Genomic DNA, 230,686 nt, shown 5'->3' with positions numbered 1-230,686 from the left:
GCCCGAGCGCGTGGGCGTGTTCACCGCCTCGACCTTGCAACGCGCCATCTTGAACGGTACGTCGCTAGAGCAGCAAAAAATAGGCGACCTCGCCAACTTCCAAATCGTTGCCGTGCGTCCGTCTGACCAAGTGGGCGATGCCTTGGCTCTGTTGCAACGTCACCGTGTGCACCGCTTGGTCGTGATGGATGACGACCATGTCGTGGGCGTGTTGGAAGCCTTGGATTTGTTCAGCTTCTTGTCCAACCACTCCCACCTCATCACGGTGCAGGTCGAGGCAGCCACAGACATCGACGGCTTGGCGCAAGCGGCTGCGCAAATCACCCGCATGGTCACCACGCTGTACCGCAGTGGCACGCGTGTGAGTTTGATTGCGCGTTTGGTGCAAGACCTGAACGCGCGTTTGTTTGAGCGTGCCTGGCAGCTGATAGCGCCCGCCGATTTGGTGGCGAATAGTTGCTTGTTTGTGATGGGCAGCGAAGGGCGTGGCGAGCAGTTGCTCAAGACCGACCAAGACAACGGCCTGATCTTGCGTGATGGCTACACGCCGCCCGACAACCTCGAGGCGATTTGCCAAGATTTCTCCAAAGCTTTGACGGCTTTTGGTTATCCCGAATGCCCAGGCCACATCATGGTGAATAACCCCATGTGGCGCAAGACTGCCTATGACTTTGGGCAGATGGTGAAGCAGTGGTTGCTCATGCCCGATGCCAACAGCTTGATGAATTTGGCCATCTTCTTGGATGCCCATGCCGTGTGCGGCGATGCGCATTTGTTGCAAGAGGCGCAGCTCGTGTTGCAACGCTTGGCCACAGATAACGATGCCATGTTGGCGCGCTTTGCCGCAGCGATTGACGCCTTTGGCAATAGCCAAGGCTGGTGGAACCGTTTGCTAGGGCTGGATGACCCACAAGGTTTGCATCTCAAGAAAGAGGGCATCTTTCCGTTGGTGCACGGCGTGCGCAGCTTGGCCTTGGCCGAGCATTTGCAAGAGACCAGCACCACGGCGCGCATCGAGACCTTGGTGGCGCGCAACGTCATCACACCGGCGCTGGGTGCTGACCTCACGCAGAGCTTGCATTTCTTGATGGGCTTGAAGCTCAAAGCCGGCGTGACTGAAATGGAAACGCAGCGCGAGGTGTCGGGCTTGGTCAACGTCGGCAAACTCTCGACCTTGGAGCGCGATTTGCTCAAAGACGCGTTGGGTGTGGTGAAGCATTTCAAAGCCTTGTTGCGCAGCCGATTCAAACTTGACACCCTGTGATGATTTCGTTTCTTTCTCCTTTGCAGTGGTGGCGCTCACTCAAGCGCGAGTGGTTGATTTATCACCTCGGTTTGCCTGAGTTTCGTTTCATGTTTGACGCCCCACCGCCCAATGAATGGGTGTCGTTGGACTGCGAAACCACGGGCTTGAACGTCAGCTCGGATGAAATTATTTCGATTGGCGCGGTGCGCATCGTGGGCAACAAAATCATGACCAGCGAACGCTTTGAAGTGTTGGTGCGTCCCGAGCGCGGCGTATCTGCTGACAGCGTGCGCATTCATCGTTTGCGAGGCCAAGATGTGGCCCAAGGTTTGCCCGCAGATGAAGCCATGAAGCAACTCATGCGCTTTATTGGTAGCCGTCCTTTGGTGGGCTACTTTTTAGAGTTTGATGTGGCCATGCTCAACCGCGCGATTTGGCCTCTCTTGGGGCAAGGCTTGCCACAGCCCAAGATCGAAGTCTCGGCGATGTACTACGACCACAAGTTTCGCCAGATGCTGCCTTATGAGCAGCAGACCAATCCCAATATCGATTTGCGTTTTGCCACGTTGATGTCGGATTTGGATTTGCCTGTGCGTGATGCGCACGATGCTTTGAATGACGCGGTGATGGCTGCCATGGCGTTCATTAAGTTGCGTCAACTGCGGGGCGGTTGATTTGTTGGCTTCCCTTCGTTGGCGCGCGAGGTGAGGTCGGCGAACACGGCTTACATCGCTGCGCGACGAATGGCGCCGTATAAGCAAAGAGAATCGACATAAAAAAACCGAGCACGCATGCTCGGTTTTCGTAAGGCCTGAGCCCCGAAGGGCTCAGTTGCAGAAGGTCTTAGTGACCCGATGCACCAGAAGCGCCGTAGCCAGTTTCCGAACGCACTTGTTGTGCGGCGAACGCTGCGCGCTCTTTCTTGGCTTGTTCGCTGTTGTCCAAGATGGAGAACAACCAGATGCCCACGAAGCCAATGGTCATAGAGAACAAGGCAGGTGAGGCATAAGGGAACCATGCTGAACCCTTGGGGTTGCCCAGTGCGGCTTCCCACACAGAAGGCGACACCACGGTCAAAGCCACAGAAGAGATCAGACCTAAGAAGCCACCGATGACGGCGCCTTTGGTCGTGCAGTCTTTCCACAGCACAGACATGAACAACACAGGGAAGTTAGCCGACGCGGCAATCGCGAAAGCCAAGGCCACCATGAAGGCGATGTTTTGCTTTTCAAACGCAATGCCCAACACCACAGCCACGACGCCGAGCGCCAAGGTGGTGATGCGAGACACGCGCAATTCAGACGCGCTGTCAGCGTTGCCCTTCTTGAACACCGTCGCGTACAAGTCGTGTGACACAGCAGATGCGCCAGACAAGGTCAAGCCAGCCACCACAGCCAAGATGGTTGCGAAGGCCACGGCAGAGATGAAGCCGAAGAACACGTCGCCGCCAACAGCCTTCGCCACCAGCACCGCCGCCATGTTGGCGCCACCGGCTTTGAGTTGTGCGTTCAATTCAGGGTTGGTGATCACCAAAGTGATGGCGCCGAAACCGATGATGAAAATCAACACGTAGAAGTAGCCAATCCATGTGGTTGCCCAGAACACAGATTTACGAGCTTCTTTGGCATCAGGCACCGTGAAGAAGCGCATCAAGATGTGTGGCAAACCAGCAGTACCGAACATCAAAGCCATACCGAAAGAAATGGCAGAGATCGGGTCCTTGATGAAGCCGCCTGGGCCCATGATGGACATGCCAACTTTGGCTGCGTCAGTTGCATTGGCTTTGTCCAACGCAGCAGAGGCAGCAGCAGCGGCTTCAGGTGTGGCAGCGGCAGCTGCAGAGGCGGTGGCCGCTGCAATGGCAGCTTCCTTGGCAACGCCAGCCAAAGCTGTTTTCACTTCAACGCCTTTGGCAAACAAAGCTTCAGGGCTGAAACCGAATTGCGCCAAGACCATGAAGGCCATGAAGGTCACACCGGCGAGCAGCATGATGGCTTTGATAATTTGCACCCATGTTGTGGCAGTCATGCCGCCGAACAACACGTACACCATCATCAATGCACCGACCAACACCACGGCGATCCAGTAGTCCAAACCGAACAACAGTTTGATCAATGAGCCCGCGCCCACCATTTGAGCGATCAAATAGAAAGCCACCACCACCAACGTGCCAGAGGCAGCAAAGGCGCGGATCGGGGTTTGAGCGAAGCGGTAGCCTGCCACGTCGGCAAACGTGAATTTGCCCAAGTTGCGCAGACGCTCAGCCATCAAGAAGGTGATCACAGGCCAGCCGACCAGAAAGCCGATGGAGTAGATCAAGCCGTCATAGCCCGATGCCATCACAGCAGCGGAAATGCCGAGGAACGAAGCGGCAGACATGTAGTCGCCCGCAATCGCCAAGCCGTTTTGGAAGCCCGTGATGCCGCCACCCGCTGTGTAGAAGTCAGCAGCAGATTTGGTTTTGGCAGCAGCCCATTTCGTGATGCCCAACGTGGCAATGACGAATGCGCCGAACATGACGATGGCAGTCCAGTTGGTGGCTTGCTTGGTGGTTTCACCCAGGTCAGCACCTGCTGCGAAGGCTGAGCCTGCCGCCAGCGCCAGACAAGCGCCTAAGAGTGTGGAGATTTTTTTCATTTGGTTGCGTCCTCCAAGATTTCCTTGGTCAACGTGTCGTATTCGCTGTTCGCGCGGTTCACATAGATGCCGGTGATCACGATGGTGAAAATGATCACGCCCATGCCCAATGGAATACCTACAGTGGTTACGCCTGCACCGATAGGTTGTGCGAGGAAAGGTTTGTTAAATGCAATCAATGCGATGTAGCCGTAGTACACGACCAACATCAACACGGCGAGGAACCAACCGAAGCCACCACGCTTGGCGCGCAGTTCTTTGTATTTCGGGTGGTTCTGGATCTTGTCGACCACTGGATCACTCATTGTTATCTTCCATTTGGGTTATAAAAAAACGCAAGAAGGATGCTTCCTTCGTTGACTTAGCCATTGTGTAGAAATGGACTGACCAAGCCCTTACGTGTCGTATGGATAAATGGGTGGCGACAGAGGAGAACACCTAAAGATAAATAATTTTTGTCGGTGTAAACCCTTACGCTATTTGGCGAGCAATTTTCGCTTTTAGGGCATGTTTTGGATTCGTATTTCGCATGTAGAAAAAACCGCAGAGGGTTTTTACTTGATTCGGCGATTTCTGCGTTTTTTGATCAGTGTGTGTCAGTGTTGATGCGTCAGAAATTGGTCAGTTTGCCCGCAGATAGTTGCCGCCACAGCCGCGCCTCAGGGGCTGCAATCAAAAGTCTAAGGAGACAAAAAATATGGCAACACTAGATGTAGATCGCCCGATGTCGGCGGAAGAGAAGAAGGTTATTTTTGCCTCTTCTCTGGGTACCGTTTTCGAGTGGTACGACTTTTACCTGTACGGTTCACTCGCTGCAATTATTGCGAAGCAATTCTTCAGCGGCTTGGATGAAGGCTCTGCGTTCATTTTCGCGTTGTTGGCGTTTGCTGCTGGCTTCATCGTGCGTCCTTTTGGCGCGATCTTCTTCGGCCGTTTGGGCGACATGATCGGCCGCAAGTACACCTTCTTGGTGACCATTCTGATCATGGGCTTGTCCACGTTCATCGTGGGTATCTTGCCTAACTACGCCAGCATTGGTGTGGCTGCTCCTGTGATCCTGATCTGCTTGCGTTTGCTGCAAGGTCTGGCTTTGGGCGGCGAGTACGGCGGCGCTGCTACATACGTTGCTGAGCACGCACCTCACGACAAGCGCGGTGCTTACACCTCTTGGATTCAAACCACTGCGACTCTGGGCTTGTTCCTGTCGTTGATGGTGATCTTGGGTACACGTACAGCCATCGGCGAAGAAGCATTTGCTGAGTGGGGCTGGCGTGTGCCGTTCATCGTGTCTATCGCTTTGTTGGCCGTGTCGGTCTACATCCGTTTGTCGATGAACGAGTCACCTGCTTTCGTGAAAATGAAGGCAGAAGGCAAAACTTCTAAGGCACCGTTGACCGAATCTTTCGGCCAATGGAAAAACCTGAAGATCGTGATCTTGGCCCTGATCGGTTTGACTGCAGGTCAAGCGGTGGTGTGGTACTCGGGTCAGTTCTACGCCTTGTTCTTCTTGACACAAGCGTTGAAAGTGGACGGCGCAACGGCCAACATCTTGGTGGCTGTGTCGTTGTTGATCGGTACGCCTTTCTTCATCATCTTCGGCTCGTTGTCTGACAAGATTGGCCGCAAGCCCATCATCATGTTGGGTTGCTTGCTGGCTGTGTTGACTTACTTCCCCGTGTTCGAAGCACTGACCAAGGCTGCTAACCCAGACTTGTACGCTGCACAACAAAAGAACAAAGTGGTTGTGACCGCTGATGCTGCTGAGTGTTCATTCCAGTTCAACCCCACAGGTACTGTGAAGTTCACCAGCTCTTGCGACATCGCGAAGCAAGTGTTGGCTGCTAGCTCTGTGAGCTACGAAAACGCTGCCGGTGCTGCTGGTACACCAGCCACCATCAAGATCGGTGAAGTTGAAATTGCCAGCTACACATCAAAAGGCCTGCCTGCTGATGAGTCAAAGGCTAAAGCTGCTGAGTTCAAGAAAGCCGTGGCCGAAGCTTTGAAAGCTGCTGGTTACCCAGCCAAAGCTGATCCAGCCAAAGTGGACAAAGTCAAGATCACCATCATCCTCACTTACTTGGTGATTTTGGTGACCATGGTTTACGGTCCTATCGCTGCGATGTTGGTGGAAATGTTCCCAACACGTATCCGTTACACCTCTATGTCTCTGCCTTATCACATCGGTAACGGCTGGTTCGGCGGCTTGCTGCCCACCACAGCCTTTGCGATCGTGGCGCAGACCGGCAATATGTACAACGGCTTGTGGTACCCCATCATCATCGCTGGTATGACCTTCGTCATTGGCATGATCTTTGTGAAAGAAACCAAAGACGTCGACATCTACGCTGACGACTAAGCCAATGTAAGCAACCTAGGGAGACCTAGGTGCTACATTCAAGCCCTCCCTGGTGGAGGGCTTTTTACTGATTTCGGAGATTTGATATGTTGAAAATTTTTGTGGGTTTCGTCATCTTCGCGGCACTGGCCATGTTCGTCATTTTCAAAGGTGGCGACAGCTTGGACATGGGCGGAGAGAAGCACGGCGACGAGGCGATCCATGCGCCTGCTGAGGCTGCATCTGTTGCGGCCTCTGGTGCGTCTGCCGACGCTTCTGCTGCCAAGTAATTTTTCGTTACTTTGCTCAGTCAAAACGCCACGGCTGGTCCGTGGCGTTTTGCTTGGTGTTGACCTGTGGGGCACTCAAAGATTGATGGATTGAATGCTTAAGACTGGCAATGCCCCGATGCAGAGCAGGACCCGTGTGAATCCCTAGAATATTGGCCACACTTCAAAAGGTCCCGCCATGACAGGCACCATCCGCATTCGTGGCGCACGCCAACACAACCTCAAAAACTTAGACCTCGACATTCGCACCGGCGAGCTCACGGTGGTTACCGGCCCCAGTGGTTCGGGCAAGTCAAGTTTGGTGTTTGACACCTTGTACGCCGAAGGCCAGCGTCGCTATGTGGAAACCTTCAGCGCCTACGCTCGCCAGTTCTTAGACCGCATGGACCGTCCTGCCGTCGATAAGGTGGAAGGCGTCCCCCCCGCAATTGCGATTGACCAAACCAACCCCGTGCGCAGCTCGCGCTCCACCGTGGGCACGATGACCGAGCTGAACGACCACTTGAAGTTGCTCATCGCACGCGCCGGCAATTTGTTTGACCGTCAAACCGCGCAGCCCGTGCAGCACGACACGCCGCAAACCATTTATGCCGAGCTGCAGCGCCGCTGCGCTGCGCTGCCGCAAGACCCGCGCCTCATCATGACCTTCCCTGTGGAGTTGCCCGCCAACACCACAGCGGCCGAAGTGGAGCAGTGGCTCAGTGCGAGCGGCTTTACCCGTATTCACGCTGAGCGCGAAGTGGCCACTCCCACTGGCCCACGCAAATTGCTAGATGTGGTGGCCGACCGCTTCAAGCTGGGTAACACCGAACAAGCCCGTGTGGTGGAAGCGATTGAGCTGGCCATCAAACGCGGCGGTGGCCGATTGAATGTGTATTGGTCCTTGGACGCAGAAGCCACACCTGAACTTTGGCGCTTCTCCACGGGCTTGCATTGCCCTGACAGCGATCTGCGCTACAGCGACCCCATCCCCTCAATGTTTTCGTTCAACTCTGCCGTGGGTGCCTGCGAAACCTGCCGAGGTTTTGGCCGCGTCATTGGCGTGGACTACGGGCTGGTGATACCCAATGACAAGCTCACCTTGCGCGCAGGCGCGATCAAAACCATCCAAACCCCAGCATGGGTGGAGACGCAAGAAGACCTCATGCGCCACGCCGAAGCCGAAGGCATTCCGCGCGACACACCTTGGTACAAACTGAGCCAAGAGCACAAAGACTGGGTGATCAATGGATCACCTTTGTGGAAAGGCAAGTGGAACCACCAGTGGTATGGCGTCAAACGCTTCTTTGAATATTTGGAGAGCAAGTCGTACAAGATGCACATCCGCGTGCTGCTGTCTAAGTACCGCAGCTACACGCCGTGCGGCACTTGTACTGGCGCACGTCTGAAAACAGACAGCTTGCTGTGGCGCATCGGTACCAAAGCACATGCCGACGCCGTGCTGCCCCCCGCCAAACGCTTCATGCCGCAAGGCGTGCAATGGACCCGAGCCCAACTCGAAGCCATGCCCGGTTTGTGTCTGCATGACTTGATGCTCTTGCCCATCGACAAGTTGCACCAATTTTTTAATGCCACTCAGGTGGATGTGGCAGGCGCAGACGCGCAAGCCTTGCACTTGCTGATGGATGAAATTCGCACGCGCTTGAAATACCTCAGCGATGTGGGCATTGGCTACCTCACCCTTGACCGCCAAAGCCGCACGCTCAGCGGCGGCGAGGTGCAACGCATCAACCTCACCACGGCGCTCGGCACCTCGTTGGTCAACACCTTGTTTGTGTTGGACGAGCCCAGCATCGGCCTGCACCCACGCGACATGAATCGCATCAACGAAGCCATGCTGCGCCTGCGCAACGCGGGCAACACGCTGGTAGTGGTGGAGCACGACCCTGCGGTGATGATGTGTGCCGACCGCATCATCGACATGGGCCCCGGCCCCGGCGTGAAGGGCGGGCAGATTGTGTTTGACGGCACGACCGAAGCTTTGAAGTCGGCCGACACACTCACGGGCGCGTACTTAGGCGCACGCAAAACCATTGGTTTGGGCTTGAAACGTTTGGTGACTGACAACACGCCACGCTTGATTCTCGAAGGTGCGCGCGAACATAACCTGCAAAACCTGAGCATCGAATTTCCCCTGCAGCGCTTGGTGTGTATCACCGGTGTCAGCGGTTCGGGCAAGTCCACGCTTATTCAAGACGTGCTCACGCCTGCCTTGTTGCGTCACTATGGCCGCGCGACAGAAACACCAGGCGCACACGACCGTTTGCTAGGTGCAGACTACTTGAGCGATGTGGTGTTTGTGGACCAGTCGCCCATTGGTAAAACTGCACGTTCTAACCCCGCAAGTTATGTGGGCGCATGGGATGCAGTACGAGAAATATTCGCTGTAGCTCCTTTATCTAAACAGCGAGGCTACACAGCATCGAAATTCAGCTTCAACAGCGGCGATGGCCGTTGCCCCACCTGCGGTGGCTCGGGCTTTGAACACGTAGAAATGCAGTTCCTGAGCGACGTCTACCTTCGCTGCCAAGATTGCAACGGCCAACGTTACCGCCCAGAAATCCTAGAAGTCCGCATCGAACGCCAAATTCGTGGCGTGGCTGCGGGGGCGGCGGCGCAGCGACATTCTGAGCGAAGCGAAGAGGAGCAAGACGTTGCCCCCGCAGTCACGACACGAATCACCCTCAACGTAGCAGACGTGTTGGAACTCACAGTTGGGGAGGCGCTGGAGATTTTTGCGGGAGATCGTGAGGTCGTGCGTACGTTGCAACCGATCGTCGATGTGGGATTGGACTACGTGAAGCTGGGGCAGCCAGTGCCCACACTCAGCGGCGGAGAAGCGCAACGATTGAAGCTAGCAGGCTTCTTGGCCGAGGCCGCCAAAGCCAAAACATCGAGCCGCCAATCGCTCGCCAAAAAAGGCGTGCTGTTCTTGTTCGACGAACCTACTACCGGCCTGCACTTTGACGACATCGCCAAACTCATGCGCGCCATGCGCCGCTTGTTGGAAGACGGTAATTCGCTCATCGTCATTGAGCACAACCTCGACGTCATTCGTGCCAGCGATTGGTTGATTGACCTCGGGCCCGAGGGCGGCGATGCCGGTGGTTTGTTGGTCGCTGAAGGCACACCAGAAGACGTGCGCTTGCACCCCACCTCCCACACAGGCAAAGCCCTGCGCGATTACGCAGCGTCAATGGGTGTGGTGTACGAAATTGATGGCGAAAAAGCTTCTGCTGGTCTGTTGGCTGCTGAAGACACGGCAAGGTTTGCAAAGGCTGCGCGTGGTGTTTCAATTGCCGATGGCGCGATTCAAATCATCAACGCCAAAGAGCACAACCTCAAAAACCTGAGCGTGAATATTCCACGCGGCAAGTTCAACGTCATCACGGGCGTATCGGGTTCAGGTAAGTCCACGCTCGCGTTTGACATTTTGTTCAACGAGGGGCAGCGCCGTTATTTGGAGAGTCTCAACGCCTATGCGCGCAGCATCGTGCAGCCCGCAGGTCGCCCCGAGGTGGATGCGGTGTATGGCATTCCGCCTACGGTGGCGATTGAGCAGCGCCTCAGCCGTGGTGGCCGCAAGTCCACCGTGGGTACGACCACCGAGGTGTGGCACTTCTTGCGCTTGCTGTACGTCAAGCTTGGCACACAGCATTGCACGCACGATGGTGCGGCGGTGCAGCCGCAAACTGCCGAGCGCATTGCAGCGCAGCTGATGCGCGAGTTCAAGGGTCAACACATTGGCCTTATGAGCCCTTTGGTGATGAACCGCAAAGGTGTCTACACCGAGCTGGCCGATTGGGCGCGTCCGCGTGGCTACACGCACTTGCGTGTGGATGGCCACTTTTTGCCGACCAACGGCTTCCCACGTTTGGACCGTTTCAAAGAGCACACCATTGAATTGCCAGTGGCAAGCCTTGAGGTGTCCGCGCAAAGTGAAGCGGCATTGCGTCAAGCACTGACGACTGCGCTAGAACATGGCAAAGGCGTGGTGCATGTGCTGAGTCAGTTGGACGGACTGCGTGAAGCGATGGAGGCCGGCACGGACACCAACAGCATTGGCCGCTTGGATGTGTATTCCACCAAGCGCGCCTGCCCCGTGTGTGACACCTCGTATGCCGAGCTAGATCCGCGCTTGTTCTCGTACAACAGCAAACACGGCTGGTGCCCCGACTGCGTGGGCACGGGCGTGAAGCTCAACAAAGACCAGCGCAAAGTGCTTGATGACTCAGTGCGCGATGACAAAGACAAAGGTCGCGAGCAAACTTTTGCCGAGCCCGATGTAGATGACTTGGTGGACGTGGCTTGCCCAAGTTGCGAAGGCACACGTTTGAATGCCACTGCTCGCGCAGTGAAATTTGCGGGCGTCGGTATCACCGACATCGCCCGCTTGAGCGTGACTGAGATTCGCAAGTGGGTGGAGAAGTTGGCAATGACGGGCCGCGATGCCGACATAGCCCGCGACCTCTTGCCAGAAATCAAGAGCCGTTTGGAGTTCTTAGAGCAAGTGGGCTTGAACTACCTCACCCTTGACCGTGGTGCGCCCACGCTCAGTGGCGGTGAAGCGCAACGCATTCGCTTGGCTGCGCAACTCGGTAGTAATTTGCAAGGCGTTTGTTATGTGTTGGACGAGCCCACGATTGGCCTGCATGCGCGTGACAACCAAATTTTGTTGAACGCGCTGCATTTGCTCAGCGACAAGGGCAACACGCTGGTGGTGGTGGAGCACGACGAAGACACCATTCGCCGAGCGGACCACATCATTGACATTGGGCCTAGCGCAGGTAAGCGCGGCGGGCGATTGATGGGCGAGGGCTCGGTGAAAGACATCACCGATCAAGCGGAGTCGCAAACGGGGCGTTACTTGTTGCATGCGATGCGGCATCCGTTGCAGGCGCGTCGTGCAGTGGCTGGCGCCGAGTTGAATTGGCTGTCGCTTGAAGGGGCATCGCTGCATAACTTGAGCGATGTGAGTGTGTCGATTCCGCTCAAACGTTTGGTAGCAGTGACGGGTGTGTCTGGCTCGGGTAAGTCCACGATTGCACGCGACGTGTTGTTGCACAACGTGGCAGCAGCCGTGGCGCAGCGTTCTACACAGGCGGGGCGCAAGTTGGATGAAGAAGGTACGCATCCTGCTTGGTTGGGATGCACAGGGCTCGACGGCTACCAAACCATCGACCGCGTGTTGGAAGTGGATCAAACGCCGATTGGCAAAACGCCGCGTTCATGCCCAGCGACCTACATTGGTTTTTGGGACACGATTCGCAAACTGTTTGCGGAAACACTCGAGGCCAAAGCACGCGGTTACGGCGCTGGGCGCTTTAGCTTTAACACCGGTGAAGGGCGCTGCCATACCTGCGAAGGCCAAGGCCTGCGCACGATTGAGATGAGCTTTTTGCCCGACGTGAAAGTGCCGTGCGAAACCTGTCGCGGCGCACGCTTCAACCCCGAAACCTTGGCGGTGAGCTGGCGCGGTAAGAGTATTGGCGATGTGTTGCAAATGGAAGTGGACGAAGCGGTGGAGTTCTTTGCCACCATGCCCAATATCGCGCACCCTTTGCAACTGCTCAAAGATGTGGGCTTGGGTTACCTCACGCTAGGTCAGCCGTCACCCACGCTCAGCGGCGGTGAAGCGCAGCGCATCAAGCTGGTGACGGAGCTGAGCAAAGTGCGTGACGACGTGACGCGCCGAGGCAACAAAGCGCCGCACACGCTGTATGTGTTGGATGAGCCAACGGTGGGCCTGCACATGGCCGACGTGGATAAGCTCATTCGTGTGCTGCACCGTTTGGTAGATGGCGGTCACAGTGTGGTGGTGATTGAGCACGACCTCGACGTGATTGCCGAAGCCGACTGGATCATTGACCTTGGGCCTGAGGGCGGTGATGGCGGCGGCTTGATCGTGGCGGCTGATACGCCTGAAGCGGTGGTGGCGTTGGGGACGCACACGGGGGTTGCTTTGAAGCCGGTGTTGGCTCGTACGTAACGATTTTTTGTTGCGCTACGTGTTGGGTTCGCCTTGTTTCGTTGGCGTGGCTGCGTGCTGCGGGATAAGCCTAGGCTCCTCTTCGCTTCGCTCAGAATGTCGCTACGGCTTATCCCGCAGCACTTGTTTGTGTGCGGATCACTTCGCTCCCGAATCTGATGCGTGCAACGCGAAGAGAGGCTCAGTGGTGTTGCCCGTAGCGACATTCTGAGCGCAGCGAAGAGGAGCCTAGGGCAATGCCACTGGGCCTCTCTTCACCCCGCAGTAGAAAGCGCAAGTCCAGCGTGCTCACGCAAAGGATGGAAATGAATCTTAGGAAAGCGTTCCTGCGCCAACCGCACGTCATAAGGTGACGTGCACAAATACGCCAAAGTGTTGGCCGCATCCAAAGCCATGCGCTGTGGATACGCATAGTTGAACTCACGCAGCTCAGCCGGAGTGTCCGCAGTAATCCAACGCGCGCCGGTGTACTGGCAGCTCTCTAGCTTCACATCACAGTCATACTCTGCTTTCAAACGGTGCTGCACCACTTCAAACTGCAACTGACCCACGGCGCCCAGCAGCATCGCGCCGCCTGCTTCGGGCTTGAACACCTGAATCGCGCCTTCTTCACCCAACTGGTCCAAGCCCTGTTGCAGTTGCTTGGTGCGCAATGGGTTTTTCAAAATCACCGTCATGAACAACTCAGGTGCGAAGAAAGGCAAGCCTGTGAATTGCAAAGCGGGTCCGTCCGTGATGGTGTCACCCAGTTGCACACCACCGTGGGTGGTGAAGCCGATGATGTCACCGGCATACGCTTCTTCCACCGCTTCGCGGCGTTGCGACATGAAGGTCACCACGCTGGTGGGGCGCAGTTCTTTGGCGGTGCGCTGCACCTTGAGTTTCATGCCGGGGGTGAACTTGCCTGAGGCCACGCGCACAAAGGCAATGCGGTCGCGGTGGTTGGCGTCCATGTTGGCTTGCACCTTGAACACCACGCCTGCAAAACCTTCGTCTTCAGGTTGGATGGTTTTCTCCACTGCTTGCTTGTTCACAACAAGATGGCTCAAGCGAGGGCGAGGTGATGGTGCTAGGTCGACCAAGGCGTCAAGCACTTCCATCACACCAAAGTTGTTCACGCCCGAGCCAAAGAACACGGGGGTTTGTTTGCCCGCCAAGAAGGCTTCTTTGTCGAACTTGGGCGATGCGCCGGTGGCCAGTTCCATGCTTTCCATGGCGGCGGCCCATTCCAATCCAAAACGCTCAGCCAGCTTGGCTTGCTCGGTGAGTGGGTGTGTTTCAAAGTCTTGCGGCAAGCGCTCAGAGCCTGAATCAAACACGGTCATGGCTTGGGTGCGCAAGTTGATGATGCCGCCGAACAACTTGCCTTGGCCCACAGGCCATGTCATGGGCACGCAGGGCATGCCGAGTTCGCGCTCCACTTCGTCGAGGATGTCGAGTGGGTCGCGCACTTCGCGGTCCATCTTGTTCACAAACGTGATGATGGGCGTGTCACGCTGACGGCACACCTCAATCAAGCGGCGGGTTTGCGCTTCCACACCGTTGGCGGCATCAATCACCATCAGTGCCGAGTCCACGGCAGTCAGCACGCGGTAGGTGTCTTCCGAGAAGTCTTTGTGGCCGGGGGTGTCGAGCAGGTTGATGACGTGGTCGCGATAGAGCATCTGCATCACAGAAGAGGCCACCGAAATACCGCGTTGCTTTTCAATCTCCATCCAGTCCGACGTGGCGTGGCGGCTGGCTTTGCGGCCTTTGACGGCGCCCGCGATTTGAATCGCGCCCGAGAACAGCAACAGCTTTTCGGTCAGCGTGGTTTTACCCGCGTCAGGGTGAGAAATGATGGCAAAGGTGCGGCGGCGGCGCACTTCGTTCAGGAAAGAGCTCATGGGGTCACTATAAAAAGGGAGTGCCTAAAAACGGCAAATCAAGGCGGGAATCATAGCGCTGGGGCCGTGGCGAAGCAGGGGTTTTAGAAGTTCGTTTAAAATCATGACTATCCGAGGAGCGCTGCAGCCTGTCGGCCCGCAAGGGTCAAATTCACAGGTGAGGCTCGGACTGCCAACCGCGCTCACCCACTAGTCGATGTGAGGTGAGCTCCTCGAAGATTCCTTCGGACTCCCAGATGATGCTGACCGCGCGTCGCTAGTGGCTCTGCCAACTTTTGGAGTCTCTCAAATGAACGCTGTTCTTAAAACCAACGCCGCCGCTGATTACATCGTGGCCGATATGTCTTTGGCCGCTTGGGGCCGCAAAGAAATCAAAGTCGCCGAAACCGAAATGCCCGGTTTGATGGCCATTCGCGAAGAGTTCGCCAAAGCGCAGCCTTTGAAAGGCGCTCGCGTGACTGGTTCTTTGCACATGACCATCCAAACGGCTGTGTTGATCGAAACCTTGAAGTCTTTGGGCGCTGACGTGCGTTGGGCCTCTTGCAACATCTTCTCTACCCAAGACCACGCCGCTGCTGCCATCGCAGAAGCTGGCATTCCTGTGTTCGCCACCAAAGGCGAAACATTGGCTGAGTACTGGGATTACACCCACCGCATTTTTGAATTCGGCGCCAAAGGCACAGAAGGCGAAGGCCCCAACATGATCTTGGACGACGGCGGTGATGCCACGTTGTTGATGCACTTGGGCAAGCGCGCTGAAACCGACGCTTCGTTGATTGCCAACCCCACCAGCGAAGAAGAAACTTGTTTGTTCAACGCCATCAAAGCCAAATTGGCAGTAGACCCTACTTGGTACAGCCGCAAAGGTGCGCACATCATCGGCGTGACCGAAGAGACCACGACAGGCGTGTTGCGCCTGAACGAAATGGCCGCCAAGGGCACCCTGATGTTCCGCGCCATCAACGTGAACGATTCTGTGACCAAGAGCAAGTTTGACAACTTGTACGGCTGCCGCGAGTCTTTGGTGGACTCCATCAAGCGCGCCACCGACGTGATGATCGCTGGCAAAGTGGCTTGCGTGGCCGGTTACGGCGACGTGGGTAAAGGTTCTGCACAAGCCTTGCGCGCTTTGAGCGCCCAAGTGTGGGTGACCGAGATCGACCCGATCAACGCCTTGCAAGCTGCCATGGAAGGCTACAAAGTGGTCACCATGGAATATGCCGCTGACAAGTGCGACATCTTCGTGTCTGCCACCGGCAACAAGAACGTGATCCGCTACGAGCACATGGCCGCCATGAAAGACGAAGCCATCGTTTGCAACATCGGTCACTTCGACAACGAAATCGATGTGGCTTCATTGGAAAAGTGCAAGTGGGACGAGATCAAGCCTCAAGTCGACCACGTCATCTTCCCTGATGGCAAGAAGATCACCTTGTTGGCCAAAGGCCGTTTGGTGAACTTGGGTTGCGCCACTGGCCACCCTAGCTTTGTGATGAGCTCTAGCTTTGCAAACCAAACGATCGCTCAGATCGAGCTGTTCACCAAGCAAGACCAATACGAAGCAGGCAAGGTTTATGTGTTGCCTAAGCACCTCGACGAAAAAGTGGCGCGTTTGCACCTCAAGAAAGTCGGCGCCATGCTGACCGAGTTGAGCGACGAGCAAGCGGCTTACATCGGCGTGTCTAAGAACGGCCCTTACAAAGCCAACACTTACCGCTACTAAGCACTCGCATTTCATTGATGCGAGCCGACCAGCTACTCCTCGAACGTGGTTTAGCCGCTTCGCGCTCTCAAGCGCAGCGGCTGATTGCTGCGGGCGTGGAGTGGCGGTTGGGCACCAAGCCGTGGCAACGCGTGACCAAGAATGGGGACGAGTTGCCACTGCCTTGTGAAGTGCGTTTGCTAGATACCGCTGAGGCACGTTATGTGTCTCGCGGCGGTTTGAAGCTAGAAGGTGCGCTGCACAGCAGCGGCCTAACGGCTCAAGGTTTGCGTTGCCTCGATGTGGGGCAGAGCACCGGCGGCTTCACCGATTGCCTGCTGCAGCAAGGCGCTGCGCAAGTGGTGGGTTTGGATGTGGGGCATGGCCAGTTGCATCCACGTTTGCGCGACGATGCGCGTGTGGTGTGTGTCGAGCGCGTTAACGCCCGTGAGTTAGAAGTGAATGATGCGCGTGTACCCGATGTGGCCCTAGGATTTGATTTGGTGGTGGGTGATTTGTCTTTCATTTCGCTCACCCTTGTATTACCCGCGTTGCTGCCTTTGTTGAAAAAGGGTGGGGCGCTGCTGATGTTGGTCAAGCCGCAATTTGAATTGCAGCCCAGCGACATTGGCAAAGGCGGCTTGGTCAAAGACGAAGCCAGCTATGTGCAAGTGGAAGCGCGATTGCGCGAGGCTTGTGCAGCATCGAATTTAGATGTGTTGGGCTATTGGCCCAGCGCCATTGCCGGCGGCGATGGCAACAAAGAATTTTGGATTGGTGCGCGTCGTGCATGACGCGCCAACATGTGAGACAGATATGAACGCGAACAACAGCTTGAGCATTGAATTTTTCCCTCCCAAAACGCCAGAGGGTGCAGAGAAGTTGCGCGCGGTGCGTCAGGCGTTGTACCCACTCAAGCCTCAGTTTTGTTCAGTCACTTATGGCGCGGGCGGCTCGACCCAAGCCGGCACGATCTCAACCTTGAAAGAGATTTTGAGCGAAGGCATGGCCGCAGCTTCGCACTTCTCGTGCATTGGGGCCACGCGCGACAGCGTGCGCCAACAACTGGCCGAGTTCAAAGCCATGGGCGTGAAGCGTTTGGTGGCTTTGCGTGGCGATTTGCCCAGCGGCTACGGCGCGGGTGGTGAGTTTCAATACGCCAGCGATTTGGTGGCCTTCATTCGCGCTGAGACAGGTGATGACTTCAGCATTGAAGTGGCCGCCTACCCTGAGATTCACCCACAAGCCAAATCGGCCGAGGCAGATTTACAAGCTTTTGCCACCAAGGTGAAGGCGGGCGCGGACTCGGCCATCACGCAATACTTTTATAACAGCGATGCGTATTTCCGTTTTGTGGAAGATGCCGACAAGTTGGGCGTGCACATTCCTATCGTGCCGGGCATCATGCCCATCAGCAGCTCGTCTCAACTGCTGCGCTTCTCTGATGCGTGTGGCGCAGAAATCCCACGTTGGATCCGTTTGCGCTTGCAAGGTTACGGCGACGACATTGCGTCTATCAAAGCTTTTGGCTTGGAAGTCGTCACAGATTTGTGTGACCAGTTGCGTGCAGGCGGTGCGCCTGGGCTGCATTTCTACAGCATGAACCAAAGTGCAACGACTTTGGCCATTTGCAAAAATTTGGGTTTGAGCGCTTAACAAGCCCCAAGCCCCAAACGACAAGGCCTCGCATCGCGAGGCCTTTTTCATGTTCGCGAGGTTGGCCGCTTAGCCACCCGACTCCACAGCCCAGCCACGACCTGGGCCGCGTGCCAAGGTTTCTTCGATGACAGGCAATGCTTCGTTCAACAAAGGCTTGAGCGCGAAAGGTGGGTTGACGATGAACATGCCGCTGGCACTCAAGCCCGTGTCGTTGCCGCCGGTTTGGCGGCCAATCGCCAAGGTGGCGTGTAGCCATGGCTTTTTGACTTGGCTGCACAGGCCTTTGAGCTTGCGCGGCAAGTCGTGCGCTTCAGGGCGCGGCACGATGGGGTACCACACGATGTAGGTGCCGGTTGCAAAACGCTTCAAGCTGTCTTGAATGCAATCGAGCACGCGGTAGTAGTCGTTTTTGATTTCGTAGCTAGGGTCAATCAGCACGCAGGTGCGGCGTGAGCCAGCGCTTGAAACAGGCGGTGGCAACAAGGCCTTGAGCGACTCAAAACCATCTGCACGCATGACGCTGACGGTGCGACCTGCTTCTAGCTGCTGCACGTTGCCCACCAGCGATTTGTGGTCGGTGGGGTGCAATTCAAACAGCTTCAGGCGGTCACGCGCTTCGTGGCGCAACAGCTTGTGAATGATGAACGGCGAGCCAGGGTAAATCTTGCTGCTGCCTTTGGCGTTGAAGCCGGCCACCATTTCAAGATAGTCGGTCAAGGCGGCGGGGCCTTTGAGGTTGAGCAGCTTCAGCACGCCTTCGGCGGCTTCGCCGCTTTTCTCGGCATAGTCGCCGTCTAGGCGGTACAGGCCAGCGCCTGCGTGCGTGTCCACAAACTGAATGCCTGCGTCTTTTTGCATCAAATGCTTCAAAGTGGCAATCAAAGTGAGGTGTTTGAGGACGTCGGCGTGGTTTCCGGCGTGAAAAGCGTGGCGATAACTGAACATGGGCCGGATGGTAACCCGCCAAACCGCCTTGTTTTGGCCAGATTTGCGCTAAGCACTTGATTTTGCTTATAATCTTTGGCTCTGCAGCGTTTGAGTGGTCCCGCGGCAGAGGCTTCGAAAGAAGCACTTCCCACCTAAGAGGTTCTCAACAGAAGAACGCCGACCGTGGAAAAGGACCCTACAAACCAACTCTCCTTTTAGGATTTAACTATGTCTACATTCAGCGCAAAACCCGCTGACGTGGTGCATGAGTGGTTTGTGATTGACGCCACCGATAAGGTGCTCGGACGAGTAGCCAGCGAAGTTGCTCTCCGTTTACGCGGCAAACACAAAGCCATTTACACACCCCACGTCGATACAGGTGACTTCATCGTCATCATCAACGCATCCAAACTCAAGGTCACTGGTACCAAGTCTTTGGATAAGGTGTACTACCGTCACTCTGGTTATCCAGGCGGTATCACAGCTACAAACTTCCGTGACATGCAAGCCAAGCACCCTGGCCGCGCATTCGAGAAGGCCGTCAAAGGCATGTTGCCTAAAGGCCCACTCGGCTACGCCATGATCAAAAAGCTCAAGGTGTATGGCGGTGCTGAGCACCCACACACCGCACAACAGCCTAAAGTGCTGGACATCTAAGGAGCTGAAATGATTGGTGAATGGAACAACGGCACCGGCCGTCGCAAATCAAGCGTCGCTCGCGTGTTTCTGAAAAAAGGCTCCGGCAAAATCACGATCAACGGTAAAGACATCGCCGCATATTTCGGCCGTCAAACCTCGATCATGATCTCGAAGCAACCCTTGATGCTGACCAACAACGGCGAAGCGTTTGACATTCAAGTCAACGTGCACGGCGGTGGTGAGTCTGGCCAAGCTGGTGCAGTGCGTCACGGTATTACCCGCGCTTTGATTGACTACGACGCAGCTTTGAAGCCCGTCCTGTCACAAGCCGGTTACGTGACTCGCGATGCTCGTGAAGTCGAACGTAAAAAGGTTGGCTTGCACTCTGCTCGCCGCCGCAAGCAGTTCAGCAAGCGTTAATCCGCTTCCTGTTTTGCCAAAAGCCGCATGGGTTCGCCCTTGCGGCTTTTTTGTTGTCCGCACGAATGCCCACATCGGTAATAGCGTTTCTAAGCCGCGTGCAGTGCTATATCCGAGTAAAGCGATATACTTTTAAGCATTGATTCAGGAGTCCTCACATGAGCGCAGTTGCCGAAAACGTCCAAACAGAAATGCCATCCCCATTCGTCTTCACCGACAGCGCGGCTGCCAAAGTGGCTGACCTGATTGCAGAAGAGGGCAACCCTGAGTTGAAGTTGCGCGTGTTCGTGCAAGGTGGTGGCTGCTCAGGCTTTCAATACGGTTTCACATTCGATGAAATCGTGAACGAAGACGACACCACGATCAACAAAAACGGCGTGTCTTTGCTGGTTGATGCGATGAGCTACCAATACTTGGTGGGCGCAGAGATTGACTACAAAGAAGACTTGCAGGGCGCTCAGTTCGTCATCAAGAACCCGAACGCGACATCCACTTGCGGCTGCGGTTCGTCGTTCTCAGCTTGATCGACCGACGCTTAAAGCTCAGGCTTTAAAAATTCCACCCAGTATGCGGGCGCCTTGAGCGCCCGTTACTTTTGGTAGGTTGCCCGGCAGGCCCAGTACGGTTTGGCGAGCCAGCCAGGCAAAGGCGGCTGCTTCGACTTGCAAAGGCGGCATGCCGCGTTCAGCGGATGACAACACGCGCACCTTGGGTAAGCCCGCCTGCAAGCGTTGCATCAGCAACCCATTCAATGCGCCACCACCACACACGATGAGCTCAGATGCATCTGCTGAATGGCGCAACACATCGTTCACGCAGGCACGTGCAGTGAATTCGGTGAGGGTGGCTTGCACATCTGCTGCATTTGCATCTGCGTAGCCGCTCAGTTGGTCCGCCAACCAGGTTGGATGAAACAAATCGCGCCCCGTGCTTTTGGGAGGTGATTGGTGCAAGAACGGCTCGGCCAGCATGGCTTGCAACAAAGGTTCAATCACTTTGCCGCTGGCACCCCATGCGCCGTTGTTGTCAAAGGCATTGCCGGTGTGCGCTTGGCACCAGTGGTCTAGCAATGCGTTGCCTGGGCCGCAGTCAAAACCCAGCACATCGCCATTCGCGTGCAGCACGCTGAGGTTGGCAATGCCGCCAATGTTGAGCACGCCCACGGTGTGGTCAGGTTGGCCAAAGATGCCTTGATGAAACACGGGCACCAGCGGCGCGCCTTGGCCACCTGCAGCCACATCGCGACTGCGGAAATCGGCTACCACGTCAATGCCGGTGAGCTCGGCCAGCAAAGCTGGGTTGTTGAGTTGCAGCGTATAGCCCGTGCCATCAAACGCGCCCGGTTGGTGGCGCACGGTTTGGCCGTGTGTGCCGATGGCACGTACATCGCTGGCGGCTGTGTGTGTGTTTGCCAACAAGGCTTGCACGGCTTGCGCATACACGCGCACAAGGCCGTTAGCTGCCAGCGCAGCGCGGTGCAGCTCGTTGTCAGACGGTGTGTTGAGCGCGAGCAACTCTTGTTTGAGCGCAGGTGCAAAAGGCATGGCGTGGTGTGCCAACACGCGGGGCTGTGCGCCGCTGAAATCTGCCAACACACCGTCGACGCCGTCGAGGGACGTGCCCGACATCAAGCCAATGAACAGGTGTGACGATGTCGCTGCCCTCGACATTTATTCGGCGCTGCTCACTTGGCTTGTTGCTGCTGCTGCCAAGTCGATTTTGGCAATGGCTGCGTGACGCTTGAACTGCTCGCGTGCCGCGGCAGACACTTCCACCGCCACGCTTTGGCGCGCCATGGTGAGTGGGTCTTTGTGTTGCCCATTCACGCGGAATTCAAAATGCAAATGTGGACCAGTGGCCCAGCCGGTTGAACCGACCAAGCCGAGTGTTTGACCCTGCATGACCGATTGGCCACGTTTGACGTTGATGCGACTCAGGTGTGCGTACACGGTGGTTTGGCCGCTGGCGTGTTTGACCATCACCACATTGCCAAAGCCGCCCTGTGAGCCAGCCACATCCACAATGCCTTGACCCACGCTGCGCACCGGCGTGCCGGTGGGCGCTGCATAGTCGACGCCTAAGTGTGCGCGCCAGGTTTGCAGAATCGGGTGAAAGCGCATTTTGAAACCACTGGTCATGCGCGAGAAAGCGAGTGGCGAAGCCAAATAGGCACGACGCAGGCTGATGCCATCGGCGTTGTAGTAGCCGCCTTCTTTGGCGCCGGCTTCTTTGAACCAAAACGCTTGATGTGTTTTGCCGTTGTTCACAAACTCGGCCGAAATCACGCGGCCCGTGCGCAGCACTTCGCCATCGGCTTCGAGCGACTCATACACCACGGCAAATCGGTCACCCTTGCGCAGGGCGCGGTGAAAGTCGATGTCGCCTGCAAAGATGTCGGCCAATTGGCTGGCCACGTTGTCGGGGATGTTGGCATCATCCGTGGCGGCAAACAAGGAGCTTTGAATCGTGCCGTTGCTCATGCGGGTGCTCACGTTCAAGCGTGCTGTCTCTTCGTGCTCTGTGAAACCGTTGGGGGTGCGCTCCATCACCCAGCGGGTGAAGCTCTCGCCATCGTCGTTGGCCCAGCGAGCGGTCAGGCGTGTGAGTTTGTGTTCGGTGTCACCCGTCACGCTGACAAGACGGCCTGCACGACCGATGAACTTTTGGCGCGGGGTGCGTGCATCACGTAGGTAAGCAGCGGCTTCTGGATCGCTCAGGCCCAAGCGCGAAAGCAGGCTGTCGGCTGAGTCGCTCGAGCGGGTGACGTCCGAGCGGAACAGTTGCAGTAATGGATCAGCCCACAAGCTGGGCAGCGACAAGGTATTGACGCTTTCCACCACTTGGCGCAAGGGAAGTTTGGAGGCGCCGTCATCCAAGTTGGCGACTGCAAATGCACCGCCACCGAGGACGGAGAGTGCGATGGCCACGCCCGCCAAAACGCGGCGGTGTTGTGTGTGAAGGCTGTTTTGTAGGCGCGTGACCCACAAAGAAAACGATGTCTGCAAGGTATTTCTCCAGCAGTAGGTAGAAGGCGGGGACTCCATCCCAAAGCCTCAAGGTTTGGGCCTCTAAAATCAGGCTCAAACACCAAACCGTCGAGTATACCTTGGACGGTAAAAAATCCTTATGAATCAATCACCTGCACAACACTCCTCTGTCGCTCATCCAGTGACTGACCGCGTCCTCGAAGCCTTGGCTGTGACCAAGCGTGGCTGCGAAGAACTGATTCCCGAAGACGCATGGGTGAAAAAGCTCGCGCGCTCAGAGGCGACGGGCCAACCGCTGCGCATCAAATTGGGCTTGGACCCTACAGCGCCCGACATTCACATCGGCCACACCGTGGTGCTCAACAAAATGCGCCAGTTGCAAGACTTGGGGCATCAAGTCATCTTTTTGATTGGCGACTTCACCAGCTTAATTGGTGACCCCTCTGGCCGCAACAGCACGCGTCCTCCGCTCACGCCTGAGCAAATCAAGGTGAACGCCGAGACGTATTACAAGCAAGCCTCGTTGGTGCTCGACCCTGCCAAAACCGAAATTCGCTACAACAGCGAGTGGTGCATTCCGCTGGGTTCGATGGGCATGATTCAGTTGGCATCGAAGTACACCGTGGCGCGCATGATGGAGCGCAACGACTTTCATGACCGCTTCCACGCCAACACACCCATCAGCGTGCACGAGTTTTTGTACCCACTCATGCAGGGCTACGACTCGGTGGCTTTGAAATCTGATTTGGAATTGGGCGGCACCGACCAAAAATTCAACTTGCTCATGGGTCGCCATTTGCAAGCCGAGTACGGCCAAGAAGCGCAGTGCATCTTGACCATGCCTTTGCTCGAAGGTTTGGACGGTGTTGAAAAAATGTCCAAGTCCAAGAACAACTACATCGGCATCAGCGAAGAACCCAACACCATGTTTGCCAAGGTGTTGTCCATCTCTGACGTACTCATGTGGCGTTGGTACACCTTGCTGTCGTTCAAGTCGATGGCGGATATCGAAGCCTTGAAAAAAGAAATCGAAGGCGGTCGCAATCCCAAAGACGCCAAGGTGGCTTTGGCCAAAGAAATCACCGCACGTTTCCATGGCGCAGCCGCTGCCGAGACCGCCGAGCAAGACTTTATCAACCGCAGCAAAGGTGGCGTGCCCGATGAAATTCCAGAGGTGTCGCTCAGCGGCGCGCCCATGGGCGTTGGTGCATTGCTCAAAGCCGCAGGCTTGGCCCCTTCTAGCAGCGAAGCCAACCGTTTGATCGATGGAGGCGGTGTGCGTGTCGACTCTAGCGTGGTGAGTGACAAAGGTTTGAAGTTGGATGCCGGTACGTTTGTGGTGCAAGTGGGCAAGCGCAAATTTGCGCGCGTCACCTTGGCTTAACAGGCAGCAACTAGACTGCGTACATGAACACCCACACCCTTGAAAAATGGCTCTCGCCCAAAGGCTTGCTTTGGGCTTCGGTTGTGGTGGCGTGTATCACCATCGCGCTCAAAACTTTGGCGTGGCACCTCACCGGTTCGGTGGGGTTGCTATCCGATGCGATGGAGTCGTTGGTCAACTTGGCCAGTGCGATATTTGGTTTGATGATGGTGACCGTCGCCGCTATGCCTGCGGACGAAGACCATCCGTATGGCCATCACAAAGCCGAGTATTTTTCGTCTGGCTTTGAGGGCATCCTCATCGTCGTGGCCTCACTCGGCATCATGTGGGCTGCTGGCCATCGTATTTTTGATCCCCAGCCCTTAGAGCAAGTGGGGCTTGGTTTGGCATTGTCAGTGGCCAGCTCCGTGCTGAACGGCTTATTGGCATGGGTCATGTTTCGCGCTGCCAAAACACACCGATCCATTGCGCTAGAGGCCGATGCCCGGCATTTGGTGACGGATGTGTGGACCTCGGCGGGCGTGGTGGTTGGCATTGTGCTGGTCAGTTACAGCGGTTGGCTGTGGCTAGATGCAGTGGTGGCCATTGGTGTGGCACTCAACATCCTTAAAGAAGGCTGGCATTTGATTTGGAGCGCTTCTCAAGGTCTGATGGATGAGGCCGTCGAGCCCGAGGTGCTGGCGCAAATCAACACCGTGTTGCACGACTTGTCGATGGCGCACGAAGAGGCAGGAGCCGACCACACGCACATCGTGCGTTTTGACCACCTCATGACCCGCAAAGCAGGGCAGCGCCGCTATGTGGATTTGCACATGCACATGCCCGCTGAGTGGACGTTGGGTCGTGCCGCAATGTTTCGTGCCAACGTGGAGCAGTCGTTGATGAAAGCAGTGCCAGGTCTGCGTGCCACGATACAAATGTTGCCGAACGATGTTGAGGCGCATTTCGATGATCCGAAAGATGACGCATGAAAGCAGTTTTGCAACGCGTGAGCGAAGCTCGAGTGTTGGTAAATGGCCAAACGGTAGGTGAAATTGCCCATGGTTTGATGGTGTTGTTGTGTGCCGAAAAGGGCGACAACGAAGCGGTGGGCCAAAAAATGCTCGACAAAATTTTGAAATTACGCGTGTTCTACGACGACGCAGGCAAGATGAACCGCAGCGTGGTGGATGTGAACGGCGGCTTGTTGGTGGTCAGCCAATTCACATTGGCGGCTGACACCAGCAGCGGTACGCGCCCCAGCTTCACCAGCGCCGCACCCGCCGACGAAGGTCGCCGCTTGTATGACGCGTTTGTGGCGCAAGCCAAAGCGCAGCATCCACTGGTGCAAACGGGTATTTTTGGCGCAGACATGAAAGTTCATTTGGTGAACGATGGCCCTGTGACCATCCCAATCACGATAATCGGTGCATGACCGATACAAAAAATACCGCTACGACCTTTGCTTCCCTGAGCCTCGCGGCCTCTTCATTAGATAACTTGACGCAGCTGGGCTACACCCAGATGACCCCCATCCAAGCCGCGAGCTTGCCACTCACCTTGGCTGGGCGGGACCTGATTGCCCAAGCCAGCACAGGCAGCGGCAAAACAGCCGCCTTTGGCATTCCTTTGGTCGAGAAGCTCGACCCCGCACAGTTCGATGCACAAGCCATGATCTTGTGCCCTACACGCGAACTGGCAGACCAAGTGACACAAGAGATTCGCCGCTTGGCCCGTGCTGTGGGCAACATCAAGGTGGTCACGCTGTGTGGTGGCGTGGCCTTGCGTGGACAAACTGTGAGCCTAGAACACGGTGCGCATGTGGTGGTGGGTACGCCCGGCCGCATCATGGACCACTTAGAGCGCGGCTCACTCAGCTTGCAAGGCTTAAAAATGTTGGTGCTCGACGAGGCCGACCGCATGTTGGACATGGGCTTTTTTGATGACATCGCCAAGGTGGCGCGTCAGTGCCCCAAAGACCGTCAAACCTTGTTGTTCTCGGCTACTTATCCAGAAGGCATTGCCAAGCTGGCTTCGCAATTCATGCGCGAGCCGCAAACCGTGAAGGTGCAAGCGCAGCATGACGCGCAAAAAATCAAACAGATTTTTTACGAGGTGAGTAACAACGAACGTTTGCACGCCGTATCGCAACTGCTCAATCACTTCCGCCCTGAATCCACGCTGGCGTTTTGCAACACCAAACAGCAATGCCGCGATTTGGTGACTGTGCTGCAAGCTCAGGGCTTCAGTGCTTTGGCTTTGTTTGGAGAGTTGGAGCAACGTGAGCGTGACCAAGTGCTGGTTCAGTTTGCCAACCGCAGTTGCTCGGTGCTGGTGGCCACCGATGTGGCGGCGCGTGGTTTGGACGTGGCGAATTTAGAAGCCGTTATCAACGTGGATGTGACGCCGGATTCGGAAATTCACATCCACCGCATTGGCCGCACAGGCCGCGGTGACGCTGAAGGTTTGGCTTTGTCACTCGTCAGCATGGACGAGATGGGCAACGTGGGCAAGATTGAACAGTTGCAAAACCGCGAGTCCACCTGGGCCCCACTCAGCAGCCTCACGCCAGCCGCAGGTGGCATCTTGCAGCCGCCAATGGCAACGCTTCAAATTGTGGGTGGGCGCAAAGAGAAAATTCGCGCAGGCGACGTGTTGGGTGCACTCACGGGTGACGCAGGCTTCACCAAAGAGCAAGTGGGCAAGATCAACGTGAACGAGTTTTCCACCTACGTGGCGGTGGAGCGCAGCATTGCGCGTGAAGCCGTCAAGCGTTTGAGCGCAGGGCGCGTCAAAGGCAAGACGGTGAAGGTACGTTTGTTGGAAGACGCCTTAGGTCGTTGATCGACCTGCATAGGGTTCGGCGTTAATACGGGCAAGGCAAGCCGAGGCTTGCCATGATGAACATCTCCAGCGTTTCCATCTCGATGGCATCTTTTTCAGAGGTTTCGTGGTCGTAGCCTTGTGCGTGCAGTGCGCCGTGGATTAGCAAATGGGCATAGTGCTCTTGTAGCGACTTGCCTTGCTCTTTGGCTTCAGCCGCCACCACGGGCGCACACAAAACGAGGTCGGCCATCACCATTGGCGCTTGCGCATAGTCAAAAGTCAGCACATTGGTGGCGTAGTTTTTCTTGCGGTAACTGCTGTTTAAAGCCTGGCCTTCTTCCGCGTCGACGATGCGCACCGTCATTTCGGCGTCATGCGCCAAGGCGCTGCGAATGCAACGGTTCACAAAGGCACGGGGCAATGCAGAGCGGTGGCGCGCGGCGTTTGGCACATCGCCAAATTGCAGGGTCAGGTCTAAGGTGGGCAGTGCCATATTTTTAAGATTGTTTGCGTGAAGGGGCGCCGGTGGTGGCTGTGCGTTGTGCGTCATACGCGTCGACGATGCGGGCCACGAGCGGGTGGCGCACCACGTCTGCGCTGGTGAAGCGGGTAACCGAGATGCCTTTGACGCGTTTCAACACGCGCTCGGCATCAATCAGTCCACTCAGCTGGCCTTTGGGCAAGTCAATTTGGCTCACGTCACCCGTGACCACCGCTTTGGCGCCAAAGCCAATGCGGGTGAGGAACATCTTCATTTGTTCGGGTGTGGTGTTTTGCGCTTCGTCCAAGATGACGAAAGCGTTGTTGAGGGTGCGGCCGCGCATGAAGGCGAGTGGTGCAATTTCAATCGCGTTGCGCTCGAAGGCTTTTTGCACGCGGTCATAGCCCATCAGGTCATACAGCGCGTCATAAAGGGGGCGCAGATACGGGTCAACTTTTTGGCCCAAGTCACCGGGCAAGAAGCCGAGCTTTTCGCCAGCCTCTACCGCTGGACGGGTCAGCACAATGCGTTGTACCGCGCTGCGCTCGAGTGCATCCACGGCGCAAGCCACAGCCAAATAGGTTTTGCCAGTGCCAGCGGGGCCAATGCCAAAGCTGATGTCGTGCGCGGCAATGTTGTCGAGGTAAGCGGCTTGTGTGGGGGTGCGCGCGCGCAAGTCGGTGCGGCGGGTTTGCAGCGTGGGGACATCTTCTTCCTCCATCGCACTCTCGCTCGCCAACATGAGCTGTACTTGTTCGGGGGGGATCGCTTTGGCGGCACGTTCGTACAAAGCTTGCAGCACCTCCATGGCGCGGGTGGCTTTGGCTTTGTGGCCGTCCACTTTGAATTGCTCGTGGCGGTGGGCGATCTTCACGTTTAGCGCTAGTTCGATGGTGCGCAAGTGTTCGTCAGTAGGGCCGCACAAATGCGACAGACGGGTGTTGTTATGCGGGGTGAAGGTGTGGCGAAGAATCAAGTCGATAATCTCTCAAAAGGTACCCCAATGATAGGCAAGATGTGATTGGCAAATTAAGCGGCATTCTCAGTGAGAAAAATCCACCCCAAGTTTTGGTGGACTGCAACGGCGTGGGCTACGAAGTCGATGTGCCCATGAGCACGTTTTACAACCTACCCGCCAATGGCGAAAAAGTGTCCTTGCTCACGCACTTTGTGGTGCGTGAAGACGCGCAAATTTTGTTTGGTTTTGGCACTGCATCAGAACGCGCCACGTTTCGCTTGCTCATCAAAATCTCAGGCGTAGGCCCACGTATGGCCCTTGGTATTTTGAGTGGCTTGAGTGCTGACGAGTTGGCCCGTGCAGTGTCTGACCAAGATGCAGGTCGCCTCACCAAAGTGCCGGGCATTGGCAAGAAAACGGCAGAGCGTTTGTTGCTCGAGCTCAAAGGTAAGTTGGGTGCAGACCTCGGCCCCCATTTGTTTTCCACGCCCGACCACCAAAGCGACATCTTGCAAGCCTTGCTGGCACTGGGTTACAACGACAAAGAAGCCGCTGCCGCGCTCAAGGCGTTGCCAGCGGATGTGGGTGTTAGCGACGGCATCAAGCTGGCGCTGAAATCTTTGGCTAAATAAAGCATGAGCATTCAAACAGACGATTTCGCGCCTTCCCCCGTGCCTTCGCGCGTGGTGTCTGCCGCCCCCGTATCTCCCAATGAAGAAGCGATAGAGCGGGCCCTGCGCCCCAAGCTGCTGCAAGAGTACGTGGGCCAGATGAAAGTGCGCGAGCAGCTCGAAATCTTCATTGGTGCAGCGAAGATGCGCAACGAAGCGCTCGACCATGTGCTGCTGTTTGGCCCGCCCGGTTTGGGCAAAACCACGTTGAGCCACATCATTGCCCAAGAGCTGGGCGTGAACCTGCGCTCCACCAGCGGCCCTGTGCTGGAGAAGCCCAAAGACTTGGCTGCGCTGCTGACTGGCCTAGAAAAAAACGACGTGTTGTTCATCGACGAGATTCACCGCTTGTCGCCTGTGGTGGAAGAGATTTTGTATCCCGCGCTAGAGGACTACCAAATCGACATCATGATTGGTGAAGGCCCTGCGGCCCGCAGCATCAAGCTCGATTTGCAGCCCTTCACCTTGGTAGGCGCCACCACCCGTGCAGGGATGTTGACCAACCCACTGCGTGATCGCTTTGGCATTGTGTCGCGCCTAGAGTTTTACACCGCCGAAGAGCTGCAACGCATCGTGGTGCGCAGCGCGGGCTTGCTGGACACGCCGATGGATGCGGAAGGTGGTTTTGAGATTGCGCGTCGCTCACGCGGCACGCCGCGCATTGCCAACCGCTTGCTGCGCCGTGTGCGCGATTACGCGGATGTGAAGGGCAATGGCCGCATCACCCTTGAGATGGCCAACAAGGCGCTGGCCATGCTCGATGTGGATCCGCAAGGCTTTGACTTGATGGATCGTAAGCTGCTTGAAGCGGTGATTCACCGCTTTGACGGCGGCCCCGTCGGTCTCGACAACATCGCTGCCAGCATCGGTGAAGAGCGCGACACGATTGAAGATGTGATTGAGCCGTATTTGATTCAGCAAGGTTTCTTGCAACGCACGCCGCGTGGCCGCATGGCCACTTTGGCGGCGTATCGCCACTTGGGGGTCACGCCGCCCAAGGCGATTGGCGACGTCACCACAGATTAAGTGGTGGTCTCGTCGCGGGGCGCACCCAGCGCCTCATCAAAGTGCGACACATCACCCCAGCCCACCAGGCTCAAGCCCTGAGGCGTCCACAGTAATCGGTTGATGGCCGCATTGCCTAAATGCCACGAACGTGGCGCTTCCACCGATTGGTTGGTGGCTAAGCGATACAGCGCATCCATTACGCCGCCGTGCGCGACCAACACAATTTGTTCGCCAAGGTGTTGACTTGCCAGTTCATTCACGCAGTGGCTAATGCGCTCGCGCAAGACCGTCAGAGACTCGCCGCCCGACGGCGCCCAATGTGGGTCACGTCCACGCCAAAGTTTGCATTCTTCTGCGTGTTGGGTCTCGATTTCGGCCCATGTTTTGCCTTGCAAATGGCCAAAGTGGCGCTCGCGCAATTGCAAATGCGGTGTCACTTGCGCAGGTGTGTGGGTGCGTGCAGCCAGTCGTGCGGGGGCATTTGCAATGGCTTGCGCTGTTTCAAATGCACGGCGCAAGTCGCTGCTGTAGATGGCGTGGATGGGTTCTTCGGCCAAGGCGTGGCCCACGCGTTCGGCTTGCCAGCGACCTGTTTCGTTCAGGTCAATGTTGAGGTGGCCTTGAATGCGGGTGTCAACATTCCACAGGGTTTCCCCGTGGCGGATGGCGAGAATTCGGGTGGCTTGCATAGGGGCTTAGTTTAAGGATTCAAAAATCGTGCAAAATAGCACGATCGTTCTTTTCTAGAGTTTCATTCAAAAGTTCCGCATGAACGCCACACGAAAAACTGCAGCCAGCGAAAGCAAGGCCCTTCAAAAAGGGCAACAAACCAAAGCCGCTATTGTCGACGCTGCTTTGGGCTTGGCCACGCAAATTGGCCTTGAGGGTTTGAGCATTGGCGCGTTAGCTGAGGTGGCGCGCATGAGCAAGTCGGGTGTGTTTGCCCACTTTGGTTCGCGTGAAGAGTTGCAAATTTCGGTGGTGCGTGAATACCACTTGCGTTTTGAAGCCGAGGTGTTTTTGCCCATTTTGCAAGTCGAGCGCGGCTTGCCACGTTTGCGCCAGTTGTTTGCCAACTGGACCAAGCGCACATCTGCCGAAATCGATTCAGGCTGCCTCTACATCAGTGGCGCAGCAGAGTTTGACGACCGTCCTGGCCCTGTACGCGACGCCTTGGCCAGCTCGGTCAAAACGTGGCTCGCTGCGGTGCATCGCACGGTGGTGCAAGCGCGCGAAGAGGGCCATCTAGCCGCTGACATGGACGCCGAGCAAATGGTGTTCGAGTTGCACGGCCTTATCTTGGCCCTGCAATACGAAGCTCGGTTTTTGCGTTCGTCCAAATCGTTGGCGCGCACCCTCAAAGGATTTGAAAACATCTTGCTGCGCTATGGCGCGAGCGATGTTGTCCCCGTGATTAAAACAAGCGCCAAGCGCACCACTTCATCTAAAAAGTAAGGAGACACACCATGCCTAGCTACACCCCACCTCTGCGCGATATGCAATTTGTGCTGCACGAAGTGCTGCACGTCACCGATGATTTGAAGCAAATGCCCAAGCATGCCGACATGGATGCCGACACGATTACGGCGGTGTTGGAAGAGGGGGGTAAGTTTGCGTCTGAGGTGATTTTTCCGCTCAACCAAATCGGTGATGAGCAAGGCTGCACACTCAACCGCGACACGCATGAAGTGAAAACGCCTGATGGTTTCAAGGCCGCTTATGACCAATACGTGCAAGGCGGTTGGCCAGCGTTGAGTGCTGACCCGGAGTACGGCGGTCAAGGTTTGCCCATCGTGGTGAACCAGTGCTTTTACGAAATGCTCAACAGCGCCAACCAAGCGTGGACCATGTACCCCGGCCTCACGCACGGCGCTTACGAGGCCTTGCACGCGCACGGCACGGACGCACAAAAAGCGCTGTATTTGCCCAAGCTCACCAGCGGTGAGTGGACAGGCACCATGTGTTTGACCGAGCCGCATTGCGGTACCGACCTGGGTCTCTTGCGTACCAAGGCCGAGCCACAAGCCGATGGCAGCTATCGCATCACGGGCAACAAGATTTTCATCAGTGCCGGTGAGCACGACATGGTGAGCAACATCGTGCACTTGGTGTTGGCACGTTTGCCTGATGCGCCTGCGGGCAGCAAAGGCATCAGCTTGTTTGTGGTGCCTAAGTTCCACGTCAAAGCCGATGGCAGCCTTGGCGAGCGCAACGGCATCTATTGCGGTGGCTTAGAGCACAAGATGGGTATCCACGGCAACGCCACAGCACAGATGGTGTTGGACGGCGCGGTGGGCACGATGGTGGGCCAGCCCAACAAAGGTTTGGCCGCGATGTTTGTGATGATGAATGCCGCACGCATCGGTGTGGGCATGCAGTCCTTGGGCTTGACCGAGGTGGCCTATCAAAACGCAGTGGCCTATGCCAAAGACCGCATCCAGTCGCGCAGCCTCACGGGCGCCAAAGACCCGAGCAAACCAGCCGACAGCATTCTGGTGCACCCAGATGTGCGCAAGATGCTGCTCACAGCCCGGGCCTACGCCGAAGGTGGCCGTGCGTTGGCGTTGCACTGCGCCTTGCTCATTGACCGTGAGTTGAATCACCCTGACGAAGCGGTGCGTGCAGAGTCGGCCGAGCAAGTGGCTTTGCTCACGCCCATCGTGAAAGCCTTCATCACCGACAACGCGTGGACTGCCACCTCGTCGTGCATGCAAGTGTTTGGTGGCCATGGCTTTATCCGCGAATGGGGCATGGAGCAATACGTGCGTGATGCCCGCATCAACATGATTTATGAAGGCACCAACACCATCCAAAGCTTGGACTTGTTGGGCCGTAAGGTGTTGGGTAATCAAGGTGCTTCGCTCAAGAAGTTTGGCAAGCTCATTGCTGAATTAGTGGCCGAAGCACAGGGCGATGATGACATGGCCGAGTTCGTCAATCCATTGGCCAAGTTGGGCCAGCAGATGACGCAGTTCACGGGCGAGATTGGCTACAAAGCCATGGAAAACGCCGACGAAGTGGGTGCTGCGGCGGTGGACTACCTGCGCGTGGCAGGCCACTTGGTGTTTGGCTACTTCTGGGCGCGCATGGCCAAAGTGGCGCTGCAAAAGATTGCCGAAGGCAATCGCGACCCGTTCTACCAAGCCAAGCTGCAAACCGCACGCTTTTACTTTGCCAAGCTGTTCCCCGAAACCGCGTCGCTCATGCTCACCGCGCGTGCAGGTTCGGCTGTGCTGATGGAGACAGAGGCAGTGTTTGCCTGAGTTACATCGTTGATTAATTCGAGTAAATTCAAACCATGACACACACACACTTTTTCAAAACCCTCGTGGGCTTGGTCCTGTTGGCTGCTGGCAGCAGCTTTGCCCAAATGACGCCCGTGGGCACTTGGCATTCGATCGATGACAAAACGGGTGAGGCCAAAGCTGAAATCCAAATCGTCGACAAAGACGGCGCGCTCAGTGGCCGCGTGGTCAAGTCACTGCGCAACGATCCCAATGCAAAGAAAACTTGCGACGATTGCAAAGATGATCGCAAAGGCCAGACCATCATCGGCATGGAAATCGTGCGCGGCGTGAAGCCTGATGCCTCAGGCGAGAATCTGTGGGCCAGCGGCGGAAAAATTTTGGATCCCGAAAATGGCAAGGAATACACCGTCAAAATGGTGCCGCAAGAAGGTGGCAAAAAGCTGCAAGTGCGCGGCTACATTGGTCCGTTTTATCGCACCCAAGTTTGGCTGCGTGCCCAGTAACTAGGAAAACTATGTCCGAAATTTTGAGCCACATCGATGCAGGTGTGATGACGCTGACGTTCAACCGCGTCGATAAAAAGAACTCACTCACTGCTGCGATGTACACCGCATTGGCTGACGCGGTGGAGCAAGCCGAGCGCAACCCCGAGGTGCGCGTGTTGGTGTTCCAAGGCCATGAGGCTGTCTTTTGCGCAGGCAACGACATTGCTGACTTTTTGCACAACCCGCCGTCTTCGCAAGACGCGCCTGTGTTCCGTTTGTTGAGAAACATCGCGGCATTTCCAAAGCCTGTCTTGGCAGCTGTGGCTGGTCCCGCCGTGGGCATCGGCACCACGCTGTTGTTCCATTGCGATTTGGTTTATGCCGGCGACAACGCCGCGTTTGCCATGCCGTTTGTCAACCTGGGTGTGTGTCCCGAAGCTGCATCAAGTTTGCTGGCACCACAAATGATGGGCTACCACCGCGCAGCTGAAGCGCTGTTGTTAGGTGAGCCGTTCATGGCTGAAGCCGCTTTGGAAATTGGTTTGGTCAACCGCGTGTTGCCCCCCACCGAGGTCAACAGCTATGTGCAAGCGCAAGCCCGTAAGTTGGCAGCTAAGCCTTTGTCGTCATTGCTCGAAACCAAGCGTTTGATGAAAGCAGGTCAAGCCGCATTGGTGCAAAAACAAATGAATGAAGAAGCCGTTTCCTTTGGTCGTATGCTGACAGAGCCTGCTGCCAAAGAAGCGTTTGGTGCCTTCATGGAAAAACGCAAGCCTGATTTCTCGAAGCTTTGATTTTTTGAACGAAAGACCGCCGATGTCGTCAACGATTGCCAACACGGGCGTGGCCAGTGCTGTGATGTTTGAACCCGAATACTTGAACAGCTTTCGCGACATCTACGAAGAGAAGATTGTTTTCAACAAGTTGCTCGGCTTGAAGATCGTCAGCGTGACACCCGATGAAGTGGTCGCCCGCATCGACATGCGCCCCGATCTGGTGGGGCACTATGCCTACAACCGCATCCATGGTGGTGTGATCAGCGCGGTGCTCGATGCCATAGGCAGTGCCGCAGTGATGGCGTGCTTGGCTGCCAAGCACATGAAAGAACCACCTGCAGAGCGTTTAGAGCGTTTTGCCAAGCTTGGCACGATTGATTTGCGGGTTGACTACTTGCGCCCTGGCATTGGTGAGCACTTCACCATCCACGCCCACGCTTTGCGTGTGGGCACGCGTGTGGGTACTTCGCGCATGGAGTTTCGTGGGCCTGATGGCACGCTCATGTCCACAGGCACTGGGGCCTACATCGTTTCCTAAGCTCAGTCTTTGGGAATCACGCGGGGCTTGCCCGTCTCATCGATGGCCACATAGGTGAGGGTGGCTTCGGTTACCTTCATGTATTCACCTTGGGCGCTGAAACGCTCTGCAAACACTTCCACCTTCACATTGATCGAGGTGTTTCCAATGCGCACCACGCGTGAGAAAAAGCTCAAGATATCGCCTACTTTCACTGGGTGCTTAAAGATGAACTCATTCACCGCCACCGTGGCAAAACGGCCTCGCGCATAGCGTGCGGGTAGAACAGCGCCCGCCAAGTCGACTTGAGCCATGACCCAGCCACCAAAAATGTCGCCGTTCTGATTGCAGTCGGCTGGCATAGGGATGACTTTGAGCACCAGTTCTTGGTCGGTGGGCAGGGGGACGGCGTGTGGGTTAACTGAGGTAGACATAGGCACAATCGAAGAATTACTTTTTGGCATTGTGCAACATGCGTCATCACGCCCATTCTTCTGCGCCCACTCCTACTGGGCAGCCACCTAAACAACGGCCCGACAGCGAAACCATCAAACGCCTTTTCCCCTATTTATGGCAATACAAGTGGCGCGTGGTCGCCGCCTTGAGCTTCATGGTGGGTGCCAAGCTGGCCAACGTCAGCGTGCCTTTGTTGCTCAAGGAGTTGATTGACGCCATGTCGTTCAAGCTGAATGACCCGCTGGCCGTCATCGTGGTGCCCGTGTCCTTATTGGTGGTGTACGGTGTGCTGCGTTTGTCGGTGTCTGGGTTCACCGAGTTGCGCGAGTTGGTATTTGCCAAAGCCACGCAAGGTGCGGCACGACAAATTGCGTTGGAAACATTTCAGCATTTACATGGCCTGAGCTTGCGCTTTCACTTAGAGCGCCAAACGGGCGGTATGACGCGCGACATTGAGCGTGGCGTACGTGGCATTGAGTCACTCATTTCGTATTCGCTCTACAGCGTGGTGCCTACGCTGATTGAAGTGGCCTTGGTGCTCAGCATCTTGGCCGTGAAGTTTGATGTGTGGTTTGCAGGCATCACGCTGGCGGCGTTGGCGTTGTACATCGTGTTCACGATCAGCGTGACCGAATGGCGCACCCAGTACCGTCGCCAAGCCAATGAGTTTGACTCAGCTGCGCACGTCAAAGCTGTGGACTCGTTGCTCAACTATGAAACCGTCAAGTACTTCAACAACGAAGCCTTTGAAGCTGCACGCTATGACAAAAGCCTTGAGGCCTTGCGCTTGGCGCGCTTGAAAGCGCAAACGTCTTTGTCGCTGCTCAACACAGGCCAGCAACTCATCATCGCCGTGGCCTTGGTGGGCATGCTGTGGCGTGCCACGCAAGGCGTGGTTGATGGCCGCATGACCTTGGGCGACTTGGTGATGATCAACGCCTTCATGATTCAGCTCTACATCCCATTGAACTTTTTGGGCGTGCTGTACCGCGAGATCAAACAAAGTCTGACCGACTTGGACCGCATGTTTACGCTGCTTGAAAAAGAACGCGAAGTGGCCGATGCGCCTAATGCGCCTGCTTTGCAGCTGAGCGGTTCGCCTACGGTGAAGTTTGAATCCGTGGTGTTTGCTTATGAATACACCCGTCCCATCTTGCATGGCATCAGCTTCGAGATTCCTGCGGGTAAAACTGTGGCGGTGGTTGGGCCTTCGGGCTCTGGCAAGTCCACGCTTGCGCGTTTGCTGTTTCGCTTTTACGACGTGGGCAGTGGCGCGATCACCATCGACGGCCAAGATATTCGCCAAGTCACACAAAGCAGCGTGCGCCGCGCCATGGGGATCGTGCCGCAAGACACCGTGTTGTTCAACGACACCGTGCGCTACAACATCGCTTATGGCCGCACGGATGCGACCGAGGCTGAGGTGGAGCAAGCGGCAAAGGCCGCGCACATTCACGACTTCATTTCCGCCACACCCAAGGGCTACGACACGATGGTGGGTGAACGTGGGTTGAAGTTGTCGGGCGGTGAGAAGCAACGCGTGGCGATTGCACGCACCTTGCTGAAAAATCCACCGATTGTGATTTTTGACGAGGCCACTTCGGCACTCGACAGTGCCAATGAGCGTGCCATTCAAGCCGAGTTGCAAAGTGCTGCGCAGAACAAAACTACGCTGGTGATTGCGCACCGTTTGTCGACCGTGGTGGATGCACATGAGATTTTGGTGTTGGATGCGGGGCGCATTGTGGAACGGGGTGCTCACGCGCAGCTATTGGCTATGAATGGTCGGTATGCGCAGATGTGGGCGTTGCAGCAGTCGTCTGAGAGTTGATTCTGCTTTCGTCGTCGTTTCATTCTTAGTTTTGTGCGTTTTTGGCTTAGGCGAAGCTTGGGTGGCGCACCCCAAACGGCTTACATCGCTGCGCGACGAATGGCGCCTTATTGGGCTACGCCACCCAAGCTTCTCTTGGCGAACGGTCAATGATGCTCGCACTGTTTATCGTTTCCGGTGGGACGTACCTGCAATCAAAGAAGTAGTGCGTACGTTTCTAGCTAAGGCATTACTTATCAGTTGCGGTATCGGTATTGCAAGCACAAATCGCCTGAAGTTTTCCGAACAACCAAATGCGGGTTGGGGTAGGCAGATGCGGCGCCATTCGTCGCGAAGCGATGTAAGCCGCGTCTGCCTACCCCAACTCGCATCCCCGAGGGCCGAAGGCAAAGACTCAAACAAAAAGGGCCTCCCATCAAAAACGAGAAGCCCTTAAACAGAAGCAAAGAAGCGTTTACTTCACGCCAGCAGCCGCCTTCAAAGCAGCAGCCTTGTCAGTCCGTTCCCATGTGAACTCTGGCTCTTCACGGCCAAAGTGGCCGTAAGCCGCTGTCTTGGTGTAGATCGGGCGCAGCAAGTCGAGCATTTGAATGATGCCTTTCGGGCGCAAGTCAAAGTGCTCAGCCACCAGTGCTGACAACTTGTCGTCAGAGATCACGCCAGTGCCGGCCGTGTTCACGGTGATGTTCATGGGGCGTGCCACGCCGATGGCGTAAGCCACTTGCACTTGGCACTGAGTGGCCAAACCAGCGGCCACGATGTTTTTAGCAACATAGCGTGCAGCGTAAGCGGCAGAGCGGTCCACCTTGGATGGGTCTTTGCCTGAGAACGCGCCACCGCCGTGAGGGCATGCGCCGCCGTAGGTGTCCACAATGATCTTGCGGCCAGTCAAACCACAATCGCCTTGTGGGCCGCCAATGACGAAACGGCCTGTGGGGTTGATCAAAAACTTGGTGTCTTGCAACCACTCTTTGGGCAACACTGGCTTGATCAGCTCTTCGATGATGGCTTCATTGAAGCTGGCTTTCATCTTGGTAGCGGACTCGCTTTGGTCAGGGCTGTGTTGGGTCGACAGCACCACGGTGTCAATGCTGTGAGGCTTGCCGTCCACGTAGCGCATGGTCACTTGGCTCTTGGCGTCAGGTCGCAAGAAAGGCAAGCGGCCATCTTTGCGCAACTGGGCTTGGCGCTCAACCAAACGGTGTGCGTAGTAGATGGGGGCTGGCATTAGCTCTGGTGTTTCGCTACAAGCGTAGCCAAACATCAGGCCTTGGTCGCCTGCGCCGATGTTGAGGTGGTCGTCAGACGCGTGGTCCACGCCTTGGGCGATGTCGTTGGATTGCTTGTCGTAGCAAACCATCACGGCGCAACCTTTGTAGTCGATGCCGTAGTCGGTGTTGTCGTAGCCGATGCGTTTGATGGTGTCGCGTGCAACTTGGATGTAATCCACGTGCGCGTTGGTGGTGATCTCGCCAGCCAATACAACCAAGCCGGTGTTGGTCAGGGTTTCGGCAGCTACGCGTGAGAGCGGGTCTTGCTCGAAGATGGCGTCCAAAATCGCGTCAGAGATTTGGTCTGCCACTTTGTCTGGGTGGCCTTCTGAAACGGATTCAGAAGTGAAGAGGTAATTGCTAGACATAAAAAAAGCTCCTTGTTTTCAATGGGTTGTTCGGCGTTGCCGACCCTGAAAACTTGGAGCCTAGCGAACGCTTTAGCAGTGGTTTGGGCCTAGCCCTCACTCTCACACCGTGGTGTGTTGTCGCCCTGCAAGTAGTTCTGTAACTCGGCGACAATCAGAATTCTAATGGATTTATCAAAGTCATCAAAAAGTTCATGTCTGCCGTCACACGTCTGTTTCATTTCCTAGCTCGTATTCCACTGCCATTGATGCAGCGTTTGGGTGCTGCGCTCGGTTGGCTGGTGTGGTGGGTGTCACCTAGCTATCGACGTAATTTCCAAGCAAATGTGAAGGCCGCTGGCGTCGCATGGCGTGATGCGCGTCCAGCCGTGGCCGCGATTGGCTCAATGGTGGCCGAGTTGCCTTGGGTGTGGATGCGCCCACATGCCGCCAAGCTCGACAGCTTGGTGAAGTGGGATGGCGCTGAATACTTTGAAGCTGCCATGAAAGCTGGCAAGGGCGTCATCATCATGTCGCCACATTTGGGTGCGTGGGAAATTGGGGCGCAAGCCATTGCTGAAAAATTCGGCCCCACTCACGGACCCATGATTGCCTTGTTTCGTCCAGCGCGCAAAGCATGGTTAGAGCCCTTGGTGGCCAATGCACGTACACGCCCTTATTTAGATTCAGCACCCACCTCATTGGCCGGTGTGCGCACGCTGATTCGCGCATTGCGCAACGGCGGCTACACGGCCATCTTGCCCGACCAAGTGCCGCCCTTGGGTCAAGGTGTGTGGGCGCCTTTCTTTGGTCGCGATGTGTACACCATGACTTTGTTGGCGAAGCTGGCGCAGCAAACTGGCGCACAGGTCATCATGACGTGGTGCGAACGCTTGCCTGCAGACCAACGTTTTTGCATGCACATGCGTCCGTTTGACGCGCCCGAAATGAAAGACACCAACGTATCGCCCGAGGTGGCTGCAGCGGCGGTCAACCGAGGCGTGGAAAGTATGGTTTTGGATGCACCCGGTCAATACCTCTGGGGTTACGCGCGTGACAAACAACCGCGCGCAGAAGGCTAAACCATGTTCAGCAATTTGGGTTTGTGGGTGTTGCGTGGCTTGGGCTATTTGCCTTTGTCGTGGTTGCGCACCCTAGGTGAGGGCTTGGGCGCTTTGCTGATGGTGGTGATTCCATCGCGCCGCCGTGTGGTGCAAACCAATTTGCGTGTTTGCTTTCCACATTTGAGCGATGCCGAACGTGATGCATTGACCCGCCAAACCTTTGTGTATTTCGCGCAAGCGTGGCTGGACCGCAGTTGGCTGTGGCACCGCAGTGCGGCTTGCATTCAATCACGCGTCCAGTTGTCGGGCGAGGTGGCCACTTTGTCAGAGGCCACGCCCACTGTGATGTTTGCGCCGCATTTCATGGGTTTGGATGTGGGGTGGACGGCGCTCACGCTCAACTTACCCTTGCACTTCACCACCATCTTCACGCCGCAGTCGAATGCGGCGGTGGATGCGTGGGTCGCCAAGGGGCGTCAACGGTTTGGCAACGTGCGTTTGTTTCGTCGCGAGGATGGCGTCAAGCCCATCATCGCGGCCTTACGAAAAAACGAATTGCTGTACTTGCTGCCTGACATGAACTTTGGCCCAAGTGAGTCCATCTTTGTGCCGTTTTATGGCGAGCCAGCCGCGACCGTGCCGTCTTTGTCGCGCTTTGCCAAACTGGGGCGAGCCCGAGTGATGCCCGTCATCACGCGCATGACGGATACAGGCTACGAGGTTGTGGTGCATTCGGCTTGGAATGACTTTCCCACAGACGACGCCGAGGCTGACACGGCCACGATGAATAAGCGCTTAGAGGTGTTTATCAACACCATGCCAGCTCAATATTTTTGGGTGCACAAGCGCTTCAAAACACGCCCACCAGGCGCATCTGAACTTTACTAAGACCTGGTTGAATTAAGGGTGCATCCACTTGTACAAAGTGGCCGCCACTTCATCCACACCTTGTTTCTTCAGTGCCGAGAACAAGCGAACTTCACCACCACCCGCTTGCAGCTTGGTGATTTGCAGAGCCTTCGCACCATCAGTTTTGTTGAGCTTGTCAGCCTTGGTGAGCAGCACCAAAAACTTCATGCCCTCTGCCACGCGCGGGCGAATCACATCTAACAAAATTTCGTCCAGCTCCGTCAGGCCGTGACGTGGGTCACACATCAGCACCACTGCGCGCAGGTTGGGACGGGTGAGCAAATAGTTGGCCATTACTTGTTGCCAACGAATCTTGTCTTGCTTGGGCACGGCCGCGTAGCCGTAGCCGGGCAAGTCAGCCAGCACGGCATCGGTTTTGCCTTGGCGGCCCATGGCGAATAAGTTGATGTGCTGGGTGCGGCCTGGTGTTTTGGAAGCGTAGGCCAAGCGTTTTTGTTGGGTCAGCACGTTGATGCAGGTGGATTTACCCGCATTGGAGCGGCCGACAAAGGCAATTTCAGGCAAGTCGTAGGTGGGCAGGTGGTGCAACTGGGCCGCGGTGGTCAAAAACCGTGCGGTGTGCAGCCAGCCCATGGCGTATTTGGCTTGATCGGCAGGGCTTAAGAGCTCGAATGCAGCTTTGGCAGCAGCGCGTTCGGCTTCGCGTTGGGCTTCAAATTCGGCATTCAGGACCGCGATTTCAGGCACCTCAGGCGTGTCATTTTGGGCGGGGGTGTCGTGTGGGTCTGGCTGGTTCATGAGGCATTGTAGAATCACCGCAGTTTTTCGACGTCTTTGAGACCCATTAACCAAAGAACACCTATGAAGCTGATTGCCTCTTTGTTGATTGCTGCCGCCTTGGTAGCCCCCGCCCTTTCCAATGCCGCCGAGCCTGCAACCCCTGCAGCCAAGGCTGATTTGGCCAAAGGTGAAGCAACCTATACCGCTGTTTGCGCGTCTTGCCACGGTGCAGATGGCAACGCCGGTTCGCCTGCCTACCCTAAGCTGGCACAACAGCACCCAGATTACTTGGTCAAACAATTGCAAGAGTTCAAATCTGGCAAGCGTGCGAACGCCATCATGAGCGGCATGGCTGCTGGCTTGTCTGAAGCCGACATGAAAAACGTTTCAGCTTGGTTGGCCTCGAAAGAAGCCAAGCCTAACTTTGCCAAAGAAAAAGACTTGGTTGTCTTGGGTGAGCGCATTTACCGCGGCGGCGTGGCTGACCGTCAAATTGCCGCTTGTGCTGGTTGCCACAGCCCAACAGGTGCTGGCATCCCATCACAGTACCCACGCTTGAGCGGTCAGCACGCTGACTACACCATGGCGCAATTGAATTCCTTCCGTGAGCACGGCAACAAAGGCGTGGGTCAAAACGTTGGCCGTGGCAACAGCGCTCAAATGAGCGGTGTGGCTGCCAAGTTGAATGACCGTGAAATCAAGGCTGTGGCTGACTACATCGCTGGTTTGCGTTAATTCAGAGCCTTAGCGCTCACATCGAAAAGCTGGCCCTGTGCCAGCTTTTTTGTTTCTGGTCTTAAGGTCTTTCTGTGCGTGGCATGAGGCTCGATGGGCGATGCCTCACAATGCAAAAACTTTTGGATTCAAGGGGGCTTCGTGCGTTTCAATCAATTTTCGAAAAGCAGTGACTCTGGTTTTGTGCACACGCTGAGCAGCGACATCACACCGCAAGCGGTGTATGCGCAGCGACGCGATTGGCTCAAACAAATGGCAGCAGGCGCAGCAGGGCTGTCAATGGCTGCATGGGCTTCGCGTGAGGCGCTGGCCCAAACCCCCAGCGACGTGGTGATACGCCCAGGCAAGCTGGCCCCGTTGACGGGCGCTGTGAGCCGCGTGAGTGGTGCCAACACCATGGAAAAAATCACCACCTACGCCGATGCCAGCAGCTACAACAACTTTTACGAATTCGGCACGGACAAATCTGACCCCGCCAAATACGCTCACACCTTGCAAACCAAACCGTGGACGGTGGAGGTCGAAGGGCTCGTTAAAAAACCGGGCCGTTTCGACCTAGACGCCTTGCTCAAACTCAGTCCCATGGAAGAGCGCATTTACCGCTTGCGCTGCGTGGAAGGTTGGTCCATGGTCATTCCGTGGCTGGGCTACTCGCTGGCCGAACTCATCAAACGTGTGGAGCCTTTGGGCAGCGCCAAGTATGTGGAGTTCATCACCCAAGCCGACCCCAAAACCATGCCTGGCGTGCGCTCGCGGGTGCTCGATTGGCCGTATGTCGAAGGCCTGCGCATGGACGAGGCCATGCACCCGCTCACGCTCTTGAGCTTTGGCATGTACGGCGAAGTGCTGCCCAATCAAAATGGCGCGCCTGTGCGCTTGGTGGTGCCTTGGAAATATGGTTTCAAAAGCGCCAAGAGTTTGGTGAAGATTCGCTTTGTGGAGAAGCAGCCCGTTAATTCATGGGGCCGCTCAGCGCCGCAAGAGTATGGTTTTTATTCCAACGTCAATCCGAACGTGAGCCATCCGCGCTGGAGCCAAGCCACCGAGCGTCGCATAGGCGAAGACGGTTTGTTTGCCAAAAAGCGCAAGACCTTGATGTTCAACGGTTACGAAGCCCAAGTGGGCCAGCTTTATGCGGGCATGGACCTGAGCAAACTGTATTGATGTGAAGACCGCTTTGCGAAAAGCCCTGCAACACCGCAGCGCCAAGCCAGTGCTGTGGTCGCTTTGTCTTTTGCCATTTGCGTGGCTGGTGTGGGGCACTGTCAACGATGCGTTGGGTGCCAACCCTGCCGAGTATTTGATACGCGCCACGGGTGACTGGACGCTGCGCTTGTTGTGCGTGACGTTAGCGGTGACGCCATTGCGTGTGATGTTGGGTTTGCCTGAGTTGGCAAAGCTGCGGCGCATGTTGGGTTTGTTCACCTACTTTTACGCGGTGTTGCATGTGCTTTGTTACAGCTGGCTCGACATGGGGTTTGAGTGGGGTGATATTGCCGCAGACATCGCCAAGCGCCCGTTCATCTTGGTGGGGTTCAGTGCTTTTGTGTTGCTCACGCCGTTGGCATTGACCTCGTTCAATCGCGCGATTCGATGGTTAGGTGCCAAGCGTTGGCAGTGGTTGCACCGTTTGGTGTACGCCGTAGCGGTATTGGCTGTGCTGCACTTTTTTTGGATGCGGGCGGGGAAGAGTAACTTCACTGAGGTGTTTGTTTACGCCTCAGTGATCTTGGTGTTGCTTGCTTGGAGGGTTGCCCACTCTTCTTTGTGGCGCCATTTGTTTGGCTCGGGTGGTTTCGCTCGCTGATGTGGCTACGGGCGTACGGCCCCTTCCTCATGCTGGAGTACCAGAAATCGTCAGGGGCCGCACACCCGTAGCCACATCGGTATGCTGGTTGTGAACTGATTCATGCTGACGATTTTTGTCTTAGCGAAACGCCCCACGCTTTGTGTCCTTGGTGCCATTTACGCAGTACACCGGTTAGTCCAAAGTGTTTGACCTTGCGTACGAATCACCCCGAAGCCACGGCGAGTAGTCAGCGCCTGACTTGGCGACATTCGTCGCGCAGCGATGGGAGCCATGGCAGGTGCTGGCTGATCGTCGGGGCGGAGCGAAAGAGCCGACACGACACCACAAAACAGCAAACGAGAAGAAGCGTGTCAAAGAGACACGCTAAGCAAAAAATTAACGAACCAACGACTCACAGGCCATCTGGTCCGCCACCGTCTCACGACGACGAATCACATGCGCCTTGGTGCCGTCTACCAAAATCTCAGCCGCACGCCCACGTGTGTTGTAGTTGCTAGACATCGCCACGCAATACGCGCCGGTGGACAACACCGCCAGCAAGTCGCCTGATTGCACTGTCAGTTGACGGTCACGGCCTAACCAGTCACCGCTCTCGCACACAGGGCCCACCACGTCATACGTCACCGCATCACCAGTACGGGCAGACACGGGCACGATTTGGTGGAAGGCTTCGTACATCGCAGGTCGAGGGAGGTCGTTCATTGCGGCGTCGACGATGCAAAAGTTTTTTTGCTCGCCTGGCTTCAAGTACAGCACTTCAGTCAAGCACACACCCGCATTGCCCACGAGTGAGCGGCCGGGTTCAATCATCAACTGGCGCTGGCCGTAGCCGCGTGCGTCGAGTTTGGCCAGCAGTTGCGCCCACAGTTCGTCTGCAGCAGGTGGTGTGTCGCCGTTGTAGTTGATGCCTAAGCCGCCGCCAAAGTCGATGTGGTGAATGGCAATGCCTGCGGCTTCGATGGCTTGCACGAGGTCCAGCACGCGATCCATCGCGTCAAGATAAGGCGTGGACTCTGTGATTTGCGAGCCAATGTGGCAGTCAATGCCTGTCACTTGCAATCCGGGCAAACTCGCAGCGCGTTGGTAAGTGGCCAAGGCGCGTTCATGCGCCACGCCAAATTTGTTGCCTTTGAGGCCGGTGGAAATGTAGGGGTGGGTTTTGGCATCTACGTTGGGGTTCACGCGAATGCTGATGGGCGCACGTTTGCCCATGCTTTGTGCAACTTCGCTCAGCACTTCCAACTCGGCTTCGCTCTCGACATTGAAGCACGCAATGCCTGCCTCCAAAGCCTTGCGCATTTCGGCGCGTGTTTTGCCCACGCCGGAGAAGATCACTTTAGACACATCACCGCCTGCAGCAATGACGCGATCGAGCTCGCCGCCCGACACGATGTCAAAGCCGCAGCCTGCTTGCGCAAACACTTGCAATACGGCGAGTGACGAGTTGGCTTTCATGGCGTAACAAATGCGGGCGTTGCGGCCTGCAAAGCCGCGTTGGTAGGCCGCTAGGGCGCTGAGCATGGCGGCTTTGGAGTACACAAACAGCGGTGTGCCGTGTGCGTGTGCGAGGTCGGCGAGCTTCACGCCTTCCAAATACAAATCGTTGTTTTGTGTGGCCACAAAAGGCGCACCGGCAAGCGTGGTGTGTGTCATCAGACGGCTCTTGAAAAATTAGCGGCCAGACGCAGAGGCTGCGTTGGCAGGGGATGGGGCAGCGGGTGCTGTGGTTTTGCGGGGTGCTGTTGTAGGTGCTGATGCTGCGCTAGATGCTGGAGTCGCCGCAGTCGCAGCTGTGTTGCCCGGCAATTGGCGGCGCACAATGTCGGGCAATGTGGCGCGTTGTTTGAACTCTGGGTCGTTGGGCATGTACAAGTTGCCTTTTTGGCCGCAAGCCGTTAGCAAGGCAACTGCACACAAGGCAGAGGCCACACCCGCACCAAGGCTTGCGCCCCTGACTAAAATCTTTTGTTCAATACCCATGGCACAAATTGTAATGACCGATCTCGAATTCTTAGACCGCGCAGAACTTCTGCTCAAAGCCGTTGAATTGGCCTGTGACCGCATCAACGACGACGGTGATGCCGACATCGACAACCAGCGCGTGGGCGGCATGATCACCCTCACGTTCGAGAACAAAAGCCAAATCATCATCAACCTGCAAAAGCCCCTGCACGAGGTGTGGTTAGCTGCGCGCTCAGGTGGGTATCACTTCAAGTTTGATGGCCAGCAATGGGCGGATACCAAAGGCCAAGGCGAGTTCTTTGCACGTCTTACCAAAGACGCCAGTACCCAAACTGGCTTGGCGCTTATCTTTCACGCTTAACGTTACCGCTCGACACAGAAAAAAGGGGCGCTATCAGCGCCCCTTTTTTAGTTCTTGAACAAATCGAGAATCTTTTTCTTCTCGTCGTTGGCTGGCAGCTGTTCGCTGCTGTTGCCTGAACGGCTGTCCATCCCAAGGCTGCCCACGCCAGCGCCTCGGCTGAATTCGGTATAGGCCCAGTCGCCGCCTTCATGGCTCAAGCCTGAAGGGGGCGTAGGTTCAGAAACGGGCACGTTTTGCAAAGCGTGTTGCATGTAGCTGATCCACACGGGCAAGCTCAAACCACCACCGGTTTCGCGGTCACCCAATTTGCGTGGGGTGTCGTAACCAATCCAAGTCACGGCGGTGAGGGTGGGGTGATAGCCCGCAAACCACGCATCCATCGAATCGTTGGTGGTACCGGTTTTGCCGTAAATGTCGTTGCGCTTCAACGTGGCTTGGGCGCGTGCGGCCGTGCCTGAGCGTGTGACTTCTTGCAGCAAGCTGGTCATCACAAAGGCGTTGCGTGCATCAATGGCGCGGGCCGATTCATCCGGCGGTGTTGGGGTGAACTCAGACAACACCTTGCCCATTTGGTCCGTCACCTTGGTGATGAGGAAGGGGTTCACTCGGTAGCCGCCGTTGGCAAACACCGAATAGCCCGCCGCCATTTGCATGGGCGTGACCGAGCCAGCGCCCAGCGCCATGGTCAAGTAGGGAGGGTGCTTTTCTGCGTCAAAGCCAAACTGTGCAATCCAGTCTTGCGCGTTTTGCGCGCCCACGGCTTGCAGCACGCGAATCGAAATCATGTTTTTCGATTTGGCCAAGCCTTTGCGCAAAGTCATGGGGCCTTCAAACGTGCCATCGTAGTTTTTGGGTTCCCACGGTTGGCCACCTGTGACGCTGGCATCGAAGAACAAGGGTGCATCGTTCACCACGGTCATGGGCGTGAAGCCTTTTTCCAGTGCGGCAGAGTAAATGAACGGTTTGAAACTCGAGCCAGGCTGACGCCACGCTTGGGTCACGTGGTTGAACTTGTTCTTGTTGAAGTCAAAGCCACCCACCAGTGCGTGAATGGCGCCATCGCGTGGGTCAATCGACACAAACGCGCCTTCCACTTCCGGCAGTTGGGTAATTTCCCAGCCGCCTTTGGCGGTCTTGGTGATGCGCACCAGCGCGCCTGGGCGCAGCTTGATGTTGGGCGCAGCTTTGTCAGACAAGCCCGATTGCACGGGTTGCAAACCTTCGCCCGTGATTTCCAGCACCTCGCTGTTTTGACGGACCACGCGCACTTTCTTCGGCGTCGCTTCCAGCACCACAGCGGCCAACAAATCGCCCTTGTCGCCTTGTTCGATCAAAGCGTCGTCAATCGCGTCTTCCAGCTCTGCCGCCTTCTCTGGCAGGTTGATGAAACGCTCAGGGCCGCGGTAGTGTTGGCGGCGTTCAAAGTCCATGATGCCGCGACGCAGCGCAAAGTAGGCCGCTTGTTGGTCGCTGGCGCGGATGGTGGTGTACACGTTCAAGCCGCGGGTGTAGATGTCGGGGCCGTATTGCGCAAACATCAGCTGGCGCGCCATTTCGGCCACGTAGTCGGCGTGGGTGTTGAGGCTGCTCATGGCCGTGCGAATCTTCAACTCTTCTTGCTTGGCTGCCACCGCTTGTTCTTTGGTGATGAAGCCGTTTTCTTCCATGCGCTCAATGATGTAGAGCTGGCGCGCGCGTGCACGCTTGGGGTTGACGATGGGGTTGTACGCCGACGGTGCTTTGGGCAAGCCCGCCAACATAGCGGCTTCGGCGATGCTGATGTTTTTCAGCGGCTTGCCAAAGTAGGCTTCAGACGCAGCGGCAAAGCCGTAAGCACGGTTACCCAAATAAATTTGGTTCAAATAGATTTCAAAAATCTGGTCTTTGCTGAGCATGTGCTCGAGCTTGCTGGTCAGCAAGATTTCATAAATCTTGCGGGTGAATGTTTTTTCTGACGACAGGTACACATTGCGTGCCACCTGCATGGTGATCGTTGAAGCGCCTTGGCTCTTGGCGCGACCCAAGTTAGCCAAGGCTGCACGCATCAGACCGATGTAGTCCACACCGTTGTGTTGGTAAAAGCGCGCGTCTTCAATGGCCAGCACCGCGTCTTTCATCACCTTGGGGATGTCTTTGAATGGGGTGAGGTTGCGGCGCTCTTCACCGAACTCGCCAATCTGTGTGCCCTCGACCGAATACACGCGCATCGAGAGCTTGGGGCGGTAATCGGCCAAGTCCGAGATGTCGGGCAATTGGGGGTAAGCCATGGCCAGCGCGACGGCGACCAAAAGGCCCACCACCAGCATGCCAGCAGCGGCAATCCCTATGGCCCACAGCAAAAGCCGGCTCGCCATGGAACGGGGGGCTGCAGGTGCAGCAGCGTGTTCTTTCGAACCTTCGGGGGTGTGGTTTGTCGCCATAAGTGGGGAGGATTATAAAAACACGCTTCCATCACAAAAGTCTCGAGTCAAACACCTCCGCAGCCACTTGTCAACGCGTTGAAATGCCAAGCACCCCGACCCTTTGCAAAAGGAAGTGTTTCATGCGTTGGACCTCATGGCTTTCCCGTTCACGCCCGCGCCGCCTCTGCGTGGTGGGGCTCGATGTGGGCCCTGATGCCTGCAGTTTGGTGGTGCTCAGCGGCTCACCCAGCCAACCCGATACCGTTTGTTGTGCTGAGCGTTTGGCGTTGCCCGAGGGGCTGGTGGCGCATGGCGAGGTGATGCAGTCGGTGGAGCTGGGCCTGTGGTTGCGCGCTTATTTGGAAGCAGGCGATTACCAACCCGAGCTGGCCTATCTTGGTTTGGACAGCGCTTGTGTGTCTAACCACCTTGTGACCTTGGCTGCGAGTTTGTCGCCTGACGATGTGGCATTTCAGTTGCAGGCCGAGGTGCAATCGCTGCTGCCCGATTACGCATCCGAGGTGTGCATGGATTACAGCTTGGACACCGAGTCGGCACCTGCGGGTGAGCTGCTTTATTTGGTACAAGCTGCGCCGCGCTTGCGTGTTGAGGCCTTGCAGCGGGTCGCCCAGCTTGCCGGTTTGAACGCCGCTGTGGTTGAACCCCGTCAAGATGCTGTGCGTCGCACGGCGCTGAGTCACACTTTGGCCGCTTTGCCTCAGGCCAGTGCCGCCTTGGCGTTGCAGTGCGATGAAGCTTTTGGTTTGGCCTTGCGTGGTTGGATCGAGGAAGGTGCGAATTTTCTGCCCCACCGTGAGAACACGCAGCATGTGTTGCGCCGTGCATGGTTGCTGGGCGTCGCTGTGTGCGCCATGGGCGGCGCATTTTTGGCCTTGGGATTTGGCGCGGTGATGGCTTCTGCCGCCGAAAGCAAACAGCCGCACGCCGGCGATGTGGTGGCGTCAGCACGCGCCTTTGACGAGGTGCAAAAAGCGCATGCACACACCAAAGCCCTACATGAGCGCCGCGCAGAACAAAGCCGCTGGCTGAAGGCACGCCAAGATTTGCAGTCGCAAAGCTTGCAATGGAGCCGTGTGCTCAGCCAAGCCGCACAGGGCGTGTGGGTGGCCAGCGTCAAACAGCAAGGCACGCGCTGGACCATGCAAGGCGAGGCGTTGTCATCCAAGCACGCGCAGCAGTTGGTGCAACAACTCAAGGCCCTTGATATTTGGGCGCAAGCGCCAGAGCTGCCGCAATTGCAAGTGATGCCCGCCGTGTCCACCACCGGCTTGCCGGTGTGGCAATTTCGCATCGAAGCCGATTTGAAGGTGGGGGTGTGATGAAAGGTTTGACTTTCGCTCTGCCGCAGTTGGACTTGCGCCGTCCTTGGCTTTGGCCGCGCGCTTATCAATATGCTTTCTTCGTTGGCGCGGGCGTTTGTGGTGCGATGTTGCTCAGCCCGTGGTGGCTACACAGCTGGCAAGCGTGGGATGACGCCAGCGAGGCCAAGGCTAAATGGGTGGCAGAACAAGAATCAACGCAAGCTTTGCGCGCACAGACTGCACAGCTATTGCAAACTTCCAGTCAGCCGCAAGCCACATTTGCAGATGCGGCTGCGCTGACCCGGTTGGCAGAGCAACAGGGGTTGCAGCTGTCTCAACTCAGGATGGACAAACCACAACACAACCCTGCGCTGGGTGCACTGCACATGCAGACCTTGCCTGTGCATGTGAAGGTGCAAGGCTCTTGGGACAGTTGGCTCAATTGGTTGGCGCAGTGGTCCACCGCTGCCCCAGGCGTGACGGTGTCGTCGCTGGAGCTCAAGGCCGATCCACGTGGTGGCGTTTCTGCGCAAGTGTTGGCGTTGGCGCCGCAACCCACGGTGACTGATGCAGCATTCGAGTTGGCCAGTGTCAATTCAGAAGGTGCTGCGCCAGTTGACCCCTTCAGTGCGCAAGCTTGGGGCCGAACGCAACGCGCCCATGCCGAGCAACATCCCAGCTATGCCCGTTTGGTGGCGCCTGAGCTTTTGCGTGCGCGCGATGTGTTGGAAGCCTATCCGCGCGAACGCTTGCAGTACGTGGGGCAAATCGCTTCCGCGGATGAGATGGAGGCCTTGGTCAAAGTGCTGCCGCCAGTCGGAGATAAAAACAATATGCCTATGGTGAGTGTGCATCGCGTGCGTGCGGGCAGATATCTGGGACAAGACTTTGGGCGGGTGTTGGCGGTGGCGCCTGACCATTTGCTGATTCAAGAATTGGCGCTGAGCTCTTCGGGCGAATGGCACATCCGTGATGTGCGTTTGCCCTTGCATGAGGCTGCGCCATGAGCTGCAAGTTTTTTCGCGGTGAGTTGATGCGTCGCCGATGGGCGTACGCCGTGCGTTGTGCGTTCGTGTACAGCGGCATACTTTTTCTCTCAACGTTCGCGTTGCCATTGCAAAGCCAAGAAGCCAAACCCACTTACACCGGTGCCCCCATGTCGATGAATTTTCAAAACATCGAGGTGCGCACCGCTTTGCAAATCGTGGCCGATTTCACAGGGCTCAACATCATCACGTCCGACAGCGTCACAGGCGCATTGACCTTGAAGCTGCATAAAGTGCCTTGGGACCAAGTGCTGGATATCATGGCCCAAGCCAAGGGCTTGAGTGTGCGCCGGCAAGGCAATGTCATTTGGGTGGCGCCACGCACGGAAGTGGCGGCGCGCGAAAAGCTCGAATATGAAAGCAAGCTCGCCGCACAAAACCTAGAGCCCATGCAAACCCGCGGCTTCACGCTCAACTACGCCAAGGCGGTGGATGTGCTGACGCAGATTCAAGGGGGCACGGTGTTGCCTGCGATGTCTACCGTTGGTGGCGGGTATGGCGCAGGCTATGGCGGTTTCGGTAGTGCAGGCCTGGGTTATGCGCCGCCCATTAACTCAGCACCTTTCAGCCTGTCGTCGATGGGCGGCGGCTCACGCATCCTAAGCACACGCGGCAGCGCCATGGCCGAGTCGCGTACCAACCAACTCTTCGTCACCGACATTGCCGAGCGCCTTGACCAAGTGGCGCTAATGATTGCCAAGATCGACATCCCTTTGCGCCAAGTGATGATCGAAGCGCGCATCGTGCAAGCCAGCGACACCTTTGGCCAGACGTTGGGTGTGCGCTTGGGTGGGATGGGGCAGGGTGGTGCACAAAACGTGTGGGGGCCGACCAATACCAACGTCATCGCCAATGCCAACCCCACCGCGCAGCAAGGCACCAGTTTCAACATTGCCGACAAAGCGCTCGACACCACGGGTAGTTTTGTCAACTTACCGGCTGCCAGTCTTAACGGTTTTGCATCAGCTAGTTTTGCAGTGTCTATCTTCAACTCGGCCAAGAACCGTTTTCTCAACCTTGAACTTTCAGCGCTCGAAGCTGACGGCAAAGGCAAGGTTGTGTCTAGCCCGCGCGTGGTCACCGCAGACCAAGCCAAAGCCGTGATTGAGCAAGGCACAGAGTTGCCTTATCAAGTGGCCGCCGCCAGCGGAGCCTCCACCTTGGCGTTTCGCAAAGCCAACCTCAAGTTGGAGGTCACGCCACAAATCACGCCCGAGGGCGGCATCGTGTTAGACCTTGATATTTCCAAGGACAACGTGGGCCAAATCACGCCTGCGGGTTTTGCCATCGACACCAAGCACGTCAAGACGCAAGTGCTGGTGGAAAACGGCGGCACGGTCATGATTGGCGGCATTTACGAGACCAGCGAGCAAGAGGATGAGTACAAAGTCCCGTTCTTCGGCGACATTCCCGTGCTGGGCTATTTGTTCAAAAACCGCCGCACCGCCCAAGCCAAGCAAGAATTGTTGGTCTTCATAACCCCTAAAATGCTCGATCACAGTGCCGTTGCACGTTAAGAAAGCATATGTTGTTGGTTTTGGTGGGTCTGCCGGGTTCCGGCAAAACGACCGTTGGGCGTCAACTCGCTCGGCGACTGCATCTCCCCTTTGTTGATTCGGATCACGCGATTGAGAACCGCTTGGGTTGCTCGGTCCGCGAATATTTCGAACGCGAAGGGGAAGACCGCTTTCGCGACCTCGAATCTGAAGTGCTCGCCGATTTGTGCCAAAACCACCATGGCGTGTTGTCCACCGGCGGCGGCTCGGTGTTGCGCCTGATCAACCGAGAGCGCCTGCATCAACACGGCCACGTGTTTTATTTGCGCTCCAGCCCAGAAGAAGTGTTTCGCCGTTTGCGTAACGACCAAAACCGCCCCTTGTTGCAAGTGGCCGATCCGCAAGCGCGCTTGCGTGAATTGCTCGAAGTGCGTGACCCGCTGTACCGCGAAACCGCACACTACGTCATCGAAACGGGCCGCCCCAATGTGGCGGGCTTGGTCAACATGATCGTGTCGCAGCTCGAACTCGCTGGCCACATCAAACCCGTTTCGCCCCCTGCGCTTGCCGACCGCCCACGCGTGTCGCCCCCACACAGAATTTGATTCATGTCGAACACACCACACCTCGAACGCGTTGCCATTGACTTGGGCGATCGCAGCTATCAAATTTTGATTGGCGAGCAGTTGCTCAACGCTGCCAGCACATGGGCCAACTTACCCAAAGCCTCGGCTGCTCTCATCGTCACCAACGACACCGTGGGCCCCATCTATGCCGAGCGTTTGCAAGCCGCTCTTGCACCGCTCTACAAACACGTGCACACCGTGGCCTTGCCCGATGGCGAGAGCCACAAAGATTGGCAAACGCTGAATCTGATTTTTGACGAGCTGCTGGGCAAAGGCGCCGACCGCAAAACCGTGTTGTTCGCCTTGGGCGGCGGCGTGGTGGGCGACATGACCGGTTTTGCCGCCGCTTGCTACATGCGGGGCGTGCCCTTTGTGCAAGTGCCCACCACCTTGCTGGCACAGGTCGACTCCTCGGTGGGCGGCAAAACGGCGATCAACCATCCCATCGGCAAAAACATGATTGGTGCGTTCTACCAACCGCAACGTGTGGTGTGCGACCTCGACACCTTGCAAACCTTGCCCCAGCGCGAGATGAGCGCGGGCTTGGCCGAAGTCATCAAATATGGCCCCATTGCCGACATGCAGTTTCTCGATTGGATCGATGCGAATCTCGACGCGCTCTTGGCGCGTGACCCGAAGGCTTTGGCACATGCTGTGAAGCGCAGCTGCGAAATCAAAGCCTGGGTGGTTGGCCAAGACGAACGCGAGGGCGGCATCCGCGCCATCCTCAACTTTGGCCACACATTCGGCCACGCTATCGAGGCGGGCTTGGGCTTTGGCGAATGGCTGCACGGCGAAGCTGTGGGCTGCGGCATGGTCATGGCCTCGCACCTGTCGCAACGTTTGGGTTTGGTGGACGAGGCGTTTGTGTCGCGCTTCACCGCCCTCATCGAACGTGCAGGCTTGCCCATCGTCGGCCCCAAACTTGGCGCGGACGTTTACCTGCACCACATGCGTGTGGACAAAAAAGCAGAAGCAGGCGAAATCAAATTCGTGCTCATCGACAAGCCCGGCACAGCCATTGTGCGCGGTGCGCCTGACGCTTTGGTGGCGCAAGTCATTGATGACTCCTGTTCCCAATGACGCAGCTAGCACCCTACGCCTGCCTGCCTGAACAGTCGCGTGGTCGCCGCCACGCAGAACCCTCACTTCCCGCCCACGCCTCCAGCGTGCGCAACCCGCATCAGCGCGACCGCGACCGCATCGTGCACTCCACCGCGTTTCGCCGCTTGGTTTACAAGACGCAAGTCTTCTTGAACCACGAAGGCGATTTGTTTCGCACGCGCATGACGCACTCGTTGGAAGTGGCGCAGCTCGGCCGCTCTATTGCGCGCGCGTTGAGTCTGAACGAAGACTTGGTGGAAGCCATTGCCTTGGCACACGACCTTGGCCACACGCCCTTCGGTCACGCCGGTCAAGACGCGCTGAACGAATGCATGGCCCCTTATGGCGGCTTCGAGCACAACCTGCAAAGCTTGCGCGTGGTGGATGAACTTGAAGAGCGTTACCCCGCGTTCAACGGCCTCAACCTGAGCTTTGAAACGCGCGAAGGCATCTTGAAGCACTGCGCGCGTCGCAACGCCGAACTCATCAACGCGCATGAGCCCAACGGCATCGCCGCCCGTTTTTTGAACGGCACACAGCCCAGCCTTGAAGCGCAACTGTGCAATTTGGCCGATGCCATTGCCTACAACGCGCACGACATTGACGACGGCGTACGTTCTGGCTTGCTCACGCTCGAACAACTGCAAGACGTGTCGTTGTTTGCTCGCTATCACGCGCAAACTTTGGCTGAGTATCCACAGCTTCAAGGCCGCCGCGTGTTGTACGAAACCATTCGCCGCATGTTGAGCGATCAGGTGTACGACGTGATCAACGCCACGCGCACAGCGCTGCAACAGCACGCGCCCACCAGTGCAAACGAAGCGCGCCAGTGCCCAGCCATCGTGCAGTTCAGTGCAGCGATGTACGAAGAGTCAAAAGCGCTCAAGTCGTTTTTGTTCCGCAATTTGTACCGTCACCCGCAGGTCATGCAAACCACAGACGGTGCGCGCGCCATGGTGCAAGAACTGTTCGCCGTCTACTTGGCCAAGCCCCAAGAAATGCCCGCCGCCTACGCCCAGCGCAGCGATGTGCCGCGTGCCGTGGCCGATTACTTGTCGGGTATGACTGATCGTTTCGCCACGCGTGAGCACGCACGCTTGACGGCATAAACCTAGCTGCATCTACGCCACATGAGCAAGCACCGCTTTGGCATCCACCCCTCGTGGGTCATTGTGTTTGCAGGCGTGTGCGCTGCGTTGCATGTGGGCAAGCTGCCGCCTGCGTTGCCGGTGCTGCAAGACGCACTGAATATCACTTTGGTGCAAGCCGGTTTCTTGCTGTCTGCGGTGCAAGTGGCCAGCATGACGCTCGGCCTTGCTGTTGGGCTCAGTGCTGATAGTTTGGGCCTGCGCCGCAGCATGTTGGTCGGCTTGGCACTGTTGTCAGTCGCCAGCATCAGTGGTGGCTTTGTGGCCGATGCCAGTGGCTTGTTGTTCTTACGCGCATTAGAAGGCTTGGGCTTTTTGCTGGTCGTCATGCCTGCGCCCGCGCTCATTCGCCGCACGGTGGATGCATCGCAGCTCAGCGGCCGCATGGGCTGGTGGGGTACGTACATGCCCACGGGCAGTGCGCTGGCGCTGCTGTTGGGTCCTTGGGTTATTGCGGGTTTGAACTGGTCCGCGTGGTGGTGGCTGCTGGGTGCAGTGGCCGCGTTGGCTTGGGTGGCCGTTTGGTTGTGCGTGCCCGATGTGCAGCAGCCAGCACCCACACACAACGCTGCCAATGACGCATGGCCCAAGCGATTGGCGCTCACCCTTCAAAGCCCCGGCCCTTGGTTGGTCGCACTCACGTTTGCGGTGTATTCATCGCAGTGGCTGGCCGTGGTGGGCTTTTTGCCCACGGTCTATGCCGAGTTAGGTTTAACGGCGGGCACTGCAGGTGTGTTGTCGGCTTGTGTGGCGCTGGCCAATGTGAGCGGCAACATCATGTCGGGCCGTTTGCTGCAACGCGGCTGGCCTGCGCAGCGTTTGCTCTGCATTGGTTTTGCTTGCATGACCTTGGGCGCTGTCGGCGCATATGCCGTGTTGAACGGCGAAGGCTTGCCCACCTCGTTGCGCTTTGCGTGCGTGGTGATGTTCTCGGCCGTGGGCGGCTTGATTCCCGGTACTTTGTTTTCATGCGCTTTGCGTTTGGCCCCCAGCGAAGGCACGGTGTCCACCACCGTGGGCTACATGCAGCAGCTCTCGGCGCTGGGCCAGTTTGCAGGCCCGCCCTTGGTGGCATGGGTAGCAGCCAGCGCAGGCGGCTGGCAGTGGACATGGGCCGTCACTGCCACGCTCAGTTTGGCAGGTGTGGTTTTGGCGCACTTCATTGGCCGTGCGTTGCATAAGAAAGAAAAACATGACTGACACATTGACCCCAGACCAAGAACGCACCGCCATCGAAGACACGCAAAAGTGGTTGCTAGAAGCCGTAGTGGGCCTGAACTTGTGCCCATTCGCCAAATCGGTAGTGGTCAAAGACATGGTGCGCTACCGCGTGTGCGCATCTGCCGAACCCGCCGACGTGCTGGCCATGCTGCGCGAAGAATTGCAGCACTTGGCTGAGGCCGACCCAGACAAGCTGGACACAACGCTACTGATTGCGCCCAACGCCTTGCCCGACTTTTTGGACTTCAACGATTTCTTGGCCGACTGCGACGAAGTGCTGATGGACCTAGAGCTAGACGGCGTGCTGCAAGTGGCTGACTTCCATCCGCTCTACCAATTTGGCGGCACGGAGGTGGAGGACATTGAGAACTTCACCAACCGCACGCCATACCCTACGCTGCACTTGTTGCGCGAAGCCAGCATTGACAAAGCTGTGGAGGCCTATCCCGATGCGTCGCTTATCTTTGAGCGCAACATTGAGGTGTTGAATAAGTTGGGGCATGAAGGCTGGAGCAAGCTGGGCATCGCTTCTCGACTGCACAATTAAGCTATGTCCAAACACAAACAAGCCGCAGCACCCAAATCTCTAGACCTCGACCTGCGCCCTGGCCAGTCCATCGAATTGCTCAAAGAGCTGCACATCCTCACCCGCGACGGCAAGCTGAACCAAGATTCACGCCGCAAGCTCAAGCAGGTGTATCACCTGTTTCAGTTCATCGAAAAGCTTTTGAAAGAACTGCCCGCCAGCGAGCAAGGCCACACCTTGGCCGACCACGGCGCGGGCAAGTCGTATTTAGGTTTCATCATTTACGACTTGTTTTTCAAAGCCTTGGGGCAGGGCAGTATTTACGGCATCGAGACGCGCAGCGAGTTGGTGGCATCGTCCCAAGCACTGGCGCAGCGCTTGGGGTTCGAGCGCATGAAGTTTCTCAACCTCAGCGTGGCCGAGTCCGCACACAGCGATGCTTTGCCCGACCAGATGGATGTGGTCACCGCGCTCCACGCCTGCGACACGGCCACCGACGACGCGATTGCGTTTGGCTTGCAAAAGAAAGCTAAATACATGGTGCTCGTGCCGTGCTGCCAAGCTGAGTTGGCCCGCGCGCTCAACAAAAACAAAGCGCTCAACTTGCAGCGCACACCGCTGGCTGAGCTGTGGCGTCACCCGTTGCACACGCGTGAGATGGGCAGCCAGCTCACCAACGTGCTGCGCTGTCTGTACCTAGAAGCGATGGGCTACCAAGTGACCGTGACCGAGCTGGTGGGTTGGGAGCACAGCATGAAAAACGAACTCATCTTGGCCAAATACACGGGGCAGAAAAAGCGCAGTGCGGCTGAGCGACTACAGGCGTTGCTGGAAGAGTTTGGATTGCAAGAGTTGGCTGAGACGCGATTCAAAGTTGGTGCTTAATTAATCGGGGTCAGGTTCGAATTACCATCGGCAGATGGCTCGCCTCCCTCGTCTCACCGTCACCGGTTATCCGCACCACGTCATCCTGCGGGGCAACAACCGACAAGACATTTTTCGCAGCACCGCTGATTACCAGCGCATGCTCGATTTGTTGTTCGAGCACAGTCGCGCGCATAAGGTCGACATTCACGCCTATGTGTTGATGGGCAACCATCTGCATTTGTTGCTCACGCCGCAAGAAGACCAAGGTCTACCCAAAATGATGCAGGCCGTGGGCCGCAGTTATGTGCAGGTGTTCAACAAAGTGCACGCACGCACCGGCACGTTGTGGGAAGGGCGCTACCGCTCCACGCTCATTCAGACCGATCGCTACTTGCTGGCCTGCATGGCCTACATCGACCTCAACCCCGTGCGTGCGCACATGGTGGCGCAGCCTGAGGATTACGTGTGGTCCAGTTATGGGCATTACGCAGGGCATCGCACCGATAGGCTCATCACGCCACACGCCTTGTACTGGACCTTGGGCAACACGCCATTCGCGCGCGAGGCGGCATACGCCGAATTGGTGCATGCAGGCATCAGCGCTGACCAGCAGGGTGCATTGACCGACGCCACGCTCAGTGGTTGGGCGCTGGGCGACGAGCGTTTTGTGGCCGATTTGCAGTCACAAACTGAGCGACGGTTGGTCAAAACCAAGGCAGGACGGCCATTGAGCAAGGTCTTTAAACCTGTCCCCAATTAAATAATTACCAAAGTTGAGATTCAATTAATTAGGTTCTGACCCCAATTAATTTTCTTGGCATAGATGCTGCAATGCAGTATTCTTCTCGTCCCGCTGAATTTTTGAGGAATGCGCATGTCTACGGCTGCCGATCAAGCACAACTGCAATCTCAGGGTTTGTACGACCCATCTAACGAACACGACGCCTGTGGCGTGGGCTTTGTTGCTCACATCAAGGGTCAAAAGAGCCACGCCATCGTGGGTCAAGCGCTCAAAATTTTGGAAAACCTCGACCACCGTGGTGCGGTGGGTGCTGATGCACTCATGGGCGACGGCGCAGGTATCTTGATTCAATTGCCAGATGCGTTGTATCGCGAAGAGATGGCCAAGCAAGGTGTGACCTTGCCCCCGCTCGGCGAGTACGGCGTGGGTATGGTGTTCTTGCCCAAAGAAAGCGCTTCACGCTTGGCTTGCGAGCAAGAGCTCGACCGTGCTGTCAAAGCCGAAGGTCAAGTGCTGTTGGGCTGGCGCGATGTGCCGGTCAACCTCGACATGCCCATGTCTCCACGCGTGCGTGAAAAAGAGCCGGTCATTCGCCAAATCTTCATCGGTCGCGGCAATGACGTGATCGTGCAAGACGCCCTCGAGCGCAAGCTGTACGTCATCCGTAAAACAGCCAGCGCCGCGATTCAGCACTTGAACTTGAAGCACAGCAAAGAGTATTACGTGCCTAGCATGTCTAGCCGCACCATCATTTACAAAGGCTTGTTGCTGGCCGACCAAGTCGGTACTTATTACCGCGACTTGACCGACGAGCGCTGCGTGTCTGCGCTCGGTTTGGTGCATCAACGCTTCTCGACCAACACTTTCCCAGAGTGGCCATTGGCTCACCCTTACCGCTATGTGGCGCACAACGGCGAGATCAACACCGTCAAAGGCAACTACAACTGGATGAAGGCCCGCGAAGGCGTGATGTCTTCCCCCGTGTTGGGCGACGACCTGAAAAAGCTCTACCCCATCAGCTTCGCTGACCAGTCTGACACCGCCACATTCGACAACTGCCTCGAATTGATGACGATGGCTGGCTATCCCATCAGCCAAGCCGTGATGATGATGATTCCAGAGCCATGGGAAAACCACACCACCATGGACGAGCGCCGCAAGGCCTTCTACGAATACCACGCTGCGATGTTGGAGCCATGGGACGGCCCAGCTTCTATCGTGTTCACCGACGGCCGCCAAATCGGCGCGACGCTGGACCGCAACGGTTTGCGCCCTTCACGCTACTGCATCACTGACGACGACATGGTCATCATGGGCTCTGAGTCTGGCGTGTTGCCAGTGCCTGAGAGCAAGATCGTGCGCAAGTGGCGTCTGCAGCCCGGCAAGATGTTCTTGATCGACCTCGAACAAGGTCGCATGATCGACGACGAAGAACTCAAAGCCGGCCTGACCAACACCAAGCCCTATAAGCAATGGATTGAAAACGTCCGCATCAAGCTCGACGACGTCAAAGGCCACGAAGGCGAAGCCGCCCAAGCCAGCGATGTGTCATTGCTCGACCGTCAACAAGCGTTTGGCTACAGCCAAGAAGACATCAAGTTCTTGATGGCGCCTATGGCCATCAACGGCGAAGAGGGCATTGGCTCCATGGGTAACGACAGCCCCTTGGCTGTGTTGTCTAGCAAGAACAAGCCGCTGTACAACTACTTCAAGCAGTTGTTCGCGCAAGTGACCAACCCACCGATCGACCCGATCCGTGAAGCCATCGTCATGTCCTTGGTGTCGTTTGTGGGCCCTAAGCCCAACTTGCTCGACATCAACCAAGTCAACCCGCCCATGCGTTTGGAAGTCAGCCAGCCCGTGCTGGACTTCGCCGACATGGCCAAGTTGCGTGACATCGAACAGTACACACACGGCAAGTTCAAGAGCGCCACGCTCGACATGACTTACCCCTTGGCATGGGGCCACGACGGCGTCGAAGCCAAGTTGGCTTCGTTATGCGCTGAAGCTGTGGACGCGATCAAAGGCGGTCACAACATCTTGATCATCAGCGACCGCGCTGTGAGCGCCACTCAGGTGGCGATTCCCGCTGTGTTGGCCTTGTCTGCGATTCACCAACACTTGGTGCGCGAAGGCTTGCGTACCACGGCTGGTTTGGTGGTGGAAACTGGCAGCGCCCGCGAAGTGCATCACTTCGCCGTGTTGGCAGGCTACGGCGCAGAAGCCGTGCATCCCTACCTCGCGCTCGAAACATTGGCCAATCTGCACAAAGATTTGCCAGCTGATTTGTCGACCGACAAAGCCATTTACAACTACATCAAAGCCATCGGCAAAGGCCTGTCGAAGATCATGTCCAAGATGGGCGTGTCGACCTACATGTCTTACTGCGGCGCTCAGTTGTTTGAAGCCATCGGTATCAACACCGAAACTGTGCAAAAGTATTTCACCGGCACACCTAGCCGCGTGGAAGGTATCGGCATTTTCGAAATGGCCGAAGAAGGCATTCGCATGCACCATGATGCGTTTGGCGAAAAACCTGTGTTGGCCAATATGCTCGACGCTGGTGGCGAATACGCTTGGCGCGCCCGTGGCGAAGAGCACATGTGGACGCCTGATGCGATTGCCAAGTTGCAGCACAGCACACGCTCGAACAACTTCAGCACGTACAAAGAGTACGCACAAATCGTCAACGACCAAAACAAGCGTCACCTGACCTTGCGCGGTTTGTTCGATTTCAAGATTGACCCATCCAAAGCCATCTCGGTGGACGAGGTTGAGCCAGCCACTGAAATCGTCAAGCGTTTCGCCACAGGCGCGATGTCGCTCGGTTCTATCTCTACCGAAGCACACGCAACTTTGGCCGTGGCGATGAACCGCATTGGCGGCAAGTCCAACACGGGTGAGGGCGGTGAAGACCCAGCGCGTTACCGCAACGAACTCAAAGGCATCCCAATCAAACAAGGCGACACACTCAAAACCATCATCGGCAACGATGTGGTCGAAGTGGACATGCCTTTGCTGGCGGGTGATAGCCTGCGTTCACGCATCAAGCAAGTGGCTTCTGGCCGATTTGGTGTGACCGCTGAATACCTGTCTTCATCTGACCAAATTCAGATCAAGATGGCCCAAGGCGCGAAGCCTGGTGAAGGTGGTCAGTTGCCAGGCGCGAAAGTGTCTGAGTACATCGGCAAGCTGCGTTACAGCGTGCCAGGTGTGGGCTTGATTTCTCCTCCGCCACACCACGACATCTATTCGATCGAAGACTTGGCTCAGTTGATCCATGACTTGAAGAACGTCGCTCCTCACGCTGACATCAGCGTGAAGTTGGTGGCTGAAATCGGCGTGGGCACGATTGCCGCAGGCGTTGCCAAGTGCAAGGCCGATCACGTGGTGATCGCCGGCCACGACGGCGGCACAGGCGCATCGCCTTGGTCGTCCATCAAGCATTGCGGTTCGCCTTGGGAAATCGGTCTGGCCGAAACCCAACAAACTTTGGTGTTGAACGGTTTGCGTGGCCGCGTGCGCGTGCAAGCCGACGGCCAAATGAAAACCGGCCGCGACGTGGCTGTGGGTGCTTTGCTCGGCGCTGACGAGTTTGGCTTTGCCACTGCACCGCTGGTGGTTGAGGGCTGCATCATGATGCGCAAGTGCCACTTGAACACTTGCCCCGTGGGCGTGGCCACACAAGACCCAGAGTTGCGCAAGAAGTTCACAGGCAAGCCTGAGCACGTCGTCAACTACTTCTTCTTCATCGCTGAAGAAGTGCGTCAAATCATGGCGCAGTTGGGTATCAAGAAGTTTGACGACATGATCGGCCGCGCCGACTTGCTCGACATGCGCGCTGGCATCGAACACTGGAAAGCCTCTGGTCTCGACTTCGCTCGCTTGTTGACTGTGCCTCAAGTGGGCCCAGAGATTCCTCGCTACCACGTGGATAAGCAAGACCACGGCTTGGAAAAAGCACTGGACCAAAAACTCATCGAGAAATCCAAGCCTGCCATTGAGCGCGGCGAGAAGGTGCAGTTCATGGAAGTGGCCCGCAACGTCAACCGTTCAGTCGGTGCGATGTTGTCAGGTGCTGTGACCAAGGTGCACCCAGAAGGTTTGCCAGATGACAGCATCCGTATCCAACTCGAAGGCACGGGCGGTCAATCGTTCGGCGCGTTCTTGTGCAACGGCATCACGCTGTACCTCATTGGTGACGCCAACGACTACACCGGCAAAGGCCTCTCAGGCGGCCGCGTGGTGGTTCGCCCCAGCATTGATTTCCGTGGCGACGCGGTCAACAACATCATCGTGGGTAACACCGTGATGATTGGTGCGACACGCGGTGAAGCGTTCTTCTCTGGCGTGGCTGGTGAGCGTTTTGCTGTGCGTTTGTCTGGCGCGACCGCAGTGGTCGAAGGTACAGGCGACCACGGTTGCGAATACATGACAGGCGGCACAGTCGCGGTGTTGGGTAAAACCGGCCGCAACTTCGCTGCCGGTATGAGCGGCGGTGTGGCGTACGTGTACGACGAAGACGGACAGTTCGACAAGAAGTGCAACACAGCCATGGTTTCCATGGAAAAAGTGTTGACGGCTGCTGAGCAAGAAGCCACTTTGCCACGCGCCATTTGGCACCGTGACCAAACCGACGAAGCGCAACTCAAGAAGTTGCTCGAAGACCACCACCGTTGGACGGGCTCTAAACGCGCCCGTGACTTGCTGGACAACTGGGACACCGCACGTGCCAAGTTTGTCAAAGTGTTCCCCAACGAATACAAGCGTGCCTTGGGCGAGTTGAACGCAGCCAAGACTGCTAAGGCTCCAGCCGCATCGGCCAAAAAAGCCGTCGCTGCCAAGTAACGCAGACGTATTGCAACGCACAAGCAAATAGGATTTGAATCATGGGAAAAGTCACTGGCTTTATGGAAATTGAGCGCATCGAAGAGGGCTACAAGCCCGTCAAAGAGCGCTTGAAGAACTACGACGAATTTGTGATTGGTTTGGACGACAAACAAGCCAAAGACCAAGCAGCCCGTTGCATGGACTGCGGCACACCGTTTTGTAACAACGGCTGCCCGGTCAATAACATCATTCCGGACTTCAACGAGTTGGTATACCAAAGCGATTGGAAAAACGCGATTGACGTGCTGCACAGCACCAACAACTTCCCCGAGTTCACTGGCCGCATCTGCCCCGCACCTTGCGAAGCGGCTTGCGTGGTGAACCTCAATGGCGACGCGGTGGGCATCAAGTCCATCGAGCACGCCATCATCGACAAAGCTTGGAATGAAGGCTGGGTGGTCGCTAAGCCTGCCAAGCACAAGACAGGCAAGAAAGTTGCCGTCGTGGGCTCAGGCCCTGCCGGCATGGCTGCTGCACAGCAGTTGGCTCGCGTCGGTCACGACGTGACCTTGTTCGAAAAGAACGACCGCATTGGTGGCTTGCTGCGCTACGGCATTCCAGACTTCAAGATGGAAAAGTCGCACATCGACCGCCGCGCCAAACAACTCGAAGCCGAAGGCGTGACCATCCGTACCAACGTGATGGTCGGTGAGTTGCCAAAGGGCTCTAAGGTCACCAACTGGGCCACAGAAACCATCACTCCGGCGCAACTGCAAAAAGACTTTGACGCTGTGTTGTTGACCGGTGGCTCTGAGCAGTCTCGCGACTTGCCAGCACCTGGCCGCGACTTGGCTGGCATTCACTTCGCGATGGAGTTCTTGCCACAACAAAACAAGGTCAACGGCGGCGGCAAGGTCAAAGACCAATTGCGCGCTGATGGCAAGCATGTGGTGGTCATCGGCGGTGGCGACACCGGCTCTGACTGCGTGGGCACCAGCACACGCCACGGCGCAGCAGGTGTGGTTCAGTTCGAGGTGATGCCTATGCCACCCGAGCACGAGAACAAGCCTTTGGTTTGGCCATATTGGCCACTGAAGCTGCGCACCAGCTCTAGCCACGACGAAAGCGCCGAAAAAGGTTTGCTCAAGCGCGAGTTCGCTATCTCTACCAAAGAGTTTGTCGGCGAAAACGGTAAAGTCACTGGCGTCAAAACCGTTCGCGTTGAATGGAAAGACGGCAAGATGGTCGAAGTGGCGGGCACTGAAGAAATCATCAAAGCCGACCTCGTGTTGTTGGCGATGGGCTTCGTGAACCCTGTGGCAACCATTTTGGAAGGCTTCGGCGTTGAGAAAGACGCACGCGGCAACGCCAAGGCAACTACCGAGTTCACTGGCGGCTATGCCACTAACGTGCCCAAAGTGTTTGCTGCGGGCGATATCCGCCGTGGCCAATCTTTGGTCGTGTGGGCTATTCGCGAAGGCCGTCAAGCTGCACGCTCGGTGGACGAGTTCTTGATGGGCGCAAGCGATCTGCCTCGCTAACTTCTCATCTTTACAAGCCTGTAATGGCTTGCATTTAGAATGACAAGGGCTGGTCTGTTTCATGAACAGGCCAGCTTTTTCTTCTATGAATACCACTTCCCCCTTAAATACAAACCCTGATGCGTTGGTTGAGCTGCGCGACATTCGCTTTGGCTACGGCGAGCGCCTCATCTTGGATGGCATCACGCTGACCGTGCCACGCGGCAAAGTCACGGCACTCATGGGTGCGTCGGGTGGTGGCAAAACCACGGTGCTGCGTTTGATCGGTGGCCAATACCGCGCCCAGTCAGGCAGCCTCACGTTTGATGGCCAAGAAGTGGCCTCTCTCAACCCCACCGATTTGTACGCCGTGCGTCGTCGCATGGGCATGTTGTTTCAGTTTGGTGCTTTGTTCACCGACTTGAGCGTGTTTGACAACGTGGCCTTCCCGCTGCGCGAACACACCGACTTGAGCGAATCGATGATTCGCGACATCGTGTTGATGAAGCTCGAAGCCGTAGGCCTGCGCGGCGCACGCGATTTGATGCCCAGCGAAGTCTCTGGCGGCATGGCCCGTCGTGTGGCCTTGGCCCGTGCCATGGCCCTCGACCCCGAACTCATCATGTACGACGAGCCGTTTGCTGGCTTAGACCCTATTTCGCTCGGCACAGCGGCACGTTTGATTCGCCAGCTCAACGACACACTGGGCTTGACCAGCGTCATCGTGTCGCACGATTTGGATGAGACTTTCCACATCGCCGACCAAGTGATCGTCTTGGCCAACGGCAAGATTGCCGCGCAGGGCACACCAGACGAAGTGCGTCACAGCAACGATCCTTTGGTGAAACAGTTTGTCACTGCAGCGCCTGACGGCCCTGTGCGTTTCCACTACCCAGGCCCATCCGTGGCGCAAGACTTTGGTGTGGAGGGTGAGCAATGAAGTTTGTGGAAAACCTAGGCTTTGCGGTTCGCAGTTACTTGGCTGGTCTGGGCTTGGGTGCCCGTTTGTTTGTGCGCCTGATTTCAGAGTTTGGCAGCAACATGCGCCGTTTTGGCTTGGTGCGTGACCAAGTGCATTTCTTGGGCAACTATTCGTTGGCCATCATTGCGGTGTCGGGCTTGTTTGTGGGCTTTGTGCTCAGCTTGCAGGGCTACTACACCTTGCAGCGTTATGGCTCGTCAGAAGCTTTGGGCCTGTTGGTGGCCTTGAGTTTGGTGCGCGAGCTTGGCCCCGTGGTGAGCGCCTTATTGTTTGCGGGCCGCGCCGGTACATCGCTCACTGCTGAAATTGGTTTGATGAAAGCGGGCGAGCAGCTCAGCGCCATGGACATGATGGCGGTCGATCCCGTGCGCCGCATCTTGGGCCCACGCTTTTGGGGTGGCATCATCGCTTTACCTTTGCTCTCGGCTGTGTTCAGCGCCGTGGGTATTTTGGGCGGTTGGATGGTCGGCGTGTTGATGATTGGCGTGGACGCCGGCTCGTTCTGGAGCCAGATGCAAGGCGGCGTAGACGTGTGGAAAGACGTGGGCAATGGCGTGGTCAAGAGCATCGTGTTCGGCGTGACCGTCACGTTTGTGGCGCTGCTGCAAGGCTATGAAGCCCAGCCCACGCCCGAAGGTGTTTCGCGCGCCACGACCAAAACGGTCGTGGTCGCTTCGTTGGCAGTGTTGGGGTTGGACTTCATCCTCACCGCCATGATGTTCAGTATTTGATGAATCGAGGAAGCTATGCAACGCTCCAAAAATGATGTGTGGGTGGGTCTGTTCGTGCTCTTGGGCGCAGCAGCTATTTTGTTTTTGGCTTTGAAGTCAGCCAATTTGTTGACACTGAGTTTTCAATCCAACTACACCGTCAGCGGCCGCTTTGACAACATTGGTGGCTTGAAGCGCCAAGCCGCTGTCAAGAGCGCAGGCGTGGTGGTGGGGCGTGTGGAGTCAGTCACGTTTGACGACAAAACCTTCCAAGCCACAGTCACCATGAGCATCGAGAGCCGCTACCAGTTTCCCAAAGACAGTTCTTTGAAAATTCTCACCAGCGGTTTGTTGGGCGAACAATACATTGGCATCGAAGCCGGTTCTGAGGCTGATAACTTGGCCACCGGTGACCGCATTCAAGCCACGCAGTCGGCCGTGGTGTTGGAAAACCTCATCAGCCAGTTTTTGTACAACAAAGCGGCGGAGCCAACACCTGAAAAGGGTGGCAAATGATTGTGTTGCAGCACAAGCGTTGGGTACTGAGTGCTGTGCTTGTAGCGATGGCTGCGTTGAGCGCTGGGTGCGCTACAGGCCCCAATGCCAATCCCAAAGATCCGTTGGAGCCGATGAACCGCAGCGTGACCAAGTTCAACGATGTGTTGGACGACAACGTGCTCAAGCCCGTTGCCACTGGTTACCGCGACTACACACCGCAGCCTGTGCAAACGGGCGTGAGCAACTTCTTTCGCAACTTGTCGGATGTTTGGTCGACGGCCAACAACGGCTTGCAACTCAAAGGTCGCGACACCGCAGAGTCATTGATGCGTGTGGTGGTAAATACCACTTTGGGTATTTATGGCCTTTTTGATGTGGCCACACAAATTGGTTTAGAGCGTCATCCAGAAGATTTCGGCCAAACCTTGGGCTATTGGGGTGTTCCGAGCGGTCCTTATGTCGTTTTGCCACTGTTGGGGCCCTCGACGGTACGTGATACCAGTGTGGTTCCTGTGGAGACCTCAGTTGACCTCGTGCGCCAATATGACGATGTGCCCGTTCGCAACGCCGCGATGGCGACTCGCATCGTGGACAAGCGCGCGAGCTTGCTGAAAACCACAGACTTGTTAACCGGGGCGGCCATCGATAAGTACAGCTTCACCCGCGATTCCTACTTGCAATTCCGACGCAACCAGGTGTACGACGGCAATCCACCCGATGAGGATGAGCTGGTGGACCCGAGTGCTGAGCCTGTGGCGCCGTCAGCCAAATAAGTGGCCCAAACGTTAAAGATACGAACCCATTGGAGTTTGAAACCATGAATCACTTTTTGTCACGCCGTACTTTGACTGCTTGGGCCTTCTGTGCCGCTTGTGCACTAGGTATGGCCAGCGCTGTTTCTGCGGCTGAGGAGCCAGCTGATGTGTTCATCAAGCGCGTGTCATCGGACATCTTGGATGCCATCAAATCTGACAAATCTATCCACAACGGCGATGTGAACAAGATCATCGTGTTGGTGGACCAACGTGTTATGCCTAACGTGAACTTTTTGCGCATGACAGCTTCTGCAGTTGGCCCAGGCTGGCGTCAAGCCACACCCGAGCAGCAAAAGCGCTTGCAAGACGAGTTCAAAATTTTGCTGGTCCGTACGTACTCAGGTGCTTTGGGTCAGGTCAGTGACCAAACCATTGCTGTCAAACCCTTGCGTGCCGCTGCTGATGACAAAGAGGTATTGGTGCGTACCGAAGTGCGCGGCAAAGGTGACCCCATCCAGCTCGACTACCGTGTGGAAAAAACAGCAGACGGCGCATGGAAGGTTTACAACATGAACGTCATGGGCATTTGGTTGGTCGAGAACTACAAAACCCAGTTTGCACAAGAAATCAACGCCAAAGGTGTGGATGGTTTGATTGCCAGCTTGGCTGACCGCAACAAAACCAATGCCCGCGCATCCAAATAAGCCATGAGCACCTTGACCACCTCTATCGCTTTGCCTGCTGTCTTGATGCAGGCCCAAGCCCAGGCCGTGGCCGATGGTTTGGTCGCGTCTTTGACCGCTCAGATGGCTCGTGGTGGTGAAGCGGTGTTGGATGCGTCGGCCCTGACCCAGTTTGACTCTTCGGCTTTGGCCGTGGTTTTGGCTTGTCGCCGTGCGGTGCAGGCCAAAGGCGCCCAGTTGCGCGTCACAGGGCTGCCTGAGCGTGCCCAAGCCTTGGCCAAGGTCTATGGTTTGAGTGCATTGCTGCACTGAAATGTGTTTCAGGCGTCCCTGTGGGTGTCGCGAAGTCAGGGCAATCGCAGAGGGCATGCTGAAAGCCTTAAAATCAAAGGCTACTTTATGCCCGCTATTTCTTTCCAATCCGTCTCCAAAACTTTCCAAACCGCCCGAGGTCCGTTTCAGGCGCTCGATGGCGTGCGTTTTGATGTCCAAAAAGGCGAGTTCTTTGGGCTCTTAGGCCCCAACGGCGCGGGCAAGACCACCCTCATCAGCATCTTGGCCGGTTTGGCACAAGCCTCGTCTGGTTCGGTGTTGGTGCACGGCGTCAATGTGGCTACCCAATCCGCCCAGGCTCGCCGCATGTTGGGCGTGGTACCGCAAGAGCTGGTGTTCGACCCGTTCTTCAATGTGCGCGAAGCCTTGAAGTTTCAGTCGGGCTACTTTGGCGTCAAACACAACGATGACTGGATTGATGAGCTCTTGCACAGCCTTGGCCTCAGCGACAAAGCCCATCACAACATGCGCCAACTCTCAGGCGGCATGAAGCGCCGCATGTTGGTGGCGCAAGCCTTGGTGCACAAGCCGCCTGTCATCGTGCTTGATGAGCCAACCGCGGGTGTGGACGTGGAGCTGCGCCAAACCTTGTGGCAGTTCATTGCCAAGCTCAACCGCGAGGGCAGCACCGTGTTGCTGACCACGCATTACCTCGAAGAAGCCGAAGCTTTGTGCGGCCGCATTGCCATGTTGAAAAACGGCAAAGTGGTGGCGCTCGATAGCACCACCGAGTTACTCAAAGCTGCGTCTAGCAATGTGCTGCGCTTCAAGCTCGATGCCGAGCTGCCACCTGCTCTTGCTGCCAAGGCGCGGGTGACGGGCCGCATCGTTCAGTTCCCCGCCAATGACGCGTTGGAGATTGAGCGCTACCTCGCAGCCGTGCGTGAAGCTGGCTTGCAAGCGCAAGACGTCGAAATTCGCAAAGCCGATTTGGAAGATGTGTTCCTCGATGTGATGCACAAAAGCGAAGAAACAGGAGCACAAGCATGATGACCGGCTGGACCATGCTCTTCTACAAAGAGGTGTTGCGCTTTTGGAAAGTCAGTTTCCAAACGGTGGCCGCGCCCGTGCTCACGGCGGTGATGTACCTGATGATTTTTGGCCATGTGCTGGAAGCGCACGTGCAGGTGTACGAGGGTGTGAGCTACACCGCGTTTTTGATTCCGGGCCTCGTGATGATGAGCGTGCTGCAAAACGCGTTTGCCAATAGCTCCTCGTCCATGGTGCAAAGCAAGATCATGGGCAACTTGGTGTTCTTGTTGCTCACGCCACTCTCGCACTGGAGCTGGTTCTTTGCCTATGCACTGTCTGCCATGGTGCGCGGTTTGTTGGTGGGCGCGGGTGTGTTGTTGGCGGGCGTGCTGTTTGTGTGGCAGTCGTCGGTGCTCAATTTCTCGCTCATGCCTACGCAGCCTCTGTGGGTCATCACTTTTGCCGTGCTCGGCGCGCTCATGCTTGGCTCACTCGGTTTGATCGCGGGCTTGTGGGCCGATAAGTTTGACCAAATGGCCGCTTTCCAAAACTTCATCATCATGCCGATGACGTTTTTGAGCGGCGTGTTTTATTCCATCCACTCACTGCCAAGCTTTTGGCAAAACGTGAGCCACCTCAACCCGTTCTTCTACATGATCGACGGTTTCCGTTTTGGCTTCTTTGGCCAAAGCGATGTGTCGCCTTGGTTGAGCTTGGGCGTTGTAGGCGTGTGCTTGTTGGTGGTTTCTACCATCGCACTGCATTTGCTGCGCACAGGTTACAAAATCCGAGGCTAAAAGGTATTCCATGACAGCACAAGAGTTACAAGCCATCATCGCCGCAGGCCTGCCTTGCGAGCATTTGCACGTCGAGGGCGATGGCCGTCATTGGTATGCCACTTTGGTGTCCGCCGAGTTTGAAGGCAAGCGCCTCATCCAACGCCACCAACAGGTGTACGCCACCTTGGGCGAGAAAATCAAAACCGACGAAGTGCACGCTTTGTCCATGAAAACCTACACGCCTGCCGAATGGCAAGCTGCTCCTAAAGCTTAAGAACCCCTATGGATAAATTACTCGTTCGCGGCGGCCGCACCCTCAATGGCGAAGTGTTGATTTCTGGCGCTAAAAACGCGGCACTGCCCGAGCTGTGCGCAGCCTTGTTGACCGATCAGCCTGTCACGCTGCACAACGTGCCGCAGTTGCAAGACGTGGCCACCATGCTGAAGCTCATCCGCAACATGGGCGTGACGGCCGAGCGTGCAGATGACGGCACAGTCAGCTTAGACGCCGGCGGTTTGAATAACCCAGAAGCCCCTTACGAGTTGGTCAAAACCATGCGCGCTTCGGTGCTGGCACTTGGCCCCTTGTTGGCACGCTTTGGCCACGCCAAGGTGTCATTGCCAGGCGGTTGCGCCATTGGTTCGCGCCCTGTGGACCAGCACTTGAAAGGCTTGCAAGCCATGGGTGCAGAGATTGACGTGGACCACGGCTACATGGTCGCCAAATTGGGCGGCGGTCGCACACGCCTCAAAGGTGCACGCATTGCCACCGACATGGTGACAGTCACTGGCACAGAAAACTTCCTCATGGCCGCAGCACTGGCCGACGGCGAAACCGTGTTGGAAAACGCCGCGCAAGAGCCAGAGATTCCAGACTTGGCCGAAATGCTCATCGCCATGGGCGCGAAGATTGAAGGCCACGGCACGAGCCGCATCCACATCCAAGGCGTGGAACGCTTGCACGGCTGCACCCACAAAGTGGTGGCCGACCGTATTGAAGCCGGCACGTTCTTGTGCGCCGTGGCTGCCACTGGCGGCGACGTGTTCTTGCGTCACGCCCGTGCCGACCATTTGGACGCGGTCATCGACAAGCTGCGTGATGCAGGCGCAACAGTCACTGCCAACGCAGAGGGCATTCGCATCCAAGGCACTGCGCCCGCGTATGAACACCTCAAGGCGCAAAACTTCCGCACCACCGAATACCCAGGCTTCCCCACCGACATGCAAGCGCAGTTCATGGTGTTGAACGCCATTGCCAAGGGCGCATCAAAGGTGACTGAAACGATTTTTGAAAACCGCTTCATGCACGTCAACGAGTTGGTGCGCTTGGGCGCACACATCCAAATCGACGGCAAAGTGGCTGTGCTCGAAGGCGTGGAAAAGCTCTCGGGTGCAACCGTCATGGCCACCGACTTGCGCGCGTCTGCTTCGTTGGTGATTGCGGGCTTGGTGGCCGACGGCGAAACCTTGGTGGATCGCATCTACCACTTGGACCGTGGCTACGACAAGATGGAAGCCAAGCTGCGCGCCATTGGCGCAGATATCGAAAGAGTGAAATGAACAACATGTTGACGCTGGCGCTCTCCAAGGGCCGCATCTTTGATGAAACCATGCCGCTGCTCAAAGCCGCTGGCATTGAGGTGCTCGAAGACCCAGAAAAATCTCGCAAGCTCATCTTGCCCACCAACCACGCCAATGTGCGTGTGGTGTTGGTGCGTGCATCTGACGTGCCCACGTATGTGCAATACGGCGGCGCTGATTTGGGCGTGACGGGCCTCGACACATTGATCGAGCATGGCACAGATGGGCTCTATCAACCACTCGATTTGCAAATCGCCAAATGCCGCATGAGCGTGGCGGTGCGCTCCGACTTCGACTACGCCGCCATGGTCAAACAAGGCGCGCGTCTGAAAGTGGCCACTAAGTACACCACCATCGCGCGTGACTTCTTCGCTACCAAAGGCGTGCACGTGGATTTGGTCAAGCTCTATGGCTCCATGGAATTGGCCCCGCTCACTGGCTTGGCCGATGCCATCGTCGACTTGGTGTCGACCGGTAACACACTCAAAGCCAACCACTTGGTCGAAGTCGAACGCATCATGGACATCAGCTCGCGCTTGGTGGTCAACCAAGCTGCACTCAAGATGAAGCAGGCCGACATTCGCCGCATCATCGATGCGTTTTCTGCCGCGCTTGCCAAATAAACCCTTCACCACACACGTACACAAGATGGCCAAACCGCTTCGTCTCTCGACCACCAGCCCCACCTTTGAAGCTGAGTTCAAAGCGCGTCTGCATTGGTCTGCCGACACCGACGCGGCCATCGAGCAACGCGTGGCCGACATCTTGGCCGACGTGCAAAAGCGTGGCGACGCTGCCGTGCTCGAATACACCGAGCGCTTTGACGGTCTGAAGGTCGACAGCATGGCCGCGTTAGAGCTGACGCAAGCCGAACTCAAGGCTGCGTTCGATGGCTTGCCCGCCGAGCAACGCGATGCTTTGCAGGCCGCCGCCGCACGCGTACGCAGCTATCACGAGGCGCAAAAGAAAGCCAGTGGCGAAAGCTGGACTTACCGCGATGCCGATGGCACGTTGCTGGGTCAAAAAGTCACGCCGCTTGATCGCGTGGGTATTTATGTGCCCGGTGGCAAAGCCGCTTATCCATCCAGCGTGTTGATGAACGCCATCCCCGCGCACGTCGCGGGTGTGCAAGACATCATCATGGTTGTGCCCACGCCTAAGGGCGAAAAGAACCCACTCGTCTTGGCCGCTGCGTATGTAGCCGGCGTGAGCCGCGCCTTCACCATCGGTGGCGCACAAGCCGTGGCTGCCTTGGCCTATGGCACAGCCACTGTGGCCGCGGTCGACAAAATCACCGGCCCCGGCAACGCCTATGTGGCCGCTGCCAAGCGCCGCGTGTTTGGCACGGTGGGCATTGACATGATTGCAGGCCCCAGCGAAATCTTGGTGTTAGCCGATGGCTCCACGCCCGCCGACTGGGTGGCCATGGATTTGTTCAGCCAAGCCGAGCACGACGAGTTGGCGCAAAGCGTATTGCTCTGCCCCGACGCCGCGTACATCGATCGCGTGCAAGCCGAGATCGAACGCTTGCTGCCGCAAATGCCGCGCAAAGACATCATCGAAAAGTCCCTCAATGGCCGTGGTGTGCTCATTCACACCCGCAGCATGGAAGAAGCCTGCGCCATCAGCAACCGCATTGCCCCCGAACATTTAGAGGTGTCGAGCAACGAGCCCCACAAGTGGGAGCCGCTGCTCAAGCACGCAGGCGCGATCTTCTTGGGCGCGTTCACCAGCGAAAGTTTGGGCGACTACTGCGCTGGCCCCAACCACGTGTTGCCCACCAGCGGCACGGCGCGTTTCAGCTCGCCCTTGGGCGTGTACGACTTCCAAAAGCGCAGCAGCTTGATCGAGGTGAGCGAGCAGGGCGCACAAACGCTGGGCAAGATTGCCGCCGTGTTGGCCTATGGCGAAGGCTTGCAAGCCCACGCCATGGCGGCAGAGTTTCGTTTGAAGAAAGACTGACCGATATGACGAACGCCCTGCGTTTCATTCGCCCCGACGTTCAAGCCATGCACGCCTATGCTGTGCAGCACTCGGTCGGCATGGTCAAGCTCGACGCGATGGAAAACCCGTTCACCCTCTCGCCCGAATTGCAAGCCAAACTCGGCGCACGTTTGGGTGCGGTGGAAGTCAATCGTTACCCCGGTGCTCGCATCGACGACCTGAAAAACGCATTGGCGAAATACGTTGATTTGCCCGCAGGCTTAGGGCTCATGTTGGGCAACGGCTCGGACGAGCTCATCTCTTTGTTGTCGATGGCGTGTGCCGTACCAAACGCCAAAGTGTTGGCCCCAGAGCCCGGCTTTGTGATGTACGGCATGAGCGCACAGCTGCAAGGTTTGCAATACATCGGCGTGCCGCTCAAGGCCGACTTTGAGTTGGACGAAGCCGCCATGTCTGCTGCCATCACGCAGCACGAGCCCGCCATTGTTTACATCGCCTACCCCAACAACCCCACGGCCAACTTGTGGAGCGCCGACACCATTCGCCGCCTCATTACGCAGGTCAGCGCTTATGGTGGCTTGGTGGTGATGGACGAGGCGTACCAGCCGTTTTCCAGCAAAAGCTGGTTGGACGAAATTCGCCAGCATCCAGCGGCCAACGCCCATGTGCTGTTGATGCGCACGCTGTCAAAGTTTGGTTTGGCCGGCATTCGCTTGGGCTACATGATTGCCCCTCAGGCGTTGATCAACGAGATCGACAAACTGCGCCCACCGTACAACGTGAGCGTGCTCAACGCCGAATGCGCTTTGTTTGCGCTGGAGCACACCGATGTGTTCGCCCAGCAAGCCGCCGTCATTCGCACCGAGCGTGAAGCCTTGTTCAAAGCTTTGCAGCAAATGGCCGGCGTCACGCCCTACGCCAGCGAAGCCAACATGATGGTGCTGCGTTTCAAAGGTGAAGCTGATGCCGCCAACCGCGCTTTTGAGGTGCTCAAGGCCCACAAAGTGCTGGTCAAGAACGTTTCTAAAATGCACCCATTGCTTGCCAACTGCTTGCGCTTGACCATCGGCACGCCCGAGGAAAACAAACAACTCTTGGCTGCCCTGCAAGCCGCTCTCTCTTCATCGAAAGTCACCGCATGACCGCTCAATCAGCAGTTCGCATCGCCGAAGTCAGCCGCAACACGGCCGAGACCCAAATCACCGTCAAGATCAACCTCGACGGCACGGGCCAATCCAAGCTCTCTACCGGCATTGGTTTCTTTGACCACATGCTCGACCAAATCGCGCGTCATGGTTTGATTGACCTCGACATTCAAGCCAAGGGCGACCTGCACATCGACGGCCACCATACCGTGGAAGACGTGGGCATCACCTTGGGCCAAGCGTTTGCCAAAGCTGTTGGCGACAAAAAAGGCATTCGCCGTTATGGCCACGCCTATGTGCCGCTCGACGAAGCGCTCAGCCGCGTGGTGGTGGATTTCTCTGGTCGCCCAGGTTTGGTCATGCACGTGCCGTTCAAGAGCGGCATGATTGGCGAGTTCGACAGCCAATTGGCGTTTGAATTCTTCCAAGGCTTTGTGAACCACGCCTTTGTGACCTTGCATATCGACAACCTGCGCGGCGAGAACGCGCATCACCAAGCTGAGACGGTGTTCAAAGCGTTTGCTCGCGCCTTGCGTGCTGCTTTGGAATTGGACCCACGCTCCGCCGGCATGATTCCCTCGACAAAGGGTTCACTTTGAGCAACAAAGTCGCAGTCGTTGATTACGGCATGGGCAACCTGCGCTCTGTGGCGCAGGCTGTGATGCATGCCGCTTCAGTGGTGGATCATGCGGAAGTCATCGTCACGTCTGACCCCCAAGTGGTGCGCGACGCGCACCGCGTGGTCTTGCCCGGCCAAGGCGCTATGCCTGACTGCATGCGCGAGTTGCGCGAGTCGGGCTTGCTTGAGGCCGTGTTGGACGCCGCCGATAAAAAGCCTTTGTTTGGCGTGTGCGTGGGCATGCAAATGATGCTCGACCACAGCGCCGAGGGCGACACACCCGGCTTGAGCTTGATTGCCGGTGAGGTGGTGAAGTTTGATTTGGCTGGTCGCACGCAAGCCGATGGCAGCCGCTTCAAAGTGCCGCAAATGGGCTGGAACCAAGTGTTGCAAGCCCAGCCGCACGCCTTGTGGCAAGGCATACCGGATGCCAGCTTCTTCTACTTTGTGCACAGCTTTTACGCGCGCCCCGCCAATTCAGCGCACAGTGCAGCCCAAACCGACTACGGCAGCCTTTTTACATGTGCCGTGGCCCGCGACAATCTTTTTGCGACACAATTTCACCCAGAAAAAAGTGCGGCACATGGCTTGGCCTTGTTCCACAATTTTCTGCATTGGAACCCTTGAACCTCTAAGCCATCATGCATTTAATTCCTGCCATTGACCTCAAAGACGGACACTGCGTGCGCCTCAAACAAGGCGACATGGAGCAATCCACCACCTTCGGTGAAGACCCAGCGCAAATGGCGCTCAACTGGGTGGCCAAAGGCGCACGTCGCCTGCACTTGGTGGACTTGAACGGTGCTTTCGCCGGCACACCCCAAAACAAAGCTGCCATCAAAGCCATTTTGAAAGCCGTGGGCCACGACATTCCCGTTCAATTGGGTGGCGGCATCCGCGACCTCGACACGATTGAAAAATACATTGACGCTGGCCTGAGCTACGTCATCATCGGCACAGCCGCCGTGAAGAACCCCGGCTTCTTGCGCGATGCGTGCAGCGCCTTTGGCGGCCACATCATCGTTGGCCTCGACGCCAAAGACGGCAAAGTGGCTACCGACGGTTGGAGCAAGCTCACAGGCCACGACGTGGCTGACCTCGGCAAGAAGTTTGAAGACTACGGCGTCGAGTCCATCATCTACACCGACATCGGTCGCGATGGCATGCTGACGGGCATCAACATCGACGCCACCGTCAAACTGGCACAAGCCGTGTCTATCCCCATCATCGCCTCTGGCGGTTTGTCCAACATGGCCGACATCGAACAGTTGTGCGCCGTGGAAGACGAGGGCGTAGAAGGCGTGATCTGCGGTCGCGCCATTTACAGCGGCGATTTGGATTTTGAAAAAGCCCAAGCCCGCGCTGACGAACTCAATGGCTGATGAGCAATACCAAGGTCAGGCCTGCCAGCGCTTGACCTTGCCTTGCGGCGACACCGTGCTGGTGGCCCAGCAAGGCGCGCATGTGTTGTCGTGGGTCAGCCAAGGCCGCGAGCGTTTGTTTTTAAGCCCCGATAACCTTTGGGATGGCAAATCAGCCATCCGTGGCGGAGTGCCGGTGTGCTTCCCCCAGTTCAACCAACGCGGCACATTGCCCAAGCATGGCTTTGCACGCAACATGAACTGGACAGTGGGTGAAGCAGCGGCCAGCGGCGACGCCGCCCACATCGACTTCACCCTCAGCACCAACCCCGACACACTCGCTATTTGGAAACAAGCCTTTGTGGCTGTGCTGCGCGTGGCGCTTGCACCCGGTCATCTGACCGTCACGCTCACCGTCAACAACACCGAAGCGCAAAATGAATTGCACTTCAGCGGCGCACTGCACACCTACCTAGCGGTAGACGACATCGACCTGACCGAGCTGCGTGGCCTAGGCGGCCGCCCCGAGTGGGACGCGGTGGCCGATGTGCATGGCTTGGCCGACGAGGCGCTGTACTTTGATGGCGAGTTTGACCGCGTGTATTCATGGGGTGAAAGCGCATCGTCAAACCCACTGCATCTGCAAGACGGCACAAGCACCCTGCAAATTGAACAAAGCCCCTCATGGGTCAACTCAGTGGTGTGGAACCCGGGCGAGGGCAAATGCGCCGCACTGGCCGACATGCCCGCCCACGGCTTTGCGCGCATGTTGTGCGTGGAAGCTGCGCAGGTGTTTGACCCCATCTCGATTCCTGCTGGTGGCCAATGGGTTGGCTGGCAGCGTTTGACCGTTTCTTGAAGAACTCTTTTGGACCTCTATGCTTGCTAAGCGCATCATTCCTTGCCTCGACGTGACCGGCGGTCGCGTCGTCAAAGGCGTCAACTTTGTCGAGCTGCGTGATGCAGGCGACCCTGTGGAAATCGCGGCACGCTACAACGACCAAGGTGCTGACGAGCTCACCTTCTTGGACATCACCGCCACCAGCGACGCGCGCGATGTGATTCTTCACATCATCGAAGCCGTGGCCAGCCAAGTGTTCATCCCCCTCACTGTGGGCGGTGGTGTGCGCACCGTCGACGACGTGCGCCGCATGCTCAACGCAGGCGCTGACAAAGTGAGCTTTAACTCAGCCGCCATTGCCAACCCGCAAGTCATTCGCGACGCCTCGGCCAAATACGGTGCGCAGTGCATCGTGGTGGCCATCGACGCCAAACGCCGCACCGCAGAAGACGAACAACGCGCGGGCGCAAACGGCTTGCCCGTCGGCCCCGGCTGGGATGTGTTCAGCCACGGTGGCCGCAAAAACGTGGGGCTGGATGCCGTGGCGTGGGCCAAACAAATGGCCGACTACGGCGCAGGCGAAATCTTGCTCACCAGCATGGACCGCGACGGCACAAAAAGCGGCTTTGACTTATCACTCACCCGAGCTGTGTCCGACATCGTGCCCGTGCCCGTCATTGCTTCAGGCGGCGTGGGCAACCTAGACCACTTGGCCGACGGCGTGCAACAAGGCGGCGCTGACGCTGTGCTGGCTGCGAGCATCTTCCACTACGGCGAATACACCGTGCAGCAGGCGAAAGAGCGGATGCGGGAGCGCGGGATTCCAGTAAGGTTGTGATGACTTGGCTTAACGAAATTAAATGGGACGACAAGGGGCTAGTGCCCGTGATCGCCCAAGAAAAAGACAGCGGCGACGTGCTGATGTTTGCGTGGATGAACCGCGAGGCGCTGCAAAAAACGGCTGAGCTCAAGCGTGCGGTGTATTTCAGCCGCTCACGCAACAAGCTGTGGTTCAAGGGCGAAGAGTCGGGCCATGTGCAAACGGTGCACGACATTCGCATCGACTGCGACAACGACGTGGTGTTGCTCAAGGTGACGCAAGAAGGGCACGAGCCCGGCATTGCCTGCCATACTGGCCGCCATAGCTGCTTCTACCAGCGCCTTGAAGGTGAAGCGTGGCACGCTTGCGAGCCTGTGTTGAAAGACCCCGAATCTATTTACAAGTGAACACCATGAGTTCAAACGATACCCTGCAACGTCTGGCCGACGTGATTGAAAGCCGCAAGCCCGCCAACGGTGGCGACCCCGAGAAGAGCTACGTCTCGCGCTTGCTGCACAAAGGCCCAGACGCCTTTTTGAAGAAGATTGGCGAAGAAGCCACCGAGACCGTGATGGCCGCCAAAGACGTGGACCACGGCGGTGACGCCTCTAAGCTGGTGTACGAAGTGGCCGACCTGTGGTTTCACAGCATGATTGCTTTGGCGCACTATGGCTTGAAGCCTTCAGACGTGATTGACGAGCTGGCGCGCCGCGAAGGCCTGAGCGGCTTGGAAGAAAAAGCTTTGCGCAAAGCGCAAGCCCGTGAAGCCGCAGGCGAGTGAGGACGGCATGACAGACGACAACTGCATTTTTTGCAAAATCATCGCGGGCAAGATCCCCTCACGCAAGGTGTACGAGGACGACGAAATCTTCGCGTTTCACGACATCAACCCTTGGGCTCCGGTTCACTTTTTGATCATCCCCAAGCAGCACATCCTCTCGGTGGCGCACGCCACGCCTGAGCATGAGGGCTTGCTGGGCCGCATGATGTTGATGGCCCCTAAGCTGGCTTTTCAAGAGGGCGCAAGACCTTACCCAGAAGGGGGCTTTCGCATCGTGACCAATACTGGGGCTGAGGGGGGCCAAGAAGTCCACCACATGCACTGGCATGTCATGGGTGGTCCACGCCCTTGGCTGCGCGGCTGATTAGAATTAACACAATAACTTAGGAGTCATACATGGGTTCGTTTTCAATTTGGCATTGGCTGATCGTCTTGTTGATCGTCATCATGGTGTTTGGTACCAAGAAGCTGCGTAACCTCGGCGGCGATTTGGGCGGTGCTGTGAAGGGCTTCAAAGACGGCATGAAAGACGGCAGCGCACCTGCCGACGACAAAGCAGCTGCACCCGCTGCCGCTGTGTCTGCTGACAAAAACACCATTGACGTTGAAGTCAAAAACAAGTCTTAATTGCTGATGATCGCTCGCCTTGTTTGATCTTGATTTCTCCAAAATTGCGGTAGTGAGTGCGGTGGCCTTGGTGGTCATCGGGCCAGAAAAGTTGCCGGGCGTTGCCCGCACGATTGGCACGATGATTGGCAAAGCCAAACGCTATGTCTCGGATGTCAAAGCCGAGGTCAATCGCACGATGGAGCTCGACGAGCTCAAGAAGATGAAAGAGACGATGGAGTCTGCCGCCCGCGATGTGGAGCAATCGGTGCACACCGCCAGCAGCGACTTTGAAAAAGACTGGGCCGAAACCACGGCTGGTTTGTCGTCTGACCATTACGAGCCGCTGGCCCCGCCGCCACCGACTTATGAAAATCCAGGCAAAAAATGGCGTCTCAAGCGCGGCTCAACGCCGCATTGGTACAAAGCCCGTCAAGGTGTGCGCACCAAGGCGCAATCTGGCGCTGCCCGTGTGGCGCGTTTTCGCCCTGTGAAGCGTTCTGAACATGTCTGATACCCCCTCAAAAGACGAATTGGCTGGCACCGAGCAGCCGTTTGTGCAGCATTTGATCGAGCTGCGTGACCGCTTGGTCAAGGCCACGATTGCCGTGATGGTGGCTGGCGCTGCGTTGGCCATTTACCCCGGCCCTGCTGAGTTGTATGACTTGTTGGCCGCACCCTTGGTGGCGCAGTTGCCTGCAGGCGCAACGCTGATCGCCACGTCTGTGATCTCCCCATTTTTGGTACCGCTCAAGATTTTGCTGATGACAGCATTCTTGATGGCGCTGCCTGTGGTGCTTTATCAAATGTGGGCGTTTGTCGCGCCAGGCCTGTACTCGCACGAGAAGAAACTGGTCATGCCTTTGGTGGTGTCTAGCACCGTGCTGTTCATGATTGGCGTGGCGTTTTGCTATTTCTTCGTGTTTGGCCAAGTGTTCAAGTTCATCCAAAGCTTTGCGCCCAAAAGCATCACGGCTGCACCTGACATTGAAGCGTATTTGAGCTTTGTCATCAGCATGTTCATTGCCTTTGGCTTGGCTTTTGAAGTGCCCATCGTGGTGATTGTGTTGGCCCGCATGAATGTGGTGACCATCGAAAAGCTCAAAGACTTCCGCTCGTACTTCATTGTGTTGGCCTTCATCATTGCGGCCATCGTGACACCGCCCGATGTGGTGTCGCAGCTGGCGCTGGCTATTCCCATGTGCATCTTGTACGAGATCGGCATTTGGGCGGCGCAACTGTTCATCAAACACACCCAAGCGCCTGACGCGCAATAAGTAGCGCAAACACACCATGAAACGTCAATGGTTGTTGTTCTCTCAAGTGGTCACCGTGTTGGTGGCCATTTGGTTTGTGGTGATGACCTTAAAGCCGGAGTGGATCCATCAGCGTGCATCAGTCGCCACCAACGGCGTGACGTTGATTGAGGCAGCGCCCAACACATCCGGCGCGCCCATGCCCGGCAGCTATAGCCCCGCCGCCAAACTGGCGTCGCCCGCCGTGGTGAGCATTGCCACCACGCAAGTCAATGCCCCCGCAAACCCCCTGCAAAATGACCCGTGGTTTCGCTTCTTTTACGGCGACCGTGAAGACGAAGCACCGCAGCAAGGTTTGGGCAGTGGCGTCATCGTTAGCCCCGAGGGCTACATCCTCACCAACAACCATGTGATTGAAGGTGCGGCAGAAATTCAAGTCACGCTCAGCGACAGCCGCCGCGCGATTGCGCAAGTCATTGGCGCTGACCCCGATACCGACCTCGCCATTTTGCGCATCGACCTTGAGCGCTTACCCGTCATCACGCTGGGCAACTCAGACACCGCCCAAGTGGGTGACCGAGTGTTGGCCATTGGCAATCCATTTGGCGTGGGCCAAACGGTAACCAGCGGTATCGTGTCCGCCTTGGGCCGCAACCAACTGGGCATCAACACCTTTGAGAATTTCATCCAAACCGATGCGGCCATTAACCCCGGCAACTCGGGCGGCGCATTGGTGGATGTCAATGGCAACCTGATTGGCATCAACACGGCAATCTTTTCTCGCTCGGGCGGAAGCATGGGTATTGGCTTTGCCATTCCTGTGTCGACCGCACGCCAAGTGCTGGAAGGCATCGTACGCGATGGCCAAGTGGTACGCGGTTGGGTGGGCATTGAGCCGATGGAGCTCACGGCTGAATTGGCCGAGACATTTGGTTTGCCCAAGCAGTCTGAAGGCGTCATCGTCACCGGTGTGTTGCAAAACGGACCAGCGGCAAATGCCGGTTTGCGCCCCGGCGACTTGCTGCTGAAAGTGGCGGGCCAGCCTGTGAAAAACGTGGGCGAGTTGTTGACGCAGATCGCTTCACTCACACCAGGTAAAGCTGCAAAGCTAGAGGTGATGCGCCGCAGCCAAACCCTCACGTTAGACGTGACGCCCGCTCAGCGCCCTAAACCCAAACTTCAAAAGTAAGGCCGCCACGATGAGCCACACCGTCACCCGCCAAGCCTTGCTGAGTGCCTGTACCGAGTTGTTGCAGCCCGCCCGTTTTAAAGACTACGGCCCCAATGGCTTGCAGGTGGAAGGTGCAGAACACATTCGCCACATCGTGTCTGGCGTGACCGCCAGCCGCGCATTGATTGAAGCCGCGATTGACGCCAAGGCCGACGCCATCTTTGTGCACCACGGTTTATTCTGGCGCGGCCAAGACGGCACGGTGACGGGCTGGATGAAGCAACGCCTGCAATTGCTGCTGGCGCACAACATCAATTTGCTGGCCTACCACTTGCCGCTGGACGCTCACCCCGAGTTGGGCAACAACGCGCAACTGGGCAAGCGTTTGGGCTTGCAAGTGCAAGGTACGTTTGGTGAGCAAGATTTAGGGCTGTGGGGCGCGCGTGCTGATGGTCAAGCGTTTGCGGATGCAAATGCTTTGGCGGCCGTGGTGTCTACAGTTTTGCAACGTGAGCCTGTGGTGGTGCAAACGCCTGCGCGTGAAATTCGCAAAGTATCGTGGTGCACGGGTGGTGCGCAAAGCTACTTTGAAGCAGCCATTGCAGCAGGTGTGGATGCGTTCATCACCGGCGAAATTTCAGAGCCGCAAACGCACTTGGCCCGCGAAACCGGCGTTGCGTTTTTGGCCTGCGGCCATCACGCCACCGAGCGTTATGGTGCGCCTGCCGCTGCAGCTCATGTGGCGGCACAACTGGGCATCACGCACCAGTTCATTGAGATTGATAACCCCGCATGACCATGAAGCCAATGGTCATCACGCTGGGCGATGCCGCGGGCATTGGCCCGGAGATCATCGTCAAAGCATTTCGTGATGCGCCCGAGCAGCTAGAAGGCTGCGTGGTGGTAGGCGATTTGGCGGTGATGCAACGCGCGGCATTGCTGGTAGCCCAGTGTGAATATCACGCGCCACACATGCAGATTCAGCTGGTGCGTGACTTGCACGATGCAGCGCAAGTCAAAGCGCCACACACCATTCCCGTCGTGCAAGTGACGCAGCCTTTGACCACTGACCAGCTTCCCGTCTGGGGGCAAATCAGCGCCACGGCCGGCAAGCTGGCGGCCGACTGCGTGGTGTGGGCGGCCAATGCAGCCCTGCGTGGCGAGGTGTCTGCGGTGGTGACTGCGCCTTTGCATAAAGAAGCTTTGTTTGCAGCGGGTGTGCCGTTTCCGGGTCATACCGAAATGCTGCAAGCCTGCGCAGCAGCGCACGCGGGCGTGGCGGTGGACGATATGCCTGTGCGCATGATGTTGGCCAACCCCGAACTCAAAACCGTGTTGGTCAGCATCCATGTGTCGCTGCGCAAAGCTATTGAAGCTGTGACGGTGGACAATATTTTGCAAACCCTGCGCATCACCCATGCTGCTGAGTTGGCTGCTACAGGCCGTGCGCCGCACATGGCAGTGGCTGGTTTGAACCCGCACGCAGGCGAGGGGGGCTTGATGGGTTGCGAAGAGCTGGACATCATCATTCCCGCCTTGCAGCAAGCGCGGGCTGAGGGTATGCAAGTGAGCGGGCCGTTCGCGCCAGACACCGTGTTCATGCGCGCACGCGCCAAGAACGGCAAAGCGGGTGAGTTTGATGTGGTGATTGCGATGTACCACGACCAAGGCTTGATTCCCGTGAAGTACCTCGGCGTAGAGCAGGGTGTCAACGTGACGCTGGGTTTGCCCCTTGTGCGTACCAGCCCGGACCACGGCACGGCCTTTGATGTGGCCGGTACAGCCAAGGCCGATGCGTCTAGCTTGTTGTCAGCCGTGGCGATGGCGCGGGCCATATGCCACCATTAAAGCAGCTTACTTTTTCAGGCTGTCGCGGATATCGCGCAGCAACAGCACTTCTTCTTTGGGGGCGGCTGCTTCAGGCTCTGTGCTGTCTTTAAGCTTGTTGATCTGTTTGATCATCAAGAAAATGATGAACGCCAAAATCACGAAGTTCACAGCCACAGTGATGAAGTTGCCGTAGGCAAACACAGGCACGCCAGCTTTCTTCATGGCATCCAGCGTCATGGCAGTGCCATCAGGTGCTGCACCCAAGACGAGGAAGAAATTAGAAAAATCGAGATGGCCAATGAATGCCGCCACGATGGGCATGATCAGGTCATTGACAGCTGAATCGACTATTTTTCCGAAAGCGGCGCCGATGATCACGCCCACTGCTAAATCGATGACATTGCCTTTGACGGCAAACGCTTTGAACTCTTTCATCATATCGCTCCTTTGTATATAAAAGTATTCGAATTATGACTGGCTTACCCTTGCCTTTCAGTTAAAGCAATTCGTAAAAATAGGCAGTCTTGGCGGTCAGCTACAATGAATGGTTAGCCCAACCAGTGATGATTGTTTGAGGAATTCCATGAGTGACAACCCAGTAGACACCAATAAACGCACGTGGCTGATTGCCTCGACTTGCGCAGGTGCAGTCGGAGGCTTAGCAGTTGCTACGCCGTTCGTCAGCACGTTCCAGCCCTCTGAAAAAGCAAAAGCTGCAGGCGCCGCTGTCGAAGTCGACATCTCTGCACTCAAGCCAGGCGAGAAAATGACGGTTGAATGGCGCGGTAAGCCCGTTTGGATCGTTAAACGTACGCCTGAACAGCTCGAATCTTTGAACAAGACAGAGTCTCAATTGGCTGATCCCAAATCGGAACGCAAGCCCAGTGAGTTCACGCCCGCATACGCACGTAACCAAGCTCGCTCGATTAAGCCAGAAATTTTTGTCGCTGTTGGCATTTGCACCCATTTGGGTTGCTCGCCTTCGGACAAGTTCCAACCCGGCGCACAACCTTCGTTGCCCGATGATTGGAATGGTGGCTTCTTGTGCCCTTGCCACGGTTCAACGTTTGATATTGCTGGTCGCGTGTTCAAAAACAAGCCTGCACCAGACAATCTCGAAGTCCCGCCACACATGTACCTCTCCGACACAAAGTTGTTGATCGGTGAAGACAAGAAAGCCTGATAGGACACACCATGGCTGAATTTAAAGAAATCTCTGCAGACGCCAGCGCTGGCGCTAAATTGCTGAACTGGGTCGATAACCGCTTCCCAGCTTCAAAAATGTACAAAGAGCATCTCTCTGAGTACTACGCTCCCAAGAACTTCAACTTTTTCTACTTTTTCGGCTCATTGGCACTGCTGGTGTTGGTGATCCAAATCGTGACGGGTATCTTCTTGGTCATGCATTACAAGCCAGATGCCGCTTTGGCTTTTGGCTCTGTTGAATACATCATGCGTGATGTGCCATGGGGCTGGTTGATTCGCTACATGCACTCGACCGGCGCTTCTGCTTTCTTCATTGTGGTTTACATGCACATGTACCGCGGCTTGATCTACGGTTCATACCGCAAGCCGCGTGAGTTGGTTTGGGTGTTCGGCTGCGCCATTTTCTTGTGCTTGATGGCTGAGGCTTTCATGGGTTACTTGTTGCCATGGGGCCAAATGTCCTATTGGGGCGCACAAGTGATCGTGAACTTGTTTGCTGCTGTGCCTTTCGTGGGCCCCGACTTGGCTTTGCTGATTCGTGGTGACTACGTGGTGGGCGATGCCACCTTGAACCGTTTCTTCAGCTTCCACGTGATCGCTGTGCCACTCGTCCTGTTGGGCTTGGTGGTCGCACACATCATCGCGTTGCACGAAGTGGGCTCTAACAACCCTGACGGTGTAGAAATCAAAGGCCCGAATGCACCGAAAGATGCCAACGGTCATCCACTCGATGGCGTGCCTTTCCACCCTTACTACACCGTGCATGACATCTTGGGCGTGAGCGGCTTCTTGTTGGTGTTCAGCGCTGTGATCTTCTTCGCACCTGAATTCGGTGGTTACTTCCTCGAATACAACAACTTCATTCCTGCAGATCCTTTGAAGACACCGTTGCACATTGCGCCAGTGTGGTACTTCACGCCCTTCTATTCGATGTTACGTGCGATCACCAGCGAAATGATGTACGTCTTGATCGCTTGCGTGTTGGCCGGTGCCTACTTCGGTGCCGCCAAAACCAACTTGCCTAAAGTGATCAAAGCGGGTGTGGTGGGCGCGGCTGTGTTCGTGTCCTTGCTCATGCTCTCCATCGACGCCAAATTCTGGGGCGTGGTTGTGATGGGCGGTGCTGTCGTGATCTTGTTCTTCTTGCCATGGTTGGATAACTGTGCCGTGAAATCGATCCGCTACCGTCCTGATTGGCACAAGTACATGTACGGTGTGTTCGTTGTGAACTTCATCGTGTTGGCTTATTTGGGTGTGCAACCGCCATCCGCCATTGGCGAGCGCGTGTCGCAAGCTGGTACCTTGTTCTATTTCGGCTTCTTTTTGTTGATGCCGATGTGGAGTCAAATGGGTGCCACCAAGCCAGTGCCTGACCGCGTGACTTTCACGCCTCACTGAGATTCACGGAGTACATAACCATGAAAAAAATCATTCTCAGCTTGGCATTGGCCCTCGGTGTGGCGGCTGGCGCGCAAGCGTCTGGCGGCGACACCATCGCATGGGACAAAGCGCCTAACAAAACCAACGATCTGGCTGCTTTGCAAAACGGCGCCAAGATTTTTGTCAACCACTGCTTGAATTGCCACTCGGCAGCCTTCATGCGCTACAACCGATTGAAAGACATCGGTTTGACAGAGCAGCAGATCAAAGACAACTTGTTGTTCACGACTGAAAAAGTCGGCGACACCATGAAGTCAAACATTGATCCTAAGCAGGCCAAAGAGTGGTTTGGCGCGTTGCCACCAGACTTGACCGTGATTGCACGTTCACGTGCTGGCCACGGCGGTACAGGTGCGGATTACCTCTACACCTACATGCGCACGTTCTACCGTGACGAAACCAAAGCCACAGGTTGGAACAACTTGGTGTTCCCTAACGTGGGCATGCCTCATGTGTTGTGGGAATTGCAAGGCGTGCGTCGTCCCATTTATGACACGCATGAAGAGCATGGCCACCAAGTCCAAACCTTCAAGGGTTGGGAACAAGTGACCCCAGGCAAGATGACTGCGTTGGAATACGACCAAGCCATGGGTGACCTCGTGGGTTACTTGCAATGGATGGCCGAGCCAGCTCAAAACACACGCGTTCGCATTGGCGTTTGGGTGTTGTTGTTCTTGGTTGGTTTCATGTTCATCGCATGGCGCTTGAATGCTTCCTTCTGGAAAGACATCAAGTAATTTGCGCAAATTCGGCAACAGGCCTTGTGCCTGTTGTCACCTCACGGAGTGACAGGTTAGCCTGCCACTCTTTTTGATTTTTAGGAGCCGCCCATCATGATGGTGCTTTATTCGGGAACTACGTGTCCCTACTCACATCGCTGCCGTTTTGTCTTGTTCGAAAAAGGCATGGACTTTGAAATTCGCGATGTTGATCTTTACAACAAGCCCGAAGACATCAATGTGATGAACCCATACGGTCAAGTGCCAATCTTGGTTGAGCGCGATTTGATTTTGTATGAATCAAACATCATCAACGAATACATCGACGAACGTTTCCCACATCCACAGCTGATGCCCGGCGACCCTGTCGAACGCGCTCGCGTGCGTTTGTTCTTGTTGAACTTCGAAAAAGAGTTGTTCACACACGTGACCACCTTGGAGTCTCGCGCAGCCAAAGCCAATGACAAAGCGCTGGAGAAATCACGTGCTCACATCCGTGACCGTTTGACACAGTTGGCCCCCGTCTTCTTGAAGAACAAGTACATGTTGGGTGAAAACTTCTCCATGCTCGACGTGGCCATTGCACCTTTGTTGTGGCGCTTGGATCACTACGGCATTGACTTGTCGAAGAACGCTGCACCGTTGCTCAAGTACGCCGAGCGCATCTTCTCGCGCCCAGCCTACATCGAGGCATTGACGCCTTCTGAAAAGGTCATGCGCAAGTAATTCGTATGTTGAACGCTCCAGACGCAACTTCCACCCGTCCGTATCTGCTGCGTGCTATGCACGAGTGGTGCACGGACAGTGGTTTCACACCTTATGTGGCTGTCTTCGTTGACGAGACAGTGCAGGTGCCCATGGAGTACGTGAAGAACGGCGAGATTGTGTTGAACGTGGGCTATGACGCCACGGCGGGCATGACACTGGGCAATGAGTTCATCGAATTCAAAGCCCGCTTTGGTGGCGTGCCGCGTGAAATCATCATCCCGATCAACCGTGTGATGGCGATTTATGCGCGCGAAAACGGGCAAGGTATGTCTTTTCCTATGAGTGCAGCTTCTGGTGAAGCGGTGCCCGTGCAAAAGAAATCAACACCTGCGCGTCCAGTGTTGAGTGCTGTTGAAACATTGCACACAGAAAGTGGTTCAGATGATGAGCCGCCTACGCCGACAACACCTTCTGGCCGTCCAGCGCTCACGCGAGTGAAATAACACGCCAAAGTTAGGTTAGAATTCTGCCTGCGCCGCTTTAGCTCAGTTGGTAGAGCACCCGCCTTGTAAGCGGTAGGTCGTCAGTTCGATTCCGACAAGCGGCACCAAAATAAAACCCGTTACGCCTTAGGCGTAGCGGGTTTTTCTTTGCCATATCACTTTGCGATTTAACTAGGTGATTTGACTTTGACGCGAATGCTGTTCACATTCCAGCCCTTGGTCCGCAAATGGGCGCACAAAGCAGGCAATGTTTGGCGTAGTTTAGCGGCTGCGGCGCTATTGGGCACCAGCAAGCACCACGCATCGTCATCCACGCCGCCCGATTGCACCAATGGCCGTAGCGAGGCGGGCAGCAGTGGGGCAATGGCTTTGAGTCTGTTTTGGGTGTCTCGTGCAACAGCTGAAAAATGGGCCAAAGACGGCGCAGAGTTCACCACTTGCTCTAACGTTTGAGATTTGCCACGTGAAAACACCTTGGCTTTGGGGGGCGTGCTGTAACCCAGCGCACGATATGCAGCAAGAGTGTCAGGATGAGGCGTAGAACGGGTGGCCATAGGGCAATTATGAGGCTGCAGACGGTTAAAATTCGCAGCTTCTAACAAGCCTTTCAAAAGGATTTTGCGACCCTTGTTTTCATGTGAAGACAAGACCCTCGCAGTGCGCGCATGGCTCTATCTTTCCTGACTCATATTTTCGGTAGCCGCAATGAGCGTCTACTCAAGCAATACCGTAAAACCGTCGCGCAAATTAATGCGTTAGAGCCTTTGTTGGAGAAGCTCAGCGACGAGGCGTTGCGTGCCAAAACCGATGAATTCAAATCACGCGTATCTAATGGTGAAAACTTAGATGCCCTGTTGCCCGAAGCCTACGCTGTAGTGCGTGAGGCATCGAAGCGAGTCATGAAAATGCGCCACTTCGATGTACAGATGCTGGGCGGTATTTCTTTGCACCATGGCAAGATTTCTGAAATGCGCACCGGTGAAGGTAAAACCCTCACTGCTACATTGCCGGTGTACCTCAATGCCCTCACTGGTAACGGTGTGCATGTGGTGACGGTGAACGATTACTTGGCCAGCCGCGATGCGCAGTGGATGGCCCGCTTGTACAACTGGCTCGGTTTGTCTGTGGGCATCAACTTGCCCAATATGCCCCGCGCTGAAAAACAAGCCGCCTACCGTGCCGACATCACCTACGGCACAAACAACGAATACGGCTTTGACTACTTGCGTGACAACATGGTTTACGAAGCGGCAGACCGTGTGCAACGCAAACTCAACTACGCCATCGTGGACGAGGTGGACTCCATCTTGATCGACGAGGCACGCACACCACTCATCATCAGTGGCCAAGCCGAAGACCACACCGAGTTGTATGTGGCCATCAACCGCGTTGTGCCCATGCTCAAGCGCCAAATTGGTGAAGAAGATCCACGCACAGGCGAAGGCATCATAGAAGCAGGTGACTTCACGGTGGATGAAAAATCACACCAAGTGTTCATGACCGAGCAAGGCCATGAAAACGCAGAACGTTTGCTGAGCGCCAACGGCTTGTTGCCAGAAGGTGCATCGCTGTATGACCCCGCCAACATCAGCCTAATGCACCACGTGTACGCCGCTTTGCGTGCCAACCACCTGTATCACCGCGACCAGCACTACGTGGTGCAAAACGGTGAGATCACCATCGTGGACGAGTTCACTGGTCGTTTGATGTCAGGTCGCCGTTGGAGCGATGGCTTGCACCAAGCGGTGGAAGCCAAAGAAGGTGTGGAGATTCAAGCTGAGAACCAAACACTCGCTTCCATCACGTTCCAAAACTATTTCCGCTTGTACAACAAGCTCGGTGGCATGACCGGTACGGCCGATACCGAAGCCTACGAGTTCCAAGAGATTTACGGTTTGGAAACCGTGGTGATTCCACCCAACCGCATCAGCAAACGCGAAGATCAGTTGGACCGTGTCTACAAAACGACCGCAGAAAAATATGTCGCTGCGATTGACGATATTCGCGAATGCTACGAGCGCGGTCAGCCCGTGTTGGTGGGCACCACCTCGATTGAAAACTCAGAACTGATTGCAGAGATGTTGGACAAGGCCAAGTTGCCTCACCAAGTGCTCAACGCCAAACAGCACGCCAGCGAAGCCACCATCATTGCGCAAGCAGGTCGCGCCAAGATGATCACGATTGCCACGAACATGGCGGGTCGTGGCACCGACATTGTGTTGGGCGGTAACGTTGAGAAGGACATTGCGGAAGTAGAGGCCAATGAGTCATTGGATGTTGCTGAGAAGCAAAAGCAAATCGACGCCTTGCGCGTGCAGTGGACCAAAGACCACGACTACGTGAAGTCACTCGGTGGTTTGCGCATCATCGCGACCGAGCGTCACGAGTCGCGCCGCATTGACAACCAATTGCGTGGCCGTTCAGGCCGTCAAGGTGACCCAGGCTCTTCGCGTTTTTACTTGAGTTTGGATGACTCGCTCATGCGCATCTTTGCGGGTGAGCGTGTCAAAGCCATCATGGATCGTTTGAAGATGCCTGAAGGCGAAGCCATTGAAGCGGGCATCGTCACACGCAGCATCGAGAGTGCGCAGCGCAAAGTCGAAGCGCGCAACTTTGACATCCGTAAGCAATTGCTGGAGTACGACGATGTGTCCAACGACCAACGTCGCGTGATTTACCAACAGCGCAATGACATCTTGGATGCGACTGATTTGACGGCTCAAATCGCCAACTTGCGCGAAGGCAGCTTCACAGACTTGGTGCGTCAATACGTACCAGAAGAATCTGTAGAAGAGCAGTGGGATATTGCTGGTTTGGAGCGTGCTCTGTTGAACGAGTGGCTCATTGAATTGCCATTGCAAGACACAGTGCAAAAAGCCTCTGCCATCACGGATGAAGAAATTCTTGAGCAAGTGGTTGAAGCGGCGCATGCTGCTTTCCAGGCTAAGTTAGACCGCGTGGGCGTGGAGCAATTCACACCGTTCATGCGTGTGGTCTTGCTGCAAAACATCGACAGCCATTGGCGTGAGCATTTGGCGGCGTTGGATTATTTGCGCCAAGGCATTCACTTGCGCGGCTATGCGCAGAAGCAACCCAAGCAAGAGTACAAGCGTGAAGCGTTTGAGTTGTTTGGCCAGTTGCTCGACTTGGTGAAGTTCGAAGTCACCCGCGTCTTGATGACGGTCAAGATTGAATCGAATGAGCAAATCGAACAAGCTGCGACTGAATTGGAAGACCGTGCAGAGAATTTGCACAACGTCACATACACCGCGCCCGATGAATCAGGCCAAGCGGTGACCACCGCCGATGAAGCCACCTTTGCGGCGCAAATGCCGCCTGTCGGCCGCAACGATCCCTGCCCATGTGGCAGCGGTAAGAAATACAAGCAATGTCACGGTAAGTTGGCTTAAACACATGTCCGTTCATCTCAATCCTCCTAATTCCGCAGATTTGCACGCCATTGCAGGCGTGCGCATTGGCGTCACGCAAGCAGGTGTTCGCAAAGCTGGCCGCAAAGATTTGACTGTTGTCTTGATTGACGAAGGCGCATCGGTCAGTGGCGTGTTCACGCAAAACCGTTTTTGCGCAGCACCTGTACAAGTGTGTCGCGAGCATTTGGATTCAGGCCAGGGCATCCGTGCCATGGTGGTGAACACGGGCAATGCCAACGCGGGCACGGGCGAAGAAGGCCTCAAACGCGCACGCGAAACTTGCGTGGCTTTGGCGGAAGCTTTGCATATTTCGCCAAACCAAGTGTTGCCGTTTTCCACAGGCGTGATCATGGAGCCGTTGCCGCACGACCGCATCATTGCGGGGATGCCAGCGGCTATTGCAGCGGCAGGTAAAACTGGTTCTGCACAGCAGTGGGCCGATGCCGCCGAAGGCATCATGACCACCGACACCGTGCCCAAGGCGGCCAGCACGCAAGTGCAAATTGACGGCGCAACAGTGAGCGTCACGGGCATCAGTAAAGGCGCTGGCATGATTCGCCCCAACATGGCCACCATGTTGGGCTATGTGGCCAGCGACGCATGCGTGGCGCCGGTGTTAATGAAAGAGTTGTCGCTGGCTTTGGCCGAAGGTTCATTCAACCGCATCACGGTAGATGGCGACACCTCGACCAACGACTCGTTTGTGGTCATCGCCACCAACAAAGCCAACCACCCGCCCATCACCAGTTTGCAAAGCGCAGAAGGTCAGGCCCTGCTGCAAGCAATGTTGCAAGTGGCGCGTCAACTGGCGCAAGCCATCGTGCGCGATGGTGAAGGCGCCACCAAGTTCATCACGGTTCGCGTGGAAGGTGGCAATACCAGCGCCGAATGTCGCCAAGTGGCCTACGCCATTGCTCACTCACCTTTGGTGAAAACCGCATTCTTTGCCAGCGATCCCAACTTGGGCCGCATCTTGGCGGCAGTGGGCTATGCAGGCATTACCGACCTCGACCAAACTGGCATCGATTTGTATTTGGACGATGTGCATGTGGCCATTCAAGGTGGCCGTCACCCTGAGTACCGTGAAGAAGAGGGGCAACGTGTGATGAAGCAATCCGAAATCACCGTGCGTGTGGTCTTAGGTCGTGGCACTGCCAGCGACACCGTGTGGACGTGTGATTTGAGCCACGACTACGTCAGCATCAACGCCGACTACCGCAGCTGATGACAGACGCACTCCACCCCCTTGAACGCTTGGTGCAACGCGCCGAGTTGTTGATGGCACGCATTGAGCAAGTGCTGCCGCAACCCATGACTGAGCCTGACTGGTCAGCCAGCGTGGCTTTTCGTTATCGCAAGCGCAACAACGGTCGCGGTGGCTTAGAGCCAGTGCGCCATGTGGCCAAACTCGGTTTGGCTGACTTGCAAGAGATCGACGGCCAAAAAGAAAAAATCCAGCGCAACACCGAGCAGTTTGTCAAAGGTTTGCCTGCCAACAATGTGCTGCTCACCGGTGCCCGTGGCACAGGTAAGTCATCGCTCATCAAGGCGTGTTTGAATGAATACGGCTCACAAGGTTTGCGTTTGATTGAGGTCGACAAAGATGACCTGATCGACTTGCCCGACATCATTGAGCTGGTGTCTGAGCGTCCTGAAAAGTTCATGATCTTTTGCGATGACTTGAGCTTTGAAGATGGCGAGCCCGGCTACAAAGCCCTCAAGTCGATCTTGGATGGATCGATTGCAGCAGCCACGCCCAATGTGTTGATTTACGCCACCAGCAACCGTCGCCATTTGTTGCCCGAGTACATGAAGGAAAACCTTACGTACACGCACACCGAAGATGGTGAAGTGCATCCGGGCGAAGGCGTGGAGGAAAAGATTTCTTTGTCCGAGCGTTTTGGTTTGTGGGTGAGTTTTTATCCCTTCAGCCAAGACGAGTACCTGACTATTGCAGCGCAATGGTTGGCCTCATTTGGTGTCAAACCTGCCGAGATTGAGGCTGCCAAGCCTGAGGCTTTGGTGTGGGCTTTGGAGCGTGCTTCACGCAGCGGCCGTGTGGCGTATCAGTTTGCACGCGACTACGCAGGCAAGCACGCTGCGTAAATCACCCACATCAACACGATGACCGAAACACTTGTGCGCGTGGTTGATGCAGACCAACCGCGTTCAGCCGACCGCAGTTTGGTGCAAGTGGCGGTGGGTGTGTTGGTGCGTGCAGACCATGCTTTTTTGCTCACCAGTCGCCCTGACGGCAAAGCGTATGCAGGTTACTGGGAATTTCCGGGCGGCAAGTTGGAAGTGGATGAAACCGTTGAGCAAGCGTTGCGCCGCGAGCTGCAAGAGGAAATTGGTCTCACCATTCAAGACTGCATCTTGTGGAAGACCGAGCGCATCGACTACCCCCATGCCTTGGTGCATCTGAATTTTTGCAAAGTCACGCAATGGACGGGTGAGTTGCAAATGCTGGAATCACAGTCGTTTGCTTGGCAGCAGCTGCCGGTTGAGGTCAAGCCTGTGTTGCCTGGGACACTGCCTGTGTTGCAGTGGTTTGCACGAGAGCGTGGGTTTGTGGGTGACACACACAACAACTAAGCCTGAGCATGAATTGGTAGCCAGTCAAAAAGCGCCTTTGAGTAGGCGCTTTTTTATTGCAAAGGTGTGTTTTCGAAGTCCGCGTCGTCTTGCGGTGTTTGATCGGGCAAGCGGTGTTCTTCGTTGGCCCAAGCGCCTAGGTCAATGTTGCGGCAGCGCTCACCGCAAAAAGGGCGATACACATTGGCCGATTCGTAGCGGCTAGGACCGCCACACTGCGGGCACACAACGATGCGAACCTCAGTGTCACCCATGGCTTAAACGCAAAGAGCCATTTCAAAAGGCACGTCGTCGGTGCTGTGCTGCAAACGGCCATCGCCGTCTTGACGCATCATGCGCACCCAAATCATCAAGCGGTTGCCGCTGATTTCTGGGACGAAACCCAGTGCGGGTTCAATCGCCACGCGCATGAGTTGGAACTTGCCCTGTGCCAACGACTGTTGGAATTGACCACCCATGGCCATCATTTTTTGAGTGGTACCGGTGTCGCGCATCAGCGAGAGCAAGAGGTTCACCGAATCTTTCATGGGCTGAAACACTTCAAACCAACGCAAGATATCCGCGCGACGCACATCCGGACTTTGTTGTTGCCATGCGTGGTACGCAGGCAAATCAAAACAGCAGGTGCCGCCAGGAATGGCCACGCGGTTACGCAAGGCAGAGAGCCATTCGTTTTCGGTGATGTTTTGCCCAATCTTGCCCACAGCGCCGTTGAGCCCGCCGTAGCAATGGTCGATGTTGTCGAGCAACTGTTGCAGCGCCGTTTCAGACACCGAGGGGTTGCCACGCAATGAGTTGAACTGTTGTTTGTGACGCTCTAAGTCTTTGAGCACATCGGACTTGAGGTCTGTGCGTCCACCGGCTTCGACCAACTCAAACAACGTGGTGAGCGCAAAGTGGTTGTCCACCGGATGATCGCGCTGGGTGAGTTCTTCAAAACGCTGAAACAGGTGTTCCAAGCGCAGGTAAGTGCGCACACGTTCGTTGAAGGGATGTTCGTACAGAATCACGCGAAAAAAGCTCAGTGTTGGACTGTTGTAAGTGTGAGGATCATACCCGTTCACAGGGTGTTTCCTTTTGATCTAAGTCGTAGGAATCGGTAGGTTTTCCACGTCAATGCGCAGCGTTTCAAGGCTGATGGTGTCGTTGTTAATCACCCAATCGGCTGCTGCTAATTTCTGAGCGCGCGAGGCTTGTGCCGCAATGATGCTTTGAACGGTTTCGCGGCTCAAACCGTTTCGAGTCATGACCCGTTGGATTTGGGTTGCTTCTGTGCAGTCCACGACCAAAACCCGGTCCACCTGCATGCGCCAACGTGCGCCTGATTCAACCAACAGAGGTACGTCAAACACCAAAGTGTTGTGGCCTTTGGCCAGGGCTTCTTGCGCTTGCCGTTGGGTTTCTTGCGCAACCAAGGGATGGATGATGGCTTCCAGTGCTTGCTTGGCTTGGGGTTGGCTGAACACATGGGCACGCATGCGTTCGCGGTCCAGTGCGCCGTCTGAGGTGATGAAGTTAGGTCCAAAGGTGCGTGCAATGGCAGGCATGGCCGCACCGTGGGCGGCGGTCACGTGGCGTGCAATGGCATCGGCGTCAATCAGAGCCGCGCCACGGGCTTGCAGCATTTGACCGACCGTGCTTTTGCCGCTGCCAATGCCGCCAGTTAAGCCAATGCGAAGTGGAGTGGGCCTAGATGTCATGGTGCTGAGTCTATGCAAAAAATCACCAACCCATCCAGCGTGCAATCACATCAATTCCGATGACGGCAACCGCCAAGCCAGCCATCGCTAAGAAAGGTCCGAAGGGCACATACCCATCGCTGCGCAGCCGATGGGTAAATTTCAAAATCAAGCCCACACTGGCACCGCTGAGGCTGGCCAGCATGACAACGGGCAGCAACGCCAGAGGACCCAACCAAGCACCTAGGCCCGCAAGAAGTTTGAAGTCGCCAGCCCCCATGCCTTGCTTGCCTGTGAGGCGTTCAAACACCGTTGCGATGGACCACAGCGAGGTATACCCAATCACCGCGCCCCAGACGGACTCAGAGAGCCGCAATGGCAACCAACCCAAGGCGCAGGCCATCAGTCCCCCCCATACCAAGGCTTGCGTGAGGTCATCTGGCAACAAGGTGGTTTGCCAGTCAATCACAGACAGTGCCAACAGCGTGGTGATAAAACCAGCCCAGCAAAAGCCTGTCGCGTTGAACCCCCAGTACCAAATACTACTGAGCCAAATCAAAGCGGTGGTGAGTTCGATGACTGGGTATTGCGCGCTGATGTTGTGTCCACAAAAACTGCAGCGGCCTTTGAGCCACACGTAGCTAAGCACTGGGATGTTGTGCCATACCTTGAGTGGTGATTGGCATTGCGGGCAATGCGAGGCGGGCCAGCACAGGTTGTAGGGCTGTGCGTCGCTGACATGGGCGTCGCCCATGATCATGCGTGGTAAGCGATGGATCAACACATTGACAAAGCTACCCACAACCAAGCCCAGCCCAAAGGCGAGAGTCAGGTCCCACGTCATACCACTTGCCCCAGTTGAAAAATCGGAAGATACAAAGCCATGACCAAGCCGCCAATCAATACACCCAGCACCACCATGATGAAAGGCTCTAAGAGTGTAGACAGTCGCGAGACGGTGTTCTCGACTTCACGTTCGTAGTGCTCTGCGGTCTTTTCAAGCATGTGATCAAGTGCCCCAGACTCTTCGCCAATCGCGCACATTTGCACCACCATGGTCGGAAACAAACCTTGGGTGCTTTCAAGCGCTTGCGACAAAGCGCGACCTTGAATGAGCTGCGTTTGAATCGTTTGCGTGGCGTCTTGAAACAACAGATGACCCGTCACGCCTTGCACTGCTTCCAGTGCTTCAGTGAGTGGTACGCCAGCGGCAAACAAGGTGGCCAAGGTGCGGGTCCATCGTGCTGTGCAAGCGTGGCGGGTGAGTGGGCCTGCAATCGGGATGCGCAGCAGCAAACTGTGTAAATAACGCTGCCAGTGAATGCGTTGTTTTATCAGCTGCCTCAGCCGCCATGTGCCGATGAGCAAGGCCGGCATCAGCCAAAGCCCGTAGCGCTGAATGCCTTCGCTCAGCGCAATCACCCAACGCGTGAGCCACGGCAGTTCGGCACCGAAAGAGGCAAAGATGTTTTGGAAAGCAGGCACCACAAAAACCAAAATCAAAACCAGCACGATGCTGGCAATGCCCAGCACCGCACTGGGATAGACCAACGCGGAGCGAATGGTGGTGCGCAAGGTCTCTGACTTTTCAAGGTGATGGGCCAAGCGTTCCAGCATGGTGTCGAGCATGCCTGCCAACTCTCCCACGGCGACGAGGTTGCAGTACAGCGCATCAAATTCCGTATGCTGTCGCAACGCTTGGTTCAGTGCCATGCCGCCTTCGATGTGTGCGTGTAGTTCTCGGATGATCGCCTTTAACGTCGTGTTGGTCTCGCCGCGATCCAGAATGCCAAAAGCTTGGAGCAGAGGCACGCCTGCATGCAGCAACGTCGCTAGCTGACGTGTGAATTGGGTGATGTCGCGTGCCGATGCGCGCGGCTTGGTTTGGTGTTGCAACCATATAGGTAGCGAAAACTGACGCTGGATATGTGTGGCGCGAATGCGCTGTTCGCGCAGCAGCACAGCCACTTCATCTTTGCCAGCTGCATGTGTTTCGCCAGTGACGACTTGGCCTTGTCGGTCAACACCACGCCATGCGTAACGTTGCTTAGCCATGGTGGGTCAACGCCAAGACTTCTTCTGTCGAAGTGATGCCTTGTAAGACCTTGAGCCATCCAGCTTGGCGCAAGGTGCGCACGCCTTCTAGCGCGGCCTGCGCAGCCAGTGCTTGGGCATCACTGTCGCGCATGATGAGTGCTTGCATCGCGTCGCTGATGGGCATGACTTGGTACAAACCGGTGCGTCCTTTGTAGCCCTTGTCACATGCCTCACAGCCAACCGCTTTGTAAAGTGCTGGCTGTGTTCGCATGTGAGGTGGAATGGCTTGGTTGTCTCGTTCGTTGAGTTGGCTGAAGAAAAAATCGATTTGCGCTCTATCCAACGGCTGTTTGCAGTGTTCGCATAACCGTCGCACCAAACGCTGCGCGGTAATCAGGCTCACGCTGGCGGCCACATTGAACGCAGCCACCCCCATGTGACGCAAGCGAGCCAAAGTGCCAGGCGCATCGTTCGTGTGCAGGGTGGACAACACCAAGTGACCGGTTTGTGCGGCTTGAATGGCAATTTCTGCTGTTTCTAAATCGCGAATTTCCCCCACCATGATGATGTCTGGGTCTTGCCTCAACAATGCACGCAGCGTCGTGGCAAAGGTCAAACCTGCGCGGTCATTGATATTGACCTGATTGGCGCCGGGCAGGTGAATTTCCGAAGGGTCTTCGACCGTCGAGATATTCACCTCGGTGCGGTTTAGCAACTCAAGGCAGCTGTACAACGAGAGAGTTTTGCCCGAGCCGGTTGGGCCAGTCATCAAAATCAAACCATGGGGTTGACCTAGGGCTTGCACCAGTTTGGCGCGGTCATCTGGTTCATATCCCAGGGCAGCCAAGCCTGGGCGCTCACGGCTGAAATTCAAAATGCGAATCACGATTTTTTCGCCATGCAGCGTTGGTAGTGAGCTCACGCGTAAATCAATGAGTTGTTCAACGTGCGGGTATTGAATGCGTCCGTCTTGCGGCAGGCGTTTTTCGGCAATGTCCATGCGTGCCAACACCTTGATGCGCGACATCACAGCATCCCGCAAAGACAGTGCGGGCGTTGCAGCGATACGCAGCAAACCATCTATGCGAAATCGTGCACGAAAAAAGTCTTCGCCGCTTTCAAAGTGCACATCGGATGCGCCTTGGGCTAAGGCTTGGCGCAGCAAATCATCCAGTGTGTTGGTCGCTGTGTCGGGAGGCGTGGCCATGCAATTCCTCATTTTTTGAATGAGAATTTTTGCCGCTTTACCTTGGTGAAGGGAGGGTCGCCATTACAAAAAGATGGTTGTCTATATATCGCTGCCTATTAGCCAAATACGCCAAATGGCGTATTTTCCAAAGAGATAAATTTAAGTAAACTGCCCAAATCAGCATTGCTGATAAAAATCAACAATAGGAACAACTAACGTGAACAAGACCGAACTCATTGAACACATCGCAGGTAAATCTGATATTTCAAAAGCTGCCGCTACACGCGCACTCGCTTCTATCATTGATGCTGTCAAAAAGACACTCAAAAAAGGCGACACCGTGACTTTGGTTGGTTTTGGTACTTTCAGCGTCAGCAAGCGTGCTGCGCGTACAGGCCGTAACCCACGCACAGGCGCTGCTTTGAAAATCAAAGCTGCTAAGGTGCCACGTTTCAAACCTGGTAAAGGTTTGAAAGATGCTTTGAATTAATATTCAAATCAAATTCATAAAAGCCCGCTTTGTGCGGGCTTTTTAATTTCCGGAAGTTATGTTTAAAATAACTGCTTCATTTAAAACATATTGAACAGGAATATCTCATGGCACGTACCACGGTTGCAAATCAACTCGCCGCTATCCGTAAACAGCGCGAAATCTTGGACAAAAAAGAGCAGGCTTTGAAATCCAAGTCACATGACAAAGTGCTCGCAACAATTGTTGCGTTGGCGAAAGAAGCTGGTTTAACCGCTGCCGATATCACCAAAGCATTGAGCGCTGGCAAGCCTGCCAAGGCAGGCAAAGCTCCTAAAGCCGCCAAAAAAGGTGCGTTGGCGGGTAAGAAAGTGGCTCCTAAATATCGCAACCCAGCCAATCCTGAACAAACTTGGACTGGCCGTGGTGTGTCGCCAACTTGGGTTCAAGCATTGAAAGCTGCTGGCATATTAGATTCAGCGTTGATTGCACAGCCCACTGCTGTTTAATTTATATATGCCGATACTGAATCATGAATCGCTTTAAACACTTGGTTTATGCCTTAGCGCTGGTTGGTTTTGCTGCTTCAGCCAAACCAATTGGCAACTATCCCTCGATTCATTTGAGTGAGTTGCCAGATCCTTTGCGGTCTGTATGGAAAGAACTCAAGCCTGAAATGAATGAAATGAGCCACTGCGCGACTGCCTTTGATAGTCACTCCGATGGCGAAAAAATGGCATTTCGCTGCTCAATTCATATCAAGATGTCGGCCGAGGGTGAGCGCCGTGCCATGCGTTATTGCGAGGAAAAGCGAGCAGAAAAGGGCATCAAAATGCCCTGTAAATTGGTCGAAGAGTAATTAATTTGGTGCGCAGTGTTTAACGCACCAAATTCAACTTTTGCATGATTTGCTGCGTAGCTTGAATAATGGGGGCTGCACAAGCCGCCAGCTTGTCAGGCGCGATCGATTGATGTGCCCACTGATCAGCACGATCTAGGATTAAATAAAAATCGGTCATGCTGCCGATTTCAAAAGCCTCGTCTTTGGCCTTCATGATTTCCAGCAGCGTCAAATAGCCTAAGAAATACAAGGCGAACATCAAAGAAATGGAAGCATTTTGCGACAACTCGTGGTCATCCACGAGTTCCGCAAACATTTCACGAATCGTATCAATCGTGACAATTTCATTCGGGTCGAATTTAAATTCTGCTTTGAAACAATCGCAGGCAATGTCCCATTGCTGAATGCTATCGGTGTAGGGTTTGTCTAAATCGTGCATTCGATGGGCTTTATGAAAAGATTAATTGCGGCGATCAAGCAGCTGTGCCGCCAAAGCATGCATGGCATCGCGATAAGCGCTGGCTGGCAAGATATTCAAAGCGGCAATGGCGCGTTCGGCTTCAGCGCTGGCTGCGGCGCGGGTGGCCTCCAGTGCGCCTGTGCTGCGGACAATGTCTACGATTTCGGCCAAGGCATCCATTTCGCCATTTTCAATGGCGCTTTGAATAGTTTGGCGTTGTGCAGGCGTGCCGCGCTGCATGGCGATGATCAGCGGCAAGGTGTTTTTACCTTCACGCAAATCGTCGCCTAGGTTTTTGCCCAGTTCTTTGGCGTCGCCGTCATAGTCAAGCACATCGTCAATGACTTGGAAGGCGGTGCCCAAGGCTTGGCCATAGTCGGCGCAGGCCGCTTCAACGTCTGGTGAGCATTTAGCCAAGATGGCAGCCAAACGGGTGCTCGCTTCAAATAGCTTGGCTGTTTTGGAGCGAATCACGCGCAGATAGCCAGCTTCGTCCAGCGAGGCGTCGTGCATGTTCATGAGTTGCAGCACTTCGCCTTCGGCGATCACGTTGGTGGCTTCGGCCAGCACTTCCATGACGCGCATCTCACCCGAGTCCACCATCATTTGGAAGGCGCGGGAATATAAAAAGTCGCCCACTAACACGCTGGCGGGGTTGCCAAACGACTCGTTGGCGGTGGGGCGGCCGCGGCGTAGGGTGGATTCATCCACCACATCGTCGTGCAGCAAGGTGGCGGTGTGGATGAACTCCACCACAGCGGCCAAATTGTGGCGCTGGCCGTCGGTGTAGCCCAAGGCACCGGCCATGAGCAAGAGCAGGGCGGGGCGAATGCGCTTGCCACCTGCAGAGATGATGTACTGAGACACGGTGCTCACCAGCGGCACGCCCGAATCCAAGCGTTGCGCGATGACGCGGTCAACTTCTGCCATATCGGCAGCAATCAGGGCTAAGGGATTGGCGGGTGTAGTGGACAAAGTATGACTAGAAGAAATGAGACGAAAAGCGCCTAAACGCTGTTGGATTATAGGGATTGGCAGAACTAGGCCTTTCACTGCTATAATTTCGGGCTCTGCGGAAATCCGTCCGTAGATATCCACATAGATTCTTATCTAGAGGTCTCACATGTACGCGGTCATAAAAACCGGTGGCAAACAGTATCGTGTTGCTGCTGGTGAAAAAATTAAAGTAGAACAGATTGCTGCGGACGTAGGCCAAGAGATTGTGATCGATCAAGTTTTGGCAGTCGGTAACGGCGCTGAACTCAAGGTCGGCACACCCTTGGTGTCCGGTGCAACTGTCACAGTGACAGTTTTGTCTCATGGCAAACACGACAAAGTTCGCATTTTCAAAATGCGTCGTCGTAAGCACTATCAAAAACGCCAAGGGCATCGTCAGCAATTCACTGAATTGCAGATTGCTTCCATCAACGGCTAAGGAGCATTTGACATGGCACAGAAAAAAGGCGGCGGCTCTACGCGCAACGGGCGTGATTCCAAGCCCAAAATGCTCGGTGTGAAGGCTTTCGGCGGTGAGTTGATCTCCGCTGGCTCCATCATCGTGCGTCAACGTGGTACCAAATTCCACCCCGGCGTCAACGTCGGCGTGGGCAAAGACCACACATTGTTCGCATTGGTTGACGGCCACGTCTCGTTCGGCGTTAAAGGCGCTTTGAACAAGCACATGGTCAACATCACACCCGTTTGATTTTTTCAAACTGATTTGTGACAAAGCCCCGACTTGTCGGGGCTTTACTTTTTACACTAGACCCATGAAATTCGTAGACGAAGCCTATATCGACATCGCCGCTGGTGATGGGGGGAACGGCTGCGTCTCCTTCCGTCATGAGAAGTACAAAGAGTTCGGCGGCCCCAACGGTGGCGACGGCGGGCGCGGCGGCCATGTGTTCGCCGTGGCTGACCCCAACCTCAACACCTTGGTCGACTTCCGTTACTCACGTCGCCACGAGGCCAAACGCGGCCAACACGGCATGGGTTCCGACATGTTCGGCCATGCAGGCGACGACATCATTTTGAAAATGCCCGTGGGCACCATCATCACCGACGTCGAAACCGGCGACGTGTTGTTTGAGTTGCTCACTCCGGGCGAAGTCATCACCATCGCCAAGGGCGGTGACGGTGGCTTTGGCAATATGCGTTTCAAAAGCGCGATCAACCGCGCGCCGCGTCAAAAAACTCCGGGCTGGCCCGGTGAGAAGCGCGAACTCAAACTTGAGTTAAAGGTCTTGGCTGACGTCGGTTTGTTGGGCATGCCTAACGCCGGCAAATCCACCCTGATTTCCGCCATTTCCAATGCGCGCCCCAAGATTGCCGACTATCCCTTCACCACCTTGCACCCCAACTTAGGTGTGGTGCGTGTGGCTGCAGAGCAAAGCTTTGTGGTCGCCGATGTGCCGGGTTTGATTGAAGGCGCATCTGACGGTGCGGGCTTGGGCCATCAGTTCTTGCGCCATTTGCAGCGCACACGTTTGTTGCTGCATCTTGTGGACATTGCACCGTTCGATGAAGGCGTGGACCCTGTGGCGCAAGCCAAGGCCATCGTCAACGAACTCAAAAAATACGACAAAGCCTTGTACGACAAGCCGCGTTGGATCGTGCTCAACAAGCTCGACATGGTCGCAGCCGATGAGCGCGAAGCCTTGGTGGCTGACTTCGTCAAGCGTATGAAATACAAAGGTCCAGTGTTCCAAATCTCTGCGCTCACGCGCGAGGGCTGCGAGCACTTGATCAAAGACATTTACAAACACATCAAAGCGCAACAGGTGGCTGAGCAGCCGCCTGAGTATGTTGACCCACGCTTTGTTGAGCCCACGCCTGAATAAGCAGCCATGACGCTTTCCACCTCCACCGTGTTGCGCGATGCACGCCGCATCGTGGTCAAGGTCGGCTCTAGCTTGGTCACCAACGAAGGCCGTGGTTTAGACGAACAAGCCATTGGCGAATGGTGTCGCCAGCTCAGCGCCTTGGTGCGTGATGGCCGCGAAGTCATCATGGTGTCCAGCGGCGCGATTGCCGAAGGTATGAAGCGCTTGGGCTGGACTACCCGCCCGCAAGAATTGAACGAACTGCAAGCTGCTGCTGCGGTGGGGCAAATGGGCTTGGCCCATATGTACGAAACCAAGTTGCGCGAAAACGGTTTGGGCTCAGCCCAGGTCTTGCTCACGCATGCTGATCTTGCTGACCGCGAGCGTTACCTCAATGCCCGTTCCACCTTGTTGACACTGCTCACGCATGGCGTGTTGCCTGTGATCAACGAGAACGACACCGTGGTCAACGACGAAATCAAGTTTGGTGACAACGACACCTTGGGTGCGTTGGTGGCCAACTTGGTCGAAGCCGATGCCCTCATCATCTTGACCGACCAAAAAGGTTTGTACACCGCCGACCCGCGCCGTGACCCCACTGCCACCTTTGTGCACGAAGCACGAGCAGGCGATGCCAAGCTCGAAGAGATGGCGGGTGGCGCAGGCTCCAGCATTGGCAAGGGCGGCATGATCACCAAAATTTTGGCGGCCAAACGCGCCGCAGGTTCGGGTGCATCCACCGTCATTGCATGGGGCCGCGAGCCTGATGCTTTGGTGCGTTTGACCCAAGGCGAAGCCATTGGCACGTTGCTGGTGGCACAAACCCAAAAACAACAAGCCCGCAAGCAGTGGATGGCCGACCATCTGCAACTGCGCGGTTCCGTCACCATCGACGATGGCGCGGTGAGTAAGCTCAAGGGTGATGGTTCAAGCCTCTTGCCCATTGGCATGACCGGTGTGGATGGCGATTTTTCGCGCGGTGAAGTGATTGCGATTTTGGACAGCCAAGGCCAAGAAGTCGCACGCGGCTTGGCCAACTATGCAGCCGCCGAAGCGCGGTTGCTGTGCCGCAAGCCATCTAGCCAAATGTCGGAATTGCTTGGTTACGCCGCAGAGCCAGAGATGGTGCACCGCGACAACTTGGTGCTTTCCAAATAAGAAAAAGCCCACCTAAGTGGGCTTTTTTCATGAGCCTTCGCGATGTCGCAAATCAGCCTGTGGGTCTGGGTCAAAGGTCGCGCCTGGCGGCAACTCCATGTTGATGGCCGGCCCAAATCGCTTGTGGCTGGTAACGTGCTCTTGTTGCTGATGTTGACCTGCACGCAAATAACGGCTGCGGTTATCTTGGCGCGGCAAAAAGCGTGACAACTCGGTCAGTGCCATTTCGTAAACCCCGCGTTTGAACTCGACCACCAAATCGAGCGGCACCCAGTAATCGTTCCAACGCCAAGCGTCAAACTCGGGATGGTCGGTGGCACGCAAATTCAGATGGTGGTCGGGCGCGACCATTTGCAGCAAAAACCAAATTTGCTTTTGGCCTTTGTAAAAACCGCGCGCGTCTCGGCGGATGAACCGGTCTGGCACCTCATAGCGCAACCAATCACGGGTACGGGCAACGATGCGCACATGCTCTTGTCTGAGCCCCACTTCTTCGTGCAATTCACGAATCATGGCCTGCTCTGGTGTTTCACCACGGTCGATGCCGCCTTGCGGAAACTGCCAGCTGTGGGTGCGAATGCGTTTGCCCCAAAAAACCTGATTTTTCTGGTTGAGCAAGATGATGCCGACGTTGGGTCTGAACCCTTCTCGGTCAAGCATAATCGAACCTCAAATTTTTAAACTGAGTCGATTATGCACAGAGCTGCAGCAGTTCACTCAGAATTTGCCCTAATTTCCCTACTAAATTGACGATTCGATTGCACGCATGAAAGCCTCCCAGTTTCTCATCTCCACCCTCAAAGACGCTCCCGCTGATGCCGAAGTGGTCAGCCACAAATTGATGATGCGAGCGGGCTTGATCAAAAAGCTTGGCGCTGGCATTTACAACTACATGCCTATGGGCTTGCGCGTGATCCGCAAGGTCGAGGCCATCGTGCGTGAAGAGATGAACAAAGCGGGCGCGATCGAGCTGACCATGCCCGTGGTTCAACCCGCAGAGCTGTGGCAAGAAACCGGTCGCTTCGACAAGATGGGCCCAGAACTCTTGCGTATCAAAGACCGCCACGGCCGCGACTTTGTGGTGCAACCCACCAGCGAAGAAGTGGTGACCGACATCGCCCGGCAAGAAATTCGCAGCTACAAGCAGCTGCCCAAAAACTTCTACCAAATCCAAACCAAATTCCGCGACGAGCGTCGCCCACGCTTTGGTTTGATGCGTGGCCGCGAATTCATCATGAAAGACGCGTACAGCTTTGACCGCGACCAAGACAGCGCCAAGCAAAGCTACCAAGTCATGGCGGGTGCGTACCGCAATATTTTTGACCGCTTCGGCTTGACCTACCGTGCCGTGGCCGCAGACAGCGGCGCGATTGGTGGCGACTTGAGCGAAGAGTTCCAAGTGATTGCCGCCACCGGCGAAGACGCCATCGTCTATTGCCCCACCAGCACTTACGCCGCCAACATGGAAAAAGCCGAGGCTTTGGCACCTGCGCAAACGCGCGGCGCAGCCGTGCAGCCCCTGACCAAAACGGCCACACCTGGCAAGAGCACTTGCGAAGACGTGGCTGCTTTGTTGAATGTGCCGTTGCACACCACCGTCAAGTCATTGGTGTTGGCCACCGATACCCTCAACGACAAAGGCGAAGTCGTCAAATCACACGTGTGGCTCTTGCTCTTGCGCGGCGATCACGACATGAACGAAGTCAAAGTGGGCAAGCTGCCCGGCTTTGAAGGCGGCTTCCGCTTTGCCACCACCGCTGAGATTGACGACCACTTTGGTTGCAAGCCCGGCTACCTCGGTCCCGTCAACTTAAAGCAACCTTTGAAGATCGTGGCTGACCGTGATGTGGCTGTGATGCCTGATTGGATTTGCGGCGCCAACGAAGTGGACTTCCACATGACCGGCGTGAACTTTGGCCGCGATGTGGCCGAGCCTGATTTTGTGGCCGACATTCGCAACGTGGTGGCGGGTGACGCTTCCCCAGACGGTCAAGGCGTGCTCGCCATTGAGCGCGGCATCGAAGTGGGCCATGTGTTCTACCTCGGCACCAAATACAGCCAAGCCATGAACGCCACGTTCTTGGATGTGAATGGCAAACCCCAGTTCATGGAAATGGGTTGCTACGGCATTGGCGTGACGCGCTTGCCCGCTGCCGCCATTGAGCAAAACCACGACGAGCGCGGCATCATTTGGCCCGATGCGATTGCGCCGTTCACAGTCGTGATTTGCCCCGTCAACATGGACCGTAGCGAAGATGTGAAAGATGCTGCTTACAAGCTCTACGAAGAACTGTTGGCCTTGGGCGTGGACGTCATCTTGGACGACCGTGGCGAGCGCCCCGGCGCGATGTTTGCTGATTGGGAACTGATCGGTGTGCCACACCGCGTGACCATTGGTGACAAGGGTTTGAAAGACGGCGTGGTCGAGTACCAAAATCGCCGCGACACCGAGTCCACCAAAGTGGCTGTGGCCGATGTATTGGCGCACGTAAAGGCCAAGCTCGGTTTGTGATTCTCATGGCCCGCAGCCTGCGTCTTTTCAGTCGTGTGCTGCGCGCGCCAATGGCAACATGGCGGCTCCGTTTGGGGCCGCTTTTGTTTTTGACGTTCATCAGCGCTGTACAAGCGGGTACGCAACGTGAAGAGCCCTTGATCGACTCTGTGCGTACCGCGCTGAGTGCGGCGGTGCATCAGTCTGGCCCACCCACTTTGGTTCATGCTGATGTGAAGGCAGTCAATGCGTTTGGGCAGTGGCTGACACAAAATGAAGCGCGACTCGACAAGCATTTGCAACGTCGTAAGAGCAGCCCCACAGCTGCGAGCGTGGCAAACGTTGCCATTGCAGCTGCCCCAAATAGCTCAAATGTTGCCCCTGACTTCCTAGCGCATGAATTGGCCAACTCTCATTTGCGCCGTGAGTTTTTGCAAACCGTTTGGTACGAAAGTCAGCGCGCTGGCTTGGAGCCATCGCTGGTGCTCGGCCTCATTCAAGTGGAAAGCGGATTTCGTAAATTTGCCATCAGCAGCGCAGGGGCGAGAGGTTTTATGCAGGTCATGCCGTTTTGGACGCGTGTGCTGGCTGACGGGGATGCCAGTGTGCTGTTTCAAGCGCAGACCAATTTGCGCTTTGGCTGCGTCATCTTGCGGCACTACTTGAACGTTGAGAATGGAGACTTATTTTTGGCGCTAGGCCGTTACAACGGCAGCCGTGGGCAAGCGCCATATCCAAATGCTGTGTTGGCAGCGCAAAAGGGGTGGCAATGAAAACGTGGGTACTTGTGTTGGCAACTGTGCTGTTGACAGGTTGCGCCACCAAAGCCTATCGCGCGGTAGAGAGCGAATGTGCACCACAAGCTTGGGCCGACTACCCCGAGAGCAAAGTGCAAGTGGTTCAAACACGTCAGCGCGTGATCCATGTGTCCACCGGCATGCGCAACTGCTTCAGTCGTAGAGATGGCAACCAAGTGCACACCATTTGCAACGACATCACCCGCCCTGAATACATCCCATACCAAGAAACAGTGGTGATTGACCAAAACGAGGCAGTGCGCAAGATGGCCGTTGCGTCGTGTTCAGTCAATTTGTGTGTGCAGCGTTATGGCAATGCCCAGTGCAAAACTGACCAGTTGCTGGTGCCAGTGTCAGCACCGCCTTATAACGATGCACCCTCACCCGTGCCGTTGCCAGACCCAGTGCCCGTGCAATAAAAAAGCCCGCTTTAAGCGGGCTTTGTTCTATCGGTCCGTATCAGACTCGTATCAGACTCAAGGTCAATCAGCCGTTGATGACTTTTTGCAACTCGCCCGACTCATACATTTCCATCATGATGTCTGAGCCACCGATGAACTCGCCCTTGATGTAGAGCTGAGGGATGGTGGGCCAGTTGCTGTATTCCTTGATGCCTTGGCGAATTTCTGCGTCGTCCAGCACGTTCACAGTTTTGATGGCTTTGGGTTCTACGCCGCAAGCTTTGAGCACTTGAATTGCACGGCCCGAAAAGCCACACATGGGGAAGCTGGCGCTGCCTTTCATAAACAGCAACACTTCGTTGCCTTTCACGAGTTCATCAATGCGTTGTTGTGCGTCGCTCATGGGTTCTCTCCAAATAAAGGTTAATTATTTCACTGTTGGCCATTGTCCACCCGAGCAGCGCAGGATTCCCGCAAGGTCAGGACGGCTTTGTACGTTCACAAACCCTTGGTTGCCCAGCAGGGTTTGCACGGCATGGGCTTGGTCGTAACCGTGTTCGAGCAGCAGCCAGCCGTTGGGCCTGAGGTGTTGCGCAGCTTCGCGCACGATGGTGCGAATGTCGTCTAGGCCATCCGCCCCAGAAGCCAGTGCGGACAAAGGCTCATGCTTCAGCGCGGCCAAGTGTTCATCATCGCTGGCCACGTAGGGCGGGTTGGACACGATCGCGTCAAAGGTGTGACCGTTCAAAGGGGCAAGCCACGAACCGTGGTGGAAGTCCACTGGCAATGCCAAGCGTTCGGCGTTTGCGCTGGCCACAGCCAAGGCATCGGCGCTGGCATCCACCGCGCTCACTTGGGCATCAGGGCGTGTGTGTTTGATGGCTAAAGCAATCGCGCCGCTGCCGGTTCCTAGGTCCACCACTTCAGGTGACGAGGTATCGGCGAGGCAAGACATGGCCCACTCCACCAATGTTTCGGTGTCGGCACGTGGGTCGAGCACGCGGTGGTCCACCTGCAGCGTCAAACCAAAAAACTCTTTTTGGCCAGTGATGTAGGCCACGGGTTCGGTGTTGAGGCGGCGTTGTACATGGGTTTCAAAGGTGGTTTGCGCAGTGGCGTCCAGCGTGTCATCGCCATGCGCCAAAAGCCATGCTCGGTCGTGCGGTGAGCGGCCCAAGGCGTGTAACAACAGCACTTGCGCGTCTAGGCGAGGCAGGCCCAAGGTTTGCGCCCATGCAGCGGCTTGCGCCAAGGTCAACACGCTCATGTGTTGCCTTCCAGTGCTGCCAACTGCTCGGCCTCATGCGCGTGTTTCAGCGCCTGCATCGCTTCGCTTAAATCGCCTTCCATGATGAAGTTGAGTTTGTACAGCGTGAGGTTGATGCGGTGGTCACTCCAACGCCCTTGCGGAAAGTTGTAAGTGCGAATTCGGTCGCTGCGGTCGCCGCTGCCAATCAACCCTTTGCGCATGGCCGCATCTTTGGCAGCGCGCTCGGAGCGGTCTTTTTCTTGGATGCGTGCGGTCAACACTTTCAGCGCTTGCGCTTTGTTGCTGTGTTGGCTGCGGCCGTCTTGGCATTCGGCCACGATGCCCGTGGGCAAGTGGGTGATGCGCACGGCAGAGTCTGTTTTGTTGATGTGCTGGCCACCCGCACCGCTGGCGCGGTAGGTGTCGATGCGCAAATCCGACGGATTGATTTTGATGGCCTCGGCTTCGTCCGGCTCGGGTAGCACCGCCACCGTGCACGCGCTGGTGTGGATGCGGCCTTGTGTTTCAGTAGCTGGAACGCGCTGCACGCGGTGGCCGCCTGACTCGAACTTGAGCCAACCATACACGCCGTCGCCACTTGAACCTCCGTCCATGCGCACGACCACTTCTTTGTAGCCGCCCAGTTCGCTTTGTGATTCGCTCACGATCTCGGTGCGCCACCCTTGGCGCTCGGCATAGCGCATGTACATGCGCAGCAAGTCGGCGGCAAACAAGGCAGATTCATCACCGCCCGTGCCTGCGCGGATTTCGATGAAGGCAGGGCGTGCATCGTCTGGATCTTTGGGCAAGAGCATGCGTTGCAGCTCGGCTTCGAGTTGCAACAGTTCGGTTTCGGCGCTGGCAATTTCTTCTTCGGCCATGGCGCGCATGTCGGCGTCATCACCGCCGTCTTGCAGCATCTGCTGTGCGGCTTGCACATCGGCTTCACGTTGTTGGTAGCGGGCGTAGCGGCCGGCAGTGGCGGTCACATCGGTGTGTTCGCGTGACAAAGCTAGGAACTGTGTCATGTCCTTCATGATGTCTTCGCGAGACAGCAAGAAGTCGAGTTCGTTCAAGCGTTGGGCGTGGCGCTCAAGCTGAGCGCGCAGAAAGTCTTTCATGGGGTCAGCGCCTAACGGTTGCCGCGCAAAAAGAAATGCTCAATCGCGTGGCGTGCACGTTCGCGCGATTCCGCATCACCCGCATGCAATTCGGCCATTGCGCCGTGCAGCATTTTTTGGGTCAGTCCGCGTGACAGGCTTTCCAGTACGGCATCCACATCGTCGCCTTTGGCAATCGCTTTACGCGCGCGGGTCAATTCGGCACTGCGCCAATCTTCGGATTGCGCATTGAGTTGCTGAATCAGCGGCACGTTGCTGCGCTGGTCCATCCAGTGTTCAAAGCTTTGCACGCCTGCGTCGATGATGGCTTCGGCTTGTGCCACCGCGGCTTGGCGGTTGGCTTGGCCGGTTTGCACCACGTCGGATAAATCGTCCACGGTGTACAGATACACGTCTTCGAGCGACTTCACCTCTGGCTCGATGTCGCGTGGTACAGCCAAGTCGACCATGAACATGGGGCGGTGTTTGCGTTGCTTGAGTGCGCGCTCGACTGCGCCCAAACCAATCAAGGGTAGGGTGCTGGCGGTGCAGCTGATGACCACATCAAACTCGTGCAGTCGCTGCGGCAAGTCGGCCAAGCGCATGACTTCGCCGCTGAATTGGGTGGCCAGTTTTTCGCCGCGTTCCAGAGTGCGGTTAGCAATGGCAATCGCCTTGGGGTTCTTGGCCGCGAAGTGGGTGGCGCACAGCTCGATCATTTCGCCCGCGCCCACAAACAGCACGCGGGTTTCGCTGAGGTCTTCAAACAGCTGGCTGGCCAAACGAACAGCCGCAGCTGCCATGCTGATGGAATGCGCGCCAATCTCGGTGGAGCTGCGCACTTCTTTGGCCACAGCAAATGAGCGTTGGAAGAGTTGGTTAAGTGTGGTGCCCAGTGCGCCGGCTTCAGAGGCCGCACGCACCGCGTCTTTCATTTGGCCCAAGATTTGCGGCTCGCCCAACACCATGGAGTCGAGGCCGCTGGCCACGCGGAATGCGTGACGGGCCGCATCAGCTTCTAGCAGGGCGTAAGTGTGGTCTTTCAAATCCTCGGCTGACACTCCGCCAGACTGGGCCAACCAAGCCATGGTCTGCTGCATTTGGGTCTCGCCGCCCGCGCAATAAATCTCGGTGCGGTTGCAGGTGGAGAGAATGGCCACCTCGCTGTCGGGTGAAAAAGTGTGGCGCAGGGTGGCGATGGTCGAACCCATTTGTTCGACCGTAAAAGTAAAACGGCCCCGCAAATCAAGCGGGGCTGTCGTGTGATTGAGGCCTAAAGCCCAGACTGCCATAGCGCACATTATAAAATTTACTCACATGGGTCCTTTAGAACAAATCCTTCACACTTTTAACTTCATTGCCCCGGCATGGGGCGTGGCCCTGTTTTGTGTGCTGGTAGCCCGCTTCACCGCCCGCTGGTGGCTGCCCTTAGCCAGCTGGAGCTTGTTGCTACAAACCGTGGTGAGTGGTGTTTTGGGCACAGCCGTCATGGCTGGTGGCCTGGTTTTATGGGGCTTAGACGGAAAAATGGCCACTTATTCGGCTTTGGTCATCGTGTGCGGTACAGCTCAATGGTTGATGTGCAAAGGTTGGCAGCGTTGATGTGAAGCGCTCAAGGTGAGTTGCCTGTATGCACGTTGGCTCCTCTTCGCTTCGCTCAGAATGTCGCTCACCGCGCACACAGGCAACTCGCCTTGAGCTTTGGGTTGTCGAATAACCTTAAAAGCCGATGTCGTACACCCCCAGCCCCAGTAAGTGCACTAAGGCCCTCTCCTCAGAGAACCTAAGCCCCTGCAGTAAAATCGGGCCTTAATTCGCGCCTCAATGCGCCTTAGCGCGCACATCACACCATGAATGCTCCCACCTCGCTGAACCACTTGCTCGCCACGGCTGAAGAAAGCCCGCGACTGCGCGAAATTCCCTACAACTACACATCCTTCTCTGACCGAGAAATCGTGCTCCGTTTGCTCGGTGCAGATGCGTGGGAACTGCTGCTGCGTTTGCGCCAAGAGCGCCGCACCGGCCGCTCGGCCCGCATGTTGTATGAAGTGTTGGGCGACATCTGGGTGGTGCAGCGCAACCCCTACTTGCAAGACGACTTGCTCGACAACCCCAAGCGCCGCGTTCAATTGGTCGAGGCCTTGCATCACCGTTTGGGCGAAGTCGAGCAGCGTCGCACGCCTGATGTCGATGCCGAGCGTGATGTCATGGTGGGCCAACTGTTGCAAGCTGCCAGTCGCGCGATTGAAACTTTCAACAGCCAATTCGAAGCGATTGCCGCACTGCGTAAAAAAGCAGCACGCATGCTCAAGAAGCACACCGCCAACGACAACATCAAGTTCGATGGCCTCTCACGTGTGAGCCACGTGACCGACGCCACCGACTGGCGTGTGGAATACCCCTTCGTGGTGTTGACCCCAGACACCGAAGAAGAAATGGCTGGCTTGGTCAAAGGTTGTATCGATCTTGGCCTCACTATCGTCCCTCGTGGCGGCGGCACAGGCTACACAGGTGGCGCGATTCCGCTCACGTGGAAGAGCGCGGTCATCAACACCGAAAAACTTGAAGCCATGACCGAAGTCGAAATGGTCGACTTGCCTGGCATCGCGCACAAAGTGCCCACGATTTACACCGAAGCCGGTGTGGTTACCCAGCGTGTGGCCGATGCGGCTGAGCGCGGTGGTTTTGTGTTTGCGGTAGATCCCACTTCTGCCGAAGCCTCGTGCATCGGTGGCAACATCGCCATGAACGCAGGCGGCAAAAAAGCCGTGTTGTGGGGCACCGCGCTCGACAACTTGGCCAGCTGGCGCATGGTCACCCCCGATGCTGAGTGGCTCGACGTCATTCGCGTGGACCACAACCTCGGCAAGATTCACGATGCCGAGATGGCCAGCTTCGATTTGAAGTACTACCAAGCCGACGGCAAAACATTCATCCGCCAAGAGCGCCTCGACATTCCCGGCAAGTCTTTCCGCAAAGAAGGCTTGGGCAAAGACGTGACCGATAAGTTCCTCAGCGGTTTGCCCGGCGTGCAAAAAGAAGGCTGCGATGGTTTGATCACCAGCGCACGCTGGATCTTGCACCGCATGCCTGTGCACACACGCACCGTGTGTATGGAGTTCTTCGGCAACGCCAAAGACGCTGTGCCAAGCATCGTAGAAATCAAAGACTACATGTTTGCCGAGCAAAAGCGCAGCGGCGTGTTGCTGGCCGGCCTTGAGCATTTGGACGACCGCTACTTGCGCGCCGTGGGTTATGCCACCAAGAGCAAACGCGGTGGCCTGCCCAAGATGCTGCTGATTGGCGACATCGCCGGCGACGACGCTGACGAAGTGGCGCGCGTCACCTCTGAAGTCTCACGCATGGCCAACACCCGCAGCGGCGAGTGCTTTGTGGCCGTGAGTGCAGAAGCGCGTAAAAAGTTTTGGCTCGATCGCAAGCGCACCGCTGCGATCAGCCGTCACACCAACGCGTTCAAGGTCAACGAAGACGTGGTGATTCCTTTGCCACGTATGGCCGAGTACACCGATGGCATCGAGCGCATCAACATCGAGCTGAGCCTGCGCAACAAGCTCGAACTCTGCGATGCGTTGGAAGACTTCTTCGCCAAAGGTAATTTGCCTTTGGGTAAGTCTGACGATGCAGCCGATATTTCAACGCCCGAATTGCTGGAAGACCGCGTGCAACAAGCCCGCTCGCTTGTGGGTGAAGTGCGTGGCCTGTGGCAGCAGTGGCTCAACGAGTGCGATGCACTGTTCCCACAGTTGCAAGACCATACCTTGCGTGCGAGCTGGAAAACACAAATCCGTGCGCAGTTGCAAAACATCTTCACAGGTGCGCAACTCGCGCCCATCTTGGAAGAGTGCAACGCCATTCACAAACGCGTGCTCAAAGGCCGCGTGTGGGTGGCCCTGCACATGCACGCCGGTGACGGCAACGTGCACACCAATATCCCCGTCAACAGCGACAACTACGCCATGCTGCAAACCGCCCACGAGGCGGTGGCCCGCATCATGGTGTTGGCGCGCTCGTTGGACGGCGTGATTTCTGGCGAGCACGGCATTGGCATCACCAAGCTGGAGTTTTTGACCGACGACGAGCTGAAACCGTTTGCTGACTACAAAGCTAAAGTCGACCCAGAGGGCCGTTTCAACAAAGGCAAATTGCTGCGCAACCAAGATGTGGACACATCCTTGCGCCACGCCGACTTGAGCCAAGCCTACACACCAAGCTTTGGTTTGATGGGTCACGAATCGCTGATCATGCAGCAGTCCGACATTGGTGCGATTGCCGATTCGGTGAAAGACTGTTTGCGTTGCGGCAAGTGCAAGCCCGTGTGCTCGACACACGTGCCACGTGCCAACTTGCTGTACAGCCCACGTAACAAAATTTTGGCTACGTCGCTGCTGGTCGAAGCTTTCTTGTACGAAGAGCAAACCCGCCGTGGTGTGTCCATCAAACATTGGCAAGAGTTTGAAGACGTGGCCGACCACTGCACGGTGTGCCACAAGTGTTTGACGCCTTGCCCTGTCAAGATTGACTTTGGCGATGTGACCATGAACATGCGCAACTTGTTGCGCAAGATGGGCCAGAAAACTTTCCGTCCCGGCAATGCGGCGGCGATGTTCATGCTCAATGCCACCAACCCTGAAACCATTAAGTTCGCTCGTACTGCGATGGTGGGTGTGGGCATGAAGCTGCAACGCTTTGCGCACGATCTTCTCAAAGTGGTGGCGCGCAAACAAACCAAGGCACCACCTGCCACCGTGGGTGCGGCGCCCATCAAAGAGCAGGTGATTCACTTCATCAACAAGAAGATGCCGGGCAACCTGCCTAAGAAGACTGCGCGTGCTTTGCTCGACATCGAGAACAACGATTACGTGCCGATCATTCGCGACCCGAAAACCACCACCTCTGAAACAGAAGCGGTGTTCTATTTCCCCGGTTGCGGCTCTGAGCGTTTGTTCAGCCAAGTGGGCCTCGCCACGCAAGCCATGCTGTGGCACGCCGGTGTGCAAACCGTGTTGCCACCCGGCTACCTATGCTGCGGCTATCCACAAAAAGGTTCGGGCCAGTTTGACAAAGCCGACAAGATCATCACGGATAACCGCGTGCTGTTCCACCGTGTGGCCAACACGCTCAACTACCTCGACATCAAAACCGTGGTAGTGAGCTGCGGCACTTGCTTTGACCAACTGCAAGGCTACGAGTTCGACAAAATTTTCCCTGGCTGCCGCATCGTCGACATCCATGAATATTTGTTGGAGAAGGACATCAAGCTCAGTACGGCTGACCAAGCGGGCTATTTGTTCCACGACCCATGCCACAGCCCCATGAAGCAGCAAGATCCGATGAAAACGGTCAAGGCTTTGCTGGGCGACCAAATCCGCAAGAGCGACCGCTGCTGCGGCGAGTCTGGCACCTTAGGTGTGACGCGTCCTGACATTTCCACCCAAGTGCGCTTCCGCAAAGAAGCCGAGTTGCAAAAAGACGAAGCTGCTCTGCGTGCCATGACAGGCGAGGCAAAAGGCGACATGAAGATCCTCACCAGCTGCCCCAGCTGTTTGCAAGGTCTGAGCCGCTACGGTGACGACTTGCAAAACGGTTTGCTCGAAGCCGACTACATCGTTGTCGAGATGGCACGCAAAATTTTGGGTGAGCAGTGGATGCCCGAATACGTTGCTCAAGCCAATGCCGGTGGCATTGAGCGCGTGCTCGTTTAACTAGGAAAACGCATGGCTGGCTTAGAAAAACACACGCCTACACCCCAAGACATCACGGTGCACGGCGCATCGCGTGTGTTGGAAGTCAGCTTTGCCGACGGCGCGACGTTTCGCATCCCGTTTGAACTGATGCGCGTCTACAGCCCTTCGGCTGAAGTGCAAGGCCATGGCCCTGGCCAAGAGGTGTTGCAAACTGGCAAGCGCTTGGTCGAGCTGGAAGGCTTAGAGCCCATTGGCAACTACGCCATCAAACCCACCTTCAGCGACGGCCATGACAGCGGCTTGTTTACCTGGGAATACCTGTATTTCTTGGGTTCTGAGCAAGACCAGCTGTGGGCTGATTACGAGCGCCGCTTGCAAGCCGCAGGAACCGACCGCGACGCGGCCATGCCTGAAAAAGGCGGCGCGGGTTGTAGCAGCCACGCGCATTGATACCATTACCAATATGAGCAGCACACATTTCGGTTTCAAAACCGTCGACGAAAAAGAAAAAGCCAAACACGTCCGTGGCGTGTTTGACTCGGTCGCGTCCAAGTACGACGTGATGAACGACCTCATGTCCGCCGGTCTGCACCGTGTGTGGAAGCGCTACACCGTCATGGTGGCTGACTTGCGTGAGGGCTCGCAAGTGCTCGATATCGCAGGCGGCACGGGTGACCTGTCGATGGCTTTTGCCAAGAAGGTTGGCAAAACCGGCTGCGTGGTGCACACAGACATCAACGAAGCCATGTTGCGCACAGGCCGCGATCGCTTGCTCGACCATGGCATGGTCTTGCCCACCTTGGTGTGCGATGCCGAAAAACTGCCTTTCCCCGATAACCACTTTGATGTGGTCAGCGTGGCCTTCGGTCTGCGCAACATGACGCACAAAGACGCCGCCCTGCGCGAAATGTGCCGTGTGCTCAAGCCCAACGGCAAGTTGCTGGTGTTGGAGTTTTCCAAAGTGGCCAAGCCGCTGGAGAAAGCCTACGACTGGTACTCCTTCAACATCTTGCCCAAGCTGGGGCAAATGATTGCGGGCGATGCGTCGAGCTACCAATATTTGGCCGAGTCCATTCGCATGCACCCCGGCCAAGAGGAACTGAAATCCCTTATGAAACAAAATGGCTTTGGCCATGTGGACTTTCACAACATGAGCGCCGGCGTTGTGGCGCTTCATGTTGGAATCAAGTGCTGAACGGTTGAGATAACAGGAGACGACACGATGAAAAAACTTTTGACAGCCCTTTTTGTGGTGGCCATGGCATTTGCCACCATGCACGCTGAAGCCGCTAAACGCATGGGCGGCGGCAAATCGATGGGCCAGCAGTCCAGCAATGTGACGCAACGCGAAGCTGCCAAGCCTGCACCTGCTGCCACGCCCAATGCTGCGCCTGCTGCAGCTCCGCAAGCGCCCGCAGCACCAGCTGCTGCGCCTAGCCGCTTTGGTGGCATGGGCGGCATGCTCGGTGGTTTGGCTGCCGGTTTGGGCCTTGCTTGGTTGGCCCACTCCATGGGCTTTGGTGCTGAGTTTGGTCAGTTCTTGATGTTTGGCGTGTTGGCCTTGGTCGTGATGATGGTCATTGGTGCCATCATGCGTCGCCGTCAACAACCTGCAGCCAGCAACACCAGCCCCTACGCCTTTGAAGGCGCTGGCGCACCTGCTAACCCCAGCACACTGCCTCAGTACAACCCCAAGAATGTGGGAAACGACTCGTCAGCCCGCCCCATGGACACGCAAGCCAATTTCACGCCTGCTGCTGGTGGCTCGATGATTGGTTCCGCTTTGGGCGGTAGCCAAACGTGGGGCATCCCTGCTGACTTTGACACCGCAGGCTTTGTCAACGCGGCCAAGCAAAACTTCATGACCTTGCAGCATGCGTGGGACCGTTCCGACATTTCCGCGTTGCGCACCATGATGACCGACAGCATGTTGGACGAAATCAAAGCCCAATTGGCTGAGCGCGAAGCCACAGCCAACGGCCAAGTGAATCACACCGACGTGGTCATGCTCGATGCACACTTGTTGGGCATTGAAGATGTGGGCAACAATTACATGGCCAGCGTGGAGTTCTCGGGCTTGATCCGTGAAGAGCCATCTTCTGGTCCCACACCGTTCCGCGAAGTGTGGAACATGACCAAGCCCAAAGACGGCAGCTTGGGCTGGTTGGTGGCAGGCGTACAAGCCTTGCAATAAACCGGTTAAATCAGGGCGTGCCGAGAAGGGCGCCCAAACAAGGAATAATTGGGGACTATGGCAACACAGTCCCCTTTTTCTTGGTTGGCCGATGCAGCAGACACGCTGCGCACCCAACTCCCCGCAGATTTCGCGCAATCGTTCACCCCGCCCGCTTGGGCTGTGGCTGAAGTGCAGCAGCGTGTAGTGCTCTTGTTGAACCACATCCTCATGCAAGAGCCTGCGGCACGCGACCGCTTGCAACGCCAAAAAGGCCGCCAAGTGCAAGTGTGCTGGCGTGACCAAATGTTTCAATGCGCGTTCACACCTGCAGGCTTGGTGGAGTTCATCACACCCGAAGCCGGCGCTAAAGCCGCCGACCTCGTGCTGCGTGTGAACGAACCTTCACCGTTTGAGTTGGCCAAGACCGTGTTGCAAGGCGAGAAGCCTGCCATTCGCATCGAAGGCGATGTGCAGCTGGCCGCTGAAGTGAATTGGCTGATCGACCACGTGCGCTGGGACCCTGAAGAAGACGTGGCCCGTCTCATGGGTGATGCACCTGCGCACACCCTGGTGCAAACCGCCAAGCGTGCGGTCGATGCACTGCGCAGCTTTGTGCAACAACAAACCCAGAAAGCTGCGCCATGATGACCCGTTTGCTGCGCGGTATTTACATTGTTTTCATCGTCTTGCGTTACGGCTTGGACGAGCTGGTGCTCACCAGTTTCCAAAAGCCGGGCCTGCGTTTGTTGGCCCGCATTGTGTCGGTGGGGCGCGATTTGTCTGCGCCGCGTGGCCAGCGTTTGCGTGAAGCGCTTGAGCACCTCGGGCCCATCTTTGTGAAGTTTGGCCAAGTGCTGTCTACCCGCCGCGATTTGTTGCCACCAGACATTGCTGATGAGTTGGCGTTTTTACAAGACCGCGTGCCGCCGTTTTCTTCAGACGTTGCCGTGGGCACCATCGAGCGCGCCTTTGGCCGCCCGTTGAATGAGATTTTTGTGGAGTTCACGCACAAGCCAGTGGCCAGTGCATCCATTGCACAAGTGCACTTTGCGGTTATCAAAGACAGCAACGGTGTCACACGTGAAGTGGCTGTGAAGGTGCTGCGCCCCGGCATGCTGACAGTGATTGACAAAGACCTGAGCCTCATGCGCATGATGGCTGGCTGGGTCGATCGCCTCAGTGCCGACGGCAAACGCTTGAAGCCCCGCGAAGTGGTGGCCGAGTTTGACAAGTACCTGCATGACGAACTTGATTTCATGCGTGAAGCCTCGAATGCTGCGCAGTTGCGCCGCAACATGGAAGGCCTCAACCTTGTGTTGATTCCTGAAATGATTTGGGACTTTTGCCGTGATGACGTGATCGTGATGGAGCGCATGAAGGGCGTGCCCATCAGCCAAGTGGAGAAGCTGCGTGCGGCGGGCGTGGACATTCCTAAGCTGGCACGCGATGGCGTGACGATCTTCTTTACCCAAGTGTTTCGCGATGGTTTTTTCCATGCCGACATGCACCCCGGCAACATCCAAGTCAGCCTTGAGCCCGCCACCTTTGGCCGCTACATTTCGCTTGACTTTGGCATCGTGGGAACGCTCACGGAAACCGACAAAGAGTATTTGGCGCAAAACTTCACGGCCTTTTTCCGCCGCGACTACAAGCGCGTGGCCGAGCTGCACATCGAGTCGGGCTGGGTTCCCGGTGACACGCGTGTGGATGAGTTGGAGTCCGCCATTCGCGCTGTGTGCGAGCCCTACTTTGACCGACCGCTGAAAGAAATTTCTTTGGGTCTGGTGCTCATGCGTTTGTTCCAGACCTCGCGCCGCTTCAATGTGGAAATTCAGCCGCAGCTGGTGTTGTTGCAAAAAACGCTGCTCAACATCGAAGGCTTGGGCCGTCAGCTCGACCCCAATTTGGATTTGTGGAGCACCGCCAAACCGTTTTTGGAAACGTGGATGCTCGACCAAGTTGGTCCCAAAAAGCTCTGGAAGCAATTGGTGGCCGAAGCGCCGCGCTACGCCAAACTCTTGCCTGAATTGCCGCGTTTGGTGCACGACTTTTTGAAGCATCGCCAAAATAATGACAACGCCCAGTTGCAGTTGCTCATTCAAGAGCAGCGCCGCACCAACCGTTTGCTGCAAGGCATTGCATGGGTGGGCGGTGGTTTTGTGCTCGGCATGTTTGCCATGCAGATGTTTGTGCGTCTGCACCATTACTTTTAATTACTTGCGGAGTTGACCCGTGCTGCTCACACTCGTCATCGTCTATTTGCTGGTCACCATCGCCATTGGTTTGAACTGACCCCCAAGAGTTGGACAAACTTAAAGGGGGTGACATGAGGAAGTACGAAACCGAGTTCAAGCTCAAGGTGGTCAAGAGCTTTTTGAATGGGGACGGCGGAGCGAAGTTGCTGGCCCGGCAGTGGTCAGTGCCTGAGGAGAAGATCCGTACTTGGGTAAGCCACTACCGTCTGCACGGCATTGACGGGCTACGACCCAAGCGCAGCAAGTACAGTGCGCAGTTCAAGTTGCAGGTACTGTCTCATCAGGACCGTGAGCAGCTTTCTTGCCGGCAGGTTGCGGCGGTCTATGACATCCGCAATCCCAACCAAGTCGTGACCTGGCGACGTAAACTTGATGAAGGCGGCGTGCAGGCCTTCGGGACCTGGGAACAAGAGCACTCCAGTATGAAGAATGAACAACGAAGCCCAGTGCCGCCAAGCACGGCCATCACAGATTCGGCGCAGGCCTTACGCGAAGAGAACGAGCGACTACGCGCGGAGGTGGCGTACTTAAAAAAATTGCAAGCCTTGATTCGGTTCAAGATATCAGCTGCGTCGACAAAGCGCGTCTGATTGCCGGATTGAGGCAGCAATATAAATTGGCGGACTTGCTGCGGGTAGCAGGCTTGGCACGTAGTACGTTCTATTACCAGTGCCACGCTGCGCAGCGAGCAAACCCACAAAGCACCATGGAGCCCAAGATCCGCGCCATCTATGAAGAGCACAAGGGTCGCTACGGATACAGAAGAATTACGGCGGCGCTGAGCAATTCAATGGCGGAACCGGTCAACCACAAGTGCGTACAACGGCTGATGCAGAAGATGGGGCTGCGCGCGGTGATCCGGGCGAAGAAGCGCTTTAGGCATGTCTCCGGTATGAGCGATGAGCAAGTGCCGAACGTACTGGAACGCGACTTTTGTGCAACCGCGCCAAACCAGAAATGGGCGACAGACGTCACCGAGTTCAATGTGCATGGTAACAAGCTCTATCTGTCGGCCTGCATGGACCTTTACAACGGCGAGATCGTCGCGCACCAAATGGCCAGACGTCCCGTTTACGAGCTGGTTGCCAGCACTCTGCAGGAAGCGCTTTCGCGGACCGAGTGCACTGCGGGGCTGATCGTTCACTCTGACCAAGGCTGGCACTACAAGATGCAGCCCTATCGAGCGATGCTTGCGCAGCGTGGAGTCAAGCAAAGTATGAGCCGCAAGGGGAACTGCTTTGACAACGCGGTAATTGAAAGCTTCTTCGGCACCCTAAAAGCCGAGTATTTTCATCTTGCACCACCAAATAGCGTTGATGAACTTGAAGCTGGCGTGCATGATTACGTCCGCTACTACAACCATGAGCGCATCAAGCTCAGATTGAAAGGACTCAGCCCGGTGGAGTACCGGCTGAGAAGGACCGCTTAGTTGGCGGAAGCGCAACCGTCCAAGTCTTGGGGGTCAGTTCAAAGTCCATGCCGGGTGCTCGGTTCACCGTGCGTTTCTCGAATACGCAGGCATAAAAAAGCGGCTCACAAGCCGCTTGTCCAACTCACGAGGTCTGTTTAAGCCAATGGCTTCACATGAAAGTGAATCGGCTGTTCATGCGTTTGCGCGTGCTCATGCGGTGCCTCGTGCTCAGCGCAAGGCATATTGCACAAGTCATTGCCATTCACGGGGCAAGCACGGTTGAATGTGACCACGTGGTCCACCTCGGCGCGAATGCCAATCCACTCGCCCAGTTTGTGGTCGTGATGGCTGGGCACATGGGCCATTACTGTCTCGCCTGTTTTCAAGCGCAAGGTGTACAAAAACTCTGAGCCACGGAATGATTTGCGAATGATTTCCGCCTTCACGGGGGCGTCGTCGTCATGCACGATGTCGTCGGCGCGCAGCAGCACATCGCATTCACCTGATGCAAAAGTGCAGGGCAGTGGGCACTCGGCCACATCCATCAAATCGCCCATGGGCGTGTGAACCACCACTTGGTTGTTCACCTCGCGCAGGGTGGCGGGCGTGAAGACGCCGTGGCCAATGAACTCGGCCACAAAGCGGGTGGCAGGGCGGTGGTACAGCGTGTAGGCGTCGTCCCACTGGTGCAAGCGGCCTTCGGACATGACGCCAATCACGTCACCAATCGCAAAGGCTTCCATTTGGTCGTGCGTCACAAACAAGGCTGTGGTTTGCGCTTCTTTCAAAATGCCACGCACTTCCAAAGCCAAGCGTTCGCGCAGTTCCACATCGAGGTTGGAGAACGGTTCGTCCAACAACAACAGTTGTGGCTTAGGCGCCAACGCACGGGCCAAGGCCACGCGCTGTTGTTGGCCACCCGACAATTCGTGTGGAAAACGTTGTGCACTGCTGGCCAAACCCACCAAGGCCAACACCTCGCGCACACGCGCTTCGCGCTCGGCACGGGGTTGCTTGTGCAAGCCAAAGCTCACGTTGTCATGCACGGTCAAATGGGGAAAAAGGGCATAGTCTTGAAACACCATGCCAATGCGGCGCGCTTCGGGTGCCACATGCGCGGAGGCACTGCTGACCACCGATTGGGCCAAACGAATTTCGCCAGCGCTGGCACGCTCTAAACCAGCCACCGCACGCAACAGCGTGGTCTTACCGCAACCCGAGGGGCCAATGAGCACGCCCATTTCGCCCGCGCGCAAGCTCAGCGTGACGCGATCCACCGAAGGACGGGCACGTTCTGTGTAGCTGACTGAGAGCTGGGCGACATCTAAAAACATACCGCCATTGTAGAGACGGCCTTTAACGCCACACGCTGTGCGGCTACCTACAATGCCGCATGGTTTTTAGCTCTCGCTTGTTCTTACGCTGTGTGTTGGCTGTGCTGGCTTTGTTGTTGGCACTGCCAGTGTTGACCGTGCTGTTTTCGTGGGCACAGTGGAACGACGCCTCAGCCAGCATCTTGGCTGAGATGGCCAGCACGGTGCTGCCTGACTATGTGGGCACCTCGCTGCTGCTGTGCGCACTGGTGAGCGTGGGCGTCATCAGCATGGGCACGGTGTCTGCGGCGGCAGTCACGCTATTTGACTTTCCAATGCGCCGCAGCTTGGAATGGGCGCTGCTCTTGCCACTGGCCATGCCCGCGTATGTGGTGGCCTATGCCTACACCGACTACTTGCAATTCAGCGGTCCGCTGCAAACCGGCATTCGTGCGGCGTTTGGCCTTGAGGGTCGCGTGTTTCCCGAAGTGCGCAATGTGTGGGGGGCAGCGTGTGTGTTCACCCTTGCGCTTTATCCGTATGTGTATTTGCTGGCCCGCACGGCTTTGTCTGAACGCGCCAACCATTTGATGGAAGCGGCACGTTTGCTAGGTGCGCCTTTGTCGCGCCGCATCACGCGCGTGGCCTTGCCCTTGGCCCGCCCCGCGATTGCTGCAGGCACCGCATTGGCCTTGATGGAAACCTTGGCTGACTTCGGTGTGTCGAGCTACTTTGGCATTCAAACCTTCACCGCCGGCATTTACAAGGCCTGGCTGGTGATGGACAACCGCATTGCCGCTGCACAGCTGGCCACCTTGCTGCTCATCGTGGTGGTGGCTTTGTTGGCAGCCGAACAGCGTGCGCAATCGCGTTTGCGTTTTTCCAGCGCGCGCGTGGACCGCCATGGCAGCGAATCGCAACCTTTGAAGTTACAAGGCGCAGCTGCCGCTTTTGTGTGGACTTTGTGCGTGTTGCCCGTGTTGTGTGGTTTTGTGCTGCCTGTGTTGTTCATGGTTCGTGCTTTGCTGCAAGGCGATGGCGTGGTGGACTTGCCTTGGGGCCGCTTCATGCAATGGTCACTCACCAGTTTGTCGTTGGGTGGCATGACGGCTTTGCTAGCCGTGGGCGCCGCGTTGCTGCTGGCTGCACAAGCCCGTTTGCACCCCAACTGGCTCACGCGCCAAGCCATGGGCGTGGTGAGCTTGGGCTACGCCGTGCCAGGCGCGGTGATTGTGGTGGGCTTGCTCTTGCCGGTGGGTTGGGTGCAAGCCACGTGGCCGCAATCGGGCGTGGGCTTTTGGCTGACCGCCACGGTGTTGGGTTTGGTGTGGGCGTACTTGGTGCGCTTTGTGGCTGTGGCTTTGCAATCGGTGCAAAGCGGCTACGCGCGTGTGCCTGCTTCACTGGACGACAGTGCGCGCATGTTGGGCACCTCAGGCTTCTCGCTGGTGCGCCGCGTGCATTGGCCTTTGCTCAAAAAACCATTGGCAGCGGCCACACTGCTGGTGCTGGTGGACGTGATGAAAGAGCTGCCCGCCACCTTGGTGCTGCGCCCCTTCAACACCGACACCTTGGCCGTCATGGCCTACCAATTGGCGCGTGATGAACGCTTGGGCGAAGCTGCTTTGCCCTCGTTGGCCTTGGTGCTGGTGGGCTTGCTGCCGGTCATCTTGCTCAGCCGCACCCTGCGCCGCAGCTGACGCTGCGCGGCAAAACCTGCACTTTCGGCAGGGGCATTTGATCCAAGTCAAATGATAATGATTCGCATTTGATGTACACTCATCCCAAGCTTTTCTACTTGGAGTCGCCACATGCGTCGCACCCTCACCGTTTTGTCCTTGGCCATTTCTGCCGTATCCGCTGGCTTGTTCAGCGCCTCTGCGTTGGCCGACGAACAGGTCATCAACCTTTACTCAGCCCGCCATTACCCCACCGATGAAGCGCTGTACAGCGACTTCACCAAAGCCACGGGCATCAAAATCAACCGCGTCGATTCGGACGACGCAGGCATCATCGCCCGCCTCAAGGCTGAGGGCACGGCATCACCTGCCGATGTCATCTTGCTGGTGGACGCGGCCCGTTTATGGAAAGGCGAAGTCGACGGCATGTTCTTGCCCGTCAAATCCAAAACCTTGGAAACCGCCATTCCCTCGCAGCTGCGCTCTAAACCCACCGACGACGGTACCGCTTGGTTTGGTTTGTCCACCCGCGCTCGCGTGGTGGTGTACGACAAGCTCAAAGTCAAACGCGAAGACGTGGACACCTACGAAGAACTGGCCGATCCGAAAAACAAAGGCAAGCTGTGCATCCGCTCTGGCTCACACCCCTACAACCTGAGCTTGTTTGGTGCGATGACCGAACACCTTGGCCCAGCCGCCACTGAAACGTGGCTCAAAGGCATGGTCGACAACATGGCGCGCGCGCCCAAAGGTGGGGACACTGACCAAATCAAAGCGGTGGCCAGCGGTGAGTGCGGCATTGCCGTGACCAACACCTACTACTTGGCGCGTTTGATGCGCTCAACCAACCCCGCCGAAAAAGCGGTGGCTGAGCGCGTGGGCGTGGTGTTCCCCAACCAACAAAGCTGGGGCACGCACGTGAACGTGGCCGGCGGTGCAGTGGCGCGTTACACAAAGAACCAAACGAACGCCGTGAAGTTTTTGGAATACCTCGTCAGCCCCGAAGCACAAAACCACTTTGCCAACGGCAACAACGAGTGGCCCGTGGTCAAGGGTATGAAGCTGGACAACCCAGCCCTCAAAGCCATGACCGGCGGCAACTTCAAAAGCGAACTGGTGCCCATCAGCGCCGTGGGCATGAACCAAATCAAGGTGCAACAAATGTTGGACCGCGTGGGTTTCAAGTAAACACCACGCTTGCGTTGCGCAGACGATGCGCAACTTCTCGAACAGCCAGCCACTCACGCCTTCGGGTCGTTGATAGCCAGCCATTGATCAGGCAGCTTGCCTGCCACCTTTTCAATGTTGGAATTTCAAATGAAACACCCCAAAGGCACATCCGTGCGCCAAACTTGTTCGCCCGAACTCGTCGCCAAAACACCCAGCAACTTGCTGCCTTTGGCCGCCTTGATGTTGGCGGGCTCCATGGGCGCGGCGCAACCCGCCCTTGCGCAGAGCGAAGAAAAAACACTCAAGACCGTCACCGTCAAAGACACGCAAGATCCCAACTTGTCCAAGGAAAGCTTGCTGGTCAAACAAACGGGCATTGCCAAAGGTAACCAACAGCTCAAAGACATCCCACAAACCGTGACGGTGATGACTGAGAAGCTGATGGCCGATCGAAACTACGACGACTTTCGTGAAGTGCTCAAGTCCACCGCCGGCGTGACATTTCAAGCGGGCGAAACAGGCGAAGAAGATGTGCGCATGCGCGGCTTTTCACTGGGCCAAGCGGGTGACATTTACGTCGATGGACTGCGCGATGCCCCCTTGACCGAGCGCGACACCTTCAACACCGACCGTGTGGAAGTGCTCAAAGGCTCAGCATCGATGCTGTTTGGCAAAGGCTCCACCGGTGGCGTGGTCAACCAAGTCAACAAGCAGCCCTTCTTGATGGACCAAAACGAAACCAACGTCACCATCGGTAGCGGCCAAATGCGTCGCATCACCGGTGACTTCAACAAACAAACCGGTGCATCCTCAGCCTTTCGTCTGAACGTGATGACACACGAGGCCGACAACTGGGATGCCAAGGTCGACAAGAAAGGCGTGGCTGGTGCATATCGCACAGGCATTGGTGAGCGTGACGAATATTCAGTTGGCCTTTACCACCTAGAAACCGATGGACGCCCGCTGTACAACCACCCTTGGATGATTGGCAACGGCACAAGCACTGCCAGCAGCAATGGATCGGGTGTGATCGTTCCGGTACTGAATGCCAAAAATTATTACGGCCTCACCAGCGATTACTTAAAAACTCAAACCTCGTATCTGACACTCGGCCACACACACCGATTCAACCAAGACAGCGCACTGAAAACCACGGTGCGTTACGGCCACTACGAGCGTGATTTGCTGGCAAGCGCAGTGCGGTTCACAACCGCCACCTCGCTCTCTAGCCTCAATGGCAACACATCACTGTCACGAAGCTTCAAAGCTCGCCGCGGGGAAAGCGATGCGCTACAAGTGCAAAGCGACTACAACAACAACTTTGAATGGATGGGCCGCAAACACGAGCTGATTGCGGGTGTCGATTACACCCAAGACAAGGCCTTGCGCAATAACAGTGCAGCTACCGGGCTACCTAGTGCAGGTCCAACGACTGTCGGCACACCCAACGATGGCGTGTCCATCACCGACAACCGCCAAGTGGCCATGAACCGTTTTGATGCAGAGAACTTTGGGCTTTACACCCAAGACACCATCAGCATCACTCAACAGTTCAAAGTGCTAGGCGGTCTTCGCTTAGACCACTTCAGCGCTAAGTACCTCGACACGAGCAACAACAGCTTTCAGATGAGTGAGAACCTCTGGAGCCCCCGCATGGGTGCAATTTGGCAACCCAACGACAGCGCGACCTACTACACCTCATACGGCACGTCATACAACACATCGGGTGACACCTATCAGTTCGCTTTGGGCAGCTACGCACCAGGATCCAGCAACGCCAAAACTGCCAACACAGCGCCCGAGAAGAGCCGCAACATGGAAGTCGGCAGCAAGTTTGAAATCTTCGAGAAAAAGGGCTTGCTTGGCATAGCGCTCTTTCACTCTGAGAAGTACAACGAACGCAACACCGATGCAGACAGCGCGGCTGCACAACAGCTGCTCTCTGGCAAGCGACACGCCACGGGCATGGAGTTCAACTTCGCAGGACGTCTGACACCCGCTTGGGAAATGTTCTACAACCACACTTGGATTCCTGAAGCCACCATAGACGAGAGCAACATCGTCGCCACCGGCACTGGCGCGCAAGGCAAAGGCGACCGATCGGCACTCACGCCCAAGCACAGCGCCAGCTTGTGGAGTACCTACCGCTTCAACACCACATGGCGCTTGGGCTCGGGCTTGAACTACCGCGGTGAGCAAAACCCAGATGGCGCTCGCACAAAAACAGCGGCCGCCTTCACCACGGTTGACGCGATGGCCGAATGCACCTTGAACGATGCCAACGTGCTCAAGTTCAACATCTCCAACCTCACCAACAAGCTCTACGCCGATTCGCTGTATCGCGGCTTTTATGCCCCCGGCGCACCACGCCGAGTGGAGCTGAGCTGGAAATCCATGTTCTAAAGGAAAGCCCTCATGCTGCTGCACTTGCGTAACGTCCTCACCACCGAGGAACTCCAAACGGCCCAATCTTTGCTGGGCGACGACGCCCCTTGGATGGAAGGGCGCATCAGCGCAGGTTCGCAAGCCGCGACGGTGAAGAACAACTCCCAGCTGTCGCAAAGCAGTGCGCAGGCCAAGCAGTTGCAAGCGCTCATCTTGAGTGCGTTGAAGCGCGATGCTTTGTTTTTCTCTGCGGCCTTGCCACGCAAAATTTTCAACCCGCTGTTCAACCGCTATCGCGGCGACGCCAACCACTTTGGCCCGCACGTCGATGGCGCAGTCATGCATTCGCAAGCCACAGGCGAGTGGGTGCGCACCGATGTGTCGTGCACCGTTTTTCTGAGCGACCCCACGAGCTACGACGGCGGTGAGCTACTGGTGCAAGACACCTATGGCAACCGAGGCGTCAAGCTTGCCGCAGGGGATGCGGTGCTTTACCCCGGTACTAGCGTGCATGAGGTCACGCCCGTCACACGCGGTGAACGTGTGGCGAGTTTTTTCTGGATTGAGAGCATGGTGCGCAGTGACGAACAACGCCGCACCTTGTTTGAACTCGACATGAACTTGCTCAAGCTGCGTGCGCAGCTGGGCGAAACGCCCGAGACCACCTCGCTCACAGGCGTGTATCACAACCTGTTGCGTCAATGGGCCAGCACCTGACCATGCGCATGAACACGCTTAACCCGCACCACATTTCCAACACACGACTGCGCAACACCATCGCAGCCGTGCTGCTGGTACATGTGGCGCTGTTGTGGGTGGCACAAAGCCAGCTAGCTGAATTACCCGCCTCTGATGAATCTGGCCAAGTGGTAATGGCCGATGTCGTGTCTGACATTCCCAACCCTACCCCGCTCACACACGACAAGCAAGCGCCAACAGCGACACCGACACCTACGCCTACGCCAACGAAGAGCGTGACTAAAACCGACACGCTCGCGCTCACACCCAATAGCAGCAACGCCCAAGAAGCCGCTGCCTCTAACGCTGCAGCTGCACCTTCTACCGCATCGGGCAAAACTGGCTCGCCAAGTTTGGTCGAACCTTCTGCTGATGCGGACTATTTAAAAAACCCACCGCCAGGCTACCCGCGCATCAGCCGCCGCAATGGTGAGCAAGGCACGGTCATCGTGCGCGTGTTCATCAGCACGCAAGGCACGCCTGAAAAAGCTGAGGTGCGCACCTCCAGTGGCTTTGCACGTTTAGACCAAGCTGCGCTGGAAGCCGTGCAGCGTTGGCGCTTTATGCCTGGTCGTCGCAATGGCACGCCAGAGGCCATGTGGTTCAACATCCCCGTTCGTTTTATTTTGGAGTAAGTCATGCCCTCATCATTTGGTTTTTCAAATATTTGGCTGCAAGGTGATTGGGTCACGCGCAGCATTTTGTTGCTGTTGCTCGGCATGTCATTGGCCAGTTGGGTGGTGATCGTCATCAAGGCCTTGGACACATGGCGACACAAAGAGAACGCGCTCAACAGCGAACAGTTTTGGCACTGCACCAGCTTGGCTGAAGGCCTGAGTGTGCTGAGCCAACGCCCCAACAACCTGTTTCATCACTTGGCACTGACGGGCCAAGAAGCCACCGAACATCACCAAGCTGCACAAAAACAATTGCATGACCGCTTGGACATCAGCGACTGGCTGACCCGCAGTTTGCGCAACGGCATTGATGACCACACGTCACACTTACAAAACTGGCTCTCAATCTTGGCCTCGATAGGTTCAACCGCGCCATTCGTGGGCTTGTTCGGAACGGTCTGGGGTATTTACCACGCGTTGGTGAACATTGGCACAACGGGCAACGTTGGCATTGATGCAGTTGCAGGCCCCATCGGCGAGACCTTGATCATGACGGCATTGGGTTTGGCCGTAGCGATTCCAGCAGTGCTGGGCTACAACGCCCTGGTGCGAGGCAACAAATTCATCATCGCGCGCATGAACCGTTTTGCACATGATTTGCACGCTTATTTCGTCACAGGCGCACGCGTGCACAGCAGCGCACAAGGAGCCAGCCATGTCGTTTGAAGCCAATGGTGACAGCGATGAGGTGATGAGCGAAATCAACATGACACCTTTGGTGGACGTGATGTTGGTGTTGTTGGTGATCTTCATCATCACCCTTCCCGTGATTCAACACGCCGTCAAGGTAGATCTGCCCAGCGCCAGCAGCGTGCGCAGCAGCCCGCCTCCTAACAATTTGCAACTGTCTGTCGATGCACAAGGCCAATACTTCTTGGGTAAACAAGCCATCAGCGCAGACGCTTTGCAACTGCGCTTGAAAGATGAAGCCAGCAAAGACCCGCAACCACAGCTCTTCATCCGCGGGGACAAGCGTGTTCCTTACGAGTTTGTGGCGCAAGCCATGAGCAGTGCACAACGTGCGGGCATGCAGCGCATTGGTTTTGTCACCACCCAGCCATGAACCAGCCTACTGACTCGAAAACCACGGCATCCGCTGTGGCTGGCACCTCATCTAGCACTGCTGATGGCATTCGGACGCTGGACAGCCAAGAGTTGCTTGGCAAACAAGGTGTGCTCTACATCCGTCATCAAGGTGAGACGTACCGACTGCAAACCACCCGCTTTGGCAAGCTGATCTTGACCAAATAAGGCGCTTGGGCGGCTCTACCCAAGGCTGTCTCAATCGGCCTCATTGAGACAAACAATCGCCGACGCAGAAAATCTTGTCTATCATTCACGTCAATGAGTTTTTCTCATTCGATAGTTTTTATCAACCACCCAAAGGAAACCACATGTCTTTGATCAATACCCAAATCCAACCATTCAAGAACCAAGCTTTCCACAACGGTAAATTCGTTGAAATCACTGAAGCCACCCTCAAAGGCAAGTGGAACGTGTTCATCTTCATGCCAGCCGCTTTCACTTTCAACTGCCCAACAGAAATCGAAGACGCAGCTGACAACTATGCAGCTTTCCAAAAAGCCGGCGCTGAGGTGTACATCATCACCACCGACACTCACTTCTCACACAAAGTGTGGCACGAGACTTCTCCAGCCGTGGGCAAAGCCAAGTTCCCATTGATCGGTGACCCAACACACAAGTTGACACGCGCTTTTGGCGTGCACATCGAAGAAGACGGCCTGGCATTGCGCGGCACTTTCGTGATCAATCCAGAAGGCATGATCAAGACCATGGAAATCCATTCCAACGAAATCGCTCGTGACGTGTCTGAGACATTGCGCAAGTTGACTGCTGCTCAATACACAGCCGCTAACCCAGGCCAAGTGTGCCCAGCGAAGTGGAAAGAAGGCGCGAAGACTTTGGCTCCTTCCATCGACTTGGTCGGCAAGATCTAATTTTTGCCCCCGTTAAACCCTGCTGACGCAGGGCGTTGACCGCAGCGCATTCCGGCCACAAGCTGGCGTGCGTTGTACTCAGCGAATCACCCCCCAACCTTTTAACCCACTAGGACTGCGCCACAAGCGCATGACCTTGAGTTAATGCACCCCGAAATAGGAGAACACCATGCTCGACGACACACTCAAAGCACAACTTCAACAATACCTTGGCATGTTGCGCCAGCCCATCCGCTTGATCGCCTCACTCGACGACAGCGAAACCGGCAAAGACATGGGCGAGTTGCTCAACACCATCGTTAGCTTGTCTGACAAAGTCACCCTCGACACCTCGGGCACTGATGCACGCAAGCCTTCGTTTGCTGTGGTGCGCGAAGGCGAAACACAGGGCGTGCGCTTTGCAGGCTTGCCACTTGGCCATGAGTTCACCTCTTTGGTGTTGGCCCTGTTGTGGACCGGCGGTCACCCACCCAAGGTGGAACAAGATGTGATTGACAGCATCAAGGCCCTTCATTCTGCGGATGGTGGCGACTTCAACTTTGAGGTCTACATGTCTCTGAGCTGCCACAACTGCCCAGACGTGGTGCAAGCCCTCTCGCTCATGGCCATCGTCAACCCCAAGGTCAAGACCGTGGTGATCGAAGGCGGCGCATTCCAGAAGGAAGTGGAAGAGCGCCAAATCATGGCTGTGCCCATGGTGTTCTTGAACGGCCAAGTATTTGGCTCAGGTCGCATGAGCGTGGAAGAAATCGTCGCCAAGCTCGACACCAATGCAGCCGCCCGTGATGCGGTGAAGATGAGCGAGAAAGCCCCTTACGACGTGTTGATCGTGGGCGGTGGCCCAGCAGGTGCAGCTGCCGCTGTGTATGCGGCCCGCAAGGGTATCCGCGTGGGCATTGCCGCTGAGCGCTTCGGCGGTCAGCTGAACGACACCATGTCGATTGAGAACTACATCTCGGTGTTAGAGACCAACGGCCCCAAACTCGCCGCTGACCTCGAAGCCCAAGTGCAGCACTACGGCGTGGACATCATGAACATGCAACGCGCCAGCAAAATTGTGTCTGCTGAAGAAACCGGCGGCATGACAGAAGTGCACTTAGAAAACGGCGGCGTGCTCAAAGCCAAGAGCGTCATCTTGTCCACTGGCGCGCGTTGGCGCAATGTGAACGTGCCCGGCGAGACCGAGTACAAAAACAAAGGCGTGGCCTACTGCCCACACTGCGACGGCCCCTTGTTCAAAGGCAAGCGCGTGTCTGTGATCGGCGGCGGTAACTCAGGCGTGGAAGCTGCCATTGACTTGGCTGGCCTCGTCGAACACGTAACCTTGATTGAATTTGCCGACCAGCTCAAGGCTGATGCTGTGTTGGTCAACAAGCTCAAGAGCTTGCCCAACGTGACCATCCATGCCAACGCGCAAACTACCGAAATCACCGGTGAAGGCGGCAAGGTCAATGGCCTGAGCTACAAAGATCGCGCCACTGACGTCGTGCACCATGTCCCTCTCGAAGGTGTGTTCGTACAAATCGGCTTGGTGCCCAACACCGAGTTCTTGAAAGGCAGCATGGAGCTGAGCAAGTTTGGCGAGATCGTGATCGATGCCAAAGGCCACACCAGCATGCCTGGCGTGTTTGCAGCAGGTGACTGCACGACCGTGCCCTACAAGCAAATCATCATTGCGGCAGGCGAAGGTGCGAAGGCGGCTTTGTCAGCGTTTGATCATTTGATCCGTCAACCCACGACTGCTTAAACCAGCTCATCTGCGCAACGCAGCAAAAGGCAGGTGCTTCGGTACTTGCCTTTTTTTATTGCCGCTCTATATGCGCACCATGCATAGGCTTCGCCTAAATCATGGATAGAAACAATTGGCTGGACTATTTGAATTGCAAGCATCACAGTCTGGAGCAAGCAGTTATTTTTAACCTCAAGGAGACACACATGAGCCAAGCATCAAATACCGGCAAATGCCCATTCCACGCAGCAGGCGGCGCACGCGCACAGCAAGGCGCTCAGTCCAATGCACAGTGGTGGCCCAACCAGCTCAACCTCTCCACCTTGCATCAGCACCAAGCGGTATCCAACCCGATGGATGCAGACTTTGATTACCACGAAGAATTCAAAAAGCTCGACTACGCCGCGCTCAAAAAAGACTTGGCCGAGTTGATGACGCAAAGCCAAGACTGGTGGCCCGCCGACTATGGCCACTACGGCGGCTTGTTCATTCGCTTGGCTTGGCATGCCGCAGGCACTTACCGCACGGCCGACGGGCGTGGCGGCGCAGGCACTGGTAACCAGCGTTTTGCCCCCATCAACAGCTGGCCTGACAACGGCAACCTCGACAAAGGTCGACGCTTGCTGTGGCCCATCAAACAAAAATACGGCAACCAAATTTCATGGGCTGATTTGTTCATCTTGTGCGGCAACGTGGCCATGGAAACCATGGGCTTCAAAACCTTTGGCTTTGGTGGCGGACGCACCGACATTTGGGCCCCCGAAGAAGACGTGTACTGGGGCGCTGAAAAAGAATGGCTGGCCACCAGTGATAAGCCCAACAGCCGCTACAGCGGCGAGCGCCAACTCGAAAACCCACTGGCTGCCGTGCAAATGGGTTTGATCTACGTGAACCCACAAGGACCTGACGGCAAACCCGACCCCGTCGCCTCAGGCAAAGACGTACGCGAAACTTTCGCACGCATGGCCATGAACGACTACGAAACCGTGGCCTTGGTGGCCGGTGGCCACACCTTCGGCAAGATGCATGGCGCTGGCGACGCGGCCAAAGTCGGCCCCGAACCCGAAGCAGCGCCCATGCACGAAATGGGCTTTGGCTGGATCAACAGCCACGGCACAGGCAAGGGTGCAGACACCACCACCAGCGGCTTTGAAGGCGCTTGGAAGCCCAACCCCACGCAATGGGACATGGGCTATTTCAAAGTGTTGTTCAAGTACGAGTGGGAGCAAATGACCACCGCCGCAGGAGCCATCCAATGGCGGGCCAAAAACGTCGATGCAGAGGACATGATTCCCGATGCACACGACCCCAGCAAGAAACACCCGCCTCACATGACCACGGCTGACTTGTCGCTGCGCTTTGACCCCGCGTACGAAAAAATCTCGCGTCACTTTTACGCCAACCCCGATGAGTTTGCCGACGCGTATGCCCGCGCTTGGTTCAAGCTGACCCACCGCGACATGGGACCTAAGTGCCTTTACCTCGGCCCAGAGGTTCCTGCCGAAGACTTGATCTGGCAAGACCCCTTGCCCGCAGTCACGCACACACTCATCGACCACAGCGATGCCACCGACCTCAAAGCCAAAATTTTGGCCAGCGGTTTGACAGTGGCCGAACTGGTGTCCACCGCGTGGGCGTCTGCATCCACCTTCCGCAACAGCGACAAACGCGGCGGAGCCAATGGCGCGCGCATTCGCCTTGCGCCGCAAAAGAACTGGGAGGTCAACCAACCCGAACAATTGGCGCGCGTGCTGGCCACGCTGGATGTCATCCGCAATGGCTTTCACGCCACCCATCGCGGCGGCAAACAAATCTCGATGGCAGACCTCATCGTATTGGCAGGTAACGCTGGCTTAGAAGCAGCCGCCAAAGCCTCGGGTGACGCCATCGAAGTGCCTTTTGCCCCCGGACGCACTGATGCCACAGCAGAGCAAACCGATGTTGAATCATTTGCTGTGTTGGAGCCTCAAGCGGATGGTTTTCGCAACTACCGCCAAAAAGCGTTCCGCGTGTCGCCAGAAGAAATGCTGCTCGACAAAGCGCAGTTGCTTGGCTTATCAGCGCCAGAGATGACGGTACTGGTGGGTGGTCTGCGCGTGCTGGGCGCCAACCATGGCGGCAGCAAACAAGGTGTGTTCACCCACCGAGCAGGGCAGCTAACGCCCGACTTCTTTGTCAACTTGGTCGATATGTCCACGGCATGGCAACCGACAGGCGACAACGCTTTTGAGGGGCGTGACCGCAAAACAGGCAGCGTGAAATGGACTGCCAGCCGTGTGGATTTGGCCTTTGGCTCGAACTCACAGCTGCGCGCCATTGCCGAGGTCTATGCCCAACACGACAACGCGGGCAAGTTTGTCAAAGACTTTGTGGCCGCTTGGACCAAGGTGATGAACTTGGACCGCTTCGACCTGAAGTGAGCCTTGTCTCCTGCGCTGCCTAAACGCGCAAGGGGCTTTTTATTTGGACTCAGACGCTGCGGACTTAATGGTCAGCAGCTCTGGGTCCACTTGGTTTTCTACGCGGTGCGGCTCTTGTACGGGCTTAGGCCCCAAGCCTAAGAAACGCAAACCACCGTCATTCCACAACCAAAACAACAGGTTGACCACGGCCAACACGTAAACCACGTTGCGCAGTAAAAATTTTGATTTCATACATCCACCTTCGTTTTTGAATTGCGCTAGCCTTTGCAAGCGCCGTTGCGCACGCTACACAGGCCGCACGCTCACCTCTGAGCTGCTGACGGCCTCTTGGCCTTGTTCGGTGTCCACCAGCATCGCGCCTGTGGCGTCTACGCCTCTGGCCACGCCATGACGGCCATCACTTAACGTGACATTCAGGTTGTGCAGCGCATCTCGCGCGTTGAAGGCATTTTGCAGAGGTGCAAAGCCTGTGCCCTCAAACGCCAACAAAGTGGCCAGCAAGGGCTCGGCCACCTTCATCAACGCCTTGGGTGCAGTGATGCCGCTTTGCAGGTCTTGCAGGCCCAATGGCGCGGTCGATAAGCCCTCGGCCACCGGTGGGGCGATGTTGATGCCCACACCCACGACGCAATAACGACCTTGCTCTCGTCCTTGGTCTGCGCTGTAGCCCATGCCTGCGGGCAGGGCTGTCTCAATCAAGATGCCGGCCAATTTGCCCCAACCTGTGGGCGTATTTGCGGACATGGACGGGCGCTTCACCCACAAGTCGTTGGGCCACTTCAAGCGCACACCCAGTTCCCCTTGCGGGTCTAGGCTACGCGCCAGCGACAGGCCCACGGCCAGTGACAGGCCCGACCAATCAGCTGGCTTGAGCATGAGCCCCAATGAGAAAGTCAGGGCATGGCCCACTTCGCCGTGCCACGGGCGACCTAGGCGGCCACGGCCAGCGGTTTGGGTTTCGGCCACCAGCAGCACAGGTTCGGTTTGGCCAGCGCGTGCACGGCGCATCAGCTCGGTGTTGGTGGAGTCAATCTCTGGCAGCACCTCAACTGTGATGCCTGGTTGTTTGGCAACCATCGCAAGCCAGAGGTCTTCAGCGGGCCAGATCATGCGGCTCAGGCCTTTTTAGACTTGGCCTTGTCGGCTTTTTTGGCCGATTTCTTTTTGTCGTCTTTATCTTTGGCATTAGCTGGTTTGCTTTTGGGCTTGTCTGCCTTCTTTGCCTTGGACTTTTCGTCCTTCGGGAACTCCGAGGTGGAAGACAACAAAGTGCCGCGGCACTTCTTCGCGCCACACCAGCAGGGGTATTCGAGCTTGAGCTCAGGCGTCATGGGCGCGTCGATGACCAAACCGTAGTCGTAGTTCAGTTCTTCGCCGGCCTTGATGTCGCGAATGGCTTTGATGAACACGCGGCCGTTTTCTTCATCGGGCTCGCAGCTAGGCTTGCATGAGTGGTTGATCCAACGCGACGAGTTGCCGCCGTACTTGGCGTCGATCACATGCTTTTCGTCGATGTGAAAGTAAAACGTGTGGTTGGGGTCTGTGGGATCGTGCGGGTGGCGGCGCAGCGCCTCTTTCCAGCTGATGATCTCGCCCACGTATTCAATGATGGTCTCGCCTTTGGCGAAGTCTGTCAGTGCAAAAACGCCTTTGCCATGCACGCCTGAGCGACGGGTTTGAATGCGACGGCCTTTGATGGGCGCGGGGGTGTTGGCAGGAGATTTTTTAGACACTGATTTTTTCTGTTAACTTTAATACGTACGCATGTGCGTGCGCGCGCATGGGCGCGCGTGCGCACGCGAGAGAACGAATTGTAGTGGTCAGTTTTTAAGGAACTTTGAAATGAGCAAAACCCTCGTGATTGCCGAAAAACCTTCGGTCGCGCAAGACATCGTGCGCGCACTCACGCCTGTGGCGGGGAAGTTCGAAAAACACGACGATCACTTTGAGAGCGACACCTATGTGGTCTCCAGTGCCGTTGGTCATTTGGTGGAAATCCAAGCGCCCGAAGAATTCGACGTCAAGCGCGGCAAGTGGAGCTTTGCCAACCTGCCCGTCATCCCGCCCTTCTTCGACTTGAAACCCGTCGAAAAAACCAAGAGCCGCCTGAACGCGGTGGTGAAGCTGGCCAAACGCAAAGACGTGACCTCCCTTATCAACGCCTGTGACGCGGGCCGCGAAGGTGAATTGATCTTCCGTTTGATCGAGCAGTACGCGGGCGGCAAAAAGCCACTCGACAAACCTGTGAAGCGCCTGTGGTTGCAGTCCATGACGCCGCAAGCCATTCGTGATGGTTTTGACTCTCTACGCACCCAACAACAAATGCAAGGCTTGGCCGACGCCGCACGCAGCCGCTCGGAAGCCGACTGGCTAGTAGGCATCAACGGCACTCGAGCCTTGACTGCGTTCAACTCACGCGAGGGTGGCTTCTTCTTGACCACCGTGGGCCGTGTGCAAACGCCAACGCTGTCGGTGGTGGTAGAGCGCGAAGAACAAATTCGCAAGTTCATCAGCCGCGACTATTGGGAGATTCATGGCAGCTTCCAAGTGGCTGCCGGCGCTTACCCCGCCAAGTGGTTCAACCCCGAGCACAAAAAAGATGCCGAAGACGGCGAGAAAAAACACGACCGCGTCTGGAGCGAAGCCGAGGCCTTGGCCATTGCCGACGCCGTGCGCAACCAACCAGCCACCGTCACCGAAGAGAGCAAGCCCACCACCAAAGCCAGCCCCGGTTTGTTTGACCTGACCTCGCTGCAACGCGAGGCCAACGGCCGCTTTGGTTTCTCGGCCAAAACTACTTTGGCACTAGCGCAAAGCTTGTACGAGCGTCACAAAGCCCTGACCTACCCCCGTACCGACTCACGCCACTTGCCTGAAGACTACGTGCCCGTGGTGAAAGACACGTTCACCATGCTGGCAGACAGCGGCATGAAGCACTTGGAACAACACGCCACCGTGGCGCTGAACAACAACTACGTGCGCAAACTGCCCCGCGTGTTTGACAACAAAAAAGTCAGTGATCACTTTGCGATCATCCCCACCTTGCAAGCGCCCAGCGGTTTGTCTGAAGCCGAGCAAAAGTTGTATGACTTGGTGGTGCGCCGCTTCATGGCGGTGTTCTTCCCCAGCGCCGAATACATGGTGACCACGCGCATCAGCACAGTCAAAGCAGGGGGCAAAGACCACAACTTCCGCACCGAAGGCAAGGTCTTGGTCAACGCCGGTTGGATGGCCGTGTACGGCAAAGACGCCGCACAAGAAGCGTCGGACAACGAAGAAGACGGCAAGACACTCGTCGCTTTGAAAGCAGGCGAGTCGGCCAAGAACGAATCAGCCGACGCCAAAGGCTTGAAAACTCGTCCACCTGCCCGCTACAGCGAAGCCACATTGCTCGGCGCCATGGAAGGTGCTGGCAAGCTGGTGGAAGACGACGAGTTCCGCGAAGCCATGCAAGAAAAAGGCTTGGGCACACCCGCCACGCGCGCGGCCATCATCGAAGGCTTGCTGAATGAGAAGTACATCATCCGCGATGGCCGCGAGATGATTCCCACCGCCAAAGCCTTCCAGCTGTTCACGCTGCTGCGCGGCTTGGGCGTGGAAGAGTTGTCCAAGCCCGAACTCACGGGCGGCTGGGAACACAAGCTCTCGCTCATGGAACACGGCCAACTGAGCCGCGAAGAATTCATGCGCGAAATTGCCGAGATGACTGAGCACATCGTCAAGAAGGCCAAAGAATTTGACCGCGACACTATCCCCGGTGACTATGCCACCTTGCAAACACCTTGCCCCAAGTGCGGCGGCGTGGTGAAAGAAAACTACCGCCGCTATGCCTGCGTGGGCAAAGACGGCAACGCGTCTGACTCTGGCGAAAACGGCGCAGGCTGTGGTTTCTCCATCAGCAAGATTCCGGGTGGACGCACATTTGACGCGGCTGAAGTGGAAGAGTTTTTGACCAACAAAAAGATTGGGCCGCTCGACGGCTTCCGCTCCAAAGCGGGCTGGCCGTTCACTGCCGAAATTGCGCTGAAGTTCAGCGAAGAAGACCAAAACTGGAAACTCGAATTTGATTTTGGTGACGACGGTGCGGACTCCGGCGAAATCGTCGAGTTCAGCGACGCACCTGCTTTGGGCAACTGCCCCAAATGCGGCAGCCCCGTGCACGAACACGGCAGCAACTACGTGTGTAGCAAGGCCGTGCCAACGCACGCACAAGCCACACCGAGCTGCGACTTCAAGAGCGGCAAGATCATCTTGCAGCAACCTGTCGAACGCGAGCAAATGACCAAGCTCTTGAGTGAAGGCAAAACCGATTTGCTGGACAAGTTTGTGTCCATGCGCACACGCCGTTCGTTCAAAGCGTTCTTGCAGTGGGACGCCGAGGCGGGCAAGGTGAACTTTGCGTTTGAACCCCGCGTGAGCAAGTACCCGCCCAAAGGCGGCAAGACACCCACGACCAACGCGCTCATCAAAGCCGCTGGCAAAAAAGTGCCCGCCAAAACTACCAAAGCAACGAAAGCCGCCAAGGTCAAAGCCGAGAAAGTGGCCAAGCCCAAAGTGCCACGCAAAGTCACCGCAGGCTATCTGCCCAGCGCTGACCTAGCCAACGTGATTGGCGCGGAAGCCGTGGCTCGCACAGAGGTGATCAAGAAGCTGTGGGACTACATCAAGGCCAACGGCCTGCAAGACGCCACCAACAAACGCGCGATCAATGCGGACGCCAAACTCAAACCCGTGTTTGGCAAGGACCAAGTGACCATGTTTGAACTGGCGGGCATTGCTGGCAAACACCTGCGACCCATCGGCGAGTAATTGAGCATGACCGTCCACGCCCAACCCATGATTGCCAAGCCACAGGCCATGCACTTTGAGCAAGCTTTGCAACTACAAAGTGGCGCAAGTGTGCGCGACTACACGCTGGCCTACGAGACCTACGGCACGCTCAACGCTGATCGATCGAACGCGGTGCTGGTGTGCCACGCGCTCAACGCATCGCACCACGTGGCGGGCGTGTACGAAGGCCAAGACAAGAGCGAAGGCTGGTGGGACAACATGATTGGCCCAGGCAAGCCTGTGGACACCAACCACTTCTTTGTGATCGGCGTGAACAACCTTGGCTCTTGCTTTGGCTCGACCGGTCCCATGCACACCCACCCCGACACGGGCAAGGTGTACGGCGCGGACTTCCCCGTAGTCACCGTAGAAGACTGGGTGAATGCGCAAGCCTTGTTGCTCGACCGTTTGGGCATCCAGCAACTCGCCGCTGTTTTAGGCGGCAGCTTGGGCGGCATGCAAGCCCTGAGCTGGACGCTGCAATACCCAGGCCGCGTGCGCCATGCCGTGGTGGTGGCGAGTGCGCCCAACCTCACCGCCGAGAACATCGCCTTCAACGAAGTGGCCCGTCGTGCCATCGTCACCGACCCTGACTTTCATGGCGGCCACTTTTATGAGCACGGCGTTGTACCGCAACGCGGTTTGCGCATCGCCCGCATGGTGGGCCACATCACGTACCTGAGCGACGATGTGATGAACGAAAAGTTTGGCCGCGAGCTGCGCGATGCAGTCGTGGGCAGCGCCACGGGCTACAAATACTCCACGCAAGACGTGGAGTTCCAAATCGAAAGCTACTTGCGCTACCAAGGCGACAAGTTCAGCGAGTACTTTGACGCCAACACCTATTTGCTCATCACCCGCGCACTCGACTACTTTGACCCTGCACGCACCTACGGCGGTGATTTGTCAGCAGCGTTTGCACGCACAGCAGCTAAGTTTCTGTTGGTGAGCTTCACCACCGATTGGCGCTTCTCACCCGCACGCAGCCGCGAGATGGTGCAAGCCTTGCTCGACAACCAACGCGATGTGAGCTACGCCGAAATTGACGCGCCACATGGTCACGATGCGTTCTTGCTGGACGACGCTCGCTACATGAATGTGGTGCGCTCGTACTTTGCGCGCATCAACGATGAACTGAGTGCAGGAGTTGCCGCATGACCCACGACAACTTGAAAGCCATTGCCGCCCTCGTGCCCCAAGGCAGCCGCGTGCTTGACTTAGGCTGTGGCGATGGTGCATTGCTGGCCCACTTGCAACAACACAAAGGCTGCAACGGCTATGGTGTGGAGCTAGACGACACCAATGTGCACGCCTGCGTGCAACGCGGCGTGAACGTGCTTCAGCTCAACCTTGATTTGGGCTTAAGCGTGTTTGCCGACCAATCGTTTGATGTGGTGCTGCAAATCGACACCTTGCAACACTTGCGCAACGCCGAAACCATGCTTCGCGAAACCGCACGCGTGGGCAAAACCGGCATCGTCGCCTTCCCCAACTTTGGCCACTGGCCTAACCGCCTGAGCATTCTGCAAGGGCGCATGCCGGTGACCAAGCGCTTGCCCTACCAGTGGTACGACACGCCCAACATCCGCGTGGGCACATTCAAGGACTTTGAGGTGTTGGCCGAGAAGAATGGTTTGCAAGTGACCGATTCATTTGGCTTGCAAGATGGCCAACGTGTGGATACGTGGCCGAACCTCATGGCAGGTACAGCCGTGTTCAAGTTCAACGCATGAACAAGCTCGCGGCCATCGAGGCCACGAGCAACACCGCCATCGTCCAATTGAAAATGCGTCGATAAAGATCGACTTGCAGGTAGTGACCCATACGCGCACCCATCACCGCCCACACCGCGATGCTAGGCAAGTTGATCAGGCTGAACACCAATGATGCGACGACAATTAATACCAGCCCCGCATCTTGCGGCAAGTAATTGCCGAAAAAGCCGAGCGTCATCACCCACGCTTTGGGATTGACCCACTGGAATGCAGCTGCACCCCAAAACCCCAGGGGCGTTGAAACTTCGGCCCTAACCTCATCTGCTGTCGGCGGGCCACTTCTGACGATGCCCCACGCCAAATAAAGCATGTACGCCAAGCCCAGCACTTGCATCACTTGGTAAATCACGGGCACGCGGATGAACAATTCTCCAAGCCCCATGCCAACGGCCATGAGCATGATGAAGTGCCCACATGAAATACCCAGCATGTGTGGCAATGTGGCGCGCGCGCCAAAGTTCACGCCGGAAGCCAGCAGCATCATGTTGTTCGGACCAGGGGTGACAGACGTCACAAATGCAAACACGGCCATGGACGCCCAAAGTTCAAGATGAAGGTCCATGGTGCGTATGCCGTTCTAGGTCAGCGTTAGCAAAGCCAACGCGCCGAGGGCAGCAGTTTCTGCACGCAACACCCGCTCGCCCAAGCTCAAAGCCACGAAGCCTTTGGCACGAGCAGCAGCGTCCTCTGCATCGGTCAGGCCGCCTTCTGGGCCGTTCAGCAAGACCCAAGACTTCTGCGCAACATTTGCACGCATAGCCGTCAAAGGCTGTGTGCTCGCGTGCAACGAGAGCACGCACTGCACCGCATCGACCTGCGCCGTTTGACGCGCCAGCCACGCATCTAAGCGCTCGGGCATGTCAATCACAGGCACGCGGTTGCGGCCGCATTGCTCACTCGCGCTGGCGGCTACGGCTTGCCAATGGGCTTGTTTCTTTTCAGCACGCTCACCCGTGAGGCGAATCACGCTGCGCTCGGTCATCAAGGGGGTGATGCGATGCACGCCCAGCTCGGTGGCTTTTTCCACCAACCAGTCCATGCGCTCGTTGGCGGGCATGCCCACGGCTAGGTGCACTTGGCACGCAGCTTCGCACTCTGCGTCACGGTGCTTACCCACGACCACGCGCACATCGCTGCGGCCCATGTGTTGCACCTCGGCGCTGAACTCGCCACCTTCGCCGTTGAACAAGGTCAGCGTGTGGCCGGGCTGCATGCGCAGCACTTGCACATGGCGGGCAGCAGTCGGGGGCAAGTCCACCACTTGGCCAGACACCAAGGGCAGCGGGCAGTAAAAGCGTGCCATCCTTAGCCCCGCCCGCCGGGCGTGAGGCGCGGAAAGGCCAAGCTGATGGCGGGTTCTGTGCCCTCAATCTTGTCGATCAAACGCAGCAAGGGCGTGAGCTCGCTGTAGCGGCTGGCCGTGGTGCGGATGTAGTTGATGAAGCGCGGCGCATCGGCCAAGTACTTGGGTTTGCCATCGCGCAACGTCAGGCGCGCAAAGATGCCAGCCACTTTGAGATGGCGTTGCAGGCCCATCCACTCTACGGCGCGGTAAAACGCGCCGAAGTCGTTGTGCCAGTCTTCAAAATCCATCAGGCCGAGTTTGCGGGCACGTTCCCAATAGCGGATGGTCACGTCCAGCACCACATCTTCTTCCCACGTCAAAAACGCGTCGCGCATGAGGCTGGCGATGTCGTAGGTGATGGGGCCATAGACCGCGTCTTGAAAGTCGAGCACGCCCAAACGTTGTTCGGTGGGGTCATGCGGCATCATCAAATTGCGCGGCATGAAGTCGCGGTGCACGTAGACACTGGGTGCGGCCAAGTTGCGCTGAATGATGGTTTTGAAAGTTTTGTCCAACATCTCGCGTTGCGCGCTGTCAATTTGCAGCTGGCGGTGTTGGGTGAGGTACCAATCGGGGAACAGCGACAACTCTCGCTGCAGCAAAGCTTCGTCATACGCGGGCAGCACGCTGGGGCGGCTGCTTTGTTGCAGGGTCAGCAAAGCATCGACGGCGCGCATGTAAAGGCCGTGATTGGCTTGCGGGTCGTCACGGTTGATGACGTCCATCATGGTTTGCGAACCGATGTCGTCGAGCAACATGAAGCCTTGCGGCTCATCCCACGCCAAGATGCGCGGGGCATACAGGCCCGCGTCCAGCATCAAACGGGCAATGCGCACAAAGGGTTCGCAGTTTTCTTTGTCGGGCGGTGCGTCCATGACGATGCACGAGCCGTTCGCTGTGTCGACACGGAAATAGCGCCTGAAGCTGGCGTCCGCCGACGCGGCGCGCACGGTGGCGGGCAGCACGCCGTGAGCGCTGGCTTGGGCATTGAGCCATTGGTGGAAGGCTGCTTGACGCTCGGGCTGGGCCCATTCGATGGAAGCAGAGGTATTTGCGCCCGAAGGCTGGAAGTTAGGCTGTGTGCTCATGGATAATCCAAATTCTACAAACCAGCCTTGGGTTGATCTGCGTTCATGTTGTTGCCTCTCATTCACCGCCAAATACGCGCACTGTCGTGGCTCACATTTGGCCTATTGGGCAGCACACTGGCACTGCACGCGCAAACCGTGAGTTCACCGCCTTTGATGCTCAAGCCAAGCAGTTTGTTACAAGAGCTGATCTTGGACGATACGCGCAAACAACTGCCGACGTTCATGCAAAGCGACACGCTGCGTGGCCGCCCAGACCTGCAAACCATCTTAGATGGTCAAGTCGTGATCCGTCGCGGCGACCTGCTCCTCAAAGCTGACAAGGTCGATTACGACCAAGCGGAAGATTTCGCCAAAGCGCGTGGCAACGTTTACATCAACCGTTCTGGCAACGTGTACCAAGGCCCCGCCCTTGACATTCATCTGGATGCCTTTGAAGGCTTCTTCACCCAGCCCAAGTATCAACTGTTGAAAAACAAAGCCTACGGCAAAGCCGAGCGGATCGACTTCATCGACCCCGCCAACACGGTGATGCACAAGGCAGACTTCACCACTTGCCAACGCAAACCAGGTCCAAGCTGGACACCCGATTGGCTTTTCAAAGGCGACAAAATCACACTCGACACCGACCGCAACATCGGCTTGGCTGAAGGGGCGTCATTGCGGTTCAAAGATGTGCCGATTTTGCCAGTGCCCTCAATTGACTTCCCGCTCAGCGATGAGCGTAAATCTGGTTTGCTGCCACCCACCATTGGTGTCGACAACATTGGCGGCTTGGAATACACCCAGCCTTACTACTGGAACTTGGCGCCTAACCGCGACGTCACGTTTTCTCCCACGTATTGGAGTAACCGTGGCCTGCGCCTGAGCACCGAGCTGCGCTACTTAGAAGGTCTGCCACCTCTGCAAGCGCCATTCCAAGGTCAAATGCGCTTTGACTACATGGAAAAAGACGCCTTGCGCGATGGTTCGCGCCGCTGGGGCATGCAGTACTCGCACGTGGGCTTGGTGAACCCTGGTTTTGCAGGTGGCGCATTGGGGCTGAACTTGAACCTCAACCGTGTCAGTGATGACGACTATTGGAAAGATTTCGCCATCATTGGCGGCTCAGGCGTGCAACGTCTGTTGTCAAACGATGCGGGCTTGAATTGGACCAATGGGATTTACACCACGTCGGTGCGCACACAGATGTGGCAAACCTTGCAAGACTTGGCCAATCCCATTGGTAACCGCATCACGCGACCATTCAACCGTGTGCCGCAATTCACCGCACGCATGCAGCGCATCAACGTGGGGGGCTTTGACTTCAGCTTGGACGGTGACTTGACCCGGTTTGAATCTGCACGCGATTACGAATGTTTGAATGGCGCCAGTTACCGATCCGCCTGCGCACCCAATGCAGACCGCGCAGTGGCGTTGGCTCAAATCAGCCGACCATTCAACACCCCCTTTGGTTACCTCACACCCAAACTGCAACTCAACAGCCGCAGTTACCAATTCAGCGGTGGCTTGCCCAACAATCCGTTCTACAGCGGCCACGAAGGCCAAAGTGGCGCCAGCGTCAGCGTGCCGACGTTCAGCCTCGACACCGGAATCGCGTTCGAGAAATCTACACGTCTGTTTGATCGCGCATGGGTTCAAACTTTAGAGCCTCGGGCTTTCTATGTTTACACGCCCTATCGCGATCAGAACTACTTGCCCAACTACGACTCGGGTGGCAACTCGTTCAACTTCGCCAGCATCTTCACCGAGAACGCGTTTGGCGGCTATGACCGCATCTCCGACAGCAAGCTGCTGACCCTAGGCGCCACCTCTCGTTTCATCGACCCGGAAACAGGCGCCGAAGGCGCACGTTTTGGTGTGGCGCAGCGCCTACGTATGAAGGAGCAGAACGTCACCATGCCCGATGACCCCACGGGCAAAACCGGCATCAGCGATCTTTTGGCCGGCGCGTCTGTGGCGCTGAACAGAGCATGGGCCGTCGACACCACCGTTCAGTACAACCAAAAGACAGACAACTTCTTGCGTCGCATGGTCAGCGGTCGTTACAACCCTGGCTCCTACCGCGTCATCAGCGCCGCGTATCGAACCGAAAATACGGAAGCGGGAGCTGCCGCCTCACGTCAAGTGGATGTGGGCTGGCAATGGCCCTTGCACGACCTCTGGGGAGGTTCGGACATCGGTGGTGGCGAAGGACGTGGATTGGGCGAGGGACGCTGGTACAGCGTGGCACGCTTGAACTACAACCCTCTCGATAAAAAGATGGTCGAGTCTGTCATTGGCTTCGAATACGATGCGGGTTGTTGGCTCAGCCGCGTGGTCGCTGAGCGTTTGCAGGTGACGGATGGCTTGGCCCGCCAACGCTTGTTGTTTCAACTTGAATTTGTAGGCTTCTCGCGCATCGGCACCAATGCCATGGGCTCACTGCGCACCAATTTGCCACGGTATCAGCCGTTGCGACAACCTTCTATGACACCCAGCCGCTTCGGCAATTACGATTGATGATGACCATGTTTTCTCTCACCTTACGCTTTGCCCGTCGGTCGTCACTCACCTGGCTGGCGATTGCTTTGGCAAGCTCTGGGGTATGGGCTCAAACGTCCAAAACCAATGCCATATCAGGCCGTGACTTCATTGTGGCGGTTGTCGATGCCCAACCCATCACCAACCACGATGTCAATGTTCGCGCAGCATTGCTTGCACAGCAACTGCGTCAACAGAAGAAAAATGTTCCTGCGCCATCTGAGTTGCTGCAAAACAGCCTTGAGCGCTTGATCACCGAAAAAGCCCTCTTGCAATATGCGAAAGAAGCGGGCGTCACCGTTGAGAATGAAGCGGTCGATCAAGCTGAACAGCGCATGGCCGCACAAAACCAAATGTCTGTTGATGCACTGCACGCAAAATTTCGCGCCGAGGGCACCAGCGTTGCGAGCCTTCGACAAAACATCAAAGATCAAGCAATCCTGCAGCGCCTGACCGAGCGCAACGTACCAAGCCGTATCAAGGTCAGCGAGGTTGAAATCGACCAAGCTGTTCGCGAACGCCAAAATGCCAGCGTCAACACCAACCCTGACATCGAGTTGGGTCACATCTTGGTGGCAGTGTCCGAAAAAGCCAATGATGCAGATGTTGTAGCCCTCCAAAGCAAAGCCCAGACTGCGTTAGCACGCGCCAAACAAGGCGAAGACTTCGGCAAGTTGGCTAAAGAGTTGTCTGACAGTGCAGAGCGTGACAAAGGCGGATTAATGGGCGTGCGCGCAACCAGCCGCTACCCCACCTTGTTTGTGGATGCCACCAAAAACTTGGCCGTGGGTGATGTCACCCTCGTACGCTCAGGCGCCGGCTTTCACATTTTGAAATTAGTAACGAAGCGCGCCAGCAGCGTGGTGACCGTGACGCAAACCCATCCTCGCCACATCCTGCTACGCCCAGGCGGCCAACTGAGCCAAACCACAGCACGCGCCCAATTGGCTGAATACAAACGCCAAATCGAAGCGGGCAAAGCAGACTTTGCCAAGTTGGCTCGTGAACATTCACAAGATGCCAGTGGCCCCGACGGCGGCGACTTGGGTTGGGTCTCGCAAGGCATGTTTGTGCCTGAATTTGAAGAGGTGATGAACAAGTTGCAGCCAGGCCAAATCGCCGACCCCATGGTGTCTCGGTTTGGCGTGCACCTGATTCAAGTGATGGAACGTCGAGAAGCCCCCATCAGCGAGCGCGAGCTGCGCGACATGGCGCGCAACGGCTTGCGTGAGAAAAAGTTTGATGAAACCTACCAACTGTGGGCCCAAGAAGTGCGTGGCCGCGCCTATGTGGAATACCGCGACGCACCGCAATAAGCAGAGCCCACTTTGAAACACATTGCACGCAAGCGCTTCGGCCAACACTTCTTAACCGACGGCGCCATCATTGAAAGCATCGTCGATGCGATCGACCCGCAACCGGGCGACCCCATGGTCGAAATTGGCCCAGGCTTGGCCGCGCTCACACAACCCTTGGTGGAGCGCCTAGGTCGTCTCAATGTCATCGAGTTAGACCGCGATTTGGCCGTGCGCCTGCGCGAGCACCCGCACCTGAACGTGATTGAGTCCGACGTGCTGCGCGTGGACTTCACGCAATTGGCTGCTGACCTCAAGGTACCCAAGCTGCGCGTGGTGGGTAACCTGCCGTACAACATTTCGTCGCCCATCCTGTTCCATCTGCTGGAGCATGTGGCCGTGGTGCAAGACCAGCACTTCATGCTGCAAAAAGAAGTGATTGACCGCATGGTGGCCAAGCCCAGCAGCAGCGACTACAGCCGCTTGAGCGTGATGCTGCAGTGGCGCTACGACATGGAAGACGTGTTGTTTGTGCCGCCCGAATCGTTTGACCCACCTCCGCGCGTGGACAGCGCCGTGGTGCGCATGGTGCCCTTGGCGGAGCCCCCCAAAATTAACGTCAAGCTGATGGAGGAAATGGTGAAAACAGCGTTCAGTCAACGCCGAAAGCTGTTGCGCCACACCTTGGGCCGTTGGTTGGAAGCGCGTCACTTTGCGGGCACCTTCGATGTGCAACGCCGTGCAGAAGAAGTGTCGGTGGCCGAATATGTGGCTCTGGTGCAAAGTCTGTAAAGACCCAAACGCCAAAAACAAAACCCGTCGCAGGTGACTGCTGACGGGTTTTTTGTTGGCGCTGCTACGAAAGCAGCCTGCCAGTTAAGCCGCTGTTTGCCAGTAGCCTGCGTTGAAGGGGCTGCTCATGCGCAAAGCCATGGGCGACACGTCCACCAGTTTGTCGGTTGGCATTTTTTCGCCTTCTTCCAACAACTCAATGCCTTCAGCCGCCACGCCTGGCTTTTCAGCCGACGGGGCACGAGCCACGGAGAATGAGTAGAAGCAACGGAACGCCACTTTGCGGTCAGACCAGTAGTCAGCCGCTTCGCGGAAGATGTCCAACAGCTGTTCGCGGGCTTCTTTGTCAAACTTGGCGTGGGCAGGAATGTGCTCCAACACCAAGATAAAGCCAGGCTGTGGGCCAGACTTGTGCAAGGGGTCGGTCATGCCGTCGTACAAGGAATCAAAGTTCTTGCTAGCCGAGGCAGACAGGTTGAACTCTTTGGAAATGATGTCCAAGATGTCTTGCTTGCTTTGGGCTTGGGCCAGGTTCACATAAAGAAAATGGTGGCCAAGGCCTTGGGCCGCCTCTTGCAAATCAGGCACGCGGAACGCGCGGATGGACTGAACAATATTGGTTTTGATAGTACGCAAAGGCATGAAAATCGCCGTTCTTAAGACTGTTTTAAATACGTTTGATCTTCGGGTTAACCCGAAAATTGAAAGCGCAAGTGTCTTCGAATTGAAACAAAAAAGCAAGGGCCCTCCCATTTCTGGGGGGCCCTTGAAGGGTTATTTAACCTAAAAAGGCTAATTTAAGCTGTAAAAACGCTTATCGAGCTGCGCTGGCATCCGCCACGGTCAACGCGGTCATGTTGACGATGCGACGCACTGTGGTGCTCGCGGTCAGGATGTGCACCGGTTTCGCCGCACCCAGCAACACTGGGCCAATGGCGATATTGCCGCCAGCCGCTGTTTTGAGCAGGTTGTACGCAATGTTGGCAGAGTCTAAGTTAGGCAAAACCAGCAAATTGGCATCACCAATCAGGGTGGTGTCCGCCATTTGAGCGGCACGCACATCGCCGTCCAGCGCCACATCGCCATGCATTTCGCCATCAATTTCAAGCCAAGGTGCCTTTTTCTTGACCAAAGCCAAGGTTTCGCGCATTTTGATGGCCGAAGGCTGGTCGCTGCTGCCAAAGTTGGAATGCGACAACAACGCGGCTTTGGGCTGGATACCAAAACGACGCATTTCTTCAGCAGCCATCACCGTGATTTCGGCCAATTGCTCAGCCGTTGGGTCGTAGTTGATGTGGGTGTCGACCAAGAACACTTGACGATCAGGCAACAACAAGCCGTTCATAGCGGCATAGGTGCTCACGCCTTTGCGGTTGCCGATCACTTGGTCCACATAGTTCAAATGGGTGAGCGGTGTGCTCCAAGTGCCGCAAATCAGGCCATCTACCTCACCTTTGTGCAGCATCATGGTGCCAATCAGCGACAAACGGCGGCGCATGTCAATTTTGGCCAACTGTTCGGTCACGCCTTTGCGGGCGGTCATCTTGTAATAGGTTTGCCAGAAGTCGCGGTAGCGGTGGTCTTGCTCGACGTTCACCACGTCGTAATCCACGCCCTCTTTCAGGCGCAAACCAAATTTTTCAATGCGCTGCGCAATCACGGAAGGACGACCAATCAAGGTGGGCTTCGCCAAACGCTCGTCCACCACGATTTGCACGGCGCGCAACACGCGCTCTTCTTCACCTTCGGCGTAACACACACGCTTTTTAGTCGCGCGCTTGGCGGCGGCATAAATCGGTTTCATGATCGAACCGGACGCATAGACAAAGCCTTGCAGCTTCTCAATGTAGGCCTCCATATCTTGGATCGGACGCGTGGCCACACCGCTGTCTGCGGCGGCTTTGGCCACGGCAGGGGCAATCTTCATCATCAAGCGTGGGTCGAATGGCTTGGGAATGAGGTACTCAGGACCAAAAGCCAACGTCTCGCCCGCATAGGCGGCTGCCACCACTTCGCTTTGCTCGGCTTGTGCCAATTCGGCAATGGCGTACACCGCTGCGATTTCCATCTCATCGGTGATGGTGGATGCGCCTGCATCCAGGGCACCGCGGAAGATGTAGGGGAAACAGAGGACGTTGTTCACTTGGTTGTGATAGTCGCTACGTCCCGTGGCGATGATGGCGTCATCGCGCACGGCCTTCACTTCTTCGGGCGTGATCTCTGGGTTGGGGTTGGCCAAGGCCATGATGATGGGCTTGGCAGCCATCTTCTTGACCATCTCTGGCTTCAGCACGCCGCCAGCGGACAGGCCCAAGAACACATCGGCGCCTTCGATGATGTCGCTCAAAGTGCGCGCATCGGTTTTTTGGGCGTACTGAATCTTGTCTTCGTCCATCAGCTCGGTGCGGCCTTCATAGACCACGCCAGCCAAATCAGTGACATAAATGTTTTTGCGTGGCATGCCCATCTTGAGCAATAAGCCCAAACAAGCCAAAGCGGCAGCACCAGCACCGGAGGTGACCAGTTTGACGTTTTTGATGTCTTTACCTGCCACCTTGAGGCCGTTCAAGATCGCGGCGCCCACGGTGATGGCGGTGCCGTGTTGGTCATCGTGGAAAACTGGGATTTTCATGCGCTCGCGCAACTTGCGCTCGACGTAGAAGCAATCAGGCGCCTTGATGTCTTCGAGGTTGATGCCGCCAAAGGTAGGCTCTAACGATGCAATGATGTCCACCAACTTGTCGAGGTTCTTCTCGTCAATCTCTAAGTCGAACACGTCAATGCCCGCGAACTTCTTGAACAGAACGCCTTTGCCTTCCATCACAGGCTTAGAGGCCAAGGGGCCAATGTCGCCCAAGCCCAGCACGGCCGTGCCGTTGGTAATGACGGCCACCAAGTTGCCGCGGCTGGTGTACTTGAATGCGTTGTTGGGATCTTTGACGATTTCTTCGCAAGGCGCAGCCACGCCGGGCGAATAAGCCAAGGCCAAATCATGTTGGTTCACCAACTGCTTGGTGGCGTGAATCGCCACTTTGCCTGGAGTTGGAAACTCGTGGTATTCGAGAGCGGCACGGCGCAGTTCGGCACGTGCCTCGGCGCTGTTGTGAGAGTGGTTGGAACCCATAGAAATCTCCTTGTTATGCAAAAGGCGGCGCGCTTTGCACAAGTGCGACCGCCTTAGCTTGTGATTTCATTTTAGGCCTGTGTCTAGGGCGGTTTGTCCGTGGATGTGCGTATGCAAGTGGCAATGGTTTTTACTTATTCGCAAAAGCAAACTTTATAGGTCAATAGGGATTTTTCTTGGGCTGCCGCTTGGCTAAGAAATTAACCGCGCATGAACGCTTCAATTTCAGAAGCAATTACAGGCACACCACGAGAAATCAACTCGCAGCCACCCGCAGTGACGATGGCATCGTCCTCAATACGAATGCCAATGTTCCAAAACACCTCGGGCACATCCGGCCCGGGGCGCACATAGAGGCCTGGCTCAATGGTGAGCACCATGCCCTCGCGCAAGATGCGGCTGGGTCGGTTGACGATGGTCTCGCCCGACAACGGGTCTTTGCGCTCGCTGGTTTGGCCCAGTTCGGACGGCTCCACATAGCTGCCGCAGTCGTGCACATCCATGCCCAGCCAATGGCTGGTGCGGTGCATGTAAAACGGGAAGTACGCACGCTTTTCAATCACGTCTTGCGCATTGCCGTGTTTGACTTTGTTCAACAAACCGAGGTCTAACAAGCCTTGCGCCAACACTTTGACGGTCGCTTCGTGCGGGTCCACAAAACGCGCGCCGGCTTTGGTCGCCACCACTGCCGCGTCTTGGCTGGCGAGCACCAAATTGTATAAATCACGCTGCGGGCCGGTGAACTTGCCGTTCGCAGGAAAAGTGCGCGTGATGTCGGAGGCATAGCCATCCAACTCGCAGCCGGCATCAATCAGCACCAACTCGCCATTGCGCACAGGCGCAGCATCGGCGCGGTAGTGCAACACGCAGGCATTGGCGCCCGCGGCCACGATGGAGGTGTAGGCCGGAAACTGCGAGCCGTGCATGCGGAACTCGTGCAGCAGCTCGGCATCTAAGTGGTACTCGCGCACATCTTGGCGCGCACGCAACATGCGCGCACTGGTTTGCATGGCACGGATGTGGGCATGCGCGCTGATGGTGCTGGCGCGGCGCATCACGTCTTGCTCATGCGCGTCTTTGATGAGGCGCATCTCATCCAGCGGGCCGCAAGCATCACGTTGCTCCGCAGGGCATTGCGCACCAAAGCGCACACGGGCGCGCACGGCATTGAGCCAGCCGTCCACACGGGTTTCTAAACCTTTGTGCGTGGCAAATGGATACCAAACGGTGTGTTGGTTCTCCAGCAATTTAGGCAGCTGTTTGTCCAGCTCCGCCACTGACACAGCGGCACTCACGCCCAATCCGGCCACGGCAGCGTCTGGGCCCAAACGGTAACCATCCCAAATTTCGCGCTCCAAATCTTTGGGCTGACAAAACAGCGTGCTGCGCCCTGTGGCGTCGAGCACTAGCCAAGCGTTGGGCTCGGTGAAGCCCGTCAGGTAATAAAAGTAGCTGTCGTGGCGATACGGAAAGTCGCTGTCGCGGTTACGTGCATGTTCGGGTGCGGTGGGAATGATGGCCACGCCACCATCGCCCAACTGGGCGGCCAAACGGGCGCGACGTTCGGCGTAAATCTGGGCGTGTGCAATCGGGTGTGTCATGTCTTATTGTGTGTTCAGGCGGCGTTGAGTTGCGCCAAACGCTCGGGCGTGCCCACATCGGTCCACGCACCTGTGTAGAGCGACGCACTCACCGCGCCATTGTCCATGGCGGCGCGCAACATGGCTGCGAGTGGGGCTTTCACGCCAGCGGGGTTGCCTGCGGGAATAGGGCACCACGCCGCTTCGAAGAAAGCGCGTTTGTACAGAGCAATGGTGCTGAAGGTGTAGCGCGGTGCATCTTGATTTGTTCGTGCTGAAAGTTGATTTGGCGCGGCAGCCGTAGACGTTGACATCGAAGCCGTCAACTTCGGCAAATTCAAAGCCAAGCCCTCAGCAGACAAACCAAAGTCGCCGCCCAAGTTGTGTTCGGGGTTGGGCACCAGCCAAATATGAGCGAGCTGCGGGCTGGCCTCGAAGCGCGCATAGGCCTCGGGCGTAAACACAAAGTCTGGCGCAAACACATCGCCCGCGGCCACCCAAAACACATCGGCCAGTTGGGGCAGGGCGCGGACAATGCCGCCTGCGGTTTCTAGCGCGCCGCCAAAGTCCACGCCTTCTTGCGAATAGTGCAGATGCATGGGCACAAGTCCGGTGCTTTCAAACACATCGCCAAAGTGCTGGGGAATTTGCTCGCCCAACCAGGCGGTGTTGATGACCAAATTTTCTACGCCACCACGCTGCAGGCCTTGCATGGCCCATTGCATCAGGGGTTGGCCGCGAACGGGCAATAACGGCTTAGGGGTGGCATCGGTCAGCGGGCGCATGCGCTCACCACGGCCTGCGGCCAAAAGCAGGGCAGTGGCTGAGCCTGACGCAGAGCCAACAGGCGAAGTTGAAGCGGCTGAAATGGGGTGTTTTGTCATCACGCGGCAGTGTAGCCAGACCACACCACGGGCTATTTGTGAAACATCTGTCGCATGCGGTCAGCCAGCGGTAGGCAGGCTCGCTAAAATCGTGGTTTTCCCTCACACCCCATCGGAGCCGCCTGACATGGCAAATACCCAACAAATGGCCAGCGCAATTCGCGCCTTGGCAATGGACGCTGTACAACAAGCCAATTCAGGTCACCCCGGCGCGCCGATGGGCATGGCCGACATGGCTGTCGCCTTGTGGGGCGAGCACCTGCGTCACAACCCCAAGAATCCCCATTGGTTGAACCGCGACCGCTTTGTGCTGTCCAACGGCCACGGCTCGATGTTGATTTACGCCTTGTTGCACCTCACCGGCTACGACTTGCCGATGGACGAGTTGAAAAACTTCCGCGTGTTGCACAGCAAAACTGCAGGCCACCCCGAAGTGGGCGTGACCCCTGGCGTGGAAACCACCACAGGCCCACTGGGTCAAGGCATCACCAACGCGGTGGGTATGGCACTGGCTGAAAAACTGTTGGCCTCTGAATTCAACCGCGAAGGCCACAACGTAGTCGACCACCACACCTATGCCTTCATGGGCGACGGTTGTTTGATGGAAGGCATCAGCCACGAAGCGTGCTCATTGGCAGGCGCATGGAAGCTCAACAAGCTCATCGCCCTGTACGACGACAACGGCATTTCCATCGACGGCCAAGTGACCCCTTGGTTTGCCGACAACACACCCGAGCGTTTCAAAGCCTACGGCTGGAACGTGATTGGCCCCATCAACGGCCACGACGCCGCTGTGGTGAGCCAAGCCATTGCATCAGCCAAGCTCAGCACTGACAAGCCCACACTGATTGTTTGCAAAACCAGCATCGGCAAAGGCAGCCCCAACCGCGCTGACACGGCCAAAGCCCACGGCGAACCTTTGGGCGCTGAAGAAATTGCATTGACACGCGCAGCCATCGGTTGGAACCACGCCCCCTTCGAGATGCCCAAAGAGGTGTACGCCGATTGGAACGCGGCAACACGCGGCAAGGCTCAAGAAGCTGAATGGAAAGCAACGTTCGCTGCCTACAAAGCCGCACACCCCGCCTTGGCCAAAGAGCTGCTGCGCCGCATGGCCGGCGAGCTGCCCAAAAACTTTGCTCAGACCGTGGTCGACACCGTCATCGGCGCCCACACCAAAGCCGAAACCGTGGCCAGCCGCAAGGCCAGCCAATTGGCCTTGGAAGCCTTCACGGCCGCCTTGCCCGAACTCTTAGGTGGCAGCGCTGACTTGACCGGCTCCAACCTGACCAACACCAAATCCACCCCCAACCTGCGCTTTGACGCAACGGGCCATGTGGTGAAAAACGATGCTGGCCAAGGTGGCCGCCACATCAACTACGGCGTGCGCGAATTCGGCATGGCCGCCATCATGAACGGCGTGGCTTTGCACGGCGGCTTCATTCCCTACGGCGGCACGTTCCTGACCTTTAGCGACTACTCGCGCAACGCCATCCGCATGGCAGCGCTGATGAAGCAACGCGTGGTGCATGTGTTCACCCACGACTCCATTGGCTTGGGCGAAGACGGCCCCACCCACCAGTCCATCGAGCACGCTGCCTCGTTGCGCCTGATTCCTAACCTCGACGTGTGGCGTCCTGCGGACACCGCCGAAACCGCTGTGGCTTGGGCCGTGGCTTTGCAAAACACCAGCCGCCCAACCGCGCTGTTGTTGAGCCGCCAAAACCTGCCTTATTTGCCCAAGGGCGATGCCACTCCGCACAAAACGGCTGGCGACATCTCTGGCCTCGATGCCATCAACAAAGGTGCTTACGTGTTGGCTGAGCCAAGCGAAGTGGGCATCAAGAAAAAGGCGCAAGCCGTCATCTTGGCCACCGGCTCTGAAGTGCAGCTGGCCATGAAAGCGCAAGCCTTGTTGGCCGAGCGCAAGATTGCCGTGCGCGTAGTGTCTGTGCCCAGCACAACCACATTCGACCGCCAAAGCGTGGCCTACAAAGCGGCCGTGTTGCCAGCAGGCGTGCCACGCATTGCGGTGGAAATGGGCTCGACCGACGGCTGGTGGAAATACGGCGTGTCCGCCGTGGTCGGCATCGACACCTACGGCGAATCTGCGCCCGCCCCTGTTTTGTTCAAACACTTCGGTTTCACGCCTGAAAACGTGGCCGACACGGTTCAAGCCGCGCTGCAAAAGCAGGCTTAAACCACACGAGTTTTAAACTTCCTCTTAAGGCTTCACATGACCATCAAATTAGGTATCAACGGCTTCGGCCGTATTGGCCGTTTGGCTTTGCGCGCTGCGCTCAAGCACGGTTACACCGACATCCAAATCGTCGGCATCAACGACCCCAAGCCTGCCGACTACTTGGCCTACATGCTTAAGTACGACAGCGTGCACGGCCGCTTTGATGGCACTGTGGATTTCACCGAAGACGCCCTGATCGTCAACGGCAAAAAAATCAAACTCTCGCACGAGCGCGATGCACACAACCTCAAGTGGGGCGAGATGGGCGTTCACACCGTGCTCGAGTGCACAGGCCACTACTTGACCGAACCCACCAGCCAAATGCACATCGCTGCAGGCGCTAAAAAGGTGGTCATTTCGGCACCCTCCAAAGACAGCATCCCGATGTTTGTTTACGGCGTGAACCACAAAAAATATGCTGGCGAAGCCATCGTCTCTAACGCGTCTTGCACCACCAACTGTTTGGCCCCCGTGGTCAAAGTGTTGAACGACAAGTGGGGTATCAAACGCGGTTTGATGACCACTGTGCACGCAGCCACTGCCAGCCAAATGACGGTGGACGGCTCATCACGCAAAGACTGGCGCGGCGGACGCGGCATCTTGGAAAACATCATTCCTTCCAGCACTGGTGCAGCTAAAGCTGTGGGCGTGGTGATTCCTGAAATCAAGGGCAAGATCACTGGCATGGCCTTCCGCGTGCCCACCTCTGACGTGTCGGTCATTGACCTGACCGTGGAGCTCAACAGCGATGCCAGCTACGCCGAAATTTGCGCTGAAATGAAAGCACAAAGCGAAGGCGCGTTGCAAGGCGTGCTGGGTTACACCGACGAAAAAGTGGTGTCTACCGACTTCCGTGGAGAGCCGTGCGCCAGCGTGTTTGATGCCACCGCAGGCATCGCACTGGACAAGAGCTTCGTCAAAATTGTCGCTTGGTACGACAACGAATGGGGCTATGCCAAGCAGTGCTTGGAAATGGTTCGCGTGGTGGCGAAGAAGAAGTAATTCTTTAAAACCTTGCTACATATAAGTGCCTTCGGGCGCTTTTTCTTTGCCTGCTTTTCTCCCAAGGTAAAAAAAATACATGATTTGTCTTGAAATCATGTAACAAAGTTTCATAGAATTGAGCCATCTAAGGAGACTGACATGACCATCAAAATCGGCATCAACGGCTTTGGCCGCATCGGACGCATGGTGTTTCGCGCCGCCGTTCAAAACTTCCACGACATCGAAGTGGTCGGCATCAACGACTTGCTAGAGCCAGACTACTTGGCCTACATGCTCAAGTTCGACAGCGTGCATGGCCGCTTCCAAGGTGAGGTGTCGGTGGACAACGGCCATTTGGTAGTGAACGGCAAGAAGATTCGACTCACCCAAGAACGCGACCCAGCAGCACTGAAGTGGAACGACATCGGCGCCGATGTGGTGGTTGAAGCCACGGGCTTGTTCCTCGACCAAGAGACCGCCGCAAAACACTTGGCCGCAGGCGCCAAAAAGGTGTTGTTGTCAGCCCCCTCCAAAGACGACACGCCCATGTTTGTGTACGGCGTGAACCACACGACTTACGCGGGCCAGTCCATCATCTCCAACGCATCATGCACGACCAACTGTTTGGCGCCTGTGGCCAAAGTGTTGAACGACAAATGGGGCATCAAGCGCGGCTTGATGACTACGGTGCACGCCACCACCGCCACCCAAAAAACAGTGGACGGCCCGAGCAACAAAGACTGGCGCGGTGGCCGCGGCATTTTGGAAAACATCATTCCTTCCAGCACCGGCGCGGCCAAGGCGGTGGGTGTGGTGATTCCAGAAGTCAAGGGCAAGCTCACAGGCATGGCGTTTCGCGTGCCCACCTCTGATGTGTCAGTGGTCGACCTGACTGTGGAACTGAACAGCGAAGCCACGTACAAAGAAATTTGTGCCGAGATGAAGGCGCAAAGCCTGGGCGCACTCAAGGGCGTGTTGGGTTACACCGAAGAAAAAGTGGTGTCCACCGACTTCCGTGGCGAGCCATGCACCTCGGTGTTTGACGCAGACGCAGGCTTGGCCTTGGACAGCACCTTCATCAAAATCGTCAGCTGGTATGACAACGAATGGGGCTACTCCAACAAGTGTTTGGAGATGGTGCGCGTGATCGCCAAATAAAACACATCGGCACTTGGCGTGCCATGTGGTTTAAACACCGCCAGTGCTTCAAATGCACTGGCGTTTTTTATGGCGCGCTGGATGCGGCGGAAGCTGCAGATGCAGGCTCGCTAGGCGCAACCATTTGTACCGCTGCATCGTGTGACTTGCTGTGTGTCTCTGGCGCTTCGCTGCCAAACAACACCAACAGGCCCAACACCACGAACACGGCCGCGCTGATGCGGTGCACCCAGGTGAGCGGCACCAAACGCGTGATGCGCTCGCCAAACCACACCACGGGCGCGTTCGCCAACATCATGCCCAAGGTGGTGCCAGCCACCACCCACAACCACGACTGGTATTCAGCCGCCAACATCACGGTGGCGATTTGTGTTTTGTCGCCCATCTCGGCCAAGAAGAAGGCAATGACGGTGGTGCCAAACACGCCAAACTTTGGCGTCACATCCGTATCGTCGTCATCCAGTTTGTCTGGCACCAACATCCACGCGGCCATCGCCAAGAACGACACGCCCAAGACCCAGCGCAACACCGTAGGGCCCATCAGGCTGGTCACCCATGCACCCAAACCGCCAGCCAAAGCGTGATTGGCCAACGTGGCCACCAAGATGCCCCACACGATGGGCCATGGTTTGCGAAAACGTGCCGCGAGCACGAGCGATAAAAGTTGCGTCTTGTCGCCCATTTCGGCGAGGGCGACGATGCCCGTTGAGATCAAAAATGCTTCCATCCAGTGATCCTACCGCGCGCGTTTTACGAACCATGCGCACGATTTGGTGCATTTTTTGCTTACATCAGGTGCAACACAGAAAACCGGTGCAAAAACGCACCAAAACAAAACAAAACTCTAAGGACAACTTTATGGATGCACACAAACAGGGCGCGGATGCTTTGTTCATTCTGCTCGGGGCCATCATGGTGCTTGCCATGCATGCAGGTTTCGCATTTTTAGAACTGGGCACGGTTCGTCGCAAAAACCAAGTCAATGCGCTGGTGAAAATTTTGGTGGACTTCTGTGTCTCCACCATCGCCTACTTTGTCGTGGGTTACGGTGTGGCCTATGGTGCGAGCTTCATGATCGGCGCTGAGTCGTTGGCCGACAAAAACGGCTACGAACTGGTGAAGTTCTTTTTCTTGCTGACGTTTGCAGCCGCCATTCCAGCCATCATCTCGGGCGGCATTGCCGAACGCGCCAAGTTTTGGCCACAGCTGATTGCCACAGCCGTCATTGTTGGTTTTGTGTATCCCTTCTTCGAAGGCATTGCTTGGAACCAACATTTCGGTTTTCAGGCGTGGCTCAAAGAGTTAACCGGGGATGAGTTCCACGATTTTGCGGGCTCGGTCGTCGTTCACGCTGTGGGCGGCTGGATTGCTTTGCCTGCCGTGTTGTTGCTCGGTGCACGTAGCAACCGCTACCGCAAAGACGGTGCCATTTCTGCACACCCACCCTCGAGCATTCCGTTTCTCGCTTTGGGGGCATGGATTTTGATCGTGGGCTGGTTTGGCTTCAACGTCATGAGCGCACAAACCTTAGACAAGATTTCTGGCCTCGTGGCCGTGAACTCCTTGATGGCCATGGTGGGCGGCACATTGGTGGCCCTCATCGCGGGTAAGAACGACCCTGGCTTTGTACACAACGGCCCCTTGGCTGGATTGGTCGCCGTGTGCGCAGGCTCTGATTTGATGCACCCCATGGGCGCATTGGTGGTGGGTGCTGTGGCCGGTGGCATTTTTGTGGTGATGTTCACGCTCACTCAGAACAAGTGGCGCATCGACGACGTGTTGGGCGTGTGGCCCTTGCACGGTTTGTGCGGCACATGGGGTGGCATTGCTGCGGGCATCTTCGGCACTCAAGCCTTGGGTGGCTTGGGCGGCATCAACCTGACCGCGCAATTGGCCGGCACCGCACTCGGTGTGACATGGGCTTTGGTTGGCGGTTTTGTGGTCTACGGCGTGTTGAAGATGACGCTGGGTTTGCGCTTGAGCCAAGAAGAAGAATTCGAAGGCGCTGATTTAACGATTCACAAGATCACCGCGTCACCCGATCGCGAAGCCAGTTGGTAGGCCTTGTGAGTTGTGGTTTTTCGGGTGTGAATTAGGCTGAATACAGGTAAACGCTTGGTGATTCAGCCAACTTGTGCCCCATAATGTGCGCAATCTTGTCGGTGCAAGCCACAGGCAAGGTTGTCAATTGGTGATCGGTCAGTTTCGGTTCGGGACTCCATCGCTTTGTTTTTGTGTTTTAAGGAGTCCCTTTCATGGGCAACAAACTGTACGTCGGCAACTTGCCATATTCAGTGCGCGACAGCGATCTCGAGCAGTCATTTGGACAGTTCGGTACTGTGACCAGCGCTAAAGTCATGATGGAGCGCGACACAGGTCGCTCTAAAGGTTTTGGTTTTGTCGAGATGGGCAGCGATGCCGAAGCTCTGGCAGCCGTTGAAGGCATGAACGGCGCACCTTTGGGTGGTCGCAGTCTCGTGGTGAACGAAGCTCGTCCCATGGAGCCACGTCCTCCCCGCTCTGGCGGCGGCGGTTACGGCGGTGGCCGTGAAGGTGGCGGCGGCTATGGTGGTGGCGGTCGCGATGGCGGCGGTGGCTACGGTGGCGGTGGCCGCGAAGGTGGTGGTGGCGGTTTCCGCAGCCCCTACGGCGGCGGCGGTGCTGGCGGCGGTCGTCGTGAAGGCGGCGGTGGCGGTGGCCGTGGCGGTTTCGGTGGTGGCAACAGCTACTGATCGATCTGCTTCACTGCAAATCAAAAGGCTCCCGAGGGAGCCTTTTTTATTTCTTATCTTTGGGTGGTAACAACGTGCCACGCACCCGACCTGTGAGCTGCATCACTTGGTCTAAGTTATCAAAGTCGATGCCGTCTTGAGAGGTGAAGCGATCACCAGCACCACGCACCAACTCAACGGGTAAATGAGAGCGCACCTGCTCGGTGTTTGCGAACAAATGCAAAAAGTTACTACGCAATTCTGTGCGCGGCGTCACCACGCCTTGCACATTGGTGCTGGCTTCGCGCACAACCACAGCTTTGTCAAATAACTGCGCCTCGGAACCATCTGCGTTAATCAATCCACGTGCGGCAACGGCTGTTGTAACACGTCCCTCTGCACCCAAGATGCGAATCCGCGGTTGGTCGATCTCTAGCGTGTCTGTATCAGGAAAGTGGCGTCCCTCGACACCCACGACTTCGCTTTTGAGCTTGCCATTGGCCCCGAATACCTTGACCGAAAAATCACGCATGAAGTAATCGGGCACATGGCGAGGCGCCGCTTCAAGTTCTGCATCGCCCATGGCGGGCGTGCTGCGCACCAGCCAGTAGGTGCTCATGGCCATCACACCCATGAGCAACAAAGGCAGGTAAACCGCCAAGCGATCCCACACACGGCGCATGCGCATGAGCAGCGACACAGGTGCGACACCAGTCATGCGACGTAAGCTCGCAATAACTCGGCGTAACGACCGCTGGCCACCAGCAACAAGTCGCAAAACTCGCGTGCAGCACCATGGCCACCATCACGCACCGTCACATAGTGCGCAATGGCTTTGACTTCGATGTGTGCGTTGTTCGGGGCGCATGCAAATGCGGCACGGGTCATGACCGCCATATCCGGCCAGTCGTCCCCCATGTGTGCCGCTTGCGACCAGTCAAGGCCCAGTTCGTTCAAAATTTCTTGTGCGGCGGGGGCCTTGTCTTCGGTGCCGTAACGCACATGCGTGATGCCCAACGCCTTGAGACGTGCGCGCAAAGGTGCACTGTCGCGCCCAGTGATCACAGCGGGTGTGATGCCTGCTTTTTGCAACATCTTCAAGCCGTGACCATCCAGCGTACAAAAACGTTTGATGGTTTCACCACTTTCGGTAAACAACAAACCGCCATCGGTGAGCACGCCATCCACGTCAAAGAACGCTACGCGCACAGCCTGTGCGCGCAACAACAAAGCAGGGTCAAAGTTCAGCGCAGGTGTGTATGTGCTCATTAGATGACTTTCGCGCGCATCAGGTCGTTGGTATTGATCGCGCCGCACAAGATGCCTTGTTCGTCCACCACCAAAACGCTGGTGATGCGGTACAGCTCCATCAACTCAGCGGCTTCAGCCGCCAACGCGCTGGAGCGCACGGTGCGTGGGTTGGCGTGCATGACTTGTTGCGCGGTGAGTTGGCGCATGTCCGTCCCTGTTTCGATCAAACGGCGCAAGTCACCATCGGTGAAGATGCCCAACACTTTTCGGTTCGCATCCACGATGGCGGAGGCCCCCAAACCTTTGGCGCTCATCTCGCGCATCAAATCGCTGAAGCTGGCTGTTGGCAACACGCTTGGCACAGCATCCCCACTGCGCATGACATCGCTCACATGCGTCAGCAAACGGCGGCCCAAAGCACCGCCGGGATGTGAACGTGCAAAGTCTTCGGCTTTGAAACCACGTGCATCGAGCAAGGCCACAGCCAAGGCATCGCCCATGGCCATTTGTGCCGTGGTGCTGGCGGTGGGAGCCAAGTTCAGTGGGCAAGCTTCTTTCAACACGCCGGTGTTGAGCACGATGTCGGCGTGACTGGCCAATGTCGATTGCGCGCCGCCTGTGAGGGCCACCAAGGGCACGCCTTGGCGTTTGAGTACGGGAAGAATGGCAGCGAGCTCATCGCTCTCGCCGCTGTTGGAAATGGCAATCACGAGGTCGGTGTCTTTGACCATGCCCAAGTCGCCATGGCTGGCTTCGGCCGGATGCACAAACATAGCGGGTGTGCCTGTGGACGCCAAAGTGGCTGTGATCTTGCGACCCACATGGCCGCTCTTGCCCATACCCATCACGACCACACGGCCTGTGACTTTGAGTATGGCGTGCACAGCCTGCACAAAGCTGGGCGACAAACCATGGCGCAAATGGCGTACGGCCTCTGCCTCAATCTCTAAGGTGTCGTGGGCCAGTTGCAAGATGCGCTGGTCGTCCACCTGCGCTGTTGTGCTGGCGGAATGTGCAGAGTTTTGGGTCATGGTTTGATTTTATCGGTGGGGGCGCTTATTTGCCGATGCAAAAGCTAGAGAAGATCACGCCCAACAAATCGTCCGACGTGAACTCGCCCGTGATGGTGTTGAGCGCGTTTTGGCTCAAGCGCAGTTCTTCAGCCAACAAGTCGAGCGCGGGCACTTGGGCCTGCAAGCTGGCATTGGCCAGCATCAGATGCTCATCGACCTCGTGCAAGGCCTGCACGTGGCGCTCACGGGCCATGAACATGCCTTCGGCGCTGCCACCTTGCCAGCCCACCACGTTCAGCAGTTGTTGGCGCAGGGCAGGCAAGCCATCGCCTGTTTTGGCAGACAAGGTGATGTCTGTGACAGCTGTCACACCCTCTTGGCTAGGCGCCGTGACCGCGGTGCTGTGTGCATCGGCTTTGTTCCACAAATGCAGCACGGGGACATGCGTGTCTAACTTATCTTGCAGGGTTTGTTCGATTTGCGCGTCTGATGTCGCATAAGCTGCGTCGTCTTTGCGCGTCAGGTCGTGCAAAAACAGCACGGCATCGGCTTGGCCAATTTGGTCCCAAGCGCGGGCAATGCCAATGCGCTCAACCTCGTCCACATCGGGGTGTTCGCGCAGACCAGCCGTGTCAACCACATGCAAAGGCACGCCTTGAATCTGGATGGTTTGTTGCACCACATCGCGCGTGGTGCCGGCAATCGGCGTGACGATGGCCAGCTCTGCGCCCGCCAAGGCGTTGAGCAACGAGCTTTTGCCCGCGTTGGGTTGGCCCGCAATCACCACACGGATGCCTTCACGCAGCAACGCGCCTTGTTTGGTTTGCGCCATCACGCGCGTCAAATTTTGTTGGAGTCGTGTGAGCTGGCCTTGGGCATCGGCTTGCTTCAAAAAGTCAATGTCTTCTTCGGGAAAGTCCAGCGTGGCTTCGACCAACATGCGCAGATGAATGAGTGCATCACGCAGTTGATGAATTTCGTTAGAGAACGCACCTGCCAATGATCGGCTCGCGCCACGCGCGGCAGCTTCGGTGCTGGCGTCAATCAAATCGGCCACGGCTTCTGCTTGTGCCAAATCGAGTTTGTGATTCAAAAATGCACGCTGCGTGAATTCACCCGGCTGGGCCAAACGCAAACCGCTCAACAACGGTTTGTTTTGCGCGTTCAGTGTGGCGGCCACGCGCAGGCAACGCGCCAAGATGAGTTGCAACACCACAGGGCCGCCGTGGGCTTGTAGTTCCAACACGTCTTCGCCGGTGTAGCTGTTAGGGCCGGGAAAGTGCAGCGCCAACACATGATCGATAGGCGCGCCCGTTTCATCGGGCAAAGGCAAATAGGTCGCTTCACGCGGCTTCAATGCACGCCCACACAAGGCCAATACCAAACCATTTAAATTTTTGCCACTCACACGCACAATGCCCACCGCTCCTCGACCGGGTGCGGTGGCAATGGCAATGATGGGCGCGTCGTGAAGAGCAAGCATGGCTAGATTGTCCAGAAAAAAACCCGCCAACCATCGAAGGAGGCGGGCTTTTGATTGACCACGGTTCTAAATTAGAACTTGGGCAAGTTGAATTGAGGTGGCACACCCATGCGGATGTTGATGAGCCACTGTTGTGCAATCGACAACACGTTGTTGGTGATCCAGTACAACACCAAACCTGCAGGGAAGAAGAAGAACATCACGCTGAAAGCCAGCGGCATGATCCACATCATCTTGGCTTGCATGGGATCTGGTGGTGCGGGGTTCAATGCGGTTTGCAGCAAGGTGGTCAGCGTCATCACCAAAGGCAAGATAAAGAAAGGATCGGGCGCCGACAAGTCGTGGATCCAACCCACCCAAGGTGCATTGCGAATTTCAACGGTCGACAACAACACCCAGTACAAGGCAATGAACACGGGAATTTGCAACGCGATGGGCAAGCAACCACCCATAGGGTTGACCTTCTCGTCGCGGTAAATCTTCATCATCTCCATTTGCATTTGTTGCGGGTTGTCTTTGAGACGCTCACGCATTTCCATGATTTTTGGATTGATGGCTTTCATCTTGGCCATGCTCTTGTATGCATGAGCATTCAACCAATAGAAGCCTGCTTTGAGCAAGACCACCAAGGCGACGATAGACCAGCCCCAGTTGTTCAAGATGCGGTTGAGTTGATCGAGCAACCAGAACAATGGCTTGGCCAAAATCGTCAACCAGCCGTAGTCTTTGACCAACTCCAGGCCTGGGTACAGCGCCTCCAGTTTGTTTTCTTCTTGTGGGCCAGCGTAGAAAGTCGCAACCACGCTCTTACTTTGACCAGGCTTGATGATTTCCAAGGGAGAAATCGCCGTCACACGGTAGCAGCAATCAGCCATGGTGGAACCAATGTCCACAGCGTCCATTGAGATGTCGCGGCTCAGGCCATTGGGCAAAATCCAAGCGCTCGCAAAGTAATGCTGCACCATGGCGATGTAGCCGGTGTTGGATTGTTTTTCTACATCCACTTTTTTCTTCTTGATGTCGGCAAACTCCACCTTTTGGTACTTCTTGGCCTCTGTGTAAATCGCAGGACCTGTGAAGGTGGAATAGAACGATGACTCGCCTGCAAGCTTGTTACCGTCACGCACCAATTGGAAATACAACTGAGGTGCCACTTCTTGTGTGCCGGTGTTCACGATGTCGTGCTTCACCACCATGTCATACGCACCACGTTTGACGGTGTAGGTCTTAACCAACTTCACACCATTTTGTGCAGCAGACTCAAACGCGATGGACAACTCTTTGTCGCCGTCTTTAAGTTTACGTGAGCCAGGTTTTACCGACATCACCGATTTGTGTGTGGGCAACGCCACACCGGGAACACTAGAGATCAAACCGGTTTGTGCGGTGTAGATGCGCTCTTTGCTGTCATCCAACAACACAATGTTATGACCCGGCTTTTGTTCGTCTTCGTGCTTCAACAGCTCCGCACGAACCAACGTGCCGCCTTCGGTGTCAAAGCTGAGTTTGAACAAGTCTGTTTCAACTTGCACCAACTCTTTGCTTGCCGCGCGTGTTTCAACGGCAGGCACGGCTGCGGCAACTTGTGGTGCGACAGGGGCAGGAACACCTGCCGCTTGTGGCGCCGCTGAAGACGCATCTACAGCCACTTTGGCTTGCTGCGCAGGCGTTGGGAAGAAGGTGGCTTTGTTTCCGTTATGGACTTGCCATTGGTCCCACAGGAGAACCATGGAGAAACCAAAGATCACCCACAAAATGGTGCGGCGAATGTCGTTCATGAAGTTTTCTTTCCGGCGTTGGAAGAGGTCAAAGAGGTAAACAAAGCAGGTGGCACAGAATCATGCCCACCCGCACACCAAGGATGGCAACGTGCCAAACGACGCAGGGTCAAATAACTGCCACGTGCAGCGCCATGAAGCTCTAGGGCTTGCAACGAATACACAGAGCACGTCGGTTCAAACCGGCACGACGAACCAAGCCACGGGCTTAGCAGCAAACGATACCCGCGCACCAGCGTCATCAAAAATGATTGCATCATGCGGCGCTCACATATCCAAACAATTGTTTGAGCTCTTCGCGCACTGCTTGCTTCAAAACATCCGAAGATGCGCTGACAAATTTTTGAGGGCTAAACGTTGCTCGCAAACGAACCACATAAGCTGTCGGCTTTAAGCCTTTTTCAAACTCGTGCGAAACCGCGTGAATTTGACGTCGAATCAAATTGCGTGTGACAGCGCGCTTGGCCCATCGCTTGGGTGTGAGCGCGCCCATCATTAAGACACCATCGACAAACAGGGTCGGGGTTTCTTCAAACCCAGACCCTGTAGAGGCTTTGGCAGGCGGTTGCCACTGATGCAACACAAAATGCGGCGTACGTGCCACAGAACCTGCCGACATGACGACCTGAAATTCTGACCACTGTTTCAGACGTTCCACGGCTCTTGGGTCGCGGGTCTGTACAGCGGTCAAAAATTAGACAGCCAGACGCTTGCGACCTTTGGCGCGACGTGCGTTGATCACTGCGCGGCCACCGCGTGTTTTCATACGGACCAAAAAGCCGTGGGTACGGGCGCGACGGGTTTTAGAAGGCTGGTAAGTGCGTTTCATGATTTTTCCAAAAAGCTAAGCCCTGAGAGATCAGGGAAACCAATGATTATCTCAAACTTTTGGGGCATTTGCAGAATTTTATCCACACTCTTTTTAGCTTTGCTTTTTTAAAGTCTTTCAGATTTACTCACCCTGTGGATAATTTTTTGATAAAGTGCTTGGTTGCCTGCCTTTTTAGGGCAGCTGTCCACAGAAAAATATCTCATGAACTCAGGTCTTCTATCTTCTGCCGCCGATGGCCTACCACCAGGATCTGGTGAAGGTTTGTGGCAGGCCTGCGTCGATCAACTGGCGCAAGAACTACCAGAACAACAGTTCAATACGTGGATCAAACCATTGGTTGCCAACGTCGCTGAAGACTTTAGCAAAGTAGTTATTTTGGTGGGTAACCGCTTCAAATTAGACTGGATTCGTGCCCAATATGCCAACCGAATTGCTGGTTTGTTGCAACAAATGCACGGTCAGCCCATTCAAGTTGAGTTAGCGATCACTCCCAAGGAAAACCCTGTCAGGATTAAACCTGTTTCATTCTCTCAAGAGCTTGAGTCGCTTCCTGAAAGCTTTGTAGGACTGGAAGAAGGTGTTCCCAGCGGGCCACGCACACGCCTCAACACAGCGCTGACCTTTGATACCTTGGTCGAGGGTACAGCCAACCGCATGGCGCGTGCTGCTGCCATGCATGTGGCAACCATGCCCGGTCAGTTATATAACCCCTTGTTCATTTACGGTGGGGTAGGTTTGGGCAAGACACATTTGATGCACGCGGTGGGTAACAAGCTGCTGTCTGAGCGCCCAGATGCCAAAGTTCTCTACATCCATGCAGAACAGTTTGTTTCGGATGTGGTTAAAGCCTATCAGCGCAAAACTTTTGATGAATTCAAAGAGCGTTATCACTCGCTAGATTTGCTTTTGATCGACGATGTGCAGTTTTTTGCCAACAAAGAACGTACCCAAGAAGAGTTTTTCAACGCATTTGAAGCTCTGTTGGCCAAGAAGTCTCACATCATCATGACGAGTGACACATATCCAAAAGGCTTGACAGACATTCACGAGCGCTTGGTGTCGCGGTTTGATGCGGGCTTAACTGTTGCTATCGAACCGCCCGAATTAGAAATGCGTGTGGCAATTTTGATCAGCAAGTCACGCGTTGAAGGCTCTGAAATGCCTGAGGAAGTAGCCTTCTTCGTGGCCAAAAACGTGCGTTCTAACGTGCGTGAGCTTGAAGGCGCACTGCGCAAAATCTTGGCTTATTCACGTTTCAATCAGAAAGAAATTTCGATTCAGCTGGCACGCGATGCCCTGCGCGATTTACTTTCTATTCAGAACCGCCAGATTTCCGTAGAGAACATCCAAAAAACAGTTGCCGACTATTACAAGATCAAAGTGGCTGACATGTACTCTAAGAAGCGCCCTGCATCAATTGCAAGGCCACGCCAGATAGCGATGTATCTAGCGAAAGAGCTCACGCAAAAAAGCCTTCCTGAGATTGGTGAGCTGTTTGGCGGACGTGATCACACCACTGTGCTGCATGCAGTACGCAAAATCACTGCAGAACGGCAGCAAATGGCTGATTTAAATCAACAGCTGCATGTTCTCGAACAAACACTCAAGGGCTAAACAGCTAGAACAACAACCTTGTGGATAGTTTCTGGACAACACCAGAGTTATCCACAGAAAAGTAGGAATTTAAAAGTTATCCCCTTTTGAACGACAGCAGAAAAGCAAGCTTGCCAACACCTTCACGCTGTGTCCAAGTGCTTGAAAAAAAAGAGGAAAATGCTGTTGTCCACAGAAAGATGCTTTACTTATCTACTACTACTAATTTAAATAAAGAAAACAAGAGGAAGAGATGATCGTACTGAAAGCAACACAAGACAAGGTTTTAGCTGTTCTGCAATCTGTTGCAGGTATCGTTGAACGTCGTCACACATTGCCAATCTTGGCAAATGTGTTGATTCGCAAAACAGGTAGTTCGCTACAACTGACCACAAGCGATTTAGAAATTCAAATTCGCACCACTGCAGAACTTGATGGTGATGCAGGTAACTTTACGACTACCGTTGGTGCACGCAAGTTGATTGACATCTTGCGCACCATGCCTTCTGACCAAACCGTCAGTTTGGAATCAAATCAAAACAAATTGATTTTGAAAGGTGGTAAAAGCCGCTTTACTTTGCAAAGCTTGCCTGCTGAAGATTTCCCATTGGTGCAAGAAGCTGCCAACTTTGGTCCTTCTTTCAGCGTGCCGCAAAAGACTTTGAAAGAGTTGTTGCACCAAGTGTCATTCGCCATGGCTGTGCATGACATCCGTTATTACTTGAACGGCATTTTGTTTGTGGCGGAAGGTAAACAACTTAGCTTGGTCGCGACAGATGGTCACCGTTTGGCTTTCTCTTCTGCAACTTTGGATGTGGAAGTGCCGCGCCAAGAAGTCATCTTGCCTCGTAAAACAGTGCTAGAAATGCAGCGCTTGTTGAGCGACAAAGAGGGTGCCATCGAAATGCAATTTGCTGGTAATCAAGCTAAGTTCACATTCGACGGCATGGAATTTGTGACCAAGCTGGTGGAAGGTAAGTTCCCAGACTACAACCGTGTGATTCCAAAGAACCACAAGAACACCATCACTATGGGTCGTACGGCTTTGCTCGCTACCCTGCAGCGCACAGCGATTTTGACCAGCGAAAAGTTCAAAGGCGTGCGCCTGAACTTGGAGCCCGGTGTGTTGCGTGTGGCCTCAAGCAACGCTGAGCAAGAAGAAGCTGTAGACGAACTTGAAATTGATTACAACGGCGACGCCATTGAAATTGGTTTCAACGTCACGTACTTGATCGATGCTTTGACCAATATGGACCAAGACATGGTGCAAGTTGACTTGGCTGATTCCAACAGCTCGGCACTCATCACCATTCCTGAAAACACCACCTTCAAGTATGTGGTGATGCCAATGCGTATTTAACGCATCGTTGTTTACTTTTTTCCTGATTGAAACCGTGGGGTGCTTATGCCTCACGCACGAAGACTTGCTATGACCGAACCCACTCAAACTCCTGAAACCCCAGTGACGCCTCCAGCCGGTGAAGGCTATGGTGAGGGGTCAATTCAAATTTTGGAAGGCCTTGAGGCGGTTCGTAAGCGTCCAGGCATGTATATCGGTGATACATCTGATGGTTCAGGCTTGCACCATTTGGTGTTTGAGGTGGTTGACAATTCAATTGACGAAGCCTTGGCTGGTCATTGCGATGACATCGTGGTCACCATTCACAGTGACAACTCCATCAGCGTGACTGATAACGGCCGTGGTATTCCTACCGGCGTGAAGATGGACGACAAGCACGAGCCCAAGCGCAGTGCCGCTGAAATCGCTCTGACCGAATTGCATGCCGGCGGTAAGTTCAACCAAAACAGCTACAAGGTATCGGGTGGTTTGCACGGCGTGGGTGTGTCTTGTGTGAACGCGCTGTCCAAATCGTTGCGTTTGGTGGTCCGTCGCGAAGGTAAGGTTCACACCTTAGAGTTTTCCAAAGGTTTCGTGCAAAACCGTTTGATTGAAGTGGTGAATGGTGTTGAAGTGTCCCCCATGCGCATCACCGGTGATACCGAAAAGCGCGGAACAGAAGTTCACTTCTTGCCTGACACAGAAATCTTCACGCAAAACACTGACTTTCATTACGAGATTTTGAGCAAGCGTTTGCGCGAACTTAGCTTTTTGAACAATGGTGTGCGTATCCGCTTGTTGGACGAACGTACGGGCAAAGAAGACGACTTTTCTGGTGCAGGTGGTGTGAAGGGCTTTGTGGACTTCATCAACTCAGGCAAGAAGGTATTGCACCCCAATGCGTTTTACGCTGAAGGTGACCGTCCCGCTGAGACCTATGGTGGCATTCCAGGTACCAACATTGGTGTGGAAGTGTCCATGCAGTGGAACGATGGCTACAACGAAAACGTTTTGTGTTTCACCAACAACATTCCACAGCGCGATGGCGGTACCCACTTGACGGGTTTACGCGCTGCTATGACTCGCGTCATCAACAAGTACATCGAAGAAAACGAATTTGCCAAGAAGGCCAAAGTTGAAGTGACGGGTGACGACATGCGCGAAGGTTTGTGCTGCGTGTTGTCGGTCAAAGTCCCTGAGCCGAAGTTCAGCAGCCAAACCAAAGACAAACTTGTGTCTAGCGAAGTGCGTGCGCCTGTGGAAGACATCGTCGCCAAAACACTGACAGACTATTTGCAAGAGCGCCCCAACGACGCCAAAATCATTTGCGGCAAGATTGTTGAAGCCGCCCGTGCACGCGAAGCTGCCCGCAAAGCCCGCGAAATGACACGCCGAAAAGGTGTGTTGGACGGTATGGGCTTGCCAGGCAAGCTGGCCGATTGCCAAGAAAAAGATCCATCGTTGTGCGAAATCTACATCGTGGAGGGTGACTCCGCGGGTGGTTCAGCCAAGCAAGGCCGTGACCGTAAATTCCAAGCCATTCTGCCTTTGCGCGGCAAGATTTTGAACGTTGAAAAAGCACGTTACGAAAAGCTGTTGACCAGCAACGAAATTTTGACGCTCATTACCGCACTGGGCACCGGTATTGGTAAAGCCAGTGCTGAGTCTGGCAAGTCGGCCACGGATGACTTCAATGTCGACAAGCTGCGTTACCACCGCATCATCATCATGACTGACGCTGACGTGGACGGTGCGCACATTCGTACGCTGTTGTTGACCTTCTTCTACCGTCAAATGCCAGAGCTCGTCGAGCGTGGCCACATCTACATTGCACAACCACCTCTGTACAAAGTGAAGGCGGGCAAAGAAGAGCTGTACCTTAAAGACGCCTCTGCTTTGGATGGTTTCTTGCTGCGTATTGCGTTGAAAGACGCAAGCATCACCACAGGCGGTGCCAACTCTCAAGTTTTGAGTGGCGACACCTTGGGCGAATTGGCGCGTAAACACCAAGTGGCTGAATCTGTCATTGCTCGCTTGAGTGGCTTTATGGACGCTGAAGCCTTGCGCGCAATTGCGGATGGTGTGTCTATCAACCTCGACACCGTAGCTGATGCTGAAAAATCTGCTGCCGCCATGCAAGAAAAATTGCGCGAACTCGGCAGCGGTTCAGAAGCCACCGGTGAGTTTGATGTGCGCACCGACAAACCTATTTTGCGCATCAGCCGTCGCCACCACGGCAACGTGAAGAGTAGCGTGATTACTCAAGACTTCGTGCACGGTGCAGATTACGGTGCTTTGGCTGAAGCCGCACAAACCTTCCGCGACTTAGTGGGTGAGGGCTCGAAGGTGCACCGCGGCGAAGGCGAAAAAGCCAAAGAAGAAAAAGTTTCTGACTTCCGTCAAGCCATGAAGTGGTTGATTGGCCAAGCCGAAAACGCCACAGCCCGTCAACGTTACAAGGGCTTGGGCGAAATGAACCCAGCGCAGCTCTGGGAAACTACGATGGACCCCACAGTGCGCCGGTTGCTGCGCGTGCAAATTGACGATGCCATTGAAGCCGATCGTGTGTTCACTATGTTGATGGGCGACGAGGTTGAGCCTCGCCGCAACTTCATCGAAAATAACGCACTGCGCGCTGCCAACATCGATATTTAATCGCGCTTGCCCTTCCAGCGTGAATGCTCTGGGAGGGTTTCCGCGTCAAATACTTTTTGCTGTTCCACGCTCAATTGGTTATAGAACGTACGCGTTGTTTCTGTGCGTTGTTTGATGTGGGCTTGCATGGCGGCCAAATTGGCTTCATGTGCAGCATTCATCTTTTCCATGCGCTCAGGTGTATTCAACTTGGCCAAGGCATCACGGTCTACTGATTGAGCCAATGGCTTTGCAGGGACTTTCATGCCTTGCACAAAAGTGTTCCATGCAGGCTCTTGCGAGGGGGCCAAATGAAGCTTGGCTTTTAATTCGGTTTGACGCTTGTCCCAATGCTTGGTCATGCGCTCGTGCATACGACCCTCGTCGTGATGCACACCCATTTCACCCATCATGGGTTGGGCGTGTGCAGGGACGATAGCGGCAATCGCAGAGCCCGCTAACAAAACAGAGAGTGCAAAACGTGTGCTGTTCAAACGTGTCATAGAAGTTCCTTGAAGTCAGAGGCGAGATGCCTCTGTCAAGTTCGTACTGTGAACCGTCTGTGTAACGCGTCTGTGCGCTGCAGCACAAGTTACGTAAAGTTTTGTAGCTGGCCCTATCCCATTAAGCCTGCACGAAAGTCGTCCACGGCTTGCACCAGTTCCTCGCGGGTGTTCATCACAAACGGGCCGTATTGCGCGATGGGTTCGTTCAACGGTCTGCCGGCAATGACAATGGCGCGCGTGTTGGCTTGGGCACGCAGCACCATGCCATCACCGCCGTTGGCTAGCACGGCCATGCGTTTGATAGGCACCGCCGTGGCTTGGTCTCCATGTACCACGTCTAGTCCACCACGGTACACATACACAAACGCATTGTGTGTGGCGGGCAAGGGTTGCTCGAACACCGTGCCGTCAGTGGCAGGGAAGTGCAGGTCCAAATACAAAGGCTCGGTGTATTCGCGTTGCATGGCCCCCTCTGTGCCGTGTGATTGCCCAGCAATTACGCGCACCAACACACCTTCGCCCGTGGTGATTTCAGGAATTTCTTCACTTTGAATGTCGCGGTACCAAGGTTCGCAGAGTTTGTTTTTGGCGGGCAGGTTCAGCCACAGCTGAAAGCCTTCCATCACACCTTCTTCTTGCTCAGGCATTTCGCTGTGTGTCAGACCACGCCCGGCGGTCATCCATTGCACACCACCGTTTTGCAACAGGCCTTCGTGGCCGCCGCTGTCTTTGTGGCGCATGCGACCCGCAATCATGTAGGTCACGGTCTCAAAGCCACGGTGTGGGTGTTTGGGAAAGCCCGCAATGTAGTCGCCGGGGTTGTCGCTGCCAAACGCATCGAGCATCAGAAATGGGTCAAGGCGTTCTTGCAAATCATGGCTCAGCACACGTGTCAGACGCACACCTGCGCCGTCTTGGGTGTCTTGGCCTTGCACCAAATGCTCGACGCCACGAGCTTCACGCACGGTGCTCATGCGACTTGGTAGCCTTCGTCAGCAATGGCGTGCGCAATATCTTCGCGTGGCTTGCTGCTGTGCACATCGACTTTGCCGGTGCTGCGGTCAATCTCCACCTTGGCGTCTGGGTCTAGGCGTGCAATCGCTTTTTTAACGGCCATTTCGCAATGGCCACAGGTCATGCCTTGGACTTGAAACGTGTTATCCATCATGGGCTCCTTATAAAGATGTAACCTTAACCTATGTCTGAATTGTCCTGCGATATTGGTATTGGTGGAATGACCTGTGCATCGTGCGTGGCCCGTGTGGAGCGCGCGATTGCCAAACTGCCTGGTGTTGAATCGGTCAGCGTCAACTTGGCGACCGAATCGGCGAGGGTTCATTGGGCCGCGTCACAAGCCTCAGAAGACGAGCAAACCCAACAAGCTCGCCTGCGACGCGCGGTGCGTGATGCGGGTTACGAGCCTTTGGCGGCCGAACATTTGGAACAAGCACCAGAAGGTGCGTGGACAGGTTTTATGCCCGTCGCCATGGGTTTGTTGCTCAGCGCGCCGTTGGTCTTACCGATGGTGGGCGATGCCTTGGGTCAGCACTGGATGTTGTCGGCGTTGTGGCAGTTTGTGTTGGCGACGCCTGTGCAGTTCGTGCTGGGTGCACGTTTTTACAAAGCGGGTTGGCATGCCTTGTTGGCGGGCAGCGGCAACATGGATTTGTTGGTGGCCTTGGGTACCACGGCGGGTTGGGCTTTGTCGGTGTGGCTGTGGCTCACAGCGCCTGCGGGTGCGATGGTCCATTTGTATTTCGAAGGCTCGGCGGTGGTCATCACCTTGGTCTTGTTGGGCAAGTGGCTAGAGGCGCGTGCCAAGCGCCAAACCACCGATGCCATTCGCGCCTTGCATGCCTTGCGCCCTGCGCGTGCACGTGTCATCACCTTGGATGGCGAGGTAGAAATTCCCATCGAAGAACTGCTGGTGGGCGACCGCTTGGTGGTCTTGCCCGGTGAACGCTTTGCGGCAGACGGTGTGGTGCTTGAAGGCCAAACCCAAGTAGATGAAGCCATGCTCACGGGTGAGCCTTTGCCCGTGCACAAAGCCCTCGATTCACGCGTGACCGGAGGCAGCATCAACGGCGAAGGACGTGTGGTGGTGCGTGTGAGTGCCACAGGTACTGCCACCGTGTTGGCCAACATCATTCGCTTGGTCGAAGACGCACAAGCTGCTAAGGCCCCAATTCAACGCATGGTCGACCAAGTGTCTGCGGTGTTTGTGCCTGTGGTCTTGGTGCTGGCGTTGGTCACGTTGTTGGCTTGGTGGTTCACAGGCCACAGCCTGGAGGTGTCGCTCATCCATTGCGTGGCGGTGTTGGTCATTGCCTGTCCGTGTGCGTTGGGTTTAGCCACTCCTGCAGCCATCATGGCGGGCACGGGTGTGGCGGCGAAGCACGGCATCCTCATCAAAGATGCGCAAGCTTTAGAAGTGGCGCACAAAGTGGACACCGTGGCATTTGACAAGACGGGCACGCTCACCATTGGCCAGCCGCGCTTGTTGTCTTTGTTGGCGTTGCAAGACTTCGATGCCGCTGATGCGTTAGATGCCACCGCACACATGACGGCTTATGCACAAACCCTGCTCGCGCTGGCTGCTGGGTTGCAAAGCGGCAACGAGCATCCTTTGGCCCATGCGGTGGTGCAAGCAGCCAAAACAAACGGCTTGAGCTATGCCACGCCCGAAGGCGTCAAGGCGGTCGCCGGCTTTGGCAGCGAAGGCGTCGTACAAGGGCGCCACTTGTTGCTGGGCAGCTTGCGATGGATGGATGCTTTGTCTGTGCCCGCTGGTGAATGGCAAGCCCGTGCAGCCGCTTTGCAAGCGCAGGGTGCCACGGTGTCGGTTCTATCTGAACGCACGCCGCAAGGGGTCGTTGCGCTCGCTGTGTTGGCTTTTGGGGATGAGCCTAAGCCGGGCGTGCAAGATGCGTTGGCCAAGTTGCGTGCACGTGGTTTGCGTTTGGTCATGATTTCGGGCGACAACGTGGGTGCCGCCCAAGCCATGGCCGCGCGTTTGGGTTTGCGTGCAGACGAAGTGCATGCCGAGGTCATGCCCGGCGACAAAGCTGCTTTGGTCAAAAGCTTGCAACACAACCCCAACGGTGCGCCCCATGTGGTGGCCTTTGTGGGTGACGGCATCAATGACGCACCGGCCTTGGCCGCCGCCGATGTGGGCCTTGCCATGGCTAACCTCAACGCCGATGGTCAACGCGGAGGTACCGATGTCGCCATGCAAGCCGCTGGCATCACGCTCATGCGTGGGGATGTGGCGTTGGTGGCGGGTGCGTTGGACATCTCGGCCCGCACCGTGGCCAAGATTCGCCAAAACTTGTTTTGGGCGTTTGCCTACAACGCGGCAGGTATTCCGCTCGCCGCCATGGGTTACTTGAGTCCCGTGGTGGCGGGTGCGGCCATGGCGCTGAGTTCGGTGAGCGTGATGACCAACGCCTTGTTGCTCAAGCGCTGGAAGCCTTGATTCGCTTTCGGACGCGGCTTTGCTTGTTGGTATGCGCTTTGGTTTTCGCGTAGAGACCATACATTCTCTGTCGGCCAACACAGCCTAGTAAAATCGCCCGCTGCTAAGCAGGGCGGCGCACAGCCCCTGCGTATCTGTGCCTGTGCACACCCAAAGGTTGGTTTTATGTTGTACCCCCAAGAGTTTGATGTCATCGTGGTTGGCGGTGGACACGCCGGCACCGAGGCCGCGTTGGCCGCGGCACGCATGGGGGCTAAAACTTTACTCTTAAGCCATAACATCGAAACCTTGGGCCAGATGAGTTGCAACCCGTCCATTGGTGGCATTGGCAAAGGCCATTTGGTCAAAGAGGTGGATGCTTTGGGCGGTGCCATGGCCTTGGCCACCGACGAGTCAGGCATTCAGTTCCGTATTCTCAACAGCTCCAAAGGTCCTGCCGTGCGTGCCACCCGCGCGCAAGCTGACCGCATTTTGTACAAAGCCGCCATTCGCCGCATGTTGGAAAACCAGCCCAATTTGTGGCTGTTCCAGCAAGCGGTGGACGACCTGATGGTGGAGGGCGACCGCGTGGTGGGCGCCTGCACCCAAGCGGGCATTCGATTCCGTAGCCGCACCGTGGTGTTGACCGCTGGCACTTTCTTGGACGGCAAGATTCACGTTGGCCTGAACAACTACGCAGGTGGCCGTGCCGGTGACCCGCCTGCACTCAGCTTGTCAGCCCGACTTAAAGAACTCAAGTTGCCGCAGGGTCGTTTGAAAACTGGCACCCCCCCGCGCATTGATGGTCGCACGATTGACTTCAGCCAATGCATCGAGCAACCCGGCGATGGCGTGGCCAACCAAACCGAAAACGGCGCACGCTCCGCGGGCGTGTTGGGTGAAGTACCTGTGTTCAGTTTCATGGGCTGTGCGTCTATGCACCCGCAACACATGCCGTGCTGGATTACCCATACCAACCAGCGTACCCACGACATCATCCGATCTGGCTTTGATCGCAGCCCTATGTTCACCGGCAAGATTGAGGGCGTCGGTCCGCGCTATTGCCCCAGTGTGGAAGACAAGATCAACCGCTTCGCCGACAAAGACAGCCACCAAATCTTTTTAGAGCCCGAAGGCCTGACTACCCACGAGTACTACCCCAACGGCATCAGCACCAGCTTGCCGTTTGACATTCAGTACGACTTGGTTCGTTCGATGAAGGGCTTGGAAAACGCCCACATCATTCGCCCCGGTTACGCCATCGAGTACGACTACTTTGACCCGCGCGAGCTCAAGCGCAGTTTCGAAACCCGCGCCATTGGCGGTTTGTTCTTTGCCGGACAAATCAATGGCACCACCGGTTACGAAGAAGCGGCAGCCCAAGGTTTGTTCGCTGGTATCAATGCCGCCTTGCAATGCCGCAGCTTGGCCGGCGCGCCCAATGACTTTGGCGGTGCATGGACGCCAGGCCGTGACCAAGCCTACTTAGGCGTGCTGGTGGATGACCTGACGACCAAAGGTGTGACCGAGCCGTACCGCATGTTCACCAGCCGCGCTGAGTTCCGGCTGCAGCTGCGCGAAGACAACGCCGATGTGCGCCTGACCGAGGTTGGCCGTCAAATGGGCTTGGTCGATGACGCTCGCTGGGAAGCCTTCAGCCGCAAACAAGAAGCTGTTTCACGTGAAACAGAGCGCCTCAAATCCATTTGGGTGAACCCCCGCAACTTGCCCGCTGCCGAGGCCGAGCGCGTCATGGGCAAGGCCATTGACCGCGAATACAACTTGGCCGATTTGCTCCGTCGCCCCGATGTGAGCTACCAAGGCTTGATGTCTTTGGATAACGCCAAGTACCAAAACCAAGACATCACCGATGGCTTTGCCGGCGACGATGTTTCACGTGAAACCGCCCGAGCCATCATCGAGCAGATTGAAATCGCAGCCAAGTACTCGGGTTACATCGACCGTCAACGCGATGAAGTAGAGCGTGCAGCCCATTACGAAAACCTCAAATTGCCCGACGACTTGGACTACAACCAGGTCACCGCTTTGTCGATCGAGGTGCGTCAGCGCCTGAGCCGCCAGCGCCCAGAAACTTTGGGCCAGGCCTCGCGCATGTCGGGCATCACGCCTGCGGCCATTTCATTGCTACTCATTCACTTGAAGCGTTCGCGCGTCAAAGGCTTTGCCCAAGCGTCGGCGGCCGATGCGAGCGAGGTGAACTGATGCATCCTTTGTCGCCAGCCCTGCAAAAAGGCCTTGATGAATTGAGCTTGTCTTTGTCCGATGCGCAACAAACCCAACTCTTGGTCTACATGGATTTGATTGGCAAATGGACCAAGGTTTACAACCTGACGGCTGTGCGTGATGCCAACGAAATGCTCACACATCATTTGCTGGATAGCTTGGCGGTGGTTGCGCCTCTGCGTCGCGAATTGGCCAAGCTGGTTTTGCCAGAAGGTCAAACCCAGCTCAGTTTGTTGGATGTGGGGGCGGGCGCTGGTTTGCCCGGCATCGTCATCGCCATCACGTGCCCTGAAATCTTGGTGACCTGCGTGGATACGGTGGCCAAAAAAGCTGCCTTCATCCAGCAGGTGGCGGCCACTCTGAAATTGCCCAACCTCAAAGGCCTGCACGCCCGTGTCGAAAGCTTGACTCGGCCCTATGACGTGGTTTGCTCCCGTGCCTTTGCCTCGTTGGTGGACTTCACCGCTTGGTCCAAGTCAGCCTTGGCCAGCCATGGCGTGTGGATGGCCATGAAGGGCAAACACCCTGACCAAGAGCTGGCCGTGTTGCCAGAAAGCGTCAAAGTGTTTCACGTGGAACAGCTCCAAGTTCCCGGTCTGGATGCCGAGCGCTGCATCATCTGGATGCGCGGTTAAACTTCTCTCAGTTTTAAACCTGAGTCTTTTATGTTCGGTATCGCGGACTACGGCGCTTTTGTCGTGGCCATCATTGTCTTTTTAGCCATTCCCGGCCCCGGTAACTTGGCTTTGCTCACCGCAACTGGCAAGGGCGGGGTGCGTTCGGGTTTGGCTGCCACGCTGGGCGTGATCGCGGGTGACCAGGTGTTGCTGTGGCTGGCGGTGGCGGGTTTGTCGGCGGTGCTCATCAATTACCCAGGCTTGTACAGCTCGGTCAAATGGGCGGGTGCTGCTTACTTGTTGGGCTTGGGTTATTCCTTGTTCAACAGCAAGCCGGGTGATGCGCCGGTGCTGAATATGAAGTCCGATCACTACTTTCGCCAAGGGCTGTTCATCACCGTGCTCAACCCCAAAGCGATTGTGTTTTACATGGCCTTCTTTCCGTTGTTCGTGGATCCTGCGGTCCATCAAGGTTTGCTGACCTTTGGTTTCATGGCTGTCACGATTGCTGCGCTGACTTTCTTGTATGGCTTGGTGGTTGTCTTGTTGGCCCATCATTTGGCTGAGCGCGTGCGCGCCAATCCGATGGTGAGTGTGATGCTTAACAAAGTGGCGGGTACTTTGCTCATGGCCTTTGGCCTGAAGCTGGCGTTGTTTCAATAATTTTTCTGTCTCTTTCGAAAGCTCTGTATGGCCAAAATCTTTTGCGTTGCCAATCAAAAAGGTGGCGTTGGCAAGACCACCACCACCGTCAATTTGGCGGCAGGCTTGGCATTCGTCGGGCAGCGCGTGTTGATGGTTGACCTCGACCCACAGGGCAATGCCACCATGAGCTCGGGCGTGGATAAGCGTGAGATGGAGTTGTCGGTGTACGACGTGTTGTTGGAAGAAGCCAGCGTGGCCGAAGCCCGCATTCGCAGCAACTGGGGCACCGATGGCGTGCGCAGCAAAATCCCAACCTACGATGTCCTGGGCGCTAACCGTGACTTGGCGGGTGCCGAAGTTGAGCTGGTGTCGTTGGAGCGTCGCGAGAACCGCCTCAAACAAGCCTTGGCCGCTGTGGATGCAGAGTACGACTTTGTGCTTATTGATTGCCCGCCATCGTTGTCCATGCTCACACTCAACGGCTTGTGCTCTGCGCACGGTGTCATCGTGCCCATGCAGTGCGAATACTTCGCTCTGGAAGGGCTGACCGACTTGGTCAACACCATCAAACAGGTGCACGCCAACCTCAACCGCGACCTCAAAATCATTGGCCTCTTGCGCGTCATGTTTGATCCACGCATCACCTTGCAACAGCAGGTGAGTGACCAACTCAAAGACCACTTTGGTGACAAAGTGTTCAGCGCCGTCATCCCGCGCAATGTGCGCTTGGCCGAGGCGCCCAGTTACGGTTTGCCTGGCGTGGTGTTTGACCCGTCGGCCAAAGGCAGCCACGCGTTTGTCGACTTTGCGCAAGAGATGGTCGAACGCGTCAAATCGTTTTAAGCCCCCGCGTGACAACCCCCGTCCTCATCCTGCCCGGCTGGCACAACAGCGGCCCTAGCCATTGGCAAAGTCTGTGGCAAAACGCGCACGGCTACATCCGTGTCGAACAACACAGCTGGGATTGGCCTTTGCGTGGCGACTGGATGATTCAGCTCGAAGAAGCCGTGCTGGCCAACCCCAACGCCGTGTTGGTGGCCCACAGCCTGGGCTGCGTGTTGGTGGCGGCGTGGGCGTCACACTCGTTGATTGCCCACCAAATCAAAGGCGCGTTGTTGGTTGCACCCGCTGATACTGAGCGTCCCGAGATGCAACAAATGTTGCACAGTTGGAGCCCCATCGTGCGCGAGCGCATGCCGTTTCCATCGGTCGTGGCGACCAGTCGCAACGACCCGTATTGCAGCTTCATGCGCGCCAGTGCCTTGGCCCATGCGTGGGGTTCGCGTTTGGTCGATTGCGGCATGAGCGGTCACATCAATGCCGAATCTAACCTGGGCGATTGGCCCGAAGGCTTTGCCCTGTTGCAAGATTTACTGAAAGAAGAAGTACCCCATGGTCACTAAAAAAACCAAAGGCTTAGGCCGCGGCCTTGAAGCCTTGCTCGGCCCCAAAGTCGACGACAGCGTTGCCGCGCAAATCGCCGCTGCCGACGGCTTGCCCAATGCCTTGCCCTTGAGCCAAATGGTGCCCGGCATGTACCAGCCACGCACGCGCATGGACGAGGGCGCTTTGTATGAACTCGCCGAAAGCATCAAAGCTCAAGGCATCATGCAGCCCATCCTTGTGCGGCAGTTGAACGATGGTCCCAACGCAGGCAAATACGAAATCATCGCGGGTGAACGCCGCAGCCGTGCGGCCAAGTTAGCAGGCCTCGACACCGTGCCCGTGCTCGTGCGCAACGTGCCCAACGAAGCTGCCGCCGCCATGGCGCTGATCGAAAACATCCAGCGCGAAGACCTCAACCCGCTCGAAGAAGCACAAGGCTTACAACGCCTCATCAAAGAGTTTGGCCTCACGCACGAACTGGCAGCGCAAGCGGTGGGCCGCTCACGCAGCGCCGCCAGCAACTTGTTGCGCTTGCTCAACTTGGCCGAGCCCGTGCAGTCCATGCTCATGGCGGGCGACATCGACATGGGTCACGCCCGTGCGTTGTTGGCCTTGGACCGTGGCACGCAAATCACCGCGGCCAATCAAATCAGCGCCAAAAAAATGTCGGTGCGCGAAGCCGAAAGCTTGGTCAAAAAACTCAGTGCCGAATTCAACCTCGTGCCGCAAAAACCCAAGAGCGAAAAATCACGCGACATCAAACGCGTCGAAGAAGAACTTTCTGATCTGCTCACCGCACAAGTTGAAGTGCGCGTCAAAAAACGCGTCAAGCGTCATGGCAGAGTGGAAGAAATGGGTGAGTTGGCAATTCAATTCGGCTCCATCGACGAACTCAACGGCCTCATCGACAAACTTCGCAAACCTTAAAACGGATGCTTCAAACGCTGCACAACCTCTTCTTGCCAAAAGCCTTTTTCAAAGGCTCTCCGCTCGAACGCCGTCGCAGCTTGTTGACGTATATGTTGCTCTTGGTGGGCGCTTGCTCACTGCCGTTTTACTTCATTTACCAACCCGATTACGACCATGTCGCCAACTTGGTGGGCACTGCTGGTTACTGGGGTTTGCTGGCGTTGCTCTTGGTGGGCTTGCCTTATTTGTGGATCGCCCACGGCACCTTGTTGTGGTCTATCGGTTATGTGGCCTATCTCGCAGCCATGACCGGCGGCATCAACTCGCCAGTCATGGTGTGGATGACGGCTGCTGTGTTGCCCGCCATTTTGTTGCTTGACCGAACGGCCGCTTTGTTTTGGGTCGTCAGCGTTTTTGTTGCCAATTTGTTGTTGTTGCTCATCAGCCAGCATGGCGTGGTCAACAGCGACATCAACATGGCCAACGACGTCATGGCTTGGACGGTGGCCAGCAAATTTTTGGTCTTGGGCTTAGCGATGTTTGTGGTGTTTGTCACCGACCGCATGCACCGAAGCCAAGTGGCCGACATGGACCAAAGCAATGCCGAGCTAGAACAAACACACCAAGCCCTCCTCCGCGCCCAAGCGCACAAAGATGAATTCATTGCCTCTGTGGGCCACGAATTGCGCACCCCCATGAATGCCATTTTGGGTCTCAACGGCATCTTGCGTACCGAGTTGGCGGCGCGCACGGAAGACGCTGAAGTGGTGGACCACATTCGCCGCTCCACCGAGCAACTGCTGCAAGTCGTCAACGACATTTTGGATTTTTCACAACTCCAAGCCGGTCGACTGGCCTTGCACGAAGAAGAGTTTGGTTTGCGCGAAACCTTGGCCGAGCTACTGGTCTCTTACGAGGCCAAAGCACAAGCCAAAGGTCTGACGCTGAAGTTAGAGGCCAGTGCCGTGCACAACATGTGGGTCAAGGGTGACCGTCGTCGCCTGATTCAGGTGCTGCGCTACTTGCTCGACAACGCCTTCAAGTTCACATCCACGGGAGACATCCATGTGCGCGCCCAGGGCGTGGGTGGTGGCGTGTTGTTTGAGGTGCAAGACTCGGGCATTGGCATTGCCGCCGATCGACAAAAACAAATCTTCAACGGCTTTGAACACGCCGACGTGCAAACCAACCGCCAATACGGCGGCACAGGTTTGGGCTTGTCCATCTGTGAACGCTTAGTCAGCTTGCAAGGCGGCACCATTGGCGTGAGCAGCGTGCAAGGGCAGGGCGCACGTTTTTGGTTTCAGCTGCCCTTGCGTAGCGTGGCAGTTCGGGAGGCCAAAGCGGCCGCAGAAATGGCCCGCATGCTGGTCGACAAAGCGTTGCAAATTTTGCTCGTCGATGACAACGCGGTGAACCTGTTGGTCGCGCGCATGATGCTGAAAAAATGTTTTCCCAAAGCCAACATTGTGGAAGCTAGCAGCGGCCCCATCGCACTCGAAAAACTACGCACCCAATCCTTTGATCTGGTCTTGATGGACATGGTCATGCCCGACATGGATGGCATGCAAGCCACCCAAGCCTTGCGCCATAACTTCCCTGCGCCGGTGTGCCACATGCCAGTCCTGGCCCTCACCGCCAGTGCCAATCCCGTAGATCAAGACCGTTGCCTCGCTTCTGGGATGAACGATGTGTTGCACAAACCTTTGGATGAGCAGCAGCTGATTTCTAAAATTTCAAACGCATTGGCTGTGCATGCCGCGAGAGCGCTCCCATGAAGCCCAGCATGTTCGATCAATTCACCGCATGGGCTGTTCCGCGTTTGCCCCAGCGCTTTCGGGAAGGGCGCTTGCCGTACCTCTTCTTTGTCGCTTGGTTGTTGATCTTTGTCATGGTCATCTTGGCCATCATCACCCCCTATCCCAATGGCGTGCCTGTGCCCCTTGTGTTTGCGGCGGTGGTGTTTGTGTTGGTGGTTTTATTCACCGTGGGTCTACCTTTGCAATGGGCAGTCAACATCGGCCTACTTGCTGCCTTGTTGCAAGTCAGCTATGCCGCGTGGATGTCAGGGGGCATCTTCTCGCCGCGCATGGCGTGGATGACCGCCATTCCGTTGGTGCCGTTCTACGCCGTCAGCCGTTTCTCGGGGTTGGTGTGGTTGATCATTGTGTTGCTTGATGAAGCGGCCATGACCTACGTCACCTGGCAAGCATGGTTGCCCGACAACCCCACGCTGGGCATTGCGCAAGTCATGTCCTCGTTCGCCACGTACACCGTGGTCACGCTGATCGTCATCACCGTTCCATTTTTGTATGACAGCTTGTTTCGTCGCGCCTACGCGGCCAGCTTGCAGCGCAATTTGGAACTTGAAGAAAAGCGCAAAGAGCTGCTGCGCACCGCTGCCTTGCGCGAGCAATTCATCGCCACCGTCAGCCACGAATTGCGCACACCCATGAACGCGATTTTGGGCTTCAACAACATGCTGCTCGCCCGCGTGTCTGGCAACCCGCAAGCGCTCAAAATTTTGAACCACACGCGCCAGTCTGCTGACCATTTGCTCACCGTCATCAACGACGTGCTCGACTACTCGCAGCTGCAAGCGGGCAAGATCAACGTGCAATACGAAACCTTTGCGCTGCGCGACACCGTGCACACCGCGTTTGATTTGTTTGCCCAACGCGTCGAGAGCATGCACCTGCAATACACCTGCACCATCGACGACAACGTGCCGCCCTGGGTGCGCGCCGATCGCCATCGCTTGATGCAAATTTTGGTCAACCTCTTGGGCAACGCCATCAAGTTCACCCACCAAGGCCACGTCACCTTGCACGTGCGCCAAGAGCCTTTGTGTGTGCGCTTCTCGGTGCGCGACAGTGGCATTGGCATTCCTGAAGCGCAGCAGCCCAAAATTTTCCAGCGCTTCGTGCAGGCTGAAGACGACATTCAGTCGCGCTATGGTGGCAACGGTTTGGGCCTGTCCATCACGCAACGCTTGGTCGAGTTGATGGGGGGCCACATCGGCTTTGAAAGCAAACCGAGTGCGGGCTCTTTGTTCTGGTTCACCTTGCCTTTGGTCGAGGTGGCTGCGCCACAGGTCGAAGTGCCCAAGGTCAAAACCCCTGCCACGTCTAGCGAAGCAGCGCAGCGGTTTTTAGTGGTCGACGACCATCCGATTAACCGCTTGCTTGTGCGCCAAATTCTCAAAAACAATTGGAAAAACTGTGAGATTGTCGAAGCCGACAACGGCCTCAAAGCACTAGACGCGCTGCGTCAACACCCCTTCGATGTGGTCCTCATGGACATGGTCATGCCTGAGATGGATGGCATCGAAGCCACCACGGCCTTGCGTCAAACCTTGAGCGCGCCTGCGTGCGACACCCCCGTCTTGGGCCTCACCGCCAACGTCAACCCACAAGACCTAGAGCGCTTCTCTGCGGCGGGCGTGAACGCCGTGGTGCTCAAACCCTTCGATGCCGTCAAAGTCTGCGCCCAAGTGGCGCAGATGCTCACAGAGAAAAAATCTTCCCTGGGTTCATGATGTTGTCTGGGTCTAAGGCCCGCTTGATGGTGCGCATCATGTCCACCGCGCCTTCGCCCGTTTCGGCACGCAAGAAATCCATCTTGTGCAAACCAATGCCGTGCTCACCTGTGCAGGTGCCGCCCAAGCTCAACGCACGCGCCACCAACTTGTGGTTCAGGCTTTCTGCCAGCGCGTGTTCTTGCGGGTTGTTCGGGTCAATCAAATACCCCACATGGAAGTTGCCATCGCCCACGTGGCCCACCAAGAAGTAGGGCAGGCCAGACGCATCCGCCTCGGCCAGTGAATCCAACATGGCATCGGCCAAGCGGCTGATCGGCACACAGGTGTCGGTGGTCACGGCGCGGCAACCGGGGCGGCTTTGAATTGCAGCAAAGTAGGCGTTGTGTCGCGCCGTCCACAAGCGCGTGCGCTCTTCGGGCGTGGTGGCCCATTCAAACGCCACACCGCCGTGCTCGGCAGCAATCTCTTGCACCGTCTCGGCTTGCTCTTTCACACCGGCGGGTGAACCGTGAAACTCCATCAGCAACAAAGGCGTCTCAGCCAAATTCAACTTGGCGTACTGGTTCACGATCTTCACAGAACCACCATCTAACAACTCCACACGCGCGATGGGCACACCCATTTGAATGGTGGTGATCGTCGTGTGCACCGCCGCTTCAATGCTGGGGAACGAACACACCGCCGCCGACACCGCCTCGGGCAGTGGGTAAATGCGCAGTGTGATTTCTGTCATCACACCCAAGGTGCCTTCGCTGCCCACAAACAAGCGCGTTAGGTCGTAGCCCGCGGCCGACTTTTTGGCGCGTGTGCCCGTGCGAATTACCTCGCCACTGGCGGTCACCACCTCTAGCGTCAACACGTTCTCACGCATCGTGCCGTAGCGCACCGCGTTGGTTCCGCTCGCACGCGTGGCGCACATGCCGCCAATCGACGCATCCGCACCGGGGTCAATCGGAAAGAACAAACCTGTGCTCTTGATTTCTTCGTTCAACTGCTTGCGCGTCACGCCCGGTTGCACCGTCACCGTCAAGTCTTCGGCGTTGATGCTCAGCACCTGGTTCATGCGGCTCACGTCCACGCTGATGCCGCCTTGCACGGCCAGCAAGTGGCCTTCGAGCGACGAGCCCACACCAAACGGAATCACTGGCACTTTGTATTGCGCAGCCAACTTCACCGCGTCGGCCACATCTTGCGTGCTTTCGGCAAACACCACCGCAGCAGGCGGCGGCACGTGCGTGAAGGGCGACTCATCGCGCCCGTGCTGCTCACGCACCACCAACGCGGTTGAGCAGTTCGCCCCGAAACGCGCCTGCAAAGCGGCAATCATGTCAGCGGGCACCTCGCGTTGTGCCACGGCGGGCGTGAGGTGTTGGTGGTCGATTGGGGCGTTCATGAGGTGTCTCCTAAGCAATGCCTCATTCTAAGAATGATGTTCCTGTCAGCCAGAGCACCCGTGTGACAGGCAAAATAAGCCAAAAACCAAACAACAGAGGCAAACCACATGGGCAACCGACTCTCACAAATCGCCACCCGCACTGGCGACGCTGGCACCACCGGCCTGGGCAACAACCAACGCGTCTCTAAAAACAGCTTGCGCGTGCACGCCATGGGCGAGGTGGATGAACTCAATTCCAACATCGGCATTTTGTTGTGTGAAGACATGCCGCAAGACGTGCGCCACGTGCTGGTTGAGATCCAGCACCAGCTGTTCAACCTCGGTGGCGAGCTGTCCATTCCTGGTTTTGAGTTGCTCAAAGAAGAAGCCGTGCAGGCCCTGGACACCGCGCTCGAAACCTACAACGCCAAACTGCCCAAGCTCGAAGAATTCATCTTGCCCGCAGGCACACGCGGCGCCTCATTGGCCCATGTGTGTCGCACCGTGGCTCGCCGAGCCGAGCGTGCGGTCGTGGCCCTCGGCAACGAAGAAGCCATTCGCGAAGCTCCTCGCCAATACCTCAACCGCTTGAGCGATCTCATGTTTGTTTTGGCCCGCGTGCTCAACCGCATGAATGGCGGTGACGACGTGTATTGGAAAAGCGAACGAATGAAGCGCAACGACGCTTAAAAAGTCGCACTCACTTTCATTGAAAGCACCGGTCAAAACCTCCAAAAACCCCAATTAAATCAGGCTTAATACGCCAATTGGCGTATGTACGAAATCGGGAAAACCCCAGACAATCATTTTTGTCTATTTTGGCGTTTAAGCGCCAGTTTCTGTGGTTCTTCCGGTTTTTACGCTTGTGGTAAGCGCAACTGCCGAATTCAATTTTGGTGGTTTTTGATGGTTTCAATTCTCAACCAACGCCCTGTGCGTTGGCACTTGGTAATTTTGGCGTTTGCAACAGCGGCGGTGTGCCTGCAAGCCCACGCGCAAACCGACAAAGACAAAGCGCCTAGCAAACCCAAATACGGTGTTAACAAACCCTTGGGCGAAACCTACGCCGCCGTCAACAGCGTTGCTGGCGAACAAACCCGCCTCGTTCTCTACCGCGCCCCCTTAGACACCCGCAAAGCCACAGACAAACCCACCGACCAAGTGGGCGTTGTCTCGGTGTACCTGAACGACCGCTACCACGCCTCTTTGCAAAAAGAAGCCTTCTCGGTCGTCTGCCTCGTCGGTAAAAAGGCCGAGGTCCGCACCCGCTTTTTGCCTGACGTCATAGCCGACATCAACCCTGAGCTTGACACCCGTCACACCGTGGCCATGAAAGGCGGCCAGTCCGTGTACCTGCGCGTGGCGGAAATGGCCGGTCAAAAAAGCCGCATCGACGTCGTCACCCCTCAAACCGCCGCCGCTGAGCTGGCCAACGCCAAACAGCAAATGCACACCCTCAGCCGCGTGTCCGGCGTGCAGCCCTGCCGCGAAGCCGAAGACACCCGCATCGTGTTTGATCCCAACGTCATCACCTTTGGCTCTGACGCCATCTTTGAACTCAAGAAAACTGAAATTCACGCCATCAGCGTCGAAGGCCGACAAGAGCTCAAAAACATCATTCAAAAAATCAACGTCAAGTACAAAACCTTTGCTGACGTCAAAGTGCACGTCGTGGGCTTTGCTGATGACGAGTCCAACGAAACCCTCAACCGCCGCATTTCACAAGACCGCGCCAAAACCGTCCGCGCCTTTTTTAAAGCCCAAGGCCTGCGCACGACTGCCCTCACGTACGAGGGCCGTGGCTCCGACGACAAGCAAAAAGCTCAGCTCTTTGGGCTCTCTCCCCGTCGCGTCGAAATCGAGGTTGCGGTAGACATTCATTAACAATACTTAATACTTTGTGGTGCTTTAAGTTGCAAAAATACCGGAACTGTTAACCCATTTCCATAACTTGTTAAAAAATGTAGTGCAAAATAGCCTCATTTTTTAGTAACAGCAACTTCAAAAGAGTACTTATGAATTCTATTAATGCCCGCTTATTCAGCAGCTCCCGCGCTGCCGCCCTTGCAGCAGCCTTTGCGCTGTTGGGCGTGTGTGCGGCCCACGCACAAGTCGCCCCCACCAGCGCCTACGCTGACCCTGAAACCGCAGGCAGCGTCACCGAGCCCCAGGGCGAAGGCTATGTGGCGCCACAAAAACTCAACCCAAAACTGGCCCGCGTCACCCTGTACCGTCCAGCCCAAGGCTTTGCCACAGGCGTGGCCCACCTCGAAGTCAACGGCCACTATCACACCTCTTTGCAGCTTGGCGGTTACACCGAAGTCTGCGTTGAGCCAGCCGACTTCCAGCTCGCCGCGCACATGGTGCAAGCCGGCGGTGAACTCAAAAACTTCCAAGACGCCACCACCACACTCAAACCACAAGCTGCCCAAAACTTGTATGTGCGCGTCTTTGAATACGGCGATGGCCGCGCCACCCTCACCCCCATCAAAGCTGAGCTGGCACACGCCGAACTCAAAGACACCCGCCGCCAAATCCACGCTGCCACTCGCGTCGCCGAAGCCAAAGAGTGTGTCGAACCCGAGCCACGTCAAGCCCCCGCGCCACGCATCGTGAAAAAAGAAAGCATCGTCCTCAGCGCTGATGCCTTGTTCGCATTTGGCAAAGCGGATGTCAAAGGCATCTCCGCCCAAGGCCGTGATTCGCTGGACGAACTCATCGGTCGTCTGCAAAAACAATACGGCAGCGACGACAACGCTCTCATCCAAATCACCGGCCATGCCGACCCACTGGGCAACCCAGCCGCCAACAAGCGCCTGTCTGAAGCCCGCGCGCTTGCTATTCGCAGCTACTTCATCCAAGGCGGCATGAGCGCCAAACGCATCACCGGCGAAGGCATGGGCGACACACAGCCCGTCATCACCACCTGTGGCAAAACCGCCACCCCCGAATCCATCGAATGCAACAAACCTAACCGCCGTGTGGTGGTCAGCGTTCAAGTCACAGCCCGCTAATTTAAGAAATACACATCATGGCTAAAAACATCAAAGTCCTCGTCAACACAGGCAACGAAGAAACCAACAAAACATTTGACGTGGCATCAGGCAGCGGCAAATCAGGCAAGCCCACCACCATCAAAGCCGTCAAAGGCGCGCGCTACCACCTCGAAGACCCAGCCGCCAAAAACGTCGGCCCCGAAAACATTCGCAGCAAACGCGTGGGCAAAAACTTGCACGTCATGTTGGACGGCAGCAGTGAAGCCGACCTCATCATCGAGGGCTACTACGACGACGCCATGCTTACCGAAAACAACCGTGGCCTCTATGGCCGCGCAGAAGACGGCAAGCTGTATGAATACATTCCCGAAGACCCAACCGCTTCAGGCCTGCCCATCAACTTGGCCGAAGGCGGCAAGCCCGTCAGCCAAGTGTTGGGTGGCGGTCAAGTGGGCGAAGACTTTGCACTGAGCGGTGTCCTTCTGGCAGCAGCAGGCGGCGGCTTTAGCGCACTCACGGCTGGTGCAGCTGCAGTGGGTGCTGCCGCAGTCGCGGGCGGCGGTGGTGGCGGTGGTGGTGCAGCAGCGGTCACAGACCCTGCAGCCACAGCACTCGCCTCTATTAAAGCTGCAGCAGAAAACAACACCGCCACCAGCGGTAACCTCGCGGCCAGCGTGTTCACCGCAGCCGGCATCACCGGCGTAGACGCCAATAACTTGGCCGCCATCCAAAGCGCCCTCGACAGCGCCGCCCTCAACGGCGCAGCCGCTGACACCAAAGCCGAAGTGCAAGCCATCGTCGATGCCTACAAAGCCATCAAAGACAACGCCGACACAGCCGCTACCACCAACGCCACCCAAGCGCAATACGCCGCCGTGGGCGTGACCGGCATCGACAACGCTGCTAAAACAAATCTGTTGGGCGACGTGGTCGACACCAAAGCATTTGCTGATGTGGACACCGTGCCCGAACTGCAAACCTTGGCCACTGCCGCCGCTGCCGTTATCACTGGCGCAGCCGCTGGCACCCAGCCAACAAAGGCACAGCTCGAAGCCCTCGGCATCACCGGCGTAACCGATGCCAACCTGTCTGCCATCCAAGCCGCCATTGCCGCCACCCCTGACGACGGCACAGGCGTTGACACCCTCACCGAACTGCAAGCCGTGGCCAACACCGGCGCCACCAATGCAGCCAACGCTGCAGCGGCCCTCAGCGCCATCGCTGCTGCTGCGCAGGCCAACAACGCCACCGATGCCAACGTGGCCACCAGCGTGTTTGCCACGGCAGGCGTCACCGGCGTGGACAGCACCAACGTGGCCGCCATTCAAAGTGCCCTTAACAGCGCAGCCGTCATTGGCACATCAGCCGACACATTGGCCGAAGTGCAAGCCATCGTCGACGCATACAACGCCGTCAAAGCCAACGCCGACGGCACGGCCAACAACAACGCCACCAACCCCACCCAAGCACAATACGCCGCCATTGGCGTGACAGGCGTCGACAGCAATGTCAAAGCCAGCCTGCTGGGCGACGTGGTCGACAGCAAGCCCTTCACTGCCGTGGACACAGTCCCAGAACTGCAAGCCCTGGCCGATGCAGCCGCTGCGGTGATGACCGGCGCAGCCGGTGGCACCGCTCCCACCAAAGCCCAGCTCGAAGCCCTCGGCATCACAGGCGTGACCGACGCCAACTTGGCCGAAGTCCAAGCCACCATCGCCCGCACCGCCGACGACGGCATTGGTGTGGACACCTTGGCCGAGCTGCAAGCCGTGGTCACCATCGGTGCAGACGCCGCAGCTGCGGCTGCCGCTGCAGCCGTTGCCGCCGCACTCGCCGCCATCTCAGCTGCCGCCCAAGCCAACGACGCAAGCAACACCAACGTCGCCGCCGGCGTGTTTGCCACCGCTGGCGTGACCGGCGTAGACAGCACCAACGTCGCCGCCATTCAAAGCGCCCTCAACAGCGCTGCCGTGAACGGGTCAGCCACAGACACACTCGTTGAAATTCAAAACATCGTCAACGCCTACAACGCCATTCGCGAAAACGCTGACGGCACCGCAGCTAACTACGCCAACAACCCCACCCAAGCACAGTACGCCCTTATCGGTGTCACCGGCGTAGACAGCGCCGCTAAAGAAAGCTTGCTCGGCGACGTGGTCGACAGCAAACCCTTCACCGCTGTGGACAGCGTGCCCGAAGTGCAAGCCTTGGCCGATGCAGCCGCTGCCGTCATCGCAGGTGCTACGGGCGGCACAGCCCCCACACAAGCGCAGCTCAATGCGCTGGGCATCACCGGCGTCACACCCGCCAACTTGGCCGCTGTACAAGCCGCCATCGCAGCCAACGGCAGCGGTGCCGCGGGTGTCGACACCCTCACCGAACTGCAAACCGTGGTCACTAACGCCGCTGCAGCAGCAGCGGCACTCGACGCCATCAAAACCGCCGCCGAAAACAACTCTGCTGGCACCACCCCCACCGTTGCCGACTTTGCCGCCGCTGGCATCACCGGTGTGGACAGCACCAACTTTGCTGCCATCAACAGCGCCCTCAACAGCGCCGCTGTGAATGGCGCAGCCGCTGACACCAAGCCCGAAGTGCAAGCCATCGTCGATGCGTACAACGCCATCAAAGCCAATGCCGACGGCACGGCTAACAACAACGCCACCAACCCCACTGCTGCGCAATACACCGCCATTGGTGTGACCGGTGTCAACAGCGCCGAAAAAGAAAGCTTGCTGGGCGACGTGGTCGATGCCAAGCCATTCACTGCTGTTGATACGGTTGCCGAAGTGCAAGCTTTGGCTGACGCCGCCGCCGCCGTGATGACTGGTGCCACCGGTGGCACAGCCCCCACACAAAGCCAGCTCGAAGCCCTCGGCATCACCGGCGTCACACCCGCCAACTTGGCTGCTGTGCAAGCCGCCATCGCTGCCAACGGCAGCGGTGCTGCAGGTGTAGACACACTCACCGAACTGCAAACCGTCGTCACCAACGCCGCTGCCGCTGCTGCACTCGACGCCATCAAAACTGCCGCAGAAAACAACTCTGCAGGCACCACGCCCAGCCTGGCCGACTTTGCCACCGCTGGCATTACCGGCGTAGACGCGAATAACTTTGCCGCCATCAACAGCGCCCTCAACAGTGCCGCTGTGAATGGCGCCGCCGCTGACACCAAACCCGAAGTGCAAGCCATCGTCGATGCGTACAACGCCATCAAGGCCAACGCCGATACCGCATCCACCGCCAACGCTACGCAAGCGCAATACGCCGCCGTGGGCGTGACCGGCATCGACAATGCCGCCAAAACCAATCTGTTGGGCGACGTGGTCGACGCCAAAGCATTTGCTGACGTGGACACTGTGCCCGAACTGCAAGCCTTAGCCAACGCCGCAGCAGCCGTCATCACAGGCGCAACCGGTGGCACAGCCCCTACACAAACCCAGTTAGAAGCCCTCGGCATCACTGGCGTCACGTCTGCCAACTTGGCCGCTGTGGTCGCTGCCATTGCAGCCACGGGCAACGGTGGCACAGGCGTCGACACCTTGGGTGAATTGCAAACCGTCGTCACCAACGCGGCCAACGCCGCTGCTGCCGCAGCTGCGCTCAGCGCCATCGCTGCTGCTGCGCAAGCCAACGACGCGACCGACACCAACGTGGCCACCACCGTGTTTGCCACCGCAGGTGTGACCGGCGTGGACGCCAACAATGTGGCCGCCATTCAAAGCGCCCTCAACAGCGCCGCTGTGTTGGGCACATCGGCAGACACACTGGGCGCAGTGCAAGCCATCGTCGACGCGTACAACGCCATCAAAGCCAACGCTGACAACGCCACTGCCGCCAACGCCACCGATGCCCAATACGCCGCCATCGGCGTAACGGGTGTGGACAGCGCCGTGAAGACAAGCCTGCTCGGCGACGCCATCGACGGCAAAGCCTTTGCCGATGTCGACACCGTGGCCGAAGTGCAAGCCTTGGCCGACGCGGCCGCTGCCGTCATGTCGGGTGCTGCTGGCAGCACCGCCCCCACCCAAGCACAACTTGCAGCCTTGGGCATCACCGGCGTCACGCCCGCCAATTTGGCTGCTGTGCAAGCCGCCATCGCCGCCACCACCGACAACGGCACAGGCGTCGACACCCTGAGCGAACTGCAAACCGTCGTCACCAACGCGGTCAACGCAGCAGCCGCCACCACCGCCGCGCTCGACACCATCAAAGCCGCCGCCGAAGCCAACAGCGCTACCAGCGGCAATTTGGCCGCCAGCGTGTTTGCCACCGCCGGTGTGACCGGTGTGGACGGCACCAACCTCAGCGCCATTCAAAGCGCCCTCGACAGCGCCGCTGTCAACGGCATTGCGGCTGACACCACTGCCGAAGTGCAAGCCATCGTTGACGCGTACAAAGTCATCAAAGACAACGCCGACACAGCTGGCACCACCAACGCCACCGCCGCGCAATACACCGCCGTGGGCGTGACCGGCATCGACAACGCTGCCAAAGCCAGCCTGCTGGGCGACGTGGTCGACACCAAAGCATTTGCTGATGTGGACACAGTGCTCGAACTGCAAACCTTGGCAACAGCCGCCGCTGCCGTCATCACCGGCGCAGCCGCTGGCACCGCGCCAACAAAAGCCCAACTCGAAGCCCTCGGCATCACCGGCGTGACCGACGCCAACCTGTCAGCCATCCAAGCCGCCATCGCTGCCACCGCAGACGACGGCACAGGCGTCGACACCCTGAGCGAACTGCAAGCCGTGGCCAACACAGGCGCCACCAACGCAGCCAACGCCGCAGCAATCACCGCCGCACTCAGCACCATCGCTGCCGCTGCCCAAGCCAACAACGCCACCAACACCAACGTGCCTGCCAGCGTGTTTGCCACAGCCGGCGTGACCGGTGTCGATGCCAACAACATCGCCGCCATCCAAAGCGCCTTGAACGACGCCGACGTGCAAAGCGGCCAAGCCGACACCACCGCCAAAGTGCAAGCCGTGGTCGACGCTTACAACGCCATCAAAGCCAACGCCGACACAGCTGGCACCAACAACGCCACGCAAGCGCAATACGCCGCCATCGGCATCAACGGCATCGACAGCGCCGCCAAAACCAGCTTGTTGGGCGACGTGGTCGACACCAAAGCATTTGCCGATGTCGACACGGTCGCTAAAGTGCAAGCCTTGGCTGACTTGGCCGCCCTCGTTATCAACAGTGCAGGCACAGGCACAGCCCCAACAAAGGCACAGCTCGAATCCCTCGGCATTACCGGCGTAACAGACGCCAACCTGTCAGCCATCCAAGCCGCCATCGCCGCCACCGCAGACGACGGCACAGGTGTCGACACCTTGGCCGAACTGCAAGCCGTGGCCAACACAGGCGCTACCAACGCAGCCAACGCTGCGGCTGCCGCAGCCGCCCTCAGCACCATCGCCGCTGCTGCCCAAGCCAACGACGCCACCAACACCAACGTAGCCGCCAGCGTGTTTGCCACCGCAGGCGTCACCGGTGTGGACAGCACCAACGTGGCCGCCATTCAAAGCGCGCTCAACAGCGCCGCCGTGGTGGGCACATCCGTCGACACATTGGGCGAAGTGCAAGCCGTGGTCGACGCTTACAAAGCCATCTTGGCCGAAGCCAACGACACCGCCAACACAGCAGGCAACGGCACACCCGACGCCAACCCCGCCAGCAACCCCACTGCTGCGCAATATGCAGCCATTGGTGTCAACCTCGGCTCTGCCCCCACCGACGCAGCCACCGACCCCGAAACCTTGGCCCTGCTCAACGCCATCGTGGGCGGAAAACAAGCGGCTGATGTGGGCACCGTGGCCGACGTGCAAGCCTTGGCCACCATCGCCAACGCCATTCAGCTCAAAGCCGCAGGCGGCACACCCAACCCTGCGCTGACCATTGCCGACCTGCAAAAAATTGGCCTCGACACCACCGGCGTCAGCACCGACAACCTGCCCACCCTCTTGGCCGCCATCGCGCTCAAAAGCGACACCGGCAGCGAAACCGACACCTTGGAAAAGCTGCAAGCCCTCATCACTTCGCTCGACAAAGTGGCCCCTGTTGCCGTCAACGACACCAGCTCGGCCACCGAAAACACGGTCACACAAACAGGCAACGTCAGCACCAACGACACCTCAAAGGACACCACAGAAACCTACACGCTGGTCAGCAATGCAGCCGGCACACACGGCACCCTCACGCTGGGCACCGATGGCGCCTACACCTACACCTATGGCGCGGGCATTCACGCCATCACAGCCAACGTGACCGACACCTTCACCTACCGCGTCACCGACGCGGCGGGCAACACCAGCACAGCCACCTTGGCGGTCACCGTCACGCCCGTCAACGACGCCGCCACCTTCAGTGGCGACATCAGCAAAGCCACCTCTGAAACCGACGTGGCCCAAACCATCACCGGCCAACTCAACGTGGCCGATGTCGACAGCGCCACCACCGTGGTGGCGCAAACCAACGTGGCAGGCAGCGCAGGTTTGGGCAAATTCACCATCACCACCGCAGGCGCTTGGACCTACGTGATGGACAACGCCCAAAACCAACTCAAGCCAACTGACGTCATCACCGACAGCTTGACCGTCAGCACCGCCGACGGCACCACACAAACCATCAGCGTGGTCATCACGGGCACCAACGACGCCCCCATCATCGCCAACGCCTTGGCCGACACCACGGCCACCGCCACGGTGGCCATCACCAACTACGTGGTGCCTGCCAACGCTTTCAGCGACGTGGACAGCACCTCACTCACCTACACCGCCACCTTGGCAGATGGCTCGGCACTCTCCACCGTGGGCCTGAGTTTTGATGCCGCCACACGTACGGTCAGCGGCACGCCCAGTGCGGGCACAGCGGGCAGCACCTTGAGCGTGAAAGTGACAGCCAGCGACGGCAGCCTGAGCGACTTCGACACCTTTGACATCACCGTGGCCTCCCCTGACAGCATCGCTCCCACCCTGCTCAGCAGCTCCCCCGCCGACAACGGCACCGTGGCCTACGCCAACGTGGCCAACGACCTGACCCTGACTTTCAGCGAAGCTGTTCAAAAAGGCACGGGCCTCATAGAGCTGTACAACGTCAGCAACACCTTGGTCGAGAGCTTTGACGTAGCCAGCAGCACCTTGGTGACCGGCTGGAACGGCAGCACCCTGACCATCAACCCCACGGCCAACTTGGCCGCAGGCACCGGCTACTACCTCAAAGTGGCCACCACAGCCATCAAAGACTTGGCCAACAACGCCTATGCAGGCATCACAGACGCGACCACGCTGAACTTCACCGTGTCAGCGGGCACTGGCTCGGTGATTGACCTCGGCACCAGCGGCCAACTGATTGCCCCTGTGCAAGTGGAAGGCAAGTGGTACTACTTCTGGGACCGTTCGGGTGATGGCACGAGTGCCAACACCGGCAGTTTGAACGGTGGCCGTGACGCGACGACACACGATACTTTGGATGGCATCTTCCAATACGACATCAACGGCAACCTCAACCCCAACCCAGGAACCAATACCGATGATGTGTACCGCTACGCCACCCTAAATGGTGTCATGGTGGCATTGCCTACGGCCAACGGTGGCATGAGCTTCCCGCAAGGTTACGCTATACAGAATGGTACGGCTGCAATAGGGTACGGCACGACCAATAACTCTAGCTACGATGAGCTCTTGGCCATCTGGGATACGACAAACGGCACAGGCACTACCGCTGCCGGCGATAGCGGTACACCTACTGGCTGGCAGGATGGTGGGTATTTATCCGCCACATTGTCACCCACTGGGCATGCTGCGGTTCGTACAGGGAGCGCCAGTATTGGCGGCACTGTCCAAGATTTGGCTGAAACTGCTCAGTACTACGTTGCGCTTGAAGTGGTCAAAGCCAACACCGCCCCCGTATTGGACGCAGCACAAACGCCCACATTGACCAGCTTGTCGCCTTCTGCCGCAGCGCCAGTCAACGGCAACACCACGGCGGGTGACTTGGTCAGCAGCTTGGTCGTCGGCATCAGCGACACCGATGCAGGCGCCCTCAAAGGCATCGCCATCACCGGTGTGCACACAGGCGGCACGCTGTACTACTCGCTGGACGGCGGCACCACCTGGTTGACACCTGCCACCACGCTGAGCGACACCAACGCTTTGTTGTTGGCCGCAGACACCAACACCCGCGTGTTCTACAAAGCCAACGGCACCAGCGGCACCATCGCCGACGCCATCACCTTCCGCGGCTGGGACGAGACGCAGCACATCACCGAAGGTGTGTTCACCAGCACCGTGGCCAACGGCGGCAAGTCCGAGTTCAGCACGGCCACCGACACGGTGGGGGTGTTTGCTTCGCTGCCTATGGGCACGACGCTCAGCTTGGGCACCGTCAGCGGCTTGAACCTGAACCTGATTAACAAGGTCACAGGTTCCGACGGCAAGGTGTATTACTTTGTGGACACGAGCGGAGACGGTACCTCTAGCTATTTGGATGCAGTCAGTCACGACCAGCTCGACACCTTGTTCAACGCAGGTTCGGACACCACAGGTCTGTCCGCAGCCACGGTTGGCGTGGACACCGAGCGCAGCGTGATTGTGAACGGCTACACCTTGGTGCTGCCCAACCTTGCAGAACTCACCAGCACGACCATCACATGGCCTGCCTCGCCGACCTGGACCAATATTTACCGTTACTGGACGTCCACATTGACGACTGCGGGCTACCACAACACGGTAGGTCATAACCGCAGCGGAACTTACAGCGACATTGACACAGTCGCAGGCGGTCAGGTGTTTGTGGTGCAGGTGCTGGTCCCCGTCGCCCCCGTGGTGCTGGACCTGAACCGCGATGGCACGTTCAGCTACACCCAAGTGGCGATGGACGTGAACGGCAGCAACCACTTGTCACTCACCCAATGGGCGGGCGCACAAGACGGCGTGTTGGTGTGGGACAAGCTGGGCGATGGCGTGGTGCACGACAACAGCCAGTACGCGTTTGGCCAGTACGCCACATCGACCCGCGTGGACGCCGCAGGCCACAACCGCGTGGCTTCAGACTTGGAAGGTTTGTCTGACGCGTTCGACACCAACCACGACGGCGTGTTCAACGCCGCCGACGCGAAGTTTGCCGAGTTCAAGGTGTGGCAAGACGTCAACCAAAACGGCGTGAGCGACGCAGGCGAAGTGCGCAGCTTGGCCGATTGGGGCATCACCAACATCAACTTGGTGAGCGACGGCGTGCAGCGCACCCCCGTGGCAGGCGTGACCGAAGTGGGTCAAAGCACCGCAGCCATGGCCGATGGCTCGAGCATGCAAGTGGCCGATGCGCTGTTTGCCTACAACGCGTTGGACTACACCCTGACGGGCGCAGCTTCTGGCGATACCTTGAACCTGTTGGGCAGCAACATGACGCTCGACCTGTCCAGCGTTGCGGCTGTGCACAGCAACGTGACCGCCATCGACCTGACGGGCAGCGCGGTGAACGGCACAACGGGTGCCAACACCTTGAAGCTGAACTTGGCCGATGTGTTGACCTTGCCTTTGGCTTCCTCGGCTGTGAACGGTGTGCACAAGCTCACCCTCACCGGCGACGCCAACGACACAGTAGAGCTCGACTTGTCACAGTGGGCCAACACCGGCAACACAGTGACAGAAGGCGACCACACCTACGCGGTGTACAACGCGTCTTCCGCAGCAGCAGCGCAGCTGTTGATTGACCAGCACATGGTGTTGGCTAATCACGGTTAATTACTAGGCTTTCAACGCAACAAACCCCACGCCTCACAAGGGCGTGGGGTTTTGTTTTGTGTGATTGGGGGTTGCGCAGATTGGTGGGGATTGCACGGAGGATAGGCACGATATTTAGCTTGAAGGTGTGTATAAGTTTTGATACACTGAGGAGGCCCTGATGATTGAAAAACCGATTGACTGGCGTGGTTCTTCGTTAAAAGACATCAAGAGCGATGACATCTTTACGCCAGACGCGCGCCGCGAGGCTGGACGGCAGCTGAGCCAAGTTCAGGCTGGGTTAGACCCTGATGATTGGAAACCTTTTGACGTGGTGGGTGCGGGCACAAAAGAGATTCGCATCAGCTTGAACGACGGATGGTTTCGTGTGATGTATGTCGCCAAATTTCCCGAGGCGGTTTATGTGTTGCACTGCTTTAAGAAAAAGACAAGCGCGACGAGCAAGCAAGACAAAGAGATTACTGCCGCACGTTACAAAGCGGTGGTTCAGGAACGGAGTAAAAAATGAAAAGCAATACTAAATCAATGCACAAAACACCAGTTGGCGGTAATGTATTTGCCGACTTGGGTTTTGATGCCAAAGAGGCGGCTTTGTTGAAAGCTGAGTCGAACCGTGTGATTTCGGAAAAGCTGGCCATCAAAGAATCGTTGATGAGCGAGCTGGCGGTGTGGATGAATGAGCAGCATTTAAAACAATCCGATGCCGCACAAATTTTGGGTGTGACGCGTCCCCGCGTGTCGGATGTGATGAATAAGAAAACTGTGAAGTTCACGATTGACGCGTTGGTCGATATGCTGGCGCGAACCGGCAAGCATGTGCAGTTGTCGGTTAGTTGAACAAATGAACTCATCGAAAGCGTCGGTATCAAAGCCAGCTACCTTGTCGGCTTCCGTTCGATTGACGAAATCCGAAATCGACTCACTAAGGCAAAAAAAGAAGTCGATATCCGAATACGTTCAAAAGGAATTCAAAGCGTCTTTGGGCGCTAAGCTGAAATTGCTGCAACAAGCGGCTTAAGTTTTAAAAGTATTTGAACCCCACGCCTCACAAGGAGCGTGGGGTTTTGTTTTGTGTGATTGAGGGTTGCGCAGATTGGTGGGGATAGGGTGGAGGATGAGCGTTTTCTAAGAAACCTAAGATACGCCAATGGCGTATAGAATGGAGTTGTGTGGAATTCATCGAAACCCCCACGTTCACGCGCACGATTACGGCGCTGCTATCAGACGATGCTTATGCACAAATGCAGCTGACATTGGTTGCAAATCCAGCGGCGGGTGATTTGATTCGCGGCGGTGGTGGTATTCGTAAGTTGCGATATGCAACGCAGGGCCGCGGTAAGAGCGGTGGTGTGAGAGTGATTTATTACTGGCTCAAAGATGAGTTTCAGATTTACATGTTGGTGGCATACCCCAAGTCAGCCAAGGACACATTGACCGACAAAGAGGTGGCACTGTTGTATGAATTGGTGAAGGAGTTGTGAAAATGGAAAAAGCATTGTTCGACGATTTGGTGCAGAGTTTGAAAGAGGCGAAAGCGATTTCAAAAGGTCAAGCTAAGGCCTCACGCCGCTTTGATATTGACAACCCCGATGTACGTTTGGTGCGTGAGCAAGTGGGTTTGTCGCAGTCCGAGTTTGCGCAAATGATGCGCGTGAGTGTGAAGACGCTTCAAAACTGGGAGCAGCACCGCCGCAACCCAACTGGCCCTGCTGCCGCGCTGTTAAAGATAGTGTCGACATCTCCTGAGCTTGCAATGCGTTCGCTTCACGCTTAATGTTGTTTTGCTCAACACCGACCAACACATGGTGCTGGCTAACCACGGTTAATCGCTAACTAGCAACACCCGCGCTTCGTGCGCGGTGCTGAACGCACACAGACCCCACGCCTCACAAGGGCGTGGGGTTTTGTTTTGTGTGATTGGCGCTGATGCACAGTTTTATGAGGCAAAAGTAAAGTTTGATAGCTCTCAAATGAGGGGCGTTGAATATAGCTTTAAAGACATATAAAATGTTTTGGACTGTTTTGTTTCACAGCGCGTTTGATGCCGAGTTTTCGGCGCTCACTGAAGGTTTGCAGGACGAGTTGCTGGCGCATGCAAATTTGCTGGCAACGTTTGGGCCGCAGCTAGGTAGACCAACGGTGGATACGTTGAAGGGTTCGAAGCACGCAAACATGAAGGAGTTGCGTTTTTCGTGGAACGGCGAGGTCTGGCGCGTTGCGTTCGCCTTCGACCCACAGCGTCACGCGGTGTTGTTGGTGGGCGGCGACAAAGGTGGTGCAGACCAGCGGCGGTTTTATAAACGCTTGTTGTCAGTTGCTGATACGCGCTATGACGAACATTTGAATATGAAAGGGTTTTGAAGATGGCAAGAAAACTAACGGATGTGATGGCTGCATTGCCTGCAGCACGTAGGCAGCGCGTGACGAAACGTGCCATGGAATTGGCAACGTTGAAAGATTTGCGTATTGCATCGCAACAAACCCAAGCCGACCTAGCCGCTTCGTTGGGGGTGGGACAGGTGACGATTTCCAGATTAGAAAAACGCAGCGATATGTTGCTGTCTACATTGCGCCATTACGTGGAGGGGATGGGCGGCACGTTGCAATTAGTGGCGCAGTTTCCAAACCGACCACCGGTCGTGATTGAGCATCTCGGCGCAGATAACCACGGTTAAGCACTAGGCTTCCAACGCGCAAACCCCACGCCTCACAAAGGCGTGGGGTTTTGTTTTCTGTGAATGTATTTAGACGCGAATGTGTTCGCGCGCAAGTGCTTTGAGTTGGTCATGTATTTCGTGGGCGATTCACACGACGAGCAAACCGCCTTGGCTCGCACGCGCACCGAGCATTGGGTGGAGGTGGGGGCACTCAACACCACACAGTTGGCCAAGCGCATTGATGCCGATAGGTGCTGCGTTTGCCCGGCACGGTGTTTTGCTATGCGCCCGAGGACGATTACCCCTTCCTCAAATACGATGCCAAAACAGCCAAAGGCACCGACATCCAGCCGGTGCGTGTGATGCAAGGTGGCGAGCCTGTACGCGTGGTGGCCAAGCGAGGCTGGCGCTTTGAATTGCAAGATGACCTCAAAGGCAAAAGCCTGGCACCCGACCAAGTGCGCATCAAACGTGTAGGCAAAAACTTGACCCTCATGTTCGATGGCAGTCAACGCGCCGATGTGGTGATTGAAGACTACTACGCGGAAAACACAGACAAGGACAAAGACAACGGCATGCCCAAGCTGGTGGGCACTGCCGAGAACGGCGGCATGTACGAATACGTGCCGCAAGACCCAGCCGTCAGCAGCATGCCCGCCGAGCTCAAAGACGGCAACACCCCTGTCATCGTGTCGCTAGGCGGCGGCCCATTGGGCGATGACTTTGTGTTGTCGGCTTTGCCATTGGTGGCGGCCGCTGGTGGTGTGAGTGGTTGGCTTGTGGCTGGGGGTGTTGCTGCTGCGGCTGCAGCGGGGGGCGGCGGCGGCGGCGGGGCTGCAATTGTCAAGGTAAGCGCTCCAACAGTCTCAATTGAAGCTGATTTAAACAACGACGGATATGTCAACAAAAAAGAATTTGACTTACTAGCGGACAAAACAAAATTCACAGTTAAAACAACGATTCCAACAACGGCAATTGTTGGAGACACAATCATCGTGACAGATGGCACGACAGAATTCAAACACGTACTAACAGCGACAGACATCACTAATAAATTCGTAACTGATGCGTTTGTAAAGCCCACAGAAGGAAATAGCATCAATGTGACCGCAAAAATGACGAATGCGGCAGGTGCTAGTAGTGACACTGCGACGGATACGGCAAAACTGGATACGAGTGCGTTTATTGAACCGGTAAATCCAGACCCGTTCAATCCAGTCGATGCCAGCAAAAGTGGTTTGCGCGTCACTATCAATTCTGATGACAACAACGACGGCTATTTGAGTAATTACGATTTGGGTACAGCAGATCTAGTCACGGTAACGGTTGCACTCACCAAAGACGCGGCAGTAGGGGACGTGCTGACGGTAACGGCTACAGGCAACACCACACGCACGATCACACTCACTGCCGAGGATATCGCCGCAAAACAAGTGGTTCTCAAAGGTCTAACTGCCCCAGGTGAAGGTAGCGCGATTGATGTGACGGCAACCATTCAAGATGCTGCTGGTAATAAAAGCCCATCGCCAGCCACAGACAGTGCAACTGTTAATACAGCGATGCCGGGTGTATTGATTACCAATGATGAGAACAATGACGGCTACATCAATAAGGCAGAGTCAGACAAGGCAAGCCGCGTCAGTGTGCGCATTGAAGTTCCTAAATTGGCGCAAGTAGGCCAAACAGTGACGGTGACAGACGGTATCTCGACGCCGGTGCTGCATGTACTGACAGACGCAGACATAGCTTCCAAATCATTCACCTTAGTTAACGCGTTTCCAAAACCCGTCGAGGGAAGCAGCATCGAGATCAAGGCGATGTTTGGTGAGACGACGGGAATAGATAGTGCGAGACTAGATACAGGTGCAAGCAATGCCGATGCTGGGCTAGGTGTACGCATCACAACGGATGCAAACGATGATGCCTTTGTAAACGCCAAAGAGGTAGGCGATTCGACTACGTTTACGAGTCGCGTGATGTTTGATAAAACCAAGGTTGCAGCGGGCGACTCGATTGTGATCACAGTCCAAAATGGCACGGATACACCTGTCGTTGTGACGCATGTGTTGACAACAGCTGACTTGCAGACCAACGAGAGTGGCAAGGGTTTTGTAGACGTCACATTTATCAAGCCAAGCTCAGAGCTAAAGCAAACTGTGTCGGTAAATTTTGTCGATGTTTTGGGTAATGTTGCGACGGACGCAAAGCCTATCGACAGTGCCACGCTGGACGTGACGCCCCCAAATAATGAAGATGTTGATTTGGGAGTGCGCATCATCACAGATGCAGGTAATACGGGCGGTGATGGCGTGGCGAGTGGCGCTGAGTTGACTGCTCAGGGTGACGTGAATAATTTCATCAGTCGGGCAACGTTTGATAAAACAAAAGCAATTGCTGGCCACAAAATTGTGTTCACGGCAAAGAATGGCATAGACGCGGACATTGTGTGGACACACATTTTGACGACAACCGACTTGGCCACGAATGACGGCACAGGTAAAGGCTTTGTTGATCACTCATTTGCAAAGCCGTTGAATGGTCAAACGCAAACTGTCACCGCTATGTATGCCGATGCAGCTGGAAACATGGATAGCACGAACCCGCCTACAGATCTTGCATCGCTGGATGATGCAGCACCGAACGGTGGGGCAGCCCCCATTGTTCGTGTCACAACCGATGGTGCTAATAACGGCACGGATGATGGCTTTGTGAATACGCCGGAATTAAATGGTGCCACGCTCTACAACGTCGAAGCATCTTTTGATTCGTCCACAGTCGCAGTGGGTGATAAGGTTATCTTCACGGTGGCAGGAACTCCAGATGTCACAGTGACGATAGATCAAGCCATGAAGAACGTAGGTAAGGCCACGACGAGCTTTACGGCACCAACTGCCAATGGCGCTATTTTTACAGTCAGTGCGGTCATCAAGGATGCATTGAGTAACGCCACAGCGCAAGGTACTGACTCTGCAACGCGTAACTTCTTGGTGGCTGTAAATGACTCGAATAATGTGACGGCGTTACCAAGTGGCAATCCTGTTGATCCAATCCTTGGTAATGTGATTACAGACGATAGTGATCCGCAGTATCTAAATGATGGCATAAATAAAACTCCAACAAACAGCTTAGAGGTGTTTGTTACTGGCGTTAAGTTTGGGGTAGCGACCACCTTCACTGCACTTAGTGCCTCGCCACTTAATGGTGATTACGGTGATCTGAAAATAAGCGCAGATGGTTCGTACGCATATCAACTTAACCCTTTAAAGGCGAAGGCACTGAAAGCCGGAGAGGAAAAGCTTGAAGTTTTTACCTATGAGGTTAAAGATGTCGCAGGTAACATCAGCACAGCTCAATTGACTATAAAAGTAGTTGGTGTTAACGACGTTGCTGTCATTACAAGTGAGTCGAGTTATTCGATGGTAGGTCGAACAGACAGCACATGGGATGCCCTTGTTAAGGTGTCTGATGATGATACGGGCGAAGGCGTATTTTTGAATCCGCCAACATCTGGAGCGCCTATTCATTTGCATTATGGCGACGTAACCATGGTGAACGATATAGGTCAGAGTAGCGATCATCAATCGGCATACAAGGTAAGTTATACAAAAACTGATTCATCTCAAAATTCCGCCGTCATTCGTCATGATTTGTTTACGCTTCAATCAAGTGACAAAACAGCAAGTGCAACACTTGATTTTGTTTTAGATTCGGTCACTTCACCAGGAGCCACAACACAAGAGTTCCACACGAATTCCACTGTAGGACTCAAAATTACATCGGCTACTGGTACAACAAAAGACACTCTGGTGTTGGATGGTCAAATGACGTTTGATTTCACGGGTATCAACACCAACACGCAAACGCCATCGGTGCGTTTGAACTTGTGGTCGGGTGGTCGCATTGAGGCGGATGCACAACGCGCCGAAGCGTTGACGCAAAGCAGCGAATACCAAGAGGCACTGACACGCGATGACGTGGCCTTGCTGTCGGCCGAGGCTTACATCAACTGGGCGCGTGCCTTGGACATGTTGGCGTTGGCAACCAAAAATTTTGAGTCGCATCGCATCACGCTCAATGACATTCAAAAGATTGTGGATGTGGACACGGGCCGCCGCATCGACTTAGAGCAAGCGCAAGTGCGCATGGACAACGCGGCATTGATCAAGCTGCAACGTCAAACCGAGTTGTATCAAGCGCGTCAACGCTTGAGCCGTTTTTGGCAAGGCAGTTTGCCGTCTAAGCCTTTGGGATTATCAGAGGCGGTGGGGCCAACGGGGCGTTTGGGGGTTGTGCCGCAAACGATGGATCAAGTGATGGATGCTGTGTCTGACGATCTGCCCGCGATTGCCCAGCAAAAAGCGCAGGTGCAAGCGGCTGAGGCGGCAGTGAACATGGCGCGTGGCCAGTATTGGCCGACGGTGGATTTGACGTCGACGCGTCAGCTGAACCCGATCGTGACTGGTTTTACAACGACCTATAAAGAAGACACCTTCACCCAAGTGCAAGTCAACATGCCGCTGTACAGCGGTGGTGCCACGTCGGCGGGCGTACGCACGGCAGTGGGTCAACTCACCGCTGCACAAAACGGGCTGGAAGAAGCGCGTTTGTTGGCGCGCGAAAAAGCGGGCTTGTCTTACCAAGAGTGGGTGAATGCACAAGGCCGCGCGATTCAAGGCGAAAGCCAAGCGCGTGTGGGCGACAAGGTGGTGGAAGGCTACCGCTTGCAGTTCCGTTTGGCACGTCGCCAGTTGTTGGATTTATTGAATATTCAAGCCGAAGCGTTCAGCTACCAAAGTGCTGCCACGACGGCGTTTTATGACGAACAAATTGCCCGTGCCCGACTGTTGGCGTCCATGGGCGATTTGGCAAAAAGGTTTTAAGCGATGAGAACTCCTGAGCAAGCGGATGGTTCCGCGGATGCGCTGTTGGTGTGCTTGGCTTTGGTGGCCAAACAACTGGGACAGCCTTTGCATGTACCCGCGATGCGCCAAGGTTTTGCCTTGGATGATGCAGGGCGCATTCCTTTAGAGGCATACCCAGATTTGGCACATCAACACGGTCTGTTGGCCGGTTGGTCGCGTAAACCTTTGGCCGAAATCCCCAGCTATGTGATGCCCGTTTTGGTGTCGTTGGTCGATGGCCGTGCGTGCGTGTTGCGTGCGATTGAGGGCAACACCGCTGTGGTGTGGTGGGCCGAGTCGGGTGCACAAGATGACCGTGTGTCGTTAGAGCAGTTGCAAGGTTTGTCGCGTGACGAGGTGTTGGTGGTCAAGCTGCCACCTAAGCGCAGTGACCAAACGCTCGCGCCCATGCAAGGTGCCGCGTTCAGTTGGTTTTGGGGCACGTTGTGGCGCTTCCGTCACTTCTACGTGGAGTCGATGGTGGCAACGGTGGTGGCCAACATCCTCACTTTGGCGAGTGTATTTTTCACGATGAACGTGTATGACCGCGTAGTGCCTACACAAGCGTATGCCTCGTTGTGGACTTTGGCGATTGGTACCACGGTGGCCATCGTGATGGAGTTCATCATGCGTTGGCTCAAAGCGCGTTTGGTGGATTTGGGCGGCAAGAAGGCCGACCTCGCCATCAACGCCACGTTACTGCGCGAAGTCATGGGCATTCGTTTAGAGAACCGTCCGCAATCGGTGGGCGTGTTTGCCAGCTCTATGCGTGACTTTGAATCGCTGCGCGATTTCTTTTCATCCGCATCGCTGGTGGTGTTGGCGGATATGCCGTTTGTGTTGTTGTTCTTGGCCTTGATTGCCATGGTCAGCGGCCCCTTGGCTTGGATTCCAGGCTTGGCTGTGCCTGTGCTGTTGATTCAAGGTCTCTGGGCGCAAAAGCCTTTGATGACCGCCATGCGCGCCAACATGAAAGAGTCGGGCGACAAGCAAAGTGTGTTGGTCGAATCGGTGCTGAACTTGGAATTGCTCAAAGCGCACAACGCCGAAAACTATCTGCAACGCCGTTGGGAAGCGTCTAACAAAGCCGGTTCGGATTCCTACAAAGAAATTCGCGCCATCACCAACTGGATCATGGGTTGCACCACAGCCGTGACGCAGCTCGTCACGGTTTTCATGGTGGTAGCGGGTGTGTACATGATTCACGCCAACTTGCTGACATTGGGTGGCTTGATTGCTTCTGTCATCTTGGCGGGCCGTGCGTTGGGGCCTTTGGGGGGTGTGATGTCTTTGGCATCGCGTTACCAACAGGCGGCCTCAGCGTTGGAAACCTTGGATGGTTTGATGAAGCGGCCCCGCGACCGCATTGCGGGCCGTACGTATGTGGTGCCTGAGCACATTGCTGGCGGCTTAGAGGCGCAGGCGCTGGAGTTTGGTTATCCCGGTGAGCATGCCATTCCTGTGATCAAACGCTTGTCGATCAAGATTGAGCCTGGCCAACACGTGGCCTTGCTGGGGCGTGTGGGCAGCGGCAAGAGCACCTTGTTGCGACTGATGGCTGGCCTGTACACGCCGCTGGGTGGCAGTGTGCGTTTGGATGGTGTGGAGTTGCAGCAAATCGAACCTGCCGAGGTGCGCAGCTGCATGGGTTATGTGGGGCAAGACCCGCAACTGTTCATGGGTACCTTGCGCGAGAACATGGTGTTGTCTGAAACATGGATCAGCGACACCAAGATCATTGAGGTGCTGAAGTCATTGAACTTGTACGAGATGGTGGCCGCACACCCACGTGGTTTGGACATGCCCATTACCGAAGCCGGTGGCGGTTTGTCGGGCGGGCAGCGTCAGTTGTTCTCCATCGCACGCATGATGTTGCGCGACCCGCAGTTGGTCTACATGGATGAACCCACCGCCAATATGGACGGGAACACCGAAGCACATGTGATTGCAGTGCTCAAAGCGTGGCTCAAGGGCCGCACCTTGTTGATGTCCACACACCGCCCTCAGCTCTTAGAGTGGGCCGATGTGGTGGCTGTCATCGAAGGCGGTCAGTGCGTGATGGTGGGGCCCAAACAAGAAATGATTGAAAAGCTGTCGCGTGGCATTGACGTGAAAGCGGCAGGAGCATCGGCATGAAAGAAAAAGTAATGGCGCATTGGACGCAAGCGAAAACCTTGTGGGCCAAGCTCAAAGAGCTGTGGCAAGACGACAAACAAGCCGCAGGCTTTGGCATTCGCACCGTGGAAGATGACGAGCGTGAGGCCAGCCGTTTGTTGGTATGGGTCACCGCAGGTACGTTGTTCATGGGTTTGATGTGGGCCGGATTTTTCAGCTTGGACGAAATCACACGTGGTCAAGGAAAAATCATTCCTTCCAGCCGTGAGCAAGTGATTCAAAGTTTGGACTCGGGCGTGCTGCGCGAGATGTTGGTGCGCGAAGGTGACATGGTTGAAAAAGACCAAGTGCTGTTGCAAATGGACGATGCACGTTCAGGCGCTGGATACCGTGAAGCGAATGAAAAATATTTGTCTTTGTTAGCCATTGCTGCGCGTTTGCGTGCTGAGGCCAACAACACAGCTCTGGTGTTTCCACCCGAGCTCAAAGATGAACAAGCTTTGGTGATGCAAGAAACACAAGCCTACAAAGCGCGCAAGCAAGCGTTGATGGAATCGCTGCAAGCGGTGGATGCATCGTTGTCCGCCATCACCCGAGAAATCACGTTGACCGAGCCTTTGGTCAAAGGTGGGGTGATGTCGGAGGTGGAGTTGCTGCGTTTGAAGCGTCAACAAGCCGACCTCATGGGCCAACGCGCAGAGCGTAAAAACCGCTACCTCACCGATGCGAACAATGAGTTGACACGCGTGTCATCTGACCTTTCGCAAACCAAAGAGAATGCGTCGGCACGTGAAGACGCCTACTTGCACACCACCATCAAATCGCCCATGAAGGGCGTGGTGAAAAACGTGCAGGTCACCACCGTGGGTGGTGTGATTCAAGCGGGCCAACCGATTTTAGAAATCGTCCCAACCGAGGACGAGATGATGGTCGAGGCCTATGTCAAACCATCAGAAGTTGCTTTCTTGAAAGTGGGCCAAAAAGCGGTGGTCAAGCTCACCTCGTATGACTTCAACAAGTATGGCGGTTTAGATGGCGAGTTGGAGCACCTGAGCCCCGACACCATGAAGGACGAGCGCCAACAACGCAAGCCAGGCGGCACACCAGCCGACATGGAAGAGGGCTACTACCGCATCTTGGTGCGCATCAAAGATGCCAACTTGGTACGCAAGGGCATGAAGCTCGAGCCCACGCCCGGCATGACAGCCAGTGTGGAAATTCGCACAGGCCAAAAGACGGTGCTTGAATACCTGTTCCGTCCTTTGCAAAACGTGTCGCAAGCTTTGCGCGAACGTTAAACGCTTTAACATGGCGGCTCACTCACAGAGCCGACACATGCAACGACGCGAATTCAACCAACACCTGCAACGCAGCGCCATCGCTTTGGCGCTGGCACCTTGGCTGAGCGCCGTTGCTGCACCCGCAGACAAACCTCGCGTTTGGCACACCAACCCATTTGCGTTGGGTGTGGCCAGTGGTCGACCACGTGCAGATTCGATGGTGTTGTGGACGCGTTTGTTGTTCAGCGAGGAAGACCGCGCTGCAGGCGCAGATGCGCTGCGCGTGACTGTGGAAGTGTTTGCCGATGCCGCACTCAAACGTCGCGTACAAACAACCGAGGCCATCACCAACGAAGCACGCGCGCACAGCGTGCATGTGCATTTGCAAAACTTGCAACCCAGCACAGACTACTGGTATCGCTTCACCCAAGGCAATGCATACAGCACCGTGGGCCACACACGCACCGCACCTGCATTGAATGCGGATGTGCGCGAATTACGCGTGGCGCTGTCATCGTGCCAACACTACGAGCAAGGCCAATACATTGCGCATGCCGAGATTGCCAAAGAAAAACTCGACTTTGTGCTGTTCATGGGTGACTACATCTACGAGAGCAGCAACCCGCAATACGCCATTCGCAAACACAACGGCGAAGAGCCTAAAACACTGGCGCAATACCGCGAGCGTTACGAGCAATACAAACGTGACCCTATGTTGCAAGCCGCGCACGCAGCCCACCCATGGGTGTTGATGTGGGATGACCACGAGGTGGTCAACGATTACGCCAACGACCAAGACCGCCAGCACACAGACCCCAAGCAAGTGTTGCTGCGTCGTGCAGCGGCGTACCAAGCGTACTTTGAGCATCAACCTGTGTTGTTGGGACCAGACAAAGACAATCCCGCCAACATGCGTTTGTACGACCACCTCAGCTGGGGCAAATTGGCTGATGTGTGGACGCTTGATTGCCGCCAATACCGCAGCGCACAAGCTTGTCGTGACCCTGTGCGAGGCGGCGGCCGCATGGTGGTGCAGTGTGATGAGCTGGCAGACCCCGCACGCAGCATGTTGGGGGCCGAGCAAGCGCGTTGGTTCACCGAAGGTTTAAGCCACTCCAAACGCCAATGGAAATTGGTGGCACAGGCTACGCAAATCAGCTCCACCAGCGTGCCTACGCCAGTAGGCCGCAGCTATTGGAACGACGCATGGGATGGTTACCCCGAAGCACGCAAGCGTTTGTTGCAAACAGTAGTGGACGCCAAGCTCAGCAACGTGGTCACCCTTGGTGGCGATGTGCATTGCAACGTAGCTGCCAACTTGCGACTCGACCCCAACAACCCTCAGTCACCTATCGTGGCCAGCGAGTTTGTGACCACCTCCATCACCTCGCGTGGCTTGGGCGACAAACCTGCTGCGCTGATTCGCGACAGCAACGTCGACTTGTTGCACTACCGCTCAGACGAGCGCGGTTACAGCTTGATCACTGTCACGCCCCAAGAAGTGCGCTGCGATTTCAGGACCACCAAGTTTCCGGCAGGCAGCGAAGCGGGGTTGAAAACGCAGGCGACATATGTGGTGAAAAACGGCAAGGCGGGGCCGCAAGCGATTTGATGTTTAAGCTGTGAGCACACCACGGTCCAGTGTGTAACTGCGGTCACTCACCCACTGTGCGAAGTGCGTGTTTTGCTCAGACAGCAAGACGCTCATACCTTGGCGTTTGAGCGCCAAAATCATCTCGCCCATTTGTTCCACGATGACGGGGGCTACGCCCTCGGATGGTTCATCCAGCAACACCATCAACGGGTTGCCCATGAGGGTGCGCGCGACGGTGAGCATTTGTTGCTCACCCCCACTCATGTGGCTGGCGGGGCGTTGCTGCATGTCGGCCAGGTTGGGGAACAGTGCAAATATTTGTTCGAGAGACCATGACTGCGGCATCTGCTGTTGATGCGCAGCATCAGCCGACATGAGGGTCGATTGACTTGGCAAATGGCGAGCCGCTTGTACGCCCAGTTGCAAATTTTCCAGCACGGTCAGGTCAGTGAAAATGCGACGGTCTTCGGGCACATAGCCTAGACCTAAGCGTGCGGCTTGGTAGGGCTCAGCATGCGAAATGTCGTGGCCCGCAAACACCACGCTGCCCGTGCGTTGAGGCATGAGTCCCATGATGGCTTTGAGCGTGCTCGATTTGCCAGCACCGTTGCGCCCAATGAGCGCTACAACTTCGCCGCGTTGCACATGTAAATCCGCATTGAACACCACTTGTGCTGCACCGTACCAAGCGTTCAAGCCTTGCACTGAAAGCAGAGCTGTCGCGCCGTTAGTAGTCAGGGGTGTTGATGAACCATCATTCGCAGTGGCGTGAATGGGTGTGTCTGCTGGCATTGCCTGCGCGGTGCGCGAAGTACCAAACGTCTTGCCACTGCCAAAGTACACCGACTGCACCTGTGCGTCTGTTTGCACCTGCTCAGGCGTGCCTTGTGCGATGAGCGCGCCACGCGCCATCACCAGCACACGATCGGCGTGTTCAAACACCACGTCCATGCTGTGCTCGGTAAACAGCACGGCCACGCCGCGTTGGTTGACCAAGCTACGCGTGAGTGCCATCAAGGCGTGTCGTTCATCGGGGGCCATGCCTGCCGTGGGTTCGTCCATCAGCAGCAAACGCGGTTCGTTGGCCAAAGCCATGGCCAGCTCAAGGCGCTTCACATCACCGTAGGCGAGTGCGCTGCATGGGCGGTCGGCCTGTGTGTCTAGCTGCACTTGCTCAAGAAGTTGCAGCGCATCTGCACGGCGATAGTGTGTGGCGCGTTGCCAAGGCGAGAGAGATTTTCCATCAGCAGATAGCAAAGCCATTTGCACGTTCTCAGCCACGGTGAGCGAGCCAAAAGTTTGTGCCATTTGAAATGTGCGGCTCACGCCCATGCGCCACAACGCGTGTGGCTTGCGCCCCAGCAGCGACACACCATCTAAGGTGATGCTGCCGCTGTCAGGTGCGAGCTGGCCGTTGACCAAATTGAAGGTAGTGGATTTGCCTGCACCGTTGGGGCCGATGAGGGCCAGCAGTTCGCCGGCTTGCAAATTGAACGACACATCGTTCACAGCTTGGTTGCCGCCGAAGGCTTTGTGCAAGTGTTGAACGTCTAGCAATGCGCTACCACTTTGTGTGATGGGGTGTGCTGTTGCCTCTGCGTTTGCCTGATGCGTGTGTGTGCTCATGCCTCACCTCTCACATGAGATGTGCGCACACGCAGCCACAGCGCCTGCACCGACCCCGCAATGCCCTGCGGAAACACCAGCACCAACAGCAACATGCTCGCACCCAGCACTGCACGCCAATAGTCTGTGCTGCGGGCCAAACTGTCTTGCAGTGCCGTAAACGTGACTGCGCCCACCAGTGGCCCGACGAGCGTGTGCACACCACCCAGCATGACCATGACCAAACCATCGACCGACTTGCTCACGCCCAACACATCGGGTGAGATGCTGCCTTTAGAGAATGCAAACAACGCCCCCGCCAAACCCGCAAAGCCAGCGGCCAGCACAAAGCCCAGCCATTGCACACGCGCCACGTTCAGGCCCATGGCTTCAGCACGGCCCACCGAGTCGCGGCTGGCACGCAGTGCGTAGCCCAGCGGCGACATCAACACGCGGCGCAACGCCATCACGCTGAATGCGACGAGCGCAAGCGTGAGCCAGTAGTAAGAAGATTTGTCTTGCAACCAATCGCTAGGCCACACACCCGTGATGCCGTTGCTGCCACCCGTGAAGTCGTCCCACTGAAAACAGATGGACCACACAATTTGTGCAAACGCCAACGTGAGCATGGCCAAGTACACGCCCGACAAACGCACGGCAAACCACGCAATGGGTGCCGCCACCAAGGCGCTGACGATGGGAGCCAACAACAAGGCCGCTTCGCTAGGCATGCCCGCACGCAACACCAGCAGCGCGGCTGCATACGCACCCACACCAAAGTAAGCCGCATGACCAAACGAATGCATGCCCGCAGGCCCCATGATGAAGTGCAAGCTGGCTGCAAACAATGCGGCGCTTAACAAATCAATGCCCAACACCAAGGTGTAGGGAGATTCAGTGGTGAACAACGGCAGTGCAAGTAGCGCAGCGCCCATGCACAGCCACACCCACTGCGAGCGAACATTGCCCAATACAAACGGCGCTTCTTGCTCGGTGCTGATGCGCGGCGCACTCTGTGGCTTGCCCAGCAAGCCCCAAGGCCTCACCATCAACACCGCAGCCATCACCAAAAATTCGGCCACGAGCGTGAGTTTGGAAAACGCAAACGACACGCCCCAAATGTCTACTGTGCCCACCGCAATGCACAGTGCTTTGATTTCAGCAATCAACAAAGCCGCCACAAATGCGCCGGGGATAGAACCCATGCCGCCCACGACGACGACCACAAACGCATCGCCAATGGTGGCCATGTCCAACCCCAAATGCGCGGGCTCGCGGGGCAGTTGCAGTGCGCCGCCCAAGCCAGCCAATGCGCAACCCAGTGCAAACACAGCAGTGAACAAGTGGCGCGGGTTCACACCCAAAGCGCCCAACATTTCGCGGTCTTGCGTGGCGGCGCGTACCAACACACCAAAGCGTGTGCGTTGCAAGCACCACCACAACACGGCCAACACCAGTGGGCCGATGGCGATCAAAAACAAGTCATAGGTGGGAAAGCGGCGGCCCAAAATATCCACCGCGCCACTCAGGCCTGGTGCGCGTGGCCCCAGCAAATCTTCAGCGCCCCATAGCCACAGCGTACCGTCTTGAATAACCAGCACCAAGGCAAAGGTGGCGAGCAACTGAAACAACTCAGGCGCTTTGTAAATGCGGCGGAGCAACAGCACTTCCACCAATGCGCCCAACACGCCGGTGACGAGCGCCGCGCATAGCAACAACAAAAAATAGGCGGCGGTTTGGCTGGCAGCGTCACCCAGCACCACGCTCAAAGCGGCTGACACAGACGGCGCAGCATGCGACACGAGTGAGTAAGCCACATACACACCCAGCATGAAGAACGAGCCATGCGCAAAGTTGACGATGCGCGTCACCCCAAAGATGAGCGACAAACCCGCCGCCACCAAGAACAAAGACGAGGCAGCGGCCAGCCCGTTGAGGGCTTGTACGAAGAGGCTGGCGGCGTCCATCAAGGTGTGTGGCTTTGAAATTAAAACGCCCGCAAGAGGCGGGCGTTGTGTTTGGGTTCGAGTGGCGTTTAGTTGCTCGGTCTGAGTTTTTTCACAACGTCATCGCTGGGTTGCACGCTGGCTCCGTCGATGTAGCGGTAGTCTACCAACACGCCTTTGCCATTGTCGTTTTTGGTGCGACCCAAAAACGCGCCCATGGTGGACTGGTTGTCTTGTTTGCGGAACATCACGGGGCCATAGGGCGTGCTGAATTTCAAACCGCTGAATGCAGTGACCAGTTTTTCAGTCTCGGTGCTCTTGGCCTTGGTGATACCTGCGGCCAAAGCGTGAATCATGCTGTAGCCCACGACCGAGCCCAAGCGGGGGTGGTCGTTGAACTTGCGGTGGTAGGCCAAGTAGAAGGCTTTGTGTTCAGGCGTTTGCACGCCGTACCAAGGGTAGCCTGTGACGATCCAACCATTGGGCGTTTCATCTTTGAGGGGTTCTAAATACTCGGGCTCGCCTGTCAAAAGGCTCACCACTTCACGGCCTTGGAAAAGTCCGCGCGTGTTGCCCTCGCGCACAAACTTGGCAAGGTCAGTGGCAAATAGCACGTTGAAGATGGCGTCGGGCTTAGCGTCGGCAATGGCTTGCGTCACCGAGCCTGCGTCAATCTTGCCGAGGGCCGGCGCTTGCTCGGCCACAAACTCCACATCAGGTTGTGCGGCTTTGAGCAGTTGCTTGAACGTGGCGGCAGCCGATTGGCCGTATTCGTAGTTGGGGTACACCACGGCCCAGCGCTTTTTCTTGAGCTTGGCGGCTTCGGGTACGAGCATGGCCACTTGCATGTAGGTGCTCGCGCGCAGGCGGTAGGTGTAGCGGTTGCCGTTTTGCCAAACCATTTTGTCGGTCAGCGGCTCGCCCGCGAGGAAGAACACTTTGCGTTGCTTGGCAAAGTCGCCCAGTGCCAAACCAATGTGCGACAGGAAAGCGCCCGAGAGCACATCCACTTTTTCGCGGCTCAACAGCTCTTCGGCGGCGCGCACAGCGTCGCCGGGCGAAGCGTTGTCGTCACGGGTGATGAGTTGCAGCTGCTTGCCGTTCACGCCACCGGCGGCGTTGATTTCTTCCACCGCCAATTCCATGCCCTTTTTATAGGGGTCGAGGAAAGCGGGCTGAGCTTTGTAGCTGTTGATCTCGCCAATCTTGATGACGTTTTGGGCGTAGGCAGGTAATGCGGCAACGCTCAAGGCGAGGGCTGCGGTGCGCAGGGCGGAGCAAAGAGTGGTGTTCACGAAAGTGGCCTTTGAAAGCGGTCGCGGGCTTTGAAAGCCCGCGTGAAAAACTGTGAAGACTGGATTGTCTTGTAAAAGGCAAAGCCCATTGCATACGAACTGCATCAAAAAGCCCCGCAAACTTCGCAGCTTGCGGGGCTCTTGGATGGAGCCGCCAACGTGTTCGGCACACGGCCCAAGCGTGGCGTGTTGATGGGGCTGTTAGGCCTCCAAACGCGCAGCCAAAGCGGCTTTGGTCGCGGTCATTTCAGCGGGCAAGTGGTAAGCCAACTGGGTGAACAATTCCTCATGCAGTTTCAACTCGTCCACCCAAGCAGCTTTGTCGATGCTGGTGACAGTTTTGAATTGGTCAGCGGTGAAGTTCAAACCAGTCCAGTTGATTTCTTCATATGTGGGGCTCACGCCGAACACGTTTTCTTTGCCTTTGACTTGGCCTTCGATGCGGTCAATCATCCACTTCAAAACGCGCATGTTTTCGCCGTAGCCAGGCCACACAAATTTGCCGTCGTCGCCCTTGCGGAACCAGTTGACGCAGTAAATGGATGGCACTTTGGCGCCACTGGCCTTGAGCTTGTCGCCCATGTTGAGCCAGTGCTGAAAGTAGTCGCTCATGTTGTAGCCCATGAACGGCAACATGGCGAAGGGGTCGCGGCGCACCACGCCTTGTTGGCCAGCGGCCGCAGCGGTGGTCTCAGAGCCCATGGTCGCAGCCATGTAAACGCCTTCTGTCCAGTTGCGTGCTTCGGTGACCAAAGGCACGGTGGTGGAGCGGCGGCCGCCGAAGATGAACGCGTCAATGGCTACGCCATCGGCGTCGTCCCATTGGTGGTCCAAGGCGGGGTTGTTGGTGGCTGCCACAGTGAAGCGGGCGTTGGGGTGAGCGGCTTTGGCGCCAGTCTCTTTAGCGATGGCTGGTGTCCAGTCTTTGCCTTGCCAGTCGATCAAGTGGTCGGGCATGCTGCCGGTGTCTTTTTCCATGCCTTCCCACCACACATCGCCATCGTCGGTCAGCGCCACGTTGGTGAAGATGACGTTCTTGTCCAAGCTGGCCATGCAGTTGGGGTTGGTGTGGAAGTTGGTGCCGGGGGCCACGCCAAAGTAGCCAGCCTCTGGGTTGATGGCGTACAACTTGCCGTCTGAGTGCGGCTTGATCCAAGCGATGTCGTCACCGATGGTGGTGACTTTCCAGCCGTCGAAACCTTCGGGTGGCACGAGCATGGAGAAGTTGGTTTTGCCACAAGCGCTGGGGAACGCGGCTGCCACATGGTACTTCTTGCCTTGGGGGTTGGTCACGCCCAAGATGAGCATGTGCTCGGCGAGCCAGCCTTGGTCACGGCCCATGTTCGAGGCAATGCGCAAGGCAAAGCACTTTTTGCCCAACAACGCGTTGCCACCGTAGCCAGAGCCGTAAGACCAAATTTCGCGGGTCTCTGGGAAATGCACGATGTACTTGGTTTTGCTGCAAGGCCACTTCACGTCGGCTTGACCAGCTGCCAAAGGTGCGCCCACGGTGTGCACGCAGGGCACGAAGGGGCCGTCGGTACCGATCACGTCGTACACGGCTTTGCCCATGCGGGTCATGATTTTTTGGTTCACTGCCACATAGGCGCTGTCAGACAACTCGATGCCCACGTGTGCAATGTGCGAGCCCATGGGGCCCATGCTGAATGGCACCACATACATGGTGCGGCCTTTCATGCAGCCGTCGAACAAGGGGTTCAAGGTGGCGCGCATTTCGGCAGGGGCCATCCAATTGTTGGTGGGGCCAGCGTTTTCTTTTTTCTCTGAACAGATGTAAGTGCGGTCTTCCACGCGGGCCACGTCTGAGGGGTCAGAGCAAGCCAAGAAAGAGTTGGGGCGCTTCGCGGGGTTGAGCTTTTTGAAAGTGCCGGCATCCACCAGTTGTTGGCAGAGGCGGTTGTATTCTTCGTCGCTGCCGTCACACCAGTACACGGTGTCTGGCTTGCACAAAGCGGCCATCTCGCTGACCCAAGCCACCAGCTTGGGGTTTTTTACATATGCGGGTGCATGGATGTTCATGAAAAGCTCCTAAGTCAAAAAATTGAGGTCAGAGCCTTGTCGCCTTTTGCGCGAGGCTCTGACCTCAATCCATTGCCATTGGCCTATGCCAAAGCAGTGTCTATTTTATGAAACTCTGCCCTTCTCGTAGCTTGCAAAACCCTTATGAGTTACCAGAAAACACCAGAAAGCATTACTTTTCAACCCTTTTTATGTAATTTTTAGGGTAAGGCCCTAGGGGGAAGTTACAAGCCGTAAAAGCAAAAAAGCGCCCGATAGGCGCTTTTTCAAAATGACACAAACGGCTGAGCCGAGTGGATGTCCAAGCGGTCAAGCCATGAACATGGCGATGAAGATCATCAAAAACATGAGCACACCGCCCGCCAGTGGCAAAACGATCGGCATCATGGGCACGATGGATTCAACAACGTCTTGCTCGGCGCCGTGTGCGTGGTGGTGTTCGGACATGTCTTGACTCCTGAATATAAAAATTACTTGCAGAAATTTTAGGGGACGAATGCCATCGGGCTGTCTTGGCAGAGACAGGGTAAACCCGTTTCTGCCGCGGGGTTAGGCCGGCAGGGCCACCACGCGCAAGACCTCGTCGCCATAGGCTTCAAGCTTTTTGGCGCCGATGCCGGCAATGCCTTGCAGGGCTTCTAAATCGTGCGGCTCCGCCTGCGCAATCGCGGCCAGCGTGGCGTCATGGAAGATGACGTAAGCGGGCAGGTTGTGCGAACGCGCCACTTCGGCACGCCAAGCCTTGAGCGCGTCGTAGCGTTGCTGGCCCGCATCGTCCAGCGCGATGGGTGCTGGCTTGGAGGCACCGCTGGCGCTGCGTTTGCCTTTGCGGTCGGCGGGCGTCGACACCGAGGCGCGCAGGCGCACCGTGACGTCGCCCTTGAGCACAGCCCGCGAGGCCTCGGTCAAATACAAAGTGTTGAAGGCTTGCGCGTCCACACCCAACGCGCCCAGCGCGATGAGCTGGCGCAGCACACCGCGCAACTGCACTTCGCTGAAATGCGCGCCGATGCCAAAAGTGCTGAGTTTGTCGTGACCGTATTGGCTCACTTTTTCGGTGGCTTTGCCACGCAAGATGTCCATCATGTGGCCCGCGCCAAACGACATGCCGCTTTGCTGCTTCACGCGATAAATGGTGGACAGCAACATGCGGGCGGCTTCTGTGCCGTCCCAAATGTCTGGGGGTTGCAGGCAGTTGTCGCAGTTGCCACAGGTGAGTCTTACCTGTCCGTCTTCGGCGGATTTGTAGGTCTCATCGAAATACCCCAGCAACCGCACGCGCCGGCAGTCGGTCGCCTCGGCCAAAGCCAGCAGTGCATCCAACTTGCCGCGCATGGCTTGTTTGAAGTCTTCGGCGGCCGGGCTTTCGTCAATCATGCGGCGTTGGTTCACCACGTCGTTCAGGCCGTAGGCCATCCACGCGTGGGCGGCTTGGCCATCGCGCCCGCCACGGCCGGTTTCTTGGTAATAACCTTCGATGTTTTTAGGCATGTCCAAGTGCGCCACAAAGCGCACATCGGGTTTGTCGATACCCATGCCAAACGCGATGGTGGCAACCATCACCAAACCTTCTTCACGCAAAAAGCGGTTCTGGTGCTTTTGGCGAATGGCGCTGTCTAGCCCCGCGTGATACGGCAGCGCGGCAATGCCTGCATCGCACAAGTTCTTGGCCACTTCTTCCACACGCTTGCGCGATTGGCAATAAACAATGCCGCTGTCTTGCCAATCTGGCCCTGTGTGTTCGCGTTGGATGAAGCGCAGCAGTTGCAGTGAGGCGTCTTTTTTCTCGACGATGGTGTAGCGGATGTTCGGGCGGTCAAAGCTGCTGACGAACTGCTGTGCGTCTTCGAGCTGCAAGCGCTCCACGATGTCGGCACGCGTCAGCGCATCGGCGGTGGCAGTCAGCGCCATGCGCGGCACGCCCGCGTAGCGCTCGTGCAATACCGTCAACGCTCGGTATTCGGGGCGGAAATCGTGGCCCCATTGGCTCACGCAATGCGCTTCGTCAATGGCAAATAGGCTGAGCTGGCCTTGCTCGTGCAGCATGTCGAGCTGCGCCAAAAAGCGCGGCGTGGTGATGCGTTCGGGCGCGGCGTACAGCAGGGTGATGTCGCCACGGCGCAGGCGTTGTTCTACCGCGTTGGCCTCTTCGCCGCTGAGGCTGGAGTTTAAAAACGCTGCTTCAACGCCCGCCTCATGAAGCGCGCCCACTTGGTCGTGCATGAGCGCGATGAGCGGCGACACCACGATGGTGATGCCGTGCCCCGCACGCTGGCGGGCAATGGCTGGAATTTGGTAACAGAGTGATTTGCCGCCGCCCGTGGGCATGAGCACCAGCGCATCGCCACCACCGCACACGTGGTTGACGATGGCTTCTTGGGGGCCGCGAAAGGCGTTGTAGCCAAAGACTTCGCGCAGGATGTCTTGGGGGTTCACAGGTGTTTGCACAGCAGCTTCCGGCTTGCGCAGACATAGCTGGCGTGTGGATAAAGGGGTGTGAACGAGTGCATGAACCAACTATTGTCTCTGCTTCTTACAATGGCAGGATGACTCAAGCCTACACACGCGCAAAAGAATTACCCGCCATCTTGGCCAAACGCATCGCCATCCTCGACGGCGCGATGGGCACCATGATTCAGCGTTTCAAGCTCGATGAAGCGCAATACCGCGGTGAGCGATTCAAAGACTTCCACAAAGACGTGAAGGGCAACAACGAGTTGCTCAGCCTCACCCGCCCCGACGTGATTCGTGACATCCATGAGCGTTACCTCGCCGCTGGCGCTGACTTGATCGAGACCAACACCTTTGGCGCGACCACCATTGCGCAGGCCGATTACGACATGGCCGACTTGGCCTACGAGATGAACCTGGCCTCGGCCCGCATCGCTCGCGAAGCCTGCGACAAATACAGCACGCCAGACAAGCCCCGCTTTGTGGCGGGCGCCGTGGGCCCCACACCCAAAACCGCCAGCATCAGCCCCGATGTGAACGACGCAGGCGCACGCAACGTGAACTTTGAAGAACTGCGTGCCGCCTATTACGACCAAGTCAAAGCCTTGGTCGAAGGCGGCTCAGATGTGCTGTTGGTCGAAACCATCTTTGACACGCTCAACGCCAAAGCAGCGCTGTTTGCGATTGAAGAGTTTTTTGAAGCCTCGGGCGAGCGCCTGCCCATCATCATCAGCGGCACCGTGACTGACGCTTCTGGCCGCATCTTGAGTGGTCAAACCGTGACGGCGTTTTGGCACAGCGTGCGCCATTCGCAGCCGCTGGCCATTGGCCTGAACTGCGCCTTGGGTGCGACGCTGATGCGGCCTTATATCCAAGAGCTCAACAAAGTGGCGGGTGACACTTTCATCAGCTGCTACCCCAATGCTGGCCTGCCCAACCCCATGAGCGACACCGGCTTTGACGAAACACCGGATGTGACCAGCCGTTTGTTGCACGAGTTTGCGGCCGAAGGCTTGGTGAACATCGTGGGCGGCTGCTGCGGCACCACGCCCGAGCACATCGCGGCGATTGGCCAAGCGGTGGCTGACCAAAAGGCACGCGCGTTGAGCGCGGGACCTTTTTATCGCGAAGCTGCCTGATTGATTTTGAATTGCCACTCACAAGAAATGTGAGTGGCAGGCTGGCGGCATACGCCAACAGGCGGATTTACAGCGCGGGCTGAAATTATGAAAATTGACGTAATTGATAGAAATGTTACGTCATGCCTGAAACCTCGTTCATCCAAACCCCTGCGGGCCGCCACCTCAAAAGCCGCGTGGATGCCGTCATGGCCATCTACAAAGAACACGGACATGTGAACCGTTCGCTCATCTCTGAAAAATTGGAGTTGAGCAAGCTGCAGTCCAGTCAATTGTTGCGCGAGTTCTTAAGCGCCCACGCGCCTGTACTGGAGTGGGACAACTTCAAAAACGGCTACAAAGCCCACGGCAAGTTCAAGGTTCACTGAGCAGGCTTGCGCCACAACACACGCACCAATTCGTAGCGCGTGTCGCCCGCATCAGCGGGTGCATTTGCCATCGGTGTCGCCCGCACCAGCAGCTTGTATTGCACACCCGGCGTGAATGTGAAGCCCTCAATCGGGCTGTAAAAGTTTGACCACGTCAGCGCGTTCCCCTCTTTCACTTGCAAGCAGCGCATGGGCGCAATCCCCATGCACGCCACATCGTGCGCCGCCACGGTGAGGGTGATGTCTTTGGCGAGCGCGTTGTTTTGTTGGGATGGACATTCGCCGTCAGACACCCAACTTGCCCCTGCGTCTTTCATCATGCAGCGGTTGGCAAACGTTTGGGTTTGTTGCGGCAACTGGCCGCAGACCGGCGCGTATTCGCGGGTGCAGATGCCGGCGTTAGCTTGGATAGAGATGAAAAGCAACGAGCTTAGAAATAAGCGGATGAACATAAATGGTGTTTTAAAACGAAGCCAACATCAATAACGCAACGCTCGTTAGAAAGGTGGACAAAATGATTAAAAATAGAAGCATTACCTATTCCCGCCTACTAGCCAGCGAGAACTCCTTTTGGATAAGAAACAACTCTCCGAAATCGACATCTGCGAAAAGTTCATCAGCCCCGCCATAGTGCGCTCGGGCTGGAACATTCACGACCAGATCTTTCGCGAATATCCGTTGCGCGTAGGCCGCGTGACGGTGCGGGGCAACAAATCACACCGCGACCAAAGCACCGTGCTGCGCGCCGACTATGCGTTGTTCTACAAATCCAACATCCCCATCGCGGTGGTCGAGGCTAAAGACAACAACAAGGCCATGGGCGCAGGCATGGCCCAAGCCATCAACTACGCCGACTTGCTGGGTGTGCCGTTTAGCTTTGCCAGCAATGGCGATGGCTTTGTGTTTCGTGATGCCACCTTGGCCGATGGCGTGCTGGAGAAAAACCTCACACTCGACGAATTCCCATCGCCCCAAGAGCTGTGGGAGCGCTATTGCGCTTGGAAAGGCTGGACGCCCGAAGTTCGCCAAGTGACCGAGTTTGACTACGCCCCCAGCAAAACCCCGCGCTACTACCAAATGAACGCCATCAACCGCACGGTTGAAGCCATTGCCCAAGGGCAAAAACGCGCCATGCTCGTCATGGCCACTGGCACAGGCAAGACGTACACCGCGTTTCAAATCATCTGGCGCTTGTGGAAAAGCGGTGCAAAAAAACGCATCTTGTTTTTGGCCGACCGCAACATCTTGATTGACCAAACCATGGTCAATGACTTCCGCCCGTTCAAAGGCGCAATGGCCAAACTCAGCCCCAACGCCAAAGGCGTGGAGCGCGTGGATGCCCAAGGCAAAGTCACCGTGGAGGACGTAGACCTCGCGGTCAACAAAACCACCAAGCTCGTTGATAAAAGCTACGAAATTTATTTGTCGCTCTACCAAGCCGTCACAGGCACGGAAGAAGAGCGCAACATTTACAAACAGTTCTCGCCCGACTTCTTTGACCTCATCGTCATTGACGAGTGCCACCGTGGCAGTGCCGACGAAGACTCGGCTTGGCGCGAAATCTTGCGCTACTTTGGAAGCGCCGCCCATGTGGGCCTAACCGCCACACCCAAAGAAACCAAAGACGTTTCAAACAGCGACTACTTTGGCGAACCCATCTACACCTACAGCCTCAAGCAAGGCATTGAAGACGGCTACCTAGCTCCCTACAAAGTAGTGCGCGTCGATTTAGACAAAGACACCTTTGGCTGGCGCCCCACCCAAGGCATGACCGACAAGTTTGGCCATGTGGTGGAAGACCGCGTTTACAACGCCAGCGACATGAACCGCAAACTCGTGCTCGAAAAGCGCGACCAAGTGGTAGCCGCCAAAATTACCGAATACCTCAAGGCCACCGACCGCTACGCCAAAACCATTGTGTTTTGTGAAGACATCGACCACGCCTCGCGCATGCGCCAAGCCCTGAGCAACGCCAACGCCGACATTTGCAAAGACAACCCCAAATACGTAGTGCAAATTACCGGCGACAACGCCGAAGGCAAGCTAGAGCTAGACAACTTCATCGACCCCGAAAAAACCTACCCCGTCATCGCCACCACATCCAAGCTGATGAGCACCGGCGTAGACGCACAAACTTGCAAGCTCATCGTGCTGGACCAAAACATCAAGTCCATGACCTTGTTCAAGCAAATCATTGGTCGGGGCACGCGCTTGCGCGAAGACTTGGGCAAAACGTGGTTCACCATTATTGACTTCAAGCGCGCCACCGATAACTTTGCTGACCCCAAGTTTGACGGCGAGCCCGTGCAAATTTACGAACCTACGCCCGACCAACCCGTTGCTCCGCCCGACCAACCGGGTGATACGCCTTTCCCAGGCAACCCTCCCAGCGGCACACCCGCAGGCGAAGACGGTGGCATTTTTGCCCCTGGCGGTGGCAATGGCGGCACAGACACCGGCGAGCCTAAAAAATACGTGCTCGGCAATGTGTCTGTCTCGGTCGCGCGTGAGCGTGTGCAGTATCTCAACGCCGATGGCAAGCTCATCACCGAAAGCCTGCGCGACTACACCCGCATCAACCTGGTGAAGCAATACGACTCGCTCGACAAGTTTTTGCAAGCGTGGAACCACGCTGAACGCAAAGCCGTGTTGATGGAAGAGCTAGAACGACAAGGCGTGTTCATTGATGCCTTAGCTGCCGAGGTGGGCCAAGACCTAGACCCGTTTGATTTGCTGCTGCACGTCGCCTACAACCAGCCGACCCTCACTCGCCGCGAGCGCGCCAACCGCGTAAAAAAGCGCAACGTCTTCACCCAATACGGCGCAGTAGCCCGCAAAGTGATGGACGCGTTGATCGACAAATATGCCGACGAAGGTATTGCGACAATCGAGAGCAACGAAGTTTTGAAGGTGCAACCCTTCACCGACTTTGGCAGCCCGGTTGAACTCATCAAAAGTTTTGGCGGTCGCCCCCAATATTTAAGCGCCATTCAAACCTTGGAGCGTGAGCTCTACATTTCTTAAAAGCGCAAGCTTTGCATCCAAGTCAGTTATTCAATGTCAAACCTATCCAGCGTCATCAAATCCATCCAAGACATCATGCGCCAAGACAGTGGCGTGGATGGCGACGCGCAGCGCATCTCGCAACTCACTTGGCTCTTGTTCCTCAAAGTGTTTGACGCACTCGAAGAAGAGCTGGAGCTGACCCGCGACGACTACAAAAGCCCCATCCCCGAAGCCATGCGCTGGCGCAACTGGGCCACGGACGCCGAAGGCATCACCGGTGATGCCCTGCTGGACTTTGTGAACAACCAGCTCTTTGCCACCCTCAAAAGCCTAAGCGGTGACGCCCAGCGCAACCCCCGTGGCTATGTGGTGCGCGGCGTGTTTGAAGACGCCTACAACTACATGAAAAGCGGCCAGCTGCTGCGCCAGGTCATCAACAAACTCAACGCGATCGACTTCAACCGCCAGGCCGAGCGCCACCAGTTCAACGACCTCTACGAAAAAATCCTCAAAGACCTGCAAAGCGCAGGTAACGCGGGCGAGTTCTACACGCCCCGCGCCGTGACGCAGTTCATGGTGGACATGGTCAACCCCCAGCTGGGCGAGCGCGTGATGGACCCGGCCACCGGCACAGGCGGATTT

General features: G+C 56.4%; 204 protein-coding genes, 1 tRNA gene, 4 pseudogenes and 1 riboswitch (2 of these 210 running past the window's edge). Of the genes and pseudogenes, 148 read left to right on the top strand and 61 right to left on the bottom strand.

The features are described 5' to 3' along the window. Nucleotides 1-1,264, top strand: the 3' portion of a protein-coding gene (locus tag C5F52_RS04400; protein ID WP_104797066.1) for a DUF294 nucleotidyltransferase-like domain-containing protein. 557 nt of this gene lie to the left of the window's left edge; only the last 1,264 of its 1,821 coding nucleotides appear in the window; the start codon falls outside the window, past its left edge; it ends in the stop codon at nucleotides 1,262-1,264. Further along, the gene (locus C5F52_RS04395; RefSeq protein WP_104797065.1) at nucleotides 1,264-1,920 is read left to right on the top strand and encodes a 3'-5' exonuclease; all 657 of its coding nucleotides are present in this window, start codon (nucleotides 1,264-1,266) and stop codon (nucleotides 1,918-1,920) included. The genes C5F52_RS04400 and C5F52_RS04395 overlap by 1 nt, the downstream gene beginning before the upstream one ends. Before the next feature lie 169 nt (nucleotides 1,921-2,089). Here C5F52_RS04395 and C5F52_RS04390 read toward each other — a convergent pair whose 3' ends face one another. Together C5F52_RS04390 and C5F52_RS04385 are read right to left on the bottom strand one after the other, a co-directional pair. Continuing rightward, a complete protein-coding gene (locus C5F52_RS04390) occupies nucleotides 2,090-3,883 on the bottom strand; it encodes a cation acetate symporter (RefSeq protein ID WP_104797064.1) in 1,794 nt (597 codons plus the stop codon). Then, entirely contained in the window at nucleotides 3,880-4,188 is a 309-nt protein-coding gene (locus C5F52_RS04385; protein WP_104797063.1) for a DUF485 domain-containing protein, read from the bottom strand. Before C5F52_RS04385 ends, C5F52_RS04390 begins: the two co-directional genes overlap by 4 nt. A gap of 392 nt (nucleotides 4,189-4,580) precedes the next feature. Here C5F52_RS04385 and C5F52_RS04380 point away from each other — a divergent pair, with 392 nt between their 5' ends. From C5F52_RS04380 to C5F52_RS04370, 3 genes are all read left to right on the top strand, one after another. Next, on the top strand, nucleotides 4,581-6,239 hold the full coding sequence (locus tag C5F52_RS04380) for an MFS transporter (RefSeq protein ID WP_104797062.1): 1,659 nt from the start codon (nucleotides 4,581-4,583) through the stop codon (nucleotides 6,237-6,239). Nucleotides 6,240-6,325: 86 nt separating this feature from the next. Beyond that, complete coding sequence (locus C5F52_RS04375) at nucleotides 6,326-6,508, top strand: hypothetical protein (RefSeq protein WP_104797061.1); 183 nt, start codon at nucleotides 6,326-6,328, stop codon at nucleotides 6,506-6,508. Between the two features lie 178 nt (nucleotides 6,509-6,686). Continuing rightward, nucleotides 6,687-12,497, top strand: coding sequence for an excinuclease ABC subunit UvrA (locus C5F52_RS04370; protein ID WP_104797060.1), 5,811 nt, complete (start codon nucleotides 6,687-6,689; stop codon nucleotides 12,495-12,497). Between the two features lie 254 nt (nucleotides 12,498-12,751). Here the strand turns inward: C5F52_RS04370 and C5F52_RS04365 are convergent, their stop codons facing one another. After that, nucleotides 12,752-14,383, bottom strand: a complete 1,632-nt coding sequence (locus C5F52_RS04365; RefSeq protein WP_104797059.1) for a peptide chain release factor 3 — start codon at nucleotides 14,381-14,383, stop codon at nucleotides 12,752-12,754. Nucleotides 14,384-14,490: 107 nt separating this feature from the next. Beyond that, a riboswitch (S-adenosyl-L-homocysteine riboswitch) is annotated at nucleotides 14,491-14,574 on the top strand. A gap of 98 nt (nucleotides 14,575-14,672) precedes the next feature. Here C5F52_RS04365 and ahcY point away from each other — a divergent pair. Genes ahcY through metF form a run of 3 tightly spaced genes read left to right on the top strand, consistent with a single transcriptional unit; the run spans nucleotide 14,673 to nucleotide 17,741 of the window. Beyond that, complete coding sequence (ahcY, locus tag C5F52_RS04360) at nucleotides 14,673-16,106, top strand: adenosylhomocysteinase (RefSeq protein ID WP_104797058.1); 1,434 nt, start codon at nucleotides 14,673-14,675, stop codon at nucleotides 16,104-16,106. Nucleotides 16,107-16,123: 17 nt separating this feature from the next. Then, entirely contained in the window at nucleotides 16,124-16,879 is a 756-nt protein-coding gene (locus C5F52_RS04355) for a TlyA family RNA methyltransferase (protein WP_104797057.1), read from the top strand. Between the two features lie 22 nt (nucleotides 16,880-16,901). Next, entirely contained in the window at nucleotides 16,902-17,741 is an 840-nt protein-coding gene (gene metF / locus C5F52_RS04350; RefSeq protein ID WP_104797172.1) for a methylenetetrahydrofolate reductase [NAD(P)H], read from the top strand. 69 nt (nucleotides 17,742-17,810) lie between these two features. Here metF and C5F52_RS04345 read toward each other — a convergent pair whose 3' ends face one another. Continuing rightward, nucleotides 17,811-18,689 carry a 23S rRNA (adenine(2030)-N(6))-methyltransferase RlmJ gene (locus tag C5F52_RS04345; protein WP_104797056.1) on the bottom strand — a complete coding sequence of 293 codons (879 nt, stop codon included), beginning with the start codon at nucleotides 18,687-18,689 and terminating at the stop codon, nucleotides 17,811-17,813. Nucleotides 18,690-18,899: 210 nt separating this feature from the next. On the opposite strand from C5F52_RS04345, the gene rplM reads away from it, so the two are divergent. The 3 genes from rplM (at nucleotide 18,900) to erpA (ending at nucleotide 20,254) form a co-directional block, all read left to right on the top strand. After that, nucleotides 18,900-19,328, top strand: coding sequence for a 50S ribosomal protein L13 (gene rplM / locus C5F52_RS04340; RefSeq protein WP_100131731.1), 429 nt, complete (start codon nucleotides 18,900-18,902; stop codon nucleotides 19,326-19,328). 9 nt (nucleotides 19,329-19,337) lie between these two features. Continuing rightward, nucleotides 19,338-19,730: a 30S ribosomal protein S9 gene (gene rpsI, locus C5F52_RS04335; RefSeq protein WP_104797055.1), complete on the top strand. Its 393-nt coding sequence runs from the start codon at nucleotides 19,338-19,340 to the stop codon at nucleotides 19,728-19,730. A gap of 158 nt (nucleotides 19,731-19,888) precedes the next feature. Then, nucleotides 19,889-20,254 carry an iron-sulfur cluster insertion protein ErpA gene (gene erpA, locus C5F52_RS04330; protein WP_104797054.1) on the top strand — a complete coding sequence of 122 codons (366 nt, stop codon included), beginning with the start codon at nucleotides 19,889-19,891 and terminating at the stop codon, nucleotides 20,252-20,254. An 18-nt stretch (nucleotides 20,255-20,272) separates the two neighbouring features. Here the strand turns inward: erpA and C5F52_RS04325 are convergent, their stop codons facing one another. Both C5F52_RS04325 and C5F52_RS04320 read right to left on the bottom strand, forming a co-directional pair. Beyond that, nucleotides 20,273-21,400 (bottom strand): anhydro-N-acetylmuramic acid kinase, encoded by a 1,128-nt coding sequence (locus C5F52_RS04325; RefSeq protein WP_104797053.1) that lies wholly within the window; start codon nucleotides 21,398-21,400, stop codon nucleotides 20,273-20,275. Then, a complete protein-coding gene (locus C5F52_RS04320; RefSeq protein ID WP_104797052.1) occupies nucleotides 21,401-22,774 on the bottom strand; it encodes a peptidoglycan DD-metalloendopeptidase family protein in 1,374 nt (457 codons plus the stop codon). 82 nt (nucleotides 22,775-22,856) lie between these two features. Here C5F52_RS04320 and tyrS point away from each other — a divergent pair, with 82 nt between their 5' ends. From tyrS to dbpA, 4 genes are read left to right on the top strand one after another with little or no spacing between them, the layout of a single operon-like run. After that, nucleotides 22,857-24,101, top strand: coding sequence for a tyrosine--tRNA ligase (gene tyrS / locus C5F52_RS04315; protein ID WP_104797051.1), 1,245 nt, complete (start codon nucleotides 22,857-22,859; stop codon nucleotides 24,099-24,101). A gap of 23 nt (nucleotides 24,102-24,124) precedes the next feature. Next, complete coding sequence (locus C5F52_RS04310; protein ID WP_104797050.1) at nucleotides 24,125-25,072, top strand: cation diffusion facilitator family transporter; 948 nt, start codon at nucleotides 24,125-24,127, stop codon at nucleotides 25,070-25,072. After that, on the top strand, nucleotides 25,069-25,515 hold the full coding sequence (dtd, locus tag C5F52_RS04305) for a D-aminoacyl-tRNA deacylase (RefSeq protein ID WP_104797049.1): 447 nt from the start codon (nucleotides 25,069-25,071) through the stop codon (nucleotides 25,513-25,515). Before C5F52_RS04310 ends, dtd begins: the two co-directional genes overlap by 4 nt. Next, nucleotides 25,512-26,924, top strand: coding sequence for an ATP-dependent RNA helicase DbpA (dbpA, locus tag C5F52_RS04300; protein WP_104797048.1), 1,413 nt, complete (start codon nucleotides 25,512-25,514; stop codon nucleotides 26,922-26,924). Before dtd ends, dbpA begins: the two co-directional genes overlap by 4 nt. 22 nt (nucleotides 26,925-26,946) lie before the next feature. Here dbpA and ybeY read toward each other — a convergent pair whose 3' ends face one another. Together ybeY and C5F52_RS04290 are read right to left on the bottom strand one after the other, a co-directional pair. After that, nucleotides 26,947-27,399 carry an rRNA maturation RNase YbeY gene (gene ybeY / locus C5F52_RS04295; RefSeq protein WP_104797047.1) on the bottom strand — a complete coding sequence of 151 codons (453 nt, stop codon included), beginning with the start codon at nucleotides 27,397-27,399 and terminating at the stop codon, nucleotides 26,947-26,949. Nucleotides 27,400-27,403: 4 nt separating this feature from the next. Further along, nucleotides 27,404-28,363, bottom strand: coding sequence for a PhoH family protein (locus tag C5F52_RS04290; RefSeq protein WP_104797046.1), 960 nt, complete (start codon nucleotides 28,361-28,363; stop codon nucleotides 27,404-27,406). Nucleotides 28,364-28,404: 41 nt separating this feature from the next. Here C5F52_RS04290 and ruvA point away from each other — a divergent pair, with 41 nt between their 5' ends. Together ruvA and ruvB are read left to right on the top strand one after the other, a co-directional pair. Next, nucleotides 28,405-28,977 (top strand): Holliday junction branch migration protein RuvA, encoded by a 573-nt coding sequence (ruvA, locus tag C5F52_RS04285; protein ID WP_104797045.1) that lies wholly within the window; start codon nucleotides 28,405-28,407, stop codon nucleotides 28,975-28,977. A 3-nt stretch (nucleotides 28,978-28,980) separates the two neighbouring features. Further along, nucleotides 28,981-30,042 carry a Holliday junction branch migration DNA helicase RuvB gene (ruvB, locus tag C5F52_RS04280; RefSeq protein WP_104797044.1) on the top strand — a complete coding sequence of 354 codons (1,062 nt, stop codon included), beginning with the start codon at nucleotides 28,981-28,983 and terminating at the stop codon, nucleotides 30,040-30,042. Here ruvB and C5F52_RS04275 read toward each other — a convergent pair. Beyond that, a complete protein-coding gene (locus tag C5F52_RS04275) occupies nucleotides 30,039-30,713 on the bottom strand; it encodes a histidine phosphatase family protein (RefSeq protein ID WP_104797043.1) in 675 nt (224 codons plus the stop codon). The two genes, ruvB and C5F52_RS04275, sit on opposite strands and share 4 nt — an antisense overlap. 79 nt (nucleotides 30,714-30,792) lie before the next feature. On the opposite strand from C5F52_RS04275, the gene C5F52_RS04270 reads away from it, so the two are divergent. Genes C5F52_RS04270 through C5F52_RS04250 form a run of 5 tightly spaced genes read left to right on the top strand, consistent with a single transcriptional unit; the run spans nucleotide 30,793 to nucleotide 35,071 of the window. Further along, entirely contained in the window at nucleotides 30,793-31,479 is a 687-nt protein-coding gene (locus C5F52_RS04270) for a TetR/AcrR family transcriptional regulator (RefSeq protein WP_104797042.1), read from the top strand. Nucleotides 31,480-31,490: 11 nt separating this feature from the next. Continuing rightward, nucleotides 31,491-33,287: an acyl-CoA dehydrogenase C-terminal domain-containing protein gene (locus C5F52_RS04265; protein ID WP_104797041.1), complete on the top strand. Its 1,797-nt coding sequence runs from the start codon at nucleotides 31,491-31,493 to the stop codon at nucleotides 33,285-33,287. 35 nt (nucleotides 33,288-33,322) lie between these two features. After that, the gene (locus C5F52_RS04260) at nucleotides 33,323-33,775 is read left to right on the top strand and encodes a DUF2147 domain-containing protein (RefSeq protein WP_104797040.1); all 453 of its coding nucleotides are present in this window, start codon (nucleotides 33,323-33,325) and stop codon (nucleotides 33,773-33,775) included. An 11-nt stretch (nucleotides 33,776-33,786) separates the two neighbouring features. Then, entirely contained in the window at nucleotides 33,787-34,551 is a 765-nt protein-coding gene (locus C5F52_RS04255; protein ID WP_104797039.1) for an enoyl-CoA hydratase, read from the top strand. A gap of 22 nt (nucleotides 34,552-34,573) precedes the next feature. Continuing rightward, nucleotides 34,574-35,071, top strand: coding sequence for a thioesterase family protein (locus C5F52_RS04250; RefSeq protein WP_104797038.1), 498 nt, complete (start codon nucleotides 34,574-34,576; stop codon nucleotides 35,069-35,071). Nucleotides 35,072-35,073: 2 nt separating this feature from the next. Here C5F52_RS04250 and C5F52_RS04245 read toward each other — a convergent pair whose 3' ends face one another. After that, the gene (locus C5F52_RS04245) at nucleotides 35,074-35,484 is read right to left on the bottom strand and encodes an acyl-CoA thioesterase (protein WP_104797037.1); all 411 of its coding nucleotides are present in this window, start codon (nucleotides 35,482-35,484) and stop codon (nucleotides 35,074-35,076) included. 38 nt (nucleotides 35,485-35,522) lie between these two features. Here C5F52_RS04245 and C5F52_RS04240 point away from each other — a divergent pair, with 38 nt between their 5' ends. Then, a complete protein-coding gene (locus tag C5F52_RS04240) occupies nucleotides 35,523-37,337 on the top strand; it encodes an ABC transporter ATP-binding protein/permease (protein WP_104797036.1) in 1,815 nt (604 codons plus the stop codon). 454 nt (nucleotides 37,338-37,791) lie between these two features. Here C5F52_RS04240 and metK read toward each other — a convergent pair whose 3' ends face one another. After that, a complete protein-coding gene (gene metK / locus C5F52_RS04235) occupies nucleotides 37,792-38,976 on the bottom strand; it encodes a methionine adenosyltransferase (RefSeq protein WP_104797035.1) in 1,185 nt (394 codons plus the stop codon). 194 nt (nucleotides 38,977-39,170) lie between these two features. On the opposite strand from metK, the gene C5F52_RS04230 reads away from it, so the two are divergent. Continuing rightward, the gene (locus C5F52_RS04230; RefSeq protein WP_104797034.1) at nucleotides 39,171-40,037 is read left to right on the top strand and encodes a lysophospholipid acyltransferase family protein; all 867 of its coding nucleotides are present in this window, start codon (nucleotides 39,171-39,173) and stop codon (nucleotides 40,035-40,037) included. Nucleotides 40,038-40,040: 3 nt separating this feature from the next. Next, nucleotides 40,041-40,907, top strand: a complete 867-nt coding sequence (locus tag C5F52_RS04225; RefSeq protein ID WP_104797033.1) for a lysophospholipid acyltransferase family protein — start codon at nucleotides 40,041-40,043, stop codon at nucleotides 40,905-40,907. A 12-nt stretch (nucleotides 40,908-40,919) separates the two neighbouring features. On the opposite strand, the gene yihA is transcribed toward C5F52_RS04225, so the two are convergent. Further along, on the bottom strand, nucleotides 40,920-41,522 hold the full coding sequence (gene yihA, locus C5F52_RS04220; protein ID WP_104797171.1) for a ribosome biogenesis GTP-binding protein YihA/YsxC: 603 nt from the start codon (nucleotides 41,520-41,522) through the stop codon (nucleotides 40,920-40,922). Between the two features lie 228 nt (nucleotides 41,523-41,750). Between yihA and C5F52_RS04215 the strand changes: the two genes are divergently transcribed. The 3 genes from C5F52_RS04215 to C5F52_RS04205 all read left to right on the top strand — a co-directional run bounded on the left by C5F52_RS04215 (nucleotide 41,751) and on the right by C5F52_RS04205 (nucleotide 44,211). Beyond that, on the top strand, nucleotides 41,751-42,404 hold the full coding sequence (locus C5F52_RS04215) for a cytochrome c (RefSeq protein WP_104797032.1): 654 nt from the start codon (nucleotides 41,751-41,753) through the stop codon (nucleotides 42,402-42,404). 141 nt (nucleotides 42,405-42,545) lie between these two features. After that, on the top strand, nucleotides 42,546-43,568 hold the full coding sequence (msrP, locus tag C5F52_RS04210) for a protein-methionine-sulfoxide reductase catalytic subunit MsrP (protein WP_236657705.1): 1,023 nt from the start codon (nucleotides 42,546-42,548) through the stop codon (nucleotides 43,566-43,568). A gap of 13 nt (nucleotides 43,569-43,581) precedes the next feature. Continuing rightward, nucleotides 43,582-44,211: a sulfite oxidase heme-binding subunit YedZ gene (locus C5F52_RS04205; RefSeq protein WP_104797170.1), complete on the top strand. Its 630-nt coding sequence runs from the start codon at nucleotides 43,582-43,584 to the stop codon at nucleotides 44,209-44,211. A gap of 378 nt (nucleotides 44,212-44,589) precedes the next feature. Here the strand turns inward: C5F52_RS04205 and lysA are convergent, their stop codons facing one another. After that, nucleotides 44,590-45,867 carry a diaminopimelate decarboxylase gene (lysA, locus tag C5F52_RS04200; protein WP_104797030.1) on the bottom strand — a complete coding sequence of 426 codons (1,278 nt, stop codon included), beginning with the start codon at nucleotides 45,865-45,867 and terminating at the stop codon, nucleotides 44,590-44,592. An 18-nt stretch (nucleotides 45,868-45,885) separates the two neighbouring features. After that, nucleotides 45,886-46,194, bottom strand: coding sequence for a lipoprotein (locus C5F52_RS29645; protein ID WP_146100028.1), 309 nt, complete (start codon nucleotides 46,192-46,194; stop codon nucleotides 45,886-45,888). Between the two features lie 13 nt (nucleotides 46,195-46,207). Here C5F52_RS29645 and cyaY point away from each other — a divergent pair, with 13 nt between their 5' ends. After that, nucleotides 46,208-46,537: an iron donor protein CyaY gene (cyaY, locus tag C5F52_RS04190; protein ID WP_104797169.1), complete on the top strand. Its 330-nt coding sequence runs from the start codon at nucleotides 46,208-46,210 to the stop codon at nucleotides 46,535-46,537. 47 nt (nucleotides 46,538-46,584) lie between these two features. Here cyaY and C5F52_RS04185 read toward each other — a convergent pair whose 3' ends face one another. Further along, on the bottom strand, nucleotides 46,585-48,894 hold the full coding sequence (locus tag C5F52_RS04185; protein WP_236657730.1) for a penicillin-binding protein 1A: 2,310 nt from the start codon (nucleotides 48,892-48,894) through the stop codon (nucleotides 46,585-46,587). A gap of 188 nt (nucleotides 48,895-49,082) precedes the next feature. Here C5F52_RS04185 and pilM point away from each other — a divergent pair, with 188 nt between their 5' ends. The 39 genes from pilM to pdxA all read left to right on the top strand — a co-directional run bounded on the left by pilM (nucleotide 49,083) and on the right by pdxA (nucleotide 85,075). Next, entirely contained in the window at nucleotides 49,083-50,282 is a 1,200-nt protein-coding gene (gene pilM / locus C5F52_RS04180; protein ID WP_161499644.1) for a pilus assembly protein PilM, read from the top strand. Then, nucleotides 50,282-51,271: a pilus assembly protein PilP gene (locus tag C5F52_RS04175; protein WP_104797027.1), complete on the top strand. Its 990-nt coding sequence runs from the start codon at nucleotides 50,282-50,284 to the stop codon at nucleotides 51,269-51,271. Before pilM ends, C5F52_RS04175 begins: the two co-directional genes overlap by 1 nt. Then, nucleotides 51,268-52,827: a type IV pilus secretin PilQ gene (locus C5F52_RS04170; protein WP_104797026.1), complete on the top strand. Its 1,560-nt coding sequence runs from the start codon at nucleotides 51,268-51,270 to the stop codon at nucleotides 52,825-52,827. The genes C5F52_RS04175 and C5F52_RS04170 overlap by 4 nt, the downstream gene beginning before the upstream one ends. A gap of 8 nt (nucleotides 52,828-52,835) precedes the next feature. Then, nucleotides 52,836-53,411 (top strand): shikimate kinase, encoded by a 576-nt coding sequence (locus tag C5F52_RS04165; RefSeq protein WP_104797025.1) that lies wholly within the window; start codon nucleotides 52,836-52,838, stop codon nucleotides 53,409-53,411. A gap of 3 nt (nucleotides 53,412-53,414) precedes the next feature. Next, the gene (gene aroB / locus C5F52_RS04160) at nucleotides 53,415-54,515 is read left to right on the top strand and encodes a 3-dehydroquinate synthase (RefSeq protein WP_104797024.1); all 1,101 of its coding nucleotides are present in this window, start codon (nucleotides 53,415-53,417) and stop codon (nucleotides 54,513-54,515) included. Next, nucleotides 54,512-55,645 carry a deoxyguanosinetriphosphate triphosphohydrolase gene (locus tag C5F52_RS04155; RefSeq protein ID WP_104797023.1) on the top strand — a complete coding sequence of 378 codons (1,134 nt, stop codon included), beginning with the start codon at nucleotides 54,512-54,514 and terminating at the stop codon, nucleotides 55,643-55,645. The genes aroB and C5F52_RS04155 overlap by 4 nt, the downstream gene beginning before the upstream one ends. A 21-nt stretch (nucleotides 55,646-55,666) precedes the next feature. After that, a complete protein-coding gene (locus C5F52_RS04150; RefSeq protein WP_104797022.1) occupies nucleotides 55,667-56,884 on the top strand; it encodes a CynX/NimT family MFS transporter in 1,218 nt (405 codons plus the stop codon). Continuing rightward, the gene (locus tag C5F52_RS04145) at nucleotides 56,877-57,452 is read left to right on the top strand and encodes a DUF1415 domain-containing protein (protein WP_104797021.1); all 576 of its coding nucleotides are present in this window, start codon (nucleotides 56,877-56,879) and stop codon (nucleotides 57,450-57,452) included. The genes C5F52_RS04150 and C5F52_RS04145 overlap by 8 nt, the downstream gene beginning before the upstream one ends. Before the next feature lie 3 nt (nucleotides 57,453-57,455). Further along, on the top strand, nucleotides 57,456-58,316 hold the full coding sequence (locus tag C5F52_RS04140; protein ID WP_104797020.1) for an SAM-dependent methyltransferase: 861 nt from the start codon (nucleotides 57,456-57,458) through the stop codon (nucleotides 58,314-58,316). 34 nt (nucleotides 58,317-58,350) lie between these two features. Further along, the gene (locus tag C5F52_RS04135) at nucleotides 58,351-59,058 is read left to right on the top strand and encodes a transposase (protein WP_104797019.1); all 708 of its coding nucleotides are present in this window, start codon (nucleotides 58,351-58,353) and stop codon (nucleotides 59,056-59,058) included. A gap of 114 nt (nucleotides 59,059-59,172) precedes the next feature. Further along, nucleotides 59,173-63,888: a glutamate synthase-related protein gene (locus C5F52_RS04130; protein ID WP_104797168.1), complete on the top strand. Its 4,716-nt coding sequence runs from the start codon at nucleotides 59,173-59,175 to the stop codon at nucleotides 63,886-63,888. A gap of 41 nt (nucleotides 63,889-63,929) precedes the next feature. After that, nucleotides 63,930-65,411 (top strand): glutamate synthase subunit beta, encoded by a 1,482-nt coding sequence (locus tag C5F52_RS04125; protein WP_104797018.1) that lies wholly within the window; start codon nucleotides 63,930-63,932, stop codon nucleotides 65,409-65,411. Between the two features lie 85 nt (nucleotides 65,412-65,496). Beyond that, nucleotides 65,497-66,330, top strand: a complete 834-nt coding sequence (locus C5F52_RS04120) for an ABC transporter ATP-binding protein (protein WP_104797017.1) — start codon at nucleotides 65,497-65,499, stop codon at nucleotides 66,328-66,330. Then, a complete protein-coding gene (mlaE, locus tag C5F52_RS04115; protein ID WP_104797016.1) occupies nucleotides 66,327-67,103 on the top strand; it encodes a lipid asymmetry maintenance ABC transporter permease subunit MlaE in 777 nt (258 codons plus the stop codon). Before C5F52_RS04120 ends, mlaE begins: the two co-directional genes overlap by 4 nt. 15 nt (nucleotides 67,104-67,118) lie before the next feature. Beyond that, nucleotides 67,119-67,598: an outer membrane lipid asymmetry maintenance protein MlaD gene (gene mlaD / locus C5F52_RS04110; RefSeq protein WP_104797015.1), complete on the top strand. Its 480-nt coding sequence runs from the start codon at nucleotides 67,119-67,121 to the stop codon at nucleotides 67,596-67,598. Then, the gene (locus tag C5F52_RS04105) at nucleotides 67,595-68,353 is read left to right on the top strand and encodes a VacJ family lipoprotein (protein ID WP_104797014.1); all 759 of its coding nucleotides are present in this window, start codon (nucleotides 67,595-67,597) and stop codon (nucleotides 68,351-68,353) included. The genes mlaD and C5F52_RS04105 overlap by 4 nt, the downstream gene beginning before the upstream one ends. A 44-nt stretch (nucleotides 68,354-68,397) precedes the next feature. Further along, a complete protein-coding gene (locus tag C5F52_RS04100; protein WP_104797013.1) occupies nucleotides 68,398-69,039 on the top strand; it encodes a phospholipid-binding protein MlaC in 642 nt (213 codons plus the stop codon). Between the two features lie 3 nt (nucleotides 69,040-69,042). Next, nucleotides 69,043-69,330: a lipid asymmetry maintenance protein MlaB gene (locus C5F52_RS04095; RefSeq protein ID WP_104797012.1), complete on the top strand. Its 288-nt coding sequence runs from the start codon at nucleotides 69,043-69,045 to the stop codon at nucleotides 69,328-69,330. Between the two features lie 87 nt (nucleotides 69,331-69,417). Continuing rightward, complete coding sequence (locus C5F52_RS04090; RefSeq protein WP_104797011.1) at nucleotides 69,418-70,341, top strand: ABC transporter ATP-binding protein; 924 nt, start codon at nucleotides 69,418-69,420, stop codon at nucleotides 70,339-70,341. Next, nucleotides 70,341-71,120, top strand: coding sequence for an ABC transporter permease (locus C5F52_RS04085; RefSeq protein ID WP_104797167.1), 780 nt, complete (start codon nucleotides 70,341-70,343; stop codon nucleotides 71,118-71,120). Before C5F52_RS04090 ends, C5F52_RS04085 begins: the two co-directional genes overlap by 1 nt. Nucleotides 71,121-71,130: 10 nt before the next feature. Continuing rightward, nucleotides 71,131-71,376: a BolA family protein gene (locus tag C5F52_RS04080; protein ID WP_104797010.1), complete on the top strand. Its 246-nt coding sequence runs from the start codon at nucleotides 71,131-71,133 to the stop codon at nucleotides 71,374-71,376. 8 nt (nucleotides 71,377-71,384) lie between these two features. Next, the gene (murA, locus tag C5F52_RS04075; RefSeq protein WP_104797009.1) at nucleotides 71,385-72,662 is read left to right on the top strand and encodes a UDP-N-acetylglucosamine 1-carboxyvinyltransferase; all 1,278 of its coding nucleotides are present in this window, start codon (nucleotides 71,385-71,387) and stop codon (nucleotides 72,660-72,662) included. 5 nt (nucleotides 72,663-72,667) lie between these two features. Then, nucleotides 72,668-73,306, top strand: coding sequence for an ATP phosphoribosyltransferase (gene hisG / locus C5F52_RS04070; RefSeq protein WP_104797166.1), 639 nt, complete (start codon nucleotides 72,668-72,670; stop codon nucleotides 73,304-73,306). 25 nt (nucleotides 73,307-73,331) lie between these two features. Continuing rightward, nucleotides 73,332-74,645: a histidinol dehydrogenase gene (gene hisD / locus C5F52_RS04065; protein WP_104797165.1), complete on the top strand. Its 1,314-nt coding sequence runs from the start codon at nucleotides 73,332-73,334 to the stop codon at nucleotides 74,643-74,645. Between the two features lie 5 nt (nucleotides 74,646-74,650). After that, entirely contained in the window at nucleotides 74,651-75,769 is a 1,119-nt protein-coding gene (gene hisC, locus C5F52_RS04060; RefSeq protein WP_104797008.1) for a histidinol-phosphate transaminase, read from the top strand. After that, nucleotides 75,766-76,371 carry an imidazoleglycerol-phosphate dehydratase HisB gene (hisB, locus tag C5F52_RS04055; protein WP_104797007.1) on the top strand — a complete coding sequence of 202 codons (606 nt, stop codon included), beginning with the start codon at nucleotides 75,766-75,768 and terminating at the stop codon, nucleotides 76,369-76,371. The genes hisC and hisB overlap by 4 nt, the downstream gene beginning before the upstream one ends. Beyond that, nucleotides 76,368-77,018: an imidazole glycerol phosphate synthase subunit HisH gene (gene hisH, locus C5F52_RS04050; RefSeq protein WP_255416350.1), complete on the top strand. Its 651-nt coding sequence runs from the start codon at nucleotides 76,368-76,370 to the stop codon at nucleotides 77,016-77,018. Before hisB ends, hisH begins: the two co-directional genes overlap by 4 nt. 14 nt (nucleotides 77,019-77,032) lie before the next feature. Beyond that, complete coding sequence (gene hisA, locus C5F52_RS04045) at nucleotides 77,033-77,773, top strand: 1-(5-phosphoribosyl)-5-[(5-phosphoribosylamino)methylideneamino]imidazole-4-carboxamide isomerase (protein WP_104797005.1); 741 nt, start codon at nucleotides 77,033-77,035, stop codon at nucleotides 77,771-77,773. Beyond that, nucleotides 77,766-78,611, top strand: a complete 846-nt coding sequence (locus C5F52_RS04040) for a D-hexose-6-phosphate mutarotase (protein ID WP_104797004.1) — start codon at nucleotides 77,766-77,768, stop codon at nucleotides 78,609-78,611. Before hisA ends, C5F52_RS04040 begins: the two co-directional genes overlap by 8 nt. Before the next feature lie 19 nt (nucleotides 78,612-78,630). Beyond that, complete coding sequence (hisF, locus tag C5F52_RS04035; RefSeq protein WP_104797003.1) at nucleotides 78,631-79,431, top strand: imidazole glycerol phosphate synthase subunit HisF; 801 nt, start codon at nucleotides 78,631-78,633, stop codon at nucleotides 79,429-79,431. Continuing rightward, nucleotides 79,431-79,820 (top strand): phosphoribosyl-AMP cyclohydrolase, encoded by a 390-nt coding sequence (hisI, locus tag C5F52_RS04030; protein ID WP_104797002.1) that lies wholly within the window; start codon nucleotides 79,431-79,433, stop codon nucleotides 79,818-79,820. Before hisF ends, hisI begins: the two co-directional genes overlap by 1 nt. Nucleotides 79,821-79,825: 5 nt before the next feature. Further along, on the top strand, nucleotides 79,826-80,194 hold the full coding sequence (locus tag C5F52_RS04025) for a phosphoribosyl-ATP diphosphatase (RefSeq protein WP_104797164.1): 369 nt from the start codon (nucleotides 79,826-79,828) through the stop codon (nucleotides 80,192-80,194). Nucleotides 80,195-80,201: 7 nt separating this feature from the next. After that, nucleotides 80,202-80,558, top strand: a complete 357-nt coding sequence (locus tag C5F52_RS04020) for a histidine triad nucleotide-binding protein (protein ID WP_104797163.1) — start codon at nucleotides 80,202-80,204, stop codon at nucleotides 80,556-80,558. A 32-nt stretch (nucleotides 80,559-80,590) separates the two neighbouring features. After that, nucleotides 80,591-80,821 carry a Sec-independent protein translocase subunit TatA gene (gene tatA / locus C5F52_RS04015; protein WP_104797001.1) on the top strand — a complete coding sequence of 77 codons (231 nt, stop codon included), beginning with the start codon at nucleotides 80,591-80,593 and terminating at the stop codon, nucleotides 80,819-80,821. A 19-nt stretch (nucleotides 80,822-80,840) separates the two neighbouring features. After that, nucleotides 80,841-81,314, top strand: coding sequence for a Sec-independent protein translocase protein TatB (gene tatB / locus C5F52_RS04010; protein WP_104797000.1), 474 nt, complete (start codon nucleotides 80,841-80,843; stop codon nucleotides 81,312-81,314). Further along, on the top strand, nucleotides 81,307-82,077 hold the full coding sequence (gene tatC, locus C5F52_RS04005; protein ID WP_104796999.1) for a twin-arginine translocase subunit TatC: 771 nt from the start codon (nucleotides 81,307-81,309) through the stop codon (nucleotides 82,075-82,077). The genes tatB and tatC overlap by 8 nt, the downstream gene beginning before the upstream one ends. A gap of 16 nt (nucleotides 82,078-82,093) precedes the next feature. Then, nucleotides 82,094-83,245, top strand: a complete 1,152-nt coding sequence (locus C5F52_RS04000) for a S1C family serine protease (RefSeq protein ID WP_104796998.1) — start codon at nucleotides 82,094-82,096, stop codon at nucleotides 83,243-83,245. 10 nt (nucleotides 83,246-83,255) lie between these two features. Continuing rightward, nucleotides 83,256-84,023 (top strand): Nif3-like dinuclear metal center hexameric protein, encoded by a 768-nt coding sequence (locus C5F52_RS03995; protein WP_104796997.1) that lies wholly within the window; start codon nucleotides 83,256-83,258, stop codon nucleotides 84,021-84,023. Between the two features lie 2 nt (nucleotides 84,024-84,025). Continuing rightward, entirely contained in the window at nucleotides 84,026-85,075 is a 1,050-nt protein-coding gene (gene pdxA / locus C5F52_RS03990) for a 4-hydroxythreonine-4-phosphate dehydrogenase PdxA (RefSeq protein WP_104797162.1), read from the top strand. 6 nt (nucleotides 85,076-85,081) lie between these two features. Here the strand turns inward: pdxA and mscL are convergent, their stop codons facing one another. Then, nucleotides 85,082-85,495, bottom strand: a complete 414-nt coding sequence (gene mscL, locus C5F52_RS03985; protein WP_104796996.1) for a large conductance mechanosensitive channel protein MscL — start codon at nucleotides 85,493-85,495, stop codon at nucleotides 85,082-85,084. A 145-nt stretch (nucleotides 85,496-85,640) separates the two neighbouring features. Here mscL and petA point away from each other — a divergent pair, with 145 nt between their 5' ends. From petA to C5F52_RS03955, 6 genes are all read left to right on the top strand, one after another. Next, on the top strand, nucleotides 85,641-86,240 hold the full coding sequence (gene petA / locus C5F52_RS03980) for a ubiquinol-cytochrome c reductase iron-sulfur subunit (RefSeq protein WP_104796995.1): 600 nt from the start codon (nucleotides 85,641-85,643) through the stop codon (nucleotides 86,238-86,240). An 11-nt stretch (nucleotides 86,241-86,251) separates the two neighbouring features. After that, complete coding sequence (locus C5F52_RS03975; RefSeq protein ID WP_104796994.1) at nucleotides 86,252-87,661, top strand: cytochrome bc complex cytochrome b subunit; 1,410 nt, start codon at nucleotides 86,252-86,254, stop codon at nucleotides 87,659-87,661. Nucleotides 87,662-87,681: 20 nt separating this feature from the next. Further along, a complete protein-coding gene (locus C5F52_RS03970) occupies nucleotides 87,682-88,440 on the top strand; it encodes a cytochrome c1 (RefSeq protein ID WP_104796993.1) in 759 nt (252 codons plus the stop codon). 96 nt (nucleotides 88,441-88,536) lie between these two features. Continuing rightward, the gene (locus C5F52_RS03965) at nucleotides 88,537-89,148 is read left to right on the top strand and encodes a glutathione S-transferase N-terminal domain-containing protein (protein WP_104796992.1); all 612 of its coding nucleotides are present in this window, start codon (nucleotides 88,537-88,539) and stop codon (nucleotides 89,146-89,148) included. 5 nt (nucleotides 89,149-89,153) lie between these two features. Then, nucleotides 89,154-89,633: a ClpXP protease specificity-enhancing factor gene (locus tag C5F52_RS03960; protein WP_104796991.1), complete on the top strand. Its 480-nt coding sequence runs from the start codon at nucleotides 89,154-89,156 to the stop codon at nucleotides 89,631-89,633. Between the two features lie 31 nt (nucleotides 89,634-89,664). Further along, nucleotides 89,665-89,740, top strand: a tRNA-Thr gene (locus tag C5F52_RS03955). A 60-nt stretch (nucleotides 89,741-89,800) separates the two neighbouring features. On the opposite strand, the gene C5F52_RS03950 is transcribed toward C5F52_RS03955, so the two are convergent. Next, entirely contained in the window at nucleotides 89,801-90,187 is a 387-nt protein-coding gene (locus tag C5F52_RS03950) for a hypothetical protein (protein ID WP_315262216.1), read from the bottom strand. Between the two features lie 111 nt (nucleotides 90,188-90,298). Here C5F52_RS03950 and secA point away from each other — a divergent pair, with 111 nt between their 5' ends. Genes secA through C5F52_RS03930 form a run of 4 tightly spaced genes read left to right on the top strand, consistent with a single transcriptional unit; the run spans nucleotide 90,299 to nucleotide 95,659 of the window. Continuing rightward, complete coding sequence (gene secA / locus C5F52_RS03945) at nucleotides 90,299-93,043, top strand: preprotein translocase subunit SecA (RefSeq protein ID WP_104796990.1); 2,745 nt, start codon at nucleotides 90,299-90,301, stop codon at nucleotides 93,041-93,043. A 4-nt stretch (nucleotides 93,044-93,047) separates the two neighbouring features. Further along, nucleotides 93,048-94,289, top strand: coding sequence for a bifunctional glutamate N-acetyltransferase/amino-acid acetyltransferase ArgJ (gene argJ, locus C5F52_RS03940; protein WP_104796989.1), 1,242 nt, complete (start codon nucleotides 93,048-93,050; stop codon nucleotides 94,287-94,289). After that, nucleotides 94,289-95,170: an ATP-binding protein gene (locus tag C5F52_RS03935; RefSeq protein ID WP_104796988.1), complete on the top strand. Its 882-nt coding sequence runs from the start codon at nucleotides 94,289-94,291 to the stop codon at nucleotides 95,168-95,170. The genes argJ and C5F52_RS03935 overlap by 1 nt, the downstream gene beginning before the upstream one ends. Nucleotides 95,171-95,188: 18 nt before the next feature. Then, nucleotides 95,189-95,659 (top strand): NUDIX domain-containing protein, encoded by a 471-nt coding sequence (locus C5F52_RS03930; protein WP_104796987.1) that lies wholly within the window; start codon nucleotides 95,189-95,191, stop codon nucleotides 95,657-95,659. A gap of 53 nt (nucleotides 95,660-95,712) precedes the next feature. On the opposite strand, the gene C5F52_RS03925 is transcribed toward C5F52_RS03930, so the two are convergent. The 6 genes and pseudogenes from C5F52_RS03925 to C5F52_RS03900 form a co-directional block, all read right to left on the bottom strand. Next, nucleotides 95,713-95,913, bottom strand: a complete 201-nt coding sequence (locus C5F52_RS03925) for a DNA gyrase inhibitor YacG (protein WP_104796986.1) — start codon at nucleotides 95,911-95,913, stop codon at nucleotides 95,713-95,715. A gap of 3 nt (nucleotides 95,914-95,916) precedes the next feature. Beyond that, nucleotides 95,917-96,669: a cell division protein ZapD gene (zapD, locus tag C5F52_RS03920; protein WP_104796985.1), complete on the bottom strand. Its 753-nt coding sequence runs from the start codon at nucleotides 96,667-96,669 to the stop codon at nucleotides 95,917-95,919. Between the two features lie 72 nt (nucleotides 96,670-96,741). Further along, nucleotides 96,742-97,359, bottom strand: coding sequence for a dephospho-CoA kinase (coaE, locus tag C5F52_RS03915; RefSeq protein WP_104796984.1), 618 nt, complete (start codon nucleotides 97,357-97,359; stop codon nucleotides 96,742-96,744). Between the two features lie 22 nt (nucleotides 97,360-97,381). Next, nucleotides 97,382-98,182, bottom strand: coding sequence for an A24 family peptidase (locus C5F52_RS03910; RefSeq protein ID WP_104796983.1), 801 nt, complete (start codon nucleotides 98,180-98,182; stop codon nucleotides 97,382-97,384). Next, a complete protein-coding gene (locus C5F52_RS03905) occupies nucleotides 98,179-99,393 on the bottom strand; it encodes a type II secretion system F family protein (RefSeq protein ID WP_104796982.1) in 1,215 nt (404 codons plus the stop codon). The genes C5F52_RS03910 and C5F52_RS03905 overlap by 4 nt, the downstream gene beginning before the upstream one ends. After that, nucleotides 99,386-100,549, bottom strand: a pseudogene (locus C5F52_RS03900) (GspE/PulE family protein); the annotation flags it as partial. The pseudogene C5F52_RS03900 and the gene C5F52_RS03905, both read right to left, overlap by 8 nt. Nucleotides 100,550-100,781: 232 nt before the next feature. Here C5F52_RS03900 and C5F52_RS03895 point away from each other — a divergent pair. From C5F52_RS03895 to C5F52_RS03885, 3 genes are all read left to right on the top strand, one after another. Next, complete coding sequence (locus tag C5F52_RS03895; RefSeq protein WP_104796980.1) at nucleotides 100,782-101,054, top strand: HU family DNA-binding protein; 273 nt, start codon at nucleotides 100,782-100,784, stop codon at nucleotides 101,052-101,054. A gap of 107 nt (nucleotides 101,055-101,161) precedes the next feature. After that, nucleotides 101,162-101,542: an H-NS histone family protein gene (locus C5F52_RS03890; RefSeq protein ID WP_104796979.1), complete on the top strand. Its 381-nt coding sequence runs from the start codon at nucleotides 101,162-101,164 to the stop codon at nucleotides 101,540-101,542. Nucleotides 101,543-101,565: 23 nt separating this feature from the next. Next, complete coding sequence (locus tag C5F52_RS03885) at nucleotides 101,566-101,892, top strand: hypothetical protein (RefSeq protein WP_104796978.1); 327 nt, start codon at nucleotides 101,566-101,568, stop codon at nucleotides 101,890-101,892. A 19-nt stretch (nucleotides 101,893-101,911) separates the two neighbouring features. On the opposite strand, the gene C5F52_RS03880 is transcribed toward C5F52_RS03885, so the two are convergent. Both C5F52_RS03880 and C5F52_RS03875 read right to left on the bottom strand, forming a co-directional pair. Next, nucleotides 101,912-102,313, bottom strand: coding sequence for a hypothetical protein (locus C5F52_RS03880; RefSeq protein ID WP_104796977.1), 402 nt, complete (start codon nucleotides 102,311-102,313; stop codon nucleotides 101,912-101,914). Between the two features lie 21 nt (nucleotides 102,314-102,334). Continuing rightward, complete coding sequence (locus C5F52_RS03875; protein ID WP_104796976.1) at nucleotides 102,335-103,264, bottom strand: polyprenyl synthetase family protein; 930 nt, start codon at nucleotides 103,262-103,264, stop codon at nucleotides 102,335-102,337. A 193-nt stretch (nucleotides 103,265-103,457) separates the two neighbouring features. On the opposite strand from C5F52_RS03875, the gene rplU reads away from it, so the two are divergent. The 4 genes from rplU (at nucleotide 103,458) to proB (ending at nucleotide 106,314) form a co-directional block, all read left to right on the top strand. Further along, entirely contained in the window at nucleotides 103,458-103,769 is a 312-nt protein-coding gene (gene rplU / locus C5F52_RS03870) for a 50S ribosomal protein L21 (RefSeq protein ID WP_104796975.1), read from the top strand. A 12-nt stretch (nucleotides 103,770-103,781) separates the two neighbouring features. Continuing rightward, a complete protein-coding gene (rpmA, locus tag C5F52_RS03865; protein ID WP_104796974.1) occupies nucleotides 103,782-104,039 on the top strand; it encodes a 50S ribosomal protein L27 in 258 nt (85 codons plus the stop codon). A 64-nt stretch (nucleotides 104,040-104,103) separates the two neighbouring features. Then, on the top strand, nucleotides 104,104-105,174 hold the full coding sequence (gene cgtA, locus C5F52_RS03860) for an Obg family GTPase CgtA (protein WP_104796973.1): 1,071 nt from the start codon (nucleotides 104,104-104,106) through the stop codon (nucleotides 105,172-105,174). A 6-nt stretch (nucleotides 105,175-105,180) separates the two neighbouring features. Beyond that, complete coding sequence (gene proB / locus C5F52_RS03855; RefSeq protein ID WP_104796972.1) at nucleotides 105,181-106,314, top strand: glutamate 5-kinase; 1,134 nt, start codon at nucleotides 105,181-105,183, stop codon at nucleotides 106,312-106,314. A 27-nt stretch (nucleotides 106,315-106,341) separates the two neighbouring features. Here proB and C5F52_RS03850 read toward each other — a convergent pair whose 3' ends face one another. Continuing rightward, nucleotides 106,342-106,974, bottom strand: a complete 633-nt coding sequence (locus C5F52_RS03850; protein WP_104796971.1) for an RNA pyrophosphohydrolase — start codon at nucleotides 106,972-106,974, stop codon at nucleotides 106,342-106,344. A gap of 106 nt (nucleotides 106,975-107,080) precedes the next feature. Here C5F52_RS03850 and C5F52_RS03845 point away from each other — a divergent pair, with 106 nt between their 5' ends. The 3 genes from C5F52_RS03845 to C5F52_RS03835 all read left to right on the top strand — a co-directional run bounded on the left by C5F52_RS03845 (nucleotide 107,081) and on the right by C5F52_RS03835 (nucleotide 110,021). Beyond that, the gene (locus tag C5F52_RS03845) at nucleotides 107,081-108,826 is read left to right on the top strand and encodes a proline--tRNA ligase (RefSeq protein ID WP_104796970.1); all 1,746 of its coding nucleotides are present in this window, start codon (nucleotides 107,081-107,083) and stop codon (nucleotides 108,824-108,826) included. An 83-nt stretch (nucleotides 108,827-108,909) separates the two neighbouring features. Continuing rightward, complete coding sequence (locus C5F52_RS03840) at nucleotides 108,910-109,578, top strand: lytic transglycosylase domain-containing protein (protein WP_236657704.1); 669 nt, start codon at nucleotides 108,910-108,912, stop codon at nucleotides 109,576-109,578. After that, nucleotides 109,575-110,021, top strand: a complete 447-nt coding sequence (locus C5F52_RS03835; protein ID WP_104796969.1) for a hypothetical protein — start codon at nucleotides 109,575-109,577, stop codon at nucleotides 110,019-110,021. Before C5F52_RS03840 ends, C5F52_RS03835 begins: the two co-directional genes overlap by 4 nt. Before the next feature lie 67 nt (nucleotides 110,022-110,088). Here C5F52_RS03835 and grxD read toward each other — a convergent pair whose 3' ends face one another. Genes grxD through hemA form a run of 4 tightly spaced genes read right to left on the bottom strand, consistent with a single transcriptional unit; the run spans nucleotide 110,089 to nucleotide 113,644 of the window. Next, nucleotides 110,089-110,406: a Grx4 family monothiol glutaredoxin gene (grxD, locus tag C5F52_RS03830; protein ID WP_104796968.1), complete on the bottom strand. Its 318-nt coding sequence runs from the start codon at nucleotides 110,404-110,406 to the stop codon at nucleotides 110,089-110,091. A gap of 24 nt (nucleotides 110,407-110,430) precedes the next feature. Next, nucleotides 110,431-111,270, bottom strand: coding sequence for a peptide chain release factor N(5)-glutamine methyltransferase (gene prmC, locus C5F52_RS03825; protein WP_104796967.1), 840 nt, complete (start codon nucleotides 111,268-111,270; stop codon nucleotides 110,431-110,433). Next, complete coding sequence (gene prfA / locus C5F52_RS03820; protein ID WP_104796966.1) at nucleotides 111,267-112,373, bottom strand: peptide chain release factor 1; 1,107 nt, start codon at nucleotides 112,371-112,373, stop codon at nucleotides 111,267-111,269. Before prfA ends, prmC begins: the two co-directional genes overlap by 4 nt. Nucleotides 112,374-112,384: 11 nt before the next feature. Then, nucleotides 112,385-113,644 (bottom strand): glutamyl-tRNA reductase, encoded by a 1,260-nt coding sequence (hemA, locus tag C5F52_RS03815; RefSeq protein WP_104796965.1) that lies wholly within the window; start codon nucleotides 113,642-113,644, stop codon nucleotides 112,385-112,387. Nucleotides 113,645-113,669: 25 nt separating this feature from the next. On the opposite strand from hemA, the gene C5F52_RS03810 reads away from it, so the two are divergent. The 8 genes and pseudogenes from C5F52_RS03810 to C5F52_RS03775 all read left to right on the top strand — a co-directional run bounded on the left by C5F52_RS03810 (nucleotide 113,670) and on the right by C5F52_RS03775 (nucleotide 123,917). Beyond that, nucleotides 113,670-113,954: a hypothetical protein gene (locus C5F52_RS03810; protein WP_104796964.1), complete on the top strand. Its 285-nt coding sequence runs from the start codon at nucleotides 113,670-113,672 to the stop codon at nucleotides 113,952-113,954. A 248-nt stretch (nucleotides 113,955-114,202) separates the two neighbouring features. Further along, complete coding sequence (locus tag C5F52_RS03805; RefSeq protein WP_104796963.1) at nucleotides 114,203-118,075, top strand: FAD/FMN-binding oxidoreductase; 3,873 nt, start codon at nucleotides 114,203-114,205, stop codon at nucleotides 118,073-118,075. A 12-nt stretch (nucleotides 118,076-118,087) separates the two neighbouring features. Next, nucleotides 118,088-118,507 (top strand): gamma-butyrobetaine hydroxylase-like domain-containing protein, encoded by a 420-nt coding sequence (locus tag C5F52_RS03800; RefSeq protein WP_104796962.1) that lies wholly within the window; start codon nucleotides 118,088-118,090, stop codon nucleotides 118,505-118,507. A 13-nt stretch (nucleotides 118,508-118,520) separates the two neighbouring features. Beyond that, the gene (gene ubiE / locus C5F52_RS03795; RefSeq protein ID WP_104796961.1) at nucleotides 118,521-119,252 is read left to right on the top strand and encodes a bifunctional demethylmenaquinone methyltransferase/2-methoxy-6-polyprenyl-1,4-benzoquinol methylase UbiE; all 732 of its coding nucleotides are present in this window, start codon (nucleotides 118,521-118,523) and stop codon (nucleotides 119,250-119,252) included. A 27-nt stretch (nucleotides 119,253-119,279) separates the two neighbouring features. Further along, on the top strand, nucleotides 119,280-120,251 hold the full coding sequence (locus C5F52_RS03790; RefSeq protein ID WP_104796960.1) for a Tim44 domain-containing protein: 972 nt from the start codon (nucleotides 119,280-119,282) through the stop codon (nucleotides 120,249-120,251). A gap of 57 nt (nucleotides 120,252-120,308) precedes the next feature. After that, a complete protein-coding gene (locus C5F52_RS03785; RefSeq protein ID WP_104796959.1) occupies nucleotides 120,309-120,878 on the top strand; it encodes a hypothetical protein in 570 nt (189 codons plus the stop codon). Continuing rightward, nucleotides 120,878-122,446: a ubiquinone biosynthesis regulatory protein kinase UbiB gene (gene ubiB / locus C5F52_RS03780; protein WP_104797159.1), complete on the top strand. Its 1,569-nt coding sequence runs from the start codon at nucleotides 120,878-120,880 to the stop codon at nucleotides 122,444-122,446. Before C5F52_RS03785 ends, ubiB begins: the two co-directional genes overlap by 1 nt. A 113-nt stretch (nucleotides 122,447-122,559) precedes the next feature. Further along, nucleotides 122,560-123,917 (top strand): annotated as a pseudogene (locus tag C5F52_RS03775) (IS3 family transposase). 137 nt (nucleotides 123,918-124,054) lie between these two features. On the opposite strand, the gene C5F52_RS03770 reads toward C5F52_RS03775, so the two are convergent. Continuing rightward, nucleotides 124,055-125,233, bottom strand: coding sequence for an ABC transporter ATP-binding protein (locus C5F52_RS03770; RefSeq protein ID WP_104796958.1), 1,179 nt, complete (start codon nucleotides 125,231-125,233; stop codon nucleotides 124,055-124,057). A gap of 59 nt (nucleotides 125,234-125,292) precedes the next feature. On the opposite strand from C5F52_RS03770, the gene C5F52_RS03765 reads away from it, so the two are divergent. The 11 genes from C5F52_RS03765 to katG all read left to right on the top strand — a co-directional run bounded on the left by C5F52_RS03765 (nucleotide 125,293) and on the right by katG (nucleotide 137,968). Continuing rightward, nucleotides 125,293-126,912, top strand: a complete 1,620-nt coding sequence (locus tag C5F52_RS03765) for an iron ABC transporter permease (RefSeq protein ID WP_104796957.1) — start codon at nucleotides 125,293-125,295, stop codon at nucleotides 126,910-126,912. A gap of 111 nt (nucleotides 126,913-127,023) precedes the next feature. Further along, on the top strand, nucleotides 127,024-128,079 hold the full coding sequence (locus C5F52_RS03760; protein ID WP_104796956.1) for an extracellular solute-binding protein: 1,056 nt from the start codon (nucleotides 127,024-127,026) through the stop codon (nucleotides 128,077-128,079). Between the two features lie 129 nt (nucleotides 128,080-128,208). Next, nucleotides 128,209-130,464 carry a TonB-dependent siderophore receptor gene (locus C5F52_RS03755; RefSeq protein ID WP_104797158.1) on the top strand — a complete coding sequence of 752 codons (2,256 nt, stop codon included), beginning with the start codon at nucleotides 128,209-128,211 and terminating at the stop codon, nucleotides 130,462-130,464. Between the two features lie 12 nt (nucleotides 130,465-130,476). Beyond that, nucleotides 130,477-131,163, top strand: coding sequence for a Fe2+-dependent dioxygenase (locus C5F52_RS03750; RefSeq protein WP_104796955.1), 687 nt, complete (start codon nucleotides 130,477-130,479; stop codon nucleotides 131,161-131,163). Between the two features lie 8 nt (nucleotides 131,164-131,171). After that, a complete protein-coding gene (locus tag C5F52_RS03745) occupies nucleotides 131,172-131,819 on the top strand; it encodes an energy transducer TonB (RefSeq protein WP_236657703.1) in 648 nt (215 codons plus the stop codon). 3 nt (nucleotides 131,820-131,822) lie between these two features. Next, a complete protein-coding gene (locus C5F52_RS03740; protein ID WP_104796953.1) occupies nucleotides 131,823-132,527 on the top strand; it encodes a MotA/TolQ/ExbB proton channel family protein in 705 nt (234 codons plus the stop codon). Then, entirely contained in the window at nucleotides 132,517-132,924 is a 408-nt protein-coding gene (locus C5F52_RS03735; RefSeq protein ID WP_104796952.1) for a biopolymer transporter ExbD, read from the top strand. Before C5F52_RS03740 ends, C5F52_RS03735 begins: the two co-directional genes overlap by 11 nt. After that, the gene (hemP, locus tag C5F52_RS03730) at nucleotides 132,921-133,112 is read left to right on the top strand and encodes a hemin uptake protein HemP (RefSeq protein WP_104796951.1); all 192 of its coding nucleotides are present in this window, start codon (nucleotides 132,921-132,923) and stop codon (nucleotides 133,110-133,112) included. Before C5F52_RS03735 ends, hemP begins: the two co-directional genes overlap by 4 nt. 143 nt (nucleotides 133,113-133,255) lie before the next feature. Beyond that, complete coding sequence (ahpC, locus tag C5F52_RS03725) at nucleotides 133,256-133,819, top strand: alkyl hydroperoxide reductase subunit C (protein ID WP_104796950.1); 564 nt, start codon at nucleotides 133,256-133,258, stop codon at nucleotides 133,817-133,819. Between the two features lie 169 nt (nucleotides 133,820-133,988). After that, on the top strand, nucleotides 133,989-135,566 hold the full coding sequence (ahpF, locus tag C5F52_RS03720) for an alkyl hydroperoxide reductase subunit F (RefSeq protein ID WP_104796949.1): 1,578 nt from the start codon (nucleotides 133,989-133,991) through the stop codon (nucleotides 135,564-135,566). A 188-nt stretch (nucleotides 135,567-135,754) separates the two neighbouring features. Continuing rightward, entirely contained in the window at nucleotides 135,755-137,968 is a 2,214-nt protein-coding gene (katG, locus tag C5F52_RS03715) for a catalase/peroxidase HPI (protein WP_104796948.1), read from the top strand. 39 nt (nucleotides 137,969-138,007) lie between these two features. Here katG and C5F52_RS03710 read toward each other — a convergent pair whose 3' ends face one another. Genes C5F52_RS03710 through C5F52_RS03700 form a run of 3 tightly spaced genes read right to left on the bottom strand, consistent with a single transcriptional unit; the run spans nucleotide 138,008 to nucleotide 139,704 of the window. Next, complete coding sequence (locus C5F52_RS03710; RefSeq protein WP_104796947.1) at nucleotides 138,008-138,202, bottom strand: hypothetical protein; 195 nt, start codon at nucleotides 138,200-138,202, stop codon at nucleotides 138,008-138,010. A 54-nt stretch (nucleotides 138,203-138,256) separates the two neighbouring features. Continuing rightward, the gene (locus tag C5F52_RS03705) at nucleotides 138,257-139,081 is read right to left on the bottom strand and encodes a biotin--[acetyl-CoA-carboxylase] ligase (RefSeq protein WP_104796946.1); all 825 of its coding nucleotides are present in this window, start codon (nucleotides 139,079-139,081) and stop codon (nucleotides 138,257-138,259) included. 5 nt (nucleotides 139,082-139,086) lie between these two features. Further along, a complete protein-coding gene (locus C5F52_RS03700; RefSeq protein ID WP_104796945.1) occupies nucleotides 139,087-139,704 on the bottom strand; it encodes an SET domain-containing protein in 618 nt (205 codons plus the stop codon). Nucleotides 139,705-139,813: 109 nt separating this feature from the next. On the opposite strand from C5F52_RS03700, the gene C5F52_RS03695 reads away from it, so the two are divergent. From C5F52_RS03695 to metW, 3 genes are read left to right on the top strand one after another with little or no spacing between them, the layout of a single operon-like run. Next, the gene (locus C5F52_RS03695; RefSeq protein WP_104796944.1) at nucleotides 139,814-142,780 is read left to right on the top strand and encodes a DNA topoisomerase III; all 2,967 of its coding nucleotides are present in this window, start codon (nucleotides 139,814-139,816) and stop codon (nucleotides 142,778-142,780) included. A 6-nt stretch (nucleotides 142,781-142,786) separates the two neighbouring features. Further along, nucleotides 142,787-143,959 (top strand): homoserine O-acetyltransferase, encoded by a 1,173-nt coding sequence (locus C5F52_RS03690; protein WP_236657702.1) that lies wholly within the window; start codon nucleotides 142,787-142,789, stop codon nucleotides 143,957-143,959. After that, complete coding sequence (metW, locus tag C5F52_RS03685; RefSeq protein WP_104796943.1) at nucleotides 143,956-144,534, top strand: methionine biosynthesis protein MetW; 579 nt, start codon at nucleotides 143,956-143,958, stop codon at nucleotides 144,532-144,534. Before C5F52_RS03690 ends, metW begins: the two co-directional genes overlap by 4 nt. Here metW and C5F52_RS03680 read toward each other — a convergent pair. From C5F52_RS03680 to C5F52_RS03670, 3 genes are read right to left on the bottom strand one after another with little or no spacing between them, the layout of a single operon-like run. After that, complete coding sequence (locus C5F52_RS03680) at nucleotides 144,524-145,138, bottom strand: LysE family translocator (protein ID WP_104796942.1); 615 nt, start codon at nucleotides 145,136-145,138, stop codon at nucleotides 144,524-144,526. The genes metW and C5F52_RS03680 overlap by 11 nt on opposite strands. 15 nt (nucleotides 145,139-145,153) lie before the next feature. Continuing rightward, on the bottom strand, nucleotides 145,154-145,879 hold the full coding sequence (locus C5F52_RS03675; RefSeq protein WP_104796941.1) for a 16S rRNA (uracil(1498)-N(3))-methyltransferase: 726 nt from the start codon (nucleotides 145,877-145,879) through the stop codon (nucleotides 145,154-145,156). 2 nt (nucleotides 145,880-145,881) lie between these two features. Continuing rightward, on the bottom strand, nucleotides 145,882-147,009 hold the full coding sequence (locus tag C5F52_RS03670) for an aminoglycoside phosphotransferase family protein (RefSeq protein WP_104796940.1): 1,128 nt from the start codon (nucleotides 147,007-147,009) through the stop codon (nucleotides 145,882-145,884). 45 nt (nucleotides 147,010-147,054) lie between these two features. Between C5F52_RS03670 and C5F52_RS03665 the strand changes: the two genes are divergently transcribed. Genes C5F52_RS03665 through rsmA form a run of 3 tightly spaced genes read left to right on the top strand, consistent with a single transcriptional unit; the run spans nucleotide 147,055 to nucleotide 151,619 of the window. Continuing rightward, on the top strand, nucleotides 147,055-149,511 hold the full coding sequence (locus tag C5F52_RS03665; RefSeq protein ID WP_104796939.1) for an LPS-assembly protein LptD: 2,457 nt from the start codon (nucleotides 147,055-147,057) through the stop codon (nucleotides 149,509-149,511). An 8-nt stretch (nucleotides 149,512-149,519) separates the two neighbouring features. Beyond that, entirely contained in the window at nucleotides 149,520-150,848 is a 1,329-nt protein-coding gene (locus C5F52_RS03660) for a peptidylprolyl isomerase (protein WP_161499643.1), read from the top strand. 12 nt (nucleotides 150,849-150,860) lie between these two features. Further along, complete coding sequence (gene rsmA / locus C5F52_RS03655) at nucleotides 150,861-151,619, top strand: 16S rRNA (adenine(1518)-N(6)/adenine(1519)-N(6))-dimethyltransferase RsmA (protein ID WP_104796937.1); 759 nt, start codon at nucleotides 150,861-150,863, stop codon at nucleotides 151,617-151,619. A 252-nt stretch (nucleotides 151,620-151,871) separates the two neighbouring features. Here the strand turns inward: rsmA and C5F52_RS03650 are convergent. The 4 genes and pseudogenes from C5F52_RS03650 to C5F52_RS03635 all read right to left on the bottom strand — a co-directional run. Beyond that, nucleotides 151,872-152,261 (bottom strand): annotated as a pseudogene (locus C5F52_RS03650) (barstar family protein); the annotation flags it as partial. A 172-nt stretch (nucleotides 152,262-152,433) separates the two neighbouring features. Then, nucleotides 152,434-154,743 carry an NADP-dependent malic enzyme gene (locus C5F52_RS03645; RefSeq protein WP_104796935.1) on the bottom strand — a complete coding sequence of 770 codons (2,310 nt, stop codon included), beginning with the start codon at nucleotides 154,741-154,743 and terminating at the stop codon, nucleotides 152,434-152,436. Between the two features lie 200 nt (nucleotides 154,744-154,943). Continuing rightward, nucleotides 154,944-156,344 (bottom strand): aminopeptidase P N-terminal domain-containing protein, encoded by a 1,401-nt coding sequence (locus C5F52_RS03640; RefSeq protein ID WP_104796934.1) that lies wholly within the window; start codon nucleotides 156,342-156,344, stop codon nucleotides 154,944-154,946. Between the two features lie 14 nt (nucleotides 156,345-156,358). Next, nucleotides 156,359-157,207: a nucleotidyltransferase family protein gene (locus C5F52_RS03635; RefSeq protein WP_104796933.1), complete on the bottom strand. Its 849-nt coding sequence runs from the start codon at nucleotides 157,205-157,207 to the stop codon at nucleotides 156,359-156,361. A gap of 127 nt (nucleotides 157,208-157,334) precedes the next feature. On the opposite strand from C5F52_RS03635, the gene tkt reads away from it, so the two are divergent. The 3 genes from tkt (at nucleotide 157,335) to gap (C5F52_RS03620) (ending at nucleotide 161,591) form a co-directional block, all read left to right on the top strand. After that, the gene (gene tkt / locus C5F52_RS03630) at nucleotides 157,335-159,407 is read left to right on the top strand and encodes a transketolase (protein ID WP_104796932.1); all 2,073 of its coding nucleotides are present in this window, start codon (nucleotides 157,335-157,337) and stop codon (nucleotides 159,405-159,407) included. A gap of 36 nt (nucleotides 159,408-159,443) precedes the next feature. Then, on the top strand, nucleotides 159,444-160,451 hold the full coding sequence (gap, locus tag C5F52_RS03625) for a type I glyceraldehyde-3-phosphate dehydrogenase (protein WP_104796931.1): 1,008 nt from the start codon (nucleotides 159,444-159,446) through the stop codon (nucleotides 160,449-160,451). A 141-nt stretch (nucleotides 160,452-160,592) separates the two neighbouring features. Next, nucleotides 160,593-161,591, top strand: coding sequence for a type I glyceraldehyde-3-phosphate dehydrogenase (gene gap / locus C5F52_RS03620; protein WP_104796930.1), 999 nt, complete (start codon nucleotides 160,593-160,595; stop codon nucleotides 161,589-161,591). A 172-nt stretch (nucleotides 161,592-161,763) separates the two neighbouring features. Here gap (C5F52_RS03620) and C5F52_RS03615 read toward each other — a convergent pair. Next, nucleotides 161,764-162,318 (bottom strand): annotated as a pseudogene (locus C5F52_RS03615) (TMEM165/GDT1 family protein); the annotation flags it as partial. A gap of 131 nt (nucleotides 162,319-162,449) precedes the next feature. Between C5F52_RS03615 and C5F52_RS03610 the strand changes: the two are divergent. Then, nucleotides 162,450-163,652, top strand: a complete 1,203-nt coding sequence (locus C5F52_RS03610) for an ammonium transporter (protein ID WP_104797156.1) — start codon at nucleotides 162,450-162,452, stop codon at nucleotides 163,650-163,652. Between the two features lie 194 nt (nucleotides 163,653-163,846). Continuing rightward, nucleotides 163,847-164,323 carry an RNA-binding protein gene (locus C5F52_RS03605; protein WP_104796928.1) on the top strand — a complete coding sequence of 159 codons (477 nt, stop codon included), beginning with the start codon at nucleotides 163,847-163,849 and terminating at the stop codon, nucleotides 164,321-164,323. 46 nt (nucleotides 164,324-164,369) lie between these two features. Here the strand turns inward: C5F52_RS03605 and lptC are convergent, their stop codons facing one another. From lptC to rpmH, 8 genes are all read right to left on the bottom strand, one after another. Continuing rightward, nucleotides 164,370-165,020, bottom strand: coding sequence for an LPS export ABC transporter periplasmic protein LptC (gene lptC, locus C5F52_RS03600; RefSeq protein ID WP_236657701.1), 651 nt, complete (start codon nucleotides 165,018-165,020; stop codon nucleotides 164,370-164,372). Then, nucleotides 165,017-165,571, bottom strand: coding sequence for an HAD family hydrolase (locus C5F52_RS03595; RefSeq protein WP_104796927.1), 555 nt, complete (start codon nucleotides 165,569-165,571; stop codon nucleotides 165,017-165,019). The genes lptC and C5F52_RS03595 overlap by 4 nt, the downstream gene beginning before the upstream one ends. Beyond that, nucleotides 165,571-166,584 (bottom strand): SIS domain-containing protein, encoded by a 1,014-nt coding sequence (locus C5F52_RS03590; protein ID WP_104796926.1) that lies wholly within the window; start codon nucleotides 166,582-166,584, stop codon nucleotides 165,571-165,573. Before C5F52_RS03590 ends, C5F52_RS03595 begins: the two co-directional genes overlap by 1 nt. 25 nt (nucleotides 166,585-166,609) lie before the next feature. Continuing rightward, a complete protein-coding gene (gene mnmE, locus C5F52_RS03585) occupies nucleotides 166,610-168,049 on the bottom strand; it encodes a tRNA uridine-5-carboxymethylaminomethyl(34) synthesis GTPase MnmE (RefSeq protein ID WP_104796925.1) in 1,440 nt (479 codons plus the stop codon). Between the two features lie 71 nt (nucleotides 168,050-168,120). Further along, the gene (yidC, locus tag C5F52_RS03580) at nucleotides 168,121-169,827 is read right to left on the bottom strand and encodes a membrane protein insertase YidC (RefSeq protein ID WP_104796924.1); all 1,707 of its coding nucleotides are present in this window, start codon (nucleotides 169,825-169,827) and stop codon (nucleotides 168,121-168,123) included. Continuing rightward, nucleotides 169,824-170,087 carry a membrane protein insertion efficiency factor YidD gene (yidD, locus tag C5F52_RS03575; RefSeq protein WP_104796923.1) on the bottom strand — a complete coding sequence of 88 codons (264 nt, stop codon included), beginning with the start codon at nucleotides 170,085-170,087 and terminating at the stop codon, nucleotides 169,824-169,826. Before yidD ends, yidC begins: the two co-directional genes overlap by 4 nt. Beyond that, on the bottom strand, nucleotides 170,084-170,485 hold the full coding sequence (locus tag C5F52_RS03570; protein WP_104796922.1) for a ribonuclease P protein component: 402 nt from the start codon (nucleotides 170,483-170,485) through the stop codon (nucleotides 170,084-170,086). Before C5F52_RS03570 ends, yidD begins: the two co-directional genes overlap by 4 nt. Before the next feature lie 36 nt (nucleotides 170,486-170,521). Continuing rightward, on the bottom strand, nucleotides 170,522-170,656 hold the full coding sequence (rpmH, locus tag C5F52_RS03565) for a 50S ribosomal protein L34 (protein ID WP_005798102.1): 135 nt from the start codon (nucleotides 170,654-170,656) through the stop codon (nucleotides 170,522-170,524). A gap of 204 nt (nucleotides 170,657-170,860) precedes the next feature. On the opposite strand from rpmH, the gene dnaA reads away from it, so the two are divergent. The 3 genes from dnaA (at nucleotide 170,861) to gyrB (ending at nucleotide 176,246) form a co-directional block, all read left to right on the top strand. After that, on the top strand, nucleotides 170,861-172,273 hold the full coding sequence (gene dnaA, locus C5F52_RS03560; RefSeq protein ID WP_104796921.1) for a chromosomal replication initiator protein DnaA: 1,413 nt from the start codon (nucleotides 170,861-170,863) through the stop codon (nucleotides 172,271-172,273). 232 nt (nucleotides 172,274-172,505) lie between these two features. Then, nucleotides 172,506-173,612, top strand: coding sequence for a DNA polymerase III subunit beta (dnaN, locus tag C5F52_RS03555; protein ID WP_104796920.1), 1,107 nt, complete (start codon nucleotides 172,506-172,508; stop codon nucleotides 173,610-173,612). A gap of 69 nt (nucleotides 173,613-173,681) precedes the next feature. Beyond that, entirely contained in the window at nucleotides 173,682-176,246 is a 2,565-nt protein-coding gene (gene gyrB, locus C5F52_RS03550; RefSeq protein WP_236657699.1) for a DNA topoisomerase (ATP-hydrolyzing) subunit B, read from the top strand. On the opposite strand, the gene C5F52_RS03545 is transcribed toward gyrB, so the two are convergent. The 3 genes from C5F52_RS03545 to C5F52_RS03535 all read right to left on the bottom strand — a co-directional run bounded on the left by C5F52_RS03545 (nucleotide 176,243) and on the right by C5F52_RS03535 (nucleotide 177,896). Then, nucleotides 176,243-176,728, bottom strand: coding sequence for a Spy/CpxP family protein refolding chaperone (locus tag C5F52_RS03545; protein WP_104796918.1), 486 nt, complete (start codon nucleotides 176,726-176,728; stop codon nucleotides 176,243-176,245). The two genes, gyrB and C5F52_RS03545, sit on opposite strands and share 4 nt — an antisense overlap. 113 nt (nucleotides 176,729-176,841) lie before the next feature. After that, entirely contained in the window at nucleotides 176,842-177,705 is an 864-nt protein-coding gene (locus tag C5F52_RS03540; RefSeq protein ID WP_104796917.1) for a pirin family protein, read from the bottom strand. After that, nucleotides 177,702-177,896, bottom strand: a complete 195-nt coding sequence (locus tag C5F52_RS03535; protein WP_104797154.1) for a heavy-metal-associated domain-containing protein — start codon at nucleotides 177,894-177,896, stop codon at nucleotides 177,702-177,704. Before C5F52_RS03535 ends, C5F52_RS03540 begins: the two co-directional genes overlap by 4 nt. A 33-nt stretch (nucleotides 177,897-177,929) precedes the next feature. On the opposite strand from C5F52_RS03535, the gene C5F52_RS03530 reads away from it, so the two are divergent. The 9 genes from C5F52_RS03530 (at nucleotide 177,930) to C5F52_RS03490 (ending at nucleotide 189,524) form a co-directional block, all read left to right on the top strand. After that, nucleotides 177,930-180,206, top strand: a complete 2,277-nt coding sequence (locus C5F52_RS03530) for a cation-translocating P-type ATPase (RefSeq protein ID WP_236657698.1) — start codon at nucleotides 177,930-177,932, stop codon at nucleotides 180,204-180,206. A 165-nt stretch (nucleotides 180,207-180,371) separates the two neighbouring features. Continuing rightward, the gene (gene mnmG, locus C5F52_RS03525; RefSeq protein WP_104796915.1) at nucleotides 180,372-182,408 is read left to right on the top strand and encodes a tRNA uridine-5-carboxymethylaminomethyl(34) synthesis enzyme MnmG; all 2,037 of its coding nucleotides are present in this window, start codon (nucleotides 180,372-180,374) and stop codon (nucleotides 182,406-182,408) included. After that, entirely contained in the window at nucleotides 182,408-183,064 is a 657-nt protein-coding gene (gene rsmG / locus C5F52_RS03520) for a 16S rRNA (guanine(527)-N(7))-methyltransferase RsmG (RefSeq protein ID WP_104796914.1), read from the top strand. The genes mnmG and rsmG overlap by 1 nt, the downstream gene beginning before the upstream one ends. Before the next feature lie 30 nt (nucleotides 183,065-183,094). Further along, complete coding sequence (locus tag C5F52_RS03515; protein ID WP_104796913.1) at nucleotides 183,095-183,709, top strand: LysE family translocator; 615 nt, start codon at nucleotides 183,095-183,097, stop codon at nucleotides 183,707-183,709. Between the two features lie 27 nt (nucleotides 183,710-183,736). Next, nucleotides 183,737-184,534 (top strand): ParA family protein, encoded by a 798-nt coding sequence (locus tag C5F52_RS03510; protein WP_104796912.1) that lies wholly within the window; start codon nucleotides 183,737-183,739, stop codon nucleotides 184,532-184,534. An 8-nt stretch (nucleotides 184,535-184,542) separates the two neighbouring features. Next, a complete protein-coding gene (locus C5F52_RS03505) occupies nucleotides 184,543-185,094 on the top strand; it encodes an alpha/beta hydrolase (protein WP_104796911.1) in 552 nt (183 codons plus the stop codon). Beyond that, complete coding sequence (locus tag C5F52_RS03500) at nucleotides 185,084-186,004, top strand: ParB/RepB/Spo0J family partition protein (protein ID WP_104796910.1); 921 nt, start codon at nucleotides 185,084-185,086, stop codon at nucleotides 186,002-186,004. The genes C5F52_RS03505 and C5F52_RS03500 overlap by 11 nt, the downstream gene beginning before the upstream one ends. Nucleotides 186,005-186,036: 32 nt before the next feature. Continuing rightward, a complete protein-coding gene (locus tag C5F52_RS03495) occupies nucleotides 186,037-187,764 on the top strand; it encodes an ATP-binding protein (protein WP_161499642.1) in 1,728 nt (575 codons plus the stop codon). 8 nt (nucleotides 187,765-187,772) lie between these two features. After that, nucleotides 187,773-189,524, top strand: a complete 1,752-nt coding sequence (locus C5F52_RS03490; RefSeq protein WP_161499641.1) for an ATP-binding protein — start codon at nucleotides 187,773-187,775, stop codon at nucleotides 189,522-189,524. Here C5F52_RS03490 and C5F52_RS03485 read toward each other — a convergent pair. After that, the gene (locus tag C5F52_RS03485; RefSeq protein WP_104796907.1) at nucleotides 189,493-190,920 is read right to left on the bottom strand and encodes an FAD-binding oxidoreductase; all 1,428 of its coding nucleotides are present in this window, start codon (nucleotides 190,918-190,920) and stop codon (nucleotides 189,493-189,495) included. The genes C5F52_RS03490 and C5F52_RS03485 overlap by 32 nt on opposite strands. Before the next feature lie 108 nt (nucleotides 190,921-191,028). Between C5F52_RS03485 and C5F52_RS03480 the strand changes: the two genes are divergently transcribed. From C5F52_RS03480 to C5F52_RS03405, 14 genes are all read left to right on the top strand, one after another. Further along, nucleotides 191,029-191,592, top strand: a complete 564-nt coding sequence (locus tag C5F52_RS03480; protein ID WP_104796906.1) for a cob(I)yrinic acid a,c-diamide adenosyltransferase — start codon at nucleotides 191,029-191,031, stop codon at nucleotides 191,590-191,592. A 216-nt stretch (nucleotides 191,593-191,808) separates the two neighbouring features. Then, nucleotides 191,809-192,786, top strand: a complete 978-nt coding sequence (locus C5F52_RS03475) for an OmpA family protein (RefSeq protein ID WP_161499640.1) — start codon at nucleotides 191,809-191,811, stop codon at nucleotides 192,784-192,786. A gap of 131 nt (nucleotides 192,787-192,917) precedes the next feature. Further along, a complete protein-coding gene (locus C5F52_RS03470) occupies nucleotides 192,918-193,916 on the top strand; it encodes an OmpA family protein (RefSeq protein WP_104796904.1) in 999 nt (332 codons plus the stop codon). 17 nt (nucleotides 193,917-193,933) lie between these two features. After that, the gene (locus C5F52_RS03465) at nucleotides 193,934-203,647 is read left to right on the top strand and encodes an S-layer family protein (protein WP_104796903.1); all 9,714 of its coding nucleotides are present in this window, start codon (nucleotides 193,934-193,936) and stop codon (nucleotides 203,645-203,647) included. A gap of 160 nt (nucleotides 203,648-203,807) precedes the next feature. Continuing rightward, complete coding sequence (locus C5F52_RS03460; RefSeq protein WP_369951848.1) at nucleotides 203,808-204,155, top strand: type II toxin-antitoxin system RelE/ParE family toxin; 348 nt, start codon at nucleotides 203,808-203,810, stop codon at nucleotides 204,153-204,155. Beyond that, nucleotides 204,152-204,484 carry a helix-turn-helix domain-containing protein gene (locus tag C5F52_RS03455; protein ID WP_104796901.1) on the top strand — a complete coding sequence of 111 codons (333 nt, stop codon included), beginning with the start codon at nucleotides 204,152-204,154 and terminating at the stop codon, nucleotides 204,482-204,484. Before C5F52_RS03460 ends, C5F52_RS03455 begins: the two co-directional genes overlap by 4 nt. Before the next feature lie 332 nt (nucleotides 204,485-204,816). Further along, nucleotides 204,817-205,128 (top strand): type II toxin-antitoxin system RelE/ParE family toxin, encoded by a 312-nt coding sequence (locus C5F52_RS03450; RefSeq protein WP_104796900.1) that lies wholly within the window; start codon nucleotides 204,817-204,819, stop codon nucleotides 205,126-205,128. Between the two features lie 2 nt (nucleotides 205,129-205,130). Further along, the gene (gene nadS, locus C5F52_RS03445; protein WP_104796899.1) at nucleotides 205,131-205,421 is read left to right on the top strand and encodes a NadS family protein; all 291 of its coding nucleotides are present in this window, start codon (nucleotides 205,131-205,133) and stop codon (nucleotides 205,419-205,421) included. Between the two features lie 233 nt (nucleotides 205,422-205,654). Beyond that, nucleotides 205,655-206,008: a type II toxin-antitoxin system RelE/ParE family toxin gene (locus C5F52_RS03440; RefSeq protein ID WP_104796898.1), complete on the top strand. Its 354-nt coding sequence runs from the start codon at nucleotides 205,655-205,657 to the stop codon at nucleotides 206,006-206,008. A gap of 2 nt (nucleotides 206,009-206,010) precedes the next feature. Beyond that, entirely contained in the window at nucleotides 206,011-206,322 is a 312-nt protein-coding gene (locus tag C5F52_RS03435; protein ID WP_236657697.1) for an XRE family transcriptional regulator, read from the top strand. Between the two features lie 233 nt (nucleotides 206,323-206,555). Continuing rightward, entirely contained in the window at nucleotides 206,556-211,184 is a 4,629-nt protein-coding gene (locus C5F52_RS03420; protein ID WP_161499639.1) for a TolC family protein, read from the top strand. 3 nt (nucleotides 211,185-211,187) lie between these two features. Beyond that, nucleotides 211,188-213,341, top strand: a complete 2,154-nt coding sequence (locus C5F52_RS03415; protein ID WP_104796893.1) for a type I secretion system permease/ATPase — start codon at nucleotides 211,188-211,190, stop codon at nucleotides 213,339-213,341. Then, the gene (locus C5F52_RS03410) at nucleotides 213,338-214,618 is read left to right on the top strand and encodes an HlyD family type I secretion periplasmic adaptor subunit (protein WP_201746948.1); all 1,281 of its coding nucleotides are present in this window, start codon (nucleotides 213,338-213,340) and stop codon (nucleotides 214,616-214,618) included. Before C5F52_RS03415 ends, C5F52_RS03410 begins: the two co-directional genes overlap by 4 nt. Nucleotides 214,619-214,655: 37 nt before the next feature. After that, on the top strand, nucleotides 214,656-216,212 hold the full coding sequence (locus C5F52_RS03405) for an alkaline phosphatase (RefSeq protein WP_104796892.1): 1,557 nt from the start codon (nucleotides 214,656-214,658) through the stop codon (nucleotides 216,210-216,212). A 3-nt stretch (nucleotides 216,213-216,215) separates the two neighbouring features. Here C5F52_RS03405 and C5F52_RS03400 read toward each other — a convergent pair whose 3' ends face one another. From C5F52_RS03400 to recQ, 6 genes are all read right to left on the bottom strand, one after another. Then, nucleotides 216,216-217,820 carry an ATP-binding cassette domain-containing protein gene (locus C5F52_RS03400; RefSeq protein WP_104796891.1) on the bottom strand — a complete coding sequence of 535 codons (1,605 nt, stop codon included), beginning with the start codon at nucleotides 217,818-217,820 and terminating at the stop codon, nucleotides 216,216-216,218. Continuing rightward, a complete protein-coding gene (locus tag C5F52_RS03395; RefSeq protein ID WP_104796890.1) occupies nucleotides 217,817-219,766 on the bottom strand; it encodes an ABC transporter permease in 1,950 nt (649 codons plus the stop codon). The genes C5F52_RS03400 and C5F52_RS03395 overlap by 4 nt, the downstream gene beginning before the upstream one ends. Before the next feature lie 68 nt (nucleotides 219,767-219,834). Next, nucleotides 219,835-221,040: an ABC transporter substrate-binding protein gene (locus C5F52_RS03390; protein ID WP_369951847.1), complete on the bottom strand. Its 1,206-nt coding sequence runs from the start codon at nucleotides 221,038-221,040 to the stop codon at nucleotides 219,835-219,837. A 201-nt stretch (nucleotides 221,041-221,241) separates the two neighbouring features. After that, nucleotides 221,242-223,080 carry a phosphoenolpyruvate carboxykinase (GTP) gene (locus C5F52_RS03385; protein ID WP_104796888.1) on the bottom strand — a complete coding sequence of 613 codons (1,839 nt, stop codon included), beginning with the start codon at nucleotides 223,078-223,080 and terminating at the stop codon, nucleotides 221,242-221,244. 309 nt (nucleotides 223,081-223,389) lie between these two features. Further along, complete coding sequence (locus C5F52_RS30000; protein ID WP_201746947.1) at nucleotides 223,390-223,527, bottom strand: hypothetical protein; 138 nt, start codon at nucleotides 223,525-223,527, stop codon at nucleotides 223,390-223,392. A gap of 102 nt (nucleotides 223,528-223,629) precedes the next feature. Then, a complete protein-coding gene (gene recQ, locus C5F52_RS03380) occupies nucleotides 223,630-225,549 on the bottom strand; it encodes a DNA helicase RecQ (RefSeq protein ID WP_369951870.1) in 1,920 nt (639 codons plus the stop codon). Between the two features lie 77 nt (nucleotides 225,550-225,626). Here recQ and C5F52_RS03375 point away from each other — a divergent pair, with 77 nt between their 5' ends. Together C5F52_RS03375 and C5F52_RS03370 are read left to right on the top strand one after the other, a co-directional pair. Further along, nucleotides 225,627-226,670, top strand: coding sequence for a homocysteine S-methyltransferase family protein (locus C5F52_RS03375; protein WP_104796886.1), 1,044 nt, complete (start codon nucleotides 225,627-225,629; stop codon nucleotides 226,668-226,670). A gap of 122 nt (nucleotides 226,671-226,792) precedes the next feature. Continuing rightward, entirely contained in the window at nucleotides 226,793-227,038 is a 246-nt protein-coding gene (locus C5F52_RS03370; RefSeq protein WP_104796885.1) for a hypothetical protein, read from the top strand. Here the strand turns inward: C5F52_RS03370 and C5F52_RS03365 are convergent. Beyond that, the gene (locus tag C5F52_RS03365) at nucleotides 227,032-227,490 is read right to left on the bottom strand and encodes a DUF4377 domain-containing protein (RefSeq protein ID WP_104796884.1); all 459 of its coding nucleotides are present in this window, start codon (nucleotides 227,488-227,490) and stop codon (nucleotides 227,032-227,034) included. The two genes, C5F52_RS03370 and C5F52_RS03365, sit on opposite strands and share 7 nt — an antisense overlap. A gap of 118 nt (nucleotides 227,491-227,608) precedes the next feature. On the opposite strand from C5F52_RS03365, the gene hsdR reads away from it, so the two are divergent. Both hsdR and C5F52_RS03355 read left to right on the top strand, forming a co-directional pair. Beyond that, a complete protein-coding gene (hsdR, locus tag C5F52_RS03360) occupies nucleotides 227,609-230,062 on the top strand; it encodes an EcoAI/FtnUII family type I restriction enzme subunit R (protein ID WP_104796883.1) in 2,454 nt (817 codons plus the stop codon). Nucleotides 230,063-230,095: 33 nt separating this feature from the next. Then, on the top strand, nucleotides 230,096-230,686 hold the 5' portion of the coding sequence (locus tag C5F52_RS03355; RefSeq protein ID WP_104796882.1) for a class I SAM-dependent DNA methyltransferase. 879 nt of this gene lie beyond the right edge of the window; the window shows 591 of its 1,470 coding nt (coding positions 1-591); it begins with the start codon at nucleotides 230,096-230,098; its stop codon lies off the right edge, out of view.

The sequence above is a fragment of the Limnohabitans sp. TS-CS-82 genome (assembly GCF_002943475.1).
The sequence above is the reverse complement of the archived record's forward strand: the minus strand, read 5'-3'. Positions and strand labels throughout refer to the sequence as shown.

Bases quoted from the DNA above. Each gene is read 5' to 3' on its own strand.
- hisA (WP_104797005.1), top strand. From the start codon at position 77,033: ATGCATTTAATTCCTGCCATTGACCTCAAAGACGGACACTGCGTGCGC.
- C5F52_RS04025 (WP_104797164.1), top strand. From the start codon at position 79,826: ATGAGTTCAAACGATACCCTGCAACGTCTGGCCGACGTGATTGAAAGC.
- C5F52_RS03930 (WP_104796987.1), top strand. From the start codon at position 95,189: ATGACCGAAACACTTGTGCGCGTGGTTGATGCAGACCAACCGCGTTCA.
- C5F52_RS04085 (WP_104797167.1), top strand. From the start codon at position 70,341: ATGACCGGCTGGACCATGCTCTTCTACAAAGAGGTGTTGCGCTTTTGG.
- hisD (WP_104797165.1), top strand. From the start codon at position 73,332: ATGGCCAAACCGCTTCGTCTCTCGACCACCAGCCCCACCTTTGAAGCT.
- C5F52_RS03670 (WP_104796940.1), bottom strand. From the start codon at position 147,009: ATGAGCACACAGCCTAACTTCCAGCCTTCGGGCGCAAATACCTCTGCT.
- C5F52_RS03500 (WP_104796910.1), top strand. From the start codon at position 185,084: ATGGTCACTAAAAAAACCAAAGGCTTAGGCCGCGGCCTTGAAGCCTTG.
- C5F52_RS03465 (WP_104796903.1), top strand. From the start codon at position 193,934: ATGGCTAAAAACATCAAAGTCCTCGTCAACACAGGCAACGAAGAAACC.
- C5F52_RS03970 (WP_104796993.1), top strand. From the start codon at position 87,682: ATGAAAAAAATCATTCTCAGCTTGGCATTGGCCCTCGGTGTGGCGGCT.
- C5F52_RS03785 (WP_104796959.1), top strand. From the start codon at position 120,309: ATGGCAACACAGTCCCCTTTTTCTTGGTTGGCCGATGCAGCAGACACG.
- metW (WP_104796943.1), top strand. From the start codon at position 143,956: ATGACCCACGACAACTTGAAAGCCATTGCCGCCCTCGTGCCCCAAGGC.
- ruvB (WP_104797044.1), top strand. From the start codon at position 28,981: ATGAGCATTCAAACAGACGATTTCGCGCCTTCCCCCGTGCCTTCGCGC.
- proB (WP_104796972.1), top strand. From the start codon at position 105,181: ATGACGCTTTCCACCTCCACCGTGTTGCGCGATGCACGCCGCATCGTG.
- C5F52_RS03470 (WP_104796904.1), top strand. From the start codon at position 192,918: ATGAATTCTATTAATGCCCGCTTATTCAGCAGCTCCCGCGCTGCCGCC.
- C5F52_RS04380 (WP_104797062.1), top strand. From the start codon at position 4,581: ATGGCAACACTAGATGTAGATCGCCCGATGTCGGCGGAAGAGAAGAAG.
- hisB (WP_104797007.1), top strand. From the start codon at position 75,766: ATGACCGCTCAATCAGCAGTTCGCATCGCCGAAGTCAGCCGCAACACG.
- C5F52_RS03460 (WP_369951848.1), top strand. From the start codon at position 203,808: ATGATTGAAAAACCGATTGACTGGCGTGGTTCTTCGTTAAAAGACATC.
- hisC (WP_104797008.1), top strand. From the start codon at position 74,651: ATGACGAACGCCCTGCGTTTCATTCGCCCCGACGTTCAAGCCATGCAC.
- pilM (WP_161499644.1), top strand. From the start codon at position 49,083: ATGCGTTGGACCTCATGGCTTTCCCGTTCACGCCCGCGCCGCCTCTGC.
- C5F52_RS04090 (WP_104797011.1), top strand. From the start codon at position 69,418: ATGCCCGCTATTTCTTTCCAATCCGTCTCCAAAACTTTCCAAACCGCC.
- C5F52_RS03995 (WP_104796997.1), top strand. From the start codon at position 83,256: ATGAGCCACACCGTCACCCGCCAAGCCTTGCTGAGTGCCTGTACCGAG.
- C5F52_RS04245 (WP_104797037.1), bottom strand. From the start codon at position 35,484: ATGTCTACCTCAGTTAACCCACACGCCGTCCCCCTGCCCACCGACCAA.
- C5F52_RS03485 (WP_104796907.1), bottom strand. From the start codon at position 190,920: ATGAACGCCCCAATCGACCACCAACACCTCACGCCCGCCGTGGCACAA.
- C5F52_RS03535 (WP_104797154.1), bottom strand. From the start codon at position 177,896: ATGGATAACACGTTTCAAGTCCAAGGCATGACCTGTGGCCATTGCGAA.
- C5F52_RS03370 (WP_104796885.1), top strand. From the start codon at position 226,793: ATGCCTGAAACCTCGTTCATCCAAACCCCTGCGGGCCGCCACCTCAAA.
- C5F52_RS04135 (WP_104797019.1), top strand. From the start codon at position 58,351: ATGGCTCGCCTCCCTCGTCTCACCGTCACCGGTTATCCGCACCACGTC.
- C5F52_RS04325 (WP_104797053.1), bottom strand. From the start codon at position 21,400: ATGTCGAGGGCAGCGACATCGTCACACCTGTTCATTGGCTTGATGTCG.
- C5F52_RS03660 (WP_161499643.1), top strand. From the start codon at position 149,520: ATGTTTTCTCTCACCTTACGCTTTGCCCGTCGGTCGTCACTCACCTGG.
- C5F52_RS04275 (WP_104797043.1), bottom strand. From the start codon at position 30,713: ATGCAAGCCACCCGAATTCTCGCCATCCGCCACGGGGAAACCCTGTGG.
- C5F52_RS03705 (WP_104796946.1), bottom strand. From the start codon at position 139,081: ATGATCTGGCCCGCTGAAGACCTCTGGCTTGCGATGGTTGCCAAACAA.
- C5F52_RS03800 (WP_104796962.1), top strand. From the start codon at position 118,088: ATGGCTGGCTTAGAAAAACACACGCCTACACCCCAAGACATCACGGTG.
- C5F52_RS04095 (WP_104797012.1), top strand. From the start codon at position 69,043: ATGAGCACCTTGACCACCTCTATCGCTTTGCCTGCTGTCTTGATGCAG.
- C5F52_RS03975 (WP_104796994.1), top strand. From the start codon at position 86,252: ATGGCTGAATTTAAAGAAATCTCTGCAGACGCCAGCGCTGGCGCTAAA.
- C5F52_RS03710 (WP_104796947.1), bottom strand. From the start codon at position 138,202: ATGAAATCAAAATTTTTACTGCGCAACGTGGTTTACGTGTTGGCCGTG.
- ahcY (WP_104797058.1), top strand. From the start codon at position 14,673: ATGAACGCTGTTCTTAAAACCAACGCCGCCGCTGATTACATCGTGGCC.
- prfA (WP_104796966.1), bottom strand. From the start codon at position 112,373: ATGAAAGACTTTCTGCGCGCTCAGCTTGAGCGCCACGCCCAACGCTTG.
- C5F52_RS03810 (WP_104796964.1), top strand. From the start codon at position 113,670: ATGGGTCCTTTAGAACAAATCCTTCACACTTTTAACTTCATTGCCCCG.
- C5F52_RS04270 (WP_104797042.1), top strand. From the start codon at position 30,793: ATGAACGCCACACGAAAAACTGCAGCCAGCGAAAGCAAGGCCCTTCAA.
- rpmA (WP_104796974.1), top strand. From the start codon at position 103,782: ATGGCACAGAAAAAAGGCGGCGGCTCTACGCGCAACGGGCGTGATTCC.
- C5F52_RS04365 (WP_104797059.1), bottom strand. From the start codon at position 14,383: ATGAGCTCTTTCCTGAACGAAGTGCGCCGCCGCCGCACCTTTGCCATC.
- C5F52_RS03385 (WP_104796888.1), bottom strand. From the start codon at position 223,080: ATGAACATCCATGCACCCGCATATGTAAAAAACCCCAAGCTGGTGGCT.
- C5F52_RS03610 (WP_104797156.1), top strand. From the start codon at position 162,450: ATGGATGCACACAAACAGGGCGCGGATGCTTTGTTCATTCTGCTCGGG.
- C5F52_RS03850 (WP_104796971.1), bottom strand. From the start codon at position 106,974: ATGCTTGACCGAGAAGGGTTCAGACCCAACGTCGGCATCATCTTGCTC.
- C5F52_RS04230 (WP_104797034.1), top strand. From the start codon at position 39,171: ATGTCTGCCGTCACACGTCTGTTTCATTTCCTAGCTCGTATTCCACTG.
- C5F52_RS04375 (WP_104797061.1), top strand. From the start codon at position 6,326: ATGTTGAAAATTTTTGTGGGTTTCGTCATCTTCGCGGCACTGGCCATG.
- nadS (WP_104796899.1), top strand. From the start codon at position 205,131: ATGGAAAAAGCATTGTTCGACGATTTGGTGCAGAGTTTGAAAGAGGCG.
- C5F52_RS03515 (WP_104796913.1), top strand. From the start codon at position 183,095: ATGTTCGGTATCGCGGACTACGGCGCTTTTGTCGTGGCCATCATTGTC.
- C5F52_RS03745 (WP_236657703.1), top strand. From the start codon at position 131,172: ATGAACACGCTTAACCCGCACCACATTTCCAACACACGACTGCGCAAC.
- C5F52_RS04100 (WP_104797013.1), top strand. From the start codon at position 68,398: ATGAATCACTTTTTGTCACGCCGTACTTTGACTGCTTGGGCCTTCTGT.
- yidC (WP_104796924.1), bottom strand. From the start codon at position 169,827: ATGAACGACATTCGCCGCACCATTTTGTGGGTGATCTTTGGTTTCTCC.
- C5F52_RS04020 (WP_104797163.1), top strand. From the start codon at position 80,202: ATGACAGACGACAACTGCATTTTTTGCAAAATCATCGCGGGCAAGATC.
- C5F52_RS04395 (WP_104797065.1), top strand. From the start codon at position 1,264: ATGATTTCGTTTCTTTCTCCTTTGCAGTGGTGGCGCTCACTCAAGCGC.
- hisG (WP_104797166.1), top strand. From the start codon at position 72,668: ATGTTGACGCTGGCGCTCTCCAAGGGCCGCATCTTTGATGAAACCATG.
- rplM (WP_100131731.1), top strand. From the start codon at position 18,900: ATGTCTACATTCAGCGCAAAACCCGCTGACGTGGTGCATGAGTGGTTT.
- hemA (WP_104796965.1), bottom strand. From the start codon at position 113,644: ATGGCAGTCTGGGCTTTAGGCCTCAATCACACGACAGCCCCGCTTGAT.
- C5F52_RS03400 (WP_104796891.1), bottom strand. From the start codon at position 217,820: ATGAGCACACACACGCATCAGGCAAACGCAGAGGCAACAGCACACCCC.
- tyrS (WP_104797051.1), top strand. From the start codon at position 22,857: ATGAATCAATCACCTGCACAACACTCCTCTGTCGCTCATCCAGTGACT.
- mnmG (WP_104796915.1), top strand. From the start codon at position 180,372: ATGTTGTACCCCCAAGAGTTTGATGTCATCGTGGTTGGCGGTGGACAC.
- C5F52_RS03740 (WP_104796953.1), top strand. From the start codon at position 131,823: ATGCCCTCATCATTTGGTTTTTCAAATATTTGGCTGCAAGGTGATTGG.
- C5F52_RS04225 (WP_104797033.1), top strand. From the start codon at position 40,041: ATGTTCAGCAATTTGGGTTTGTGGGTGTTGCGTGGCTTGGGCTATTTG.
- lysA (WP_104797030.1), bottom strand. From the start codon at position 45,867: ATGACACACACCACGCTTGCCGGTGCGCCTTTTGTGGCCACACAAAAC.
- C5F52_RS03750 (WP_104796955.1), top strand. From the start codon at position 130,477: ATGCTGCTGCACTTGCGTAACGTCCTCACCACCGAGGAACTCCAAACG.
- C5F52_RS03395 (WP_104796890.1), bottom strand. From the start codon at position 219,766: ATGGACGCCGCCAGCCTCTTCGTACAAGCCCTCAACGGGCTGGCCGCT.
- C5F52_RS04175 (WP_104797027.1), top strand. From the start codon at position 50,282: ATGAAAGGTTTGACTTTCGCTCTGCCGCAGTTGGACTTGCGCCGTCCT.
- C5F52_RS04320 (WP_104797052.1), bottom strand. From the start codon at position 22,774: ATGGAGTCCCCGCCTTCTACCTACTGCTGGAGAAATACCTTGCAGACA.
- C5F52_RS03405 (WP_104796892.1), top strand. From the start codon at position 214,656: ATGCAACGACGCGAATTCAACCAACACCTGCAACGCAGCGCCATCGCT.
- gyrB (WP_236657699.1), top strand. From the start codon at position 173,682: ATGACCGAACCCACTCAAACTCCTGAAACCCCAGTGACGCCTCCAGCC.
- C5F52_RS03455 (WP_104796901.1), top strand. From the start codon at position 204,152: ATGAAAAGCAATACTAAATCAATGCACAAAACACCAGTTGGCGGTAAT.
- C5F52_RS04170 (WP_104797026.1), top strand. From the start codon at position 51,268: ATGAGCTGCAAGTTTTTTCGCGGTGAGTTGATGCGTCGCCGATGGGCG.
- C5F52_RS04140 (WP_104797020.1), top strand. From the start codon at position 57,456: ATGTCCAAACACAAACAAGCCGCAGCACCCAAATCTCTAGACCTCGAC.
- C5F52_RS04155 (WP_104797023.1), top strand. From the start codon at position 54,512: ATGACGCAGCTAGCACCCTACGCCTGCCTGCCTGAACAGTCGCGTGGT.
- mnmE (WP_104796925.1), bottom strand. From the start codon at position 168,049: ATGCTTGCTCTTCACGACGCGCCCATCATTGCCATTGCCACCGCACCC.
- C5F52_RS03645 (WP_104796935.1), bottom strand. From the start codon at position 154,743: ATGGGTTCCAACCACTCTCACAACAGCGCCGAGGCACGTGCCGAACTG.
- katG (WP_104796948.1), top strand. From the start codon at position 135,755: ATGAGCCAAGCATCAAATACCGGCAAATGCCCATTCCACGCAGCAGGC.
- C5F52_RS03765 (WP_104796957.1), top strand. From the start codon at position 125,293: ATGGTTTTTAGCTCTCGCTTGTTCTTACGCTGTGTGTTGGCTGTGCTG.
- hemP (WP_104796951.1), top strand. From the start codon at position 132,921: ATGAACCAGCCTACTGACTCGAAAACCACGGCATCCGCTGTGGCTGGC.
- ubiE (WP_104796961.1), top strand. From the start codon at position 118,521: ATGAGCAGCACACATTTCGGTTTCAAAACCGTCGACGAAAAAGAAAAA.
- rpsI (WP_104797055.1), top strand. From the start codon at position 19,338: ATGATTGGTGAATGGAACAACGGCACCGGCCGTCGCAAATCAAGCGTC.
- C5F52_RS03890 (WP_104796979.1), top strand. From the start codon at position 101,162: ATGGCACGTACCACGGTTGCAAATCAACTCGCCGCTATCCGTAAACAG.
- rplU (WP_104796975.1), top strand. From the start codon at position 103,458: ATGTACGCGGTCATAAAAACCGGTGGCAAACAGTATCGTGTTGCTGCT.
- tkt (WP_104796932.1), top strand. From the start codon at position 157,335: ATGGCAAATACCCAACAAATGGCCAGCGCAATTCGCGCCTTGGCAATG.
- C5F52_RS03755 (WP_104797158.1), top strand. From the start codon at position 128,209: ATGAAACACCCCAAAGGCACATCCGTGCGCCAAACTTGTTCGCCCGAA.
- C5F52_RS03605 (WP_104796928.1), top strand. From the start codon at position 163,847: ATGGGCAACAAACTGTACGTCGGCAACTTGCCATATTCAGTGCGCGAC.
- C5F52_RS03590 (WP_104796926.1), bottom strand. From the start codon at position 166,584: ATGACCCAAAACTCTGCACATTCCGCCAGCACAACAGCGCAGGTGGAC.
- dnaA (WP_104796921.1), top strand. From the start codon at position 170,861: ATGAACTCAGGTCTTCTATCTTCTGCCGCCGATGGCCTACCACCAGGA.
- rsmG (WP_104796914.1), top strand. From the start codon at position 182,408: ATGCATCCTTTGTCGCCAGCCCTGCAAAAAGGCCTTGATGAATTGAGC.
- cyaY (WP_104797169.1), top strand. From the start codon at position 46,208: ATGACCGATCTCGAATTCTTAGACCGCGCAGAACTTCTGCTCAAAGCC.
- C5F52_RS03950 (WP_315262216.1), bottom strand. From the start codon at position 90,187: ATGGCCACCCGTTCTACGCCTCATCCTGACACTCTTGCTGCATATCGT.
- yihA (WP_104797171.1), bottom strand. From the start codon at position 41,522: ATGGGCTGGCTGCACACCGCACGGTTTTTGACCACCGCGGCCCAGTTG.
- tatA (WP_104797001.1), top strand. From the start codon at position 80,591: ATGGGTTCGTTTTCAATTTGGCATTGGCTGATCGTCTTGTTGATCGTC.
- petA (WP_104796995.1), top strand. From the start codon at position 85,641: ATGAGTGACAACCCAGTAGACACCAATAAACGCACGTGGCTGATTGCC.
- C5F52_RS03365 (WP_104796884.1), bottom strand. From the start codon at position 227,490: ATGTTCATCCGCTTATTTCTAAGCTCGTTGCTTTTCATCTCTATCCAA.
- C5F52_RS04260 (WP_104797040.1), top strand. From the start codon at position 33,323: ATGACACACACACACTTTTTCAAAACCCTCGTGGGCTTGGTCCTGTTG.
- C5F52_RS03480 (WP_104796906.1), top strand. From the start codon at position 191,029: ATGGGCAACCGACTCTCACAAATCGCCACCCGCACTGGCGACGCTGGC.
- gap (WP_104796930.1), top strand. From the start codon at position 160,593: ATGACCATCAAAATCGGCATCAACGGCTTTGGCCGCATCGGACGCATG.
- C5F52_RS03440 (WP_104796898.1), top strand. From the start codon at position 205,655: ATGTTTTGGACTGTTTTGTTTCACAGCGCGTTTGATGCCGAGTTTTCG.
- C5F52_RS03435 (WP_236657697.1), top strand. From the start codon at position 206,011: ATGGCAAGAAAACTAACGGATGTGATGGCTGCATTGCCTGCAGCACGT.
- prmC (WP_104796967.1), bottom strand. From the start codon at position 111,270: ATGAGCGTGTTGACCTTGGCGCAAGCCGCTGCATGGGCGCAAACCTTG.
- C5F52_RS04000 (WP_104796998.1), top strand. From the start codon at position 82,094: ATGAAACGTCAATGGTTGTTGTTCTCTCAAGTGGTCACCGTGTTGGTG.
- C5F52_RS03665 (WP_104796939.1), top strand. From the start codon at position 147,055: ATGTTGTTGCCTCTCATTCACCGCCAAATACGCGCACTGTCGTGGCTC.
- C5F52_RS04265 (WP_104797041.1), top strand. From the start codon at position 31,491: ATGCCTAGCTACACCCCACCTCTGCGCGATATGCAATTTGTGCTGCAC.
- cgtA (WP_104796973.1), top strand. From the start codon at position 104,104: ATGAAATTCGTAGACGAAGCCTATATCGACATCGCCGCTGGTGATGGG.
- C5F52_RS03905 (WP_104796982.1), bottom strand. From the start codon at position 99,393: ATGGCTAAGCAACGTTACGCATGGCGTGGTGTTGACCGACAAGGCCAA.
- C5F52_RS04125 (WP_104797018.1), top strand. From the start codon at position 63,930: ATGGGAAAAGTCACTGGCTTTATGGAAATTGAGCGCATCGAAGAGGGC.
- C5F52_RS30000 (WP_201746947.1), bottom strand. From the start codon at position 223,527: ATGTCCGAACACCACCACGCACACGGCGCCGAGCAAGACGTTGTTGAA.
- C5F52_RS03880 (WP_104796977.1), bottom strand. From the start codon at position 102,313: ATGCACGATTTAGACAAACCCTACACCGATAGCATTCAGCAATGGGAC.
- ybeY (WP_104797047.1), bottom strand. From the start codon at position 27,399: ATGGCACTGCCCACCTTAGACCTGACCCTGCAATTTGGCGATGTGCCA.
- C5F52_RS03530 (WP_236657698.1), top strand. From the start codon at position 177,930: ATGTCTGAATTGTCCTGCGATATTGGTATTGGTGGAATGACCTGTGCA.
- C5F52_RS04345 (WP_104797056.1), bottom strand. From the start codon at position 18,689: ATGTTCAGTTATCGCCACGCTTTTCACGCCGGAAACCACGCCGACGTC.
- C5F52_RS03410 (WP_201746948.1), top strand. From the start codon at position 213,338: ATGAAAGAAAAAGTAATGGCGCATTGGACGCAAGCGAAAACCTTGTGG.
- dtd (WP_104797049.1), top strand. From the start codon at position 25,069: ATGAAAGCAGTTTTGCAACGCGTGAGCGAAGCTCGAGTGTTGGTAAAT.
- C5F52_RS03510 (WP_104796912.1), top strand. From the start codon at position 183,737: ATGGCCAAAATCTTTTGCGTTGCCAATCAAAAAGGTGGCGTTGGCAAG.
- murA (WP_104797009.1), top strand. From the start codon at position 71,385: ATGGATAAATTACTCGTTCGCGGCGGCCGCACCCTCAATGGCGAAGTG.
- C5F52_RS03770 (WP_104796958.1), bottom strand. From the start codon at position 125,233: ATGTTTTTAGATGTCGCCCAGCTCTCAGTCAGCTACACAGAACGTGCC.
- C5F52_RS03375 (WP_104796886.1), top strand. From the start codon at position 225,627: ATGACTCAAGCCTACACACGCGCAAAAGAATTACCCGCCATCTTGGCC.
- mscL (WP_104796996.1), bottom strand. From the start codon at position 85,495: ATGATGAAAGAGTTCAAAGCGTTTGCCGTCAAAGGCAATGTCATCGAT.
- C5F52_RS03675 (WP_104796941.1), bottom strand. From the start codon at position 145,879: ATGGCACGCTTTTACTGCCCGCTGCCCTTGGTGTCTGGCCAAGTGGTG.
- metF (WP_104797172.1), top strand. From the start codon at position 16,902: ATGAACGCGAACAACAGCTTGAGCATTGAATTTTTCCCTCCCAAAACG.
- hisF (WP_104797003.1), top strand. From the start codon at position 78,631: ATGCTTGCTAAGCGCATCATTCCTTGCCTCGACGTGACCGGCGGTCGC.
- C5F52_RS03680 (WP_104796942.1), bottom strand. From the start codon at position 145,138: ATGGACCTTCATCTTGAACTTTGGGCGTCCATGGCCGTGTTTGCATTT.
- C5F52_RS04385 (WP_104797063.1), bottom strand. From the start codon at position 4,188: ATGAGTGATCCAGTGGTCGACAAGATCCAGAACCACCCGAAATACAAA.
- dbpA (WP_104797048.1), top strand. From the start codon at position 25,512: ATGACCGATACAAAAAATACCGCTACGACCTTTGCTTCCCTGAGCCTC.
- C5F52_RS03415 (WP_104796893.1), top strand. From the start codon at position 211,188: ATGAGAACTCCTGAGCAAGCGGATGGTTCCGCGGATGCGCTGTTGGTG.
- ahpC (WP_104796950.1), top strand. From the start codon at position 133,256: ATGTCTTTGATCAATACCCAAATCCAACCATTCAAGAACCAAGCTTTC.
- C5F52_RS03790 (WP_104796960.1), top strand. From the start codon at position 119,280: ATGAAAAAACTTTTGACAGCCCTTTTTGTGGTGGCCATGGCATTTGCC.
- C5F52_RS04215 (WP_104797032.1), top strand. From the start codon at position 41,751: ATGAAGCTGATTGCCTCTTTGTTGATTGCTGCCGCCTTGGTAGCCCCC.
- C5F52_RS03545 (WP_104796918.1), bottom strand. From the start codon at position 176,728: ATGACACGTTTGAACAGCACACGTTTTGCACTCTCTGTTTTGTTAGCG.
- dnaN (WP_104796920.1), top strand. From the start codon at position 172,506: ATGATCGTACTGAAAGCAACACAAGACAAGGTTTTAGCTGTTCTGCAA.
- C5F52_RS04185 (WP_236657730.1), bottom strand. From the start codon at position 48,894: ATGGCGAGCCGGCTTTTGCTGTGGGCCATAGGGATTGCCGCTGCTGGC.
- C5F52_RS03835 (WP_104796969.1), top strand. From the start codon at position 109,575: ATGAAAACGTGGGTACTTGTGTTGGCAACTGTGCTGTTGACAGGTTGC.
- C5F52_RS03875 (WP_104796976.1), bottom strand. From the start codon at position 103,264: ATGGCAGAAGTTGACCGCGTCATCGCGCAACGCTTGGATTCGGGCGTG.
- C5F52_RS03925 (WP_104796986.1), bottom strand. From the start codon at position 95,913: ATGGGTGACACTGAGGTTCGCATCGTTGTGTGCCCGCAGTGTGGCGGT.
- C5F52_RS03845 (WP_104796970.1), top strand. From the start codon at position 107,081: ATGAAAGCCTCCCAGTTTCTCATCTCCACCCTCAAAGACGCTCCCGCT.
- C5F52_RS04165 (WP_104797025.1), top strand. From the start codon at position 52,836: ATGTTGTTGGTTTTGGTGGGTCTGCCGGGTTCCGGCAAAACGACCGTT.
- lptC (WP_236657701.1), bottom strand. From the start codon at position 165,020: ATGACTGGTGTCGCACCTGTGTCGCTGCTCATGCGCATGCGCCGTGTG.
- argJ (WP_104796989.1), top strand. From the start codon at position 93,048: ATGTCCGTTCATCTCAATCCTCCTAATTCCGCAGATTTGCACGCCATT.
- C5F52_RS03965 (WP_104796992.1), top strand. From the start codon at position 88,537: ATGATGGTGCTTTATTCGGGAACTACGTGTCCCTACTCACATCGCTGC.
- C5F52_RS04240 (WP_104797036.1), top strand. From the start codon at position 35,523: ATGCGTCATCACGCCCATTCTTCTGCGCCCACTCCTACTGGGCAGCCA.
- C5F52_RS04310 (WP_104797050.1), top strand. From the start codon at position 24,125: ATGAACACCCACACCCTTGAAAAATGGCTCTCGCCCAAAGGCTTGCTT.
- C5F52_RS03695 (WP_104796944.1), top strand. From the start codon at position 139,814: ATGAGCAAAACCCTCGTGATTGCCGAAAAACCTTCGGTCGCGCAAGAC.
- rpmH (WP_005798102.1), bottom strand. From the start codon at position 170,656: ATGAAACGCACTTACCAGCCTTCTAAAACCCGTCGCGCCCGTACCCAC.
- gap (WP_104796931.1), top strand. From the start codon at position 159,444: ATGACCATCAAATTAGGTATCAACGGCTTCGGCCGTATTGGCCGTTTG.
- C5F52_RS03690 (WP_236657702.1), top strand. From the start codon at position 142,787: ATGACCGTCCACGCCCAACCCATGATTGCCAAGCCACAGGCCATGCAC.
- C5F52_RS03735 (WP_104796952.1), top strand. From the start codon at position 132,517: ATGTCGTTTGAAGCCAATGGTGACAGCGATGAGGTGATGAGCGAAATC.
- C5F52_RS03540 (WP_104796917.1), bottom strand. From the start codon at position 177,705: ATGAGCACCGTGCGTGAAGCTCGTGGCGTCGAGCATTTGGTGCAAGGC.
- C5F52_RS03595 (WP_104796927.1), bottom strand. From the start codon at position 165,571: ATGAGCACATACACACCTGCGCTGAACTTTGACCCTGCTTTGTTGTTG.
- ubiB (WP_104797159.1), top strand. From the start codon at position 120,878: ATGACCCGTTTGCTGCGCGGTATTTACATTGTTTTCATCGTCTTGCGT.
- yidD (WP_104796923.1), bottom strand. From the start codon at position 170,087: ATGATGCAATCATTTTTGATGACGCTGGTGCGCGGGTATCGTTTGCTG.
- C5F52_RS04120 (WP_104797017.1), top strand. From the start codon at position 65,497: ATGAATACCACTTCCCCCTTAAATACAAACCCTGATGCGTTGGTTGAG.
- C5F52_RS04145 (WP_104797021.1), top strand. From the start codon at position 56,877: ATGACTGACACATTGACCCCAGACCAAGAACGCACCGCCATCGAAGAC.
- C5F52_RS03475 (WP_161499640.1), top strand. From the start codon at position 191,809: ATGGTTTCAATTCTCAACCAACGCCCTGTGCGTTGGCACTTGGTAATT.
- aroB (WP_104797024.1), top strand. From the start codon at position 53,415: ATGTCGAACACACCACACCTCGAACGCGTTGCCATTGACTTGGGCGAT.
- C5F52_RS04355 (WP_104797057.1), top strand. From the start codon at position 16,124: ATGCGAGCCGACCAGCTACTCCTCGAACGTGGTTTAGCCGCTTCGCGC.
- ahpF (WP_104796949.1), top strand. From the start codon at position 133,989: ATGCTCGACGACACACTCAAAGCACAACTTCAACAATACCTTGGCATG.
- C5F52_RS03760 (WP_104796956.1), top strand. From the start codon at position 127,024: ATGCGTCGCACCCTCACCGTTTTGTCCTTGGCCATTTCTGCCGTATCC.
- C5F52_RS03885 (WP_104796978.1), top strand. From the start codon at position 101,566: ATGAATCGCTTTAAACACTTGGTTTATGCCTTAGCGCTGGTTGGTTTT.
- grxD (WP_104796968.1), bottom strand. From the start codon at position 110,406: ATGAGCGACGCACAACAACGCATTGATGAACTCGTGAAAGGCAACGAA.
- erpA (WP_104797054.1), top strand. From the start codon at position 19,889: ATGAGCGCAGTTGCCGAAAACGTCCAAACAGAAATGCCATCCCCATTC.
- C5F52_RS03910 (WP_104796983.1), bottom strand. From the start codon at position 98,182: ATGACGTGGGACCTGACTCTCGCCTTTGGGCTGGGCTTGGTTGTGGGT.
- C5F52_RS04150 (WP_104797022.1), top strand. From the start codon at position 55,667: ATGAGCAAGCACCGCTTTGGCATCCACCCCTCGTGGGTCATTGTGTTT.
- C5F52_RS03635 (WP_104796933.1), bottom strand. From the start codon at position 157,207: ATGACAAAACACCCCATTTCAGCCGCTTCAACTTCGCCTGTTGGCTCT.
- C5F52_RS04080 (WP_104797010.1), top strand. From the start codon at position 71,131: ATGACAGCACAAGAGTTACAAGCCATCATCGCCGCAGGCCTGCCTTGC.
- C5F52_RS03960 (WP_104796991.1), top strand. From the start codon at position 89,154: ATGTTGAACGCTCCAGACGCAACTTCCACCCGTCCGTATCTGCTGCGT.
- C5F52_RS04390 (WP_104797064.1), bottom strand. From the start codon at position 3,883: ATGAAAAAAATCTCCACACTCTTAGGCGCTTGTCTGGCGCTGGCGGCA.
- C5F52_RS04255 (WP_104797039.1), top strand. From the start codon at position 33,787: ATGTCCGAAATTTTGAGCCACATCGATGCAGGTGTGATGACGCTGACG.
- tatC (WP_104796999.1), top strand. From the start codon at position 81,307: ATGTCTGATACCCCCTCAAAAGACGAATTGGCTGGCACCGAGCAGCCG.
- mlaE (WP_104797016.1), top strand. From the start codon at position 66,327: ATGAAGTTTGTGGAAAACCTAGGCTTTGCGGTTCGCAGTTACTTGGCT.
- hisI (WP_104797002.1), top strand. From the start codon at position 79,431: ATGACTTGGCTTAACGAAATTAAATGGGACGACAAGGGGCTAGTGCCC.
- C5F52_RS29645 (WP_146100028.1), bottom strand. From the start codon at position 46,194: ATGGGTATTGAACAAAAGATTTTAGTCAGGGGCGCAAGCCTTGGTGCG.
- C5F52_RS04130 (WP_104797168.1), top strand. From the start codon at position 59,173: ATGTCTACGGCTGCCGATCAAGCACAACTGCAATCTCAGGGTTTGTAC.
- C5F52_RS04040 (WP_104797004.1), top strand. From the start codon at position 77,766: ATGGCTGATGAGCAATACCAAGGTCAGGCCTGCCAGCGCTTGACCTTG.
- mlaD (WP_104797015.1), top strand. From the start codon at position 67,119: ATGCAACGCTCCAAAAATGATGTGTGGGTGGGTCTGTTCGTGCTCTTG.
- C5F52_RS04250 (WP_104797038.1), top strand. From the start codon at position 34,574: ATGTCGTCAACGATTGCCAACACGGGCGTGGCCAGTGCTGTGATGTTT.
- C5F52_RS03640 (WP_104796934.1), bottom strand. From the start codon at position 156,344: ATGACACACCCGATTGCACACGCCCAGATTTACGCCGAACGTCGCGCC.
- C5F52_RS04105 (WP_104797014.1), top strand. From the start codon at position 67,595: ATGATTGTGTTGCAGCACAAGCGTTGGGTACTGAGTGCTGTGCTTGTA.
- metK (WP_104797035.1), bottom strand. From the start codon at position 38,976: ATGTCTAGCAATTACCTCTTCACTTCTGAATCCGTTTCAGAAGGCCAC.
- secA (WP_104796990.1), top strand. From the start codon at position 90,299: ATGGCTCTATCTTTCCTGACTCATATTTTCGGTAGCCGCAATGAGCGT.
- coaE (WP_104796984.1), bottom strand. From the start codon at position 97,359: ATGACATCTAGGCCCACTCCACTTCGCATTGGCTTAACTGGCGGCATT.
- C5F52_RS03805 (WP_104796963.1), top strand. From the start codon at position 114,203: ATGAATGCTCCCACCTCGCTGAACCACTTGCTCGCCACGGCTGAAGAA.
- C5F52_RS03490 (WP_161499641.1), top strand. From the start codon at position 187,773: ATGTTCGATCAATTCACCGCATGGGCTGTTCCGCGTTTGCCCCAGCGC.
- C5F52_RS03935 (WP_104796988.1), top strand. From the start codon at position 94,289: ATGACAGACGCACTCCACCCCCTTGAACGCTTGGTGCAACGCGCCGAG.
- pdxA (WP_104797162.1), top strand. From the start codon at position 84,026: ATGAAGCCAATGGTCATCACGCTGGGCGATGCCGCGGGCATTGGCCCG.
- C5F52_RS04370 (WP_104797060.1), top strand. From the start codon at position 6,687: ATGACAGGCACCATCCGCATTCGTGGCGCACGCCAACACAACCTCAAA.